This window comes from Salmonella sp. SJTUF15570 (genome assembly GCF_043357055.1).
GTDB lineage: Bacteria > Pseudomonadota > Gammaproteobacteria > Enterobacterales > Enterobacteriaceae > Salmonella > Salmonella enterica.
This window is the reverse complement of the sequence record NZ_JBEUKJ010000002.1, coordinates 226,682-457,367: the sequence shown is the minus strand read 5'-3', so window position 1 is coordinate 457,367 and position 230,686 is coordinate 226,682. Positions and strand designations below refer to the sequence as shown.

Below are 230,686 nucleotides of genomic sequence, written 5' to 3'. Positions count from 1 at the left end.
GCTGGCTTTGCGTCCTGCTTGATGGTCACCATAAAGCTACCGCCGCGGCGCTGGAAGGCCGGCCCGTGAAGACCTGGGTCATCAGCCAGCCGGTGGCGATGACATGCTACGAGACGCGGCAGCAATACCTGCGATTTTATGACGGCGCGCGCCTGGAAGCAGCCCAGTTTCAGCGCCGCATCCCCCTGAAAATACAGTACGAAAAACTACCGCCATCCCTTTGGGAGGATTACTTTACTCGCCATGACGGACGTTATACCCGCGTCAACTGGCCGAACGCATTGGCTAACTGCGCAACGCATTATCCCGATCTTGCGGCCTGCGCAGATATTATTGCCGCAGGCGATCTGAGCGAGGCCGGCCTCAACAAAATCATGGCGCAAGGGATCACCGAAGAGGGATTTCCCGCCGTACTGTTACGCGCGCTGTTTTATACCCATTCTCCCTTGTTGATTGATTTTGTCCGTTTTCTGACTCGCGCACCCGGTTATGCCTGCCACTACCCGCTGGCGTTTCGTTTACTGGCCCAGAAACGCACGCCACAGGCCGATGCTTTTTTCCTCGATTTCGCCATCAATGATGACGGCGAGCGCCCGGAGTTGACGAACATTATGGATGAATACTTTCGCCAGGCGTGACATTGATAAAGATCACCACGCCAGAGGGTGGTGTTCTTTATTCTATAAACTCTCTTTCCCGATAAATTAAACGCAATGGATAATGCAACGTTAGCGATTGGTATCGATCTCGGCACCACTAATAGTTTAATCGCCGTCTGGCAAGACGGGGCCGCACAATTAATACCTAATAAATTTGGTGAATATTTAACACCATCCATAATTAGTATGGATGAAAATAAACAAATTCTGGTGGGAAAACCTGCCGCAGCTCGTAAAACATCTCATCCAGATAAAACCGCTGCCTTATTTAAACGCGCAATGGGCAGTAATACTCACTGGCATTTGGGTGAAGAGTCGTTTAATGCGCCGGAATTATCTTCGCTGGTTTTACGCTCGCTGAAAGAAGATGCGGAAGACTACCTTCAGCAGCCAATCAAGGACGTCGTGATCTCGGTTCCGGCTTATTTCAGCGATGAGCAGCGTAAGCATACACGCCTTGCCGCTGAGCTTGCGGGGTTAAACGCCGTGCGCTTGATCAATGAACCCACGGCGGCGGCAATGGCTTATGGTCTGCATACGCAGCAAAATAGCCGTTCGCTGGTTTTCGATCTGGGGGGCGGAACCTTTGATGTGACCGTTCTGGAATACGCTACGCCGATTATCGAAGTTCACGCCTCCGCTGGCGATAACTACCTCGGCGGCGAAGATTTCACGCATTTGTTACTTGATGAAGTGCTAAAACGCTGGAATCTCGATAAATCAGCGCTGACGGATAGCGATCTGGCTGCGCTGTATGCCTGTGTTGAAGCCGCAAAATGCGCCAGCGGCTCCCCGCTGCGCATGAGCTGGCTTTATCAGGAGCGCGCGCTGGAAAGCACGTTTTATGACGATGAGCTGGAAGCCCTGTGGCTACCGTTGCTCAATCGGCTGCGCACGCCCATTGAGCAGGCGCTGCGCGATTCCCGACTCAAACCGGAGCAAATTGACAGCCTGGTGCTAGTCGGCGGCGCGTCACAGATGCCGCTGGTGCAACGCATCGCGGTGCGCTTATTCGGTAAATTGCCCTATCAAAGTTACGATCCCAGCACCATCGTGGCGCTTGGCGCCGCAACTCAGGCCGCCTGTCGCCTGCGCCATGAAGACGTTGAAGAGGTGATCCTCATGGATATCTGCCCCTACTCGCTGGGCGTGGAAGTCAACCGACAGGGCGTGCCTGGTATCTTCTCGCCAATCATTGAACGCAATACCACCGTTCCGGTGTCAAAAGTGGAAACGTACTCCACCATGCACCCTGAGCAGGACTCTATTTGCGTCAGGGTATACCAGGGCGAAAGCCACAAGGTGAAAAATAATATCCTGATCGATTCTTTTGACGTCATGCTGAAGCCGAACGGGCACATTCAGGCCATTGATATTCGTTTTAGCTACGATATTAATGGTCTGCTGGAAGTTGACGTGCTGCTGGAAGACGGCAAGAGTGAATCCAGAATCATCAGTCATAATGCCACCTCACTGACAACGCAGCAAATCGACGCCAGCCGCGAGCGCCTGCAGGCGCTGAAAATTTATCCCCGCGATATGCTGATTAACCGGACGTTTAAAGCGCAGTTAGAGGAGCAGTGGTCACGCGCGTTAGGCGATGAGCGCGAAATGCTGGGGGAGATTATTACCGATTTCGACGCGGCGCTGCTGTCTAATGATATGCAGCGCGTCGATGACGTGCGCCGTCGTGCCTGCGAATATCTGGGTATTGACGAGCCGAAAGCGCCGTAACGGCGCTTTCACTGCCCCTGTTCAGAAAAAATGGAAGAATCGATTTAACGCGCAGACAATCAACGCGATCAAACCGACAATTTTCATGATTTTCATCACCCCGCCAGATTCCGCCTGACGGGGTGCTTCGGTTTTCGCTTCAGAAGACAATTTTTTCTCAGCCGCCAGTCTGAGCTCTTCCGCCAGCTCCTTTTTGTCGCGAATATCGCCTGGCTTCATGGCGATTTTTGATGACAATGCCTGGGTTATCAGCGCCTCCAGCGGACAGGCTTGCCCCTCCTCCAGCCGGATCAGCAGGCGAAAAAAGGGCTTTTCTTTGGGAAACGCTTCCAGCACCACCTGCTCCGCCGTCCGGTACAGATCCAACAGCGGCGTTTCGGGTTCCCCCTGGGTACTCAGCCGTGAATTTGCCCACGCCATCGCTTTTCGCTTATAAAACAGGGAGTCAACAAATGAACGCCCCAGCGGTGATAACCTACCGCTGTGCAAAATGTCGGCCCACAGTAAACGCGTGCGCGCGCTTTCACCGGGGACATATTCGGCATCCGCCATACAGCGCGCTTCGACCGCCATCACCGCCAGCGGGAAGAAATCAGGCCGATGCTGGCGGCACCAGCCCAGCAACAGGTCGTCCGCCTGCGTGGAGGGATAACGCTGCCAGAAATCGCAAAGGTCGGCCAACAGGCTTTCCCCTTCACCGCAGAGCAAACGCTGTTTGCAAAGGTAATAGTGCGCATCTTCGTTATCCGGCTCCGCGGCCTGCCAGCGACGAGCAATATCGACCAGTTCGGCCATGCCCCACTGCTCGGCGCTAAACCAGTGTAATAGTTTACGATGCAGCTGTTTATCATCAGGAATTATCCAGGCTCCCTGAACCTGTAGAGCGTCGGCAAAATGTTCGGGATAAAAGCGCCAGATATGCTCAAGCTTAAAAAAGTAGGCGTCAGTTTGGTCTTGAACAACAAGAGGCAATTTGGCCAGACTTAGCAGATCAAACGCATCGCCCCGCTTTACGATCTCCAGAAATGCTTCCAGCTCTTCTCCCTCAGCATCATCGTCTGCTTCCTGCGGCTGCCAGTTCAGACGCTGCGCCAACAATGCCAGGCAAGACAGCGAGATCGTTTCCATTTCCATGGCGATATCGCACAATTGCCAGCGCAGCTTATCTATCTCATCCATCGAACACTGGTTCAATTGCTGAATAAATTTCTGCCATGCCGAGGGCTGAAAGCGATCGCGCTCTGATGCCAGCAATTCCCTGAACGCCACCAGTATTTCATGTTCGTCGCTCACCTCTTCCGTTTTTACATCCTCCGCAGGCGAGGCGGCCCAGTGCTGCGCTTCTTCATAGGCCTGGCGCAATCGCTTAAAACCCTGCGGATCGCTCTCAGGGTGGAATGAGGGCAACAGGGCAAGATAAGCCTGACGGATACATTCCAGATCGGTGGTGGGTTCAATGCCCAGGATTTCCCAACAGATATTCATAAATCGCTCACTCCTTTAAGCGTTTCCGGGCATGTCGGTTGTTCGTTGAGCGGACGCCACGGTAGCTGCGCATAATAACTCTCTGTCGTAGAGGTCAGTTCATTAAACATCCGTGCGCCTGAAGCGTCGTACTTTAGGTGGGCGAAATATGCCTGCATGGCGTCCCCTTCGGCCTGCCAGTACAGCCGCCCCAACGAATAGGCGGCAAAATATTGCGTCCAACCGTCGTAAAAATAGTGCGCCCGCGCATAGATACGCGATTGCAGCCACAGGCTTTCCTCTTCCGTCAGCCATTGATTCAACACCCCCATCCGGCATAAAAACCCCATACGCACATAGTCCCAGGCTTTAATGCCGCCGCGACCGCAGCATAGTGCGGTTTCGGCAACAAATCGCGCATAAATCTGGCCCTGCTCGCCAAACTGCGCGGTAAATTCGCGCCATTGGCGAGGAGATAGCGTAAACCAGCGGATATAAAAGGGAGCCAAATCTGCCGCATGACCATCGTCCGTCATCCGATAGATGGTTTGAATAAGATCTTCACGGTTATCAATCCCCCATGAATCGGAGAGATCAAAGTGTGTTTTCCCGGTATACATTGCCGGGGAGAAGTGCGAAGGTTTCGCGCCAATGGCACGACTGTTTAGCACCTCCATCGGCGTGGAGAGCGCAAAAAGTAAATATTGTTCTTCCTTGTCCATATTCGATATCCCTAATGCATAAACTGGCGTAATACATGGCCGACAACGCCAATAAATAAAATGATTTTAATCACCTGCCAGAGGCCAAAGCCGCCGCCAGATTCCTCCGTACTCGGCGAAGTCACCGTCGTCACCGGTTCTTCATCTGCGACTACAGCTTCACACGGTGTGGCGACAGCCGCAGCCCGCCCCAGCAACCCGCGAATAACCAGCGCTTCCAACGGGCAGATATCCGGCGCATCAAGCTTCGTTACCAGCCTCTGTAATAATGTCGCTGACGGCTCCTCGGCGCACGCCAGGCTATCCGCCACCTGATACAACAGCCAGTATGGATGCTGGCTATGCGCCTCACTCATCGCTGGCGCGCCATAATTCAAACGCCGCGCAATAAAACTTTCGCTTAGCGGCGATAATGCGCCGCTGTGCAGCGCCTCGGCCCACAGCAAGCAGGAACGGGCGCTGGAGCCGGGAATATACAGCAGCGGTTCGCCATCGATATCGACCTGCTCACGCCCCTCAACCTCCATCACCAGCAGCGGGAAAAAGTCAGGCCGATGCTGGCGGCACCAGCGCAGCAACAGATCGTCAAGCTGGGTGGAAGGATGCGCCCACCACTGCGCGTAAAGTTCCGGCAGCAGGCTATCGCCTTCACCGCAAAATACGCGCTGGGCTAAGTAGTAATAACCCGGCGTTGCGTTATCGGGTTCGGCTTCCTGCCATGCCAGGGCGACAGGCAGCAGCTCCGCAATACCCCAGTGCAAGGTGCTGAACCAGCGTAACAGACGTCGTTGAAAGCGTAGATTGTCCGGGATAATCCAGGCGCCGTGCTGGGCCATAAGTTGGGCGAAATAGAGAGGATGCTCGAAAAAGGTGTTGTCCAGGGCATCATAAAAAGCAATGGTCTGGTTTTGTACCGCCACTGGCAAATGCAGCAATAGCGAATAATCAAACAGGTCGCCACGGCGGATTTCAAACAAAAGATCCTCCACCTCCTCGGCATCGACATCTCGATTATCACTCCCCTGTTCCCAAGCCAGGCGATCTGACAGCAGTTTCAAACACGAGTACGAAATAGGAAAGGTCTTCATCGCGATAGCGCACAGCCACCAGCGCGATTTTTCGACCTGTGAAATCGATAATTTATTGATCTGTTGGATAAACTCCTGCCATGCCTGCGGCTGAAAGCGCCGTTCGCCATCCGCCAGCAAATCACCGAATATCTCCCTGAGATAATTCACCCACGGGGTATCGGGATCCTCTTCAACCACCGTAATGGCGGGCGATGTTGTCCCCTGCAATGCATTCTCATAGGCCTCTCGCAATTGCTTAAAACCCTGCGGATCGGTTTCCGGATGAAATGACGGAAGCAGCGCCAGATAAGCCTGACGAATGGCGTCGGTATCCGTGGTGGCCTCAATACCAAGGACTTGCCAACAGGTTTTCATAGATCGCTCACCTCCTGAAGCGTGTCCGGGCATTCAGGGTAATGGGGCAGGTAGCGCCACGGCAGCGTTGCGTAAAAACTGTCTTTCCCGGCGATCAGCTTATTCATCATACGTCGCCCCGCGTCGTCAAACTCCTTACGGGCGAATGTCTCGCGTAGCAGCGGTAGGTTATCGCCATTCCGTAACTGCCAGTACAAACGCCCGGTGTAATAGGCGCTGAAATATTGCAACCAGCCGGAATAATAGCTGAGCGCACGAAGCTGTATCCGCGACTGCAGCCACAGGCTCTCCTCTTCCGTCAGCCATTCATTGAGCACGCCCATGCGGCAGAGAAATCCCATCCGCACATAATCCCAGCTGCGAATACCGCCTTCGCCGCAACACACGGCGGTATCGGCGACGAATCGGGCATAAATGCGATCTCCCTCGTCCAGCGCGTCGGTATACTCCTGCCACTCCTGCGGCGCATACCTAAACCAGCGGCGATATAGCCATTCCAGTTGCGTGGCATGACCGTCATCCGTCATGCGGGAAATGGTCTGAAGCAGTTCATCGCGATTTTCAATACCCCACGACGATTCAAGATCGAAACGTTTTATCCCTAAATACATTTTCGGTGACGAATGTGAAGGTAAACAGTCCTCGTTCAATACTTCCATCGGCGAGGAAAGTGCAAAGAGTAAATATTGTGATTCTTTATCCATAATAAATCGCCAAAATATATTCACACCACAAATAAAAACGCAATTGAAAACTAAAATAGAGTACAACAAAGCCAAATCGCAATATATTATTAATCTAAAAAACAATGGCGGGATAAATTAAAAAATGAATCATTCCATAACCAGTCATCCCTGCGACAACGTATCTTTAGCACAATTAACCGAACTGGCGCAGTCAGGAAATAGTGAAGCTCAATATATATTAGGCCGTTTATATAATGACGAACGTATAGATGGCAGCGAAGAGGATAAGCTCTCTTTTTATTGGCTACAGCAGGCGGCTGAACAAGGGCATTGCGAGGCGCAATATTGGCTCGGCTTAAGATACAAAGACACGCCTACCGACATGAAAGATAATACACTGGCTTTATTCTGGTCAGAAAAAGCCGCACAGCAAGGACACCGCCACGCTTTCAACACATTAGGCTGGGTTCAGGAAGGAGAAACCGGGATGGCTCCAGATTATGCCCAGGCCGTTGCCTGGTATCGCAAAGGAGCAGAACAGAGCCACAACCTTGCGCAATATAATCTCGGGAGAATGTATCATTCAGGAACTGGCGTAGAGCAAAATGATACACAGGCACTCTACTGGTTTAAACAGGCAGCATTACAAGGCCATTGCGCCAGCCAGGAAAGACTGGCGTATATGTATGGCAATGGGAAAGGATGTCGGAAAAATTTATCCCTTGCCGCCCTTTGGTACAAGAAGAGCGCGCTACAAGAGAGCAGCTACTCGCAATATCAGATGGGCTATTGTTATTACATCGGAAAAGGTATCAAACAAGATTACCAGCAGGCAATATACTGGTTTCGAAAAGCGGCAGACCAGGGTGACGATGATGCCTATAACAGTATCGGCTGGATGTACAAATGCGGTCATGGCGTCGAGCAAAATTATTCGCTAGCACTGGAATGGTTCCACAAATCAGCAGAATGTAACAATTCATCGGGCTGGTACAACCTCGGATGCATGTACAGAGATGGATACGGTACCGCACAAGACCTACAACAAGCGCTTTACTGGTTCAAAAAAGCACAGCCCACGGGCAAATGGAACGTCGACGAAGAGATCCGCAAACTGGAAGCCCAACTGCACGCTTAACATGGCGGACGGCAACCGTCCGCTCACGATAATGAACCTTACGGCTCAAACGGCCTGCGCTGGAACTGATCGTGCCCACACTTCGGGCAGAGCGGCAGCACATCCGGCGTGTAAACCGCCAGATGATAGTGGCATTTCTCGCACACCAGATTCCCCAACCCCACCACTTCGCCACTGTGATACACGCCGTGGTGATTCAAATCCTGGAAGACTTCACGCCATTCCAGCTGGGTTTTGTCGGTAATATCCGCCAGTTCCTGCCAGAGACTCTCTTTAATCACCCGCAAGAAGACGCTATCTTCCTGGCTCTCTTCGTAGCTCATGGCGAACTCTTCCAGATCGCGTCTGACAGCGCGCGTCAGTTCGTCCACCTCGGTTCGCGTTAACTCCCCTGTTTGCATCACGCGCTGGCGCGCCTGCTCCACCAGCGCATCAATGTCGCGCTCGCCATTGCGTAAACGCTCACTTAATGAGGCCACCAGTTCACGGTAATATTGAGCAACCTTGTTCATCACTTCACCTCTTGGATCGTTAACTGCCTATAATAATAGACGTTATTTGCGTTACGCTTTGCAAGGCTGCCCACAGAGTCTGTAAATTCTTGTCAGGCCGACTCACGTATCCAGCGCGTCAGCGAGGTACGATCGACATTTAACCGTTTCGCCACTAACGATTTATTATCCCTTTCCGCCTCTAATAATTTTCTCAAAATACGCAGGCGAATCGTTTTATAATCGCCAGCCAGCATCTGGCAGTCGTGGCAGGTAGTTGGCTCGCGTCGGCTCCCCTCTTCCAGATCGTCCAGCAAGAGGCGACCCTCATCCAGCGTTGCCGGGGAGTGATCAATAGAGAGCACCAGCCGTTCGATAATATTGCTTAACTGCCTGACGTTTCCGGGCCAGGCGAAGCGCTGAAGCTCTTGCCACAGCGCCGGGGTTAACGTTAGTGCCGGGCGTTTATAATGCTGGCTGAAACTAGTAAGCAGCGACAGGCCGATGGCTTTGATATCCTCCGGACGTTTGCGTAGCGGGATGGTGGTCACTTTTAATACGTTAAGCCGATAATAAAGATCTTCGCGAAATGTCCCGTCCGCAATGAGCTTCGTTAACGTCTGATTGGTCGCCGCAATCACGCGAATATCAACAGGTATCATCTGGTCTGAGCCCAGCCGCATAATCTGCCGCTCCTGCAATACCCGTAATAAGCGCGTCTGTAGCGGTTTATCCAGTTCGCTAATCTCATCCAGAAAAATGGTACCGTGGTGCGCTAATTCAAACAGGCCTATTTTGCCTTTCGGCGACGCGCCGGTAAATGCGCCGGCGACATAGCCAAAGAGTTCGCTCTCCAGAATCTGAGGGGCCATCGCGCCGCAGTTAATGGCGACAAACGGGCCGTTGACGCGTTGGCTGGCATTATGAATACTTTGCGCCAGCACCTCTTTTCCCGTCCCGCTTTCGCCATTAATTAAGATAGTCGCGTCCGTACCGGCATAATTTTTAATGATCGCCAGACGACGCAGCATTTCCGGGTTTTCGGTAAGCAGATCGTCGAAATGATAGCGGGCACTCAAGCCGCGGCGAGACAGTTCCTGGCGGCGAACATGATGTTCCGCCCCCTGTAAACTGGAGACGGTTTGCATCGTCAACACCACCCGGCTTAACTGTCTGGCCGCAAATACCGGATACAGATTAACCACCATCGCGCCTTGCGGCGTATCGACGACTTTCGCGCTGACGGTTTTTCCCTCGCGTAATGTATGCCGCTCCTGGAGCAATACCTGTTTCAGAAAAGACGCGTCATAAATTTCACCGGAGGCGTTAATTTTAAAAAGTTGGCTCGCATATTTATTGTAATGCAGTAACGCGCCGGTATCATCAAGCGTGATAACAGCTTTATCAAACTGATCGAGAATCAGCTGCAGATGATGACGCTCGAGTAATTGGCTGCGAAAAGCCAGATATAATGAGCGGGCTTCTTCCAGAGCTTCGGTTATTGAGGCGGGGCTGGAATCAAGTAAACGGAATTGCGAGCCCAGCGGTGAAAAATAATCCTGACAAACGGTATCGCCAACAATGCAATCTAATGGCGTGGACGCTAATTGCCGCTTCAGGCAAGAAATCGTTTCTTTATCATTTCCCTGTAAGGTAAAAATTTTATAGTTAATATTTAACTGTTCCGCTACGCGCGCGCATCCTTTGATCACACTGGAAAAGCCGACAATACCGACAGTGCCTTTTTGTCCTTTAAAAGGGATAAGCGCATCAAGAATGTCGTAGCCGGACATTTTAATTTCGACTACCGGTAATTTACTGTGCTTTTTTAATATTTCCGCACAGCCGCCACGACTAATCAGTACCTGGTGCCCACGGGACTCTAATAAAGGTAGCTCATCCAGGATACGATTAAGCGTCGTTTGATGAATAGTGACGGCGTAATCCAACTGCGCGACCAGCGCCTCGGCAGCCTTTGCCAGTTGCGGATAAGGAGAGACAAAACAGAGAGGAGATGCGGCTATATCTTTCGTCTTATTCATCACTCACCATCCTGTTGGTTTATAAACGGGCGAGACCGCCCGTCGTGATTTATTTTCCGCCGAAACGCTAACCGCCTGCGGCGGCTGGGTTCAGTTTACGATCGTAGCGTTTTTTTATCCATATGGTCAGGAAGGGGGCGCACAGAGCGGTAATAATCGTCGAGGCCGCCACCTGCGCCGCCGCCGTCGACGCCAGGTCAGTAAAATGCGGATCGAGCAGCGCGATTGCCGCTGGCGTCGCGACGGCGTTGCCAGAGGTGGTGGATACCGCCGCGCCTGCCACGCCGCTGCCTCCCGTCAGACGATCGGCGAAAATATTAAAAAATCCGCCAATCGCCACCGTCATGAGCCCCAGTAAAATGCCTGAAGAACCTGCCGTGATAAGTCTTGCGAAATCAATACCGTATCCTAACCCAAAGGCAAAAAAGGGAATCGTTACCACGCTGCCCTGTTTAAGAAACTTGCGCATGTCCTCATCCAGATTGCCCAAAATCATGCCAATGATAATGGGAATAATAACCGCCACCAGATTCATAAAGGGTATCGACACCATGCCTGCCGACCCTAACGCCAGCATGGTGAAAAAGGGACCATCGTTCAACGATATTACCGCAATCGCGCCGCCGTCGGTTTCATCGCCGTACTCCCCCACCAACGCGGCATATAACCCACTGTTCGAGTTGGTCATCGCCGAAATAATCGCTAAAGCCGACAGACCTAATAACCCATCCGGGCCGCAAAATTTTCCGACCAGAATGCCAATAATCACGCCGCTGGCAAATTTCGCAAAGGTGATCGCAGCGCCTTTTTTCAGCGCTTTCGGCGCGGCTTTAAACTGGATATCCGCGCCCATACAGACTAAAAACATGCCTAAAATCGCCATTGCGCCATGCGAAATAGAGGTGACAAAACCGCCTATTTCCAGCGCCTCCGGCGCAAAAGTTTTAAACAATGCGCCGATGATTAGCGGTACAACCATCATACCACCAGGAAAACGTTCCAGTGTTTTTTTAATTTTCATAGCTTATTCCCAGGAGATAACCGGACAGCTTGTGCTGCCCGATTTGGTATCAGAACGTCGGCGCGATCTTATAAATAGAGAATTCGTTATGACCTAAATCTTCTGATTTAGTCGTTTTCCCATTCGCGACGCGTAAAATTTCCTGATAAATTTCCTCGCCCATTTGCGTAATAGAAGCCTCGCCAGACATAATGGCGGACACATCAATATCAATATTGTCCTGCATCATTTCCCACGTTGCTTTATTACCCGTAATTTTTATTACCGGCGCTATTGGGTTACCGGCAGGCGTTCCGCGACCGGTAGTAAAAATAACGATCTGCGCTCCACCCGCCACCATGCCGGAAATAGATTCAATATCCTGCCCTGGGGTATCCATAATCCACAGGCCCGGATGCGTTGGACTATCGGCATATTCCAGTACGCCCTGTAACGGCGCATGACCCGCTTTATGCATACAGCCTAACGATTTTTCTTCAATGGTAGTCAACCCGCCTTTAATATTGCCCGGCGTCGGCTGTCCCCCGCGAATATCCTCGCCCAGCGCTTTTGCTCGCGCCTCGCAGCCGACCACTAAATCAATGAGCTGTTGACCAACCTCCGGCGTCACCGCGCGTTTCGCCATCACATGCTCGGCGCCAATAAATTCCGTCGTTTCAGAAAGAATTGAGCTTCCGCCGCAGCGTATCAGCTTATCCGAGGCGACCCCGCAGGAAGGGTTAGACGCCAGCCCCGATGTCGTATCTGACCCACCGCACTCCATCGCCAGCAGCAGCTCGCTAACCGGTGCTTGCTGCGGTTTTTGCATGGAGAGTTGTTGCGCATAGTCGCGGGCCAGCGAAATCCCCCTGGCCTGACATTTAAGCGTGCCGCCCTCTTCCTGAATGGTGATGCAGGAGGTCGGTTTGCCAAATGCGGTAATCTCTTCTGCGATGCGCAGCGGCTCCGCGCCTTCACAGCCTAAGCCCACAACCACAATAGCGCCGACGTTGGGATTATTCGCCACATTAATCAATGTCTTTTCCGTCAGACGCGCATCGCCTGCCACCTGGCAGCAGCCAAAATCGTTATTCACCCATGTCGCGCCTTTTACCTGCCGGGCAATATCCTGGGCAACTTTATTCGCACAAACGCTGGTAGGTAAAATCAGTACATAATTACGGATGCCAAAACGGCCGTCAGGGCGGCGGAAACCCAAAAAAGTCTCATTGCTCATAATCATTTTCCCTTGTTTTATATTATTTCCAGTCACCACGTCCGCGTTCGCTTTCCACATTGTGGACGTGCACATAGTCGCCACTTTTTATTTCCTGAGTGGCGCGGCCAATGGATTCGCCATATTTATAAACTTCGCCATGAAAAGGCACATCGCAGATGGCGAATTTGTGGCCAAATGGCACATCCTGATGTAACACAACGCTTATCTCGCGTTCGCCAATGAACATTGTGGCGGTTTCGCCGGCCTTGAGCGCCGTAATAGCCGTCGCGACGCAATCCTGAGGGTGAATCACCACTGCATTTTTTTTCACGATTAACTCCTTTGCTTTAGTCCTGTCTTCCCTAATCAAAAGGCGTGCCATTTTTTAACTTATTGTTTTATATGACTTTATTTTCACAGACCGATCTGGCGGTGACAGGAACTGCGGTAATTTGCCTCAGTCGTGTCGCATTTTGCGTCACCTCCTCATGAACGCCTGGCGCGACAAATGTTCTACCCCCTGTTTTGACGTGCGTGTTTGGGCTATGCTATGCGGATCTAAACACCACCTCTAAAGCTACATTTGTAGCTGTATCGAAAACAGGACTACTGGCTGCCATGCAAGAGCAATACCGCCCGGAAGAGATAGAATCCAAAGTACAGCTTCACTGGGATGAGAAGCGCACATTTGAAGTGACCGAAGACGAGAGCAAAGAGAAGTATTACTGCCTGTCGATGCTTCCCTATCCTTCTGGCCGACTACACATGGGCCACGTACGTAACTACACCATCGGCGACGTGGTTGCCCGCTACCAGCGTATGCTGGGCAAAAACGTGCTGCAGCCAATCGGCTGGGACGCCTTCGGCCTGCCGGCGGAAGGCGCGGCGGTGAAGAACAACACCGCGCCGGCACCGTGGACGTACGACAACATCGCGTACATGAAAAACCAGCTCAAAACGCTGGGTTTTGGCTATGACTGGAGCCGTGAAATCGCGACCTGCACCCCGGAATACTACCGTTGGGAACAGAAGTTCTTCACCGAGCTGTATAAAAAAGGCCTGGTGTACAAGAAGACTTCTGCCGTTAACTGGTGCCCGAACGATCAGACCGTTCTCGCCAACGAACAGGTGATCGACGGCTGCTGCTGGCGCTGCGACACCAAAGTTGAGCGTAAAGAGATCCCACAGTGGTTTATCAAAATCACCGCTTACGCAGACGAGCTGTTGCGCGATCTGGATAAGCTGGACCACTGGCCTGATACCGTAAAAACGATGCAGCGCAACTGGATTGGCCGCTCTGAAGGCGTGGAAATCACCTTCGATGTGAAGGGTTACGATAACACCCTGACCGTCTATACCACCCGTCCGGATACCTTTATGGGCGCCACCTACCTGGCAGTGGCCGCCGGTCATCCGCTGGCGCAAAAAGCGGCGGCGAACAACGCCGAGCTGGCGGCGTTCATCGACGAATGCCGTAACACCAAAGTGGCCGAAGCCGAAATGGCGACCATGGAGAAAAAAGGCGTCGACACCGGCTTTAAAGCGATTCATCCGTTAACTGGCGAAGAGATCCCGGTCTGGGCGGCAAACTTTGTGCTGATGGAGTACGGCACTGGCGCGGTGATGGCCGTTCCGGGTCACGATCAGCGCGACTACGAATTTGCCTCCAAATATGGTTTGACCATCAAGCCGGTAATTCTGGCCGCTGACGGTTCCGAGCCGGATCTTTCCGAACAGGCGCTGACCGAAAAAGGCGTGCTGTTTAACTCCGGCGAGTTCGACGGTCTGGCCTTTGAAGCGGCGTTTAACGCCATTGCCGATAAACTGGCGGAAAAAGGCGTCGGCGAACGTAAAGTGAACTATCGTCTGCGTGACTGGGGCGTTTCCCGTCAGCGTTACTGGGGCGCGCCGATCCCGATGGTCACCCTGGAAGACGGCACCGTGCTGCCGACGCCGGAAGATCAACTGCCGGTTATTCTGCCGGAAGATGTCGTCATGGACGGCATCACCAGCCCGATCAAGGCCGATCCTGAGTGGGCGAAAACCACCGTTAACGGTATGCCGGCGCTGCGTGAAACCGACACCTTCGACACCTTTATGGAATCGTCATGGTACTACGCGCGTTACACCTGCCCGCAGTATCAGGAAGGAATGCTGGATTCGAAAGCGGCAAACTACTGGCTGCCAGTCGACATCTACATCGGCGGTATTGAACATGCCATCATGCACCTGCTCTACTTCCGCTTCTTCCATAAGCTGATGCGCGATGCGGGCATGGTCACCTCTGACGAGCCGGCTAAGCAGTTGCTGTGCCAGGGCATGGTACTGGCGGATGCGTTCTATTATGTCGGCGAGAACGGCGAACGTAACTGGGTTTCGCCAGTTGACGCTATCGTCGAGCGCGATGAAAAAGGCCGCATCGTCAAAGCAAAAGACGCAGCGGGTCATGAGCTGGTCTACACTGGCATGAGTAAAATGTCCAAGTCGAAAAATAACGGTATCGACCCGCAGGTAATGGTTGAACGTTATGGCGCGGACACGGTACGCCTGTTTATGATGTTCGCTTCTCCGGCGGATATGACTCTGGAATGGCAGGAGTCCGGCGTAGAAGGCGCAAACCGCTTTATTAAACGCGTCTGGAAGCTGGTTTACGAACACACCGCTAAAGGTCCTGTCGCGGCGCTGAACGTCGATGCGCTGAGCGAAGATCAAAAAGCGCTGCGTCGCGATGTGCATAAAACCATTGCCAAAGTGACCGATGATATCGGCCGCCGTCAGACGTTCAACACCGCCATTGCGGCGATCATGGAGTTGATGAACAAACTGGCGAAAGCCCCGCAGGAAGGCGAACAAGACCGCGCACTGCTTCAGGAAGCGCTGCAGGCCGTCGTGCGTATGCTTAACCCGTTCACCCCGCACGTCTGCTTTACCTTGTGGCAGGAACTGGGCGGCGAAGGCGATATCGACAACGCGCCGTGGCCGGTTGCCGACGAGCAGGCAATGGTGGAAAACACCACGCTGGTTGTCGTGCAGGTTAACGGTAAAGTTCGCGGTAAGATCACCGTTGCGGTGGATGCCACCGAAGAACAGGTGCGTGAACGTGCAGGCCAGGAACATCTGGTGGCAAAATATCTTGATGGCGTTACCGTGCGTAAAGTGATTTACGTTCCGGGTAAACTCCTCAATCTGGTTGTTGGCTAAGCGCGGGAGGAAGCGTGCGATATCTGGTAACACTGTTGTTATCTCTGGCGGTGCTGGTCACCGCCGGATGCGGCTGGCATCTGCGTAGCACTACGCAGGTTCCGGCTTCAATGAAAACGATGATCCTCGATTCCGGCGATCCGAACGGTCCGCTAAGTCGTGCGGTACGTAATCAGTTACGGCTGAATAACGTAAACCTGCTTGATAAAGACACAACGCGCAAAGACGTTCCGTCTCTGCGGCTTGGAACGGTGACTATTTCGCAGGATACGGCGTCAGTGTTCCAGGACGGCCAGACGGCGGAATATCAGATGGTGATGACCGTCAATGCCTCGGTATTGATTCCGGGCCATGACATCTATCCTATCAGCACGAAAGTGTACCGTTCGTTCTTCGATAACCCGCAGATGGCGTTGGCGAAGGATAACGAGCAGGCCATGATCGTTCAGGAGATGTACGACAAAGCCGCTGAACAGCTGATTCGCAAGCTGACCAGCGTCCGCGCGGCGGATATTCAGGCGACGAAAGAGGAGGCTACCGCCGACAATGAGACGGCGGCGCCCGCCTCTACGCCAGCACGCGTCTCCACTACGCTGAGTAACTAATGATCAGGTTGTATCCTGAACAACTCCGCGCGCAGCTCAACGAAGGGCTGCGTGCGGCATATCTGCTATTGGGCAACGATCCGCTGCTGCTGCAGGAAAGTCAGGACGCTATTCGTCTGGCGGCTGCGTCGCAAGGCTTCGAAGAGCACCACGCTTTTACTCTCGATCCCAGTACCGACTGGGGATCGCTTTTCTCACTTTGCCAGGCGATGAGCCTGTTCGCCAGCCGTCAAACGCTGGTGCTGCAACTGCCGGAAAACGGGCCTAACGCGGCAATGAATGAGCAACTCGCCACGCTGAGCGAGCTGCTGCATGACGACCTGTTATTAATAGTACGCGGAAACAAGCTCACCAAAGCGCAGGAAAACGCCGCCTGGTATACCGCGCTGGCAGACCGTAGCGTTCAGGTCAGTTGTCAGACGCCGGAGCAGGCGCAGCTTCCCCGCTGGGTGGCCGCCAGAGCGAAAGCACAGAATTTGCAACTGGATGACGCCGCGAACCAACTGCTGTGCTATTGCTATGAGGGCAATCTGTTGGCGCTGACACAGGCGCTGGAACGGCTGTCGCTGCTTTGGCCTGACGGTAAGTTAACGCTTCCTCGCGTGGAGCAGGCCGTCAATGACGCCGCCCACTTTACCCCTTTCCACTGGGTGGATGCGTTACTGATGGGGAAAAGCAAACGCGCGCTGCATATCCTGCAACAGCTACGCCTTGAAGGCAGCGAACCGGTTATTCTGCTGCGCACCCTCCAGCGAGAGCTGCTGCTACTGGTAAATCTCAAACGTCAGTCCGCGCATACGCCGTTACGCGCGCTGTTTGATAAACACCGGGTCTGGCAAAACCGTCGCCCCATGATCGGCGACGCGTTGCAGCGTCTCCATCCTGCGCAGCTTCGCCAGGCCGTGCAGTTACTGACGCGTACAGAAATTACGCTCAAACAGGATTATGGTCAGTCGGTATGGGCAGATCTTGAAGGGCTGTCACTCCTGCTCTGCCATAAGGCGCTGGCAGACGTATTTATTGATGGGTGATATGAAATCGTTACAGGCTTTATTCGGCGGCACCTTTGATCCGGTGCATTATGGACATCTTAAACCTGTTGAAACGCTGGCGAATCTGATCGGCTTATCGCGGGTGATTATTATGCCTAACAATGTGCCGCCGCATCGCCCCCAGCCGGAAGCCTCCAGCGCGCAGCGTAAATATATGCTGGAGCTGGCTATCGCCGATAAGCCGCTTTTTACGCTGGATGAACGCGAGCTACAGCGAAACGCGCCCTCTTACACTGCGCAAACGCTGAAAGCATGGCGCGAAGAACAGGGTCCCGAAGCGCCGCTGGCGTTTATTATCGGCCAGGACTCGCTGCTTAACTTCCCCACATGGCATGATTACGACACCATCCTTGATAACACTCACCTGATCGTTTGTCGTCGTCCCGGCTACCCCCTTGAAATGACGCAGGCGCAACACCAGCAGTGGCTGGAACAGCATCTGACCCATACGCCGGACGATCTGCACCAGTTGCCAGCCGGTAAAATTTACCTGGCGGAAACGCCCTGGCTTAATATCTCCGCAACCCTCATCCGCGAACGGCTGGAAAAAGGCGAATCCTGCGACGATCTGTTGCCGGAAAACGTGCTGAACTACATCAATCAGCAGGGGTTATACCGGTAAGCACATTGCGCAGCGCCGACAGCAGACGCTCGTTTTGCGCAGCGCTGCGTATCGCCACACGATAATAGCGGCTGTCCAGCCCCGGGTCGTTAGCGCAGCTACGGATTAAAATCCGCTGCATCAGCAACCGTCGCTGCAGGTCAATATCCTCTCGCTCACAGCGTAACAACAGATAGTTTGCCCGCCCGGGATAAATCGTCAGCAGGGGGAGCTGACAAAGCGCCTGATAAAACCGGGCGCCCTCCTCCCGTAACCAATGCCAGGTCGCCTGTTGCCAGGCGCTATCCTGTAACGCTACCTCACCGGCCAGCGCCGCCAGCGCGTTAACCGACCACGGCATTTGTTGGCGACGCATCCGCGCTACCGCCGCGTCATCGCTATTGACGAGATATCCCAACCGCAGGCCGGGAATGGCATAAAATTTGGTCAGCGAACGCAGCACCCAGATATGCGGATTATCTTTAAGAGCAGGAATAAAGCCCGTCTCATGCGGAATAAAATCGATAAACGCTTCATCCAGGATCAGGTTAATGTTCAGCGATTTGCAGCGATCGGCAATGGCCTGTAATAACTGCCGCTCCGGCAGCAGGCCGGTAGGATTATTGGGCGTACACAGAAACAGGCAGTCCAGATCGGGCGTCAACGCCTCAAGAATGGCATCGGTAAGCTGCCAGCCATCCGCTTCGCGTAGAGACCAGCGACGAATTTCACAGCCACTTTGCGCCAGCGCCCGGCCATACTCCGCGAAACCTGGCGTGACAATCATTGCACGACGCGGTTTAAGACCGCTCGCCACGGTAAAGATTGACTCCGTCTCGCCATTTCCCGCCAGTATCCACGATGCCGGCACCTGATGATGACGCGCCAGCGCCTGGTGCAAATGAAAATAATCGGCGTCCGGGTAGCGCTCAATGCAGTCCAGATTGTCGATAAGCGCGCGTTTCACGCTGACAGGCATACCCAGCGGATTAATGTTTGCGCTAAAATCCAGTAACTGGTCAGGCGAGATGCCCAACACCGTCGCGGCTTCCCGAATATTACCGCCATGCGCGCTGTTGAATAACGCCATTATGCCTCCGGCCAAAAAACGCTATTTTAGTGAAAAAAACGTTGCGCAATCAGGGGCATTATCATGTTTTGCGCATTTAACCTCATGAGGATTACCATGCGATTGTGGCTGGTGCGTCATGGCGAAACCGAGGCCAATGTCGCCGGGTTGTATAGCGGACATGCTCCCACGCCGTTAACGGAAAAAGGGATTGGCCAGGCGAAAACGCTACATACTTTATTGCGCCACGCGCCATTTGACCGGGTGTTATGCAGCGAGCTGGAGCGCGCGCGCCATACCGCCCGGCTCGTACTGGAGGGCCGGGATGTGCCGCAACACATCTTACCTGAGCTTAATGAGATGTACTTTGGCGACTGGGAAATGCGCCATCACCGCGACCTCACCCATGAAGATGCCGAAAGCTATGCCGCCTGGTGTACGGACTGGCAGAATGCGGTTCCGACCAACGGCGAGGGTTTTCAGGCTTTTACCCGGCGCGTAGAGCGCTTTATCTCGCGACTCGACGCGTTTAGCGATTGCCAGAACCTGCTGATCGTCAGCCATCAGGGCGTACTCAGCCTGTTGATTGCCCGTCTGCTCGCAATGCCCGCCGCCTCGCTATGGCATTTCCGGGTAGAACAGGGATGCTGGAGCGCAATCGACATATGCGAAGGGTTCGCCACCCTGAAAGTATTAAATAGTCGTGCCGTCTGGCGGCCTGAGTGATGAATTTTCCGTTTTTTCTCGCCGCAGCGGTTTCGCCCATTGACAGCCCCCGACAGGCTGTTATTCTCCGCAGCCAGGCTTTTTTCACCTTGCAGAGCTTTGCAGAAATTGTTTTACAAAAATGGCGATGCTTTCTGTGACGTGGGATGGGATGATAATCTGGTTTTAAACGCCGATCCGGCGACATAAGTCCCGGTATCGCCGCTGATTCAGGTATACTACACGGCGTCCCGCCGGAAGGTTAGCGTTAACTCGCAACGCCTTACCGGTCCAGCCTGTTGGCCTTTTTTCTATCGTTATAACGCAATTATTCACCCAGGGGGAAAACTTGCAGGGTAAAGCACTCCAGGATTTTGTTATCGACAAAATTGATGACCTGAAAGGTCAGGACATCATCGCCTTAGATGTTCAGGGTAAATCCAGTATCACCGACTGTATGATTATTTGTACCGGCACCTCCAGCCGTCACGTTATGTCTATTGCCGACCACGTGGTGCAGTCGTCGCGCGCGGCCGGTATGCTGCCATTGGGCGTCGAAGGCGAAAATGCGGCTGACTGGATTGTCGTCGATCTGGGCGATGTGATTGTGCATGTCATGCAGGAAGAAAGTCGCCGCCTGTATGAACTGGAAAAACTCTGGAGTTAATGCGTGAAGCTGCAACTTGTCGCTGTCGGCACGAAGATGCCCGACTGGGTTCAAACGGGATTTACAGAATATCTGCGTCGTTTTCCGAAAGATATGCCCTTTGAGCTGATCGAAATCCCTGCGGGTAAACGCGGCAAGAACGCGGATATCAAACGCATTCTCGACAAAGAGGGCGAGCAGATGCTGGCCGCCGCCGGTAAGAATCGCATTGTTACCCTGGATATTCCAGGCAAGCCGTGGGATACGCCGCAGTTAGCCAATGAGCTGGAGCGCTGGAAACAGGACGGGCGCGACGTCAGTTTGCTGATTGGCGGCCCGGAAGGATTATCTCCCGCCTGCAAAGCGGCAGCGGAACAGAGCTGGTCGCTCTCGGCGTTAACGCTCCCTCACCCGCTGGTTCGGGTTCTGGTCGCGGAGAGTTTGTACCGGGCGTGGAGCATCACAACCAACCACCCTTATCACCGTGAGTGATCGTGAAGTCTTGAGAAGATTAAGCAGCGGATGAAACGACAAAATTCTTTTCGTGACTATACGGCTGAGTCCGCACTGTTTGTGCGTCGGGCGCTGGTCGCCTTTTTGGGTATTTTGCTGCTGACCGGCGTACTGATCGCCAATTTGTATAATCTGCAAATTCTCCGTTTTACCGATTACCAGACCCGCTCGAACGAAAACCGTATCAAGCTGGTGCCAATTGCGCCAAGCCGCGGGATAATCTACGACCGCAACGGCATTCCCCTTGCGCTGAACCGCACTATCTATCAGATTGAAATGATGCCGGAAAAGGTGGATAACGTTCAGCAAACGCTGGATGCGCTACGCAGTGTGGTCGATTTAAACGACGACGATATCGCCGCCTTTAAAAAAGAGCGCGCCCGATCCCATCGCTTTACTTCTATTCCGGTGAAAACAAACCTGACGGAAGTTCAGGTCGCGCGCTTTGCTGTCAACCAGTACCGTTTTCCGGGCGTCGAAGTCAAAGGCTATAAACGCCGCTATTATCCATACGGATCGGCGCTGACCCACGTTATCGGCTACGTATCGAAAATCAATGATAAAGACGTCGAGCGTCTCGACAGAGAAAACAAACTGGCGAACTACGCCGCCACTCATGACATCGGCAAGCTGGGCATTGAGCGCTACTATGAAGATATTCTGCATGGGCAAACCGGTTATGAAGAGGTTGAAGTCAACAACCGCGGCCGCGTTATTCGCCAGCTTAAAGAGGTGCCGCCGCAGGCCGGACACGATATCTACCTGACGCTGGATCTCAAGCTCCAGCAGTATATTGAAACGCTGCTGGCAGGCAGTCGCGCGGCGGTGATTGTCACCGATCCGCGTACCGGCGGCGTGCTATCGCTGGTCTCCATGCCAAGTTACGACCCTAACCTTTTCGTGGATGGCATCTCCAGCAAAGATTACTCCGGGCTGCTTAACGACCCGAACACGCCATTAGTGAACCGCGCGACTCAGGGTGTCTACCCACCCGCTTCTACCGTTAAGCCTTACGTCGCCGTATCGGCGTTAAGCGCTGGCGTCATCACCCGTAACACCAGTCTTTTCGACCCTGGCTGGTGGCAGTTGCCGGGGTCTGAGAAACGCTACCGTGACTGGAAAAAATGGGGCCACGGGCATCTGAATATCACCAAATCCCTTGAAGAGTCGGCAGATACCTTCTTCTATCAGGTGGCTTATGACATGGGGATCGATCGCCTGTCAGAATGGATGGGTAAGTTCGGCTATGGTCACTATACCGGAATTGATCTCGCAGAAGAGCGATCTGGTAATATGCCGACCCGCGAGTGGAAACAGAAACGCTTTAAAAAACCGTGGTATCAGGGCGATACGATTCCGGTGGGCATCGGCCAGGGCTACTGGACGGCAACGCCGATTCAGATGAGTAAGGCGCTGATGATCCTTATTAACGACGGTGTAGTTAAAGTCCCGCACCTGTTAATGAGCACCGCGGAAAACGGTAAACAGGTGCCGTGGGTACAGCCGCATGAGCCGCCGGTGGGCGATATTCACTCCGGCTACTGGGAAATTGCGAAAGATGGCATGTATGGCGTCGCCAACCGCCCTAACGGCACGGCGCATAAATATTTTGCCAGCGCGCCCTATAAAATCGCGGCGAAGTCGGGCACCGCGCAGGTCTTTGGCCTGAAGGCCAACGAAACGTACAATGCGCATAAAATCGCCGAGCGCCTGCGCGACCATAAATTAATGACCGCCTTTGCGCCGTATAACAATCCCCAGGTCGCCGTCGCGATCATCCTTGAAAACGGCGGCGCAGGCCCAGCAGTAGGCACAATCATGCGCCAAATCCTTGATCACATCATGCTGGGCGACAACAACACCCATTTGCCTGCGGAAAACCCGGTGGTTGCAGCGGCGGAGGACCAATAATCATGACGGATAATCCGAACAAAAAAACCTTCTGGGATAAAATTCATATCGATCCCACGATGCTACTCATTCTGCTGGCGTTATTGGTTTATAGCGCGTTGGTCATCTGGAGCGCCAGCGGCCAGGACATCGGCATGATGGAGCGTAAAATCGGTCAGATTGCGATGGGGCTGGTGGTCATGGTGGTGATGGCGCAGATCCCGCCGCGCGTGTATGAAGGCTGGGCGCCCTATCTCTATATCATTTGTATCATTTTGCTGGTCGCCGTTGATGCCTTCGGCGCAATATCCAAGGGCGCGCAGCGCTGGCTCGATCTGGGAATCGTTCGCTTTCAGCCTTCGGAAATAGCCAAAATCGCCGTGCCGCTGATGGTCGCCCGCTTTATTAACCGTGACGTCTGCCCGCCCTCGCTGAAAAATACCGCCATCGCTCTGGTATTAATCTTTATGCCTACCCTGCTTGTCGCCGCCCAGCCGGACCTGGGGACGTCTATTCTGGTCGCCCTTTCCGGTCTCTTTGTCCTATTTTTGTCTGGTCTGAGCTGGCGCTTAATTGGGGTCGCCATTGTATTGATCGCTGCATTTATTCCTATTTTGTGGTTTTTCCTGATGCACGATTACCAACGCCAGCGCGTCATGATGCTCCTGGATCCGGAGACCGATCCGCTGGGCGCGGGCTATCATATTATTCAGTCTAAAATCGCCATTGGCTCAGGCGGCCTGCGCGGTAAAGGCTGGCTCCACGGCACCCAGTCGCAGCTGGAGTTTTTACCCGAACGCCATACCGACTTTATTTTCGCGGTACTGGCGGAAGAGCTCGGTCTGGTGGGCATCCTGATTCTGCTCGCGCTCTATATTTTGCTAATAATGCGCGGTCTGTGGATTGCCGCCAGAGCGCAAACTACATTTGGTCGCGTGATGGCTGGCGGATTAATGTTAATATTATTCGTTTATGTCTTCGTAAATATTGGTATGGTGAGCGGTATTCTGCCTGTGGTTGGAGTACCTTTACCCCTGGTCAGCTACGGGGGCTCCGCACTGATTGTGCTGATGGCCGGGTTCGGGATTGTGATGTCGATCCACACCCACAGAAAAATGTTGTCGAAAAGCGTATAAGGGGTGCGCAATGCGTAAGCAGTTGCCTGTAATCTGCGTCGCGGCAGGGATAGTACTACTCGCGGCATGTACTAATGACGGCGGTCAGCAGCAAACCACCGTCGCGCCGCAACCTGCGGTATGTAATGGTCCGACTGTGGAAATCAGCGGAGCGGAACCGCGTTATGAACCTCTGAATCCGACCGCAAACCAGGATTATCAGCGTGACGGTAAAAGTTATAAAATCGTTCAGGACCCGTCCCGCTTTAGCCAGGCTGGCCTGGCCGCTATTTATGATGCGGAACCCGGCAGTAATTTAACCGCCTCCGGGGAGATGTTCGATCCGATGCAGCTTACCGCCGCCCATCCGACACTGCCTATCCCCAGCTATGCGCGAATCACCAACCTGGCCAACGGTCGCATGATCGTCGTGCGTATTAACGATCGCGGCCCCTATGGCACCGATCGGGTCATCTCCCTGTCCCGCGCGGCGGCGGATCGTCTGAATACCTCGAATAATACTAAAGTACGGATTGACCCCATTATCGTGGCGCCGGATGGTTCGCTCTCCGGCCCGGGGATGGCCTGTACGACGGTGGCGAAACAGACCTACGCTCTGCCCCCGCGCCCTGATTTAAGCGGCGGAATGGGAAGCGCCTCTTCAGCGCCTGCGCAACCGCAAGGCGACGTGCTTCCGGTCAGCAATGCCACGTTGAAAAGTGACGATACCACCGGCGCGCCGGTGAGCAGCAGCGGCTTCCTCGGCGCGCCGACTACGCTGGCGCCTGGCGTGCTGGAGGGTAATGAACCGACGCCGGCGCCACAGCCAGCGCCGGTTTCCGCGCCGGTGACGGCTCCAGCGACTGCGACGCCGGTGAGCGCGCCTGCTGCCGCGGCCCCGGTATCTGCCCCGGTGAGCGCGCCTGCCGCCGCGGCGAGCGGTCGTTTCGTCGTCCAGGTCGGCGCCGTCAGCGATCAAACGCGTGCGCAGCAGTACCAACAGCGTTTAAGCCAGCAGTTCAGCGTACCAGGGCGCGTAATACAAAACGGCGCGGTCTGGCGTATTCAACTGGGGCCTTTTGCCAGTAAAGCCGAAGCCAGCGCGTTACAGCAACGTTTGCAAACAGAAGCACAATTACAGTCCTTTATCGCCAGCGCGCAGTAACCGATCGCAGGTATCTGTACTGTCAATTTCTGTAAATGACATTAACAAAGTCACGCGGAAAGTCAGATGCCTGCCAGTTATGCTTTTGCTATAGTAGGGCTCTTTTTTTAATTTCATCACGGACGTCGTAGTTCAGACCATGAAGACCACTTTTTCCGCTCGTTTTATGCAGCGCATGGCGCTCACCACGGCGCTTTGTGCCGCGTTTATCTCAACCGCACATGCCGATGACCTGAATATCAAAACTATGATCCCGGGCGTTCCGCAGATCGATGCGGAATCCTACATCCTGATCGACTACAACTCCGGCAAAGTTCTGGCGGAACAAAACGCCGACGAACGTCGCGACCCGGCTAGTCTGACGAAGATGATGACCAGTTACGTCATCGGACAGGCAATGAAAGCGGGTAAATTTAAAGAAACCGACCTGGTTACCGTCGGTAATGACGCCTGGGCCACCGGCAATCCGGTATTTAAAGGTTCCTCGCTGATGTTCCTCAAACCGGGAATGCAGGTACCGGTCTCTCAGTTGATACGCGGCATCAATCTGCAATCCGGTAATGACGCCTGTGTGGCGATGGCTGATTTCGCCGCCGGTAGCCAGGATGCTTTCGTCGGGCTGATGAACAGCTATGTGAACGCGTTAGGGCTGAAAAATACCCACTTCCAGACCGTACACGGCCTGGACGCCGACGGACAATACAGTTCAGCTCGCGATATGGCGCTGATTGGTCAGGCGTTAATTCGCGATGTGCCTAACGAATATGCCGTTTATAAAGAAAAAGAGTTCACCTTTAACGGCATTCGCCAGTTAAACCGTAACGGTCTGCTGTGGGATAACAGCCTGAATGTGGACGGCATCAAAACCGGCCATACCAGCAAAGCGGGCTATAATCTGGTCGCTTCCGCAACCGAAGGCCAGATGCGGTTGATTTCCGCCGTAATGGGCGGACGAACCTATAAAGGCCGTGAAACAGAAAGCAAAAAACTGCTGACGTGGGGCTTCCGTTTCTTTGAAACCGTTAATCCGCTGAAGGCTGGTAAAGAGTTCGCCTCTGAACCCGCCTGGTTTGGTAATACCGATCGCGCCTCGCTGGGCGTCGATAAAGACGTTTACCTGACGATCCCTCGCGGTCGCATGAAAGATTTGAAAGCGAGCTATGTACTGAATACCGCAGAACTGCACGCGCCGCTGCAGAAAAACCAGGTGGTCGGCACCATCAACTTCCAGCTGGACGGTAAAACCATCGAGCAGCGTCCGCTGGTCGTACTGCAAGAGATCCCGGAAGGGAACTTCTTCGGTAAAATCATTGATTACATTAAATTAATGTTCCATCACTGGTTTGGATAAAAATTGAACGCTTGAAAGTGTGATTTTCGTCCCCATATACTATGCATCAGTAAAACTCCCGCCCTGTGGCGGGAGTTGTTATTTTTTTACGTAATGCCGGAGCTGACATGAAAACCAAACTTAACGAACTGCTTGAATTCCCTACGCCATTTACTTACAAAGTAATGGGGCAGGCGTTACCTGAGCTGGTTGATCAGGTGGTTGAAGTGGTACAGCGCCATGCGCCTGGTGATTACTCTCCGACGGTAAAACCGAGCAGCAAAGGCAACTACCACTCGGTCTCTATCACCATTAATGCCACCCATATTGAACAGGTTGAAACGCTGTACGAAGAACTGGGCAATATTGATATCGTGCGAATGGTATTGTAATACATCCAGACGGTTACCCGGTCTTATCCGGGTAACTCCCCGCCTCCCCCGCTGTGATATACTTTCCTCTCTTTTTTCATTCTCTACGGAGATGCCGTTTTGTATCAGGATAAAATCCTTGTCCGCCAGCTCGGCCTTCAGCCCTATGAAGCTATCTCTCAGGCCATGCATAACTTTACCGATATGCGCGATGAAAACAGCCATGATGAAATCTGGTTGGTTGAGCATTACCCGGTGTTTACCCAGGGCCAGGCCGGTAAAGCGGAACATATATTGATGCCTGGCGATATTCCCGTTGTGCAGAGCGATCGTGGAGGACAGGTGACCTATCATGGTCCGGGCCAACAGGTAATGTACGTTTTACTTAACCTGAAACGACGTAAACTGGGCGTGCGTGATTTAGTCACCCTACTTGAACAGACCGTGGTGAATACGCTGGCTGAAATTGGTATTGAGGCGCATCCGCGCGCCGATGCGCCGGGCGTCTATGTGGGTGAAAAGAAAATCTGCTCGCTGGGTTTACGTATCCGTCGCGGCTGCTCATTCCACGGTTTAGCGCTAAACGTTAACATGGATCTTTCTCCTTTCCTGCGTATCAACCCGTGTGGTTATGCCGGCATGGAAATGGCCAAAATAACGCAGTGGAAGGAAGACGCTACCACGGATAATATTGCGCCCCGCTTGCTGGCGAATATTTTAGCTCTGCTAAATAATCCACCGTATGAATATATTGCTGCTTAATGCGTAAAATATAATGGCCCAAGAAATTTATGGGTCATTAATCATATATGATTTGAATGCTTTACTTCTCCCCCCGCTTTCTATATTTTCGTTATATCCCTGCTGTAGCCGCCAAGCGGCATGGCCTCTTCAGTCCTCATGATGAGGAATTTTCCGTGAACAAAATCCCGGCCTTGCTGTTACTTATCTTATTGAAATGACTAAAAATACATTCATAAGAGTAATTTTAAAACCAACTCATAAATGCAAAATATACTATTTCATCTATTATTCATAATACGAATGAATTCGGAGCCAGAGCGTGAGTGATAATAATCAGGCAGAAAGACAACCGGCCGATCAACACCTACAAGACAAACCGCAAATTTTCAGAACACTGAGAAATATTGACCTCAATCTGTTGACGATTTTCGAGGCCGTATATGTCCATAAAGGGATCGTCAATGCAGCGAAAATTCTTAACCTGACGCCGTCAGCCATCAGCCAGTCCATTCAAAAATTACGGACTATATTTCCCGATCCGCTGTTTATTCGCAAAGGCCAGGGCGTAACGCCCACGACGTATGCTACGCATCTGCACGAATACATCAGCCAGGGGCTGGAATCTATTCTTGGCGCCCTGGATCTTACGGGCAGCTATGATAAGCAACGCACCATTACGATTGGCACGACGCCTTCGGTCGGCGCGCTAGTGATGCCGATTATTTACCAGGCCATCAGGCCGCGTTATCCTCAGCTTTTGCTGCGCAACATTCCGGTAGACGATGCCGAAAGCCAGCTTAGTCAGTTTCAGACCGATCTCATTATCAATACCCATAGCTATAACAACCGGAGCATCCAGCATCACGTCCTGTTTAGCGATACGCTTGAGATTGTCTGCCGCCAGCATCACCCGTGTCTGGCGAACGCCATTACTGAAGAGAGACTGAACAGCGCGGATCACACCTTTCTGATGCTGGAGGGACAACATCTTTCCCTCCTGCGCCAGCGACTGCAGGAGACATTTCCCGATCAGCAAATCAGTTTTAGCAGCTACAATATTTTTACCATTGCCTCGCTGATCGCCAGCAGCGATCTGCTGGGACTGATGCCCACCCGCTTCTACGACTTATTTAGCCGTTGCTGGCCGCTTGAACGCCTTCCCTACGCGCCGGTGAATAGTGAACAGGTCGAGTTCTCGCTGCATTACAATAAACTGAGTCTGCGCGATCCGGTGCTGGAGAACGTCATTGATATCATCCGTGAGGCGTTCTGACAAAAATGTTGCATTCAGGTCACGGAAGATATGGGCAAACAGCACAAAACAACAACTATTTTACATTTTGCCGGGCTGTCAGGCTGCTTTATGGCCCTTATCAATGATATACTGCGTGTCACAAATTCAAAAATAGTTGATAAATACAACTTTCCCTTGAATTGAAACGCTTTCCTTCGTTATTCGCAACTGGAACACGCACGCTATGAGTAAACCCATTGTGATGGAACGCGGTGTAAAATACCGCGATGCCGATAAGATGGCTCTTATCCCGGTTAAAAATGTGGTCACAGAGCGCGACGCTCTACTACGTAAACCGGAATGGATGAAAATAAAACTTCCGGCGGATTCTACCCGTATCCAGGGCATCAAAGCCGCAATGCGCAAAAATGGCCTGCATTCTGTCTGCGAGGAAGCGTCTTGCCCAAACCTGGCTGAATGTTTCAACCACGGTACCGCTACGTTTATGATCCTTGGCGCCATTTGCACTCGCCGCTGTCCGTTCTGCGATGTCGCCCATGGCCGCCCCGTTGCGCCGGATGCGGAAGAGCCGCAGAAACTGGCGCAAACGATCGCCGACATGGCGCTACGTTATGTGGTCATCACCTCTGTCGACCGTGACGATCTGCGTGACGGCGGCGCCCAGCATTTTGCTGACTGCATCACCGCCATCCGTGCCAAAAGCCCGGAGATAAAAATAGAGACGCTGGTGCCAGACTTCCGTGGACGTATGGATCGCGCGCTGGATATCCTTAACGCGACGCCGCCGGATGTGTTTAACCACAACCTGGAAAACGTGCCGCGTATTTACCGCCAGGTTCGTCCGGGCGCCGATTACAACTGGTCGCTGAAATTACTGGAACGCTTCAAAGAAGCACACCCGGAAATTCCGACAAAATCGGGTCTGATGGTGGGCTTAGGCGAAACCAATGCGGAAATCATTGAGGTTATGCGCGACTTACGCCGTCACGGCGTTACCATGCTGACGCTTGGTCAGTATCTACAGCCAAGCCGCCATCACCTGCCGGTACAGCGTTATGTCAGCCCGGAAGAGTTTGACGAGATGAAAGCGGAAGCCCTGGCGATGGGCTTTACCCATGCCGCCTGTGGCCCCTTTGTACGTTCTTCGTACCATGCTGATCTCCAGGCCAAAGGCATGGAAGTGAAATGATCGTGTAATAGACGCTTACATTTCAGGCAAAAAAAACCGGCAACTCGCCGGTTTTTTTACTCTGCGGAGCAAGCGCGTTGCGCTATTACTCTTTATGCGAGAGTTTTTCAGCCTGAACGCTACCGTCGACGTCTTTCTTAACGCCCGCGTCTTCATCGTTCATTGCTTTCTTGAATCCTTTAATCGCCGTGCCCAGGTCTCCGCCCAGCGTACGTAACTTCTTGGTACCAAACAGCAGAACAACCAGTGCGGCAACCACCAGCAGTTTGGTAATACTAATCTCACCCATAGATACCTTCTTCACTAAAAACAGGCTGCGTAACGCGCCGGATTAACCTGAGAATATTAACGGTCTTTCGACGCGCGCACACAATAGCAATCTGTAACAAGGTGAATCAAGCTTTGCGTAAAAAAACATCATAATAATTGCGGTGGCGCAAATCGTCGTTGCTGCAAAAGAGGAAGTTGCTCCCGCACCTGGTCTATTCGTTCTCTGAATATTTCCGCGACGATCAGCGCCGGACGATCGGCTGCCGCGGCTATCGTTACCCCCAACGGATCGATAATACGACTTTGACCAATATTACGATTACCACACTCCCCGGCCGCAATCATATAGCAGGTGGTATCCAGCGCTCTCGCCGCCAGCAGCGTCGACCACTGCTGCTCTTTCAACGGGCCGCGAACCCAGCCCGTCGGCAGCGCCAATACGTCAGCCCCCTGTAAAGCCAGCGCTAACGCCATGTCCGGAAAGCGCAGGTCATAACAGGTCATAAGCCCCACCTTAACCCCCTCCACGTCCAGCACAGGCGCGATAACGGTTCCGGCATCAATACTTTGGGATTCTTGCATCGAAAACGCATCATAGAGATGCAGCTTCGCGTAACGCGCGACAATGTGACCCGCCCGTAGCGCCACCAGCATATTAACCGCCCGTCCAGACGTTGACGGGACAAGGATAGTGAATATCGTCGTCATATTATTATGAGCGCTTTCTTCCAGAAGCCGCGTCATAAACGCGCCATCCAGCGGCTGCGCGGCGCGAATCGGCAGGTCAAGGTCGATGTCATCTCGCGCTAATATCCCCTCAGGCAACACCAGAAGCGATACGCCGCGGTCCGCCGCCTGAGCCATTAACGAAACGCAAACTTGCGCATTCTTTTCCCATACAGAACTCACCACAAACTGCCCGGCTGCAACGAACATATCCCCTCCCACACCTCTGTCAGGACTCGCCAATTATGCGTGTTCGGCGTTACACTCCTCCTGTATAGCAATTAAATAAAGGATTCGGCAGTGTTACAGCTTCTTTTAGCAGTTTTTATCGGCGGTGGAACGGGGAGCGTAGCCCGGTGGATGCTAAGTATGCGTTTTAATCCGCTTCATCAGGCGATTCCCATCGGTACGCTAACAGCAAATTTGCTTGGCGCGTTTATTATCGGCATGGGGTTCGCCTGGTTTAACCGCATGACACATATCGATCCGATGTGGAAAGTGCTCATTACGACCGGCTTTTGCGGCGGCCTGACGACCTTTTCTACTTTTTCTGCTGAAGTGGTATTCTTGCTGCAAGAGGGGCGCTTTGGCTGGGCGCTGCTGAATGTGCTGATTAACCTGTTGGGTTCGTTTGCCATGACGGCGCTGGCATTCTGGCTATTTTCCGCCGCAGCGGCGCGTTAAGCGCAAAAAAAACCCGCCGAAAGGGCGGGTTTTGAAATCTTGCTGTCGGACGTATGCTTACAGAGCAGTTACGTTTGCAGCGGAAGGGCCTTTGGCACCGTTAGTGATTTCGAACTCTACGCGCTGACCTTCAGCCAGAGTTTTAAAACCATTGGTCTGGATTGCAGAGAAGTGTACGAACACGTCTTTGCTGCCATCTTCCGGAGTAATGAAACCGAATCCTTTGGATTCATTAAACCACTTAACGTTACCTTTAATCTTAGACATCAAAATTACCTTTACATGAAAAATAGACACAAATGCTGTGTCGGATACCAGTACAACAATTGTGATGCATTTTGTCCAGTCGAACTTTGCGAAAAAGTGATAAATATCGCGTTAATTTTTAGCTAACTCTATCTACTTATTGTTTTTTAAGGTTTTTTAATTCACAACTGAAGAATACCCTTCCCCGTCAAAACTGGAAACGCATCCAGGCGAAATAGACGTTTCCGTTGTTATACGAACCCGGAATGTAGGTCATCTGAAAGGTAGCGGGCCCATAGCCTATCGACGCTAAAGGCAACAGCACAGGGATGGGAATATAATTCCAGTTGTCGCGCGCGGTAACGCCTGCGGTAAAGCCCAGTCCCAGACGAAAATTATCGTCTTCCAGCGGTCGCCAGGTTTTTTCCCAGCCATAACCGCCTATGGGTTCCCATTTGTTAAATGAATCTTTAAAGGCCATCATATAGAGGCCATGCCAGTTGCCTTTGTCGTCCCAGCGCGACTGACCAAAACCAACGCCCCACGGCCGCTCGTTATAGCGATCCGTTTTCTCTTTATCGTAGGCAAAGCGCGCATGCCAGGTAATGGCGGGGACATACAAATCATAATGCTCAGGCTGTCGCCACGTTTCTGCGACGTTATCGGTAAACGTGTTAAACCACCCTTTATCCGCCGCAGAGACTGAAGGAATAGCCAGCCATGGCATAACAAGGAGAGCAATAATAAGAAAATACTTTCTGATAATCATCACAACAGCCATACCGTTCAAAAATTCGACTGTGATAATAACAACATTAACCTGAATAAAATCTTAACAAACTATAAACAGAGAATAATCTGAGAGAGTATCGGGTTAACGGCGTTTGATTTAGCACTCAGAACCGTCGCGCGCTCCTTAATAAGCTTTCACAAAAAACACAAAACAAAGCACAACAAATAAAACAATAAAATAACAATAAATTAATACTTATAGCGCTACAGAAAATTCGTATAAGCATATTTCATCTTTAGCGATGACATGAAAAAATAACCGCGCCGTGATTTTAATCAGTAAGGCGCCATCCTTTATTCGGTACATTTTTATACCACTTTTGTGGCTCTTATTTTTACTCTGGGTGTCGATAAGACAGGGGAAACAATGCTAACAGTTATAGAGCTCCTTATCGGAGTCGTCGTTATTGTGGGTGTAGCGCGCTACATCATTAAGGGATATTCCGCCACTGGCGTTTTATTTGTCGGCGGTCTGGTTCTGCTTATTATCAGCGCGCTGATGGGGCATAAGGTATTACCTGCCAGCGAAACCAGTACCGGCTATACCGCAACAGATATTGTTGAATACATCAAAATTTTGCTTATGAGTCGCGGCGGCGATCTTGGCATGATGATCATGATGCTGTGCGGCTTTGCCGCTTATATGACGCATATCGGCGCGAATGATATGGTCGTGAAGCTGGCGTCGAAACCTTTACAGTACATAAACTCGCCCTACCTGTTGATGATTGCCGCCTATTTTGTCGCCTGCCTGATGTCGCTGGCCGTCTCTTCCGCGACGGGGCTTGGCGTACTGCTCATGGCTACTCTCTTCCCGGTGATGGTCAACGTCGGCATTAGCCGCGGCGCGGCGGCGGCTATTTGCGCCTCTCCGGCCGCCATCATCCTCTCGCCAACGTCTGGCGATGTGGTTTTAGCCGCAAAAGCGGCGGAGATGCCGTTAATCGATTTCGCGTTCAAAACCACGCTGCCGATTTCCATCGCCGCAATTATCGGTATGGCGATTGCGCACTTTTTCTGGCAACGCTATCTGGATAAAAAAGAGAACATTTCACATGAGATGCTGGACGTGGCGGAGATTACCACCACGGCCCCGGCGTTTTATGCCCTTTTGCCGTTCACGCCCATTATCGGCGTACTGATTTTTGACGGTAAATGGGGGCCGCAGTTGCACATTATTACCATTCTGGTGATCTGTATGCTGCTGGCCGCCGTGCTGGAATTCGTGCGCGGCTTCAACACGCAAAATGTGTTTTCCGGCCTGGAAGTGGCTTATCGCGGCATGGCGGATGCGTTTGCCGGCGTCGTGATGCTGCTGGTCGCGGCGGGCGTTTTCGCCCAGGGGCTGAGCACCATTGGCTTTATCCAAAGCCTGATCTCGATTGCCACTTCTTTTGGTTCCGCCAGCATTATTCTGATGCTGGTATTAGTGATTTTAACCATGCTGGCCGCGATGACCACCGGTTCAGGCAATGCGCCTTTTTACGCCTTTGTTGAGATGATCCCTAAACTGGCGCACTCCTCCGGCATCAACCCAGCCTATTTATCCATCCCAATGCTGCAAGCCTCAAACCTGGGGCGCACGATTTCGCCGGTCTCCGGCGTCGTGGTCGCTGTCGCCGGGATGGCTAAAATATCACCGTTTGAAGTGGTGAAACGCACGTCCGTTCCGGTCATCGTCGGTCTGTTGATCGTCATTATCGCCACGGAAATTATGGTGCCAGGCGCCTCTTCTGCCGTTACTGGCGGCTGATAGCCGGTAAGCCGGGGCGAGGGAAAACATCGCCCCGGCATCTTAAACCAGGCTTAGCCGCCGTGGTAAATACGCTGCGGCCTGCCCACTTTGCCATGAATAATCTCTGCGACAATCAGGTGCCGACTCGCGCAATATTCCAGGTAGCGTCGGGATGTGGTGCGGCTTATCGTTAAGGCCTGCGCGACCGTTTCAGCCGTATGGCGTACGGTTGGATCGGCAAACAGCTTCATCACCGCATTAAGGGTTAAGGCATCAATACCGGTCGGCAAATCCCCTTTCGGTTCGCCGCGCGCATAGGCGTTGAACATTTCATCTATCTGCTTCTGGCTTGCGCTATCCGCGCTCGCCAGCATACGTCTGCGCTGTTGATAGCGGGTCAGCGTCTGTCCCAAACGTTCATAAGCAATAGGTTTGACCAGATAATCAAACGCGCCGCTACGTACCGCTTCCGCTACCGTCTCCATGTCACTGGCGGCGGTCGTAAACACGACGCCGCCGGGATAGCGCGACTGCATTAATTCATGCAGCAGCGTAATCCCCTTCCCATCCGGCAGATAATTATCCAACAGAATTAATCCAGGTTTGAACCGGTCAATCATCATTCTCGCCTGCGCCAGATTGCCCGCCAGCCATATCTGGTTAAAGCCAGGAATATGGCGGATATATTCTGCGTGCATCTCCGCCAGCAGCGTTTCATCCTCAACGATCAATAGGGTTAATGGTTCCGTCATCGTTTTTTTTCACTTTCGGAAGGAATAAAGAAAATAAGGTGCCACAAGGATCATTGTCTTCCAGCGTAATGACCCCGCCACAGCGCCCCACATAACTTGCAATCAGATATAACCCGATACCATGCTCACCGGGTTCGTCGGTGCGGGTACTTACGCCCTGCTCAAAAATTTTTTCCCGCAGCGCTTCAGGAACGCCGCAGCCCTGGTCGGCGACCTCTATCACCACCTCGTCGCCCTCGTCGCTCAGGAAAAGTTCGATGGTATTGTCGCCTTCCTGTGTACGCAAACTCGCTTCAAACGCATTATCCAGCAGATTCCCGACGATGGCGGTGAACTCCGTGCTATCCAGCCCCTCCGGCAGTTGATGTAGCTGGCTGCCGGGAACAATCACCATCTTGAGCCCCAGTTCACGCGCGCGCTGAACTTTGCCAAACAGCAAACCGGCCACCTGACGATCGGCGAAGGCGCCGCGTAAACTATCAATAAGTTGCTGCTGCGCCTGCGACTCACCCTGCACCATCTCTCTGACCCGATCATACTCTTTCATTTGCAGCAGGCCGTTCAGAGTCGACATCCAGTTCAGGTGCTCATGGCGTAGCGTGCGCAGGCTCTCAACATACTGTTTAATCTGGGTTAGCTGCGCGTTCAACGTCGCGATTTCATCCTTGCTGCGAAAACTAATAATAGCGCCCAGCAGCTCCTCGCCGGAACGGATAGCCTCACGATTGGCGATGACGCTCAGGCCATTGAAGTTGGCCATCACGTCCTGGCGTCTTTCTGCGATCTGGCAGGTAAAAAAGTCTGCCGGATTGACGACTTCCGCTATCAGCTTGCCCAGCCACTGACGCCCCGGCGACGGCAGCCCCAACATTTTTCTCGCATTGCGGTTAATCGCGGTGATATGCCCCTCCGGATCAACGGCGATCAGCCCTTCATAAACCGAGCTAAACAACGCCTCCTGCTGGCGTACCACGCGCGCAATCTGTTTCGGCTCCATGCCCAGCATTTGTCGGCGGATATGCGCGGCGAAAAACCAGGAAAGCAGCATTAATACCACCAGCAACAGGACAAAAACCCCCGCCATCGGTAATAAGAAGTCCAGCCGCCAGGAGTCGATTTTACTGACCAGATAGCCAATTGAAACAACGCCGATCACGTTGCCTTTGTTGTCAAAGATAGGCGTTTTGGCGCGCATCGCCATCCCTATTGAGCCCTTACCGGTAATGAAATAACTTTCTCCTCTTTCCAGCGCGCCGGGTTTCGTAAACTGCATGGGATAGCCGATTTTTTCCGGATTCGGATGGTAAAGCCGGATCGAGTGGCGATCGCCTATCACCACATAGTCAAAATCCGTCCCGCGCTGCAGTTTATTCGCAATTATCGCCAGGCGTTTATAGTCCCGGTTTTTTACGGCAGCGATAATGCTGTCGTTAGAAGCAATAATTTTTGCCTGATTCATCGCCATATCACGAACATGGGACGCCAGATAATCTTCGAAACTGGCAGACAAATATTGTGCTAACGCTGCCACGATGAAAACAGAAACCACCAGAATGAGCAGAAAAATACGTAACGGAAACGCGAGTTGCCGAAAAAAAGGAAACAGCTTTTTATTTTTCTGATAGGACATTAAGGTTCCTTATGGGCATTTCTCTTCAGATTTATCGCAAATGTAATAAAAATGTTTTCAGCATCTTGATGCATATAAAAACCAATCGTTACAGATTCCCCACATTAAATCAATTAAACAACTAAAACCCACCGCCGGAATGGCGATTAAATTAATTAAAAAACTTAAAACCATAAAACACTTAAAAACCATCTAACGCTTTGTGAAATAAATCAAAATTTACCACCAAAATACTCCTTACGATGTATACGTCAGAGAGAAAAATAAATAACTCGTCATAAAAATACTCCCACTCTGACTGAAAAGAAAAAGTTATCAAGTTGCAACACAGCGCAACATATACAGAAAAGTGGCAACAAGCATATCACCAGGATATTTCTTACTATGTTTGGCAATAATGTATTCACTCGGGTAAAACGCTCTGAAAATAAAAAAATGGCGGAGATCGCTCACTTTCTCAAAGAGAATGATTTAAGCGTCGATACCACTGTAGAAGTGTTTATTACCGTCAGCCGTGATGACCGTCTTATTGCCTGCGGCGGTATTGCCGGAAATATCATTAAATGCGTGGCCATTAGCGAATCAGTACGCGGCGAAGGCTTAGCGTTAACGCTGGCGACGGAATTGATTAATCTCGCCTGGGAGCGGCACTGCACCCATCTTTTTATTTATACCAAAACGGAATACGAAGCGCTGTTTAAACAGTGCAGCTTTTCGACGATAGCCAGTGTCCCTGGCGTGATGGTCTTAATGGAAAATAGCGCGACCCGGTTGAAACGGTATGCGGAATCGCTGGCGACATTGCGTCACGAGGGAAAGAAAATTGGCTGTATTGTGATGAACGCCAATCCTTTCACGCACGGCCATCGCTATCTGATCCAACAGGCGGCGGCACAGTGCGACTGGCTGCATCTGTTCCTGGTCAAAGAAGATACATCACGCTTTCCCTATGAAGACCGACTCGATCTGGTTCTTAAAGGGACCACCGATATCCCGCGCTTAACCGTTCACCGCGGCTCCGAATACATTATCTCTCGGGCGACGTTCCCCTGCTATTTCATTAAAGAGCAGAGCGTCATTAATCACTGTTATACCGAAATCGACCTGAAGATTTTCCGCCAGTATCTGGCGCCCGCGCTTGGCATCACACACCGCTTTGTCGGTACGGAGCCGTTTTGCACCGTTACCGCCCAGTACAACCTTGATATGCGTTTCTGGCTGGAGACGCCAACGCTTCCCGCCCCACCCATTACGCTGGTGGAAATAGAGCGGCTTTGCTTCCAGGAGACGCCGATATCCGCCTCCTGGGTACGCAAGCTGCTGGTTAAACACGATCTCACGGCTATCGCGCCGCTGGTTCCCGACGCCACCCTGCGCTATTTGCAGGGCATGGTCGAACGCCATCCGGGCAGCGCGGCAGCCCGTCAAAAGTCCCCCGTATTAGCAACAGGTGAAAAATGAAAATAAACCAGCTAGCCGTCGCAGGCACGCTTGAGTCCGGCGATGTGATGATACGCATTGCGCCGCTCGATACGCAGGATATTGACCTGCAAATCAACAGTAGCGTTGAAAAACAGTTTGGCGAGGCCATTCGCGCCACCATCCTGGAGGTGCTTTCTCGCTACGACGTGCGCGGCGTACAACTGAACGTCGATGATAAAGGCGCTCTGGACTGCATTTTGCGCGCCCGACTGGAAACGCTACTGGCGCGCGCCAGCGGTATTGCCGCTCTGCCCTGGGAGGATCGCCAATGATTTCCGCCTCTCTGCAACAACGTAAAACCCGCACCCGCCGCAGTATGTTATTCGTACCGGGCGCCAACGCGGCGATGGTGAGCAATTCGTTTATCTACCCGGCCGACGCGCTGATGTTCGACCTGGAAGACTCCGTTGCATTACGCGAAAAAGACGCGGCGCGCCGTCTGGTATATCACGCGCTGCAACACCCGCTTTACCGTGACGTCGAAACCATTGTCCGCGTGAATGCGCTGGATTCCGAATGGGGCGTCAACGATCTGGAAGCGGTCGTGCGCGGCGGCGCGGACGTGGTGCGTTTACCGAAAACCGACACCGCGCAGGACGTCATTGATATCGAAAACGAAATTCTGCGCATTGAAAACGCCTGCGGTCGCGAACCGGGCAGTACCGGCCTGTTAGCCGCCGTGGAATCGCCGCTGGGTATTACCCGCGCGGTAGAAATCGCCCACGCCTCTGAACGGTTGATCGGGATTGCGCTGGGCGCGGAAGACTATGTTCGCAACCTGCGCACCGAACGCTCTCCGGAAGGCACCGAACTGCTGTTCGCCCGCTGCGCCATTTTGCAGGCCGCGCGTTCCGCCGGCATTCAGGCCTTCGATACCGTCTATTCCGACGCCAACAACGAAGCCGGTTTCCTGCAAGAAGCCGCCCACATTAAACAGTTGGGCTTTGACGGTAAGTCACTGATCAACCCCCGCCAAATAGAACTGCTGCACAACCTTTATGCGCCGACGCGTAAAGAGGTCGCCCATGCGCGTCTGGTCGTTGAAGCCGCAGAAGCCGCCGCCCGCGAAGGTCTCGGCGTCGTTTCCCTTAACGGCAAGATGGTCGACAGCCCGGTGATTGAACGCGCCCGTCTGGTGCTCTCCCGTGCAGAACTTTCCGGTATTCGCGAAGAATAAGGCAAAAAAATGACGCAGAAAAATGAATCTCAACGCCAGGATCGCGTAGCCGCCTGGAGCCGTCACGCTGAAAGCGAACTGAGCGCTTACCAAAGTGCGGCAAAATTGGATCTACAAGCGCAAAAACCGCGCGACCATAAACTGTGCGCCAGCCTGGAAGAGGCCATCCGCCGTTCCGGTTTACGCGACGGCATGACGGTCTCCTTTCACCACGCGTTTCGCGGCGGCGATCTGACGATTAACCTGGTGATGGAAACCATCGCGAAGATGGGCTTCAAAAATCTGACCCTGGCCTCCAGCTCGCTGAGCGACTGCCACGCGCCGCTGGTTGAACACATTCGTAACGGGGTGGTCAGCCGCATCTACACGTCAGGCCTGCGCGGCCCGCTGGCGGAAGAAATTTCTCGCGGCCTGCTGGCTGAGCCGGTTCAGATTCACTCCCACGGCGGTCGTGTGCATCTGGTACAAAGCGGCGAACTCAATATTGATGTTGCGTTTCTTGGCGTGCCCTCCTGCGATGAATTCGGTAATGCTAACGGTTATACCGGCAAAGCCTGTTGCGGTTCACTGGGCTACGCGATGGTGGATGCCGATAGCGCGAAGCAGGTCGTGATGCTGACGGAGCAACTGCTGCCGTATCCGCATAACCCGGCAAGCATCGCTCAGGATCAGGTTGATCTGATCGTGCAAATCGAAGAAGTCGGTGATGCAAACAAAATCGGCGCTGGCGCGACCCGCATGACCACTAATCCGCGTGAACTGCTGATCGCCCGCAGCGCGGCGGAAGTCATTGCTCACTCCGGCTACTTCAACGAAGGTTTCTCCCTGCAAACCGGCACCGGCGGCGCATCGCTGGCGGTCACCCGCTTCCTGGAAGACAAAATGCGTAGCCGCAACATTGTGGCTAATTTCGCGCTGGGCGGTATCACCGCCACCATGGTCGACCTGCATGAAAAGGGCTTAATCCGCAAACTACTTGACGTGCAGAGCTTCGATCGTAACGCTGCGCAATCTTTGGCCCGCAACCCGAACCATATCGAAATCAGCGCTAACCAGTACGCCAACTGGGGCTCTAAAGGCGCTTCCGTCGACCGTCTGGACGTGGTGGTACTGAGCGCGCTGGAAGTAGACACCCACTTCAATGTTAACGTGCTGACCGGCTCCGACGGCGTTCTACGCGGCGCGTCCGGCGGTCACTGCGATACCGCCGTCGCGGCGGCGCTGTCCATCATCGTCGCGCCGCTGGTGCGCGGTCGCATCCCAACGCTGGTTGATAACGTCACCACCTGCGTCACACCAGGCTCCAGCGTTGACATTCTGGTCACCGATCACGGTATCGCCGTCAATCCGGCGCGTCCGGAGTTGGCTGAACGCCTGAAAGCAGCGGGAATGAAAGTGGTATCGATTGAGTGGCTGCGCGAACGCGCGCAACTGCTTACCGGTCAGCCCCGCCCTATCGAATTCACCGACCGCGTGATTGCTGTCGTGCGTTATCGCGACGGTTCAGTGATCGATGTGGTGCATCAGGTGAAGGAATAAGCCATGCGCCTGTTTCCTGAACTCGCCACCTGTCACGACGTTTCTATTCCTGAGCTGCTCGCCAGCCGGGATGAGAGACAAGCAAGACAGCGCGCCTGGCTAACGCGTCACGCCACTCCGCTGGTCTCCTTTACCGTGGTGGCGCCTGGCCCGATAAAAGACAGCGCGTTAACCCGCCGGATCTTTAATCACGGCGTGACTGCCCTGCACACGCTGGCAGAAGAGTATGGCTGGACCATCCGGGAGCAGGCTGCACTGGCTTCCGCCAGCGGGCCGGAAGGACTGCTGGCGATTGACGCGCCCGCTCAGGCGCTCAAACAGGCGACCATCGCGCTGGAACAGCGTTATCCACTGGGGCGCCTGTGGGATATCGATGTCCTGACGGTGGAAGGCGAAATACTCTCTCGCCGCCATTTCGCGCTTCCCGCTCGCCGCTGTCTGCTGTGCGGGCAAAGCGCGGCTGAATGCGCGCGGGGTAAAACCCACGCGCTGACTGATTTACTGACTCATATGGAGGCGCTGCTGCATGATGCCGATTCCCGTCAACCCGACTAACGCCTCCATTCAGCCTCAGTCGCTGTATGACGCCTGGGCCGATTTGGCCTGGCGCGCCATGCTGACCGAGGTAAATTTATCGCCAAAACCCGGTCTGGTAGACCGACTAAACTGCGGCGCGCACAAAGATATGGCGCTGGCGGATTTTCACCGCAGCGCGGAGGCGATTCGACACTGGCTGCCGCGCTTTATGGAATATGGCGCCAGCTGCACGCGCCTGCCACCAGAGTCAGTTCTGGCGGGCCTGCGTCCATTGGGGATGGCCTGTGAAGCAGCGATGTTTCGCGCAACGGCGGGCGTCAATACCCATAAAGGCAGCATTTTCTCGCTGGGGTTACTGTGCGCCGCCATTGGCCGCCTGTATCAGCTACGCCAGCCGATCGCCGCAGAAACACTCTGCGCTACCGCCGCCGATTTTTGCCGCGGCCTGACCACGCGCGAACTGCGCCAGAACAACCTACAGCTCACCGCAGGCCAGCGGCTGTATCAGCAACTGGGATTAACCGGCGCGCGCGGTGAAGCGGAAGCGGGCTATCCGCTGGTCATCCGCCACGCGTTGCCGCACTACCGCGCATTGCTGGCGCAGGGGCGCGATCCGGAACTGGCGCTGCTTGATACCTTACTGCTGCTGATGTCGCTTAACGGCGATACCAATGTCGCGTCGCGCGGCGGGGCGGACGGTCTGCGCTGGTTACAGCAGCAGGCTGCGGTCTTATTACATCAGGGCGGCATACGGACGCCTGACGATCTCGTTTATCTCCACCGGTTCGATCAGCAATGCATTGAACGCAATCTCAGCCCAGGCGGTAGCGCCGATCTGCTGATCGTTACCTGGTTTTTAGCGCAAATTTCGCGAGTTAATCATTAACACAATTATAGAAAATATCCTTTCCGGAGAGTCATTTATGTCTTTATCCAAAGATAATATATGGAAGTTGTTGGCCCCATTAGTGGTGATGGGCGTCATGTTGCTAATTCCTGTTCCAGATGGTATGCCGCCGCAGGCCTGGCACTATTTTGCGGTTTTCGTCGCGATGATTGTCGGTATGATCCTGGAGCCGATCCCGGCGACAGCGATCAGTTTTATCGCCGTAACCATTTGCGTTATCGGCAGCAATTACCTGCTATTTGACGCTTCAGAACTGGCCGATCCGGCGTTTAAAGCCAGTAAACAGGCGCTGAAATGGGGGCTTGCCGGTTTCTCCAGCACCACGGTCTGGCTGGTTTTCGGCGCGTTTATTTTCGCGCTGGGCTACGAAGTGACCGGGCTGGGGCGCCGCATTGCGCTCTTTCTGGTAAAATTCATGGGTAAACGCACGCTGACGCTCGGCTATGCGATTGTCATTATCGATATTTTGCTGGCGCCGTTTACTCCCTCCAATACGGCTCGTACCGGCGGGACTGTCTTCCCGGTCATCAAGAACCTGCCGCCGCTGTTTAAATCGTTTCCAAACGATCCTTCCGCACGCCGCATCGGCGGTTATTTGATGTGGATGATGGTGATCAGTACCAGCCTGAGCTCTTCGATGTTTGTCACTGGCGCGGCGCCAAACGTGTTAGGTCTGGAGTTCGTCAGCAAGATCGCCGGCGTCCAGATTAGCTGGCTGCAGTGGTTTCTCAGCTTTCTGCCGGTAGGGATTATTTTACTGATCGTTGCGCCGTGGCTCTCCTATGTGCTTTATAAACCTGAAGTGACCCACAGTGCGGAAGTCGCGGCCTGGGCTGGCGGCGAGTTAAAAAACATGGGGCGTCTGTCCCGCAAAGAGTGGACGCTGATTGGCCTGGTGCTGCTTAGCTTAGGGTTGTGGGTTTTTGGTGGAAAAATCATCAACGCCACTGCCGTGGGTCTGCTGGCCGTCTCGCTGATGCTGGCGCTGCATGTTGTGCCGTGGAAAGACATTACGCGCTACAACAGCGCCTGGAACACCCTGGTGAACCTCGCTACTCTGGTGGTCATGGCCAATGGCTTAACCCGCTCCGGCTTTATTGACTGGTTCGCCAATACCATGAGTACGCATCTGGAAGGTTTCTCGCCGGATGCAACCGTCATTGTACTGGTACTGGTGTTCTATTTCGCGCACTACCTGTTCGCCAGCCTTTCCGCTCACACCGCGACCATGCTGCCGGTCATTCTGGCGGTGGGTAAAGGCATTCCGGGCGTTCCGATGGAACAACTGTGTATTCTGCTGGTGCTGTCTATCGGTATCATGGGCTGTCTGACGCCGTATGCCACCGGCCCTGGTGTGATTATCTACGGCTGCGGTTACGTGAAATCCAGAGACTACTGGCGGCTTGGCGCAATCTTTGGCGTTATCTATATCGCGATGCTGTTGCTGGTGGGCTGGCCGATTCTGGCAATGTGGAATTAAACATTACGCCAACGTAGGTTAAAAATGATGCCGTTCAGGTTCACCTGAGCGGCATTTTTTATGATTAAATGGGTAACATTCATAATGTGTATAATTTATCGAATTCATCATGAACACAATATGGCATTACAGTCCGCTGCTGGCTGTCCTCTTAACCCCAATTTTTGCCGCCAACGCCGACGAACTTCAGGCGCAACAGTACGGTGATTTCACTGACTATGTGCTGGCGCTTTCCTGGCAAACCGGTTTTTGTCAAAGCCAGCATGAACGCCGCCATCGGGAACCCGATGAGTGCCGTCTGCAAAAAGAGCCAGCCAACAAAGCAGACTTTCTGACCGTCCACGGCCTGTGGCCAGGATTACCCAAATCTATCGCCGCACGCGGTGTTGACCAGCGACGCTGGCAGCGCTTTGGTTGTGCGACGCGGCCAATCCCGAATCTGCCTGAAGTTAAGGCCAGCCGGAAATGCTCCGCCCCCGCCCCCGGACTTTCGCCTGACATCGCGGCAGCGCTTAAGGAAGTGATGCCCGGCGCGGGGGGGAATTCCTGTCTGGAGCGCTACGAATATGCCAAACATGGCGCCTGTTTCGGGTTTGATCCCAATGCCTATTTCGGCACCATGATACGGCTGGATAAGGCGATAAAAGACAGCGCACTGGGGCAGTTTCTGGCGGATAATTACGGCAAAACCGTTAGCCGCGCTGAGTTTGATAGCGTCGTCGCACAAATGTGGGGCCAGGATAATGTCAAAGCCGTTAAAGTAAACTGCCATGGCAATCCCGCCTATTTAACAGAGATTCAGTTTTCATTAAAGGCGTCGATGATTAACGCCCCGCTCTCCTCTGCCTCATTCCTGCCGCAGCCGCATCCCGGCAACTGCGGGAAACAGTTTATTATCGATAAAGCCGGCTATTGACGAAGCAGAGGTTTAAAACCGTAGCCACATTTGAGAACACGCCCAAATGTAGACTAAAATTCACTCAGGGCTATGACGTTTGAGGATTTACCCGAATGTGAACTAAATCACTTCAAAGACGGGGTAAGTCTCAGTATCATCATGAGAGTTAAACCCTCGCCGCCAGACGGTGAGGGTTTTCTTTTGGGACCATTTACCTGCACTACTCGCAGTATCGATGACATGGAGTAAGAAATGTCCAGACCCACTATTATCATTAACGACCTTGACGCCGAACGTATTGATCGTCTTCTGGAACAGCCTGCGTATGCGGATCTGCCGATTGCCGACGCGCTCAACGCCGAACTGGATCGCGCGCAAATGTGTTCGCCACAAGAGATGCCGAACGATGTCGTCACCATGAACAGCCGCGTTAAATTCCGCAATTTGAGCGATGGTGAAACACGCGTGCGGACGCTGGTGTACCCCGCCAATATGACGGACAGCAGTACCCAGCTTTCGGTAATGGCGCCCGTCGGCGCGGCGTTGCTGGGACTGCGCGTCGGCGACACCATTCACTGGGAACTGCCGGGCGGCGCCTCCACCCATCTCGAAGTGCTGGAACTCGAATATCAGCCTGAAGCCGCGGGCGACTTCCTGCGTTAAACCATCTGCATAAGCGTTAATGCGTTTACACAGAGGATGCCTGCGCATCCTCTTTCCGTTAGCCCTTTCATTTCTGCCTGCTTCAGACAACGCCGCCTGGCATCGGGTTGACTACTCCCGTCGCCTGTTTCTGCGCCGCTTGTGCCGACGTCGCTCCCGGCACCAGGATAACCTTCCGGCACTCTTCTTCGCGTTTTTCGAAAATTTCGTAGCCGCGCGCCGCCTCTTCAAACGGCATATAGTGCGTGACAATCTCCTCCGGCTTCAGCAACCCTTTTTCAATAAGCGGTAATAATTCCCCCAGCCACGCGTGAACATGGGTTTGACCCATTTTAAAAGTTAGCCCCTTATCAAAGGCGTCGCCGAATAAAAAGCCGTGAATAAAACCGGCATACACGCCGGGCACGCTGACCACGCCGCCGCGTCTGACCGCCGCGATACATTGTCGCAGCGCTTTGCCGCTGCTGCCTTCCAGTTTAAGGTTCGTCAGCACCGTCTCCGTCAAGCTGCCTTTCGCTTCAAAGCCTACGGCATCAATTACCGCGTCCACGCCGCGGTGTCCTGCCGTCTGCTCGATGATTTTTTCCGCCGGATCGTTCTCATCATCGAAGTTGATCGGTATCGCGCCGTAACGTTCTTCGGCGAAACGCAGGCGCCAGGCGTGGTGATCAACGACGAAGATCTGCTCCGCGCCCAGCAGTCGCGCACAGGCGATAGTCAGTAATCCTACCGGCCCTGCGCCAAAAACCGCCACGCTGGAACCTTGCTGAATCTGAGCATTTTTTGCCGCCTGCCAGGCGGTAGGCAAAATATCAGAAAGAAACAGCGCTTTATCGTCAGATAACAGCGGCGGCACCTTAAATGGACCGACATTACCTTTTGGCACGCGAACATATTCGGCCTGTCCGCCGGGAACGCCGCCATACAGATGGCTATACCCAAACAGCGCCGCCGGTGGCGGGATCTGTTTTTTATTCATCGCCGCGCCGTGTCCGTCGTTAGTGTTTTCACACGCTGAATATTGCTGTAGCCGACAGAAAAAGCAGTCACCACAGGCAATGACAAACGGGATAACGACCCGATCTCCTTTCTGAATATTCTTCACATCATGTCCGGTTTCCACCACCTCGCCCATAAACTCATGGCCGAAAATATCACCATGTTTTACCTGTGGGATCTTGCCGCGATAGAGATGCAAATCAGATCCGCAAATCGCGGTGGCGGTAACACGCAAAATGATATCGTCAGGCTGCTCAATGCCGGGATCGGGTACGTTTTCAACCTTTACGTGATGTGGACCGTGATACGTCAATGCTTTCATGCAGCCTCCGGGGTAACGGTGAATGTTGCGTTCGACTATAAAAGGGTAGCTATCCCGGAGAGACTGCTGGCAAAACAGGCGGCTTTAGGATTTTTCCTGGAAAATACACGATTTTTTTAGCGCCAGGTTGCCGTAATATTTAAAATTGCCAGACAAATAGCAGAAAGAAACATTATTATATGCTTGAATAAATTCAGTATTGATTAACAGGGAGTAACGGGTATGTATAAGACAATCATTATGCCGGTTGATGTTTTTGAAATGGAACTTAGCGATAAAGCCATTCGCCACGCTGAGTTTCTGGCGCAACAGGATGGCGTCATTCATCTGTTGCATGTACTGCCTGGGTCCGCGAGCATGAGTCTGCACCGCTTTGCCGCCGACGTGCGTCGCTTTGAAGAACATTTACAGCATGAGGCGGAAACGCGTCTGCAAACGATGGTGGGACACTTCAGTATCGATCCTTCACGAATTAAAACGCATGTTCGCTTTGGTAGCGTGCGCGATGTCGTCAATGAGATGGGCGAAGAACTGGATGCGGATGTCGTGGTAATCGGTTCGCGTAATCCGTCCATCACGACACACCTGTTGGGGTCTAACGCCTCAAGCGTGGTGCGCCATGCAACGCTGCCGGTATTGGTTGTGCGTTAACCCTGATGGCTAAAAACTGACACGCCCTGCCAGGTCACGCCTGGCAGGGCTTTTTACTGCATCATCGTTAGTACAAATGCCCGATATTCACAATAGTACTCACCGTGTCGCCAAAAAAGACCAGCCGACTCAGAAATACGCCAACGAATAACAAGACGAACAGGAGTTTCGGGCGCGAATCACCGTGACGGCTGGCGACAAAAGCGAGCGCAAGGCAGACCAGGCTTGCCAGATAAAACGGTGAAGCCAGCCATGAACGCGCCGTCATCTGCATGACCGTTCCCCCGCTTAACCACACCAGCGGCGCCGCGATAAGTACCGCGATACACACCACAATTCCCTGGCGTAACGCAGGAACGGCAGGCCTGAGTTTTAACAGCGGAATCGCCGCGCAACCCATGACCCATACCGTAATAAAAAATAACAGCATGGTAAATCCATTAGCGATAGCCACCATCGCTGGCGCGGCGTAGGTCATCCCCTGCACCGCCACCAGTAACACGCCGAACACGGAGGCGATAAGAGCCATCGCTTTATGTCCCTTTGCCAGGAACGTTACGCCGACCGCTGCGCCAAACAACGTGGCGCCAAGGATTTCCCGACTTAACCAGGCATGTCGCAGGTTAATCAGCGCATTATAAGCGCGATCGGGATGCGCCAGATGCAGAATCGCGGCAATAGACGCCAATGCCAGCACCAGCCCGGTGGCCAACCAATAGAAACGCTGGCCTTCCACTTCACCACGCAGCGTACGCCATGTCAGTACCAAAGCCATCCCGACAGACATCTGGCTTAATACCGTAAAAAACACCAGCGGCAATTCATATTTTTCCATTACTTGTCCTCCGGCTGCTTAGGCTGGCGCGCCAGAATAAAGCGCGTTCCTGGATTGAGCTGTGGCATATGCGGGAACCCTGGCGGATACTGCACCGCATTATCGGGCACAGGATCGGCATCCAAATCGATAATCGACAAGGCGCCCACCGGGCAGGCGTTTACGCACGCCGGATTCATACCGATATCAAGGCGCTCGTAGCACATACTGCATTTTTCCGCTTTACGCGTCTCTTCATTAAAACGCGGCGCGCCATAAGGACAGTTACGAATACAGTTTTTGCAGCCAATGCAGCGCTCAGGGTTATGCACCACCACGCCATCTTCACGTTTGGTATAGGCTTCGACCGGACAGGCGGCGACGCAGGCCGGATGTTCGCAGTGGTTACAGGCCAGCGAGTAAAACGCCCGCTCTTCATGTGGATAGATGTCTTTATCCAACGGATAAACGTAGCGCCAGAAGCGATCCGGCTCCAGTTGGTTAAAGCTTTTACACGCCATAGCACAGCCGCGGCAGCCGATGCACTTATCGCTATTCACTAAAAACGCACGTCTCATGCTACGGATTCCCCTTTACCGATCAATACAACGTCAGCAAACTGACTGTGGATAGCGGCGCCCGGCGCGCCTGTTTTCATCAGCCCCATATCAGCAGGCGTATCGGCCACGACGTTTTGCACGTTGTACTGCCGTTTCGGGAACCACGCTTCATACATCACCAGAAAATCTTCCGGCACGTTGGTGGTGACTTTTGCCCGCAGTTCCACCTCGCCAATGTTGTTGAAAACTTTGACCCGGCCATTTTCGCTAATGCCTTTTTTCTTCGCGGAAGAAGGATGGATATAAACAAACGGTTCCGGATAGAACACCTGCATCCAGTCGAGGTTAATAAATTGCGAATGGATACCGAACTGCACATGCGGCGTAAACAGATGGAAAGGCAGTTTGCTCTCGGCTTCCGGTTTGTATTCCGGCAGCGCGGTGTGGCCGTTTTTCTCCGCCAGTTCAGATTTAAATTCATACTTGCCTGACGGCGTTTTGAACTTGCGATCGTACCAGGCGGCTGAACTTGGCAGAATCGCTTTTTTTGGCCCGTCCAGCAGATCGTCCCAGGAAGAGATGCCGAACATTTTCGCCATACCGTCGTTGAACTCCTGATCCAGCCAGCGCTTGTGATCGAACTCTTGCGGGAAGGTACAGGAACCCGGCGCCATCTTATTAATGGTGCGCGACAGCATGGTAGCGATTTCGAGATCGCATTTTGCTTCATACATCGGCTTAATCGCCGGCTGATTAATGGAAAGCCAGTAGTGCCAGTAAGAAGCATCCACGTTCCATTCTTCAAACGCGGTGGTAACGGGCAGCACGATATCAGCGTGTTGCACCGTTTCGTTGAAGAACTGATCGGCGCAGACCACCATTTCCAGTTTTTCAAACGCTTTCTTCATCTTGCTGCGATCGAAATCCTGGGCAAACGGGTTTTTACAGGCGACCCACAGCATACGAACCGGCGGATCGTTGGCCTCCAGAATCCCCTGCGCCGTCTGGTTGATATTCAGAGAGCGATCGGAGTACTGCACGGCGTCGCTGCCAGCGGCAGCCCCGAATTCACTGGTGGTGCCCGCCGCTCCCGGTATGCCAATAGCGCCCACCGGCGGCTTCTGCAGCATGGCGTTGTAGTTAAAGCCCCAGGTGTGCAGATGACCATAACGCGCGCCGCCGCCTTCGACACCGATGTTGCCGGTCATAGCGACAAAGGCGTCGATAGCGCGAACGTTGGCGCCGCCGTTGACATGACGCTGCATCCCGTAACCAATCCAGACCGTGGCCGGCTTAACCGCCGTAAACTCTTCCGCCAGCTGGCGAATGACATCCGCAGACAGGCCGCAGATTTCTGCCGCCCACTCCACGGTGACGTTATTGCGCAGATAGGCTTCAAATTCCGGATAGCCATGAGCGTCGTTGTTGACAAAATCCTGATCGACCAGGCCTTTATCCAGCAGGTGGCGCGCCATCCCCAGCGCCAGCGCGCCGTCTGAGCCTGGCCGTACGCGCAGGTAGAGATCGGCTTTGGCGGCAGTCTGCGACAGCAGCGGGTCGATAACGACGACCTTCGCCCCTTTCTCGCGCGCCTGATAGATGTACTTCATGCTGTGCATTGAGCACCAGGCCGGGTTGGCGCCCCAGATAATGATGTATTTCGCTTTCACCATATCTTCCGGGTCGTTACACCACATGTCGCCCATGTCGTAGTTTTGCGCGTCGATACCGGCAGGCCAGCACGGCGTACCGGCAAAACGGGTGGTATAGCCAAGCGAGGACATCATCCCTTCAACGGCATAGTTCAGCACGCCAAATTTACCGGAATATTTGGTCAGCGCCAGACCGAGCATAGAACCGTCTTTTTTCTTAATCTCCAGCATTTTGGCGGCAATGCGCTGCATCGCCTCTTCCCATGAGATGCGACGCCAGTTGCCGCTACCGCGAACGTCCTGCGCCATGGGATATTTAATACGATCGGGGCTATAAACCCGGCGCGGATAGCTTAACCCTTTGACGCAAGGGGTACCGTGAGTAAATGTTGATTCCGGCGCACCTTCCACGAAAGTAATGACCCCGTCCTTTACCCACGTCTTGAGGCTACAGGTGTCATAGCAGTTACGCGGACACGCGTTACGATAAATTTTGTACGTTTTAGGGTTAAAGGGAACAGGCGGCTGCGCAAGCGCGCATCGGGAGGTCAGTAATCCTCCGGGTAAAGCCGCAACGGCGCCCAGTGCCACTATCCCCTTTAAAAAAGAACGTCTGTTCAGATGTCCTGTCTCATTACTCATATTGATACTCTCGTTTTAATTCATCAAGCCAATAAAATAAGATGTCCGCCACCGTATATAACGTGGTCGTTTGTGCATGAGTTTTTATTTTTTCGATATATAATGGCACCCACTTTGTTAAATAGTTATTGATATATTGAGTGAGGGTAGAGCGGTATTGTGACGTTTGCCGGGTATTAGCCAGTAATAGTGTGGTCAATTCCAGTACGCAGGAAATATGATCGTCAGGAATATTGCTCTCCTGATTAACCGACAATCCCAACGCTGCCATAAACTCCCGTATCTCCAGCGTCGCCTTTCCCATCACCAGCGCATCCTCTTCCAGATACACTGAAGCGAAAGGCGCAGCCAGCAGCTTGCCAGGGCCGACGAATAGCGCATTAAAGTCATACTCCGCTTCCAGCCACGCCCGGTCGGTAAGGTTTACCGCAGCAGAGGGATTTAATCTCACGTAGGCAGATTTCAGTGAATGACTATCATGAGAATTAAAAAAATCACGCAATGTAAGCCCTGTTTTTTCTAATTCCGTCAGTGATTCATAGATTGAATCCATGAATAAATAACCTCACATACAAATGCAATATAAATCAAGAAAAAAGAATGGGCATGTTAGCGGAAGCGCTTAATCTTTCTTTGATAAAAAAACAGAAAAATTCCAGTTAAATCCGTAGAAGGCTTTTTTATTGTTTCAAAGTTTAAAAACAGAAGACCATTGAAATAAAAAACCGTCTGTTATTAACAGACGGTTTCAGAGTATTGATAATGAAGAACGTGTTTTACCCGGCGGCGTTCCCCGGGCATAAACACCGCAGGCCCGAATAGCTTACACTATCGGGCCGCTTACGATGGCCAGTTAACTGACCTTGCAGGTGTGCTTACTTCTTTTTATGCGATTTTGGTACGAATCAGATAATCAAAGGCGCTCAACGAGGCTTTCGCCCCTTCTCCTGTGGCGATGATAATCTGTTTGTAAGGAACGGTGGTACAATCGCCTGCGGCGAAGACGCCCTTAACGCTGGTTTCACATTTGGCGTCAATAATGATCTCGCCCATGCGGTTACGCTCAAGCGCGCCTTCCAGCCAGTGGGTATTCGGCAACAGACCAATCTGCACAAAAATCCCTGCCAGCGCGACGCTATGAATATCGCCGCTGACACGGTCACGATACTCCAGCCCCACCACTTTCGAACCGTCGCCCTTCACTTCTGTCGTTTGCGCATTCAAAATGATATCGACATTTTTCAGGCTACGCACTTTGTCCTGTAGCACCTGATCCGCCTTCATCTCCGGCGCGAACTCCAGCAACGTAACATGTTCTACAATACCTGCCAGATCGATAGCCGCTTCAACGCCGGAGTTGCCGCCGCCGATGACCGCCACACGCTTCCCTTTAAATAACGGACCGTCGCAGTGCGGGCAATAGGTGACGCCTTTGGTGCGATACTGATCCTCGCCCGGCACATTCATATTGCGCCATTTCGCGCCGGTGGCGATGATGATACTGCGCGCTTTCAATACTGCGCCGGACGCCGTTTCAATCTGATGCAGGCCACCTTCTGTCGCGGCCGGAACCAGTTTACTTGCGCTCTGGCTGTCGATAACGTCAACGTCGTAATCGCTGACATGCGCTTTCAGCGCGCCCGCCAGTTTCTGGCCTTCGGTTTTCGGCACCGAGATATAGTTTTCGATATCCACGGTATCCAGCACCTGACCGCCGAAGCGCTCGCCCATCAGACCGGTACGGATGCCTTTGCGCGCCGAGTAGACCGCCGCCGCCGCGCCCGCCGGGCCGGAGCCGACAATCAGCACGTCATACGCATCGCGTTTGTTCAGCGCTTCCGCCGCGCGTTTTTCTGCGCCAGTATCCACTTTAGCGACAATCTCGGTCAGAGTCATACGTCCCTGGCCGAACTCTTTACCGTTAACAAATACCGCTGGAACACCCATCACGTTACGTTCGGTGATTTCGTTCTGGAAGGTGCCGCCATCAATTGCCGTATGTTTAATACGCGGGTTCAGCACCGCCATCAGGTTCAGCGCCTGCACTACGTCCGGGCAGTTATGGCAGGAGAGTGAATAATAAGTTTCGAATTCAAAATCGCCGTCAATATCGCGAATCTGCTCCAGCAGCGACTGCGCTTCTTTTGACGGATGACCGCCGGTCCACAGCAGCGCCAAAACCAGCGAGGTAAATTCGTGGCCCAGCGGAGAACCGGCAAAGCGCGGCCCCTGCTGAGAACCTGGATTCGTAATCAGGAAAGACGGCTTGCGCACCGGCAGAGTATTGTCTTCTTTAAATGTGACTTTGTCGGACAGCTCGGCGATTTCAGCCAGCAGTTCCTTGATTTCCGCCGATTTAGCGCTGTCATCCAGCGTGGCAATCAGCTCAACAGGTTTGGTCAGTTTCTCAAGGTAAGCCCTGAGCTGGGTTTTCATATTTGTGTCGAGCATTCTTCTTCCCTCTCTGAAAACATCATCATGCAAGCCGACTTCGCGGGACTGCATTAATGCAACTTGCGTCATGGTGCTGAAATGAAATGGGCGCGGGTGCGCCCATGACTGAAACAATTTCCAAAGTATTTCACGTCAGAGTAAGGCGGCTAGCCTGAGAATCCCCGGGAGCTTGCTGAAGTAAGTGACCGGGGTGAGCAGGCGACGCCAACGCAGCTATGGCGTGAAAGACGACGGAAATTTAGATTTTACCGACCAGGTCTAAAGATGGAGCCAGAGTCGCTTCACCTTCTTTCCATTTCGCCGGGCATACTTCGCCTGGGTGAGCGGCAACGTACTGTGCTGCTTTAATTTTACGCAGCAGGTCAGACGCGTCACGGCCGATACCTTCAGCGGTAACTTCGATCGCCTGGATGATACCCTGCGGGTCAACAACAAAGGTCGCACGGTCTGCCAGACCTTCATCTTCACGCATGTTGTCGAAGTTACGGGTCAGGGCGCCAGTCGGGTCGCCGATCATCGCATATTTGATTTTTGCGATAGTTTCAGAGCTGCTGTGCCATGCTTTGTGCGTGAAGTGAGTATCGGTTGAGACGGAATAAACGTCTACGCCCAGCTTCTGCAGTTCTTCGTAATGGTCGGCAACGTCACCCAGTTCAGTCGGGCAAACAAAGGTAAAATCGGCCGGGTAGAAGAAGAAGACGCTCCAGCGGCCTTCGGTATCTTTCTCGGTGACTTCAATGAATTCACCGTTTTTGAACGCCTGGTTTTTGAAAGGTTTGATTTTGGTGTTAATTAAGGACATCTATACTTCCTCCGTGTTTTCGTTGAGGAGTAAGTTAACGAAATTTTGCTGATTCGGCTAATGCGTTTCCATTATCAAATCAATAAGCGTTAACTAACAACCCGATTCGGGCGACATTGTGAACACTGCGCCCTATCAGCCATCTAAAGTAAAAAGGCCGCCTGACAGGCGGCCCCATTACCTGAACTACCCGTAGGTAACTTCAGAGCCAGTACGACTCGTCTTGCAAATTACAGACGTATTGTCTGCAACTCGAAATCCATAGCGTATATGCTGGCTAAGTGTTGCGCTCTACATTACCTTAACAAAGGCTGTAACAGCGAAAAGGATTACATCACCCCAGCATAGAAAGGGCAATCCCGGCACGCCAGCTCTTACCTATGTCTGTGATAGGCATCATCATTAATACTCTTTTCGCTTTGATCTTAAAAGGAAAAAATATGATTAAACGTACATTGCTGCTTGCTATGCTGCCCATTCTCGCCCACGCGGAAGAACTGCCTGCGCCGGTTAAAGCCATTGAAAAACAGGGCATAACTATCCTGAAATCCTTCGAGGCGCCGGGGGGCATGAAGGGCTATCTCGGAAAGTATCAGGATATGGGCGTCACGATTTACCTGACGCCGGACGGCAAACACGCGATTTCCGGCTATATGTATAATGAAAAAGGTGAAAATCTTAGCAACGCCCTGATAGAAAAAGAGATCTATGCACCGGCCGGACGTGAAATGTGGCAGAAAATGGAAAAAGCGTCATGGATACTCGACGGTAAAAAAGACGCGCCGGTGGTGCTGTATGTCTTCGCCGACCCTTTCTGCCCCTATTGTAAGCAGTTTTGGCAACAAGCTCGCCCGTGGGTCGAATCCGGCAAGGTACAATTACGTACGTTACTGGTCGGGGTGATTAAACCGGAAAGCCCGGCCACAGCCGCAGCGATTTTAGCCGCGAAAGACCCGGCGAAAACCTGGCATGACTACGAAGCCTCCGCAGGAAAGATGAAGCTGGAGGTTCCGGCGTCCATCCCCCCGGCGCAGATGAAAGTCATTAATCAGAATCAGCAGTTAATGGACGATCTTGGCGCTAACGCGACGCCAGCAATCTATTACATGAATAAAGATAAGATTTTGCAACAGGTTGTGGGTTTACCGGAAAAAGCGCAACTGGACGCCATGATGGGGCAGCCTTAACGCAGAAATTAGCAAGGCAGAAGCTTAACCGTACCCCGCCCGATAGCGCTGCGTTTGTCGGGCCAACCTCCTCCCGGCATTAACGCGACGCCAGACCAGCATGTCATCCGGCACAGCCTTTTTAGACTAACGGCGTGATTATAAAAGTGTACGTTATGTCCGCCTTTACTGTGATTATTTACTCGCTAAAATATTCATAACTGTGGTATTTTAGTTTAAATAAACTCTACATTAAGTTTAATAAACATAACTCTGGTAAATTATTGAGATTAAGTCATAATCATGAAAGATACCATGATTATGCCAGGAAGATACTATGGCTAACCTTTACGACCTTAAAAAATTTGATCTTAACTTGTTGGTTATATTTGAATGTATCTATCAACATTTAAGCATTAGCAAAGCAGCAGAAACACTCTATATTACACCTTCTGCCGTAAGCCAGTCATTGCAACGCCTGCGCACGCAATTCAACGATCCTCTATTTATTCGTTCAGGTAAAGGAATTACGCCTACCGTAACAGGCATTAATTTACATTATCATTTAGAAAATAACCTTAACAGCCTGGAACAAACTATTAATATAATGAATCAGTCCAGCCTGAAGAAAAAGTTTATTATCTACAGCCCACAGCTGTTGATCACCCAATATGTGATGAAATTAGTTAAATATATCCGCAAAGATCCACAGGTTGAAATTGAACATCACGACATTTTGACCACTGACGAACAGCCTGAAGATCTGCTTGCCTACCGCAAAGCAGATGTTGTGGTTTCATCGGCCCCACTGAATAATCGTTCTATTGTTTGTTCTCACTTTAATAGGATGGAATGTATCCTTGTTTGCAGTGAAAACCATCCCCGACTAGGCGACACCGCCACTATCGACGAAATTCTACAAGAGTCATTTACGCAACTCGTCGCCCGGGCAAGCGGTATAAAAGAGTATCATTCACTTATAGATGATGTGCTGGGGGAAAGAATAATTGGTTTCAGAAGCAAATCGCTGATGACCATCGCCAACGCCATCAGCTCCACGGAGCTTATTGGTTTTTTACCAGAATCACTTGTTGACTATTACTCTTCCTCTATCAAACTTAAAAAAGTTACTACACCTTTTACCATTGCTCCCATACAGCTCTATCTTATGTATAATAGAGCTTCGCTGAATAATAGTGGATTTGCTGAGCTCATTGAGCACATCACAAAAAAGCATTAATAAGAAGGTCAGATAACAGGTGTTAATATAAATTCAATGTATATATTTATGGGATATATTTATTTTACAAATATAATAAAGCATTGCAAGTTCATCTAATCCGCTTATCCTTTATGTTAATTATTTCGAATATACTGTAGTTAACACATCGGAGACTATCCAGAGATGTCGGTTTATAAAGTTCCACTTGAGCAAAATGTTCTGGAAGCGGCTCAAGAGCGTATAATGTGGACCCTGGAAACCTTACCCCGGGTCTGCGTCTCATTTTCTGGTGGTAAAGATTCAGGACTTATGCTGCACCTGACGGCAACGTTGGCGCGCAAAATGAATAAAAAGATCCACGTTCTCTTCATTGACTGGGAAGCGCAATTCTCCTGTACCATCGCCTATATTGAATCGTTACGTGAATACTACGCGGACGTTATTGAGCGTTTTTATTGGGTCGCATTACCCTTGACCACACAAAATTCCCTTTCACAATACCAGCCGGAGTGGCAGTGTTGGCAGCCGGGTACCGACTGGGTACGACAACCGCCAGAAGATGCGATTACCGATCCGGCCTTTTTTTCCTTTTATCAACAAGGCATGACCTTTGAACAGTTCGTTCGCGATTTTGCCGACTGGTTTTCAGAAAAACGTCCTGCCGCTATGCTGGTCGGTATTCGTTCCGACGAATCCTATAACCGATTTGCCGCTATCGCTAACTCGCATAAGCTGCGCTTTGCCGACGATAAGCCCTGGACCACGTTAGCCCCTAAGGGGCACACCTGGTATATCTATCCCATCTATGACTGGAAAACCGCAGATATCTGGACCTGGTTCGCCAAAACAGGTAAACCATGTAACCCTTTGTATAATTTGATGTATCAGGCTGGCGTACCGCCCCGTTACATGCGTATTTGCGAACCGTTCGGCCCGGAACAACGACAAGGGTTATGGCTGTATCATGTTATCGAACCTGAGCGCTGGGCGGCCATGTGCGCCAGAGTCAGCGGCGCACTCAGCGGAGGTATATACGCCGGACAAGACAGCCATTTTTATGGCCACCGGAAAATTTTAAAACCCGATCACCTTAACTGGGAAGAGTACGCGCTGCTCCTGCTACACAGTATGCCTGAAGTCACTGCCGAACATTACCGTAATAAAATCGCCGTTTATTTGCAGTGGTATAAGAAAAAAGGCATGAACACCATTCCACAGACGCAGCATGGCGATATCGGATCGCGCGATATTCCGTCGTGGCGACGGATCTGCAAAGTATTACTGAACAATGATTACTGGTGCCGGGCGCTGTCATTCAGTCCGACAAAACCTAAGAATTACCAGCGTTATAACGAACGTATGAAAGCTAAACGCCAGGAATGGGGGATCTTATGCAACACCGACTCACAGCCGAAATAACTCACTTTCTCTCTGAACTGCCTGAAGAGGAGAGGATCGCCGCCATTAATGAATTTAGAATGGCGATACATAGCGTTAGTCCTTTTCGCGATGAGCCTGTCGATTGTGTCCTGTGGGTGAAAAACGATCATATTTCGCCTAATGACTACAACCCGAATAACGTTGCGCCGCCGGAGAAAAAACTGCTGCTTAAATCGATTGAACAAGATGGGTTTACTCAGCCGATCGTGGTGGTAAAGGCCGATGCCGAGGAGTACGAGATTGTGGACGGTTTTCACCGTCATGAGCTGGGCAAAGGAAAAGCGGCCCTGAAAAGGCGTCTGAAAGGCTACCTGCCGATAACGTGTCTGGACAGAGAACGTCACGAACGCATGGCGGCAACCATTCGGCATAACCGCGCGCGCGGGCGTCACCAGATCCACGCCATGTCAGAAATCGTGCGCGAACTTTCTCTGCTAGGCTGGGACGAGAGCAAAATCGGCCAGGAGTTAGGTATGGACGCCGATGAAGTCCTGCGCCTGAAACAGATCAACGGCCTGCAGGAGCTTTTTGCAGACCGTCGATTCTCCAGAGCGTGGACGGTTAAATAACTACAGTTTACACAGGCGCTCTGCGGCGGCCAGCAGCGTTGATTCCTGTTTAGCGAAACATAAACGTATAAGCTGATGCGGGAAAGGGGCGGCGCAAAAGACAGAAAGCGGAATAGCGGCGACACCGACTTCTTCGGTTAGCCACTGACAAAACTCAACGTCATTTAGCGTCGACACTGCGCTGTAATCGATTAACAGAAAATAGGTACCTTCACAGGGCAGCACTTTTAATCGGCTTTGCGCCAGCGCGTTAACCAGCACATCGCGTTTTTTCCGGTAAAAATCGGGTAACGCGCGATAGTGTTCCGGCGCGGCGCGCAGCATATCCGCCAACGCCAGTTGCGCCGGCGTATTGACGCAAAACGTCAGGTACTGATGAACTTTGCGTATTTCGGCGCTAATGGCCGCAGGCGCAACGCAGTAACCAATCTTCCATCCTGTCATATGAAAGGTTTTACCAAACGATGAAACGGCAACCGCCCGCTCTCGTAACTGAGGGTGCGCCAATACGCTGGCATGGCCTTCGACGGCAAAACAAATATGCTCGTACACTTCATCGCTTAATACATAAATTTCCCGCTCGCCGATAGCCTGCCACAGCGCCTCGATATCCTCCTGACGCCAGACGGTAGCGGTGGGATTATGCGGCGTATTGAGGATCACCAGCCGCGTGCGCTCGCTAAGCAACGCCGAAAACGCCTGCCAGTCGACGCGAAAATGCGGCGGTGTAAGCGCTATGCGTTTTAACACGCCGCCGGAAAGCGCCACGGCCGGGGCATAGCTGTCGTAACTGGGATCGAAACAGATAACCTCATCCCCTGCCCGCACCAGCGCGGTAATCGCCGCATACAGCGCTTCTGTCGCGCCCGCCGTGACGGTGATATCACTGACGTCATCGGGTCGATAACCATATATTTCCGCCGTTTTATCGGCTATGGCCTCCCGCAGCGCCTGCGCGCCCGTCATCGGCGCATATTGATTCGCGCCCTGCGCGACATGATAAGCCAACCGCTCGTGCAAATAACGAGGACCATCAAAATCAGGGAAGCCTTGCGATAAATTTATTGCCTGATGTTTCTGCGCCAGCGCGCTCATTTGCGTAAAAATCGTGGTGCCAAGATTGGGCAATTTGCTTTTTGGAATCAGTGGGTTATTTCTCATTATCTTCATACCCGCCAGTGATGTGGTTATTGACACACTATCACAGGGTGTTAGTATTTGGCAATCAAGACGTTTAGATGTCTAAATATAATAACAGCGGTGAGAAGACCCTAAGGACAACACAACATGAACCACACTGAAATCCGCGTCGTTACCGGCCCGGCGAATTATTTTTCCCATGCCGGAAGCCTCGGAAGACTGACAGACTTTTTCACGCCGGAACAGCTTTCCCACGCCGTTTGGGTGTACGGCGAACGCGCGATTGCCGCCGCCCGGCCTTACCTGCCGGAAGCGTTTGAACGTGCTGGCGCAAAACATCTGCAGTTTACCGGCCATTGTAGCGAACGCCATGTTACCCAACTGGCGCACGCCTGCAACGACGATCGTCAGGTGGTGATAGGCGTCGGCGGCGGCGCGCTGCTCGATACCGCCAAAGCGCTCGCCCGCCGTCTGGCGCTGCCGTTTGTCGCTATCCCGACCATCGCAGCGACCTGCGCCGCCTGGACACCGCTTTCCGTCTGGTATAACGACGCGGGACAGGCGTTACAGTTCGAAATTTTTGATGATGCCAATTTTCTGGTGCTGGTCGAACCGCGCATTATTCTGCAGGCGCCCGATGACTATCTGTTAGCTGGCATTGGCGATACGCTGGCGAAATGGTATGAAGCCGTTGTGCTTGCGCCGCAGCCTGAAACGTTACCTTTGACCGTAAGACTGGGCATTAACAGCGCGTGCGCTATTCGCGATCTCCTGCTGGACAGCAGCGAACAAGCATTAGCGGATAAACAGCAGCGTCGGCTGACCCAGGCATTTTGCGACGTGGTGGATGCGATTATCGCTGGCGGCGGTATGGTCGGCGGCCTTGGGGAACGCTATACCCGTGTCGCCGCCGCCCATGCGGTACACAACGGTCTGACCGTCCTGCCGCAAACGGAAAAATTCCTGCACGGAACGAAAGTGGCTTATGGCATTCTGGTGCAAAGCGCGCTACTGGGACAAGATGACGTGCTGGCGCAATTGATTGCAGCGTACCGGCGATTTCATCTGCCGGCCAAGCTTAGCGAACTGGGCGTGGATATTCATAACACCGCCGAAATCGATAGGGTAATCGCGCATACCCTGCGCCCGGTCGAATCCATCCACTATTTACCGGTGACGTTAACGCCAGACACCCTGCGTGCGGCGTTTGAAAAAGTTGAATTTTTCAGAATATAGCCTGGTGGCGTTGCGCTTATCAGACCTGGCAACCATCAGCAGCAACGCGCGCCGCCTTTTCCACCATAGCGCGCATCCTGCCGCTCGCGGAAAAATTCTTCATAGGTCATCGGCGTCTGATCCGGATGCGTTATGCGCATATGCTCAACATAGTTGTCGTAGTCTGGCACGCCAATCATCATTTTTGCGGCCTGTCCCAGATATTTTCCGGCTTTCGAAAGCGTATCGAACATCGTTGTCACCTGTCATTCAAATGCCCTCTCCTTATTCTGGAGAGGGCTATTGATGAAAAAAGATTAGTGCGCGCCTTTCGCCTGCGTCACGATCTCATCCACATTTTCCGGCATCGGCTCATACGGCGTTTCATTCGCCGTCGGTTTATCAATCTTCAGAGCGGCCAGCGCCGTCTTAATAGAGAAGACCGCCAGCACCACGACCACCACCATAAAGAAGATGGTTAGCCCGGCATCCAGACGGTTATTGAATACCAACTGCGCGAGCTGCGATTCGGTGTATTGCGGCGGAATATTGCCGCTGTCGATCATCGCCTGGAACTTATTGGCAATGGCCAGGAAGCCGATTTTCGCATCCGGACTAAACGCTTTCTGCCAGCCCGCCGTCAGCGTACAAATCAGCAGCCAGGCCGTTGGCACCAGCGCGACCCACGCATAACGCTGACGCTTCATTTTGAACAGTACCACGGCGCAAAGCATCAGCGCCATCCCCGCCAGCATCTGGTTAGCGATGCCAAACAGCGGCCACAGGGTGTTAATACCGCCCAACGGATCGACCACGCCCTGATGGAGGAAATACCCCCACGCCAGCACGCACAATGCCGTAGCAAGCAGGTTCGCTGGCAGCGAATCGGTACGTTTCAGCCCTGGCGACACTACGCCCAACAAATCCTGCAACATAAAGCGCGCCGCACGGGTACCCGCATCCACCGCCGTCAGAATAAACAGCGCTTCAAACAGAATGGCGAAGTGATACCAGAACGCCACATCCATCATGCCGCCCAACGCGCCATGTAAAATGTAGGCCATCCCTACCGCCAGCGTTGGCGCACCGCCTGCGCGGGAGATAATGGATTGTTCGCCGACTTCATTGGCAATCTGGTGTAACGTATCCGGCGTGATAGCGAAACCCCAACTACTGACCACCTGCGCGGCAGAAGCCACGACATCCGCTGTCCCCGCTGGCGCCAGTACCGCCATCGGGCTATTCATCGCAAAGTAAACGCCCGGATCGATAATACAGGCCGAGACCAGCGCCATAATGGCGACGAAAGATTCCATTAACATCCCGCCGTAGCCGATAAAGCAGGCCTGGCCTTCGTTGGCCAACATCTTCGGCGTCGTGCCGGAGGAGATGAGCGCATGGAAACCGGAGACCGCGCCGCAAGCGATGGTAATAAACAGGAACGGGAACAGGTCGCCCGTCCAGACCGGTCCGGTACCATCAACAAATTTGGTCAGCGCTGGCATAGTCAGCGTCGGACGCATGATCAGAATCCCGACCGCCAGACCGACAATCGTACCAATTTTCAGGAAGGTAGAGAGGTAATCACGCGGCGCGAGCAGCAGCCAGACCGGCAGTACCGCCGCGACAAAACCATAACCCACCAGCATCCAGGTAAGCTGCACGCCAGTAAAATCAAAGTACGGCGCCCAGGTTGGGCTTGCCGCCACCCATCCGCCGGAAATAATAGCGAAAATAAGGAATACCAGCCCAATGACCGACACCTCGCCGATGCGCCCCGGACGCAGATAACGCAGGTAGATGCCCATAAAAATCGCCAGTGGAATAGTGAACGCGACAGTGTACGTTCCCCACGGGCTATGGGTCAGCGCTTTCACCACGATCATCGCCAGGACGGCCAGAATGATCACCATGATCATAAAGCAGGCTACCAGCGCGATCACCCCTGCCGTCGCGCCCATCTCCTCTTTAACCAGCTCGCCAAGCGAACGCCCATCGCGCCGGGTCGAGACGAACAGCACCATAAAGTCCTGCACCGCTCCCGCCAGCACAACGCCCGCCAGCAGCCAGATCATCCCCGGCAGATAGCCCATCTGCGCCGCCAGTACCGGCCCGACCAGCGGACCTGCGCCAGCAATGGCAGCAAAATGGTGACCGAACAGCACTTTCTTATCGGTCGGGACATAATCCAGACCATCATTATGACGTACCGCGGGCGTCATACGCGTTGGGTCAACCGCCAGCACTTTTTTGGCGATATAGAGCCCATAAAAACGATACGCAATAAGATAGACACAGACCGACGCCACCACGATCCATAGCGCGTTGATCTGTTCCCCACGATTTAACGCAATATAGCCCAGGGCAAACGCACCCAATACTGAGAGCGCTGTCCAGACGAGGTATTTCCCTGATTTATTCATAGTTGTTGTCCGTTTGGGTGTTCCAGAGAGATGTTACATTTTGTTTCTATAACACCTTTACCGTAATTAACAACACAACAACATGATAAAACCGGATCGTTACCCATTTTTTACATTACAGTGTTAACCAGATCACTTCCTTTCTTCGTTAACGCTGCAATTGCATTTTACTTTGTCAGAACTATCCCATTACCGCCGTTCCCAGGCGACAGGTGCAGCAGCGCCTCCCCTGCTCGTCAAAGAGCGTAATTTCCCAGCTTTGATTCTGCCGTCCCAGATGCAGCGGCACGCAAACACCGCGTACTTTCCCCTGCGAGACGGCGCGGTGGTGAGTGGCGTTTAACTCGGTCCCGACCACGCACTGCCCGTCGCGGGTCATCAGATAACCGGCCATTGATCCTAACGTCTCCGCCAGCGCTGCCGATGCGCCGCCGTGTAGCAGACCAAACGGTTGATGAGTGCGGGCATCGACGGGCATTTCCGCCTCCAGCACGTCATCGCCCAGACGGGTGTAAACAATGCCCAGATGCGCCACCAGCGTGTTCTGACTGGTAGCGTTCAATTCATCCAGCGTTAAATGCCGTTTCCAGATCATCGTCAGGCTCCCAATGTTGAACCGCCGTCCACCACGATATCCTGCAAGGTAATGTGGCTGGCCAGATCGGAGGCAAGAAACAAAATGGTATTGGCTATCTCCTGCGGACGGGCGATTTTACCGAGCGGTATGCCGAGCTTAAACTGTTCGCCGAAACCGCGAATGCGCTGTTGTTCGGCATCTTCACTCACCCATAACGTGCGCTGCATATCGGTGTCAGTCGAACCCGGCGACACCACATTACAGCGTACCCCGCAGCCCGCCAGCTCCAGCCCTACGGTTAGCGCCAGGCTTTTCAGCGCCGCTTTAGAGGCGCCGTAGGCGCTCATACCGATACGCGGCGTATGCGCCGCATCTGAGGCTACGGTGACAATCGCCCCTCCTTGCTGACGGCGAAACTGCGCCATCGTCTGCGAAAACAGGTTAAATGCCCCGCCCACATTGACCGCAAACGTCTGCTGCCAGTCGTCGACGCTAAGCGCATCGGTCGCTCCCATACGCAAAATACCGGCGGCGTTGACCAGCACATCCAGCCGCGGCGTTTTTTGCAACACACGCTGACACACCTGCGCAACCTGTGCGGCATCCGCCACATCCATGACTTCGGTAGCAAAGGGATAACTCTCTTGCGTAAATTCGCGATCGAAGCCGATCACCCGCGCCCCGGCGTCGACAAACGCCAGCGCCGTCGCGTAACCGATCCCTTTCCCCGCCCCGGTCACCCATACCGTTTTGTCTGAAAAATCAAAGCCGGTCATTACTCTACCCCGCGAGAAAGCAGCGCCCACCAGGCGTCAATGGTCGGGTTTTTCGCCAGCATCACGAAGTCGATATCGCCGTGTACTTTACGCCAGCGCGCCGCCAGCCCCATCATGCGTACTGAATCCAGGCCATAATCAATCAGGTTTTCATCATCCAGCGGCTCGTCGGTCTCATCCAGCAACGGCAGAATCAACGCCCGCAGCGCCGCTTTACTGGCAGGAACCGGCGTCGGCAGCAGCGATTCAGTCATGACGACGCGACCGGAACGCCCCGCCACATAGTTCAGCGCCATCAGATGCTCTTCCCGGCTGAAATCCGCCAGCGCATCCGCCACCATAAACGGCTTAATGTCGCGCATAAACGTATCGGTAGCGGTGGTCATACAGCCAATATGCGCATACACGCCGGTAATGATGAGCTGATTGCGTCCGGTATCTTTTAACATCTGTTCCAGCGGCGAGCGGTGAAACGCGCTATAACGCCACTTCACCAGCACCGTATCCGCCTCATCCGGCGTTAAGGCTTCTACCACCTTCTGCTGTTCCGGAGAGCGCGTCAGTCCCGGCCCCCACATATCATTGAGTAACGCGCGATCTTCATCGCTTTGCTCTTTCGGCTGAGCGGTGTAATAGACCGGGATATGATGTTCCTTACAGTACTGGCGCAGAGCGGCGATATTGGCAATCACCTGGTCCATCATTGGGCAGTTGCGGCCCCAAAAGCTGACAAAGTAATCCTGCATATCGTGGATGAGCAGCGCCGCGCGCTCCGGCTCAAATGCCCAGTTCACTTTGTTGGTCGGGATATCCAGTGCGGTGGGCAGCGCGTAAGACTGTAGTTTCGGAATGGCCATCTCTCTTTCTCCTTCAGAGCGGTGAACGTGACGCCAACCGCTGGCGTAATTGTTTTTTATCGACTTTACCAACCGGCGTCAGCGGCAGTGACGCAACGCACTCCACGCGATCCGGTAATTTAAATTCCGCCACGCCCTGCTCTCGCAGGAAACGGCGTACCTGTACCGCTCGCAGCGGCTCTTTTACCACCAGATATGCGCAACTTTTTTCCCCCAGCAGTTCATCTTCCATGCTGACCAGCGCCGCATGGATCACCGCCGGGTGGCGCAGTAACAGGTTTTCTATCTCTTCGGCGGCTATCTTCTCGCCGCCCCGATTGATCTGATCTTTTTCACGCCCGTGAACGGTGATGTAGCCGTCTTGATCAATGGAGATCAGATCGCCGGAGCAGTAAAAACCGTTGGCGTCAAAGGCGCTGGCATTGTGTAGCGGACTGTTGAAATAGCCGCGAAAAGTATAGGGGCCGCGCGTCATCAGACGACCAATCTCGCCCGGCGGCAGTGGATTCCCGTCAGCATCCGCCACCCACACTTCGTCGTCCGGACACATGGGTCTTCCCTGGGTATTGATAATCCGTTCCGGACTATCGTCCAGCCGGGTATAATTCACTAACCCTTCCGCCATGCCGAAGACCTGCTGCAACTGACAGCCAATTTCAGCCGGAATACGGGCGGCCAGCGTCGCAGAAAGGCGCGCGCCGCCGACCTGCAATAACCTTAATGACGCCAGCGGCGTATTGCCGCCCCACTCCTGGATAGCCTGTAGCCATAGACTGACCGCGGGCGGCACCAGCGCCGTGGCATTAATCTGGTGTTTTTCGATCAGCGGGAAACAGAGCGTGGCGCTGGGATCGGTCGCCAGCACTACCGTTCCTTTGGCAAGAAAGACGCCCAGCGCGCCCGGCGAACTCATGGCGTAGTTATGCGCGGCGGGAATCGCGCACAGAAAACGCGTCTCCTCGTTGAAACCGCAAATCTCATTGCTGCGGCGCACGCTGTAGTAATAGTCGTTATGGGTACGGGGAATAAGCTTTGGCGTGCCGGTAGTACCGCCGGAAAGCTGAAAGTAGGCCACTTCGTCAGCAGGTGATGGCGTGGCGGTGAAATCTTCCGCCGCCTGCCGCATCGCCGCGTCCAGGCTGTGATCGCCGTCGTCGTTGCGCAATAACACCACCCGCACAGAGCGGTGTTCAGCCACAAACGTGTTGAGAAAGTCCTCCCCGGCGAACAGCATATGTTGGCGATCGGCAATCACCAGCGTCGGCGCGATCTGCATCGCATAGGCGTTAAGTTCGGTACGTTGATGGCTAAACAGCGCCAGAACAGGCGCTACGCCAAGCTTCAACAGGGCGAAAAAGGTGATATACAGTTCCGGTACATTCCCCAGTTGTACCAGAGCGGTTTCGCCAGGTTTGATGCCCTGACGGCGTAAACTGCAGGCCAGATTATCCGCGGCCTGGTTGAGCTGGCGATAGCTGAATGCGCGCTCGCCTTCAATGACCGCCGTCTTGTCGCTGTCAGCGTGGCGGGTCAGAATATCGGTCAACGGCACGTCTTGCCAGTAGCCTTTTTCACGATAACGGCGGGCAAATTCATCCGGCCAACGGGTGAAAGGTATACGCATCATCGTTCCTTAATGCAGTCCAAAAACGTTCAACATCGTAGAGAGCTTGACGCCGGTTTCCCGCCACTCGCCGACTGGCGAAGAGGCAGGGACAATCCCGGCGCCGGCGAACAGGCGCACCTGATTACCGTGCAATTTCGCGCAACGAATCGTTACTACCCACTCGCCGTTTCCTTCGGCGTCGCACCAGCCGACAATGCCGCCAAACAGTTCACGATCGAACGGTTCCAGTTCAGCAATCAGCTTTTTCGCGACCTGATGGGGGAAACCGCTTAACGCAGGCGTTGGATGCAGCAGACAGGCCAGCGTCAGCGCGTTTTCTCCGGCGTTGGCCTTGCCCTCAAACGGCGTACCGAGATGCCATAGCGTCGGCGTGGTGATCAACTGCGGAGAGGAAGGTAATTGCAGTTCCGTGCTGCGATCGCGCAGGATCTGCTTCATCGCCTGCGTCACCAGCTCATGTTCATGGCGATCTTTTTGTGAAGCCAGCAGTCGGTTTCCCGCCTCGCGATCCAGAACGTCATCCGGCTGCCGGCGTGCCGAGCCTGCTAACGGCAGCGAACTAAACCGCTCGCCCTCTTTGCGTAGCAGCAATTCGGGGCTGGCGCCCAGCAGAACGCCGCCATCCGCCAGTGGCACATGGAAGTTGTAACTAACTGGATTCTGCGCAACCAGCCGCTCCAGCAATGCTCCGCTATCCACCGCCACATCAGTGGTGATATCTATTAACCGGGAAAGCACCACTTTATCGACGTCTGGCGTGGCGGTCAGCATAGCCGCACGTGCGACCATCGCTTCAAAAGCATCCTGCTCCGGAATCGCCTTTCGCGCCGTCACCGTCAGCGGCTGATGGGCAGTAAAATAACGCGCCGTGCGCTGCTTTTGCTGGCGGGAAAAGGACTGCCACGCCATCGGGATAAATAGCGACGACGGCTGACGGGTATCAAAGGGGATCGCCCCCACCAGGATAGGGTTGGCGATGCCCTGCGATTTGGCCTCGGCAAACTGCTGGCGCAATTTCTGCTGGAAAGGGCTATCCGGCGAATCTCCGGCAACCGCAGGCTCGGTATAACGGGCGAAGCACCCGGAAGTGGTAAAACTGCGATACGGCGACATGAAGAAAAAGCGATCGGGAGCAAGCGTTGCCATTGTCTCCTGAGCGTCCTCGGCCAGTGACATATCCATATCATCCTCCAATGATAAAGGCTTATATACACTTCATCTTTCAAGCTGCCTCTTTGTTGGCTGCGCTCAGAAACCCCGGTCACACAGTTATCTATGCCCGCGGGGATTCTTCCCTTGCCGTCGCGATGCTTCTTGAATGATTTTGTGTATAATAATGATTATTATTTCTATTTTTAGTGCGCTAACCTAAGAGTAAAACGTCGCTCTGTCAACTCTGGTCATGAGTTAAATGGCACTAAGGCTTGCATCTCGCTGCCGCTGAGATGAAAATGAGAAGCATTAACTTTATTAATAACAGGACGCTATTGTGAGACTCCCCGCCTTTTATCGTTGGCTGCTTTTAGTGGTTGGTATATCAATTTCAGGAATATCCTTAGCCCAGGACGCCGGTTGGCCCCGGCAAATCCAGGACAGCCGCGGCGTTCATACTCTGGACCACAAACCCGCGCGTATCGTCTCTACCAGCGTGACGTTAACAGGCTCGCTGCTGGCGATTGATGCGCCCGTCGTCGCCAGCGGGGCCACTACGCCGAATAACCGCTTTGCTGACGATCAAGGGTTTATGCGCCAGTGGAGCGACGTAGCAAAGGCTCGCCATGTCGCCCGGCTGTACATCGGCGAACCGAATGCCGAAACGGTCGCAGCGCAAATGCCGGATCTCATTTTGATTAGCGCCACCGGCGGCGACTCCGCGCTGGCGCTTTACGATCAGCTCTCCGCTATCGCGCCGACGCTCGTCATCAATTATGACGATAAAAGCTGGCAGAGTTTGCTCACGCAGCTTGGCGAGATCACCGGTCAGGAGAAACAGGCCGCCGCGCGAATAGCGGAATTTGAGACGCAACTGACGACGGTTAAACAGCGAATCGCCCTGCCGCCGCAGCCGGTTAGCGCGCTGGTGTATACCCCTGCCGCGCATAGCGCCAATCTGTGGACGCCAGAATCAGCACAAGGCAAGCTATTGACACAGTTAGGCTTTACGCTGGCGACATTGCCCCGAGGGCTGCAAACCAGCAAAAGCCAGGGTAAGCGCCACGATATCATTCAGCTTGGCGGTGAAAATCTGGCCGCCGGGTTAAACGGCGAATCTCTTTTCCTGTTTGCCGGCGACAACAAAGATGTCGCGGCCCTTTACGCCAATCCGCTGCTGGCGCACCTGCCAGCGGTGCAAAATAAGCGCGTCTATGCCCTGGGTACGGAGACGTTCCGTCTGGATTATTACAGCGCAACATTGTTGCTTAACCGGCTGGCCGCCCTGTTTTAGCCTTATCGGAGTCTTATCCGACTGACCAGACCGATTTTGTCAGTCGGATAAACGCCTCTTTATCAGCCAGCATCGCTAACCGGCGGCGTCTGGCGAAAACGGCGTAGCTCGCCCAGCACTAACAGCAGCAACAAACCGATAATCACCAGCCCGAATCCACTCACGCTCGCGGAAGCGACCGGCGTCATCATTGCGCCAAGACCGCCTAACAGCGCCGCGCCGATAGCGTCTCCCGTGACGTTTTGCGCGGTCCACAGGCCGTTCATTCGCCCCAGCATATTTTCCGGCGTCTGGGTTTGCAGCAGAGTGTATTGTAATAACGAACTGATGGCGCTAAGCCAGCCAAATAGCGCCAGACAGATAACACCTGCGATCCAGACCGGCATGATGGCGAACAGCCCCACCGCCAGAAAAGAACCGACTGTCGAAACCAGCATAATGAGCCCCGGACGAACGCTATGCGCCAGTTGTCCGCTGGTCAGCGCGCCAATGGCCGCCCCCAGCGGAATTGCCGCATACAGCAAACCGATTTGCGCCGCCGACATCTGCCAGCTCATCGCCAGCGCCGGATAGAGGACGCGTACCGCGCTTGCCATCGTCACCAGACCGCCAAGCAGCGCAATACCGCCGATAAGCGGACTCGCGAGCAAAAAACGAAATGCCGCCAGTAACGCGATAAAAGGATTTTCCCGCGGCTGCGGAGGAACAGGCAGTCGCGGCAGCGTCAGTAACGGCAATAGCGTAATAAACGTCCCGACGGCCGCCAGCCCATAGTTCCAGGCTACGCCGCCGCTGGCAAGCAATATGCCCCCCAACATCGGGGAAATAACCGATCCCAGACGTACCGTCAGCATGGTAATCGCGCCGGCCTGCATCAGATTTTCTCTTCCGACCAGCGCTGGCGTCGCCGCCAGTAACGCGGTCACGCCCAAAGACGCGAAAAAGCCGTCCCACAGGCCAAGGAGATATATCGCCAGCAATGACGGTTCCGGCAGCAGAGCGTTCACGCACAGGCCAATAAAGCCAATACCGCAAGTACCGCGCGCCAGCAGAATCACCTTTTTACGTTCGTAGCGATCGGCCAGCACACCGCCCACCATTAAGCCAATAAACATGGCGCCGCCGGTTAACGTTACCGACAGCCCTACCTGCCAGGTGGAGTGCGTCATCATTTGGATCTGTACCGGAACCGCCACGCCAAGCAGCCCCAGCGAGACAATAGAGATAAAACGGGCCAGAAATACTGCGCGAAATGCAGGGTGCGTCTTCAACAGGCTGAGATTGAGCAGCCAGGATTGTCGATTCATTACAACGCCTTAATGCGAGTTTTTTTAAATATCCATTCAATGGCTGCACATGCTAACATAACCAAATAAGATAGATAACGATAATTACTATCATTATCAGGGAAGTTACTATGTCATGCTCGTTTTCCGTGACGCGCGCGTTTGCCGTGCCCGGATTGTTGTTATTACTGAGTCTCGCCGCGGTTTTAAGCCTGGTCATTGGCGCGAAACCGCTGCCCGCCGCCGTCGTGCTGGAGGCGTTCACCGGCGTGTGCCAAAGCGCCGATTGCACCATCGTCCTGGATGCGCGTTTGCCGCGTACGCTGGCCGGATTACTGGCAGGCGGCGCATTGGGTCTCGCCGGGGCGCTCATGCAAACTCTCACTCGCAACCCGCTCGCCGACCCGGGGATTCTGGGCGTTAACAACGGCGCCAGCTTCGCCATTGTACTGGGTGCGGCACTGTTTGGTTTCTCCACGCCGCTGGAACAGCTTTTCATGGCATTTAGCGGCGCGCTTATCGCATCGCTGATTGTCGCCTTCACCGGTAGTCAGGGCGGCGGCCAGTTAAGCCCGGTCCGCCTGACACTGGCGGGCGTGGCGCTTGGCGCGGTACTGGAAGGATTGACCAGCGGCATCGCGCTGTTAAATCCAGAGGTTTATGATCAGCTTCGCTTCTGGCAGGCGGGATCGCTGGACATTCGCAGCCTGCAAACGTTGAAAGTCGCGCTTGCGCCCGTGGTTATCGCTGGGATCGTGGCGTTATTTCTGAGCCGTGCGCTGAACAGCCTGAGCCTCGGCAGCGATACCGCGACGGCGCTGGGGAGTAAAGTGGCGCGCACCCAACTTATCGGATTACTGGCGATTACCGTCTTGTGCGGCAGCGCAACGGCGCTGGTCGGCCCTATCGCCTTTATTGGTCTGATGATGCCGCATATGGCGCGTTGGCTGGTGGGCGCAGACCACCGTTGGTCGCTGCCGGTAACACTACTGGCAACCCCTGCTCTGCTGCTTTTTGCCGATATTATTGGTCGTCTGTTAGTGCCGGGCGAACTCCGCGTATCGGTCGTCAGTGCGTTTATCGGCGCGCCGGTACTTATTTTTCTGGTACGCCGTAAATCGAACGGAGGCGGCCTGTGATGTTTCTTTCTCGTCGGCTTATCGTAAGCTGCCTGATTCTGGCGGCTGGCTGCTTCGCCATTGGCTTATGGAGCCTGCAAAGCGGCGCCGTGCCTCTTGAGACCGGGCAGATTATTGCCGCGCTGCTGGGCGACGCGCCGCGTAACATCACCCTTGTCGTAACCGAATGGCGACTACCGCGCGTATTAATGGCGCTGCTGATTGGCGCTGCGCTTGGCGTCAGTGGCGCGATTTTTCAGTCGTTGATGCGTAACCCCCTAGGCAGCCCTGATGTGATGGGCTTTAATACCGGCGCCTGGAGCGGCGTACTGGTCGCAATGGTCCTGTTTGGCCAGCATCTTACCGCGATCGCGCTGGCGGCAATGGCGGGCGGTATCGTCACGTCATTGATTGTCTGGCTGCTCGCCTGGCGTAACGGGATTGAAACTTTCCGGCTGATTATCATCGGTATCGGCATCCGCGCGATGTTAGTCGCCTTTAATACCTGGCTTCTGTTGCAGGCGTCGCTGGAAACGGCGCTCACCGCCGGCTTATGGAACGCCGGGTCGCTCAACGGTCTGACATGGGCAAAAACCTGGCCTTCGGCGCCGCTGATTATTGTGATGCTGACAGGCGCCGCGCTACTGGTGCGTCGTATGCGGCTGCTGGAGATGGGCGATGACAGCGCCTGCGCGCTGGGTGTTAGCGTGGAGCGGTCACGCCTGATGCTGATGCTGGTGGCGGTGTCGCTCACCGCTGCGGCAACGGCACTGGCAGGCCCCATCTCGTTTATTGCCCTTGTCGCGCCGCACATCGCCCGCCGTCTTAGCGGCACAGCGCGCTGGGGATTAACCCAGTCGGCGCTGTGCGGCGCATTATTACTACTGGCCGCCGATGCGTGCGCGCAGCAACTGTTTATGCCTTATCAGCTTCCAGTGGGCGTGGTCACCGTCAGCCTCGGCGGTATTTACCTTATCGTCTTGTTAATTCAGGAGTCCCGCAAAAAATGACCGAATCCGTAGCCCGTTTGCGCGGCGACCAGTTAACGCTGGGTTATGGCAGCTATACCGTCGCAAAAAACCTTAATGTTTCGATTCCGGACGGCCATTTTACCGCCATCATCGGCCCTAACGGCTGCGGCAAGTCAACGTTACTACGCACGCTAAGCCGTCTGATGACGCCTGTTGACGGCCATATCTGGCTGGATGGCGAACAGATACAGCGTTACGCCAGTAAAGAGGTGGCGCGGCGCATCGGATTGCTGGCGCAAAACGCCACTACGCCGGGCGATATCACCGTACAAGAGCTGGTCGCCAGAGGGCGTTATCCGCATCAGCCGTTATTTACCCGCTGGCGCAAGGAAGATGCCGACGCCGTCGCCAGTGCCATGCGTGCAACAGGTATCACCTCACTGGCGACGCAAAGCGTAGACACTCTGTCCGGCGGCCAACGTCAGCGGGCGTGGATAGCCATGGTACTGGCGCAGGAAACGTCCATCATGCTGCTGGATGAGCCGACAACGTGGCTGGATATTAGCCATCAAATTGATTTGCTGGAGTTGTTAAGCGATCTCAACCGCGAAAAAGGCTATACGCTCGCCGCCGTCCTGCATGACCTGAATCAGGCCTGCCGATACGCCACGCATTTGATTGCATTACGCGAAGGTAATATTGTCGCACAGGGCGCGCCGAAAGAGATTGTTACCGCAGAGCTTATCGAAAAAATCTATGGGCTGCGCTGTATGATTATCGACGATCCGGTTGCCGGGACGCCGCTGGTGGTACCGCTGGGGCGGCGATAGTCGCCCACACAGATGACAAAGCCGGATATCGCTATCCGGCTTTTCGGGTAAATCAGACTAACCGTTCATCTATCGCCAGCGCGTTTTCCATTTTACGCGAGACCATCGCGTGACGCAGTAATACGCCGCCGCAGGCCATCATACCGCCAATCAACGCCGCCAGGATAATAATGACCGCTTTACCCGGGCCATCTTTTTTCACTGGCAGAGACGGCGACAGTTGATATTTAAACGGGGTAAACTTCACGTCGCTCACATTCATTGCCGCCAGTTGTTCAACATGGTATTGACGGTTACGCAAATCACCGTCGATCTCGGCCACGTCCGTTACCCCTTTTTCAATTTCCAGTTTGCGGGAAATACCATCCGCGCCGAGGGAAATAGAAAAATCCGGATCATCTTTTACCGCCTGACCATTGCTGTAAACCGGTCTCTTAATGCCAGCGGCGTTGGCGATTTCCAGCGAATAATGGAGACGTTGAATATTGGCATCAAGCTGGTTTTTGAGACGCACCCGATCCATCGCCAGCTTTTCCTGCTCATAGCGGGTTTTGATTTCCAGCTGGTTACGAATATTTTCCAGCGTCTCTTTCACGACGATATCGGAGATGTACTGAATATAGCCAGCCAGCACTTTTTGCGCTTCTTCCCGCGTCGGCGCGGTAAAACTCAGCGTCCACGACGTGAATAACGACGTTTCATTTTTCTTGCCGACATTACTGTCCACCGCTTTCATTTTTTCGCTCAGCAGGACAATCGCCCGGTGAAGATCCTGCTCGTCTATTTGCGCGCCTTTTAATTGATCCATGACATACGGAGAAGAACGAAGATATTCTTCCAGCAGCGAGGGCGAGCTAAACTTTTTAATAAACAGATTAAATACGCTGCCCCGATCAACGCTTACCTCCATATCCAACACGCGCAGCGCGGTCAACGTTCTCTCCAGCCCCTGCCACTGTACCGACTCCGCCGGTGTGACAATCGCCTGGCTGGTCCATTTTTGCGGCAGCAGAAAGGACAGAAGCAACCCCACGCACGCAAAGGCGAAAACGGTAGCAAGAATACGACGTTTCGCCTGCCATAACACCTCTATAAGGCTAAACAAATCGATTTCATGACTGTTGGCGGGCGGCAGTGAATAACCTGCAACTGACTGATTTTTTTCTTGTTTTACATTAAGAGATGGCATGCCGTATGACCTGAAAACTTTATCCAATGAAAGAACACATTCCTGTCAGAGATTCTAACAGCAAGTCAGAATTATCCGAAACACTCTTTGCGCGCCAGTGCCCGAAAAGCTAAATATTCGGAATTAAACTTGCCTGTAGCATGTATCACTTATGTTAAAAGAATTAATAGTTGCAATAAAAAACCCATAATAATTAGTCATTATTATGGGTTTCAGGATTTAATTTGTTAAAGGCAGAAACAACGCCCGTTATTTATTAATAAGTTCGCTGATGATGGGCCCGATAGTTTCAAAAGCGGAGGGAGAAATAATATCTACATGCGCGCACGGCTGGCGATAAATAGCCAACGACGCTATCCACGGCGACCAGCTCTGTTCAGGCGATACGCCTTCCGGCACCGTTTTATCCGCCACAAAGAGCGTAGCATGTCCATCAAACGGTACGCTATGCGCCGTCGTCAGCAAACGGACGGCATCCGCATAATTGCCTTCAATGGCGGTAAATAAGGCTTCGGAGGCATTCCCCTGCTGCGCGGCGACAAACGCAGCGCGTTCACGTTCAATTTCCGCCAATACATCCGGATTGAGGCCATTCGCCTCTTTTTCCCGCCAGTTTTGCGTTTCCGGCGGCCAGGTGTCCAGTAACCCCAAAAACGCCACCGTTTCGCCGCGCGCGCGCAATCGGGCGGCGATCCCTTGCGCCAGCGTCCCGCCCAGCGAATAGCCTAATAAATAATAAGGGCCATGCGGCTGCCGGGCGAGCAATGTCGCCAGATGATGTTCACATACCTCATCAAGGGTGGTTGCGGTTTGCATAGGGCCAGCGGGGCGCGGCGACTGAATCCCCATAATCGACCACGACGGGCTGAGATAGCGTGATAATACGCTAAATTGCCAGGCGAACCCCGACGCCGGATGGAAACAAAATAACGTTGGACCATCGCTTTCACGCAGCGGCAACAGCGGCCCGAACCCCAGATTGCGCGAGCGTTCGTCATCGTCAGTATCGAGCAGCTTACTTAACTGCGCCACGTCAGACGCCACCATCACCTGCCCCGGCGTCACCTGGCGGTTAAACGTCTGACTTAGCTGCGCGGCCAGTTTCATCGCCAGCAGCGAGTGTCCGCCCAGCGCAAAGAAATCACTTTCAACGTCGTTAATATCACAGCCCAGCAGGCGGGAAAACGCCGCGGCGACAGCAATCTCCGTTGCGGACTGCGGCGCACGCCCTTTCACGCGCGGCGTCAGGTCCGGCAGCGGCAGGGCTTTGCGATCCAGCTTGCCATTAGCGCTAAGCGGCAAACCGGCAAGTTGCAACAGCACAACCGGCACCATATGCGCGGGAAGTTTTTGGCGTAATTTTTCCTGCAGCGCCGGTAAATCCAGCGGCAAACCAGAGTGCGACACCAGATAGCCGACCAGTTGCCGGGCATCCCCGCCCGTCGCCGCCGCCTGATTAAAGACGCAGGCATGTGCTACCGCCTGTTCAACATCCGGCAGCGTTTGCATGACGCGGTCAATCTCGCCCAGTTCAATACGTTGCCCCCGAATTTTGAGCTGATCGTCGCTGCGCCCCAGGTACTCCACCGCGCCGGAATCCAGCCAGCGCGCCACATCTCCGGTACGGTACATCCGTTCGCCTGGCGCAAAAGGATCGGCGATAAAACGGCTGGCGGTAAGATCCGGACGCCCCAGATAGCCCTGCGCCAGTTGGATACCGGTAAGATAGAGATCGCCAGCCACGCCCGGCGGCACCGGCTGCATATGTGCATCGAGAATACGTAAACCGGTATTCCAGACGGGATAACCAATCGGGATACTGTTGCCGTCAACAGCCGCCAGCTCATCGCCACAGGCCGGATACCAGCTCACATCCACCGCGGCCTCCGTTGGCCCGTACAGATTGTGTAGCGGCGCGTTGGTTAACGTCTCCCATTCGCGGCACAGCGCCGTCGGCAGGGCCTCGCCGCTACAGAAAACGCGCTTTAAGGAAGCGCAGCTTTTCCCAGCCGACGCTGGCGTGAGCGAGGCAATAAAGGCCGCCAGCATCGACGGCACAAAATGAGTGGTCGTGACGCCGTATTGCGCAAAGAACCGCTGCATCGCGAGCGGATCGCGGTGCGCTTCCGGTTCAGCCATCACCAGTTTCGCCCCGGCGATAAACGGCCAGAAAAACTCCCATACTGAGACGTCAAAACTGCACGGCGTTTTTTGCGCTACTACATCATCCGCCGTCAACGGATAGTGATCCTGCATCCACAGCAACCGGTTGACTATCGCCGTTTGTCCCACCATCACCCCTTTCGGCCTGCCTGTCGAACCAGAGGTGAAAATGATGTAAGCGGTATGATGCGGTAACGACAGCCCCAGCGGAGTGGCGTCACTGACCGGTAGCGGTTGGCTATAACACAAATATTCCATCCCCGGAATATCGTGAAAACGCGCCAGCTGCGCCTGAGTCGTAATTAACAGTTTCGGCTGCGCATCTTCCAGCATCATTCGCAGCCGATCGTCAGGATAACCGGTATCCAGCGGCAGCCAGGCGGCACCCGCCTCGACAATGCCATGCAGAGCTAAGGTCAGGAAAACCGACCGCGGCAACGCCACCGCCACGCTATCGCCAGGCTGAACGCCGCGTTCCCGCAGCGCGTATGCCAGCGCCACAACCTGTTCGCGCATTTCACGGTAGGTAAAGTGATAATGCGCATCTGCCAACGCGGAAGCCTCTGGCGTTTTTTGCGCCTGCTGCGCCACCAAATCGCTAAGCGTGGCGGCGGGAATCGTTACCGCCGTATTATTAAGGTGTGTTAATTGCGTTTGTTCTTCCGCCAGCAGCATTTGCGCATCGCCGCAGCGCAGCGCCGGGTTATCCGCAAACTGTGTGATAAGCGCCATCAACCGTAAGGCATGGCGGGAGAGCGTGGCGTCATCGTAACGCTGTGCATTCGCCAGCAATTCAATATCCAGACCGCCGTTTTCATCCGGAAAAAGCGCCAGTTCAAGATCGTTAACCGGCCCCGTAGCCAGGGTATGGGTTTGCGCCTGTATGCCAGGAAGATCCAAATGATAATCAAATACTTTTATATTGAGCACCGGGCCAAATAGCGGCGTCTCCCCTGCGGCTCGCCCGCTATCGCGTACAATCTGTTCGGCGTCGTAACGCTGGTGGCGGCGCATCTTCTTTAACTGCGCAGCAAGACGCTTCGCCAGCGTTGGCAGATCTTCCGTCGCATGAAGGTTAACCGCCAGCGGCAACACGTTAAGGACAGGCCCGGTCGCCGTTAACGCCGCCGAGCCCATCCGCCGCATAAAGATAAATCCGGCGGCATAATCCATACGCCCGCATAATCGTCCCAGCCACAACGTCACCAGCGCCAGGGCAAGATCCGCTCGCGGTATCTCAGGCATGTGCGCCGCCAGTTGGCGAAACGCCCCCGCCGGCGCGCTCAATTTCATACGCAGAATATCCGCGCTCGCCGACCGCCCCGGCAACGGCGCGGCAGAAATTGACGCCGGCGGCGGCAGCTCGCGGCGCTGCTGCGCCCAGAAGGCGCCGTCACGCTGCCAGGCCTCGCTCTGGCGATAGCGCTGATATTCCTCGACCACATCCGCAAAGGGGGTAAAAGGCGACTCCGGCGTAGGGGCGTCGCTCTGCCAGGCACGATAAATCGCCGCAATCTGGCGGGTTATCGCCGGGAAACTAAAGCCATCCACCAGCAAATGGTGATAGCGCTGATACCAATACCAGCGGGTATCATCAATGCGGATTAACTGGTGAAACGCCAGCGGCTTACCGCTATCTGCGCGCAGGTTTTGCCGTAAATCCGCCTGCATTAACGCCAGCGCCGCGTGATGCGGATCGGGATGGTCGCGTAAATCGGCAATCGGGGGCTCGCCGAAGGTGTGCTCAGGATCTATCCATTGCCAGACCTCGCCGTTCTCTTCGGTAAAACGCATCCGTAGCGTATCCGCCTGTTGCATCCCTACCGCTACCGCTTTTGCCAGCAAGGCGGCATCCAGCTCGCCATTCAGTTCCACATAGTGCGCCACGCTCCAGGCGGAGGGTAAATCAGAGAGTTTTTCCGCCATCCAGATCCCCGGCTGAGCGGCGACTAACGGTAAACGCTGCGTCATTTCGCCTCCTGCTTATCGGCATAATACGCCGGATTCAGTGTTGTCCAGCGCGTATTAAGCCACTGCTGGCACGCGTCCTGCGATTGCGGTTCGCATACCACGTCCCAGCCTGCGGGAAGCGCGCACGCCGCTGGCCAAAGGCTGAATTGACGCTGCGCATTTTGCAGGATGTAAAACTGTCCCTGCGGATTATCGAAGGGATTACTGAATTCCATACTCAACTCCTGTCATGGACATGTGCCCGGTTAAAGCGTGTCGATAAGCGGCTGCCAAAGCAGCATCAGCCCTTGCGTTAGCCCGCCGCGCCAGCAAAGCGCATCGTGTCCGCCGTCAACCTGACGCCAGAAAATGGACTGCTGCGAGGTATTCAGTTGGGCATAAAGCGCCTGATTCGCCTGAAACACGATCGGCTCACGCACGCCGGCTTCCAGTACGATACGCAGTCCGCGCGCGCACAATGCGCCGGTTTTCAGCCGGGTAATGACTTCCCCCTCCGGCGGGGTGATGCGATGGGGCCACCAGAACGATCCTGACTGGCTCAGTACACAGCCAAAACGCGTCGGCCAGTTCAGGCCGGCATACAGCGCCGACAGGCCGCCAAAACTCTGTCCGGCGACCACCGTTCGCCCGGCATCATCGCTAAAAGGCGTCACGGCTCTGACTTGCGGCAACAGTTCCTGCTGCACCGCCAGCCAGAAGTCGGCATTGCAGGGCAACTCCTGGCTGCGGTGTTGAGTATCAATCGCGTCAATCAGCAGGTAGACGGCCCCAGGAAGCAGGCGTTGATGAGTCAGCGAGGCGAGCGCGGGCCAGACGGGCATATTTTCTGCCCAGAATTGACCGTCCAGCAGAATAGCCAACGGTCTTTCCTCCGGCGCCTCGTCTCCGGTCGTCAATATCCATACGCGGCGGGAGTTACCCAGACGTTCGCTATGCCACTGCATCATCAAAGGCGGCGAGTACGGCGTTTCAGGACGATCCCATCCCGGCTGAAGGGGCGCATCCGGCATTTCCAGCGCTGAAACCGCATGACCACGTCCTCCCCGCCAGCTTTGCGAATTAAGCGGGTCGGCAATCGCCTGCGGTAATAGCTGTCGCCAGCCTTCACGCAGCGCGTTCCGATCGGGCGTTTCGCCCGGCGCAAAAGCGGCAAAAACGTCATCGCGTTCGGTAGGAATAAAACAGTAGCTGCCGCGCCAGTTAGCACTAAGCGCCGTACTCCAGCGCCAGACATCCGTTCCGGCAATACGCGCCATCGTCTGAGGCTGCGCGTTTTGATGATGATCGGTTACGCCAGTGATGTAGACCCAGACACGCCGTATCGGGGAGTGTGTTTCGTTTCCCTGCGGGTCGCGCCACCAAAAAGTGACCCGATAATTTCCGTCTTTTTCCCGTATCCATTCCGGCCCGGTTTTCGTCCTCCACCAGGCCTCACTTCCCGTTGCCAGCGCCTCTTTCATTATAACCCTGTGTTTATTATGAATTTTGTATATAAAAGGTGAAATATATTGATAATATTATTGATAACTATTTGCATTTGCAATAGCGTATTGTCGCGCTATGGGACGCGCGAACACAATTTCACCACCCGGCCAATGCCTTTGACGGGCGCTTTGGCTTATGTGGCTAAAGAAAAGCAGGATATACAATGAACAAGAAGATTCATTCCCTGACCTTACTGGTCAATTTAGGGATTTACGGGGCCGCTCTGCCCGTGATGGCGGAAGAAAAAACCGATAGCGCTGCGCTCACCAATGAAGACACCATCGTGGTGACCGCTGCCCAGCAAAACCTACAGGCGCCAGGCGTATCCACCATCACCGCCGATGAGATCCGCAAAAATCCGCCCGCGCGCGACGTGTCAGAAATCATCCGCACCATGCCAGGCGTAAACCTGACCGGCAACTCCACCAGCGGTCAGCGCGGGAATAATCGCCAAATCGATATTCGCGGCATGGGGCCGGAAAACACCCTCATCCTGATAGACGGTAAACCCGTCACCAGCCGTAACTCGGTGCGCCTGGGCTGGCGCGGCGAACGCGATACCCGCGGCGATACCGCGTGGGTGCCGCCGGAGATGATCGAACGCATTGAAGTGCTGCGTGGCCCTGCCGCCGCACGCTACGGTAACGGCGCGGCGGGTGGCGTGGTCAATATCATTACCAAAAAAGGCGGTAGCGAGTGGCACGGTTCCTGGAATACCTATTTCAACGCGCCGGAACATAAAGACGAAGGCGCGACCAAACGCACTAACTTTAGCCTGAACGGCCCGCTGGGCGGGGATTTCAGCTTCCGTCTGTATGGCAACCTCGACAAAACGCAGGCGGATGCGCGTAATATTAACCAGGGGCATCAGTCTGAACGTACCGGGAGTTACGCCGACACGCTACCGGCAGGACGCGAGGGAGTCATTAACAAAGATATCAACGGCGTGGTTCGTTGGGATTTTGCTCCGCTTCAGTCTCTGGAACTGGAGGCCGGTTACAGTCGCCAGGGCAACCTCTATGCCGGCGATACTCAGAACACCAATACGAACCAGCTGGTGAAAGATAATTACGGAAAAGAGACGAACCGCCTCTATCGGCAGAACTACTCTCTGACCTGGAACGGCGGCTGGAATAATGGCGTAACCACCAGTAACTGGGTGCAATACGAACATACCCGTAACTCCCGGATGCCGGAAGGCCTGGCAGGCGGCACCGAAGGAATTTTCGATCCCAAAGCATCGCAAAAATATGCCGATGCCGATTTGAATGACGTCACCCTACACAGCGAAGTGAGCCTTCCTTTCGATCTGCTGGTCAATCAAAACCTGACGCTGGGTACCGAATGGGCCCAACAGCGTATGAAAGACGAGCTCTCCAACTCGCAAACCTTTATGGGGGGAAATATCCCGGGTTACAGCAGTACCAATCGTAGCCCCTATTCAAAAGCGGAAATTTTCTCTCTGTTTGCTGAAAACAACATGGAACTGACCGACAGCACCATGCTGACGCCGGGGCTACGTTTCGATCATCACAGTATTGTGGGGGATAACTGGAGCCCGTCGCTGAACCTGTCACAAGGTCTGGGGGATGACTTTACCCTGAAAATGGGGATCGCCCGCGCTTATAAAGCCCCGAGTCTGTACCAGACTAACCCAAACTATATTTTGTACAGTAAAGGTCAGGGTTGCTACGCGACTGGCGCGGGTACCGGCATCGGCTGCTATATGATGGGTAACGATGATCTGAAAGCCGAAACCAGCATCAATAAAGAGATCGGTCTGGAATTTAAACGCGATGGCTGGCTGGCCGGCATCACCTGGTTCCGCAATGATTACCGCAATAAGATCGAAGCGGGTACGGTGCCGTTGCAGCGTATCAACAACGGCAAAACGGATGTTTATCAGTGGGAGAACGTGCCGAAAGCGGTCGTTGAAGGTCTGGAAGGCACGTTAAACGTACCGGTTAGCGACACCGTCAACTGGACGAATAACGTTACGTATATGCTGCAGAGCAAAAACAAAGAGACCGGCGAACGCCTGTCGATTATTCCACAGTACACGCTTAACTCAACCCTGAGCTGGCAGGTACATCAGGACGTTTCTCTGCAATCGACCTTCACCTGGTACGGCAAACAAGAGCCGAAGAAATATGATTATCAGGGTAACCCCGTTACCGGAACAGATAAGCAAGCGGTCAGCCCATACAGTATTGTTGGCCTGAGCGCGACCTGGGACGTGACCAAAAATGTCAGCCTGACCGGTGGCGTGGATAACCTCTTTGACAAACGTCTGTGGCGTGAAGGTAACACGCAAACCGTCAGGGATACTCAAACTGGCGCTTATATGGCGGGCGCTGGCGCGTACACCTATAACGAACCAGGACGTACGTGGTATATGAGCATTAATACCCATTTCTGATGGCAACCTTCCCTCCCTCATTCGGGGAGGGAATTGGCAAAAACGATGCTGACATCTCATTTTCCCCTTCCCTTTGCCGGACACAGGCTGCATATCGTCGACTTTGATGCGAGCAGCTTTCACGAACACGACCTGCTATGGCTACCTCATCACGATCGGCTCCGGTCTGCCGGACGCAAGCGTAAAGCTGAACATCTGGCAGGCCGCATCGCCGCCGTTCATGCGCTACGCGAGGTGGGCGTCAGGACAGTGCCCGGTATTGGCGAGAAGCGACAGCCGCTATGGCCGGACGGCCTATTTGGCAGCATCAGCCACTGTGCGACAACGGCGCTGGCCGTCATATCCCGACAACGTGTCGGCATTGATATAGAAAAAATCATGAGTCAGCACACGGCGACAGAGCTGGCGCCGTCCATTATTGATAGCGATGAGCGCCAAATTCTCCAGGCGAGCTCGCTCCCTTTTCCGCTTGCCCTGACGCTGGCTTTCTCCGCCAAAGAGAGCGTTTATAAAGCCTTTTCAGACCGCGTCACGCTCCCGGGATTCAATAGCGCAAAAGTTACCTCGCTTACCGCCACGCACATCTCGTTACATCTGCTGCCAGCCTTTGCCGCCACGATGGCTGAACGTACCGTCCGTACAGAATGGTTTCAACGTGGCAATAGCGTTATTACTCTTGTTTCTGCAATAACGCGCTTTCCCCACGACAGGAGCGCTCCCGCTTCTATACTTAGCGCAATCCCCCGATAAATGAGATCGCTATGGCGCTGAATGATTTTCACGTTTCTGAACCTTATACGCTTGGTATTGAGCTGGAGATGCAGGTGATCAATCCACCTGGCTACGATTTAAGCCAGGACTCTTCTACGCTGATCGACACCGTTAAGCCCCAACTTACTGCGGGAGAAATTAAGCACGATATCACCGAAAGTATGCTGGAGATGGCCACGGGCGTCTGCCGCGATATTGACCAGGCGGCGGCCCAACTTTCTGCCATGCAGCACGTTATTTTACAGGCGGCGTCGGAACACCATCTCGGCATTTGCGGCGGCGGTACGCACCCTTTTCAAAAATGGCAGCGTCAGGAGGTCTGTGATAATGAGCGCTATCAACGCACGCTGGAAAATTTCGGCTACTTAATTCAACAGGCGACGGTTTTCGGTCAGCATGTCCACGTCGGCTGCGCGAATGGCGACGATGCGATTTATCTTTTACACGGGCTGTCGCATTTTGTGCCGCATTTTATTGCGCTCTCCGCCGCGTCTCCCTATATGCAAGGATCTGACACCCGTTTTGCCTGCGCGCGCCTGAATATTTTTTCCGCTTTTCCCGATAACGGCCCCATGCCGTGGGTCAGTAACTGGCAAGAGTTTGCCGGACTATTTCGCCGTCTGTCTTACACCACGATGATCGACAGCATCAAAGATTTGCACTGGGATATCCGCCCCAGCCCGGCCTTTGGCACGGTAGAAGTTCGGGTGATGGATACGCCGCTCACCCTTGATCATGCCATCAATATGGCAGGGTTGATTCAGGCGACCGCGCACTGGCTGCTGACCGAGCGTCCCTTTAAACCGCAGGAACAAGACTATCTGTTATATAAATTCAACCGTTTTCAGGCTTGCCGCTATGGTCTGGAGGGCGTGCTAACCGATGTCTATACCGGCGACCGCCGTCGCCTGGCAGATGATACGCTGCGTCTGCTGGACAACGTTACCCCCTCTGCGCGCAAGCTGGGCGCAGACAGCGCCATTGACGCGCTACGTCTGCAGGTGAAAAAAGGCGGTAACGAAGCGCAATATATGCGGGAGTTTATTGCCGACGGCGGATCGCTGATAGGTCTGGTACAAAAACATTGTGAAATCTGGGCGGGACAATAGACAGCATATTTGCCTTACCAGGCGATATCCCGGACAATGGCGTTTTAACTTACGTTTAACAAAGCCATGAAACACCCGCTTGAATCATTGATGACCGCTGCCGGTATTTTGCTGATGGCGTTGCTCTCCAGCCTGCTGCTGCCCGCCCCTTCGCTCGGCCTTGCGCTGGCGCAAAAACTGGTCGGGATCTTTCATCTTATGGATCTCAACCAGCTTTATACTTTGTTGTTTTGTTTATGGTTTCTGTTGCTCGGCGCGCTGGAATATTATGTTATTCGCTTTATCTGGCGGCGCTGGTTTTCGCTGGCCGATTAAACATTTCAATGCGTACGGCCATGCTTTTCTTTACGATAAGCGCCTGGCGGCAGGTTGAACGTGCGGGTAAAAATGCGCGTAAAGGTTTGCTGCGAATCAAAACCATACTTGAGACAAATATCATACACCTTCTGGTCGGTGTCGAGCAGGTCGCGCGCCGCCAGTTTTAGCTTCCGTTCACGCACGTAGCGCCCCAGACTCTCCCCTTTGTACTGCATAAAAAGGCGCTGCAGGTGCCACTTGGAATACCCCGCATGACGGGCAATATCATCAATACGTAACGGCTGATTCAAATTATCATCAATCCACTCGACAATCGTGTCGATAACCTGAGCGGAAATGGTCATCGTGCTCTCCCCTCTATCAAACTCGTCAGCGGCTCCCGCACCGCACATTTACGGCAACAGCAATAAGCATAGTAATAACCACACAAATTGTGAGGCGGCTTATCGCATGGCCTGCAATATGCTTTTCTACCACTTCATGCGGCAGCCCTTGATTATGAGTGAGTAAGCACTCATTATAGAAAGCAAAGATACGCCGTCAAGGTACTTTTCAAAGGTTGACATTCACCGTTGCGACGCGACAACGGGCATGATTCAATCATGTTTTTCCAGACATAAGGGTAACGTGTAGTGGCTCGTCCGAAGAGTGAAGACAAAAAACAAGCATTACTGGAAGCGGCAACCCAGGCGATAGCGCAATCCGGTATCGCCGCCTCAACGGCGGTGATTGCGCGTAACGCAGGTGTTGCAGAAGGAACATTGTTTCGCTATTTCGCGACCAAAGATGAGCTGATTAACACGTTGTATTTGCATTTAAAGCAGGATCTCTGCCAGTCAATGATAATGGAGCTGGATCGATCCATTACCGATGCCAAAATGATGACCCGTTTTATCTGGAACAGTTACATCAGTTGGGGTCTGAACCATCCCGCGCGCCACCGGGCGATCCGTCAACTGGCCGTCAGCAAAAGCTCACCAAAGAGACGGAACAACGGGCCGACGATATGTTCCCCGAATTGCGCGATTTATGTCATCGTTCCGTTTTGATGGTGTTTATGTCGGATGAGTACCGCGCCTTCGGCGACGGCCTTTTTCTGGCGCTGGCTGAAACAACAATGGATTTCGCCGCGCGCGATCCCGCTCGCGCTGGCGAATATATTGCGCTGGGATTCGAAGCCATGTGGCGCGCGCTGACTCGCGAGGAGCAATAATGGACGGTCAAACACTGCACGCCTGGGCAAAACGCTGTGCGCTGGAACTGCCTTTTACCGAACACTGCTGGCCTTTCGGCCCACAGTACGATGTGTTTAAAGTCGGCGGCAAAATATTCATGCTGTTCACTGAACATCACTGTCGCCCAGTGGTGAACCTGAAGTCGGATCCCCAAAAGTCCCTGGTAAATCAACAAATTTACCCCAGCATTGCGCCTGGCTATCACATGAATAAGAAACACTGGATTTCAGTCTATGCGGGCGAGGATATCACCGTCTCGCTACTCAACGATTTGATAAATGACTCATGGAATCTGGTCGTAGACGGGCTGCCTAAAAGAGAGCAACTGCGCCTGCGGCCGCGCTGATGCAATAACCGTTTCCGCATTTTCCTCCCTTATCTTTTTACCGATAACCCGGTACCCTGCTGATACAAAAGGGTACTAAACCAACCAGGAGCATTTATGGATATCGTTTCTGTCGCCTTACAGCGCTACTCCACTAAGGCGTTCGATCCCAGCAAAAAACTGACCGCCGAAGAAGCGGATAAAATAAAAACACTACTACAGTACAGTCCCTCCAGCACCAATTCCCAGCCGTGGCACTTTATTGTCGCCAGTACGGAAGAGGGCAAAGCGCGCGTAGCAAAATCCGCCGCCGGAAACTACACGTTCAACGAACGCAAAATGCTGGACGCCTCCCATGTGGTGGTCTTCTGCGCGAAAACCGCGATGGATGACGCATGGCTTGAGCGCGTCGTCGATCAGGAAGATGCTGATGGCCGTTTCGCTACGCCGGAAGCTAAAGCGGCAAATGATAAAGGTCGCCGCTTTTTCGCCGATATGCACCGCGTCTCGCTGAAAGATGACCACCAGTGGATGGCAAAACAGGTCTATCTGAACGTCGGCAACTTTCTGCTGGGCGTTGCCGCGATGGGTCTCGACGCCGTCCCCATTGAAGGTTTCGACGCCGAGGTGCTCGACGCTGAATTTGGTCTGAAAGAAAAAGGCTATACCAGTCTGGTCGTGGTGCCGGTCGGCCATCATAGCGTCGAGGATTTCAACGCCGGGCTGCCGAAATCACGTCTGCCGCTTGAAACCACACTGACGGAAGTCTAATCCCCTGCCTAAGCCGGACGCCCGTCCGGCTTTTTTCACCTTTCTGCCAGGTTCCCCAATGATCAATAGCGCGAAGTGCCAGGTTTTACATCGCTAGTGTTAACTTCCTCTTTCAAGCTCTTGAAAATAAATAATATTTAAAACTGGCACGCCGTTTGCCATATCTGGATACCCCCTATCTGGATGAAGGAGAAAACGGGTGAGACATGTTTATGTAGCCAGCCATGGCCCTTTTGCCCGCGGACTTATTAACAGTCTATCGCTGCTGATTGGCGACGAACACGGCGTGACACCGGTTTGCGCCTACGATGGCGATATTGTCACCACGGAGCAGCTTGAACAAACCCTCGAAAATCTGATCGCGCAAGCCAACGGCGAAGAAGTGGTGGTGTTTACCGATCTGCTCGGCGGCAGCATCAACAATAGCGCCGCGAAAGTGCTGATGCGTCACCGTCACGTTTTTGTGGTGGCTGGCGTCAACATGACCCTGCTGCTGGAGTTTTTACTCTGTGAAGAAGAAAGCACAGACGCGGCCATTACCTACGCCACCAATGCGGCGCGTGAATCCATTGTCTTTATCAACACGCTAATAACACAACCATCCGCTGACCTACAGGGAGAATCCCATGATCAAATTAGTGCGCATTGATTACCGCCTGCTGCACGGCCAGGTGGTCTTCGCCTGGACCCGGGCGCTGGATATCGACCATATCATCGTCGCTAACGCCAACGCCGCCGGCGACGCGTTTGTCTCTATGTCATTAAGTCTGGCAAAACCCGCTGGCGTGTCGCTGGACATTATCACGGTGGAACAGGCGGCGGAAAAACTCGCCAGCGGCAAGCTGGATCACAAAAAAGTGATGGTGGTGCTGGGAAATACCGCCGAAACCCTCGCCTTCGTCGAGAAAGTGCCAGGGATTAGCGTTATCAACTACGGCGGTATCGCGCAAAAAGAGGGCGCGCAGCAGTTCGGCAAAGCCATATACCTGACCGAGCAGGAGATTGCCGATAGCCAGGCGCTAAAAGCCAAAGGCATCCGTCTGGAAATGCGCCAGGTTCCGGCTCATTCCGCCGAATTGCTTAACGATAAACTCTGAACCCGGAGGTCACTATGTTGCTCACCGCAACGCTGCTCGGCCTGATTGCCGCACTGGGCATTCTTGACGGGCGTTTACTCGGCGTGTCGATGATTGACCGTCCGCTGGTGATGTGCGCCCTCACCGGTCTGGTCTGCGGCAATTTACACGAAGGCATTCTGATCGGCGCGACGCTGGAACTGATCTTTTTAGGTAATGTCGCTATCGGCGCCGCGGTACCGCCTGATGTCGTCACCGGTTCGGTGCTGGCGACCGCGTTTTCTATTATGTCCGGGCGCGGGCCCGAAGCGGCGCTGACCATCGCGATTCCTATCTCTATGCTGGCGCAGACCCTCGGCGTCCTGGTGCGCGTGGTTAACGCCCGCTTTGGCCACATGGCCGATCGTTATGCGGCGCAGGGTAATACCCGGATGGTTGCCGTTATGCACCTGGGAGGCCCAACGCTGCTCTATTTTCTAAGCGGTTTTCTGCCGGTCTTTTTCGCCATTTTGCTCGGTTCTGCCGCCGTCACCTGGTTCCTCGACGCCATTCCCGCCTTTATTACCAATGGCCTGGTTGTCGCCAGTAAGATTTTGCCGGCGCTGGGTTTCGCGTTGCTGATCAGCATGATGCTTAGCAGCAAATTAATACCTTACCTTGGGCTGGGCTTTCTGATCGCCGCATATACCAAACTGGACATCATCGCCATCGCGCTGTTTGCCGTGGTGCTGGCTTTCATTATCAGCCAGTTTCTTAACACATCCCAACAGGAGGGCTAATCATGAGTGAAGTGACGCAGACCCTGATCGACGACGCACAGGCTCACTCGCAAAGCGAAAGCCGCATCACCGCCCGCGATTTACGCAGCGTTTTCTGGCGCTCCTTTACGTTGCAAGGATCGTGGAACTATGAACGCCAGCAGCATATGGGCTATGCCTTCGCTATGTCGCCAGCGCTAAAGCGTATCTACCAGGACCCCGCCGAACTGGGGCGCGCCTTACAGCGCCATCTGGTGCTGTTTAATACCACGCCGCATCTGTCAACGTTTGTCTTTGGCCTGTCGATTGCGATGGAGGAGGAAAATCAACGCAACCCGGACTTTAACGAAGAGTCGATCAATGCCGTTAAAACCAGCCTGATGGGGCCGCTGGCCGGGATCGGCGATTCCATCTTTTGGGGATCGCTGAAAGTTATCGCCGCCGGGATGGGGATCTACTTTGCCCAGCAGGGCAGCATTCTGGGGCCGATTCTCGCTCTACTGGTCTATAACATTCCGCACATCCTCTGCCGCTGGTACGCCCTCAAACTGGGCTACCGGGCGGGGACCACCTGGCTGATGCGCCTCTGGCAAAGCGGGCTGATGGACAGGGTGACTTATATCGCGTCAATCGTCGGGTTGATGGTCGTCGGCGCCATGACCGCCAGCATGATCGACATTACAACCCCGCTGAGCTTTACCGCCGGGCAGACTACCATGAAAGTGCAGGATTTTATTGACAAAATCCTCCCTTCCCTGCTGCCGCTGCTCTTCACGCTTGGCATGTACAAACTTATCCGTAAGGGCGTGAACATTAACTGGATCCTGTTAGGCACCGTCGCGTTTGGGCTTCTTGCCAGCGCGCTGGGCCTGCTTTGACGAGAGGTAACACTATGCAAGTAGAAGACTATATGAACGAGACGCCCCTTCGCCTGCTGGAGATGCTGACGCAGACGCGGGAAGATCTCTGGCGCGCGGCGCAGGCGCTAACGGAACGCGGCGTCACCCGCATTATTCTGACAGGCTCCGGCACGTCATACCACGGCGCGCTGACCGCTCGCGCGTTTATGCAGCGCTGGTGCGCATTGCCGGTGGATGTCTGCTGGCCGTTTATGCTTGACGACGAGACGCTTGCCCGCAGCGGCAAGGCGCTGGTTGTGGGCATCTCCCAGGGCGGCGGCAGCCTCTCAACGCTGGCGGCGATGGAGCGCGCCCGCAATGTTGGTCATATCACCGCCTCAATGGCTGGCGTGGCGCCTGCGACTATCGACCGGGCGGCGGATTATATCCTTACCGTTCCCTGCGGCGAAGAAACCGCTGGCGCGAAAACAAAAGGCTATCACTGCACGGTTCTCAATTTGATGCTGCTGGCGCTCGCCGTCGCCGGGCAGCAACAGCGGCTGGACGGCGAACAGCGCCGGTCACTGCTGCTACGGATGGAAAAGACCTTTAACCACCTGCCCGCGCTGATTACCGCCTCGCAGGCGTGGGCGCAAACCAATGCGCTGGCGCTGCGCGATAGCGCAGATATTCGTCTGACCGGCCCGGCAACGCTGTTCGGTACGGTGCAGGAGGGTGCGCTCAAGATGCTGGAGACGTTGCGCTGCCCGGTGTCGGGCTACGAATTCGAGGAGTTTATTCACGGTATTTACAATGCCTTTAATGCGCAATCCGCACTCATTATGCTCGACCCGCAGCCTGACGCGCGTCAGGATCGGCTGGCGCAAATACTCGGTGAGTGGACGCCGTCTATTTACCGCATCGGCCCGCAGGTAGAAAATAATGGTCTGAATCTGAATTTCCCGTTTGTCAATGATGAGGACTTTGCCGTCTTTGAATATATCATTCCGCTACAAATGCTATGCGCGATATTACCCCCGCAAAAAGGCATTAATCCGGCGATACCCAAAGATCCGCAATTCCATCAAAAAATGAAAAGTAAGCAAGAAATTTAATTTTTATTAATGCTCGTTATTATCCGCGCTGTTGCGGAGGACGCGCTACACGCTAAGGAGATAAATATGTCTATTGCTCATGAAAATGCCCGCCGTATTATTAGCGATATTTTAGGTAAACAAAACATTGAACGCGTCTGGTTTGTCGGCTGCGGCGGTTCATTAACCGGCTTCTGGCCAGGGAAATACTTTCTGGACTGTGAAGCGTCAAAACTGGCTGTCGGTTATATCACCAGTAATGAATTTGTCCACGCCACACCAAAAGCATTAGGAAAAAATAGCGTCGTTATTCTTGCCTCGCAGCAGGGCAATACGGCGGAAACCGTCGCAGCCGCCCGCGTGGCGCGTGAAAAAGGAGCGGCGACCATCGGTCTGGTTTACCAACCTGACACGCCGTTGTGCGAATACAGCGACTACATCATTGAATATCAGTGGGCGCGTTATCCGGAAACGGTCGACCCTGCACAACAAAAAGCCGCATACAGCCTGTGGCTGGCGCTGGAAATTCTCGCCCAAACAGAGGGCTATGCGCAATACGATGAGTTAGTCAGCGCGTTTGGGCGCTTTAGCGACGTTGTTCACGGCGCCCAACGGCAGGTACAAGAAGATGCTCAGCGTTTCGCCGCCGAATGGAAGGATGAGAAGGTGGTCTATATGATGGGCAGCGGCCCCTCTTTCGGCGCCGCGCATCAGGAGTCTATCTGTATTCTGCTGGAAATGCAGTGGATCAACTCCGCCAGCATACATAGCGGAGAGTATTTCCACGGACCGTTCGAAATCACCGAGCCGGGCACGCCGTTTATATTGCTGCAAAGCAGTGGTCGTACTCGCCCGCTGGACGATCGTGCGATTCGCTTTATTGAACGCTATCAGGGAAAACTGCAGTTGATCGATGCGGATAAACTCGGCATTCAGGATCTGCCCACTGACGTTGGCGAATACTTCTGCGGCTTGTTGCACAACTGTGTGCTGGACGTTTATAACCTCGCTCTGGCGACAGCCCGTAATCACCCACTGACCACCCGCCGGTATATGTGGAAAGTTGAATATTAATAGTTATGCCGGATGGCGGCTTCGCTTTATCCAGCCTACAAAGCGATCTGTAGGCCTGATAAGCGTAGCGCCATCAGGCCTTTCTTCTGCGGGGCGCTAGCGCCCCTTTTTTCCTGAACTACCGCGGCTACCAGCGAAAATCCTCTATCCGTAATTCGAAAATATCGTGGATATAGCCAATTTCCGCTACCGGCAGCGCCACGTTATAAAGAATTTTCAACCGCTGAAACGAATGATTTACCATCGCGATAAATTCACCATGCCGCTCGTTAAATTCCGTCATGTTTTTATAGTGGGTAATTTCATTGCGCATGACCAGTCGCTCAATCATACAGCTCAAATGAACATATAAACTAATAATCAAATTATTATTAAAGCTGAAGCCCAGCGTATTTTGCCATTCGGCAATAATCGTTTCGATATGCCCTATCGTCTTATTGGCATTGAGAATGGTCAGCGAGTTAACCACATTATGCAACGAAAATTCGCGAACCATATTTTTATTAATTAACGCAATTTGTTTATCGTTAAGATAACCGCTTAATAACTGACTTAAATGCGCATACCCCTGCTCGCCAAGCAGCTCTTCAATCCCCACCCAGGGAACGCCCGCCAGCTGCGGGTCAATGGTGCCGACAACCGCAATCACTTCATACTGATTCAGCAACGAGGCCGCCATCCGGCTGTTTTTCAGACGGGTATATTCACAGGCGATAATATTAATATCAAAGTCGGTCAACTGACTTTTTTCCATCAAATTTTTAAATTTAAACGCCGTCCCGATGCCGGTAATACAGGTCACCAGCAGCGCGCGCGCTTTTTTCTGCGCGGGCCAGAAGACATCCCAGCGCGACTGATTTAACGGGACGATCTCTTCGGCGATCTGTTCGATATTTTTTTGCAGCGCGATCTCGCTGGCCACGTTCAGCGCCAGACGCGTCGTAACGTTATCGACCACCACCAGCGGGCCATGAATTACGCTCAAAAGCGCATCGGCGATCTCTTTGGTGTATCCCATATCGATCAGCACCATGACGCCTGCGCGGGTATCCGTATGCTGGAGATAATCGACAATGGCCCGGCTGACATCGCTAAACGCGACCTCCATCGGCATATCCATCGCATGATAAATCTTTTCGCCAATCAGACGGTTCGCCACGCCTGCAATGCTGCTGGCGGTCGAATAACCATGCGCGATGATCAGCGCTTTTACCTTACCGCCGCTGGTGGCGTCAATGGCATTACTGACGATGGCCGCCACGACCAGTCTGTCGAGCGTGTCGATTAACAAATCATATTTATTATTTACCACGTCCAGCAGTTTTTGCGCCACACGCTGCGCCAGCCCCGGCGCCTCCTCCAGCCAGCGCAGCATCACATGGCGAACCGATGGCGACGCCTCCACCGGCGTTAACGGCAGGCTGGTAAGGTAACGTCCTGTGAGATAAGCGAATTCCGCATTCAGTTCGAGATCGTAATGTGCAGCGATCGCTTTCCCGACATCTTCGATAAAACGCAGCCGCTTGTCCTGACGAGCGCGAGGGCTCTCTTTATTCATTAAGGCATCGAGATATAACGTGAGGTTTTGATAGACCAGCTTGTCAAAAGTCCGTGCGGAAATATTCTCCTGCGCCAGCTCTTCGCACAGGCCGCAAATGTTTTCCGTCAACCGTAAATATTCCTGATGCTGACCGGAAACTCGCGGAAAAACGCCACCTTCGCGATAAATCATGATGCGTTCCGCCGTCTGCGGAACGGTAAAGGGCACCTCCATCAGCAGACGATCCGGCAGTTGCCCGGCTTTTACTTCCAGAACCCCATCGTCACGCTGGCCGAAAGTCCAGGCGCTGGCGCAAATATTACGAATGAGATTTTCCAGGCCGCCGACATTCCCTTCCAGGGTCTCCTGCATCAGTTGGCTGATAATTTCACTATCCAGCGACAAATCGTGATGAAGACGCTGCGCCTCGCGACGAAAAAAATGGTGAATAAACGCCAGCCGCTCATACTGTCCGCGTTCGGCGATAGGCAGAATTTTGACAATGACCGGTATCCGGCGAATAAATGTCGCCAGAAAGTGCTTTTCCAGATCTTCGGTAGAGGCGAATATCAGACGTACCGTGGCGCTGCGTTCATCGCTGCTTTCGCCTAAGCGACGCCAGGTGCCGTTATCCATAAAATGGAACAGTTTTTCCTGCCCTTCCGGCGGTAGACGGTGCACTTCATCGATAAACAATACGCCGCCATTACTGGTCTCAATTAACCCGGATACCGCTCTGTCTGCGCCGGTAAACGCACCTTTGGCATGACCAAATAATTTTGACGTCAGCAATTCCGGGTTATTAGCGTATTCGGCGCAGTTAAACACGGTAAAGGGCGCCTCCGGGGGCAAAATGCCCTGCTCGATGGCGTACTGCCAAAGCTGACGCGCCAAAAAACTTTTTCCTGTCCCCGTCGGGCCGCGCAGCAGCAAAGGCAAGCCCGCGCCGGGATAACTGATCGCCGCCTTACACTGACGCAGGGACTCCTGCAAGCTGCCCTGCGCGCCAATGAGCAGCTCCAGACTGTCCTGCCGCTCCGCGCACAGCGCCTGAATGGACGCGTAATCCCCCTGTCGAACCGCCAGCCGGTGGTGACGACGTAGCGCCTCGACGGGCAGGAACAGCACCGGGCGACTATTCACTTTGACCACCCGCTGCTCACGATGCAAGTTATTAAGATGGTGACTAATAATGCTGCGTTTTTGCCTGAGACTGTCGGCAATCGCCATTGCGCTAAACCCGCTTAACGCGTCGGCTGTTAGTGAACATCCGGCCAGCCGTAGCTCCAACTGACGAAATATGGACTCTTTATTCATACCTGCGCCCCGCCAAAAACGTAAACTCCGCTTATACGATAATTTACAAACGACGTCACAGGCTTCACCCACATTTTTGAAAATACTTACTTTTTATAAAACTTACCGTTGCGCTTTCGGCTCATCGTGTCACGAACGAACGGGGTTGGCCCTCCCTGGCGTGTCATCAAAATCTGGCGCTAAACCCAACGTTATAACGGGTTTGATTGCCATCGCTTAACCCTGCCGTTTGCGCCAACCCGGCGAAAGCGGACACCGTTGCCGACAGCGGAAAATCTGCGCCAATCGCGATATCAACCCAGTTTTTATCCTGCGTTTTTCCGTCGCGGCTAAACGTCAGCGCGGTCGATTTAAGGCCGCCGTTCGCCACATACGTATCATCGCCAAACTGACGGCGATAATTAATCTGCGCCCAGGAGTGAATGATGCTGTGGCGAAGATCCAGACGCCAGCCAGCGCCACCCACCTGCGAATGGGCGTTTTGGTCGCCAAAACGCATTGATGTACTGGTATTGAGCTTCTCGCTATAGCCATTAACGTGGCTGTAATCCCATGCATATTGCAGCATCGGTCCGGTCGTTAACCACGGCATCATGACAAAATTATAACCGCTGGTTAACCTCGCGCCCCACAGCCGACCGTTGGTTTCGCCCTCTTCCATCCGTCTTAGAGCACCGAGCGTTATACTGCGCTGGATGTTACTGAATTTAGCGGACAGATAGTGTAAATCGCTATCCAGCCACGCCTGACCGGCGCGTAAATGGCTGAATACGGCGGCCTGAAAACCGCGGGCGTCATAACGATAATTATCGTCAGGATGTTGCTTATCCAGAGAACCGGCTATCAGCCCTCCCAGCAGTACCTGCTCGTTAAGCTGATAATCGACGCCAACCGTTAGATTATTATGATTACCGTTCCCGTCGGCCTCATTATTATCATAACGTTGATATCCCCCGCTGTATCCGCCGAACATGCCCAGTGAACCAACAGGATTTTCCCCCTGGCGAAGCTGCTGATAACGGCTGTCAAGCGTGGTACGACTGCCTTGCGCCATCGACTGAATGCTTTGGTTCAGATATGTCGCCTGTACCGGCGCGGCAATGATCGACTGGATATATTGCGCAATAATGGTATGGACCTGCGGACCGGGATGTAAATGATCGGCAAACAGATAGTCCTGCGACGCATTAAATCCAGGCATTGCCGAGGAGCACGCCGAAGCGGATACGCCCGGCGGGCAGGCCATGCCTACGGTATTTGTCAGACCAAACGCCTGCGGGTTGGCAAGAATTTCCTTAAAGAGGCCGTTGATATCGGCACGGGCTATATTGCCGCCGTGTTGCTCCAGCCCCTTCTCTTCCATCTGATTATAATAATCGGTCAGAGCTGACGCCTGCCCTGCCGCCTTTTCATAGCCCGCCAGCAGTTGCTCAACGAGCAGTTGCTGAATAAACGGATTGCTGCTTACCGTTGCAGCCGCCGCCAGCAACGCCTTGCGGATCGCCTGTTGCCGACTGGCGAAATCAGGCGTAGCGCCCTCCGCCAGCGCCTCTAACGCCGCTTTTAGCGCCGGGGGCGCCGCTGCGCCCAGCCCGGCGGTGATTACCGCCTCCAGAAGCATTGGCGTCGCACTAATATCCGGTACGTTTGGCGCCACGACCAGCCCGGCGCCGGCATCCAGTAACATCCCTACCTGCTCCGCCGCGCTAGTGGCGCTATTACCGGCTATTTGCTGTGCCATGGCAGGTCGCGCGATGGCCGCCGCCAGATCGTTTCCGCCGACCCAGTGAATATACAAACCGTTGTGGTCGGCTTTTCCCCCCGTTTTGGCAAGCCACTGCCGTACCTGATCCGCGGTATTATCCTGCGGGTTTAATTCCGGGGTCGCCGTCGCGCCGCCGGCGGCATAATTAGAGCCGCCATTGCTGGAAGGGCTTAATTCCAGCCCATATCGTTCGGCCAACTGTTCGTCGTAGAGCTTATTTTGACCACTATCCCAGGTCCAGCGACCGTTATTCCCGGTATCGCTAAGGCTATCGCCAATTACCGTAAGAGAGTCAAACGCACAGGCAGATAATGGCGCGGCCAGCGCCAGCGAGAGTATGCCGTATTTTAGCAGGGTACGCTTTTGGGTCATCCGATGTTCCTTAATGTTATTGTTGATAGGTACGACGATGCTAATCATCATCCGACAGAAACATTGCAATCGTTTTAAGCATTCTGGTTAAAAAGTTTTCATTCATTGTTGACGGACTGGCGCCTGTTCAAAAAGAGGGAACCGCGTAAAATAACGACGTTTATAGGGCGCTGGATAAAATATAGCGTATGGATAACCCCAGAGGCGCTTTTACCCGTCTGTTGCTGATTATGCCTGAAGCGCAGGCGTCCTGATTTGCATAAATGCCATTCAGCAGTCATCATAGGCTGCTGTTTATAAAGGAGAGATTATGCAGGAATTGATATCCCAGGTAGAAAATTTAGCGGGAATTGAAATGAATCACACCACGTCGCTGGTGGTGATATTTGGTATTATTTTTCTGACAGCAGTTGTCGTGCATATTATTTTGCACTGGATAGTACTGCGCGCTTTTGAAAAACGTGCCAGCACCAGTTCCCGCCTGTGGCTGCAAATTATTACCCAGAATAAATTATTCCATCGTCTGGCTTTTACGCTGCAAGGCATCATTGTCAATATTCAGGCCGCGCTCTGGCTACAAAAAGGCAGTGAGGCTGCGGATATCCTGACGACCTGCGCGCAGTTATGGATTATGACCTACGCCCTGCTGTCGTTATTTTCTCTGCTGGACGTGATTTTCAATCTATCGCAAAAATGGCCCGCCGCCTCTCAGTTGCCGCTAAAAGGAATATTTCAGGGCATTAAGCTCATCGGCGCAATTATCGTCGGCATTCTGATGATCTCACTGCTGATTGGCCAGTCACCAGCAATTTTAATCAGCGGGCTGGGCGCGATGGCCGCGGTATTAATGCTGGTCTTTAAAGACCCGATTCTTGGCCTGGTTGCCGGTATCCAGCTTTCCGCCAACGATATGCTCAAACTGGGCGACTGGCTGGAGATGCCAAAATATGGCGCAGATGGCGCGGTCATTGATATTGGCTTAACCACGGTAAAAGTACGCAACTGGGATAATACCATCACCACCATTCCCACCTGGTCGCTGGTTTCCGACTCGTTCAAAAACTGGAGCGGCATGTCTGCGTCCGGCGGACGCCGGATTAAACGCAGTATTAATATTGACGCGACCAGTATCCATTTTCTGGATGATGATGAAAAACAGCGGCTGTTAACCGCGCAACTGTTAAAGCCGTACCTTACCAGCCGTCATCAGGAAATCGATGAATGGAATAAACAACTGGATGCGCCGGAATCAGCCTTAAATCACCGCCGCATGACCAATATTGGGACATTTCGCGCCTATCTGAACGAATATTTACGCCACCATCCGCGCATCCGTAAAGACATGACGCTGATGGTACGCCAACTGGCGCCTGACGATCATGGTTTGCCGATAGAGATCTACGCCTTTACCAATACCGTCGTGTGGCTGGAATATGAGAGCATTCAGGCCGATATTTTCGACCATATTTTTGCCGTGGTGGAAGAGTTTGGCTTGCGTATTCATCAGACGCCGACCGGCAGCGATATTCGCGCGCTGTCAGGGACATTGCGGCATTAATGGATTGCCCGATCGCATGAGCATGGGATCGGGCAAAAAAGTTAATGAGCCTTACGGCGCAAAACTGTAAACGCGATAAACAGGAATACAATCCATACCGGCAGCAAAATCGCCGACAATCGCATATCGTCCATCGTACACATTAACACCAGAATCAGCGCCAGAAACGCAATGCACAAATAGTTTCCGGCGGGATAGAACAGCGCCTTAAATTGCGTCTCGCGCCCTTTACGACGCATCGCCGCGCGAAAACGTAAATGCGCGAGACAGATCATTATCCAGTTTAGCAATAGCGTCGCGACAACCAGCGCCATCAACAGGCTAAACGCTTTTTGCGGCAACAGATAGTTGATCAGCACCACCAGCGAGGTAATCGCTCCGGAAAGTATCAGCGAGTTCACCGGTACGCCGCGATGGCTGACGCGGGTTAAAAATTTCGGCGCATTGCCTTGTACGGACAGGCCGAACAGCATTCGGCTATTCGAATAAACGCCGCTGTTATACACCGAAAGCGACGCGACCAGAATAACGAAATTCAGCGCCGAAGCCACCACATTACTGTCCAGGTTATGGAAGATCATCACAAAAGGGCTGCTATTGGATTTCACCTCTACCCACGGATAGAGCGCCAGCAACACCACCAGCGAACCAATGTAGAACAGCAAAATACGGTATACCACCTGATTCACCGCTTTCGGGATGCTTTTTTGCGGATCGCGCGCTTCCGCCGCAGTAATGCCGATCAGCTCCAGTCCGCCAAAAGAAAACATAATCACCGCCAGCGACAGAAGCAAACCATGCCAACCGGTAGCGAAGAAACCGTTATAACGCCAGAGGTTATCAATACTGGCATGTTCGCCGCCGTGGCCGGAGAACAGCAGCCACAGACCAAAACCTATCATGCCGATAATCGCCAGCACTTTAATCAGCGCGAACCAGAATTCCGTTTCGCCATACAGACGAACGTTCACCAGATTTACGGCATTAATGATAATAAAAAACGCCGCCGCCCAAATCCATGTTGGTACGTCAGGCAGCCAGTACTGCATATAGATGCCCGCCGCGGTCAGCTCCGCCATCCCGACCAGCACAAACATGACCCAATAGTTCCAGCCAGACAAAAAGCCCGCAAACGGCCCCCAATATTTCCAGGCGAAGTGGGCAAACGATCCGGAAACCGGCTCTTCCACGACCATTTCACCCAACTGGCGCATAATGAGAAAAGCGATAATCCCGGCAACGCCATAGCCCAACAAAACAGCCGGCCCCGCCATTTGAATCGCCGGGCCGATGCCCAGAAACAGTCCGGTGCCAATGGCGCCGCCCAGCGCGATTAGCTGAATATGGCGGTTTTGCAACCCCCGTTGAAGCGTCGGTTCATTCTTCGACGCGGCATCCGACACGCTGGCGCCGGATGCAGTTGACGCGTTTTTCACGTCCTACCCCTGTATCGTTTTTATTGAGGGGCACCTTTTAACATTTCGCTCTCGCTGCCGCAAGGCGCAATCGTTTGTCAAGGCTCAACTCCGGACGTTAACGTTATCGTGTAAAAAAAGATGTCGCGGGGAGTAAAAAGAAAAGAGTGCGCGCCGATATAGAACGTTACGGGTGACAGACGCCGAGTATAAAATATGTGAATAACTCTGGACGAAAAGTACGACACCCTACAGAATACATTTAGTATTTTTTCAGTATTTTCAAAAAGGTGAATCAGACCTGGTATCTGTTATCCGTTTTTGAGCCACGCCAGGCATCAACGTCATGAATAAGATCATCAAACGTTTAGAGATCATCAAAAGCGCCATTGAACTTGAGGACGAAGAGATTATCCGTCAGCAGCTCATCTACCTGAAAAATGAGCCGCAGGATGCCGTAATCAGCGCGATTGCCCATGCGATTGAAGCTCGTCGATTCAGTGACGCCATGCAAGAGATCGCCGCCTGGCTACAGGCTCAACGGGCGCTCTCGACGTGGCAAGATCCCTCTATTGCCGCCAGTAAACTGGAGCTGAAAGCGCTTGAAGCCCAGCTTCGCGATCTGATTGACAAACGAAATGCGCGGGTACAAATCCTCGACGATTTCAACGACCTCTATCATCTGCGTCTCGGGCCGTTGATGAGCCGTATTCTGGAGTTGCGTAAACAGCTCGCGGTGAGTATGCAGCGTAAGCAAGAGGCCGAAATAAAACGCCGGGAAAAGGATTATCAATCCTGCCTGCAATTTATTTCCCAGGCCGTGGATCAACTGGCAACGCTAAAACAGCAGTGGACAGGATTGAATGCCGCCTCGCGCGAAGCGGTGGGCATCCGTCAGCGAATCCAGCAGCAGACGGAATTAATTACCGCGTTGCTGGCGGAAATTCGCGAGCTGGAAGCGGATTTTTCCCATCAGGACGACAGCGCATTCCGCCAGGCGCAGGAAAATGCGGAACAGGACTATCACCAGTACCGGGAGCAGCAGCAGGAAGCGCAATTCCGCTACGCCCGCGATCAACGTTTGTCGGCAGACGAACGCAGTGAATTAAAACGTTTGTGGCGTCAGGCCAGCCGCCTGTGTCACCCGGATGTGGTCGCCGATGAATTGAAAGAAAAAGCGCACCAGATGATGGTACAGCTTAATCAGGCGCGGCAGAATGCCGATCTGGCGGCAATTCGCGCGTTATTGACGCAGCTGCAAAGCGGTTTGGAACCGATGATGGCAAGCGACAGGCTAAATAACCTGGAACATCTGCGCCATAAAATACGCCAGCTCCGCACGCAAATCGACGCGCTGTTGAAAGAGATAACGCAACTGGAAACGGAAAATGCCTGGCGGCTCGCCTCTTCCGTTGCGGATAAGGAAGCCTATTTCTCCGAGCAGGAACGGGCGCTAACCGAAATTCGCAATACGCTGGAGGCGCAGGTTCAACAGGTGGAACAGGAACTTCTGTCAGGGTAGTCCATCATTCATCAACACATTGTCGGATGGCGCAAGCGCCACCCGACGAATCGCGGCATAAAGAGGGTAAGAGGGTAAGAGGGTCGCTACTGTCGCTGTAAAAGTAACGAACGGGCGGAGTCCGCCATGATCATCACCGCACCTGCCAGCATTAACGTATCTTTTAATACCAGCCGTCCGGCGCCCGATAAATACGGAAAACCATAATGCGCATCGCCCAGCGGCATAACCCAGGCCTCCGGCGTAGTGATTAAAAACGATAGCGTGACAAATGGCGTCAGGAATGCCAGCACGCCGCCTGCCAGCCCTAACCAGCGGCTGACAGGGTTAGCCAGTACCAGCGCCGCGATAATCAATTCCACCACGCCCAGACCATCCGAAAACGCATACGTATTATTGGCCGTTTGCCAGGCGCGTTCCTCCGGTTTTAGTTCGCCCTCATGAGTCAGATGCTGACGATATTCTTCAGGATGTTCATAGAAAAAAGACATAAACGGGCTGTTCGCCACAAACGGGGTAATACTGTCTGCCTCATAGGGCACAAATTTTAGTAGTCCAATCCAGATAAAAACGATGGCGATACTCAGGCGAATTAATGTTAATCCCAGCCGATCCCCCTGACTTAACAGACGAAGATATTTATCCATCTCAGGCTCTCCTTATTTATATAATATCGCAGTGGCGTAACCCGTATTATCAATACGCATGGACGTAATTTTCCATGACGACGCCTGTTTACTTTGCGCCAGTCTGGCAATAGCGTCTTCAAGCATTGACGGCGTTGCTGACACCGCAGAAACGCTGATATATTCAACGTCAGTTAGCGGCTGGGCGGAGGCGGAAAACGCCAGCGGCGCAGCCAATAATGAAGCAATAAGCGTGGTAATTTTTAACATCGAGATTTCCAGTCGTGGGTTATTTCAATGGTGTTATAATACGTTATGCCTGACTAAAGCCTTTTCTTTCAGACGCCAGCATATTTGTCCTGGCGTATTTTTATAGCCTGACAGGCAAAAAAAAGCCCTGATTAACAGGGCTACGTTATTTATGTTTTACTTAATGAGAGAGAAGAGATCGTTTAAAGACTCACTCATTGTAGGATGGGTAAATATCTGGTCGCGTAACACCGTATAAGGTAAATCTGCATCCATAACGGTTTTAACGATATTAATCATTTCATGAGAATCGACGCATAACAATGACACCCCTACAATACGCTGCGTATTCACGTCCACTACCGCTTTTAGTACGCCACGAGTATCGTTCATAACACGGGCGCGAGGGATCGCCGCCACCGGTAATGTCACCACCTGCACCGTTGCGCCGCTTGCCCGCGCTTGTTCTTCCGTCAGCCCGACACGAGAGAGCGGCGGCGTCATAAAGACGGAATACGGAACATTCTGGCGATCGCGGGTACTGCGTTTGCCATCTCCCAATAACCCGTCGCGTACAATACGAAAATCATCCAGTGAAATATAGGTAAACTGCAACCCACCGGTAACGTCGCCCATCGCCCAGATATTGTCCGCCGTGGTACGCAGGTAATCATCCACGATGATCCCGCCGCGTTCGTTCACCGCCACGCCGGCGTTCTGCAACTGTAAACCAGCCGTCGCCGGTTTTCGCCCCGACGCCACCAGCAGGGCATCCACAAGATGCGCGCCTTCCGGCGTTTCTACTTGTACCGCGCCCTCCTTTGAGGATACGGCCTGTACGTTGGCGTTTAAAATCAGCTCGACGCCCTTTTCCTGTAAAATGCGGGTAATTGCCTGCGCGATATCCCGATCTTCACGAGGCAGGAATTGCAGCGATGCTTCAAAGATAGTGACCTTCGTACCGAAGTTGGCGAACATTGAGGCAAATTCAAGGCCAATATAACCGCCGCCTAAAATCCCCAGCCGCGCCGGACGCTGGCTCAGGCTGAGTAGCCCGGTGCTATCGAACACCCCTGCCGTCGTTGTTAAGCCCGTAATAGCCGGGATCACCGACTCTGCGCCAGTATTAATGAAGATCTTTTCTCCCCGTAACACCCGCTCGCCGTCCGCCTGAAATACCCGTAAGGTATGGTTATCAATAAACTCCGCCCTTCCCTCAATCACATCGACATTGTCCAGGTCGGCAAGATTATGAAAATTTTTGTCGCGTAAAAAATTTACAACCGCCGCTTTGCGTTGCATGGCGACAGAAAAATCGCCCTCACGTTCCGCGTCATGCACCAGCGTTTTCGTTGGAATACAGCCAATGTTGATGCAGGTTCCGCCGAACATACTGGCGGACTGTTCGATAATCGCCACGCGCCATCCCGTCTTCGCCAGAGTTGCCGCCAACGTTTTTCCTGCCTTGCCAAAACCAATAATGAGCGCCTGATACTGTGTCATCTTCTTTCTCCGCCAAATCACCATCTGTTTGTCAGGACAAGTATAAATAACGTCAAAAAAGACAGGGTTATCCGTAACGCGCCAATTTTTGTCTTATCGTCTAAATTAGCAGTTAGCAAAAACAAGAGTAGAAATGACATTGAGTCCGAAATATAGTAATCAGAGACAGAAATGGTTATCCCTATTTTTGAAAAAGAATCTGTTCTGGAGTCTATATGGATGCGCTTAGTCGGCTATTGACGCTTAACGCCCCTCAGGGCTCAATCGACAAGAATTGCCCGTTAGGCGGCGACTGGCAGTTGCCGCACGCCGCTGGCGAGCTATCGGTGATTCGCTGGCATACCGTTACGCAGGGCGAAGCGCAACTGGAAATGCCTACCGGCGACGCCATGACGCTTACGCCGGGAAAGGTGGTGATTCTGCCGCAAAACTCCGCCCACCGTTTGCGCCAGTCTGGCGAAGCACCGACACATATCGTGTGCGGTAGTCTACGTCTGCACACGACGTCACGTTATTTCCTTACCGCGTTGCCGGAAGTGTTATGTCTTGCCCCGCCGCCGCATAGCCCCGCCAGTATCTGGATTAACGCCGCCATTTTGCTGTTACAGCAGGAGTCAGAACGCCATTTACCTGGCGCTGATGTCTTATACAGTCAGCAGTGCGCCACGCTGTTTACCCTCGCCGTTCGCGACTGGCTATCGCAGGCTGGCACGGCGAAAAGCGTGCTCAATTTATTACTGCATCCCCGGCTGGGCCGCGTGATCCTTCACATGCTGGAAACACCGGCGCATCCCTGGACGGTCGAAACGCTGGCGCAACGGGTACACATGTCGCGGGCGAGCTTCGCCCAGCTATTTCGCGACGTGTCCGCTACAACGCCCTTAGCCGTGTTAACAACGCTGCGCCTGCAAATCGCCGCCCAGACCCTGTCGCGTGAAGCGCTGCCGGTGATGGTGATTGCCGAGTCGGTAGGTTATGCGAGCGAATCTTCTTTTCACAAAGCGTTTGTCCGTGAATTCGCTTGTACACCAGGCGAGTACCGCAAACGGGTCAACGCGCTCGGACGATAAGCGTATACTGAACCCGCCTGCAGTTTGACGCCGCAGGCGGGCGACACACGTTATGCCGCAAGGCGACGATGCCTGCGCAGCTTGTAGGCTGCCGGAATGATGAACAGCGACAGCAGCGGCGCGGTAATCATGCCGCCAATCATCGGCGCGGCAATACGGCTCATCACCTCAGAACCCGCGCCGGTCCCCCATAAAACAGGTAGCAGACCGGCGATAATCACCGCTACCGTCATGGCTTTTGGCCACACCCGGAGCACCGCCCCGTGGTAGAGCGCCTCATTGAGTGTTTCTGCCGAAAAGGTGTTGGGAGCTTGCGCTTTGAAGGCCGCGCCTGCTGGATCACCGGCGATCCCATCATGCTGCGCAGAGCGATCAGTAATTTACTCTCTAATGCGATGCGCTATACGCCGCCGGGTAAAACCATTACTCTTCGGATAAAAGAAGCGGACGACCAGATACATATTATTGTTGAAAACCCCGGTACGCCAATCGCGCCGGAACATTTGCCGCGCCTTTTCGATCGTTTTTATCACGTTACTCCCTCCCGCCAGCGTAAAGGGGAAGGCCGCGGTATAGGCCTGGCAATTGTAAAATCCATCGTCATTGCGCATCAGGGAAAAGTTTCTGTCACCTCCGATATGCGCTACTCGTTTTATTTTGACATTACCCAAACGCCTCCGTTGAACTGTAGCGATAGTGAAAGGCGCTATCACTAGCCAGCAAAATACTCTGACATCATCGTCATTATCCCGTCACGCGCCAGACCCAACGACTGTTTTATTATTTCTCTTATTAACCCACACCGGAGAAATAAGATAAATAAGTTTACATCCCTTTTAGCTGTCGTTTTTTTATTTCAGCTGGCGTAAAATCCGCAGAGAAAATGGAATCCCGCCAATTATCCGCCACGGCGCATGAGATGATGAATAACGGTGACGCCTTCGCGCATCAGCAAATGGCTCAGACACAGAAACCCAGCGCCCCAACTACTGTGGAAAATGCGACCCCCTTTTCTGAAATGGACGACTATGAAAAAGCAATGGTCATCCATCAATCGATGAATAATGCCCATTCTTTCGCCCATGAGATCCAGGCTGAGGAGCACCATAAACAGATTAAACACAATTAGTTATTTGCATATTAGCGTCACGTACTGCGGATGGCACAACCTCGCCCCCGCAGAAGCTTACGGATTAACATAATTTTGAGAGGTTAAATGGCGCGCCCTGCAGGATTCGAACCTGCGACCCACGGCTTAGATGTTCCTGGAACTACCTGAGCTAACAACAAGTTATCCCATTACCACGGCGCTCACTCGCCCCATCTTCGAAAAACATGCAAAGCTTTGCAAGCCGATGCAAAGCTTTGTGTGTACCGTTTTTGTCCCAACCCACTCAGCAATCAGTAGCCTCAATTGATCGGTAACAACGATCAATTAATAACATAACAATAAGTTTAAACTATCAAATATCACATTATTGATCGTTTATATCGATCAAATCAATTTGTAGTGCTACACTCCAGACCTTTCCGAATCCGCTGATTTTCATAATGTTGAAGTTATTCGCTAAGTACACATCGATCGGTGTTCTTAACACGCTTATTCATTGGGGCGTATTTGCTTTTTGTGTGTATGGGATGCATACGCATCAGGCGCTGGCGAACTTTTCCGGTTTTGTTATCGCCGTATCGTTCAGCTTCTATGCCAATGCGCGCTTCACCTTTAACGCCAGCACCACCACGCTTCGCTACATGATGTACGTGGGATTTATGGGAACACTGAGCGCCGTTGTTGGCTGGATGGCTGACAAATGCTCCTTGCCACCACTCCTTACTCTTATCACCTTTTCAGCTATCAGCCTGATATGCGGATTCATTTATTCAAAGTTCATTGTCTTTAGGGATGCGAAATGAAAATCTCTCTTGTCGTTCCAGTTTTTAATGAAGAAGACACGATACCGATTTTCTATAAAACGGTACGTGAGTTTAATGAACTAAAAGAATATGAAGTGGAGATCGTTTTTATTAATGACGGAAGCAAAGATGCAACTGAATCAATAATTAACAAAATAGCTGCATCTGATCCGCTCGTTATTCCGCTTTCGTTTACGCGAAACTTCGGTAAAGAACCTGCTCTTTTCGCGGGGCTCGACCACGCAACCGGGGATGCGGTCATTCCTATTGATGTCGATTTACAGGATCCGATAGAAGTAATCCCCCATCTCATTGAGAAGTGGCAGGCTGGCGCAGATATGGTGCTGGCTAAGCGCTCAGACCGCTCAACTGACGGGCGCATGAAGCGTAAGACAGCTGAATGGTTTTATAAGCTGCACAATAAAATCAGCAATCCGAAAATTGAAGAGAACGTCGGTGATTTCCGGTTAATGAGCCGTGAAGTTGTCGAAAATATTAAACAGATGCCAGAACGTAATCTGTTTATGAAAGGCGTTCTGTCATGGGTGGGCGGCAAGACTGATGTAGTTGAATACGCCCGCGCTGAGCGTGTTGCCGGCGATTCAAAATTCAATGGCTGGAAATTATGGAATCTGGCGCTGGAAGGAATAACTTCTTTCTCAACATTTCCGCTCCGCATATGGACTTACATTGGATTGTTTATTGCAGGTATGTCATTCCTTTACGGTGCATGGATGATTATTGATAAATTAATATTTGGAAATAATGTTCCTGGCTACCCGTCTCTTCTTGTTTCTGTACTTTTTCTGGGTGGCGTTCAATTGATAGGAATAGGTATTCTTGGGGAATATATTGGCAGGATTTACATAGAAACAAAAAAAAGGCCTAAGTACATAATTAAGAATGAGAAGAAAAATGGTTAACAATAGATTAAAAATGGTAATCGCTATCCTTATAGTTTTCTCGTTGGTGTATTCAATAGGATTTATCACACCAATGAACTCTGATGACTATACTTATGCCCTAAGAGAGCTTTCGCTTTCTAGCGTAAAAATGCACTATTTGGGATGGAGCGGAAGGGTTGTGTCAGATACGATCAGCACATCTCTATTAAAGTTTTTCTCCCCGCATATTTACAATGCAATAAACTCAGCAGCGCTAACATTAATGGTGTTGTGCTGGACAATGATCCCAGCTACATTAACAAAGTCGTCACCGTCCCCATATGTGATGATTTTCTTATTTTTCTTATACTTCGTTGCAAATCCAGCCCTCGGTCAAACTAACTTCTGGCTTGTTGGGTCAGCAAATTACTTATGGACCAACATGTTCATTGCCATTTATATACTAATTTCTATATATTTAAGCAATGGTAAAAAATCCAATTTAATACTCTTTGTATATGCCATATCATCGATATTTGCAGGTTGCTCAAATGAAAATACATCTCTTGTAGTTGTATTAATTTCTGTAGCATATTTCTTTATAATGAATAGAAATAAATATTTACTGATTGGCGTATTCGGATCTGCAATAGGCGCGGGGGTTCTCCTGCTGGCTCCGGGAAACCTATCCCGTGCGTCTACAATACAAGACTGGTACAATCAACCACTTGCATGGAGGGTTCTTGAGCACTTTTCAGAAAGGCTGCCATCAGCAATGGGGGCATATTGGCAGGTCTATATTGCATTTATAATACTACTAATCTCTGTAGTGTTATCAAGGAATAGTAGCAGCAAACTTATGTTTGGAAGCTTTTTATTCATGCTGGGTGCAATTGCTGCAAATGTTGCGTTCCTTGCATCTCCTGCAATGCCCAGCAGGGCTCTCAATGGAGCACTCTGCTTTATGATTCTTTCGATTTCCTTTGTTGCTCATTCTGCATTTACGAAATTTAACAAGGCTTCCATTTATTTATCTGTTACTACATATGCAATGGCTTTTTTATATTTCATCCCATCATACATCCTCTATTACTCATCAATTAAATCAATAAGCAAACAAACGGAGATTAGGGAAGAAATAATAGACAGGGCGAAACATAACAAACAAGATCAAGCGATAATTCCTGATTATTACTTTCCACCGGTACTGCATGCAGGCCCAAGTCTTGATACGTTTAACAGTGAAGCAATGTCTAGATACTACGGGATTGATTTGAAAATAACTGCTCCAGGATTTTTCGACTATTCACGAGCCTTTAATTTCAAGCCTCTTAATATTAACGCAAAAATATGTAACAACGTTTATATAAAATCATTATGGATATATAAACAGCAAATGGGCATTAAAACCTTTGTAATATTTGAGTTTAATAAAAATCCTGCTGATTCTCTTGATGAGAATACAGCGATGTTCATTAGCTTTAAAACAAAGGATGGAAAAATTATAAATGCAGATGTCGACAAGAAGACATTCCAAATAGACGGAAGATGGCTTTCCGGGCGGGCGATTAACGGCATAGATTCAAATGAATTAGAATCAATTACATCTGGGACATGGGACGTTAGGACAGGGGCGAGGACAAATGAGAATATTACGGAAATAATTAAATAACATTCATGTATAATTAATGTTCCCCGCCACCAATGGGTAACGGGCGGCGGGGATTCCTACATATCGTATGTCACAAATGCCCCATCAGGTTTCTTAGCAAGAAGTCGCAATGCACCATCAGTCCCAAAAAAGAACCCAACGGAGCCATAGTGCATTAATCCAGACTCCGGCAACTGACCAATACACGCAAGGATACGCATGTGCCCAAAGCCCATCCGGTTCAACTCCACCACAGATGCAGGAACACCGTCTTTTAGTGCGGATAAACTGCCCCCTACTGGTTTCACTACCGGGTAAAGGAACCTGACAATCTGCGGTCAATGTGAATCGCCACAGGTTTAACAGACACCTCAGAGCCATTTAAGATGACTTAAAGAGAGGTGCCTATGAGCGGTAAACGTTATCCCGAAGAGTTTAAAATTGAAGCGGTAAGACAGGTCGTTGAGCGTGGCCATTCTGTTTCCAGCGCCGCAACACATCTCGATATTACTACCCACAGTCTTTACGCCAGGATAAAGAAGTACGGGTCGAACTCCTCCACCAATAAAGAAATAAAGAGCAGTCAGATGATCAGACCGGAATCCGCCGACTCCCGAAAGAGTTGAAGCGGGTTACTGACGAGCGGGACATATAAAAAAAAGCCGCAATAGATTCAATTGGTCACTGCAACCATGAATGACAAAAGATAGAGTCCTGAATGCGCTTCTGATGGCCGTGTGGCGACGTAATCACCCGCTATGAATGGCAGTCGCTCCTGAAACCGCACGGACTGGAGAGCAGAATGAGCCGTCGTGGCAACTGTCATGACAATGCGGTTGCAGAAAGCTTTTTCCAGCTACTGAAGCGTGAACGGATAAAGGAAATGATCTACGGAACGAGAGACGAAGCCAGAAGCGATATTTTTGATTACATAGAAATGTTTTATAACAGTAGACGCTGGCATGGTTCGAGCGAGCAGATGCCACCGGCTGAATATGAAAACCTATATCATCAACGACTCAGAAGTGTCCAGGTTATCCGTGGTGATTCACAGATATGCTCACCTTGCGCCTAATCATTTAACGGAACACGCGAGGGAAATAGACGACATTTTTGGTGATGATGTCCCAAATATGTCCCATATGGAAAATAAGGAGGAAATAAAGAAGCGTAACGCGTTGATTTATAAGTGGCGCGCCCTGCAGGATTCGAACCTGCGACCCACGGCTTAGAAGGCCGTTGCTCTATCCAACTGAGCTAAGGGCGCCTTGTGAAGTGAAGACTTCGTGTAGACGAAACGCGAGAATTATACGGTCAGGCACTCCTGAGTCAATGGCTTTTGTTCTGGTTGCTGACTAAGTGTACGAATATCGTCTTTTCTGGCGCAATGCCAGGTTCCAGGAAATCGCCTGGACACATCTCAGCACGCATAAAGTGGGAATTAAGGCCGCCAGTATTTAGAAAATCAATCAGTTTCTTTAATATTTCACCATGATTCACCTGCCGTGTAGGATATTTTTTATGCTGCGTATCGCTATTAAGGAACAAAACAGTCACTTTGAGCATGGGTTGAAAATCATCATGACGCGTCTGGCGAATCAATGGCAGCAGAAAATTGACTTTCTGCCGCCAGAAGAGATAGATAATGCCGATATCGCTTTCCTGGCCCTGGATGATGATTGGTTCAGCGCTGGCTGTTATCAGATACCTATGCATACCCAACATCAGCTACGGGTGATTATTTGTAATAAATGCGATAAAGAAAAGCTCATGTTCAGACCATGTCTGTATATGCTGCCGCATATTTATCGGGAAGATGATGTTGAAGAAATTACCCGGAAAATGATATTGATCTTACATAAACGAGCGCTTCGACATAGCGTCCCTTCTGGCATTTGTCACTACTGCACGACTCGTCATTTTTCAGTAACAGAACGTCACCTGTTAAAACTGATCGCCAGCGGTTATCATTTAAGCGAAACGGCCGCTTTACTTTCACTTTCTGAAGAGCAGACAAAGTCACTCCGCCGGAGCATTATGCGAAAATTACATGTTAAAACGGAGCAGCAGTTTTTAAAATATATTAGAGTTAACCTTCATTTCTTACTCAGTAAGTAAACTCACTTAACTTTTTACAAGGCTTACGAAATATCTCACCAATAATTAAGTAACGATACCTACAGGCATTTTTTTAACGCTGCCACAATGATGCCCATAATATCCTGATAGATTCAGGGGTCGAAAATATATGGCTGCATCATAAATGCCTGGAGGAGTGTTTGGTGGCACAGGGTACTTTATTAAAGGAAAGGATAAATCCCCCACACCTGGCGTCTTCGCCCACACGTCATTCATATCTCAACAGCGAATTGTTAAAATCTGAGCCAATCGTTAATCTCTCAACTGCGCAATTAATCGGCTATGAGGTCCTGACGCAACTTCCGTCAGAACATGATAGCGAAGTTTTTTTTCAGCAGTTAATGCTGATGGAAGGCATTGAAACATCAGAGCAACGAAGCATTGCTTTTTACGCTGGTGCAACGATGGAACAAGGTTATTTATGGCCAGCCATATTACCAGATATATATTAGAGCAATGGAAAAAGCAGGATGCGCAGCGTACCACGCAGGGAAAGACACCGCCGTTTAAGAAATGCTAAAGACTGCGCCTGCCGTTATCACTCTCCAACGCCGCAGATATTTGATCACCTTGAGTTACTGAACCAACAGCTCAATTATGCCTTGCCGGTTGGTATCATTTCTCAGGCAATAATTACAACTGACAACTACCTCGGCTATTCGCTGAGTCACTACTTATTTTCCGGAAAACGTACCGCAGCATTCCGCTCATTAGATGACATTTCTTTGTGGATTGAAAAGGGGTCGCTCAGACAACTGATTGTAGATATGGAGGCGCTACCTGTCTCCTGTATTGAGGCGCTTAACCAGCTACGCGCGCTCAGTTGGCAACAAAGCGATATCCAGATTTACCTGCTGGTATCAGATAAAACCCCCGCTATAGCTCAGTTTATTCGTATGGCTGGGCGTTTTTTTGTCCTGTCGCGACGACAAAATCTGGCCTCTGTACGCGAAGCCTTGTTATCAGCCGCCGAACCTCGCTTATCGGAAAGCTTTAGCCGTACTGACTGGTTGATGATTGAAACTTTAGCGCAAGGTGCCTCTTTAAAAGAAATAGCACGTCAGCAAAGCGTACCTTATCATCGTGTAGTTTACCGGCTTAAACAACTTATCACCCTCCTTAACCTTCCCCACAGGCAAAGCTTTCTTCGGCTGCTCCAGCAGCTAAACGTTACTTTCCACGATATTTTTTAACGGGGTAACGTTTTGGTGAATAAGATTTTTTAAGAAATTACTTATTTTCACTTCCATTAAATGTAAATATTTCACATAAAATTAATATTTACAACTCGTCCTGGTAAGCGATAAAAAATTTTTTCTTACATCGTCCCCTGTTCCTCCTCGTTTTTCGAGGTCTCCAGCGTCAACATCTTTCTGTTATTACATAACAAATACTAAACAATTAGTCTTTCATATTATTTTTATACTTAAAAACAACAGTTTAAACTACTCAATGTCAACTCTAAAGAAAATAGCTCCACCACGAACAAATTTTCTATAACGTCACAGAATATCCTACCCGCTATCCATAATTCGCATTTCGCAAGACTTTTCCGAGAAATCAGACCAGGTATAATCCATATTGTTTTTACTTAATCAGAAATTTCTTTTTTGTTGGTGCGAAATGGATATTCCACATATTTATTACTCTTACGCAAAATAGCCAATCAACAGGGAGGTCTCATTCTTTATTATTGCTCCACTGTGTGGTGTGTAGATCTGGCTATTTCACAATCTTTAAGGTGTCTGACGCTTATTCTAAAACGAAGGACGCATAACAGTCTGAGGCATACAACAATGAAACCTGCATCTGTTATCATTATGGACGAACACCCTATTGTAAGAATGTCGATCGAAGTTTTACTCGGTAAAAATAGCAATATTCAGGTTGTCCTGAAAACGGATGATAGCCGAACAGCGATAGAGTATCTGCGCACTTATCCTGTTGACCTTGTCATTCTGGATATTGAATTACCGGGCACCGACGGCTTTACCTTACTTAAACGAATCAAATCTATCCAGGAACATACCCGGATACTTTTTTTATCGTCGAAATCAGAGGCTTTTTATGCCGGAAGAGCAATAAGAGCGGGCGCAAACGGATTTGTAAGTAAACGCAAAGACCTCAATGATATTTATAATGCGGTAAAAATGATTTTATCCGGCTATTCTTTTTTTCCATCTGAGACGCTTAACTTTATCAGTAATACCCGTACCCCCAAAGGCGGGCACCATGATATGCCACTTTCTAACCGCGAAGTTACCGTGCTGCGCTATCTGGCCAATGGAATGTCTAACAAAGAAATTGCCGAGCAACTTTTATTGAGTAACAAGACTATCAGCGCGCATAAGGCCAATATATTTTCTAAACTTGGCCTTCACTCTATCGTTGAGCTTATCGATTACGCCAAATCACACGAATTATTGTAAATGTACTCCCGGCGAATTATCGTTCGGGAGCCACAATAACGGACACTAATTGTAATTGATCAGGAAGGTCGCATCCGCGTTAGCAAGTCCGGGCTGCACGCCATCGGCTAAGGCGATATAGTTCGCATAGAATTTCAGGGTAGCATTGCCGTTGTTGTCAATATCGACGGCCTTGCTGGCCTGTTCAAGTGGCAATCGACGTTGATCGCCATCGCGAATTTCAATCGCCAGTTTTTGCGCCATTGCCGTATCAGCAAGCGCCAGTAATGCCGTGCCGGGCGCTGGCGTCCCGGAAAACGTTATAGACGCCGACCCCGGCGGGCAGCCTTCAAGTTTTAGGCTAAAGGCTACCGGTTGCGTAGCGTCACCGGCGGCGTGAAGCTGTTTTGTCGGCCAGGTGCCGAGGTTAACCGACTTGTTACTGTCGCCCGCCACCACGGCGCAGGTAAAATCCACCACGTTACCGCGCAGTTCAATATTCACTTCGCCCAGAGATGAGTTGGCCTGACTCAGCGGGCTGAACAAAACACAACCGATAGCGATGAAAACGCGCCGAAAGATCATTATGCCTCCTTAATCATAATCGACTCGTAGATAGCCGCGCGCAGTAAACGGCCCTTCCGCCGGTTTAATCCCCGTCACGCTGATCGGCCAGGCGCGAATACCTACGCGAGCGGCGGCGTTATCATCAAGATGAAACGGAATTTTACTCGACAAATTATTGGGTGTGAGCGGCGTACCGTTGCTATTAGCAACTACAAAGCCTAAATCCGGATTATCGGACACCATCGCCTGCCCTGAGGCCTTTTCGGCTTCAAGCCGCATCGATAAATAGGCCTGCGCCGCGACGTTGGTACATTTGATAGCAATGGTTTTCGTTTGCGGCGTGACGCCTTGTGGACGATTACCCGCCCCCGCCTGACTAAATAACGACGCGCCGATATCGCCGAAATCAAACTCCACGACCTGTCCGGCATTCACTTCACAGTTTTGCGGCACTTCCACTTTGCCGCTGTAGCTAATGGTATATACCGGCGTGCTCAACGCGTCGCCGGTAGAGGTCGTCACATAGACGGTAAACATTGTCTGGCGAGGGATCGTCACCATATTAATAAAAGGCCGTATCACTTTTAATTTAAAAACCAGCTTTGAGTCCTGCACGCCAAACGGCTTTTGCTGCGACACGTTATAGTCGACGCCCATGAGAATATAGTTACGGGGCGGATAAAATACGCCAGCGACACTATCGGTGATGCTCATCGCGCCCAGAAGGTAGTCATTCAGCTTGAGGTATTTAAAATTTCCTTCGATGCTTTGTACCGGTAATTCTGATACATAGCTTCGGTAGGTATAATTCACCGTTGTCCCCGCCGGGCACGTCGCGTTTACGCCGACCCAACCTGATTTTTCCGGCAGCGTCACCACCTGTCCCGGCTGATTATTGCCGCTGGTGAAAACATCTGACAGGTCGTAAAAGATATCGGTCGCCGTCCCGTTTGAATTACGGCAAACCGTCGCCAGCGCGGGATGGGTGAAAAAGAGCGCGGTCCCCGCCAGCAATAGCGCTGAGTATATTTTCATCTCTATTTTTCCTTTTATGACGACGGACGGATACAGGTCGCGCTGGCTATCGTAATCGCCTGCTTCAGGCTATCCTCCGCCAGGGCGTAAGGGGCGATACAACGCGCGTTTTTCCCCTCTCCCCACTGGATGAACAGTTCACCTTTTAGCGGCAAGCCGCTCAGATAAATTTGCCCGTCATCGCCGACCATACTGGTAATGCCGCTGGCGGTTTCTCGTACTATCGCGCCAAACGGTAACGGACGTCCGCCAAGCCTCGCGGTAATGATTGCCCTTACGCCTATCCGCGTATCAAAAGCAGCCCGCACCAGCGCGCCCTCTGTCGGCACTACGCTGCTGACGTTATTTTCGACATCGGTATGGTTGTCCATCGTGTTGGTATCTAACGCGACGCGGTTATAGCGATATACCGTGGCGTAGGGCATTACCGCATAACCCCGCCAGTCCGTTTTCACGCCGGTCTGGTTTTCGATGCGCACGCCTTTCGCTCCCGGCGCTTTAATCAAGACATTGGTATCGCCCAACGGTTGGCTAAACGTAATACCATCCGCATGACCGACCACGCCGCCGGAAAGTTGCCAGTTATAGTCATGCTGATCGCGATCGTAGTTATATCCCACGCCCAGCGTGCCATACGTCGCCTGCCAGCTAGCGCTGGCGCTGCCGCTATAACCATTGCTACTGCTACGCCCTTGCGTCACGCTGTAGCTCAGATTACGTCCTTCCAGAAGCGTGCCGCCCACGCCGGTCTGCCAGCTATTGTCGCCGTCGCGGTTGCGGTTGGCGTTAAACGTGGCATAAGTACGATCAAGAAGAGTGTCGCGCGCATAACGCCGTCCGGTCAGAACGCTAAACGGAACGGACATATTGAATGCCAGAATGCGGTCGGCGCCTGAGATCCCCACCGACTCGTTCCACGACCATGACAGCGAATAACTTATGCCTTGCCATCCACTGGCGTATCCCAGTTGATACCAGGTATTGGTATCCGGCGTATTCCAGTAATTTTGTTGACTGCCGGAAAGATACAGTGACCCGTAATCCCCCAGGTTTTGCGAAATATTGACCTGAAAGCGGCCTTTTTTGCTGTAGCGGAGATTGTGGTAGCTCTGCGCCACCGGCACTTTATGGCGGCGTCCGTCGCTATCGTATTCGTAGTCGTACCCTTCCATACTGCGGTATGCCACATCATCCAGGGTATAAAATCCGCGCGTGGAATAGCGGTAACCCAGCAATTGAAAATTAGTCCCGTAATTATTCAGCGATTTGGCGTACAGAAAACGCAACGATTGCCCCTGATGGGTGCTGTCATCTGCCAGTTGGCTACGCGCATGTGTGACATCGACCGACACGGCCCCCCAGTCACCCAAATTTTGCCCCGCCCCGACCACCACAGCACGGTAACGATCGGCAAGTTGCATACCGCCGTAAGCCGTCAGCCCCGCAGGCAGGCCGGCAATCACCGTTCCCTGGAAAAAGAATGGCGAAGACTGCTGACTATTGCCGCTGCGAAAATCCCCGGCCACCAGGTCATACTTCACCCTGCCCTCACGCTGCAATAGCGGAACGGTAGAGTAAGGCACCGTGTAACGTTGTTGGCTACCGTCTTTTTCATCTACCGTCACCTCAAGGTCGCCGCTGGAAGAGGTAGGATTAAGATCGGTAATCGCAAACGCGCCCGGCGACACATAGCTTTGGTAGATAACATACCCGTTCTGTCGTATCGTCAGCTTTGCCGCCGTCCGGGCGATCCCTCTGACCGTGGGGGCGTAGCCCTGCAGGCTATCGGGATACATATTGTCAGAAGAGTACAGCCGCGCTCCGCGAAAGCCGACGCTGTCGAAAACATCGTTCCCGGTATTGCTGTCCCCCATGACCAGTTCGCTTTTTAGCGGAATGATGGCGCGCTGTACCCAGGTGCCAATGTTGTTCCAGCGTTGCGAATGATAGCCGTCCCCTTTCGAATAGTTCCAGGCTCCGTTATTACGCAGCCGCCAGGGGCCATAGTTCAACCCGCTCAGCAGACTCAAAAAATAGCTATCGCTGTCTGTTCCGCGGCTACCGGTAAAACTGTAATTAATGAGTGCGGCAGGTATCCCTTCATCCCACTCTTCCGGCGGGATATAGCCACGCGCGCTGTTGAGCAATGACGCCTGCGGCAAGCTAATGTTTAAGCGCATCGACGCGAAATCAAACGCGACCTCCGCGCCCGGGATTTTCTCAGGAAGGTGAATACACGTGGTATCGACGCCTTTATCTGAGACAGGGAACGCCGCGGTATTCACGCCCAGCCGTTTAATCCACTCCGGTGTAAAACAAGGCATCAGGCCGCCGGATTTATCGCCGGTGCCCACGGCGCCCGCCTCAAAACGGATATCCTGCGTCGCTACGAATTCGTCGTTACGCCAGATATCCACCCGGTAAATACCGGGAGGCTGATGATGACCTTTTTCAAAGCGAGATAAATCCGCCACGGACGCGGTATCCGCCGACAAAAACGCAGGGTTGAAATAACTTTCGCCGCGGCTCGTCAGCGGACACAGCGCCGCCAGCACCGACAGCGCCACGCCGCTTAACGGTGATACATAGCCGGGAAATCGCCCTGCAAACCAGGTTGTCTTCTTCATCGTGTTCTCGTGTGGCTTCACGCTCTCTGCTTAACCGAGACTGGCCGTTGTCGCCGACGTCAATGCGCCGTAATCATTGACGGTCTGAAATGTCACGCTGCCCTGCGCGCCAGTCGGTAAGGGAATTTGCATGTCGCTTTTTGGCGCGATCATCACGTTATCAATCTTTTTCGCGCCCACGCTGATATTGACCAGCGTGAGGTAATAAGCAGATGGGTTGGTTATCTTGAGATGGTTGCCGACACGGGAAAATTTCAGCAAGGTCGGCGCGTCTTCCGGCGTCTGTGGCAAATTCGCCGGACGCACGAACAGTTTGATGCGCGACAGAATCGCCAGTTGCAGAACGTTTTTTCCTTCAATATGACTTTTATCGACCGACGGGATGGCTTTCACGTTCATCCAGAATAACGACTCCCGATCCCCGGGTAGCGGTTGCCCGGCGTAGATAATACGCAGCGTGTTTTCGCTTTTGGGTTCGCTGACGAATAAAGGCGGCGTAACGATAAACGTTTTTTCTTTCTGCCCGGCGCTATTTTCGATCCATGAATTGACGAGGTAACGTTCTTGAGTATCGCTATTACTGATTGCCAGAGAAGTCTGTTTCGCCGCCGAGGGATAAATAACGCGCGTGGCGCCTAATGCAATCCCCCCCGCCGCCTGTACGTTCAGCGAAGTAAATAACGTGAGAAGAACAATAAAGCCTAATTTTATACTATTCAGCATGGTAAAAAATACCTTTTGCATTGAGTCACGTCGGCAAGAAAATTCATGGGTAAACCAGCGTAAACCACACTTCTGAATGAATTCGTCCCGGCGTCATATTTTCTGAAATTGCCCGATAGCGGGCAGTAAAATGCAAAGTCATTTCTGACGTTAAAATGGGCGTGTAATGAAGCGGTAACGTGTTAGGTATGATTTGCCGCTGCTGGTCATCAAATAATGCCAGGCCGATTCCGGCATTACCGATACCCTCGCCGCTGGCCAGAAAAACATGGGGATCTTCCGCAGGCGTAACGCCGGCAAACGCAATGCCGACATGACGCCAGACCTCCGCGCTACAGGAGATTAACCGTAACGAAAATGGAACGCTGACGGGAGCGAAGCTGCCAGGACCGGTAAACGCATTCGTGCGGTACTGTCCCATCAGTACGCGCAAATCCTGGCTTTCTGTGGCGACAGCGCAGCCGCCATTGACCAGTTGTCCGCGCAGGTGAATACGCCCGCTCTCCACCATTACCGGCTGCGCAATAACGGGCGACATCAAAACAAGCCCCACTAGCGCCGCGCCTTTCCTTATCATCTGCTATGTTCTCTTTTATCCCCGATAGCCTCTTCCGTTGAGGCGCCTCCCTTCCCTGGCGTTCCCAGACGGGATTATTCGTATTTCATGATAAAGGTGGCGTCGGCATTAGCCTGGCCTGGCGTCGTGGCGGCGGCGGTTGCCTTATAGCGTGCGGTAAAACGCAGCGTATTGGTGCCTTCAACCAGCGCCTGCTTCGCCGAGAAGGTCGCGCCGTCCGGCTTCAACGGTGAAGAGGTATTATCAAGAATCTCAATCCCGACGCCGGTTGCGGTAGTGCTATTGTCCGCAGAGGAGACAGCCAGCAAATTAGGGTTGGTGTTATCTGCCTGACCAGAGAAAGCCACGGCAGCGGTGGCCGCCACTTTCGGATCGCAGTCATTCAGGACGATGGAGAAAGGCACCTGCGCGGTCGTATCATCAATCGCCGTAAAGCTGGCGGTACGGTATTGACCCAGCGTCACCGTTTGATCGGCGGATTTAGTGCTGACGGCACAGGCTGCATTAACCAGTTTACCTTCGAAATGAATAGTACCGCCACTCACGCTCACCGGAGTAGGATCAGCCGCAACCGCTGCGCCAGCGACAAACATCAGACTCGCAATAGTAGAGGTCATTAATTTATGTTTCATGGATTTCCCTTGAATTACACACACCCGGTTTCGGCATCCTGTCGGCTCCGTTTGAATTATTATCGACATAGCATGTCAGAAAATTTATCTCTGCATCCTGTAAAGATAGATATCGCAGATTAATTAGTTTTCTGTTTCTCCCCTGAGTATCAGACGCAGTAATTAATCTTTGCGAACATGACATTTCGTCACGGTAATAAATTAAACATTTCGCTAAATAAAAAATAGCCGCAAACTCTTTTAATGACCTAAGCTAATTCTTATTGGGATATAAGAAGGGTCTAATCTTATTTTGTATAAAATGTCGCATTATGCCGCCCGATGCTATTAACGACGAGGGATTACGGTAACCATAGCCAGGGTGATGAATTGTTTCTTTTTGGTTAATCATGGCGCGCTTACGGGTCACGTCTCAGCATCGGCAACGAACGGGGGAGACGTCGCGTTTGCATCGGAAACACAAACGTTAACTGACAGCGAGGCCCGCTTCTGACAAAATAGCGTTATCCCCTTTGACTTGAAGTAACAGATGGAATCTTCTCTCTGATGGCAGCAAAGATTATTGACGGTAAAACGATTGCGCAGCAGGTGCGATCTGAGGTTGCTCAAAAAGTTCAGGCACGCGTCGCAGCAGGACTTCGCGCTCCCGGCCTGGCTGTGGTGTTGGTCGGCAGCAATCCGGCCTCACAGATTTATGTCGCAAGCAAACGTAAAGCGTGCGACGAAGTGGGATTCGTCTCCCGCTCCTATGACTTGCCAGAAACCACCAGCGAAGCCGAACTGCTGGCGCTTATCGATACTCTGAATGCAGATAACACGATCGACGGTATTCTGGTGCAGTTGCCTTTACCGGCAGGTATCGACAACGTTAAAGTGCTGGAGCGTATCGCGCCAGATAAAGACGTAGACGGTTTCCATCCTTATAATGTCGGTCGTCTGTGTCAGCGTGCGCCACGCCTGCGTCCCTGTACGCCCCGCGGTATTGTGACCCTGCTTGAGCGTTACAATATTGATACCTACGGCCTGAATGCGGTGGTCATTGGCGCGTCCAATATCGTTGGACGCCCGATGAGCATGGAGCTGCTGCTGGCTGGCTGTACGACTACCGTTACGCACCGCTTTACCAAAGATCTGCGTCACCATGTCGAGCATGCTGATTTGCTCATTGTCGCCGTAGGTAAACCGGGCTTTATTCCCGGCGAATGGATTAAAGAAGGCGCAATTGTGATTGATGTCGGTATTAACCGTCTGGAAAATGGCAAGGTCGTTGGCGACGTCGTGTTTGACGAAGCCGCGGCGCGCGCGTCATACATCACGCCAGTACCGGGCGGCGTCGGCCCGATGACGGTCGCCACGCTTATCGAAAACACGCTGCAGGCGTGCATTGAATATCACGATCCACAAGGAAAATAACATGGCGACATTCTCTTTAGGCAAGCACCCGCACGTCGAGCTGTGCGATCTGCTCAAGCTGGAAGGCTGGAGCGAAAGCGGCGCGCAGGCGAAAATCGCCATTGCCGACGGGTTGGTGAAGGTTGATGGCGTGGTTGAAACGCGTAAACGCTGCAAAATTGTCGCCGGGCAAACCGTTAGCTTTGAAGGCCAAAGTGTGAACGTCGTGGCCTGATACAAGTGCCGGATAGCGATGCAAAGCGTCTTATCCGGCCTGATTACGCTGTCTTTTCAGATAATCATCCACTTAATCCTCTGCGTTCCAACTGCTAGCATGGCTATTTCCCTGTGAACCATCGCTATGCCTACCGTTATCACCCACGCCGCCGTTCCTCTGTGTCTTGGCGCAGGCTTAGGCCTGAAAGTTATCCCTCCTCGCCTGCTGTTTGCCGGTGTTGTGCTGGCGATGCTCCCCGATGCCGACGTGCTGGCCTTTAAATTTGGCGTCGCCTACGGCAACGTGTTCGGCCATCGCGGATTTACCCACTCTTTACTTTTCGCATTCGTCCTCCCCCTGTTGTGCGTACTCGCGGGACGACGATGGTTTCGAGCGGGGCAGGTGCGCTGCTGGCTGTTTTTAACCGTTTCATTGTTGTCGCACAGCCTGCTGGATTCGATAACCACGGGGGGTAAAGGCGTCGGATGGCTGTGGCCGTGGTCAGATGAACGTTTTTTTGCGCCCTGGCAGGTGATTAAAGTCGCGCCGTTCGCGCTTTCAAGCTACATCACGCCGTATGGACATCAGGTCATTCTCTCAGAATTGCTGTGGGTGTGGTTGCCGGGAAGTATTTTAGTGTTATTTCTATGGGTACTTAAAACGCATATTAAAAGGAATCAATATGAATAAAATGACATTCGCCGCCGCGGTCATCTGTTTCTCATTTTCCCACGCCAGCTATAGCGAAGAAATGTCTGCCACTGGCTGGTATGCGGCATCGTCTGCGGTTGTCAGCGTGGGCAGTTCCGCACTGGTTAGCGGAATTATACTCTCCCCCGTACTGCTGCCGCTCAACCTGAGCATTGGATCTGTTGTCGAAAATAAAAAGCAAAAAACCGCGCTGTTAACCACTAAGTCCCCCGATAACAAAGACATTAAAATGCAAGTTCCGCTAAATGTCGTCAAAGAAGGCAACCTCAAAGCAGGTGATAAAGTCACTCTGGAAAAAACGCAGGAAGGCACCGGCGCTTATTTGAAAAAAGAGGGCAAAGTCCTTGCCCATATGGTAAATCAGGACGACGCAGGACTTTCCAGCAACCAGACGGTACCGGCCAAATGAAGCGGTTCGCGTTTGCCCTGTGGCTCAGCGCAATCTCGCTCAACGCTTATGCAGACAGTGCTAACTGTCACCAAAAAGCAAACACGCCGGAGAGCATCGCAGCGACAATGGATCAGGCGCTACAGCTCAAACAGCAGCTTAACAGTCAACCCGATCCGGTCGTCATTCTGGTTCGCCAGGGGCAAGATATGTCGAGCCGACATTTAACCTGGTCACATGCTGGCTATGCCATGCGCCAGCCAAACGGAGACTGGCGGGTTTATCATAATCTGAATACTTGCGGAACTGCTGAATCAGCGCTCTATATACAAGGTCTGTATGAGTTTCTGGCTGATGACCTGGTGAATCAGAGCATTGCCGTTTTGCGCCCGCGTTCAGATATCGCGACGGCATTACAAACGCTCTTACATAGCGCTATCAAACTCAATCTCTTCCACAGTCCCCGTTATAACCTGATTGCGTGGCCTTTTTCCGGCCCTTATCAGAATTCGAATGGCTGGCTTCTCGAAGTGTTTGCGCGAGCAAACGATGCGCAGATTTGGTCACGTAATGATGCCCGCCGCTGGTTGCAGCTTCAGGGTTATCAACCCTCTATCGTTAGTGCTGGCACTTTTGAACGATTAGGCGCAAAACTGTTCACCCCTAACGTTTTCACCGACGATCAGCCAGCAGAATTGCTGCGAAAAGGAAATGTGGGGCTAAACAGCGGCGACAGCGTCATCCGCTTTATTGCCCATTACAGCCGGGCAATACCCGGGTGTGAACATCAGAATCTGGGGGAGTCGGTGTGTGTTTATCTTTCGCCCGGTGCGAAAAAATAAAAAACAGGCCGTTCTATGCAAATAGAGCGGCCTGTAAAAGCGCTTACTTACGCCGCCAGGTGGTGCCCTGCGGGCCATCTTCCAGAATAATACCCATTTCAGCGAGACGATCGCGCGCCGCGTCCGCCGCCGCCCAGTCTTTCGCTTTACGGGCATCCAGACGCTGTTGAATCAAGGCTTCAATTTCCGCAACTTCACCGTCATCCGCCTGCGCGCCGCTTTGCAGGAAAACATCCGGCTCCTGCTCCAGCAGTCCCAGCACGCCGGAAATCTTCCGCAGATGAGACGCCATCGCATATGCGGCGGTCATATCTTCGCCCTTCAGACGGTTGACTTCACGCGCCATGTCAAACAGGACGGAGTAGGCTTCCGGCGTATTGAAATCGTCATTCATCGCCTCCACGAAACGCGCTTCAAACGCTTCGCCGCCCGCCGGGGCCGCTGATTTATCCGTTCCACGCAATGCAGTGTATAACCGCTCCAGCGAGGCACGCGCCTGCTTGAGGTTCTCTTCGCTGTAGTTCAGTTGGCTACGGTAATGCCCGGACATCAGGAAGTAGCGCACGGTTTCCGCATCGTAGTATTTCAGCACGTCGCGCACGGTAAAGAAGTTGCCCAGCGATTTGGACATCTTCTCGCGATCCACCATCACCATACCGGAGTGCATCCAGTAGTTGACGTATTCGCCGTCATACGCGCAGGTAGACTGGGCAATCTCGTTTTCATGGTGCGGGAACATCAGATCGGAACCGCCGCCGTGAATATCAAAATGGTTGCCCAACTGCTTGCAGTTCATCGCCGAACATTCAATGTGCCAGCCCGGACGCCCTTCGCCCCACGGCGACGGCCAGCTCGGCTCGCCCTCTTTCGACATTTTCCACAGCACGAAGTCCATCGGGTTACGCTTCACGTCAACGACATCTACGCGCGCGCCCGCCTGAAGCTGCTCAAGATCCTGACGGGAAAGCTGCCCATAAGTCGGATCGGTCGGTACATCGAACATCACATCGCCGTTATCCGCCACATAGGCGTGCCCTTTCTCGATTAAGGTGCGGGTGAGCTCGATAATTTCCTGAATATGGTGCGTCGCACGCGGCTCGCTGTCCGGACGCAGAATATTCAGCGCGTCGAAGTCCTGATGCATTTCCGCAATCATTCTGTCGACCAGCGCGACAAAACTTTCGCCGTTTTCATTGGCGCGTTTAATAATTTTATCGTCGATATCGGTAATGTTACGCACATACTTCAGCTTATAACCGAGAAAACGCAAATAGCGCGCGACAACGTCAAAAGCGACAAACGTGCGTCCGTGACCAATGTGGCAGAGATCGTAAACGGTGATACCACACACGTACATGCCGACTTCCCCGGCATGAATGGGTTTGAATTCCTCTTTTTGGCGCGTCAGTGTATTAAAAATTTTTAACATCGAAGATTCCGTATAGACGTGTGTGGGTAATAATCTCCGTATGATACATATTATTCGTAATCGAAGCAGCACACTTTGCAAGGTGATCGCAGCTTACGGTTATGCTATAACAAGCCCCTATATGTGCCCCATTGCGGGCTAAAGCACCACTCTCTTGGAACAGGATGCAAAAATGGTTACTTTCCACACTAATCACGGCGATATCGTAATCAAAACCTTTGATGATAAAGCGCCTGAAACAGTTAAAAACTTCCTGGACTACTGCCGCGAAGGTTTTTACAACAACACCATTTTCCACCGTGTGATTAACGGTTTTATGATTCAGGGCGGCGGCTTTGAGCCGGGCATGAAACAGAAAGCCACCAAAGAGGCGATCAAAAACGAAGCCAACAATGGTCTGAAAAATACCCGTGGTACGCTGGCAATGGCGCGTACTCAGGCGCCACACTCGGCTACCGCGCAATTCTTCATCAACGTGGCAGACAACGACTTCCTGAACTTCTCCGGCGAAAGTCTGCAGGGCTGGGGCTACTGCGTCTTTGCGGAAGTCGTAGAAGGTATGGACGTGGTAGATAAAATCAAAGGCGTCGCCACTGGCCGTAGCGGTATGCACCAGGACGTACCAAAAGAAGACGTCATCATTGAAAACGTGACCGTCAGCGAGTAATCGTGGCGACACTGTTTATTGCAGACTTGCATCTGCAAACGGAAGAACCGGCGATCGTCGCCGGTTTTCTGCGTTTTTTAGCCGTAGAAGCCCGTCAGGCCGACGCGCTGTATATTCTTGGCGATCTCTTCGAAGCCTGGATTGGCGACGACGACCCCAACCCGCTACATCGTGAAATGGCCGTTGCCATTAAATCGCTGGTTGATTCCGGCGTCCCCTGCTTCTTTATTCATGGTAATCGCGACTTCCTGATTGGCAAACGCTTTGCCCGCGAAAGCGGCATGATTCTACTGCCGCAGGAAAAGGTGCTCGACCTGTATGGCCGCAACGTGTTGATTATGCACGGTGATACGCTTTGTACCGATGATGCCGGATATCAGGCGTTTCGCGCCAAAGTCCATAATCCGTGGGTGCAACGACTGTTCCTTACCCTGCCGCTGTTTATCCGCCGCCGTATCGCCGCCAGAATGCGCGCCGGCAGTAAAGCCGCCAATAGCAGCAAATCGCTGGATATTATGGACGTCAATGCGCAGACCGTCGTCGCCGAAATGGAAAAACACCGCGTACAGTGGCTGATTCACGGTCATACCCACCGCCCGGCGGTGCATGAACTTTCCGCCAACGACCAGCCCGCGTTCCGCGTGGTGTTAGGCGCATGGCATCATGAAGGTTCAATGGTAAAAGTCACGCCGGACAACGTTGAGTTAATCGCCTTCCCCCTGTAAATGTTCGTCGAATCGTCCGTTACGGCGCACACGCAACCGTTTTCCTTGCCTGATTATCATGCTATTCTTTGACACCTCAAAAGCAGCGTGTCCCGCACCACAGGAGTTTTAAGACGCATGTCTTCCCGCAATAATCCGGCGCGTGTCGCCATCGTGATGGGGTCCAAAAGCGACTGGGCTACCATGCAATTCGCCGCCGAAATTTTTGAAATTCTGGATGTCCCGCACCATGTAGAAGTGGTTTCCGCTCATCGCACCCCCGATAAACTGTTCAGCTTCGCCGAAACGGCGGAAGAGAACGGATATCAAGTGATTATTGCCGGCGCGGGCGGCGCGGCGCACCTGCCGGGAATGATTGCGGCAAAAACGCTGGTCCCGGTACTCGGCGTGCCGGTACAAAGCGCTGCGCTAAGCGGCGTGGATAGCCTCTACTCCATCGTGCAGATGCCGCGCGGCATTCCGGTGGGTACGCTGGCGATCGGTAAAGCCGGTGCCGCTAACGCCGCCCTGCTCGCCGCGCAGATTCTGGCGCAACACGACGCGGAACTGCATCAGCGCATTGCCGACTGGCGCAAAGCGCAAACCGATGAAGTTCTGGAAAATCCCGATCCGCGGGGGACGCTATGAAGCAAGTTTGCGTTCTCGGCAACGGGCAACTGGGCCGAATGCTGCGCCAGGCGGGCGAACCGCTGGGTATCGCCGTCTGGCCGGTTGGTCTGGATGCAGAGCCTACCGCCGTGCCGGTACAGCAGAGCGTCATTACCGCAGAGATTGAGCGCTGGCCGGAAACCGCGCTTACCCGCGAGCTGGCGCGCCACCCGGCATTCGTCAATCGCGATGTATTTCCGATCATCGCCGACCGTCTGACACAAAAACAGCTTTTCGATAAACTGGGACTCGCGACCGCGCCGTGGCAACTGCTGACCAGCGCTGACGAGTGGTCCGGCATCTTTGACCGTCTGGGCGAACTGGCGATTATTAAGCGTCGCGTTGGCGGCTACGATGGTCGCGGGCAGTGGCGTCTACGCGCGGACGAAACCGGGCAACTGCCGGATGACTGCTATGGCGAATGTATTGTTGAGCGCGGTATCCATTTTTCCGGCGAAGTGTCGTTAGTCGGCGCGCGCGCTCATGACGGTAGTACCGTGTTTTACCCGCTAACGCACAATTTGCATCAGGACGGCATCTTGCGGACCAGCGTCGCGTTCCCACAGGCGAACGCCGAACAGCAGGAGCAGGCGGAATCGATGCTGTCAGCAATTATGCAGGCGTTGAACTACGTCGGCGTAATGGCGATGGAATGTTTTATCACGCCGGAAGGCCTGTTAATCAATGAACTGGCGCCGCGCGTGCATAACAGCGGACACTGGACGCAAAATGGCGCCAGCATCAGTCAGTTTGAATTGCATTTGCGCGCGATTACCGGCCTGCCGTTGCCCGCGCCGGTGATTAACGCCCCGTCGGTGATGATCAATCTGATCGGCAGCGAGCTGAATTACGACTGGCTGAAGCTGCCGCTGGTACATCTGCACTGGTATGATAAAGCGGTACGTCCGGGGCGAAAAGTCGGCCATCTGAATCTGACCGACAGCGATACGTCACGTCTTAGCGCCACCCTGGAAGCGCTCTCTCCGCTCCTGCCGGGCGAATACGCCAGCGGCATTATCTGGGCGCAAAGTAAGCTTAAATAAACAGCGTGGGCGGCGCATTCTCTGTTGCCGCCCGTCGCGATCACAGACAGATGCAGGTTCCCGCCCTGCCCGCCAGGGTATCGTCAATACGCGACAGCGCGCCAATCCATGCTGGCTTTCCGCACCGCTTCACATACCCGCTTACCGCGGTCACCTTCGGTCCCATCGCGCCATCGGCTTTGGCAAACGGCGCCAGCTCATCGGGCGAAGCCTGACGAATAGCGCGCTGCTGCGGCGTTCCCCAATGTTCATACACCGCATCCGCATCCGTCAAAATGATCAGACCATCGGCCGCTATCTGCTCCGCCAGCAATGCCGCCGCCAGGTCTTTATCTATCACCGCCTCGACCCCTTCGCCCTCGCCAGCAACAGGTACCCCGCCACCGCCGCTGCAAATCACCACATGGCCCTCTTTTAGCAATAACTCAATAGCGGCGCTTTCGATAATCTGACGCGGCGCCGGGGAAGCGACGACACGGCGCAGATATTTTCCATCACGTTTCATATGCCAGCCATAAGTCGCTTCCAGCGCCATTTGCTCTTCTGGCGAATAAACGGGACCAATAAACTTTTCCGGTTCAAGAAAAGCAGGATCGTCCGCCGATACCTTTATTCGCGTTAATACTGTAGTCACCGGCGGCATGTCGGGTTCAAGCGCCAGACGCTGTGCCAGCATATAGCCGATCATGCCCTGACTTTCCGCTACCAGCACATCCAGCGGATAAGGCTCAACGGCTTTCCAGGCAAGGTTCTGTAAAGCCAACAGGCCGACCTGGGGGCCGTTGCCATGTACTATCGCCAGCCGATACGAGCGGGCAAGTCGCGCCAGCGCAGGCACCGCGTCGGCAATATTGCGATATTGATTCTCTGCCGTTAGCGCTTCTCCGCGCTGCAATAATGCGTTGCCGCCAAGAGCAACTACCAACGTTTTCATTCCCTATCCTTTTACTATTTGTTGTCCAAGCCAGAACCCCAGCAGCGTATCCGCGCCAGAGGTGTGCCCCAGCGCCAGCAGTCCGTCAATCGCCGTTTCTGTGCGAGCATCTCGTCGCAGCGCATGAATAAAGTGGAGTAAAGGCGACGCGAAATAACCCATAGCCGCATAGCGTAAATAGCTAACGCTCACGAGCGTCGTCGCCCGATCAAGGCTGCCGGATTGGGCAAAAAAATTACGCCCGGCGCGTTCATCTATGGCGCCAAAATACCAGGCCGCCAGCAACATTCCCGTCAGCGTGTCGTCATGACTGGGCGTTAAGCCCGGCCCTTTACCCAGCCATAGCCGCCAGTCAGTCGCAGCACCTGCAAGCGCCGACTGAAAGCAGTGACAAAACTGGCGAAGTTCCGGACATAGAGGCTGGGCTGCGGCGACGGTTAACGGCCCAAACAGTCCCGTCTCCTCACTACGCTGCATGTACGTCGCGTTAAGACGCGGCGACGCAAGATAGCGCGGAACCCGCAGCGAACAGCGCCTCTCCGGCTCGCATAAAAGAAACTCGCCAATCTGAATACCGGCAGCGGTTGACTGCGGTTTTTCGCCATCGGTGAGCACATCGCGCAATGCGTCAAAATCGCCGCCGCGCAGTATCCACCCTCCCGGACTGAAGCCGCTCCCCCGACGGTGAAGCGTTAATAACTCACCGCTTTTCGCCACAAAATTAATAGAGCGACGCCATACCCCTGACATCTGCCAGGGTTGCCGATAATCCGCCGATTGTCGGCTTGCCATAAGAGGATGGATACATTTCATGAGACGCTCTCTTAACTTACGCCCATGCTTTCCGCCAGCGCTTCCAGCGCCTGCTCGAAACAGGCCAGCGGCGCACGGACGGTTCCCGCGCCAATCTGGCCAATCCCCGCCTCTTTATGCGCGATACCCGTGTTAATCAGCGGCGTAATTCCGGTCTCGACCACGCGGCGGATATCCAGTCCCAGACAGGCCCCCTGAAAATCCCAGCCGGGGATTTGTAGCTGCATGTTGCGTTCGAGATAAATTTCAGCCATCTCTTCAGAAACAGATTTCGCCGCTTCCATTCCCCCGGCACCGACAAAACGCGTTACGCCAGGCGCGGCAATCATCGCAGCGCCGCCAATACCAAACGTTTCAGTAATGGCGCTGTCGCCCATGTCCGGGTTGGCCTGATCCTGCGAAAAACCGGTAAAAAATAGCCCCTGCGGCGTATTAACAGGCGCGGTGAACCAACGGTCGCCCAGACCGCTAACCCGAATGCCAAACATATCGCCATTGCGGGTCATCGCCGTCACAATACTGCCGGCGCGAATCTGCGCGCCCGCGTCCATGGCGGCTTTACAGTAGGCCATCGCCAGATTAAGGAAGAATTGATCGGTGACGCTCAGAAAATCCATCACTTCCGCTATCTGCTGCTTATCGTGTTCCAGACGGGCGATATGCGGCGCCAACGTGCGCATCAGCAATGCGGAAGAGGCGATATTGCGCTGGTGGAATTCATCTCCCATCGTAATGCCCTGCGCCATCATTGCGGTCAGGTCGAGGCCCCGCTCCAGACGTCCCAGCGCCGCGCTTAATACCGGCATCAGCACATCACGCATCCAGCGCAAACGTTGCTGAACATCCTCGCCATAGGCGCCGAAACGCATCACTTTGCCGATCCCTTCGTTGAGATTGCAGTACGCGCGATTGCCATCGGTGATATTTTCCACGACCAGCATCGGCATACTGGCTGAGGTAATACCGCCCATCGGCCCCACGGCGTTAACGTGATGGCAGGGAATAAAGTTGACCTTTCCCTGCTCTAACAGCGCGAGCGCGCTCATTTCATCTTTGGCCCATCCTTCAAACAGGCATGCGCCGATACAGGCGCCTTTCATCGGGCCGGTCATCTCTTGCCAGCGCATCGGCGGGCCGGCATGAAGAAGCGTTTTCCCCTGATTGAGCACGCTAATTAATGAAGAAGCTGGCTTCACATCCAGCCAGTGCGGACGTGCGCGACGAATTTGTTCGATGACTGCAGCGTTGGCTTGCGCCACTGATGTAAACATGGGAACCCCTTATTGCAAACGTTCTAACAGACGAGCCAGTTTTTTATTACCGCCAGCGACAGGCGCCCACTGGTAGTGCACCACGGGCATACCGGCAGCCTGTAAATCCAGCGCGAAGCTACGTAACCCGGCATTAATCACCGCTACCGCTTCCAGTAACCGGGGAGCTGATGGATGAGTGGAAGAGAGAGTGGGTCGAATCAGTTCCGCGGCCAACAGAGTGGCTTCGGGAAGAGAATCCACTACCGTGATGCCGACATCTTCGAGCGCGGCGATTTGTTGCGAGCGGCACTGAGGATCGCGTTCCGTTCCGGTGACGGTTGCGATGGCGAACAGCGGCTGATCGCTGGCGCGTGCGGCACATGCCTTCTGCCAGGCCTGAATCAGCGATGCGGCGGGATCGGCGGTCGCGCCAAAACCAATAACGACGTCCACTAATAACACGCGTACCTGCGGCTGCGTGCCAAGCCCGGCGATAAGCTGATTACGTAACGCCGGGTCGATCATCGGATGTGGTCGCCCAACGGTATAAAAGTCATCGCCCAGATCGATAATCTGGTGGCCGTCAGCGTCAAGCATCATGCCATGGTGATGTTCCGTATCCGCCGCGACGCCCAGATAGCCGGCCAGCAGTCCCGCCGCTTCCGCCGCCAGCGTTCCGCCGGTATAGAGACCACGAATCACGCCGCCTGTTGAAACCATTTCTTTACGCTGCGACGTCACGCGAGACAATAAACATGCCAGTCGGGCGGCTTCATCCAGCGTCGAGGCAAACCAGACGTTTTCCTCACGCGCAACGAGGGAGGAAAACCCTAAGAACAGCGCTACAACGGGTTTCCCGGTGGCTTTCATCGCCGCGATAATATGCTGACGAACCGCATCGGCAGGCGGTTTGGAGACAAAGGCCAGCACCTGGCTCTTTTCATCCGCGCTGAGTATGTCCAGTGCCGTTAGCGCGCTGATCCCGCCGACCTCGGCGCTCAAATCGCGTCCGCCAAGCCCGATGGCATGGGTAATCCCTTCCCCCGCCAGCGCAATCTGTGAACAGAGCTCCTGAATACCGGTGCCGGAAGCGCCAATCACCCCGATGTTGCCCTCTGGCATGACGTTAGCGAAAGCCAGCGGCGTATTGGCGATCATAGCGGTGCCGCAATCCGGCCCCATGACCAGCAGTCCTTTATCACGCGCCCGGCGTTTTAGTCTGATTTCATCGTCCAGCGTGACATTATCGGAGAAGATCATCACGTTCAACGAACGATCCAGCGCCTGCTCTGCCAGTTCCGCCGCATATTCGCCGGCCACCGATACCAGCGCCAGATTCGCCTCTGGCAGTTTCTGACAGGCGCTTTCCCAGCGTCTGACCTGGATTAACGACTGGCTGCCGCTGCTTCCCTGCGCCAACTGCTGCAATGCTTCTTCGAGCTGTTGCACAATCACCTGCGTAATGCCGTCATCTACCGCTTCGGTACGAATCGCCACGCAAATGTCATTGGGCGTAGCGCCATGAAAATCGTCATGCCAGAAACCGGTAGTTTCCAGCAGCGACTTATTCGCAGGCGTTCCCATCATTACCGATACATCATCAACATTTTCGGACTCACTCAGCTTTCGAGAAATAATCATTAAGCTGACAGAGTCCTGAAAACACCCTTTTTTAATAAAGGCGTGGATCATAACAACTCCTTAATAATTGCACCCATTGCAATTGCACGAGCAGTGTTAATGTGCGCTTCACGGTATATATCCGGGAGGGTAAATAGAGTGATTAACGTCACATCAAATTTATTAACAAAAGAATTCAAACAACGGCTAAAGGATTAGTTATGATTTTCTAAAAAAGCTTTTTATTTAAGCAAAAAGATAAAACCCGCCTGATTATCAAATAAATTCTAATTATATTTTTTTGCCTGTCTGGATCACATAATCATTTTATTTTCCCGGTATGTTAATCGCAGTCATGCTTCACACCGTCGTTAAAAAGGAAGACAGATGAAAATCAGTCGGGAAACACTCCATCAGCTTATCGAAAATAAGCTTTATAAAGCCGGACTAAAACGTGAGCACGCCGCTACCGTCGCCGACGTACTGGTTTATGCAGATGCCAGAGGTATTCACTCACATGGCGCCGTACGCGTTGAATATTATGCCGAACGAATTTCAAAAGGCGGCACCAACCGGGAGCCGACGTTCCGCATTGAGAATACCGGTCCCTGTACGGCGATACTGCATGCCGATAATGCTGCCGGACAGGTCGCAGCCAAAATGGGAATGGAGCATGCTATTGAAATAGCCAAAAAAAATGGCGTCGCGGTTGTCGGCATTAGCAGAATGGGCCATAGCGGCGCCATCTCTTATTTCGTCCGCCAGGCTGCTCGCGAAGGCCTGATCGGTCTGTCTATCTGTCAGTCCGATCCTATGGTCGTGCCGTTTGGCGGGGCGGATATTTACTATGGCACTAATCCGCTGGCCTTTGCCGCGCCGGGCGAAGGCGATGACATCATTACCTTCGATATGGCCACCACCGTGCAGGCCTGGGGAAAAGTCCTCGATGCACGGTCCCGCAATGAGTCCATTCCGGAGAGTTGGGCCGTTGATAAAAACGGCGCGCCGACACATGATCCTTTTGCCGTCAATGCGTTATTACCCGCCGCAGGCCCGAAAGGCTACGGCCTGATGATGATGATCGATATTCTGTCCGGTATTCTGCTGGGGCTGCCGTTTGGCCGCCAGGTCAGTTCGATGTATGAAGATTTACACGCCGGACGCAATTTAGGACAACTTCATCTGGTCATTAATCCGGCGTTCTTTTCTTCCTGTGAATTATTCCGCAAACATATTAGTCAGACCATGCAGGAACTCAATTCCGTGAAGCCCGCCCCCGGTTTTAAACAGGTTTATTATCCTGGACAGGATCAGGATATTAAACAGAAAAATGCCGATATGAATGGTATCGATATTGTTGATGATATTTATCAATATCTGATTTCCGATGCCCTCTATCTCAAGTCATACGAAACAAAAAATCCCTTTGCCCAATAATTATTGAAACAGGAATTTCCTATGATAAAGCATTTTCGCCACGCGATAGAAGAAACATTGCCCTGGCTCTCCTCCATTGGAGCCGATCCTACGGGTGGAATGACGCGTTTACTTTATTCGCCTGAGTGGCTGGAAACACAGCAGCAGTTTAAAAAGCGAATGGCAGAAAGCGGTCTGGAAACACGCTTTGATGACGTCGGAAATTTATATGGCCGCCTTTGCGGCACACAATTTCCGGAGCAGGTGATTTTAAGCGGTTCGCATATTGATACGGTCGTCAACGGCGGCAATCTGGACGGGCAATTTGGCGCGCTTGCCGCCTGGCTGGCGCTCGACTGGCTAAAAGCGACCTACGGCGCGCCGCTGCGCACCGTCGAGGTAGTATCAATGGCTGAGGAAGAAGGCAGCCGTTTCCCTTACGTTTTTTGGGGCAGCAAGAACATTTTTGGCCTGGCGAATCCTGAAGAGGTACGCCATATCCAGGACGCCAAAGGCACAGGCTTTGTCGACGCTATGCAGGCGTGCGGATTTACCCTTCCCGCCGCGCCGCTCGCTGCGCGAACCGATATCCGCGCCTTTGTTGAATTGCATATTGAGCAAGGCTGCGTTCTGGAGAGCAACGGACAGTCGATTGGCGTCGTCAACGCCATCGTCGGGCAACGTCGCTACACGGTGACGCTCAACGGCGAGTCCAACCATGCAGGCACAACGCCAATGGGCTATCGTCGCGATACGGTGCATGCCTTCAGTCGTATTTGCAGTCAGTCCATTGAAAAAGCCAAACAGCATGGCGATCCCCTGGTATTAACGTTCGGCAAAGTTGAGCCGCAGCCGAATACGGTCAATGTTGTCCCTGGAAAAACCACATTTACAATCGATTGCCGGCATACGGACGCCGCGGTACTTCGCGAATTTACCGAACAGTTGGAAAACGATATGCGCGCCATCTGCGATGAAATGGATATCAGCATCGATATCGATTTGTGGATGGACGAAGCGCCGGTGCCGATGAACGCCGAACTGGTCGCGGCCCTCACCAGGCTGTGTGAAACCGAACAACTGAACTATCGCATAATGCATAGCGGCGCAGGTCATGACGCGCAAATTTTCGCGCCGCGCGTCCCTACCTGTATGATTTTCGTCCCCAGCATTAATGGTATCAGCCATAACCCGGCGGAACGTACCAACATTAATGACCTTGCTGAAGGGGTCAAAACTCTGGCATTAATGCTGCATCAACTTGCCTGGCAAAAATAAGGAGCCATCAATGGGATATCTGAATAACGTCACGGGTTACCGCGATGATTTACTGGCGAACCGCGCCATTGTAAAACACGGTAACTATGCGCTCTTAACGCCGGACGGTCTGGTGAAAAATATTATTCCCGGCTTTGAAAACTGTGACGTCACCATCCTTTCGACGCCGAAGCTGGGTGCTTCTTTCGTCGATTATCTGGTCACCTTACATCAGAATGGCGGCAACCAGCAGGGCTTTGGCGGCGAGGGGATTGAAACTTTTCTCTATGTCATTGCGGGAAATATTGAAGCTAAAGCAGAAGGAAAAACATTCTCTTTAACCCAGGGCGGATACCTCTATTGTCCACCGGGCGAGATGATGACCTTTAGCAACGCTCAAACGGAAGACAGCCAGCTATTTTTATATAAACGCCGCTATACTCCTGTCGAGGGGCATGCCCCGTGGTTGGTTTCCGGCAATGCCAGCCAGCTGGAGCGTATTCATTATGAAGGCATGGAAGATGTTATTCTGCTGGATTTCCTGCCTAAAGAGCTGGGCTTCGATATGAATATGCATATTCTGTCGTTCGAACCGGGCGCCAGCCACGGCTATATTGAAACCCACGTCCAGGAACATGGCGCTTATATCCTTTCCGGCCAGGGGGTTTATAACCTCGACAACAACTGGGTGCCGGTGAAAAAAGGCGACTACATCTTCATGGGCGCTTATTCCCTGCAGGCCGGATACGGTGTAGGTCGTGGCGAAGCATTCAGCTACATCTACTCCAAAGACTGTAACCGCGACGTTATGATTTAACGGCGGGCAGCCCTCCTGATTATTTTTAATTTAGCTATGTTGGATTTTGCCACGGTGAGAACCGTGGCTTTTTTTATGCTTAACGAGTCCCGATGTCCTGGCCAAGTTTGATGACGCGGGCAATATTACAGGCGCTGTGGTAGAGATTTTGTTCACCGTTCGCCAGAACTTCCGGCAAAGGCGCCAGCCGCGGCAAAATACTGAATACGGCATCAATACCGTGGCGATGGACCACTTCCACGCCGTCGCCCAGTACGCCGGCAATGCCGATAACCGGGACATGATGCCGTTTCGCCACTGACGCGACGCCTATCGGCGCTTTTCCTCCCGCCGTTTGCGAGTCGATTCGCCCTTCTCCGGTAATCACCAGCGAGGCCTCTTTTACCGCCTCCTCCAGCTTCACCGCCTGCATAACAATCTCAATACCGGGCTTCATTTCCGCTTCCAGAAAGACGATAGCGGCAATCCCCATTCCTCCGGCCGCTCCACCGCCCGGTATTTGAGACATGTCGCGTCCGGTCAGGGCATGTAAAACACGGGCATAATTACGCAATCCATTTTCCAGCGTCTCGACCATTTCAGGCGTCGCCCCTTTCTGCGGACCGAATACCGCCGCCGCGCCGCGTGGCCCCACCAACGGGTTATCAACATCACAGGCGACTTCAATACGACACTCTGAAATTCGCGGATCGCACCCCTGCAGGTCAATGCTCGCCAGGCGCGATAAATTGCCCCCTCCGGCGCCAAGCGGCGTTCCCTGCGCGTCCAGAAAACGCACACCGAGCGCCTGCGCTACTCCCATTCCGCCATCCACCGTGGCGCTGCCGCCGATACCCAGAATAATATGGCGAATCCCCGCGTCCAGGGCGTGACGAATCAATTCGCCGGTGCCGAAACTGGATGCCAGCAGCGGATTACGCGCCTCTGGCGCCACCAGCATCAATCCGCTCGCCGCCGCCATTTCAATAATCGCCGTTTTGCCGTCGCCGGTCAGGCCATAAAATCCGTTTACTTTTTCCCCCATCGGCCCGCTAACGTCCACAGAAACCCGTTTCCCGCCGGTCGCAGCCACCATCGCGTCCACGGTTCCTTCTCCGCCATCGGCGATCGGTAAACAAACATAGCGCGCATCAGGAAATACGGTTGAAAATCCCGCTTTAATAGCCTGACAGCATTTATCAGCGCTTAAGCTCTCTTTAAATGAATCTGGCGCAATTACAATCTTCATCATGTCTCCTTGTTTTCTCACGTTATTTAATGCGTTCCCACGGAATAAGATTTTCCATAAGCACTGCCAGTAAGATTCCCACCAGTAATCCGTTGCTAAGCAAAGGACGAATCATCAGTGGAAGATCCTGTAAATAGACCGGAGGAAGCCCCATCAAAAAAATGCCGACAAAAAGCGGTAATGCCAGGCGATAAATATTCCGCGCGGTAAACGTAATTTGCTGGCTAAAAACCAAACCGGAATAAAGTAAAGGTAAATAAGAGACCAGCATAACGGCGCTGCTGATCGCCAGTGGAATAGCGCAAAATAAGCGGGTTAACGGCGTTATAATGGCAACCAGCAGACACAGCGCGCTACCGCAGATAAAAGATTTGCGAGAACTGTCGCCGGTTTGCGTTAATAAACCAATGGAAGACACAAAAGGCGAAAAAGGCACGACCGCGAAAGGCACCGTCACTAACGTCATCAGTCCGGAAATCATAAAGCTTCGGCGATAACGAGAACTGCCCGACCCTTGATGCAGATAAAAGATATCGGTACCGCGGATGGCGCCGTAAGTGTTGCTGATGTTGACTAACCCCGTCATCACCGCCGTCACAATAATACCCGGCATCAGCGTGCCGTGGCTGCCCAGCGGAAACCATCGCCAGCTTAATTCACCCGGCGGTAAGTGTGATGAAGGAAAGCATAACCGCCATAGCCCCCACCCGACCACGGTCCCTACCAGTAACGCGTAACGGGAGATACGCTGCTGCAGGAAAATAATCATCGCGAGGATAAAACACATCACCGCGACCGCCAGCCCAAAGGGGGCCAATTTGATTCTGGCGCTGGTATCGGCAATGCCAAAAGGCAGCCCCAGCATGCCTTTAAAAAATATTGAGGTCAGCTGCGCGCCCAAAAGCAGCATGAAAAAAACCATTACCGCTGGCGTAAACAGGCGAGCCAGACGGTGTCCTAAGCCGCTAATGCCGATAAATATCGTCACCATCGCGGAGATCGCAATCCCGACCGACAGGCTGGAGGCGATATCGTTCAGCGGCGTGCCGCGAGACGCCTCGCCAAGCGTAATCGTAAGAATAGCGCCCCACCACAGCCCTGTCGGCCCTTCCATAATGGCCCGGCGATGGCCGCAAAATGCCTGAACCAGGCAGGCCAACGCGGTGGTCAAAAAAGCGTATTGTGTGAGCATTAACAGGTTATCAGCGGGAAGATGAAAAGCGGACAGCAAGGTAGGGGGAACCACAACCGTGTTACAGAAAATAAAGAAAAACCACTGAAAGCCGGACAACACACTTTCGCGGTTAATAACAGGGAACATATCCACACCTTAAAATAGAGAATGCCCGTCGTGACGACGGGCATTAAATCACACCGGATTACTGCTGATGTTTAAGGATAAACTGACCTTTTGGCGGCACAGGGAAGCCATGCTCGATGTCATAAATAACATCGCCGCGCAAAATCGTTTTGGTAATACGCGCGCCAATAGTACGGCCAACATACGGACTGACTTTATGGCGATATTCCAGGTCTTCATTTTTCAGAACATAGCTGCTGTCAGGCTGAATAAAGACCAGGTCAGCATCTTTGCCGGGGGCAATACGTCCTTTATGTTTCAGACCAAAAATATCGGCGGCGTTGGTCGCCATTAATTTGCCAAACATCGGCAACGACATACCGCGTTTTTGCACCGCTTCATCAAACATGACGTCCATGCAGTTTTGCAGTCCGGCAATTCCACCCCATGCTTGCATGATATTGCCTGCTTTCATTTCCGGAGGACATGGAGAGTGGTCGGATACCAGGCAGTCGATTTCGCCGTTAAACAGTTTTTCCCACATCCCTTTCTGGTTTTCCTGGTCGCGAATTGGCGGAGAACATTTTGCCAGGGTGCCAATCTCTTCGAACTGATCGGTATCGAGGACAAAATAGTGCGGGCACGATTCACAGGTGACATCCTGACCTTCCTGACGCGCGCGCGTTACTTCCTCTACCCCCTCCGGGCTGCTGATATGGCAAACGTGCAGACGGCAACCTGCCGCTTTCGCCAGATACAGCACGCGACGAATGGCTTCCACTTCAGTAAATACCGGACGTGAGGCGACATAATCATGCGCCGTTACGCGACCTTCGCGTTTAGCTTCTTCGCCCAGCTCATCGCAAATCAGAGCATTTTCGCAATGTACCAGTACCGTCTGGTCCATTTCCCCCAGTTTTTGCGCGCCTTTGTAAAACTGCCAGTCATTAACGTCGCGAAAATCATTATCGATGCCACGATCGCCGCAGGTGGCGACAAAGCACTTGAAGCCGACAACGCCCACTTCGTCCAGCTCATGCAGCCGATCCAGGTTATAAGAAACCAAACCACCCAACTGCGCGGCGTCGATGGTCAATTTACCTTTTGCCGCGTCAAACTTGAGTTCAATCGTCTCACGATCGACCGTCGCCGGCAGCTGATTGAGCGGCATCTCAATCATCGTGGTAATACCGCCTTTCGCCGCCGCGCGCGTACCGGTTTCATAGCCTTCCCAGTGGGTACGGCCCGGTTCAGAAATGTGGGTATGCGCGTCAACCATGCCCGGCGAAACGATCAATCCCGTCGCATCCAGCACATTTTTCGCTTCCCCCAGGTTCTCGCCAATCGCGGCGATTTTTCCGCCCTGGACGGCGATATCGATAACTCTCGCTTCGTTTTCTAAGATGACAGTACCGTTCTTAATAATTAAATCAAAAGACATAACAAACTCCTTGTATGGATACAGATAGTTTTTAAATAGCGCACACTTCATTAAATACGCTTAATGCTTTTTCAATATTTAACCTGCGAGTTTTTTCTCTCCTGTATTTTCAAAACCCGTGCGTTTCTTCAATAGCGCATAAGCAACGAACGCAACTATTACGCCTACAAACCAGGACACGCGGGATAAAGGCTCCATAAATGGTATAAACTTGCCGCCTAATGACAGAATGACTGCGACCAGGGTGACTGAAAATGCAGTCAGGTTAAATCCATTATCATAATATTTGTAATCACCGCTGGCGGTGTACAGCTCATCAAGATTAATTTTTCCACGCATTACCACAAAATAATGAGCTAACATTACGCCGATTACCGGGCCAAGCATACCGCCGATAATATCGAGGAACAGATAAATACTGTCCTGATTCTCCATTAATTTCCATGGGCAAATCAGTAGACTGATAATACTGGCAATCATTACGCCATTTTTATAGTTAAGCTTTGTCGGGGCAAGCGCCGCAATTTGATACCCCGCAGGTATAATATTACCGGTGGCGTTGGTTGAAATTGTCGTCATCAGAATCACCAGCACCGCAAAAAATGAAGCAAACAGGCTGTCCCAGCGCTGCACAATATCCAGCACGTTCCAGGTATCCATACCATAATGAATACTGGCTCCGGCAATAATGCACACGCTGGCTACGGCGAATAATATATACGCTACGATAAGCCCCAATGTTTGTCCCAATGCCTGAGCGCGAAATGAATGCGCGTTTTGCGTGAAATCGGACGCGCTCACCGCTGGCGCAGCCCAGACGGCGACTACGGCGTTAATCACCACCAGGAACAGAAAGCCGCTGTGCTCTGCTTTTTGCACGCCTGAAGGCAGATAGTCCAGAATCGGGCCAATGCCAACCAGCGATATTGCCCAAATAGCCATGCCGCCAAAGACAATGTAAATACATGGATTGAGGATAGCGGTAAATTTATTTAATACTTTACCACCGCCAAAACCGATGCCAACGTTAATAATCCAAAAAATTAGAAAAGTAATTAGTCCTGGCAGTGAAAGACCCAGCAGCTTGAAATCTCCGCCTAATGTCAGAAATCCTGGCCAGATCTTCCCAATCAAAATAAGAAATGCCAGCGATCCCGCGTAACACTGTAAGCCGAACCACATAATTGCCGCGATTCCCCCTCGCAATAATCCAGGGAATAGCGCGCCGCGGACGCCGTAAGAACCTCGCAATATCATAGCAAAAGGAACGCCATATTTGCTGCCTGCCGCGCCATTCATTACCATCGCCGCCGCAATAAATAATGCGCTGATAATAATGGCCAACATGATATTAAATGTTGATAGCCCCAGTATAAAAAAACCGCCGACCATAACGTAATTTGGCACGTTATGTACAGATCCCATCCATAAGGTGAAATAGTTAAATGCCTTCCAGTTTCGTTGGGTTTCTGTTTTAGGTAATAAGTCTTCGCTATAACCGCGCTGCTGGTATAGCTCTCTTTGATGTTCCATAAATCCCTCTTTTCACGCATCGGATAACGTTGTTATGGGTTTAGCTATGAGGAACAAATAAATATAAAATAAAGAATTAGTAGATATAATTATTTTTAAGCTGAAGCAATACGTTGCGTCGCTTTCTTTTTATATAAAGTGACGACAGCAAAGATCAGCGTTCCGGTGACCACTAAACATGCTGAAATCACAAAACTGATCTCTTTCGACCCCGTTACATCCGAAATAAATCCGGTCAACGTTGGGGCGACAACCGCCGAGCTCATGCCAAAGAAATTAAAAAGGCTGAAAGCTCTTCCCAGACTTTTTGCCGAAGCCTGTTCAGATACAAAGGAGATCAGGATCGGGTCTACTGCCATTTTCCCCAGCAAGCCGTATAGCGTCAGACTGACCATCAGCATCGTGGTATTCGGGGACAAAACCGTAAACGCCAACATTGCTGCCGCCACAATTTCCAGACCGAGAATAACCTTAACTTTACTGTTACGGAATTTATCTGACAGATGGCTAAAAAATAACGCCCCCGGTACGCCAACCACCGCCACCAGCGCTGATGCCAGCCCGATAGCTCCGCCATCAAATCCTCTTTCAGTCTGGAGATAAGAGGGCAGCCAGGTCACTATCAAATAATAACCGTAGCAGGTACAGAAATAGAGGAAGTAAACGCTACACAATAAACCAGAGAATAAAGGCGCGCGTTTCTCATCTTCCGTAACGGTTTGGGTTTGCTTTTCCGCTTGCGCAGAGTCGCTTTTGGCTTTACCGCGAATGATCAGCGTAAAGACGCACAGCATGATTACTAATATCGCGGCCACGATATACAGTACATTTTGCCAGGCCATGCTCATGTTTTTTACTAATATGCTGGAACCGATTAAGCCAATCCCCATCCCTATAGCCGACCCGCTGTTGATAATCGCATTGGCTAATGCCCGACGGGCCTGCGGCACGTTTGCCGAAGAGAGTGAATAAGCCGAGCTAAAGAAAGAAGCGCATCCTCCGCCTGCCATTAGCGACCCTGTATAGATCATGGCCAGGCCATTGGCTTTCGCGATACAGAGTGTACCAATAATAAAAAGCGTAAATCCGGCCATCAGCATGATTTTTTGACCGAATTTATCGACCAATATTCCGCAAGGGATTTGCATACTGCAGTAAGCAAAAAAGTAAAAACTTGCAATGGCGCCTATTTCTGCATTACTTACATTGTCTAAAGATGCCTGAATTTCTGGATAAATTGGCGTAAGCACGGTGCGATAGATCCAAATCGCTACCCAGCCCAGACTCATTACGACAACAATTTGTTTCCAGTAATCAATCCCGGATTTTTTAGTTTCACTCATGTTCTTCACCTTTACAGAGTGTTCCTTGTGAACAGGTATCGCTGCAGCCGCAGCGATACACATAATTAGGACAATTTATGATTGGCCATTAATTCCAGCGCCTGTACCATTGCCGAATGATCAAGCTGGCTCCCGCCATTTGCCGCACAGGTATTGAATAATTCCTGGCAGGTCGCCGTATTCGGTAAATTCAGCGCCAGCGCTTTTGCGCTTTGCAATGCAAGATTAAGGTCTTTCTGATGAAGCGCGATTTTGAAACCAGGCTCGAACGTCCGGTTGATCATGCGCTCGCCGTGAACTTCCAGAATGCGTGAAGAGGCGAACCCGCCCATTAACGCCTGGCGCACGCGTACCGGATCGGCGCCTGCTTTTGAAGCAAACACTAAGGCTTCAGAAACCGCTTCAATATTCAGCGCAACAATAATTTGGTTAGCCACCTTACAGGTTTGCCCATCCCCATTGCCGCCCACCAGGGTGATATTTTTTCCCAGGATGTCAAAGAGCGGTTTAACGCGGTCAAAGACTTTCTGCTCGCCGCCGACCATAATCGACAGAGTGCCTTCACGCGCCCCGATTTCTCCCCCGGAAACCGGGGCATCCAGGTAATCAGCGCCCATTTCATTAACGCGCTGGGCAAAACGTTTGGTTTCGATAGGAGAAATAGAACTCATATCGACGATGGTTTTTCCCTGAAGCGATGTTTTGGCGCAACCGTGTTCGCCAAATAACACCTCTTCAACCTGCGGCGTATCCGGCACCATTATGAAGATGATGTCTGCAAATTCAGTTACCTGACGTGCAGTCTCAACATTTACCGCCCCCAGCGAGAGCAGTTCGTCCGCGACCGGACCAATAGTCGTAACGTGTAATTGATGACCGGCGCGTGCCAAATTGATAGCCATTGGCGAGCCCATAATTCCCAGGCCAATAAATCCCAGTTTCATATACAACCTCTTTTATTGCTTTCGGTGTTTCCAGATTCAGGCAACACAATCCCCTTCCAACACAGTGGAAAAAAAAGCGCTGCCCGAATTATTCTGCGTTTTAACGGTACTGATTAATCCACGATAATCCCGCTTCCGTGGTAGTCAGTGGTTTATATTCACAGCCAACCCAGCCATCATAACCAGACTGTTTAATGACATTAAAAATAAAGTCATAATTGATTTCCCCGGTCCCCGGCTCGCCGCGACGCGGGTTATCAGCAATCTGTAAATGGCCTATTTTATCGGCCCATGCCGTCATGGTTTGCGTTAATTCCCCTTCCATGCGTTGCATGTGATAAATATCATACTGAATTTTGATATTATCGCTGCCGATATCCTTAATTAATGCTAACGCCTGTTGAGTGCCGGTGAGATGGAATCCCGGCATATCAAAGTGATTAATAGGTTCGATAAGTAATAAAATGTCTTCTTTCGCCAGCATATTTGCCGCATAGCGCAGGTTTTCGACCAACGTGTCGTGGATCTCCGTTGCGGAGAATCCTGACGGCGTTTTACCCACCAGACAATTTATTTTCTTATTGCCTAACGCACGTGCATAGCGGATTGCGGCCGCTACGCCATCGCGAAACTCTTCTTCGCGCCCAGGAATACAGGCAATTCCACGTTCGCCAGCCGCCCAGTCGCCAGCCGGTAAATTATGTAACGTATGTTCCAGATTATTATCCCTGAGTTTACGTTTTAACACTTCGATGTCGTTATCGTAGGGAAACATGAATTCCACGCCGCGAAATCCCGACAACGCCGCTTTATCAAAGCGTTCCAGGAAATCATATTCCGTAAACAGCATAGAAAGATTGGCAGAGAAACGTAACATCGATTACCTCCCTTACTCATATTTCATAAAACAGGTTTCTGTTGGCGCATCTTTCGCACTATCCGCAACTTCTTCAAACTCGGTTACGTTATCCAGTTCGCTGCCCATGGAAATATTGGTTACGCGTTCCAGAATGACTTCCACCACCACCGGAACGCGATATTGCGCCATCAGCGCTTTAGCTTGTTCAAATGCAGGCGCAATATCTTCCGGTTTAAAGACACGAATTGCTTTACAGCCTAACCCTTCTGCCACTTTTACATGGTCAACGCCATAGCCATTCACTTCGCTGGAGTTGATATTTTCAAAGGCGAGCTGTACGCAGTAGTCCATGTCAAATGCGCGTTGCGACTGGCGAATCAGACCAAGATAAGCGTTGTTAACCAGCACATGGATATACGGGATGTTAAACTGCGCGCCGACGGCTAACTCTTCAATCAGGAACTGGAAGTCGAAATCGCCGGAAATCGCCACCACATTGCGTTGCGGATCGGCAGCACAAACCCCTAATGCCGCCGGGATTGTCCAGCCAAGAGGCCCCGCCTGGCCGCAGTTGATCCAGTGTCTGTCTTTAAACACATGCAGCATCTGCGCTGCCGCGATTTGCGACAATCCAATGGTGGTGACATAGCACACATCGCGACCAAAGGCTTTGTTCATCTCTTCATAGACGCGCTGCGGCTTCACTGGCACGTTGTCAAAGTGGGTTTTACGCAGCAAAGTCCGTTTACGCTGCTGGCATTCGTCCACCCAGGTCTTCCTGCATGGCAAACGCCCCGCTTTTTGCATCTCCTGCGCGACATCGATCAGCAACGTTAGCGCCGCTTTGGCGTCAGAAACGATGCCCAGATCCGGGCACAACACGCGGCCAATTTGCGTCGGTTCAATATCGATATGGATGATTTTTCGCCCCTGAGTATATTTCTCAACGGACCCCGTATGACGGTTGGCGAAACGGTTACCGATGCCAAAAACCATATCGGATGCCAGCAGAGTGGCGTTGCCGTAGCGGTGCGCCGTTTGCAGGCCGACCATCCCCGCCATTAAGGGGTGATCGTCCGGGATACAGCCCCAGCCCATCAGGGTAGGGATCACCGGTACGTTGGTCAGTTCGGCAAACTGCTGCAGCAGTGGCGCGGCGTCGGCGTTAATAACCCCGCCGCCCGCGACAATTACCGGACGCTCGGACTGAATCAGCATCTCCAGCGCCTTTTCAATCTGTACGCGGCTGGCGGCTGGCTTATATACCGGCAGCGGCTCATACATATCCGGATCGAATTCGATCTCCGCAACCTGGACATCAAACGGTAAATCAACCAGCACAGGACCTGGGCGGCCTGAGCGCATCAGATGAAAAGCCTGTTGTAATACGCGCGGCACCAGCGCCGCCTCACGAACCGTCACTGCCATCTTGCTGACTGGTTTTGCAATCGCTTCAATATCGACTGCCTGGAAATCTTCCTTGTGCAGACGCGCTCGTGGCGCCTGACCGGTAATGCATAAAATCGGGATAGAGTCGGCAGAAGCGGAATAGAGCGCGGTGATCATGTCGGTTCCCGCCGGGCCGGAAGTGCCCAGGCAGACCCCAATATTACCTGCCGCCGCACGTGTGTAGCCCTCAGCCATATGCGAAGCGCCTTCCACATGACGCGCCAGTATATGGCGAATGCCTCCATGCTTACGCATTGCAGAATAGAAGGGGTTGATTGCAGCCCCAGGAACGCCGAATGCTGTGGTGATACCTTCTTTTTCCAGCACATACATTGCCGCATCCACGGCTCTCATTTTTGCCATTTTATTGCTACCTCTTTTTATTGGAAAAAGTTTCCAACTTTTAAAAATTTTAAAAAAGTCCCGCTCCAGCGAGCGGGATGCGGCTCAGGCTACAGGGGGTTTTAGCCCAAGCGCCGTACTGATGTCTTTCGCGGTATCCCGTACCAGTTCACCCTGGCTGATAAAGCGATCTTCCGTCAGCCGGGAAGCCGGTCCCGATATTGAGATAGCGGCGACCACGCTGCCCGCATCGTCATAGATAGCGGAGGCGATACAATTCAGCCCGACAACATGTTCTTCCTGGTCGACGGTGTAGCCCTGTTCACGCGCCTGCTCCAGATTTTTAAGCAGGATAGGTAAATCCACCAGAGTGGTCGGCGTAAACCGCCGCAAACCGGTATTGACGACGATCCCCACCAGCTCTTCTTCGGTGAGCGGGTACAGCAGCGCTTTTCCGGCGCCGGAAGCATGTAACGGCAGACGACTCCCTAAGGGCGCGCACATTCTGACCATCGATTTGCACTCCTTTTGACCGATTAACACCGCTTCATTACCGTTGCGAATCGCTACGTTGACCGTCTCGCCAGAAAGCAGCATAAGTCGGTGCATAAAGGGTCCGGCCACCGAGAGGACATCGCGATTATGAATATACGCAGAGCCCACATTAAATACGCCTAAACCAATATGCCACCAGCCAAGCTGGCTATCCTGGTACACAAAATCAGCCGCTTGCAGTACCTTTAACAGGCGAAACGTCGTAGAAAGCGGTAAATCCAGGCTGCCGGAAATATCGCTAACTGATGAACTGCCGCCGCTTCTTTCGAGATATTGCAATATCGCTATGCCCCTCTCCAGCGCCTGAGCGCCTTTCTGCGCAGTCGGCTCTGCCTGTCCTGGCCTGCCGCGTCGTCTTACTTCCGTCATATTTACGTTAACTCCGGCCCAAAATATGAGCATAAACAATGAACAATATGTTCATCTTATGCAAGAAGGCCAATAGCGTCACGCAAAACAGAGTTCATGTGTCGGGATACTTTCAACATCACAGTTATCGCTGCCACCGCGATCCACCGTCAGAAAATCGGTAACCGTCTGCCACGCAAACAGCGGGTGATGCCATACATTACGGTGATAATTGACGCCCTGCCGTCCATTGCTAATAAACGCCCGCAGCGTGGAGAGATCGGGTTTATCATCGCCGAGCGCGACAATAACGACAAAAGCCTCGCCGTTCATCGGCACAAACGCCTGCGTACCTAAAGGATGACGTTCCAGTTCATGTACCACAATAGGCATCGCGGCCGGTTGCGCCCTGTTAATACTGATCAGCGTGCGATCCTGCTCCAGAACTTCAACCTTCGCCAGGTCGTGATATCGCTCAACTAACCCGTTGTTTATATGAAAAAAGTCTCGTTCCTGCGTCTCAATAACATCGCCATAAGCGCTGAACGTCTTCTGATCTAACGGTAATACCTCAAGTTTCATTATTTTTCCCTTGTAGCTCGATTCCGTTTAACCGCGGTTTGGACTCTGTCCGGTTTCAATACCATGCAATCTAAAACCTTCGGGATTTAACATCAACATAAAAGTTGGAATATTTTTCCAAAAGTAGATTTAGACCACAAATCAAACATGGCTATTATGTAAAACTACTTAAAAATCATAGGAAAACAATTCTGGTTTTATCAGGATCGTAAGGAGGCGTCTGACGATGTTTGACCCGGAAACACTGCGTACCTTTATCAGCGTTGCCGAAACGGGGAGTTTCTCCAAAGCGGCGGAGCGCCTGTGTAAAACCACGGCAACCATTAGCTACCGCATCAAACTGCTGGAGGAAAATACCGGCGTAGGGCTGTTCTTTCGCACAACGCGAAGCGTCTCGTTGACGGCGGCGGGCTCTCACCTTCTCTCTCAGGCAAAAGACTGGCTTGCGTGGCTGGACAGCATGCCTGACGAGCTACGCCAGGTTAACGACGGCGTAGAGCGTCAGGTCAATATTGTGGTGAATAACCTGCTCTATAGCCCGCAAGCGGTCGCCAGTCTCTTATCGTGGCTTAATGCGCGTTACCCCTTCACTCAGTTTCACTTTTCCCGGCAAATTTATATGGGCGTCTGGGATTCGCTCCTGTATGAAGGTTTTTCGCTGGCGATTGGCGTAACTGGCACCGAGCCGTTGGCTAATACCTTTATGCTCGACCCTTTAGGTTCCGTACAATGGCGTTTTGTAATGTCCGCGGATCATCCTTTAGCTCACGTCAGCGGGCCTCTAACAGAAGCGCAGTTGCGCCGTTTCCCGGCAATTAATATCGAAGACAGCGCGCGTACGCTGACCAAGCGGGTAGCCTGGCGCCTTCCGGGGCAGAAGGAAATTATCGTGCCTGATATGGAAACCAAAATCGCCGCTCATCTGGCAGGCGTCGGTATCGGTTTTGTCCCGCAGCCGCTTTGTCAAACGCTGATCGACAAAAACGAACTGGTAAGCTGTACCATCCCTACGATGCGTCCGCCCTCACCGTTAAGCCTCGCCTGGCATAAATTTGGCGGAGGCAAAGCGGTAGAAGACATTGTGAAATTATTTACCCAACGACAACCCGAAATAGCCGGTTTTTTATCCATTTTCAACACGGTACGCTGTTAAAAATCAAGCCACTTTGCGAATTGGCGCGTAAAATAACGCAAGGGATGATTTAAGGTTACGTTTTACGTTATGCAAGACAGACAAAAAGCACAGGACTATCGCGCGCTCCTCCTTGCCGATACGCCTTTAATTGATGTACGCGCGCCGATTGAGTTTGAACAGGGCGCCATGCCGGGCGCTATCAACCTGCCATTGATGATGGATGACGAGCGGGCCGCCGTCGGCACCTGCTACAAACGTCAGGGCGCGGATGCGGCGTTAGCGTTAGGGCATCGGTTGGTTTGCGGCGACATTCGCCAGCAGCGGCTTGAGGCCTGGAAAGCCGCGTATCAACGTTTCCCCAACGGGTATCTGTGCTGCGCGCGCGGCGGTCAGCGGTCACATATCGTACAACGTTGGCTGCAAGAAACAGGGATTGACTGCCCGCTTATTGAAGGCGGCTATAAAGCGCTGCGCCAGACAGCAATTCAGGCGACCTGGCAACTGGCGCAAAAACCGATACTTTTAATTGGCGGCTGTACGGGCAGCGGCAAAACGCAGCTGGTGCGACAACAGCCCAACGGCGTGGATCTGGAAGGTCTCGCGCGTCATCGCGGCTCCTCTTTTGGCCGCACGCTGAAACCCCAGCTCAGTCAGGCCAGTTTTGAAAACAAGCTTGCCGTTGAATTGCTGAAAATTAACGCGCGTCAGACGCTAAAAAGGTGGGTACTGGAAGATGAAGGGCGAACGATCGGCGCCAACCATCTGCCTGAGTGTTTACGCGAAAGAATGGCGCAGGCCCCCATTGCGGTAGTGGAAGATCCGTTTGCGCTTCGTCTGGAACGACTGCGTGAAGAGTATTTCATCCGTATGCATCACGACTTCACCCACGTCTACGGCGATGAAGCCGGTTGGCAGGCGTATAGTGAATATCTTCATCATGGACTGTTCGCTATTCGCCGCCGTCTGGGGTTGCAACGCTTTGCCGAACTGACGGACACGCTGGATAGGGCGCTGGCGGAACAATTATCCAGCGGCAGCACCGACAGTCATATGGCATGGCTGGTTCCGCTACTTAACGAATATTACGACCCGATGTATCGCTATCAACTGGAGAAAAAAGCCGCGAATATCGTTTTTCGCGGCACATGGCAAGACGTTGCCAACTGGCTAAAAGCGCAATAGCTTATTTTTATTGCCGGCTGACGCCGGCTTAGTGTCTGTCGCGCTTGTCGGCACGTTTTGCCAGCCAGTCGCCCAGCATCTGAACGACCTGAACCAGCACAATCAGCGCCACTACGGTAACAACCATCACTTCGGTTTCGTAACGGTAGTAGCCATAGCGAATCGCCAGGTCGCCTACCCCGCCGCCGCCGACAATCCCGGCCATCGCCGAGTAGCCGATTAAGCTTACCAATGTAATCGTCAGGCCGCGCAGCAGCCCTGCGCTGGCTTCCGGCAACAGTACGGTACAGATAATACGCATCGGACTAGCGCCGAATGCCAGCGCCGCCTCAATAATCCCTTTATCGACTTCACGGAGCGCGCTATCTACCAGGCGTGCATAAAACGCGATTGCGGCCACCGACAGCGGGACGGAGGCTGCAATCGGGCCAATCGTATTGCCCAGCAAAAGCTGCGTTAGCGGCAGTAACAGCACCAGTAAAATAACAAATGGCACCGAGCGGATAATATTCACCAGAACCGAGGCGACGAGATAAATAAAACGGTTCTGCCAGAACAGATGACGATCGGTGACAAAAATCAGAAAACCGAGCGGTAGACCGCCAAGAATCGCCAGCACCGTTGAAATACTCAACATCTGGAAAGTTTCATTGAACGCCAGCGTTAAATCCGGCAATAAATCATCCACGGATCACCTCCACCTGTGCGGTACGTTGACGGATATGCTCCACGGCGGCGGCCACCGCCGTTGGATTATGCGGCGCGGTTAATTGCACCACCAGAATGCCCAACGCGCGTTCGCCGATATACTCAATCTTGCCATGCAGGATATTGACCGCGACGCCAAACTTGATCGCCACCTCTGACAGTACCGGCTGCTCCGCCGAATCGCCGATAAACAAAATTTTCAGCAACTGCCCGGGCAAGTGTTCCCGTAAACGTTCCGGCAGGGTCAAATTAAGGGTATGAGACACCAGTTGCTGTGTGAAAGCGTGTTGCGGGTGGGCAAACACATCAAACACCTCGCCCGATTCCACAACCTTACCGCCCGACATCACTGCCACGCGATCGCAAATGGATTTGATCACGTTCATTTCATGGGTGATCAGTACAATAGTAATCCCGAGCTGTGCGTTGATCTGTCTGAGCAGGGCCAGAATCGTGGCGGAAGTTTCCAGATCCAGAGCGGAAGTCGGTTCATCACACAGCAACACATCCGGATGGTTAGCGATGGCGCGGGCTATCCCCACCCGCTGTTTTTGCCCGCCGCTGAGCTGTACCGGAAAACGGTTCGCTTTATCGGCAAGGCCCACCAGCGTTAAAATTTCCGCCACCCGTGGCGCGATTTTGCTGCGTTCCCAGCCAGCCGCTTTCAGGCTAAACGCAACGTTTTGCGCCACTGTCCGGGTATGCATTAAGTTAAAATGCTGGAAAATCATACCAATACGCTGCCGCGCCTGGCGTAACGCTTTTCCGTCCAGCGCCGAAATTTCCACGCCGTTGACGTTGACGCGCCCCTGGCTGGGACGCGTTAAGGCGTTCAGGGTACGCAGCAGAGTGCTTTTTCCTGCGCCGCTGGTACCGACAATGCCAAAAATCTCGCCTGCGGCGATATGCAGGCTCACATCATCCACCGCGCGCGTGGGGGTACCGCGACCGGCGGTAAAATCGACGCAGACTTTTTCTATTTCAATCATATTCACCTCAGAAATTGGGGATGGCTACCGCTGCGATCAGGGTGTCGCGGTCATCCATTCCGGTTTCTGGAAGGCGCTATAAATATTCTTTGGATCGTCGATGACCGCGCGATAAGCCGGCGATTTCACCGCCTCGACAATATCTTTGGCAAACGGCTTATCGGCATCTTCACTGCGTACCGCAATGATATTTTTCAGATTCTCATCCAGGTGTTCCTGCTTAATCGCGCTGGAGAGATCCAGTCCTGCCGCCACCGCAAAGTTCCCGTTAACCAGCGCGCCGGTCACGCCATCCAGCGTGCGCGGTAGCTGTGCGGCTTCCAGCGGTTTGAAAACCAGTCCTTTTGGATTGCTGGCGATATCTCGTTCAGAGGCTTTGGTCGGATCGATATTGTCCTTAATCGTGATAAGCCCCAACGATTGCAGGAAGCGAAGGCCGCGCGCCAGGTTGGTCGGATCGTTGGAGAGGGTAATAATGTCCCCTTTTTTAAGCGCATCCAGACTGTTGATTTTACGTGAATAGAAGCCCATCCCGGCGGTCGGTACCACAATAAGTTTGCTGAGCTTCAGCCCTTTGTCAGCGGTGAATTTGTCAAAATAGAGGGTATGTTGAAAGAGGTTGGCGTCAATGCTGCCGTTAGCTAACGCCATATTGGGCTGGACATAGTCGCTAAACTCGCGCACCACGACCTTATACCCTTTTTCTTTTAATGTCGGCGCAATCGCCTGCTTCACCATGTCGCCATACGGCCCTGGCGCGACGCCAAATACGATCGTTTGCGGGGAACCATCGGCATGGGCAAACTGTAATCCGCAGGCCAGTAATAGCGTGCTGGCCGCAATGCGTAAACTCTGACGCAATCCCATAATTTCTCCATTTTAAATAGTGTGATGCTGTGCCGGATGCCGTTCATGCGGCATCGTCTGTTTTGGCCCAAACGAAAGGCTATTTCTTAACATGACACAGATCACAGCCTGCTGTCCTTGAAATTATTTCATGATGTTTCCTTGTGTGTCGTTAAATGTACGAGGCAGGCGCTCAGGCGTGTGTCAGGCGGGAATGGCGTAAAGGGAAATGCCGGATAAGAGGTCTTAACGCCAACATCCGGCACAGGAAAACGCTTTAGAAATCGTAACGCAGACGCACCAGGTTCATATCGCCCAGATTGTCAGTGCTGGAGGTGAAAACATGTTCATAATCAACGCGGAAACCATAATCCAGTTGGAAGGTGATCCCCACGCCGTTATCGGTGCGCAGATAGTCGCGGCCATTCACATATTCAATGCGGTCGCCCATAAAGTACGGTTGAATAGCTTTCACGGCATACTGACCAATCGGGAAAGCGTAACCGACAAAATATTCCAGACCCCACGCATCGCCGGCAAAGTAATCATTCACAGATACTTTTTTGGTCGTCATAAAGTTCTGATACCAACCGCCGCCTGCGGCGATAGTCCAGTTTTCCGGCGTCCAGCTTAATGCGGTACCGACAATATTTTGATCGTAAGTTTTATTGCCGTTGCCGCGCATCTCCGCACGGGTATAGTTCCATGCCGTCCCCCAGGTCAGATCGTCGGTGAGATGGTAATCCGCGCCTAAAGAACCGCCGCCTTTACGTTTATAATTCAGGCCGTTATTGGCATTATAATCGTCGCTGAACAGATAAGACGCGTAGAGATCGACATTGCCAATGCTTTTCTTGTACTTCAATGACTTACGCGTGCGATAAGAACCATCGTAGTCGCCGTTAATCCCGTTGCCCGGTGCCTGACCTATCATGTCGTAATCCCAGATATCGGTTTTTACGCCCACCACATCGTAATAAATGCTGTTCTGTTGACCGAAGGTCAGCGTTCCCCACGTCGCACTCTTGAAGCCGGTATACAGCATACGGCGAGTGGTATCAGTCGCGCCCTTCGCATAATGGTTATCCCAGTCAAATACCGCAGGGATATTGACGCCCAGCTCGTAATAGCTAATCCAACTGATATCATCAAACAGATAATAATCCGCGGCGAAGCGGAAACGCGTCCCGCCATCAAAACCATTACGTTTATAACCGTTCGCGCCGTCATTGCCGGTCATATTCTGGAACTGCGGACGAATACTCCCGCCGACGGTGAAATTGAGTCGGCTGAGTGGATTACCCGCCTGGGGATCTTGTTTTAAAACGGTGATTTCCGCCTGAGTGGCGAAAGGCATGAAAGCCACTGCCGCGCCGATCGATGCCGCCAACGCTGTTATTTTAATTGTCATTATATTTTCCTTGATAGATAGCCAATCCAAATCATTTAGCAGGCAAATAATAACTGTTATAAAACCTTACGTGTTGTGTATTTTTTAATGATTTGTGCTACTAAAAATCAAGGAGTTAGCAATTTGTGCGACTAAATAAAGTACGCGCCGTTTTAAAAACCGGCGCGAAATTATTCACATCATGAATCATCCGTTAAACTGTCGGAATAGCGCTTTGCCTTTCAGCAAACGAACGCCAAGCCAGCCGCCGCATACGGAAAGCAGCAGCGCGCCGCAAAACGGCAGTGCGCCCCATAAACGCCAGTCCGGCTCCCAGGGGAAATCAAAAACGTTGATTTGTAAGATCGCCAGCGCCGTTTCCGCGCCAATCGCGGCGACCAGCCCGGCAACTAACCCCAGCATGGCGAATTCGCACCAGAGTGTGGTACGCAACAGTTTCTTTCCGGCTCCTAACGTGCGCCACACCACCAGCTCCTGATGGCGCTGACGCATCCCGACCTGTACCTGAGCCAGTAATAGCAACATGCCGCAGAGGGTGACTAGCACAACCATCACCTCCAGCGCCCGACTGACCTGCTCCAGCACCTGTCCCACCTGTTTCAGGATCGCCCCGATATCTAACAGGCTGACGGTAGGAAACTCGCGGTTAAGCTGCGTTAACATGCCGTTGCCATTCTCCCAGCGAAAACTGGTCAACCAGCTTTGTGGTTGCCCGTCCAGCGCCCCGGAAGGAAAAATGAAGAAAAAGTTGGGCCGCAGGCTTTCCCAGTCCACTTGACGCAGGCTGGTGACTTTAGCGCTAAATGCCTGGGTATCGCCCATAAAGGTTACGCTATCGCCGAGTTTGACGTTCAGCCGCTTCGCCAGCCCCTCTTCCATAGAGACTTCGCCCGGTTTTGGCGGCCAGTGACCGGCGACCAGCGGATTATGCGCCGGGCGCGTATCCTGCCAGGTCAAATTCAGTTCACGGTTGAGCGACTCATCCTGCTGACCTTCCGTCGGATTACCGTTTATCCTGGTTAACCGCGCCCGCACAATCGGATAAAACGTCTGCGGAATCACCTGATGTTCTGCCAAAAAGGCTTTCAGCGGCGCAACCTGTTCTGAAGCAATATTGATAAGGAAATAGTTCGGACTTTCCGGCGGGAGCTGCTGTTGCCAGCGATCAAGGAGATCGCCGCGCAGCACCAGCAAGAGCGCCAGCAGCATAAACGAAAGCGAAAACGCCGAAAGCTGACTCAACGTTGACCACGGCTGACGCAGAAGTCGGCTGACGGCCAGACGCAGCGGTAGCGACGTCAACGTCATGCCGCGCAGCACGTTAAGCAGCATCCAGCCCACCAGACCGCACAGCAGCGCCAGTATCACGGCGCCCGCCAGAACCGCCCACAACAGCATACTTCCGCCCATCAATCCGGCGAGCAGCGCCACCACGACGGCGCAGGCAACAGGCAAATAAATTTTTAACGGCCAGACGCGAGCAACAACATCGCGGCGCAGCACCCGTAGCGGCTGGGTCGCCAGCAACAATCGATAAGGCCGTAAACCGACCAGCAGAGAAATGACCGTCATCGCGCCCAGCGCCCACAGCCAGGGCCACAGGCTGGCGGGCGGCAAATCGGCGGGCAATACCGGTTTTAGCAGCACCAGCAATATGTTTTCAAACAGTAACCCAATCGCGCCTCCCGTGACGGCGGAAAGCCCCAGCACCATCAACCACTGTCCGATAATAAGTTTACGCAACTGGGCCCGGCCCGCGCCCAACGTTTTTAAAATCGCCACCAGATCGTAGCGGCTACGGCAGTAATGGCTCATCGCCACCGCGACGGCAGCTACCGCCAGCAGTAGCGTTAATAACGCCGAAAGCAGCAAAAACTGCTGCGAACGTTCGAGCGATTTCCCCAATGCCCCGTCATCCTCCTCCAGTCCGTACCAGCGATGTTCCGGTTTAAGCTGCGGTAACAGCCAGCTTTCATAGCCAGCAAGCTGTTGCGGCGTTCCGCCGAATTTATACCGCCACATCACGCGGCTCCCCGGCTGTATCGCACCGGTTTTTTCCACATCGGCCATATTCATCATCAGACGCGGCGCCATCTGAAAAGGGTTAAATCCGGAATCCGGCTCCTGCACCACTTCACCGGCAATACGCAAGGTCACGTCGCCGACATCAATGGTATCGCCCGTTTTCAAATTAAGCAGCGCCATCAGACGCGGCGCCAGCAGTACGCTACCCGGCTGCGCTTTCACTCCGCCTGGACGGGTTTGCAATTCGCCGTACATCGGATAAACGCTATCTACCGCCTTCACGCTGGCCAGTTGCGGCGTATCGCCGGCAAACGTCATGGTCGCAAAGGTTAACTGCTCGCCCACGTTAAGGCCGCGTTTACGCGCCTCTTCAAGCCAGGCCTTCGGTACCTCCCGCGAACTTTGCAGCGTCCGATCGCCTGCCATAAACTCGCGGCTTTGCTGACTTAATCCTTTTTCCATCCGGTCGCTGATACTGCCGAGCGCCAGTACGCAGGCCACCGCCAGACTCAACGCCAGCCAGACAATAATCAGCGACGGCGAGCGCCATTCGCGCCAGAACCAGCGAGCTATCATGCCTCCTCCTGTAACTGACCGTTGACCAACCGCAGCCGCCGGTCGCAGCGCGCCGCCAGCGCCGGGTCGTGCGTCACCAGAATCAGCGTGGTGCCGTGCTCGCGGTTAAGCGAAAATAGCAGGTCGGCGATTTTATCTCCGGTCTGACGGTCAAGGTTGCCCGTCGGCTCATCGGCAAACAGCACATCAGGACGCCCGTTAAACGCGCGCGCCAGCGCTACGCGCTGCTGTTCGCCGCCGGAAAGCTGTGCCGGAAGGTGGTCAAGCCGTTTTCCCAGTCCCAGTTGTTCGAGCAGCGCTTTCGCCCCCGCCTTACTCTGACCGCTGTTTTCACCGCGTAGCAGGGCCGGTAGCTCAACGTTTTCCAGCGCGTTAAGCGTAGGAATAAGCATGAAGGATTGAAAAACAAAACCGACATGCTGAGCGCGAAGCTGCGCCCGCGCCTCTTCGTCCATCTGGTGAAGCGGTTTCCCGACCAGACTGACCTCTCCGCTACTGCCGTCATCCAGTCCGGCGAGAATCGCCAGCAGCGTAGATTTTCCCGATCCTGATTCGCCAATCAGCGCAATGGTTTCGCCGCGTTTGACAACCAGTTCAACTCCGGTAAGGATGGAAAGCTCATGCTCACCCTGACCGACGGACTTCCTGAGACGATGAACTTCAACACTGTTTTCCGCTGGCATTTGCCCTTCCTGTTTTTGATCCTGTTAACTTTCCGTGCCGCCGCCGCAGACACCTTATTAATTCTGGGCGATAGCCTCAGCGCCGGTTACCGTATGGCCGCCAGCGCAGCATGGCCGTCGCTCCTTAATGATAAATGGCAAAACAAAACGTCGGTCGTTAATGCCAGTATAAGCGGTGATACCTCACAGCAGGGACTGGCGCGTTTGCCGGCGCTGTTGCAACAGCATCACCCGCGCTGGGTAGTGGTGGAGCTTGGCGGCAACGATGGCCTACGCGGTTTTGCGCCTGCGCAAACCGAACAGACGCTACGTAAAATCATTCAGACGGTGAAAGCCGCCGATGCCCAACCGTTACTGATGCAAATTCATCTGCCCGCTAACTACGGTCGCCGTTATAATGAATCCTTTAGCGCCATTTATCCTAAGCTCGCCAAAGAGTTCGATATTCCTCTGTTACCGTTTTTTATGGAAGAGGTATATCTGAAACCGCAGTGGATGCAGGATGACGGCATTCATCCCAACCGCGACGCCCAGCCGTTTATTGCCGACTGGATGGCGAAGCAGTTGACCCCTTTTCTCTCCTGAATAATTCGAGTTGCATGAAGGCGGCACGTAAGAGAATTTCCAGGAGCATAGATACCTATGTGACTGGAGTAAACGAACGCACAGGCAACTTGAAGTATGACGGATATAGTTAACCACGACTCTTAAATCAACGGAGATCCTGACAGGTAAAGTTATGCAAAAATCGGTCTTAATAACAGGATGTTCCAGCGGAATCGGTCTGGACAGCGCGCTTGAGCTTAAACGCCAGGGCTTTCAAATCCTGGCGGGCTGCCGCAAACCTGATGATGTCGCCCGGATGAACAGTATGGGATTTACCGGCGTGTTGATCGATCTCGACTCCCCTGAAAGCGTGGATCGTGCCGCCGATGAAGTGATCGCCCTGACCGATAATCGTCTGTATGGGATCTTTAACAATGCCGGCTACGGCGTATATGGCCCCCTTTCCACCATCAGCCGTGAGCAGATGGAGCAACAGTTTTCCAGTAATTTCTTCGGCGCGCATCAGCTTACTATGCGCTTACTTCCCGCCATGTTGCCGCATGGCGAAGGACGCATTGTGATGACCTCATCGGTGATGGGGCTGATTTCCACCCCAGGGCGCGGCGCTTACGCCGCCAGCAAATATGCGCTCGAAGCCTGGTCTGACGCGCTACGTATGGAGCTACGGCACACAGGCATTAAAGTGAGCCTGATAGAACCGGGGCCGATTCGTACCCGTTTTACGGATAACGTTAACCAGACGCAGCGTGATAAACCGGTAGAAAATCCCGGCATCGCCGCACGTTTCACCCGCGATCCTGACGCGGTAGTAGCGAAAGTGCGTCATGCTTTTGCAAGCGATAAACCCAGGCTGCGCTATCCCGTTACGCTGGTCACCTGGGCGGTGATGGCGCTGAAACGCCTATTGCCGGGCCGGATGCTGGATAAAATTTTACAAAGCTGAGTTGAAGCGCGCCAGTCAGCCCCCATGTAAACGTGACACAGACAAAAGAGAGCGACGCCATGTCCGTACAGAACATTGTCAATATTAATGAATCCAACCTGCAGCAGACCTTAGAGCAGTCCATGACCACGCCGGTACTGTTCTATTTCTGGTCTGAACGCAGCCAACACTGTCTGCAATTAACGCCAGTGCTGGAAAGTCTGGCTGCCCAGTACCACGGTCAGTTTATTCTGGCAAAGCTGGACTGCGACGCCGAACAGATGATCGCCGCTCAGTTTGGTCTGCGCGCCATCCCGACTGTCTATCTGTTCCAGAATGGCCAACCGGCCGATGGTTTCCAGGGGCCGCAGCCGGAAGAGGCAATCCGCGCTCTGCTGGATAAAGTACTGCCGCGTGAAGAAGAGCTAAAAGCGCAACAAGCGATGCAGTTAATGCAGGAGGGCAACTACATTGACGCTCTGCCGTTGCTCAAAGACGCCTGGCAGCTCTCTTCGCAGAACGGTGAGATTGGCCTGTTACTGGCGGAAGCGCAAATTGCTCTAAACCGCTCTGAAGAGGCCGAAGCGGTATTAAAAACTATACCGCTACAGGATCAGGATACCCGTTACCAGGGGCTGGTTGCGCAGATCGAACTGCTTAAACAGGCGGCGGATACGCCGGAAATTCAGCAACTTCAGCAGCAAGTCGCGGAGAATCCGCAGGATGCGGCTTTGGCAACGCAACTGGCGTTGCAGTTGCACCAGGTCGGACGTAATGAAGAAGCGCTGGAATTGCTGTTCAGCCATCTGAGAAAAGATCTTGCCGCCGCCGAGGGACAGACGCGCAAAACCTTCCAGGAGATCCTTGCCGCGCTCGGCACCGGCGACGCGCTGGCGTCGAAATACCGCCGCCAGTTGTACGCGCTACTGTATTAATCCTCTCTTGCCTGATGGCGCGCTTATCTGGCCTACCTGTCGTCCTCAGGCCGGATAAGGCGCTTGCGCCATCATCCGGCCACTATCATGATTTCTTGAGCGGCATCACTACCAACTGATGACGCGAATTATAGAACTTCCGGTAGGTTAAATAGCAGGCAATGATGGTAGACAGGCTGGCTGTCGACAACAGCATAAACGTTACCATAATTTGATATTTAATCGCTTTTACCGGATCGATCCCGGCAAAAATCAGCCCGGACATCATCCCCGGCAGGCTCACCAGCCCAACGGTCTTTGCCGAGTCGATCGTCGGGATAAGCGATGCGCGGATGCTATCGCGGATAAGCCCGGCGGAAGCCATTTTCGGCGTTGCGCCCAAACTTAATTTTTCCTGGATTTGCTGCTGCTCGCTATGAAAACGCAGCCCCAGTTGGTTGTAGCACAGCCCTACCGCTACCATCGCATTACCGGCGACCATGCCAGCGATGGGAATCACCTGCATCGGCGCAAATTCAATCGAACCGGTAAGCACCAGTACCGTCAGCGTTAGTCCGGCGCCGACGGTGATGGCGATAAACGAGGAGAGAAATGCCTTATCGATATATTTACTGCGCTTTTGCGCGTTCCAGGCGGCGTTAAAACAGATGAACAGCACCATCAGCAGCGTCAGGGCGGCATGATTAACGCCAAAGATGTATTTCAGTACATAGCCGACAATAATGAGCTGTATCACCGCCCGGCATACGCTCCACAGAATATCTTTTTCCAGCGCCAGCTTTTCCTTGTGACTGATGAGCATCGCGACCACCACCAGCAGCATCGATAACGCCAGCGAGGTATTGGTAATATTATGCTCGTTCATAACGCGCCTCCTGCATCTCTCCGGCAGATGGCGTTAACGTTATCACCTTATCCGCGTGTTGAATTTCATCTTTATCATGCGTTACCCACAAGACAGCGACCTGCTTATCGCGAACATAGCGATGAATAATATCATTTACATTCCGTTTGTTATGTTCATCCAGCGCGCTGGTTATTTCGTCGAGTAACAGTATTTTCGGCAGAAACTGTAGATTACGAATTAGAGCAATACGCTGTTTTTCCCCGCCGGAAAGCGCGGTAATCGGTTTTTGCAGAATCGTCTCCGGCAGTTCAAAACGCGCCAGATCGTCTGCGAAGGCTGTCGGCTGCGGGCGCTGATGGCGAATTTGCCAGGGAAAAATCAGGTTATCGTAAACCGTATCGCCAAATAGCGCTGGCGTCTGAGCGCAATAAGAAACCTGCTGGCGATAGGCTTCCGGACTCAGAGTAGTAATATCCTGCCCCTCAAAAAGAATCACGCCGATATCAGGGCTTATTAACGAGGCCACCATTTTCAACAACGTACTTTTTCCGCAGCCAGAAGGACCGGTAATTAACTTAAATTCGCCGCGTTGCAGCGTAAAACTGATGTTATTCACTATTTTTGTCGTCGCAGTCCGGTAACCGACCTGCTTTAACTCAAGCAACATGCTACGTTCTGTCATTTATTGCGCATCCGTTGTTCATATTTTTATAGCGATAGTGTATCCCTGTAATTAATAAGGGGGGAACATGCTTTACTGAATCAGGTATAATTCGCTTAATTCGTCAGCAAAATCGGTTTATGGACAACGCAACAGGAGGTTTAGCTATGCTAATTCTTATCCCTATTCTCATTTTCGTCGCGCTGGTGATCGTCGGCGCGGGCGTCAAAATCGTTCCGCAGGGGTACCAGTGGACGGTGGAGCGCTTTGGACGTTACACCAAAACCCTGCAGCCGGGATTAAGCCTTGTTGTACCGTTTATGGACAGAATTGGCCGCAAGATCAATATGATGGAACAAGTGCTGGATATTCCGTCGCAGGAGGTGATCTCAAAAGATAACGCCAACGTCACTATCGATGCGGTCTGTTTTATTCAGGTTATCGATGCGCCGCGCGCCGCTTATGAAGTCAGTAACCTGGAACTGGCGATCATTAACCTGACCATGACCAATATCCGTACGGTGCTCGGTTCGATGGAGCTGGATGAAATGCTCTCCCAGCGCGACAGCATCAACACGCGGCTGCTGCATATTGTCGATGAAGCCACCAATCCGTGGGGAATTAAAGTTACCCGTATCGAAATTCGCGATGTCCGCCCGCCCGCGGAATTGATCTCCTCTATGAACGCCCAGATGAAAGCGGAACGTACCAAACGCGCCTATATCCTTGAGGCCGAAGGGGTACGTCAGGCGGAAATCCTCAAAGCCGAGGGGGAAAAACAGTCGCAGATTCTGAAAGCCGAAGGCGAACGTCAGTCCGCTTTCCTGCAGGCGGAAGCGCGCGAACGTTCCGCCGAAGCGGAAGCCCGCGCTACGCAGATGGTATCTGAAGCCATCGCCGCCGGGGATATTCAGGCGATAAACTACTTCGTGGCGCAGAAATACACCGAAGCGTTACAGCAAATCGGCTCGGCGAATAACAGCAAAGTGGTCATGATGCCGCTGGATGCCAGCAGTCTGATGGGCGCTATCGCCGGGATCAGCGAGCTGGTTAAGGACAGCGCCAGCGAACGGAAAAAAGCATGATAGCGATGATTCTGGTACATCCGCATATCTTCTGGCTTAGCCTCGGCGGCCTGTTGTTGGCTGCGGAAATGCTCGGCGGTAACGGCTATTTGCTGTGGAGCGGCGTGGCGGCAGTGATTACCGGCTTAACCGTCTGGCTCTTACCGCTCGGCTGGGAATGGCAGGGCGTGCTGTTTGCGGCCTTAACGTTGCTGGCGGCCTGGCTTTGGTGGCGCTGGCTGGCGCGTCGCGTGCGGGAACAGAAGCCGACCGACAGCCGCCTTAACCAACGCGGACAACAACTGGTAGGCCGCCGGTTTATGCTTGATGCCGCGTTAGTGAACGGACGGGGTCATATGCGTGTCGGCGACAGCTCGTGGCCGGTATGCGCTGACGAAGACCTGCGCGCAGGTACGCATGTCGAAGTGATCGCCGTGGAAGGCATCACCTTACGCATTCGTGCCGTTTAATCAACGTGGCTTTTGCGCCTTGTGATGACAGCAGCCGGAAAGATTATCAATAATCGGGCAGTCGGCGCTGTCATCGCCGGGACAACTCTTCGCCAGCGCCAGCAGTTGATCGCGCATTGATTGCAGCTCGCTGATATGGCGCTCGATCTCCGCGACCTTTTCCAGCGTCCGCTTTTTCACATCTGCGCTATGGCGTCGCGGATCGTTAAACAGATTGACCAGTTCGCCACACTCTTCCAGATTAAACCCCACCTGCCTCGCCTGTCGCAGCAACGTCAGCTCGTTTAAATGCTTCTGCGTGTAGGTGCGATAACCATTTTCGCTACGTAATGGCGGCGTCACCAGCCCTTTCTCTTCATAAAACCGAATGGCTTTGCTGGTTAAACCGGTTTTTTTCGCCACATCGCTAATATTCATATTTCCCCCTTGACCTTAACCTTGCTGGAAGGTTTAACCTTTATCACAGTGAGTCACTACGATTACTAAGGTCAATGAATTGATGACCAATCATAAAGGAGTTTTTACTATGTCTCAAACTATCGACCTGACCCTGGACGGTTTGTCCTGCGGTCATTGCGTTAAACGCGTGAAAGAAAGTCTTGAACAACGTCCGGATGTTGAGCTGGCGGACGTCACCGTAACCGAAGCGCACGTTACCGGTACCGCCAGTGCGGACGCGTTAATTGAAACCATCAAACAAGCCGGGTATGGCGCGACGTTAAGCCACCCAAAGGCTAAACCGCTGACAGAGTCATCAATCCCGTCGGAAGCACTGGCAGCGGTTCCTCATGAGCTTCCGGTAGCGACGGCCGATGAAGAAAGCCAACAGTTGCTGTTAAGCGGCATGAGCTGCGCCAGTTGTGTCACCCGCGTACAACATGCGCTACAAAGCGTACCGGGCGTCACGCAGGCACGGGTAAACCTGGCGGAACGCACTGCGCTGGTGATGGGCAGCGCGTCCGCCGCTGATTTAGTGCAGGCGGTGGAAAAAGCCGGCTACGGCGCAGAGGCGATTGAAGATGACATCAAACGCCGCGAGCGCCAGCAGGAAACCGCCATCGCCACCATGAAACGTTTTCGCTGGCAGGCCATCGTCGCCCTGGCGGTCGGTATACCGGTCATGGTCTGGGGGATGATCGGCGATAACATGATGGTGACCGGCGACAACCGCAGCCTGTGGCTGGCTATTGGCCTGATCACGCTTGCGGTGATGGTCTTTGCGGGCGGTCACTTTTACCGTAACGCGTGGAAAAGCCTGCTGAACGGCACGGCGACGATGGATACGCTGGTGGCGCTCGGCACCGGGGTCGCCTGGCTCTACTCCATGAGCGTCAACCTGTGGCCGCAGTGGTTCCCGATGGAAGCGCGGCACCTCTATTACGAAGCCAGCGCGATGATTATCGGTCTGATTAATCTCGGACACATGCTGGAAGCGCGCGCCCGTCAGCGTTCCTCAAAAGCGCTGGAAAAATTACTCGATCTCACCCCGCCCACCGCACGCGTCGTGACAGAAGACGGCGAAAAAAGCGTCCCGCTGGCGGACGTTCAGCCAGGGATGCTGCTGCGGCTCACTACCGGCGATCGCGTGCCGGTGGATGGCGAAATTACCCAAGGCGAAGCGTGGCTTGATGAAGCCATGCTGACCGGCGAACCCATTCCGCAGCAAAAAGGCGAAGGCGACAGCGTTCATGCCGGCACCGTCGTCCAGGACGGCAGCGTCCTGTTCCGCGCCAGCGCGGTGGGCAGTCATACCACGCTGTCACGCATTATTCGCATGGTACGCCAGGCGCAAAGCAGTAAACCGGAAATTGGCCAACTGGCCGATAAAATCTCCGCGGTATTCGTTCCCGTCGTCGTGGCCATTGCGCTGTTCAGCGCCGCTATCTGGTATTTCTTCGGACCGGCGCCGCAAATTGTTTATACGCTGGTCATCGCCACCACCGTACTGATTATCGCCTGCCCTTGCGCATTAGGCCTGGCGACGCCAATGTCGATTATTTCCGGTGTAGGCCGCGCTGCCGAATTCGGCGTGCTGGTACGCGACGCCGATGCCCTGCAACGCGCCAGTACGTTGGATACCCTCGTTTTTGATAAAACCGGGACGCTGACGGAAGGCAAGCCGCAAGTGGTGGCGGTAAAAACCTTTAACGGCGTTGATGAAGCTCAGGCATTACGTCTGGCAGCCGCGCTCGAACAAGGCTCCAGCCACCCGCTGGCCCATGCGATTCTGGAAAAAGCCGGCGACGATAAACTGCCGCAGGTGAACGGTTTCAGAACTCTGCGCGGACTGGGCGTCAGCGGTGAAGCGGAAGGCCATCAACTGCTTCTGGGGAACCAGGCGTTGCTGAACGAACAGCACGTCGCCACGGATGATATGACGGCGGAAATCACCGCGCAGGCCTCGCAAGGCTCGACTCCGGTCCTGCTGGCGATTGACGGTAAAGCGGCGGCGTTACTGGCGGTACGCGATCCATTGCGCAGCGATAGTATTGCCGCGCTTGAACGCCTGCACAACGCCGGATACCGTCTGGTAATGCTCACCGGGGATAACCCAACGACGGCTAACGCGATTGCCAAAGAAGCGGGTATTGACGAAGTCATTGCGGGCGTTCTGCCGGATGGCAAAGCCGATGCGATTAAACGTCTGCAAAGCCAGGGTCGTCAGGTTGCGATGGTCGGCGATGGTATCAACGATGCGCCCGCGCTGGCGCAGGCGGACGTCGGTATCGCGATGGGCGGCGGCAGCGATGTGGCGATTGAAACCGCGGCGATTACGCTGATGCGCCATAGTCTGATGGGCGTGGCGGATGCGCTGGCCATTTCGCGCGCGACGTTGCGCAATATGAAACAAAACCTGCTTGGCGCATTTATCTACAACAGCATTGGTATCCCGGTGGCCGCCGGTATTCTGTGGCCATTTACCGGTACCTTGTTAAACCCGGTAGTAGCGGGCGCGGCAATGGCGCTGTCTTCCATTACCGTCGTGAGCAATGCCAACCGGCTATTGCGCTTTAAACCGAAAGCGTAAAAAGTCCTATCAGGCAGCATTAGCTGCCTGATATATTATTAAGCCATCAGTAATTTACCGTATCAATATATAAAAATTTAACCGCACATCCTGTAGAAAAATAAAAAACAACATTTTATAATGTTTTTTTGAATCATAAGGATGTGTTATTTATGTTTAGAAAAGCAGTTACGCTTCTTTTCCTGCTTTCTCCCGCCGTCAGTTATGCAGGGTTATTTGATTCCACTCCAGAGTTAAAATGTGGCAACGATAATGCAGTCACGGCGGCAAAAGAATGGATTTACAATGAAGCATTAGGTCGTTTACAGCAAGACTATATTAAAGAGCCCTCCACGCTTTTCTTCGATATCCCCCAGACTCAATACGAGCAGCAACTCCGGGCTATTCCTGTTCAATTCAGTGATGTAATCACGCAGAACCCTCAAGCAGAAAATGCCAACCTACGAACTTGCTCGGCTACCGTCGCCATGAGTATTCCTCAGCCATTGTTTAACTTAATGAAAGACTTACCAAATACTCTATTCTATATTTCACAAGGGGATGGACAGGTAATAAACAATACGGTGACCTGGAAACAGGTTAACTACAATATTCAGCTAGCAGACAACAACAAAGATATTGTTGTCACCCCTGTGCAAAAAACCGATAAATTGGCGCGGTCTATTTATGTAATGGCAAGAATGACGGTATCTGGTGATAGCATTATAAAGAAAAAAAATAACTCACTGATTGAAATCGCAGCAAAGAAATTTGAGAGTAGAGATCGCGAGCTTAATCAGGTCTGGAATTCGCTACCCGCCTCTGCCCGAACGGCATTAAAACAAGAGCAGCGAGTCTGGGTGACAAAAAAAGAGCAGCAGTGCGGCAAACTTAGCGATGCAAAATCCGAGGCCATACCTGCTGAAAAGCGCATCAGTATTTATAAATGCCAGCTTGAAATGACCATCGCCAGAACGGCCTATCTCGACGGCAGCGAATAACCCGACCGATCGTTGACGTCCCGTCAGGGCGCATTGCGCCCTTTTCTCCAACGCGCTAGCATGAGCTTTTTCAAAGGGAGCGCGTATGGAGTTATTAAATCAACTTAAACGTTTATGGCGCGCGCTGCGTGGTACCCCAAATAGTTGGCCTGCTATCGATCTCTCCCTGCCCGGCGGTCGTCATCTGCATCTGGTTGGCAGTATTCATATGGGGACACGCGATATGGCTCCTCTTCCAGCAAAGCTGGTGAAAAAGCTACGCCAGGCCGACGCGCTGGTCGTTGAAGCGGATATTTCTGGTAACGAAACGCCATTCAGCAATCTCCCCAAATGCCCGCCGTTGGTCGAACGTCTCAGCGCCGGGCAGCTAAGCGCACTGGAAAAACGGGTCAGCGAGTTGGGTATGCCGCTGATCCATTTTGATAATCAACCTTTATGGCAGATAGCTATGGTGCTACAGGCCACGCAGGCGCAACGGCTGGGATTGCGCCCGGACTATGGCATTGATTATCAGCTATTACAGGCTGCCCGCGAAATGTCGCTGCCGGTGCAAGAGCTGGAAGGGGCGAAACACCAGCTCGAACTACTCTGCGATCTGCCCGATGGCGGGATGGCGCTGCTCGACGACACGTTGACGCACTGGCACACCAACGCACGGCTTTTGCAGGTGATGATCGGCTGGTGGCTTGAGCAGCCGCCGACCAGCGTCGGCGCTTCGCTCCCCAGAACGTTTAGCCAGCCGCTGTATGATGTACTGATGGTGAAACGCAATGAAGCCTGGCGCGACGCGCTGCTGGCACTGCCGCCGGGACGCTACGTGGTAGCCGTAGGGGCGCTACATCTGTACGGCGAAGGCAACCTACCGCAAATATTGAAATAAAAAAATGGCCAATATCGCTATTGGCCCGTCAAAGAGGAATTTCATCGTTATTATTATCCCGACGCTTTCGCTTCGGATCTTCAGATTGTCGCTCAAAGTTGCCGCAACTGCCAAGACCTAATGCACAAGATTATACTATTTTTTAGTCCGCTTTCGGGCGTATGCTGATGGCAAATCACGTCTGTAGTAAGAAGGAACGTTATGACACCCGCAGTTAAGTTACTCGAAAAAAACAAGATTCCGTTTAACATTCACACCTACGATCACGATCCGAATGAAACTAACTTTGGCGATGAAGTGGTGCGTAAGCTCGGGCTAAACGCCGATCAGGTGTATAAAACGCTTTTGGTCGCCGTGAATGGCGATATGAAGCAACTGGCCGTCGCCGTGACGCCTGTAGCCGGGCAGCTGGATTTGAAAAAAGTCGCCAAAGCTCTGGGCGCGAAAAAGGTCGATATGGCCGACCCGATGGTGGCGCAACGCACCACGGGATATCTGGTCGGCGGGATCAGTCCGCTGGGACAGAAGAAACGGCTGCCCACGCTGATTGACGCGCCTGCCCGCACGTTTGCCACTATTTATGTTTCCGGTGGTAAACGCGGGCTGGATATTGAACTGGCGGCTGACGATTTGGCCGCCATACTGGGTGCTAAATTCGCTGATATCGCGCGTCGGGATTAAGCCTGCGTAAAATACATTGCCGGATAGCGGCGCAAACGCCTTATCCGGCCCACAGCAGACATAATCCGTAGGCCTTAAGGCTGCGCGCCATCAGGCAGAAATGGCTATCCGTACCGCTACAGCCAGCTCACCTCACCATTTGGCGTAAACGCCGCCGCATCCAGCGGTGAATTTTGCTGAATAAACTCTTTCAGCACTTCCGCGTCAATAAACCCGGTATTCACGTAGCCCGGTTTGTTATCGATGCGCGGATAACCATCGCCGCCCGTGGCGTTGAAACTCAGCGTCGCCATGCGATAGGTTTTGGCCGGATCAACAGGCTCGCCTTTGATTTTCAGATCGGTGAGCTTGCCCTCTTTGGCGACAAAGCTCACATTGGCGAACTGTGGATAGGCGCCGGAGTCCGGTTTCATCTGTGCTACGGCGGTGAGATAATCAACTACCTCTTTGCCGCTCATATCGGCATACACCACAATGTTGCCGAACGGCTGTACCTTGAGCACGCTTTTATAGGTAATATCTCCCGCCTCAATCGAGTCGCGAATACCGCCGCCGCTCATCACGCCAAAATCGGCGCCGGTGCGCGCGATCTGCGCAGCCAGAATCACCCGTCCCATATTGGTCTGGACAAATCTGACCTTACTGCGATCGCCTTCAAGAAGGCCATTCACGCTACCAATTTTCACCTCCAGTTGCGCTTTACCTTTATTCTGGAACGGCGTTAATAACGAGAGCATTTGCGGATTTTCGGCGATTTCCGGCGTGTAAAGTACACGCTCGCTTTTCCCGTTATCCCAGGTCACTTTTTTCTTGAGATTTACCGGAATAAGCTGGTAGTTAACCATTTTCATCTCGCCGTTACGGAATTCGAAATCCGCGCGGCCCACATATTTACCCCACTCATGCGCCTGCACGATCCAGATGCCATTTTGCTTATCCGGCGCGCAGGGCGTTCCCGGTACGTAATTCACCTGTTTTTTATTTTCCGACGCCATGCATACCGGGTCTTGTGAGTGACCGCCCACAATCATCGCCAACGAACCGGCAGGCAGGCTACGCGCCATCTCAACGTCGCCCGGCGCGTTCGAACCGTGATCGCCGTTGTCATAATGTCCCATATGCGTGGTCGCGATAATCACGTCCGGTTTTTCATTCATATTAAGTTCCTGAATCACCACCTTTGCTTCTTCAGCAGGTTTACGAAACTCAATATCGGTGAAATATTCCGGGTTGCCTATTTTCGCCGTGTCATCGGTGGTTAAGCCGATTACCGCGATTTTTATATCCTGGCGTGTAAAAATAGCCCACGGCTTAAACAGACGCTCGCCGGTACTTTTTTGATAAATATTGGCGGAAAGAAAGGGAAACTTCACCCACTTTTCCTGCTGGCGCAATACGGTGAGCGGGTTATCAAATTCATGATTACCGACGGCCATAGCGTCGTAGCCAATCAGATTCATCCCGCGGAAATCGGGCTCCGCATCCTGGAGATCGGATTCCGGCACCCCGGTATTAATGTCGCCGCCGGATAACAACAGGACGCTTCCCCCCTCTTGCGCCACCTCTTTACGGATACTGTCCACCAGCGTTTTTTGCGCCGCCAGACCATATTCGCCATATTCGCTGCGCCAGAAGTGACCGTGGTGATCGTTGGTATGCAGGATAGTAATTTTATAGGTTTTATCTTTTTCGTAAGCCTGTGCAGGCTGAGTCGTCAGCGCGAACGCCGCCAGTAACGCCAGCGCCACACCCCGTTTCAAAAATTTCATCTTTCTCTCCCTGACTCAATATCAACCGCAGAAATTACCTTTCCTTGCAATAATAGACAAATATGTTTTCAGAATTGAGACTTCCTTCAAACACATTTCACAGGTATGTTAGGCAAGTAATAATTACACATCCTACTATCTCCAACATCGCATAAAATTTAAGTGACTTTCTATGGCCATGAGTGAACCAACCCAGCCGTTAGCCGGCGCGCCCGCAGCGGCCGCTAAAGCACGTACTTCGTTTGGTATTTTGGGCGCGATCAGTCTTTCCCATCTGCTGAACGATATGATCCAGTCGCTAATCTTAGCCATTTATCCCCTGTTGCAGGCGGAGTTTTCGCTGACTTTCGTCCAGATAGGTTTGATCACCCTGACGTTCCAGCTCGCCTCATCGCTGCTGCAACCGGTCGTCGGCTACTGGACGGATAAATATCCCATGCCGTGGTCGCTGCCTGTCGGCATGTGTTTTACCCTGAGCGGGCTGGTACTGCTGGCAATGGCGGGAAGTTTTGGCGGCGTATTGCTCGCTGCGGCGCTGGTGGGTACCGGCTCGTCCGTTTTTCACCCGGAATCGTCCCGCGTGGCGCGCATGGCCTCCGGCGGACGTCATGGTCTGGCGCAGTCTATCTTCCAGGTCGGCGGTAACTTCGGCAGTTCGTTGGGTCCGCTGCTGGCCGCCGTGATTATCGCGCCCTATGGCAAAGGGAATGTCGCCTGGTTTGTGCTGGCCGCGCTGCTGGCGATCGTGGTGCTGGCGCAGATCAGCCGCTGGTATGCAGCCCAGCACCGGATAGCGAAAGGCAAGCCAAAAGCGATAATCGCTAACCCGCTGCCGCGCAATAAAGTCGTGCTGGCGGTCAGCGTGTTATTGCTACTCATTTTCTCGAAATATTTTTATATGGCGAGCATCAGTAGCTACTACACCTTTTATCTGATGCAAAAATTCGGATTATCAATACAAAACGCGCAGCTCCATCTGTTTGCCTTCCTGTTTGCGGTGGCTGCCGGGACGGTAATCGGCGGGCCGGTGGGCGATAAAATCGGCAGAAAATATGTGATTTGGGGCTCTATTCTCGGCGTCGCGCCGTTTACCCTTGTTTTACCCTACGCCACGCTGTACTGGACGGGGATTTTAACGGTGATTATCGGCTTTATTCTCGCGTCGGCGTTTTCCGCCATTCTGGTGTATGCCCAGGAGCTGCTGCCAGGACGCATCGGTATGGTTTCCGGCCTGTTTTTCGGGTTTGCCTTCGGGATGGGAGGCCTGGGCGCAGCGGTGCTGGGGCTGATTGCCGACCATACCAGTATCTATTTAGTTTATAAAATCTGTGCTTTCCTGCCGCTTCTGGGGATACTGACCATATTCTTACCTGATAATCGACATAAAGCGTGATTTTATGGCGGTTAAAGGTACGCTTTAACCGCCTGTACATCCTGATGCCATCATGCTTTGCCTATCCCATACTTATCCCTTTTCCGTTCCGTGCTCTTTTTACCGTCAGATTGTATTTTTTTATAAAACACAACCATTTTTTATAAACATCCTGATTGAAATTGTCATAAACTATTACCCGGAGTTTTGGAGTCCAGCAACCAAAGGAGACGGAATGCATCACGCTACCCCGCTTATCACCACCATTGTCGGCGGCCTTGTGCTCGCTTTTATTCTCGGCATGATTGCCAACAAATTGCGTATTTCTCCACTGGTGGGATATCTGTTAGCGGGCGTTCTGGCGGGACCTTTTACCCCGGGTTTTGTTGCGGATACCAAACTGGCGCCGGAGCTGGCGGAGCTCGGCGTGATTCTATTGATGTTCGGCGTCGGGCTGCATTTTTCGCTGAAGGATTTGATGGCGGTAAAGTCTATCGCCATTCCCGGCGCTGTCGCTCAGATAGCGGTGGCGACGCTGCTGGGTATGGCGCTTTCCGCCGTGCTGGGATGGTCATTAATGACCGGCATCGTTTTTGGGCTCTGTCTGTCTACCGCCAGTACCGTCGTCCTGCTGCGCGCGCTTGAGGAGCGACAACTCCTTGATAGCCAGCGCGGGCAAATCGCCATCGGCTGGCTGATTGTCGAAGATCTGGTGATGGTGCTGACGCTGGTTTTGCTGCCCGCCGTTGCCGGCATGGTGGAAAAAGGCGATGTCGGCATAGCCTCGCTGGCAGTCGATATGGGGATAACCATTGGTAAAGTGGTGGCGTTTATCGCCATCATGATGCTGGTCGGACGCCGCCTGGTGCCGTGGATTATGGCCCGCAGCGCCGCCACCGGCTCGCGCGAATTATTTACCCTTTCCGTACTGGCGCTGGCGTTAGGCATTGCGTTTGGCGCGGTAGAACTGTTTGACGTCTCTTTTGCGCTGGGCGCGTTCTTCGCTGGAATGGTACTTAATGAGTCGGAACTGAGTCACCGGGCGGCGCACGATACGTTGCCGCTGCGCGACGCCTTTGCCGTCCTGTTTTTTGTTTCCGTCGGCATGTTGTTCGATCCGTTAGTCTTGATTCAACAGCCGCTGGCGGTGCTGGCGACGCTTGCCATTATCGTCTTTGGCAAATCGATCGCTGCGTTTTTCCTGGTGCGTATGTTCGGCCACTCGCCGCGAACCGCGCTGACCATTGCCGCCAGCCTGGCGCAAATCGGCGAGTTCGCCTTTATTCTCGCCGGACTCGGCATGGCGCTCAACCTGCTGCCGCAAGCGGGACAGAACCTGGTGCTGGCAGGCGCTATTTTGTCGATTATGCTTAATCCCGTACTGTTTACCCTGCTGGAGAAGTATCTGGCGAAAACCGAAACGCTGGAAGAGCAAACTCTGGAAGAGGCTATCGAAGAAGAGAAGCAAATTCCGGTGGATATCTGTAATCATGCCCTGCTGGTGGGTTTTGGCCGCGTAGGCAGTCTGCTGGGAGAAAAATTACTGGCGGCGGGGATTCCGCTGGTAGTTATCGAAACGTCCCGTACCCGCGTGGATGAGCTGCGCGAACGCGGGATTCGCGCCGTGCTGGGCAACGCCGCTAACGAAGAAATCATGAATCTGGCGCATCTGGACTGCGCCCGCTGGCTATTATTGACCATCCCCAACGGGTACGAAGCCGGCGAGATTGTCGCCTCAGCGCGGGAAAAAAGCCCTGATATCGAGATAATCGCCCGCGCGCACTATGATGATGAAGTGAAATATATTACCGAGCGGGGAGCCAATCAGGTAGTGATGGGCGAGCGAGAAATTGCCCGGGCGATGCTGGAACTGCTTGAAACGCCGCCCGCGGGTGAAGTCGTCGCCAGTTAAGGGTTTGCCGGACGGCCCGATGCGCGCAGCGCCATCGGGCAAGCCAGATTAGCGATCCCAGTACGACTCTTCCAGGCTGTCCTCACGCTCCGGCAGCCCGCGTGTCAGACGCGGAGAATGCTGGTTCAGTACCTGATAACTGACACGGTTAGCATATTTACACACCTGCGCCAGCGACGAATAGGTCAGCCAGGTGAATTTGTGCTTACTGGAGTTCGGTACGTTGCTACGATGGTAACTGTTCGCCGTAATATCGTGCAGCAGCGCCGCCAGCGCGCCATCGCCCGCGCCGTTGGTGTTCATGATTTTTTCCGGCCCGCCCATATACGGCGCAATATGCGAATAAACGCGCAGCGGATTAATACAATCTTTATGGCGCATTGCCCGGCTAAATTCATACTGGTTAAATTCAGCAATAGCCCCCGGCAGCAGCGGATGCTGGGTTTTACGTTTTGCTTCCTCTTCGGTGAAGCCTGCCATATATAACCCTATCGGCCCGGCGGTGCATAACACCAGATCGACCCAGTCCAGCGCCTTATCCGCCGCCAGCAGCGGGTCGTTTTCGCCGGTCAGCGCTTCCGCTTCTTCTTCATTCATTGCCAGAATCGAGACATTCTCTTTGAGAAACGCCTGCCACCACTGCGGATTATCGGCGATCACAAATTTGGTGCCCAGCGTCATGACAACCGGCACGTTATGCTTTTTCGCGTATTCGATCGCTTTCATCGTCGCGTCAGGCATCGGTTCGCCAGGCTTACAGCGCACCAGATATGAGGTCAACACCAGCGCGGAAGCGCCAGCGATCACCGCTTCCGGAATACTTTCCGCCCGTAGCTGATTCATATGGCCGGGGCTGATAGCGAAGGTACGCTCGCCGGATTCGCCAATCAGCGTGAAACAGCGGCCAATCGGGCCATCTACCGCTTGCAGATAATTCAGGTCGGTACGGCTGGAAGTATTACACAGGTAGCGATAAGCGTAGCTGCCAATCTCAATGTTGCTGCACATCACGCCCAGTAACACCGAACGGTCATCCGCCAGTACCGAGTAATTGTGCATCGTATTGCCTATGGTGCCGCCAGCAAACTGATGGGTGATCAGATTTTCCCGCGTCAGTTCCTGATACAGCTTCTCCGCCACCTCGTCTTCTATCACCAGAGAATGCCCGGCGCTTAATCCATAGCGTGTAATAAAATCGTCATCCACTTTCGCCTCAATATCCACCAACGTCTGGTCGATACCGACGACCCAGGAGGCGTTGGTTTCCTGTTCTGGCTGAATTTGTTGCAACAACGGGTCACGCGCATTGACGGGAAAATAGTGTTTGGATTTACGTTTACCGGGAAATTTCATGATTGTGCTTACGGATGAATAACGGAGCGCTGCATGGTAGCACATTCCCCCTGCTGCGCGCGACGGACGATGGCGTTTCAATATCGGACGACGAGATCGCAGTTTCTCCAGCCGCGTTTTTTACAATGGTTCACTTTCACAAGGAGCGTTTTATGAAGCCGGAAAATAAAATTCCCGTACTCACCCGACTATCTGACGAAATGACAGCCGTCGTAAACTTCCAGCAACCAGGCCTTCCCCCCTGGCCTGCCGATGGCGATATTGAGACCCAGCGTCAGTATTATCTTCTTGAGCGCCGTTTCTGGAATGCCGACGCGCCGTCCATGACCACCCGGACCTGTGCCGTCCCTACGCCTTATGGCGATGTAACAACCCGGCTCTACTTGCCGCAGCCGACCAGTCAGGCCACCTTATACTATCTGCACGGCGGCGGATTTATCCTCGGTAATCTGGATACGCATGACCGGATAATGCGTCTGCTGGCGCGTTATACCGGCTGCACCGTGATCGGTATTGATTATTCGCTGTCGCCGCAAGCGCGTTATCCGCAGGCCATTGAAGAAACCGTCGCGGTATGCAGCTACTTCTCTCAACATGCCGATGAATACTCGCTCAACGTGGAGAAAATCGGTTTCGCCGGGGATTCCGCAGGCGCCATGCTGGCGCTTGCCAGCGCGCTCTGGTTACGTGATAAGCACATTCGCTGCGGTAACGTTATCGCGATTCTGTTGTGGTATGGGCTGTATGGATTGCAGGACTCGGTAAGCCGCCGTCTGTTCGGCGGCGCGTGGGACGGCCTGACGCGTGAAGATCTGGACATGTACGAAAAGGCCTATCTGCGTAACGATGAAGATCGGGAATCGCCCTGGTATTGTCTGTTTAATAACGATCTCACGCGCGATGTGCCGCCCTGCTTTATTGCCAGCGCGGAGTTTGATCCGCTCATTGATGACAGCCGCTTGCTGCACCAGACATTACAGGCGCACCAGCAGCCCTGCGAATACAAAATGTATCCCGGCACGCTGCACGCCTTTCTGCACTATTCGCGAATGATGACAATCGCCGACGATGCCTTGCAGGACGGCGCACGCTTCTTTATGGCGAGGATGAAGACGCCGCGTTAACGGTACGGCGCCGTGAGTTTCAGCATCATATCAATATGTTCCGGCGTCGCGTTCAGCGCCGGAATGTACGCATATTTTTTACCGCCCGCTTCAAGGAAAATCTCGCGGTTCTGTTCCGCTATCTCTTCCAGCGTCTCCAGACAATCCGCGGCAAACCCCGGACACATGACCTGAATATGGCCAGTCCCCTTTTCACCCAACATTTTTAGCGTTTCATCGGTGTACGGCGTCAGCCACGGTTCACGGCCAAAGCGCGACTGGAACGTCATCATTACCTTTTCCGGCGGCAGTCCCAATGCGGAAACCAGTTCGCGCGTGGTATCGCGACAGCGCTGCGGGTAGTCATCGCCTTCATCCGCATAACGTTGTGGAATGCCGTGATAAGAGAGCAGAAGCACATCCGGCTCGCCGTGTCTGGCGAACGACTCACGCGCGCTTTTCGCCAGCGCATCGATATAAGCGCCGTCATCCGCGTAATCGCGAATAAATGAGATACCGGGAATACGACGTTTACGCGCCAGTATCCGCCCCAGTTCGTCCCAGACTGCGCCCACCGTTGAGCAAGAGTATTGCGGGTACAACGGCAGCACGACGATATGGTCAACGTCGCTTGCTAACAGCTCATCGACAGCGCTTTCCAGCGAGGGCGAGCCGTAGCTCATCCCCAGCGCGACGGGCGTGTCTGGCAACCGCGCGGCCAGCGCCTGTTGCTGTTCGCGGCTATATACCATGAGCGGCGAACCGCCATCCATCCAGATAGATTGATAGAGTTTCGCGACGCGCGGCGAACGCAGCGGTAAAATAACGCCACGCAGCAGCGGCCACCACAGCAGACGAGGAGTATCCACCACGCGTCTGTCGCTTAAAAATTGTTTCAGGTAGCGCTTTACCGCTTCGGGAGTTGGGGCATCTGGCGTGCCAAGGTTAGCCAGCAGGATACCGGTTTTCGTCTGACGCATTGCCGCCTCTTATCTATTCAAATTGTTGATAATTGTAGCGGAAAAGCGATAAAGAAGAACTAATTGCTGCGAGAGGTAAGACGAGAATTTGCCGAATGGCGCTCACGATACCAGCAGGCCGGATAAGGCGTTCAGGCCGCCATCCGGCACCGATTGCCTGATGGCGTTACGCTTATCAGACCTGTGGGATAACAGCAGGCCTGATAAGCGGTTCACTACGCGAAAAAATTAACCGAGGATTTTTTCCAGCGCTGCGCGCACGTCGGCAACGGCCTGCGTACCGTCAACTTTAGCGTATTTGGTGTTGCCCGCTTCCGCTTCTTTCTGGTAGTAGCCAATCAGCGGCGCGGTCATCTGATGATATTCCACCAGACGTTTGCGAACGGTCTCTTCCTGATCGTCTTTACGGGTCGTCAGATCTTCACCGGTGACGTCATCTTTGCCTTCTACTTTCGGCGGATTAAACTTAACGTGGTAAACGCGGCCAGAGGCGGCGTGTACGCGGCGACCCACAATACGGTCAACGATCAGTTCGTCCGGTACGTCGAATTCCAGCACGTAATCCACGACAATACCCGCTTCTTTCATCGCGTCAGCCTGCGGGATCGTGCGCGGGAAACCGTCCAGCAGAAAACCGTTACGGCAGTCTTCCTGGGCGATACGCTCTTTAACCAGCGCAATCACCAGTTCATCGGTCACCAGTTTACCGGCGTCCATGATATCTTTCGCCTGTTTGCCCAACTCGGAGCCTGATTTCACTGCGGCGCGCAGCATATCGCCAGTGGAGATTTGCGGAATACCATATTTCTCCATGATGAACTGAGCCTGAGTTCCTTTACCCGCGCCCGGAGCGCCAAGCAGAATAATACGCATTACGAAAATCCCCTCAAAGGTTGTCGATATTTTTTAAAAAGCGCTAAACGATACCACCATCACGCATTTCGCTCAAGGAAGCCGCCTGATGCTGAAACGGTTAACGAAGAGAAATCCAGAAAAGAGAAGGTATTATAAAAAATGCCGGATGGCGCTGACGCTTATCCGGCCTACAAACAGTACTCGCCCGTAGGCCGGATAAGATGCTTCGCGTCGCCATCCGGCAGTCACAAAACAGTACCCGTCCGTAGGCCGGATAAGACGTTTCACGTCGCCATCCGGCAGTCACAAAACAGTACCCGTCCGTAGGCCGGATAAGATGCTTCGCGTCGCTATCCGGCAATCAGATGAGCGTTATCAGGATACCAGCAACTGGTTCATACGGCGGATAAACTGGTTCGGATCTTCCAGCGTACCGCGTTCAGCGAACAGCGCCTGATCCAGCAGCAGCTCGACCCACTCTTTAAACTGCGCTTCATCCTCGGTATCGGCAGTGCGTTTAACCAGCACATGATCCGGATTGAGCTCAAAGATGTATTTCACTTCCGGCACGGACTGACCGGCCGCGGCGAACAGCTTCGCCATCTGGGTGCTCATTTCATCCGCATCGGTGGTGACAATCGCCGGCGTGTCGGTTAAACGATGCGTCAGACGCACCTCTTTCACGCGATCGCCCAGCAGGGTTTTGACACGCTCCACGAACGGCTCAAGCGCCTTTTCCGCTTCTTTCGCGTTTTCGTCGACTTCATCCGCCAGTTTTTCGATGGACTCATCGGCTTTAGCGACCGACTGGAATACTTTACCGTCAAACTCGGTCAGGTAGTTCATCATCCACTCGTCGATGCGATCGGAGAGCAGCAGCACTTCGATGCCTTTCTTACGCAGCAGCTCCAGGTGCGGGCTGTTTTTCGCCGCCGCATAGCTGTCTGCGGTGATGTAGTAGATTTTTTCCTGCCCTTCTTTCATCCGGGAGACGTAATCTTCCAGCGACACGGTCTGGGCGGAAGAGTCGGTATGGGTGGAGGCAAAGCGCAACAGTTTAGCGATCGCTTCCTGGTTGGCGTGATCTTCCGCCGGGCCTTCTTTCAACACCAGACCGAACTGTTTCCAGAAGGTTTGGTATTTTTCCGCGTCGTCTTTCGCCAGTTTTTCCAGCATTTGCAGGACGCGTTTGGTCAGAGCGCTACGCAGATTACGCGTTACCGTGCTGTCCTGCAGGATTTCACGGGAGACGTTCAACGGCAGGTCGTTAGAATCAATCAGGCCGCGCACGAAACGCAGATAGTTCGGCATGAACTGCTCGGCATCGTCCATAATGAACACGCGCTGTACGTACAGCTTCAGACCATGTTTGTGATCGCGGTTCCACAGATCCCACGGCGCCTGCGACGGGATATACAGCAGGCTGGTGTACTCCTGCTTACCTTCCACGCGGTTGTGGCTCCAGGTCAGCGGATCGGTGAAATCATGCGCGATGTGCTTGTAAAACTCGTTGTACTCGTCGTCTTTAATTTCCGACTTGTTGCGGGTCCACAACGCCTGAGCCTTGTTGATTTTCTCCCAGGAAATCACGGTTTCGCCGTCTTTTTCTTCCCGTTTTTCAATCTCTACCGGCAATGCGATGTGATCGGAATATTTACTGATAATTGAGCGTACGCGCCAGTCATCGAGGAATTCATCTTCGCCTTCACGCAGGTGTAAGGTGATTTCCGTACCACGGTCATTTTTGGTGATATCGGCAACGGTGTATTCGCCTTCGCCTGCCGATTCCCAGAACACGCCATTTTCCGGCTTGTCGCCTGCCGCACGGGTACGTACAGTCACTTTATCGGCCACAATAAACGCGGAGTAGAAGCCTACGCCAAACTGACCGATGAGCTGGCTATCTTTCGCCTGATCGGACCCCATTGATTCGAGGAAAGATTTGGTGCCGGACTTGGCAATGGTGCCTAAGTGGTCAATCACCTCATCACGATTCATCCCTACGCCGTTATCGGCAATGGTCAACGTACGCTTATCTTTATCGAAAGAGACGCGCACACGCAGCTCGCCATCTCCTTCATACAGGTCCGGGTTTGACAGAGCGCGGAAACGCAGCTTGTCCGCCGCATCTGAGGCGTTAGAGATGAGTTCACGCAGGAAGATTTCTTTATTGGAATAAAGAGAATGGATCATCAGGTGCAGAAGTTGTTTAACTTCTGACTGAAAACCACGTGTTTCTTGTCCTTTCATGTGGATAGACCTCAACAATGCCATTTTTAATGGTAAAAATACGTTGAGGGTGAGATGGGGACAAGCGGGTGTGATTTCAAGCGGAGGCCGCGAATGCCGCCTCCGTTTGTTCAGAAAATAATCTTATGGCGTCCCGCCAGCGAGTGGGACAGCGTCGTACCGTCGACCATCTCCAGTTCGCCGCCAACCGGCACGCCGTGGGCGATACGACTGGCTTCGACGCCGGCCTCCGCGCACAGCTCGGCAATATAGTTCGCGGTAGCCTCCCCTTCAACCGTCGGGTTGGTCGCGAGGATCAGCTCACTGATTTTTTCTGACGCCAGCCGCTGTTCCAGACGATCGAGACCGATATCATCCGGCCCGATGCCGTCCAGCGGCGACAGGTGGCCCATCAGCACGAAATACCGCCCGGAAAATTGCCCGGTCTGCTCAATGGCGTAGATATCCGCAGGACTCTCCACCACGCAAATCTGGCCGTTTTCCTGACGCCGCGGGTTCGAACAGATATTACAGACATCCTGCTCGGTAAAGGTGCGGCAGTCGGCGCAGTGGCCGATTTCCGACATCGCCCGGGTCAGCGCCTGCGCCAGGCGCATTCCGCCGCTGCGATCGCGCTGCAACAGGGTAAACGCCATCCGCTGCGCCGACTTAGGGCCGACGCCCGGAAGGCAGCGCAACGCTTCCATAAGCTGAGTTAACAGCGGACTGGTTTGCATCAGAATGGCATCTTAAAGCCTGGCGGCAGTTGCATACCGGAAGAGACGGAAGCCATCTTCTCTTTTTGCGTCTCTTCAATGCGGCGCGCCGCATCGTTGAAGGCCGCAGCGACCAGATCTTCCAGCATCTCTTTGTCATCTTCCAGCAGGCTTGGGTCAATTTCCACGCGGCGGCAGTTATGCGCGCCGTTGATGGTAACCTTCACCAGACCCGCGCCGGATTCGCCGGTCACTTCCAGCTGCGCAATCTCTTCCTGCATTTTCTGCATTTTTTCCTGCATCTGCTGGGCCTGCTTCATCAGATTGCCCAGACCGCCTTTTCCAAACATAAGCTCTCTCTCTTGATGGTTCACAATCGCAAGCCGGGCTTACGATCAAATGGGGCGGATACTCTCTTCATCCAGCTCGGCGTCGAAGAATCGACGCAGCGTCTGAATGTTATTATCCGCAATAATTGACTCACGCGCTTGCGCGAGTTTCTCTTCATAAATGGCCTGACGCCATTCCAGCGGCGTACGCACCGCGGGATTATCATCTTCAACGATGGTCAGTTCAACCGTCGTTCCCGTCAGATCGCTGAGCGCTTGCGCCAGCTTTTGCTGCGCGCCGCTGGAATTGAGGTGCCGCTGCGTCGAGCGCAGATGCAGACAAACCGCGTTGCCGTTCTGCTCCTTCCAGGCATTGAGCGCCACCTGCTCCACCAGCTTAGGCAAAGAAAGCTGGCTTACCTGCGCCGCCCACGGATCGCGCTCAATCGCTTCCGCCGCCAGTTTAGCCGCCAGCTCCGGCGTTTTTTCATGCTCCAGAGCTTTCTTAAGCGCTTTTGGCGTAGCCACCACTTCTTTGGTTTGTACTACCGGCGTGGTGGCCTTCCAGCGATAAGCCTCTTTCTTTACTGGCGCCGTTTCCAGCGCAGACGGCGCCGGGCGCGCCTGTACGCGCTCCGAAACCGAGGCCAGCCGCTCCAGCGCAGAGTTATTCACCGGCCGCGCGCGGGATGCGGCTGCCGGTTCACTCTTTTTTGTTTTGGTTACTCCCTGCGCGCGCTGTAGCTGATTGCGCGCCGCCAGCACCTGACTGGTAGACGCCGGCAGCGGCGCTGGCGATGTCTGCGGCGCGGGCGCCGACGGCTGCTGCACCTGCGGCGGCGTCATTACCGCCGTTGGGGCCACGGGCGCAAAAGACTGCCGCGGCGTTTCAGGCTCCGGCAAGGGCATACGCGGGTGAAACGCCAGCGCACGCAGTAACGTCATTTCAACGCCCATCCGCCGGTCCGGCGCCCAGGGCAATTCTTTGCGACCAATCAACAACGTCTGATAATAGAGCTGAAGATCGCCGGGAGGCACCGTCCGGGCAAGTTCGCGCATCCGTTGCTCGATAGCCGCCATATCGCTGCCTAACGCGGCAGGCGAAAGTTGCACCATCGCAATACGGTGCAGCAGGCTAAGCATTTCGACCAGCAGCGCTTCCCATTCAATACCGCGCACCGCCGCCTCGTTGATAAGCGACATGACGCGTTCGCCGTTAGCGTCAACCACTGCCTCGACTAATGACAAAGCCTGGTCGTCGTCCAGCGTACCGAGCATGGCGCTTACCGCCTGCGTCGAAACCTGCCCGTCGCCGCTGGCGATCGCCTGGTCAGTCAGACTTAATGCATCGCGCAGGCTGCCGTCAGCCGCCCGTGATAACAACTGCAACGCGCGGGGTTCGTGAGCGATATGTTCCTCATTGAGAATATGCTCAAGCTGATGGCGAATCTGTTCAACATCCAGCGCTTTGAGATGAAACTGTAGGCAGCGCGACAAAATGGTCACCGGCAGCTTCTGCGGATCGGTGGTCGCCAGTAAAAATTTCACATGCGCTGGCGGCTCTTCAAGCGTTTTAAGTAGCGCATTAAAGCTGTGGCGCGACAGCATGTGGACTTCATCGATCAGATAGACTTTAAAGCGACCGCGCGCAGGCGCGTACTGGACGTTATCCAGCAGGTCGCGGGTGTCTTCGACTTTGGTACGCGATGCGGCGTCAATCTCAATGAGATCGACAAAACGCCCCTGCTCAATTTCCCGACAGTTATCGCAAACGCCGCACGGCGTCGCGGTAATACCGGTTTCGCAGTTCAGCCCCTTCGCCAGCAGTCGGGCGATAGAGGTTTTACCGACGCCGCGCGTGCCGGAAAAAAGATATGCGTGATGAATGCGCCCTAACGACAAGCCGTTCGCCAGTGCGGTCAGCACATGTTCCTGGCCGACGACGTCAGCAAAGGTTTGTGGGCGCCATTTTCTGGCTAAGACCTGATAACTCATTGGCAGGCTCTGAAACGCTGGAAGGTGGATTCATAGAAGGGTAATGCTAACACAACCTCGCCGATACAGCGAGGTTGTCTCTCTGGCTAAAATAGCAGTGCGAATAGCCTGAATCAATGCCCCGGAAACGGCACCAGGCTATAACAGGTAATCCCCTGCTTTTCCAGACGCTGCTCGCCGCCCAGATCGAACAAATTGATGATGAACGCCGCATCGGTGACTTTCCCGCCCAGACGACGGATCAGCTTCACGGTCGCCTCAATGGTGCCGCCAGTCGCCAGCAGATCGTCCACGACCAGCACGTTGTCGCCAGGTTTAATCGCGTCGACATGAATTTCCAGCTGATCGGTGCCGTACTCTAATTCATAGGTCTCGGCAATAGTTTCACGCGGTAATTTGCGCGGTTTACGTACCGGAACAAAACCAACGCCCAGCCCAAGCGCAACCGGCGCGCCAAACAGGAAGCCACGCGCTTCGGTGCCGACCACTTTGGTGATACCCGCATTTTTATAACGCTCAACCAACAGTTCAATACTGAGCGCGTAGGCTTTCGGGTCTTCCAGTAAGCTGGTGACATCACGGAAAAGAATGCCCGGTTTCGGGTAATCCTGAATGCTTTTGATGCTGTTTTTGAGAAACTCAAGCTGCTGTGCAGTCGCGGTCATGGATATATGCCTGCTAAGTACGGTGTTACTCACGGCGCAATACTTTTCAGTCAGGGGTAACGCTCGGTTACTCTTTGACCGCCTGCGCCTGTGCTCGAAAACGGTCGAATTTACTGGCTGTGGACGACAATTGCAACAGCGATTCGTGTGCTTCAGCGCTTTTGTTGCTTTTCATCAATCACCGGTATCCGCCACATAAAAATCAGCAGACAGGCCAAAATAACCAACAGCAGCACCCGCACCCACATCATATTCACCAGCCACAGCGAGATACCAAAGGTCAGCAATATCAACGCGATCGCTCGCGGTTTCGCTCCCGGCGGCATGGCCCGATAGCGCTGCCAGTGGCGCAGATAACCGCCAAACCATGAGCGGTATAACAACCAGGCATGGAAACGCGGCGACGAGCGGGCGAAACACCAGGCCGCCAGTAAAATGAACGGCGTAGTCGGCAACAGGGGCAAAACCACGCCCAGTGTCCCTAATACTACCGCCAGCCAGCCAATGATGGTTAAAATAGTACGTTGCATAATGCGAATCGTTATCAAACAGAAGGCTACTGTAGCACAGCCTGTCTTATTTTCATCGGGGTGTTGAATTGAAAACCGCTATGCTGTTACAGACGCTGGAAGAGAGGCTGGCGACGCTACGCCAACGCAGCGCGCCGCTGGCGCAACATGCGACGTTAAGCGCGCGCTTTGACCGACATCTTTTCCGTACCCGCAGTACTCTGTTGCAGGGATATCTGGAAGAGGCTGACGCCAATCTCGCCGCGTTGCGTCAGGCGGTAAAACATGAGCAACTGCCGCAAGTCGCCTGGCTGGCGGAACATCTGGCTTCGCAACTGGAGGCGATATCGCGTGAAACCGCCACCTGGTCGCTGCGCCAGTGGGACGCCGCCGCGCCAGGGCTTGGCCGTTGGCAGCGCAGACGAATACAGCATCAGGAGTTTGAACGTCGACTACTGGCGATGACACAGGAGCGCAAAATTCGTCTGGCGCAGGCGACCGGCCTTGTCGAACAACAAACGCTGCAAAAGGAAGTCGAGATCTATGAAGGACGGCTGGCGCGCTGCCGACATGCGCTGGAGAAAATAGAAAACGTACTGGCGCGTTTAACCCGTTAATCCTGGAGAAAGTATGTCGCTTGAAAATGCCCCTGATGAAGTCAAACTGGCCGTGGATTTAATTGTGCTGCTTGAAGAGAATCGCTTACCGGCACGAACGGTGCTACGCGCGCTGGAAATAGTTATGCGAGATTATGAAAACAAGTTAAAAAGTACGGAAGACGACTCGCAAACAGAGTAATTGCCCTCTGGTTTGTCCTCGTTGTCGCTGACAGAGTGGTCGCTACAGTCAGGCAACAAAGGACGGGGCATGGAACGTCTACCCACCACGCCGCACGATGCGGTATTCCGACAGATGCTGATGCAAAAAGAGGTCGCCCGCGACTTTCTGGCTCTCCACTTGCCAGAAGACTTTCTTGCAATCTGCGATCTGGATTCACTGAAGCTGGAGTCGGGGAGTTTTGTTGAAGACAATTTACGCAGCCGCTATTCAGATATTCTCTACTCTCTGCATACCCAACACGGCCCCGGGTATGTTTACGCGCTCATTGAACATCAGAGCAAATCAGACCGGCTGATGGCTTTTCGCCTGATGCGGTACGCCATTGCCGCCATGCAGCGTCATCTGGATGCCGGTCATGATACCTTGCCGCTGGTGGTACCAATCCTCTTTTATCACGGTCCGGAAAGCCCGTGGCCCTATAGCCTTAACTGGCATAATATGTTTGTGAAACCGGATATGGCGAAGGCCTTATACAGCTGCGAATTTGCGCTGGTCGACCTGACGATAATGCCGGATAATCAGCTTTTGCAGCATCGGCGGATAGCGATGTTAGAGCTCCTGCAAAAACATATTCGTCAACGCGATTTAAGCGAACTGCTCGACCCCCTTATCACGCTTTTAACGCAGGATCATTTGACGGACACACAGCTCAGTGTGCTGATCAACTATATGTTGAAAGCAGGAAACGCCGCAGAACCCGGGGCGCTGATTCGTCAACTGGCGCAGGGCGCGCCGCAGTATAAGGAACAACTGATGACAATAGCGGAATGGCTGGAAGAAAAAGGCCGAACGGAAGGGTTGCAAAAGGGTCTGCAAAAAGGCCTTGAGCAAGGGTTAGCACAAGGCCGAGAGGCCGAAGCGCGCGCTATTGCCCGCAAAATGCTTGCCAACGGGCTGGAACCCGGGCTCATCGCCAGCGTCACCGGCATTACGCCGGAAGAGCTTTCTACGCTTTCGCATTAGCGGCGCCGCGCGCACTCATAAAGCGCGCGGCCCACCGCCTTTTAGCTTGTCGTAGGCGCCAGATCGCCGCCGTTGAGATCGCGCTTCACTTCAGTGACTTCGTCGCCCTTCGCGTTATGCAGATGCACCTCAAGCTGGTTAAAGGCGATATTGATATCATTTTCACGGCACAGTCGATCGATCGCGCGGTTCAGTTCATCCACCGTATGGCTACGATCGCGCAATTCACGCACGTACAGACGCAGTTCATGATCCAGAGTGCTGGCGCCAAAGGTGGTGAAGAATACGGCAGGTTCCGGATCGTGCATCACCTTCGGATGCTCCATCGCCGCCTGTAGCAGGACTCTTTTCACTTTTTCCAGATCCGAGCCATAGGCCACGCCAAGCCGGATCACCAGACGAGTCGTGGTATCGGAGAGGGACCAGTTAATCAGCCGCTCCGTTACGAACGCTTTGTTCGGAATGATCACTTCTTTACGATCAAAATCGGTAATAGTGGTAGCGCGAATACGAATCTTACTGACCGTGCCGGAGTAGGTGCCGATCGTTACCGTATCGCCAATGCGTACCGGACGTTCGAAGAGGATGATTAAACCCGAGACAAAGTTACCGAAGATCTCCTGTAGTCCAAAACCGAGACCTACCGACAACGCCGCCGCCAGCCACTGGAGTTTATCCCACGAGACGCCGAGCGATCCGAATACTGTCATCGCGCCAACAGCGATAATGACGTAGTTAAGGATCGTGGTGATCGCATACGAAGCCCCCTGGCGCATATTCAGACGTGAAAGCACCAGCACTTCCAACAGGCCGGGTAAGTTGCGGATAAGCGCCCAGGCCACCATCGCGGCAATAATGGCGAATAGCAAGCTGCCCATCGTCACGCTTTTCACCACCGCAGCGCCAGCTTCGGAGCCGTTGTAGTGCCACAGAGTGATGCTATCAAGATAGCTGAATACGGTGATCAAATCGGACCAAATCGCCCAGAACATAACGCCGAACAGGGCAAGCATTAGCAGCATCGTGATACGTAATGTTTGCTGGTTAATCTGCTCCAGCGCGATGGTGGGTTCTTCCTGTGGCTCCGCGCCTTCCGCTCCCTCTTTTACCAGGTTCTGACGACGAGCCAGCGCGCGTCGCCAGGCAATCCGGCGTGCCGCTACGCTTAACCCGCGCAGTACCGTTTGATAAAGCAGGTTCCAGATAATGACCAGATAGACGGTTTCAATCCAGCGTCCCGCCAGGCGCAGGGTGGTATAGAAATAGCCGGTCGCCGTTAATACCATTAACGCCACCGGAATAATGGAAAGAATCGTCACGGTCACCAGTCGAATGCCGTGAGATTCTTTATCGCGCCAGCTTTCCCGGCACAGTGGCCACACCAGCAATGTTATGACCAGCAGATTGAGGAAAATAACCGCCTGCCCCAGCACGTCATCCATCAGATTCAGCGGCGACAACTCCGCCACCACAGACCAAAAGTGCAGCGGCAGCAATGCGAGGCTAATGCGTACAATCTGGCGACGCCAGTGGCTGGTCAACTGCGCTGGCATACCAAAATGGCGTATCGCCACGCCCTCTTTTTCCAGCACCTTCCAGCACAGCCCAAAGACCAGCCAGAACATCGCGAGCTTTTTACTAAAGGCCCAGAGCAGATCGCTGATATTTAGCTGCATGGTCAGCAGGATCAGTCCAAGCGCGAGGATAATCAGGCACACCGGCAGCGCGCGGATCAGATCGATCAGAATAGCTTTTGGCGTATTGAGCTGACTATCGTTACGCAACGATCCCACGGCGGCGGCCAGCTTCTGTTGATACGCTTTTAACCATTTCAGACGCCAGCGGATTAAGCCGGCGATGAGCAAGAGCGGCAACCCGGCCAAAAAAGCAATAAATACCGCGGGCCAGGCTTTTTGCCAGTTCACCGTGATTTTCATGGCGCTGAATTGCTCTTTTAACGTTTGGGGGAACGCTTTAAGCCAGTCCCAGTCCATAGGGCGGTTACTGTTCACCCAAAAAATCTGCTGCGTCAGAATGGCTTTCAGATTTTTCGAGACGCTCATCAACTGCTGCTGGTTAACTTGCAGGTTAATCGCCATCATCAGCTGGTTACCCAACTGTTTATTTAGCTGATCCAATAGCTCACGGCGCATCTCCACCACCTGAAGCAACGCATCATGAACTTCATCATTTACCTCGCTGGTATGCCCCTCCTCCAGCTTGTCGACAAAGGCATCGCTTTGGAATAAGGCATCACGCTGCTGGTTGATTTCAAACTGCTCCAGACGCAAATCCGCAATACGGTTGGTCATATCTTCGAGTTCGTCGGCGGAGGGCAGGGTTTGCTGCTGTTGATAAAGAATACGCGACAGCAACAGGCTGCCTTTTAAGACGGCAATCTGTTCTTTGATATTTCTTTCCGACTGCAGCGCGCGATCGAGCCAGTTTTTTACTTTAATGTTTTGCTGCATCAACATATTGCCGTTTTCGGTCGCGACAATCAGACGCTGGCTGAGTTGATGGTTAATATCCAGTTCCTGTTTTACCAGCGGGTTCGCCTGGATACGCGCCGTTTCGTCCGGCGAAATGGCCTCCTGGGCCGTTTTTTCCGTTAGCGTAAGTCGTTTACTGTTGACTGCCTCCTGTAAAAGTTGAAGCTGATGTTCAAGGCGATTACTGTTGGCCGTCACGTAATCCCGCTGTTTTTGCAGGGTGTCCTGCAAAACGGTATTCCCTTCAAGACTCTTACGTTGCTGGTCGATCTGCGCATTAAGCAGCGCCTGTTGTGCCTGTAATAACACCTGTTGGCTGGGGCGAAGCGCGGCTTCGCCGACGTTATTGCCGTCCAGACGGTTACGGATTTGCTGTATTTGCTGTGAGGCGGTATACATGGCGTTTTGCACGCGCTCAGGCTGGGTCTGTAGCGAAACAAGCTGGCTGTTATAAGCGGCAAGATCGTTTTGCGAATTTTGCAAATCATCCAGTACCTGCGCCACGCGCAGCTCAAGCTGACGTAGCGAAAGCGCACTCAGCGTTTTTCGCATTTCATCATCATTATCGACGTCGCTCAGCGCATTCAACGCAGCCGTCGCCTGACGCATTTTTTCAGGCGCCTGCGCCACCTTCTGCCGTAGCTGTACGGTCTCCTCTTTCACCCGCTCGATTTTATCCAGCGTAGCTAACGTATCAATAAGGTCTTGCTGGACGAGCTTATCCTGGGCGGAGAGATCTTTTTGCTTATTCAGCGTATCCAGCTGGTTTTGTACATCCGCTTTTGACGGCAGGTCGCCATTCGTTTGCCCCCGGGCAAATGCCAGAGACTGACAGGACAGCAGGATAATAAGGACGCTAATTGTAATAAAAACAAAATGCTGTGAACGTTTATAAAGCTGCAACATAGTCATGAGAATGAAGTGTCTGAACCGGCAAGCAGACCGGAAATAATTGAGTCGCAAGAATATCACGCCTGTAACAAACAGAATAGCGACACAGAAAATGTCCAGGAGTTTTCCTGGAATATTATCAGGGGGCGCCGTTGACCGTCGACGCGCGCAGCGTCGGACACAATTGATACATCTCCAGCAGGATCGTGACGTAGGCGCGAGCTTCTTTTTTTAAATCAAACGATTGCGGAGCAAATAACCAGTTTTCCATGAGCCCTGAAATAAAGCTGCGCATCAGTATCGCCGCACGACGGGTCAGCAGATTTTCAGGCAGCATTTTAGCATTAATACAATGTTTTAACGTTTGTTCAATCCGATCGTAACTTTCCAGACAAAGGCTACGTTGCGCCTGTTGAACCACAACCATTTCTCCGACAAACTCACATTTATGGAATATAATCTCCATCAATAAGCGGCGTCGTTCTTCTGTTACAGTAGCTTCAAGAATATGAACTAAAATTTCTCTTAATACAGATAGTGGATCGTCGGGGAATTTTGCCTGATACTCAATCTCAAGCTCACCAATATTGGATTCTGATAGCTCCCAGATCTCACTGAATAAATCCGACTTATTTTTGAAATGCCAATAGATTGCGCCGCGCGTCACGCCAGCAGCGTTCGCAATCTCCGCCAGCGAGGTTGCTGATACGCCTTGCTGCGAGAACAAACGCAGGGCCACATCCAGGATGTGTTGTCGTGTCTCCAGCGCTTGTTGTTTGGTTTTTCGTGCCATATGTCGGTGAATTTACAGGCGTTAGATTTACATACATTTATGGATGTATGTACCATAGCACGACGATAATATAAACGCAGCAATGGGTTTAAGGACCTTTGACCATTGACCAATTTGAAATCGGACACTCGAGGTTTACATATGAACAAAAACAGAGGGTTAACGCCTCTGGCGGTCGTTCTGATGCTCTCAGGCAGCTTAGCGCTAACAGGATGTGACGACAAACAGGACCAGCAAGGCGGCCAGCAGATGCCAGAAGTTGGGGTTGTCACACTAAAAACGGAACCACTGCAAATCACAACTGAACTTCCGGGTCGTACCGTTGCTTACCGTATCGCCGAAGTTCGCCCGCAGGTAAGCGGCATTATCCTGAAGCGTAATTTCGTTGAGGGAAGTGATATCGAAGCGGGAGTCTCTCTCTATCAGATTGATCCTGCGACCTACCAGGCGACTTACGACAGCGCTAAGGGCGATTTGGCAAAAGCGCAGGCCGCCGCGAATATCGCTGAACTGACGGTGAAGCGTTATCAAAAGCTGCTGGGTACGCAGTACATCAGTAAGCAGGAATACGATCAGGCGCTGGCTGACGCGCAACAAGCGACTGCCGCCGTTGTCGCAGCAAAAGCCGCCGTTGAAACCGCACGTATCAACCTGGCGTATACCAAAGTCACCTCACCGATTAGCGGTCGTATTGGTAAGTCGTCCGTAACGGAAGGCGCGCTGGTACAGAACGGTCAGGCGTCGGCGCTGGCGACAGTGCAGCAGCTGGACCCTATTTATGTCGATGTGACCCAGTCCAGCAATGACTTCTTGCGCCTGAAGCAGGAGCTGGCAAATGGTTCGCTGAAGCAGGAAAACGGCAAAGCGAAGGTCGATCTGGTGACCAGCGACGGTATCAAATTCCCGCAGTCCGGTACGCTTGAGTTCTCCGACGTGACCGTTGACCAAACCACCGGGTCTATTACTTTGCGCGCCATCTTCCCTAACCCGGATCACACCTTATTGCCAGGAATGTTCGTTCGCGCACGTCTGCAGGAAGGGACAAAACCGACGGCATTACTGGTTCCACAACAGGGCGTTACCCGTACTCCACGCGGCGATGCCACGGTGCTGGTGGTTGGCGCTGATAACAAAGTGGAAACCCGCCAAATCGTCGCAAGCCAGGCGATCGGCGATAAGTGGCTGGTGACTGACGGGTTGAAAGCGGGCGACCGCGTAGTCGTCAGCGGGCTGCAAAAAGTACGTCCTGGCGCACAGGTTAAAGTGCAGGAAATTACCGCGGATAACAAACAGCAAGCCGCAAGCGGTGATCAACCTGCTCAGCCCAAGTCTTAACTTAAACAGGAGCCGTTAAGACATGCCTAATTTCTTTATCGATCGCCCTATATTTGCGTGGGTGATCGCCATCATCATCATGTTGGCAGGGGGGCTCGCGATCCTCAAATTGCCGGTAGCGCAATATCCGACAATTGCGCCACCAGCAGTGACGATCTCCGCAACCTACCCTGGCGCTGATGCGAAAACGGTACAGGATACCGTCACGCAGGTTATCGAACAGAATATGAACGGTATCGATAACCTGATGTATATGTCCTCCAACAGTGACTCCACGGGGACCGTGCAGATCACGCTGACCTTTGAATCCGGCACTGATGCGGACATCGCGCAGGTTCAGGTTCAGAACAAGTTGCAACTGGCAATGCCGTTACTTCCCCAGGAAGTACAGCAACAGGGCGTGAGCGTTGAGAAGTCCTCAAGTAGCTTCCTGATGGTAGTGGGCGTCATTAACACCGACGGCACCATGACCCAGGAGGATATTTCGGATTACGTTGCCGCCAATATGAAAGATCCGATCAGCCGTACCTCTGGGGTGGGCGACGTTCAGCTGTTTGGTTCGCAGTATGCGATGCGTATCTGGATGAATCCGACAGAGCTGACCAAATACCAACTGACGCCGGTCGACGTGATTAACGCGATCAAAGCGCAGAACGCCCAGGTCGCGGCAGGTCAGCTCGGTGGTACGCCGCCGGTAAAAGGCCAGCAGCTTAACGCATCGATTATTGCCCAAACGCGTCTGACCTCAACGGATGAGTTTGGCAAAATCCTGCTGAAAGTGAATCAGGATGGCTCCCAGGTTCGTCTGCGGGATGTAGCGAAAATTGAGCTTGGCGGCGAGAACTACGACGTCATCGCGAAATTTAACGGTCAGCCAGCGTCAGGTCTTGGCATCAAACTGGCTACTGGCGCCAACGCGCTGGATACCGCTACCGCTATTCGCGCCGAACTGAAAAAAATGGAACCGTTCTTCCCGCCAGGGATGAAAATCGTCTACCCGTATGACACCACGCCGTTCGTGAAGATCTCTATTCATGAAGTGGTAAAAACGCTGGTCGAAGCGATTATCCTCGTGTTCCTGGTGATGTACCTGTTCCTGCAGAACTTCCGCGCGACGTTGATTCCGACTATTGCGGTTCCGGTGGTGTTGTTGGGAACCTTTGCCGTGCTTGCGGCATTCGGTTTCTCGATAAACACGCTGACGATGTTCGGGATGGTGCTCGCCATCGGCTTGCTGGTGGATGACGCCATCGTGGTGGTCGAGAACGTCGAACGTGTTATGACGGAAGAAGGCCTTCCGCCGAAGGAAGCGACGCGCAAATCCATGGGCCAGATTCAGGGCGCATTGGTGGGTATCGCGATGGTACTGTCGGCGGTATTTATTCCGATGGCCTTCTTTGGCGGCTCAACCGGGGCAATTTATCGTCAGTTCTCTATCACCATCGTATCGGCGATGGCGCTGTCGGTGCTGGTCGCGCTGATCCTGACGCCCGCGCTGTGCGCGACGATGCTCAAACCCGTCGCCAAAGGCGATCATGGCGAAGGGAAAAAAGGCTTTTTCGGCTGGTTTAACCGCCTGTTTGATAAGAGCACGCATCACTACACCGATAGCGTAGGCAATATTCTGCGCAGCACCGGGCGTTATCTGCTGCTCTATCTCATTATCGTCGTCGGTATGGCTTATCTGTTCGTTCGTCTGCCAAGCTCTTTCTTGCCGGATGAAGACCAGGGCGTATTCCTGACAATGGTCCAGCTCCCCGCCGGCGCGACGCAAGAGCGCACGCAAAAAGTGCTGGATGAGGTCACGGATTACTATCTGAACAAAGAGAAAGCCAACGTTGAATCGGTATTCGCCGTCAACGGCTTCGGTTTTGCAGGGCGCGGTCAGAATACCGGTATTGCATTCGTGTCGTTGAAAGACTGGGCCGATCGTCCAGGCGAAAAAAACAAGGTTGAAGCGATTACCCAGCGGGCAACCGCAGCGTTTTCACAAATTAAAGATGCGATGGTCTTCGCCTTTAACCTACCGGCGATTGTTGAACTGGGCACCGCAACCGGGTTTGACTTCGAGTTGATTGACCAGGCGGGACTTGGTCATGAAAAACTCACCCAGGCACGTAATCAGTTGTTCGGCGAGGTGGCGAAATATCCTGATCTGCTGGTCGGCGTTCGACCTAACGGTCTGGAAGATACGCCGCAGTTTAAAATCGATATCGACCAGGAAAAAGCTCAGGCGCTGGGCGTGTCTATTAGCGACATTAATACCACGCTGGGCGCAGCATGGGGCGGCAGCTATGTAAACGACTTTATCGATCGCGGTCGTGTGAAGAAAGTTTACGTGATGTCCGAAGCGAAATACCGCATGTTGCCGGATGATATTAACGACTGGTACGTTCGTGGTAGCGATGGTCAGATGGTGCCATTCTCCGCATTCTCCTCTTCCCGCTGGGAATATGGTTCGCCGCGTCTGGAACGCTATAACGGTCTGCCTTCGATGGAAATTCTGGGTCAGGCGGCGCCAGGCAAGAGTACCGGTGAAGCGATGGCGATGATGGAAGAACTGGCCAGCAAGCTGCCGTCAGGCATTGGATATGACTGGACCGGGATGTCCTACCAGGAGCGGTTGTCCGGCAACCAGGCCCCTGCCCTGTATGCTATCTCGCTGATCGTCGTCTTCCTGTGTCTGGCGGCATTGTATGAGAGCTGGTCTATCCCGTTCTCCGTAATGCTGGTTGTTCCGCTTGGGGTTATCGGCGCGCTGCTGGCTGCCACCTTCCGCGGACTGACTAACGACGTTTACTTCCAGGTGGGCCTGCTCACAACCATTGGGTTGTCGGCGAAGAACGCGATACTTATCGTCGAATTCGCCAAAGACTTAATGGATAAAGAAGGGAAAGGTCTGGTAGAAGCGACGCTGGAGGCCGTCCGGATGCGTTTGCGCCCGATTCTGATGACCTCGTTAGCGTTCATGCTGGGGGTTATGCCGCTGGTTATCAGTTCCGGCGCGGGTTCCGGCGCGCAGAATGCGGTAGGTACTGGCGTACTGGGCGGGATGGTAACGGCAACCGTACTGGCTATTTTCTTCGTACCGGTCTTCTTCGTGGTGGTACGCCGCCGCTTTAGCCGTAAAAGCGAAGATATTGAGCATAGTCATTCGACAGAACATCGCTGATTTGCTCACTGTTGATAAGGCCGCGCAAGCGGCCTTTTTTACGCAAAAATCATAAAATACGCTTATTGTTAGATTGATTATTTTTTGCCATATTAATAAAAGGTATAATCCTTACTGCGTTAAAGGCTTTTCTTAGGAAAGTTGGCCATTTCTTAATTCAGCCATTAATTAAGAAATATTAAGAATATTCCTGGCTATTTTCTCCTGTCAGAGTCTATTGTTTTAGCCTGAAAAGCTAAAAAACGTTAACCCAATGATTACACAAACAATAAAACTGGTTCCTTTTTAGGCGACCGACGATCACTGTTAAAATTCGAAAAAGTATGGCAACACGCGGCTTTCACGCAATTGTAATTTTTCGTAATATGACGATGAAAAGTTTTTTAGAGTAGATTATAGTTAAATCATAAGGTGACGTGGGAAGTACCAGGTTAGTTAGTTGTATCCATCCCGAAGGTGTTCGGTTAGTTTAAGCCACTAAAAAGGGGATGCATTATGGACGAATACTCACCCAAAAGACATGATATAGCACAGCTTAAATTTCTTTGCGAAACCCTGTATCATGACTGTCTTGCAAACCTTGAAGAAAGCAACCATGGCTGGGTTAATGACCCGACCTCAGCAGTCAACCTGCAGCTCAATGAGCTGATAGAGCATATTGCAACTTTCGCGCTTAATTATAAAATTAAGTACAATGAAGACAATAAATTGGTTGCGCAGATAGATGAATACCTGGACGACACCTTTATGTTGTTCAGCAGCTATGGTATTAATACGCAGGATTTGCAAAAATGGCGTAAATCGGGCAACCGCCTGTTCCGTTGTTTCGTCAACGCCACCAGGGCTAATCCTGTTAGTTTGTCTTGTTAAAAATTATTACAATCATAGGTAGAATTTATGTCTGATAAACCATTAACTAAAACTGATTATTTGATGCGTTTACGGCGCTGTCAGACAATTGACACTCTGGAGCGCGTCATTGAGAAAAATAAATATGAATTGTCCGACAATGAACTGGCTGTATTTTACTCAGCTGCGGATCACCGTCTTGCAGAATTGACGATGAACAAACTCTACGACAAGATCCCCTCTTCAGTATGGAAATTCATTCGTTAATCACGCTACATTACTTTTTAGAGAACACGCAGGTGTTATCTGCCTCCTCGTTCTGGCTAATAACACAACGGGCTATTATAGAACAGTGATATAGATCACATACCAATAGCAGGGAACGTTCCCTCTAATACTTTATTATTGCTTCTATTGCGATAATATCCACCAAGGGGAGCGCGCGATGAGTGACGAAAAACAAAAAATGATCGCTGGGGCACTGTATTGCCCGACCGATGAAACTTTATGCCAGGATCGACTGCGGGCGCGTCAACTCATCCATCAATACAATTATACTACGCCTGATGAAATAAATAAGCGTCAGGCGATTTTACGCGACCTGTTGGGTCGATGCGAAGACGCCTATATTGAACCTTCCTTCCGTTGCGACTACGGCTATAATATTTTTCTTGGTCACTCCTTTTACGCTAACTTCGACTGCGTCATGCTTGATGTTTGCCCAATTCATATTGGCGATAATTGTATGCTCGCGCCAGGGGTACATATCTATACCGCCACGCACCCGCTGGACGCCGTCGAACGCAACAGCGGCAGAGAATTAGGTAAACCCGTCACTATCGGAAATAACGTCTGGATAGGCGGACGAGCCGTCGTTAATCCTGGCGTAACCATCGGCGATAACGTCGTCGTCGCTTCAGGCGCTGTGGTGACAAAAAACGTACCGCCAGACGTCGTGGTAGGTGGAAACCCGGCGCGAATCATTAAAAAATTGTAGTTAAAATGATAACTGTTATGCTAATTCGTGGTTAATCTGTTACTTTTTTCACGTTACACCTCCCTTTAAAATGGGCTGTTACTACCCCCTATGTCGCAGAAATCATGAAGGCAAAAGATGACAGAAATACAGCGCCTGCTTAGCGAAACTATTGATGACTTAAACGTCCGTGAAAAACGCGATAACAGGCCGCGTTTTAGTATCAGTTTTATCCGCAAGCATCCTGGGTTATTTATCGCGATGTATGCAGCCTGGTTTGCGACGCTGGCGGTCATGCTGCAATCAGAAACGCTGGTGGGGTCAGTGTGGCTGTTAGTGGTGTTATTTATCGCATTTAATGGCTTCTTCTTTTTCGACATCGCCCCGCGTTATCACTATAACGACATCGATGTGCTGGACCTCCGGGTCTGTTACAACGGCGAATGGTACAACACCCGCTTTGTTCCCCCCACGCTCATTGAGACGATTCTTCAGTCTCCACAGGTGGATAATGAACATAAAGTCCAGCTGCAAAAAATGGTTGCCCGTAAGGGCGAACTTTCCTTCTACGATATTTTTACGCTGGCCCGCGCAGAAGCCAGCCGGTAATAAAAAAGTGCGCACCCTCCCTGGTACGCACTGCTTTCCCTGAACTGTTGGTTTTTTAACGTCTTTTTTTACGCCCCTGAACCGCCTTAAAACGCGGATTTGTTTTACAAATCACGTATAAGCGTCCTTTGCGTTTGACTATCTGGCAATCCGGATGCCGTTGTTTTGCATTGCGAAGTGAGTTTAACACCTGCATTTCATTTACCCCCGTTTAGCGCCGATAAAATGACCAAAACGTTTCTGGAAGCGTGCGGCGCTACTTTCGCTATCAAACGTTTTCTGTCTACCGGTATAAAAAGGATGCGATTTTGATGACACATCAATAGTGACATACGGATATGTCACGCCGTCCAGTTCGATTTCACGTTCAGTTTTGATAGTTGATCCCACTTTCACATATTCATTTGCGCTGGTGTCGTGAAATACGACGGTGCGGTATACAGGATGAATATCAGGTTTCATTGCGCTCTCTCAATTACGTTATAACATAACAATAAAATACGCTATCAACGCTCCTTTTTCAACCGGTAAACATTCACGATCTCTTCCTGGCGGCAAAAGCAACGTGGCGTAACGCGTTAGTCTGGCCCCTGTATCTGTAAAATCGATAAAATAGCTTTATCATTCAAGGGCGCGATTTACGATCGGATATACTTTCTCTACGCTGTGTTTATAAGGACATCACTGTGACAACACGACATCTGGTCAGCCTGGTAACGGGAGTGCTTATCCTGTCTGTCCTTTTCCCGATAGGATTGAGCCTGTGGCTGGCGCACCGTCAAGTTGAAAAAAGGTTTAACGAAGAGCTGGATATCTTCTCGTCCCGGGTGGCGCTACGTACAGAAAGGGTCAGTGACCAGGCAAAAGCCGCGTTAACGCATATTGCCTCCTTTAAAGGCGAGCCCTGCAGCAGCGCCCATTTACTCGCCATGCGCCGCGTGTCTTATAGCTTTCGGTATGTCCAGGAAGTTCTGTATCTTAAAAATTCGATTCCCGTTTGCTCCTCACTTGAAAAAGAGAGCCATATTCCCGCTTTCCCTCCGCCCATGAAAATCACTCGCGACGGTTATCGCGCCTGGTTTACGGCGCAAAACGATCTGGGTATAAAACGCTATATGGCGGCGCTCGGGAGCGACAGCTATATCGTGATGATCGACCCGGCATCCTTTATCGATGTGATTCCGTTTGGCGCATGGCCGATTGACGTCGCCATTATTGGCCGGGAACGCAATACTGTGGTTGCCAGCAGCGGTAACCTTGACCCCGCTATTCTTCCGCTCATTCACCATGAGACGCCCCTGCGGCTGGAAAACCGAGGCATTCAGTATGCTATCCACCCCTTTCCGGAAATGGGCATAACTATCGTAAGCTGGGCACCGACCGCTCCGCTGGAAAGGAGCTGGTATCGACAAGCGTTTATCTGGCTACCGGCGGGCATCGTAACGGGTCTGCTGGCCGCGGCCTTTATTCTGCGTATTTTGCGTCGGCTACAGTCGCCCCGCCACCGCCTCCAGGATGCGATAGACAATCGCGAAATTAACGTACACTATCAGCCTATTGTCTCCCTGAGCAGCGGAAAAATTGTCGGTGCCGAAGCCTTAGCTCGCTGGCAACAGGCGGACGGCACCTTCCTTTCGCCGGAAATTTTCATCGCGCTGGCTGAACAAACCGGGCTCACGGAGCCGCTAACCCGGCTAATCATCGAAACCGTTTTTGAAGACATGGGGAGTTGGTTAAAGTCCCATCCCGAACAACATATTTCAATCAATCTTGAGGCATCCGATCTGGCGTCGGAAACGTTGCCGACGCTGTTAAGCATGCTGCTGAACCGTAGCCAAATTTCTCCGTCGCAAATCGCGCTTGAGTTAACGGAACGCGAGTTCGCCGATCCGAAAACCAGCGCGCCCATTGTCGCCAGATACCGTAACGCGGGACATTCCATTTATATTGATGACTTTGGCACCGGCTATTCCAGCCTCAGCTACTTACAAAATCTGGATGTGGATGTCCTTAAAATTGATAAATCTTTTGTCGATGCGCTGGAATATAAAAACGTCACGCCGCATATTATTGAAATGGCGAAAACGCTCAAACTTAAGATGGTCGCAGAAGGCATCGAAACGACCAGGCAAGAACAGTGGCTACGCCAGCATGGCGTACATTATGGTCAGGGCTGGTTATACAGTAAGCCCCTACCCGCTACGGCATTTATTCTTTGGGCGGAACAGCGGCTATAACGTCGCACAGCAGAAAAGAACAGTGTGGAGAGGCACAAATGGGTGGGGGCCCTGCCAGCTACATCCCGGCACACACGTCATCTGCCTTGGCTGCTTCCTTCCGGACCTGACCTGGTAAACAGAGTAGCGTTGCGGGAGAACCAACAGAGCCCCCATTGAGAGCGTTGTGAACCAACGCGCAGGCGCATTATCACTGCTATATCGTGCAATTGCAACCCATCAGGCATCGGATGCTGGTTTCTTGCGCATCCGGGCTTTCCTCCCCCCTTATTCCAGATTATCCTGAAGCATTAACGCAGGATTCTATTATGGATATTCAGGACACTTTTCCTCAACGCGTCTGGCAAATCGTCGCCTCGATCCCGGAAGGATTTGTCACGACCTACGGTGATGTCGCCCGGCTTGCCGGTTCCCCTCGGGCGGCGCGTCAGGTCGGCGGAGTTTTAAAACGTCTGCCGGAAGGCAGCACTTTACCATGGCATCGGGTGGTGAACCGCCACGGCGCAATATCACTTACCGGGCCGGATCTACAGCGGCAACGTCAGGCATTACTGGCGGAAGGCGTGGTGGTGTCGGGAAGCGGACAAATCGATTTACAACGCTATCGCTGGGTGTATTAACCCTCTCCGTAACGGAGAGGGTTGGCGCAGGATTAATACTGGGTAGGCGCAGGAACGGCAGAAGACGGATTGACCTGGGTCGGCGAAGTCGATGGAACCGTCGTCGTCGCACCACCGCTGGCCTGCACAGGCACCGCCGTTTGCTGTACCGGTACCAGCGTCAGATCCGCTTTAGTGCCGCCATTGTTAATCACCGGTTTCACGCTATCGGTAATAAATACCAGCTTATTGTCAACGGTGATGGCCGCGCTCAGGAGAATACGCGCGTTAGGTTGAATATCTGATGGGTTAAACGGCAACACAAAACTGAAAGGCGCCTGTTTACCTTCGGTACGTACCGCTTTTTGCGACAGCACCTTAGACGGCGCATCAGCCAGCGAAGCATCTGAAAGCGTCACGGTCAGCACCGCATCTGGCGGCAGAGCGACCTTCTGGCGGATCCAGACGGTACCGGAAACATTGGGTTGCTGAATAGTAGACTGGTTAGCTGTAATCGACATGTTAGGGTTTGGCGCAGGCGTCTGGATATCAGCGCTTTTATCAGCGCAGGCCGCCAGAGATATCGCAACCGCTAAACCACTTACGATGTGCACGAGTTTCATTCAATTCTCCTTATCATCAATGCACCAGCAGGCCTTTCCCCCCGCCGGAAGAGTGGTTAACAGAAACATAACGTGATTAAGTGTGGCACATGTCACTCATTTTTGCCTGGAATTGGTCTGTTATTCAGACTTTTGTACCCATCGGACCACTTGCAAAATTGCGTTATACTCTGCCCTACCTCGCTTCGGCATCGTTGTCACCTGGAGAGTATGTATGAGTCAGACACTGAATAATTTGCTGACATTATTGAATCTGGAAAAAATTGAAGAAGGACTCTTTCGGGGCCAAAGTGAAGACTTAGGGCTGCGCCAGGTATTTGGCGGTCAGGTGGTGGGCCAGGCACTCTATGCCGCCAAAGAAACGGTGCCGGAAGCACGACTGGTGCATTCATTCCACAGTTATTTTCTGCGGCCGGGCGATAGCCAAAAACCCATTATCTATGACGTAGAAGTGCTGCGCGATGGGAACAGCTTCAGCGCCCGCCGCGTTGCCGCAATTCAGAACGGGAAACCCATCTTTTACATGACCGCCTCATTCCAGGCGCCGGAACCGGGTTTTGAACATCAAAAAACCATGCCGACAGCAGTCGGGCCGGAAGGACTACCGTCAGAAACGGAAATCGCGCAATCGCTGGCGCATTTACTGCCGCCGATTCTGAAAGAAAAGTTTCTCTGCGATCGCCCGCTGGAAATTCGTCCCGTCGAATTTCACAATCCGTTGAAAGGTCACGTCGCCGCGCCTGTGCGTCAGGTATGGATTCGCGCCAACGGCACCGTTCCGGATGACATTCGCGTCCATCAATATTTACTGGGATATGCCTCTGACCTGAATTTCCTTCCCGTCGCGCTTCAGCCTCACGGCATCGGTTTTCTGGAAAAGGGCATTCAGATCGCCACTATCGATCACTCTATGTGGTTCCATCGCCCGTTCAATTTTAATGAATGGCTACTTTATAGCGTAGAGAGCACTTCCGCCTCCAGCGCCCGGGGCTTTGTTCGCGGCGAGTTTTATACTCAGGATGGCGCGCTGGTCGCTTCAACCGTGCAGGAAGGGGTAATGCGTAATCACAATTAAAAAACATGCCGCTATGCGGCGTTAATGGCCTGATGACGCTGCGCTTATCCGGCCTACGGTAAACTGGATAAGCGCAGCGCCATCAGGCATGTTGCGCAATCACGCGTTATACGCATTCTCGCCGTGACTGTTCACATCCAGCCCCTCGCGCTCCTGCTCTTCCGGTACACGCAGTCCAACAAGGATATCCGCCAGTTTGTAACCAACAAACGCGACAACGCCGGACCAGACGACCGTAATAGCAATACTTTCCAGCTGTACCATCACCTGATGTCCCATCGTAACGCCGTCGACAAAGCCAACGCCGCCCAGCGAACTGGCGGCAAAAACGCCGGTCAGGATACAGCCGACTATTCCGCAAACGCCGTGAACGCCAAATACGTCGCACGGATCATCTACCCGTAGCAGACGTTTAAGCATGGTGACTCCCCACAATCCCGCCAGACCCGCAATAACGCCGATAACCAGCGCGCCGCCAACGCCAACATAGCCACAGGCTGGCGTCACGCCGACCAGACCGGCAATCGCGCCGGAACACGCTCCCAGCAGGGAAGGCTTACCGCGTAGCGTCCACTCGCCGATAATCCACCCCAGAATCGCGGCGGCGGTCGCCACCACGGTGTTCACAAAGGCCAGCGCTGCTATCTCGTTTGCGCTCCCCGCAGAACCCGCGTTAAATCCAAACCAGCCGATATATAGAATCGCAGTACCGGTAAAGACCATCGGCAGGTTATGGGGTTTAAATGCTTCTTTCCCAAAGCCGACGCGTTTGCCAATTAAATAAGCCCCCACCAGCCCGGCGATAGCGGCGTTAATATGCACCACCGTACCACCGGCAAAATCCAGCGCGCCGTGAGCAGCCAGCAGGCCGCCGCCCCACACCATGTGCGCAATCGGGATATAAGAGAGCGTGAACCACACCACGACAAAAATCAGTACCGCCGAAAAACGAATACGCTCCGCCAGCGCGCCGACAATCAGCCCGACGGTAATACAGGCGAAAGATCCCTGAAACGCGACATGAATATACTGATAAATCGTACCCGTTACCGCCGTCAACGCGATATTCTTCAACATCGCTCCATCAGCATTACCGAAGAAATGATTCCCTTCGCCAAAAGCCAGCGAATAGCCGTACACCACCCATAAAATACAGACCAGCGCAAAGGTGACGGTCACTTGCGTTAACATTGACAGCACGTTCTTGGCGCGAATTAATCCGCCGTAAAACAGCGCGATACCCGGTATCGTCATGAACAGCACCAGCGCGGTGCAAATCATCATAAAAGCACTATCCGCTTTATCGGCAACCGCCGGCGCGGCTATCGTTAGCCCAGGCAGCAGCGCCAGTGAAGCCAGTGTGGTTTTTATCATCGCTATCTTCATTTTTTCATTTCCTGTTGCTGTGTGGCGGGTCTTACAGCGCTGCTTCGTCAGCTTCGCCGGTACGAATCCGAATAACGCGCATGAGCTCCGCGACGAAAATTTTGCCGTCGCCAATTTTTCCGGTGTAAGCCGCTTTACTGATGATATCGATCACCTCTTCCAGTTGGTCGTCGGCGATAGCCACATCAATTTTGACCTTCGGCAGGAAATTCACGCTGTACTCCGCGCCGCGATACAGTTCGGCGTGTCCTTTCTGACGGCCAAACCCTTTCACTTCGGTGACGGTCAGTCCCTGAATGCCAATGGAAGAAAGCGCCTCCCGCACGTCCTCCAGCTTGAACGGTTTGATAATTACGGTAACCAGCTTCATAGAACCCTCCAGTCAGAATTAGGTAACGGCTGCCGCCGCGCATGGACTCTTCAGAATGGATATTGCAAAGGATGTGCCAGAAGCTGGCGAGCGAGGAAAAGCGCGGTTAGCGGCGCGTCTTTATATTGACGCGCCCCAAAATCGAAGCAGGGAAAGAAAAACGCACCACGACGGTGCATGATGGGCGAGGTTTTGCCCTGTGGCGCCAAACCTTACGCCGCAGGGCCGGGTTCTTCGTGTACGCTGGCGGCTAACCCCTCGCCAACTAACTGTAATTGATACATTTGCCAGTAGCGCCCTTGCGCCGCCAGCAATTGTTGATGCGTCCCGCGCTCCACCGCCTGGCCGCGATGGAGAACCAGAATGGTATCCGCCTCCACGATTGTCGATAGCCGATGGGCAATAACCACCAGCGTGGTGCGCTCGCGAATCGCCGCCAGCGCCTGCTGTATCGCCTGCTCAGTGCCGGAATCGATGCTGGCCGTCGCTTCATCAAGAATTAATATTTGCGGGGCGTCAACCAGCACGCGTGCCAGCGCCAATAGCTGTTTTTGCCCGACGGACAGCGTATTTCCCTGCTCGCCGAGATGCGTATGCAGCCCGTCGCTCAAGCCGCGCGCCAGATCTGCCAGTTGTACCGTTTCCAGCGCCTGCCACACCTGCGCCTCGGAGACATCGCGCCCCAGCGTCACATTAGCCAGAAAGGTATCCGCCATCACTACCGGGTCCTGTTGAACCATCGCCACGCCCTGGCGTAAAACGCGATGATTAAGAGAGGAGATCTCTCGCCCATCCAGCCGAATTTCGCCTTGTGTCAGGGGGTAATACCCCATTAATAAGCTGGCGAGCGTGCTCTTCCCGCTGCCGGTGTGCCCCACCAGCGCCACAAAGCTACGGGACGGTACTGAGAGCGTAATGTCCTGTAAAACAAGATTATCGTCGCGGTAAGCAAACGACAGATGATCAATATCAATCGCCCCGCTTTGTAACGGCCTGTCATCGCTGCCATAGCGCTGGCGCGGGCGATCCATCAGTTCAAAAACACGTTCTCCCGCCACAACCGCCTGCTGTAGCATGGATTGCTGGGTGGTCAGTTCAATGAGCGGCTCGTTCAGACGTGACAAATAGCTAATGAACGCATACAGCACTCCGACCTCAATCGTGCCGGCAGACGTAAAGCTGAAAAGCATCAACAGACCGCACAAAATGAGCGCAGAAAAGAGGCTAAGCAGCGGACGCAATAAAAAGCCGTCTAAGCGTAGTGTCTGCATCCGCGCCATGTAGTGCGAGCGGCTGGCCTCGCCCATGCGTTCGCCGAAGCGCGCCTGCTGGCGAAACTGCTGGATTACGCTCATCCCGTTGATGATTTCGTTAAAGCCGTCGTTAATATCCGCCAGGTATGCCCGCACGCGGCGTACAATCGGCGTACTGTAGCGCTGATAAATGACCATCACGGTCAATACCGCCGGAAAAATCAAAATCGCCACCAGCGCCATCCGCCAGTCAAGGCTGAACATGGCGACCAGCATGGCGCCGATCAACGCCGCGCTACGTAATACCGTCGCGACAACCGTGACGTACAGATCGCGGATGACTTCCGTATCGTTGGTCACGCGTGAAATTAATTGTCCGACAGGCTGCGTGTCGAAGGCGCTTAGCGGCTGGCGCAAGGCGGCATCCATGACGTCCGTGCGCAAGGACTGAACCACGCCAACGGCCGCCCGGTTAAATAATAAAGACTGGGCGTAATGCAGACCCGCCGCCAGAAACTGTAGCCCCACATAGGCGGCCGCCAGCCCCGCGACCTTGCCCAACGGTAAATGGTGGCGGGCCACCATGTTATCAATGAAATAGCTGATCAGCAGCGGACCGCTAACCTCCGCCGCCGCCGCAATCCACAGCATCATCACCGCGACAGAGAGCGGTTTTCGCCATGGCGAGCCATACGCCAGCAACCGTTTCAGCGTCGGCCATAGCTGTCCAAAACTACGCATTCACCGCCTCCTCGCCGCGTTCCGGCGCGTCATCCAGAGCGGCCTCCAGTTGCTGATAGCGATACATATCGCGATACCAGCCAATCTGCTGCGCCAGTTGATCGTGATCGCCGCGCTGAACAACATGACCATGTTGCATAACGATAATTTCATTGGCGTCGGTCAGCGCGGATAAACGATGCGCGCTGATGATGACCGTACGCCCTTCGCCCCACTGGCGCAAATTATGCAAAATCTGATGCTCCGTGCGGCCATCTACTGCTGAGAGCGCATCATCAAGAAGCAGAATTTCCGCATTCAACAGCAGCGCTCTGGCAATCGAGATACGCTGTTTTTGCCCTCCCGATAACATGACGCCACGTTCACCTACCTGCGTGTCGTAGCCCTGAGGCAAACGGAGAATATCCTCATGTACGCTGGCTAAACGCGCCACCTGTTCAATCTCCTCCTGAGTCGCCTCCGGGCGTCCGAGCGCAATATTATTGGCAATAGAGTCCGAGAACAAAAACGGCGTCTGGCTGACGACCGCCAGTCGGCTACGCCAGCTATCCAGCTGCAGATGCGTCAACGGCATGTCATGGAATCGGATCTCTCCCTGCGTCACATCAAAATGGCGCTGGATAAGCGACAATATTGTGCTTTTCCCCGCGCCGGTCGGACCGCATATCCCCAGCATCTGACCCGGTTTAAGACGAAAGTTCACATTCTCCAGCGCCGGATGCGTCGTTTGCGGATAGCAAAACTCACGAATGGCCGCCGTCAGTTCGCCGCGCCCCGCCGGGACCGACTCTTCGCCATCCTTAACTACCGGCGCTTCCGCCAGCATGGCGCGGATGCGGCTGTATGCGGCGCTACCCCGCTCCACGATATTAAACATCCAGGCCAGCGCCAGCATCGGCCAAATCATCAACCCCAGATACATCATAAAGCTGGTGAGTTCGCCCAGCGTCAGGCTGCCGTTAACCACCATCCAGCTTCCGCCGCTAATCGCGAGCAGGTTCGCCATGCCAATGGCGATGTAAATGGTTGGATCAAAACGCGCGTCAATACGCGCCACGCGCATATTTTTCTTGCCGGTATCTTCGGCATCCGCCGCAAACAGCGAAGACTGGCGGTCCTCCAGACCAAACGCTTTGATCATGCGGATGCTGGTCAGACTCTCCTGCGTGCGGTCGTTCAGGCTGGAGAAGGCGGCCTGCGCCAGTTTGAAATAATCATGCAGCCGATCGCCGTAACGTTTGATCATCAGCGCCATAATCGGCATCGGCAACAGCGCTAATAGCGTTAGCTGCCAGCTAATTTGCGTCGACATGACAATCAGTACCGCGCAGCCCATTACCAGCGAGTCAACCAGCGTCAGAACGCCCTCGCCCGCCGCAAATACGACGCGATCCACATCATTCGTCGCACGCGCGATCAGATCGCCCGTCCGATGGCGCTGATAAAATTCGGGATGCTGACGACTCAGCTGGCGATAATAATCTTCACGCAGTTCGACGGCTAATTGATAAGAAGCGCCAAATAGCAGCACGCGCCAGACATAGCGCAACAAATAGACCACTACGGCGATCAGGGCAATGGTGCCAATCCACATCGCTATTCGGCCTGGAGTAAAATGCTGTGCGGTTACGCCATCCACGACAATCCCCACCACTTTGGGCGGGATCAGCTGAAGCATCGCAATAAGCATAAGCAGGGCCACCGCGCCAAGATAGCGACGCCATTCCCGGCGAAAGTACCAGCTTAATTGAGCAAATAATCGCACGCGTTATTTCCTGATATGATTTCCGGCAATACCGGGAGAATTATTCAATGGGCAGAGAGGTGGTGTACTTAATCTGTTCCATCGCAAAACTGGAGGTGACGTCTGACAGTCCTGGGACGCTATTGACCAGACGTTTATAGAAGTCGTCATACCGCTTCATGTCGGCCACCTGAACTCGCATCAGATAGTCGTATTCCCCCGCCATCCGCCAGAAGCCAAGCACTTCCGGCATCTCAGAGACGACGGTCACGAACCGACAGTACCATTCACTGCTGTGGTGCTGCGTTTTTATCAACACAAAAGCGGTTAACCCCAGCCCCAGTTTTTCCGGGTCCAGCAGCGCGACCCTGCCAAGCAGGATACCGTCATCTTCCAGGCGTTTAAGCCGCTTCCAGCAAGGCGTTGTCGTCAGATTAACGGCATCCGCCAGCGCCTGCAAAGAGAGGGTACAATCCTGCTGCAATAAGCAAAGCAGCTTACGGTCAATTTTATCTAACATACCCACTCCATAGAGAATATTTTTCTCCTTACATTGTAATTTAAAGGTCAAATAGCAACAATTTTTTCCGTACTTTTCGCTACTCTTGGCACAAAATGATAAATGGATATTAATGATGAGTAGCAATTGGGTTAAAAATGCCATTAATGAAATTAACGCTGACCACCAGCGCTCGGCGGATACGCATCTTATTCGTTTGCCCCTGTCGGCATTTCCAGGTATCCAGCTTTACCTGAAAGACGAAAGCACGCATCCCACCGGTAGCCTCAAGCATCGTCTGGCGCGCTCGCTGTTCCTTTATGGGCTGTGCAATGGCTGGATTAAAGAAGGCACTCCGATTATTGAAGCGTCATCAGGCTCAACGGCGATTTCCGAAGCCTGGTTCGCGCGTTTACTGGGACTGCCGTTCATCGCCGTCATGCCCGCCTGTACCGCAAAACGTAAAATCGAACAGATTCAATTTTACGGCGGCCACTGTCATTTTGTGGAGAGCGCCTGCGAAATTTATGCCGCCTCCGAGCGGCTGGCGCATGAACTGAACGGTCACTATATGGACCAGTTTACCTACGCAGAACGAGCTACCGACTGGCGGGGCAACAATAATATTGCCGACAGTATTTTCCGCCAGATGCGCAACGAACCCCATCCAGTACCGCGATTTATCGTCATGAGCGCCGGAACGGGCGGAACCTCTGCGACGATTGGGCGCTATATTCGCTGCCAGGGCTATGATACTCAGCTCATGGTGGTGGATCCGGAAAATTCCGTCTTTTTACCTTACTGGCAGGATCGCGACGCTTCATTACGCAGCCCGGTGGGCAGTAAAATTGAAGGAATTGGTCGTCCGCGAGTAGAGCCTTCTTTTATTCCGGATGTCGTGGATGAGATGCTGCGCGTGCCGGACGCCGCCAGCGTTGCCACCGCACACTGGCTGGAAACGCAGCTAGGCCGTAAAGTCGGCGCCTCTACCGGCACGAATATGTGGGGAGCTCTGCAGCTTGCGGCCCGGATGCGCGAGGCTGGAGAAACCGGCGCTATCGTGACGTTATTGTGCGATAGCGGCGATCGCTATCTGGATAGCTATTACCATCCGTCCTGGGTTAGCGACCATATCGGCGATTTGACGCCGTGGTCAGCGGCCATCGCAAAATTACTTACCGGCGACTAAAAACCAAAAAAAAGCCAGACTGAATGTCTGGCTTGCTGGAAGAGATCTCTCATTCGGGGGAATAAGGTAGATGCGGATTGTCCAGCCAATGCGTCAAAAAGTGTGATACCGCTTGATTACCACAATGTCCGATAACCGAAAGGTGTGGCAGCGCGGCGATAAGCTGCGGCATGGCATTGCCCATAATGAGCCCCCGCCCGACGCTGCCCAGCATTTCCCGATCGTTCATCGCGTCGCCAAACGCCATGCAATCTGCCAGTGAAAGCCCTAAATGGTTGCTCAATACCGCCAGCGCCGATCCTTTATTGCACCCCAGCGGTAGCACTTCCAGGCAGTCGACGGCAGAGAAACAGAGGTGAGCGCGTTCTTCCAGCGCCTCATTGAGCTGAATGCGCAAACGGATCAGATCGTCATGATCGCCGCAAAAACAGATCTTCGTCACCTGATGGGCCGGAATACTTTTTATATCGATAACCTGATAACGAAAGCCGCTGTAGACGTGCGCCTGGAGTAGCGCGGGGATCTCCTGGCCTGTAAACCAGCCGTTGTCATTAAACACATGCATACTGGCTCGGGTATCCCAGGCATGGTGCATCACCGTATCGGCAACCTGAGGATCGAGATCCTGACGATGCAGCACGTCGCCTTCCAGCGAGTGAATTCGCGTCCCGTTACCGGTAACAAGATAAGCATCCAGTGAAAGCGTCCCCAGAATATGCCGCATCTCCAGCACGTGACGACCCGTAGCGAATGTCAGAGTGATATCGCGTTCGCGCAGACGCGACAGCGTGGCGATCGTTTCTCTACCCAAATGGTGATCGGGCATTAATAACGTGCCATCCATATCAAATGCTGCCAGACGGGCCATCTCTTTCTCCACACTGTGACGCGGTTAACTTGTTGTTCAGTATTACCTGAGATATACGGAAGTAATAGTGAACAGATAAAAGGAAGTGTTCCGGGTTTCTATGAGGCTACTGAATCGGCTTAATCAATATCAACGCCTCTGGCAGCCTTCCGCCGGGGAAACGCAACATGTCACCGTTAGCGAACTGGCCGAACGCTGTTTTTGTAGCGAGCGCCATCTGCGAACGCTGCTGCGTCAGGCCCAGCAGGCAGGTTGGCTAAGATGGGAGGCGCAGTCCGGGCGCGGGAAACGTGGACGGCTCCAGTTTCTGGTCACGCCGGAATCGCTCCGCACCGCCATGATGGAACAGGCGCTGGAAAAAGGGCAGCAGCTCAACGTACTGGAACTGGCGCAGCTGGCGCCGGGCGAGTTACGGGCGATGCTCCAGCCTTTTATGGGCGGCCAATGGCAAAACGATACGCCGACATTGCGTATTCCCTACTATCGTCCGCTTGATCCGCTGCAGCCGGGTTTTCTGCCAGGACGCGCGGAACAGCATCTCGCAGGGCAAGTTTTTTCCGGGTTAACGCGCTTCGACCGCGATAGCCAATATCCTTGCGGGGATTTGGCGCATCACTGGAAGGTTTCCGCCGACGGTTTACGCTGGGATTTTTATATTCGCTCCACGCTGCACTGGCATAATGGCGATGCGGTGGATACCGCGCAGCTACACGAACGCCTGGAAAGGCTGCTTACCCTACCGGCGCTAAGCAAATTGTTTATTAGCGTCGCACGGATCGAAGTAACGCATCCTCAGTGCCTGACCTTTCTCCTTCACCGACCTGATTACTGGCTGGCGCATCGTCTGGCGAGCTATTGTAGCGGTCTGGCGCATCCTGACCTGCCGCTTATCGGCACCGGTCCTTTTCGCCTGGCGTTGTTCACGCCGGAACTGGTGCGTCTGGAAAGTCATGACCATTATCACCTCAGCCATCCGCTGCTGAAAGCGATTGAATTCTGGATCACCCCGCAACTGTTTGCCCAGGATCTGGGCACCAGTTGCCGCCATCCGGTGCAGATTGCCATCGGCAAACCGGAAGAGCTGGCGACGCTGAGTCAGGTAAGTAGTGGTATCAGTCTTGGCTTTTGTTATTTAACCCTCAAAAAGGGCTCACGGCTCAACGTACAGCAGGCGCGGCGTCTGATACATATTATCCATCATACTTCGCTGCTGAAAACCTTACCGGTAGATGAGAACTTGATTATGCCAAGTCAGGGGCTGCTACCCGGCTGGACAATCCCGCAATGGCAGGACGTTGATGAAACGCCATTGCCGAAAAAACTTACCCTGGCGTATCACCTTCCCGTAGAGCTGCATACGATGGCGGAACAGCTTCGACATTACCTGGCGACGCTCGGCTGTGAGTTAACGTTGATTTTTCATAATGCCAAAAACTGGGATAACTGCCCTGCGTTGGCGCAAGCGGATCTGATGATGGGCGACAGGCTGATCGGCGAAGCGCCGGAATATACGCTGGAGCAGTGGCTACGTTGCGATCAGATCTGGCCGCATGTCCTTGACGCGCCTGCGTTTTCCCATCTGCAGGCTACGCTTGACGCTCTGCAAATTCAGCCCAATGAAAAAGATCGCCGCGCCGCGCTACAACAAGTTTTTGCCAACCTGATGGATGACGCCACACTTACGCCACTATTTAATTATCACTATCGCATCAGCGCCCCACCGGGCGTTAACGGCGTTCGACTCACCCCTCGCGGCTGGTTTGAATTTAGCGAAGCCTGGCTTCCGCCGCCTTCGCCGTGAAGAAGCTGGTCGGGATTATCCGTACGCGTTACCATATTGGTTTTCGTCATTGATCAGGATAACTATGAAACGCGCCGTTGTTGTATTTAGTGGAGGTCAGGACTCCACCACTTGTCTGGCGCAAGCGCGGCATCAGTATGATGAAGTGCATTGTGTCACGTTTGATTATGGTCAGCGCCACCGCGCAGAGATTGATGTCGCGCGCGCACTGGCGTTAAAACTTGGCGCACGCGCGCATAAAGTGCTGGATGTCACTTTGCTGAACGAACTGGCGGTCAGCAGCCTGACGCGGGATAGCATTCCGGTGCCGGACTATGAACCGAACGCTGACGGTATCCCCAATACTTTCGTACCGGGACGCAATATTCTCTTTCTGACGCTGGCGGCGATTTACGCTTATCAGGTCAAAGCCGAAGCGGTGATCACCGGCGTTTGCGAGACCGATTTTTCCGGCTATCCAGACTGTCGCGATGAGTTCGTCAAAGCGCTGAATCACGCGGTGAATCTGGGCATGGCGAAAGATATCCGTTTCGAAACGCCCTTAATGTGGATTGATAAAGCTGAAACCTGGGCGCTGGCCGATTATTGGGGCCAACTGGATTTGGTTCGCGAAGAGACGCTGACCTGCTATAACGGCATTAAAGGCGATGGCTGTGGTCATTGCGCAGCCTGTAATCTGCGCGCTAACGGCCTGAATCATTATCTGTCGAATAAAGCGGCGGTGATGGCGGCAATGAAGCAAAAAACCGGGTTAAGGTGATTGTTTTGCCGGATGGCGGCGCACGCACCTTATCCGTGCCTGGCGATATGCACCATGGTCAATATCGCCAGGCCGGACAAGTTCAACGCCATCAGACTGCGAAGCGTTATTGCACCATCTGTTCCAGCTTTTCACGCAATTCGCCTTCCAGCGGCAGCGCTTTTTGCGTTTTTAAATCAATACAAACAAACGTGATGAGCGCATCGGCCACCACCTGCCCTTCTGGCTCCAGCGTAATCGTCTGGCTTAATACGCCGCTTTTACCGTTAAGCTGTTGTACCTGGCTGGTCACGGTCAATAGATCGCTCAATACCGCCGGGCGACGGTAATTTATATTGATGTTTACCACCACAAAGGCAATATTGCGGGCCGTCATCCACTGAAAGCTGTCGCTGTTTTCCAGACCATCCCAACGGGCCTCTTCCAGAAACTCCAGATAGCGGGCATTATTAACATGTTGATAAACATCAAGATGATATCCACGAACTTTGATTTGTGTTTGCATAGCGCAATAACCTTACGTTGTTGTTATAAGTAAACGACAAGTACAGAGGTCATAACTGGTATGACCTCTACAGTCTGGCAAATTTTGGCCACTGTGCAAGTGATTACAATGTTAAAACTGCCAGATTACGCTCCACCAGCGCGCTTCCCATTCCCGGCACCTGCTTTAAATCATCCACCGTTTTAAAAGGACCATACTCCTCCCGATAGCTCACAATAGCCTGCGCTTTTTTCAGCCCAACGCCGTTCATCACCCGCGCCAGATCCTCCGCAGACGCGGTATTAATGCTTACCCTGGTACCTTCATCATCGCTGGCTTTAGCAGGTAATGCCGCTTTGGCGGAGGATGAAGAAGGCGTATCCGCTTTTGTTTCCACCGCTGCATTTTTTGCGACAGGCGTCGCCGCCAGCGCGCTATGGGCCATGCCCGCGCAGGTTAAAGAAAGCGTAATAAGCAGTGCTTTAATTCCGTGTTTCATACTGTTTTCTCCTTGTTTGTTAACAGTGCAGCCACGATAGCGGGGCGGAGAAAAACGAACAAACGGCAATTATCAGAAATGGAAAAGGCCGCGAAAGCGGCCTTTGTGGGATACAACGTTTTGCAATTTTTTGCGAAGCGCCTCGACGATTACTGCTGTTCCAGAGCGTCGCCGATTTTGATTTTCGCCTCTTTACGCAGATTGCTCATCAGCGCCTCAAAGACAATTTGCGCATTGTTCTGCGTGATGCCCTGCACCATCGCTTTTTTCTGCGCTTCCGGCATGGCGCCCGCTTTCACCTCGTCAAACGCCAGCAGAACGACGTTACCCTGCATATCGTTCGCCACGCCATAAACTGGCTTATCTTTCGTCGGAAGGCTTAACGCAAAGGCCGCCTGACTCACCGGATCCTGACTGGTACGACTTAACGTTTTAGGCTCGCCAAAACTCAGACCCGCCGCTTTCATCGCTTCCGCGCCCTTGCCCGCTTTCAGCTCGACCAGCAGTTTTTCCGCATCCAGCTTCGCCTGTTGTTCCGCTTTATTATGCTTCACCAGGGCAGTGACCTGTTCTTTCACTTCTGCCAACGGCTTCACGGCTTCAGGTTTATGTTCGCTCACGCGCACAACAAAAGCCCGGTCGCCATCTACGGTGATAATGTCTGAATTCGGCCCCGGCGTACCGTTTTCGCCTACCAGACCGCCATTAAAGATAGCATCGGCTACCGGTTTGAAGTTCAGCTCTTCCGGTAAGGTGTCACGGCTAAACCAGCCGGTTTCAACCGCTTTTACGCCAGCGACCTGTTCAGCGCCTGCTAACGACTCATTGTCGTTGCTTGCCGCATCGCTCACCTTCTGCTGCAACGCATAGTAAGCATCCAGCGCTTTTTCCTGTTTCACTTTCGCGGCAATGTCGTCGCGAACCTCGCTTAACGGTTTCACTTTGGCAGGCTGAATATCATCCAGACGCGCCACCAGAAAACCGACAGACGACTTAATCACGCCAGATATCTGGCCTTTTTCTTTTAATCCGGCGTTTTTCAGTTCCGGCACCGTGGCAGACTCTTCCAGCCAGCCCATATCGCCGCCATTACGCGCAGAGATGATATCGGTAGATTTCTCTTTCGCCAGCGTGGCGAAATCTTCGCCCTTGTTCAGCGCATCCAGTACCGCTTTCGCATCATCTTCCGTTTTGGTCTGAATAATGCTGTAACGAATGCGCTCCGGCTGAGTAAACTGATCTACATGCTGGTCATAATAGGCCTGAATATCCGCATCGCTGACCGGTGCCTGCATCGTCGCGGCATCCAGCTTGATATAGCTTACGCGGAACTGTTCCGGCGTCATAAAGCGGACTTTATTCTGATCGTAGTAGCTGGACACTTCCTGATCGGTCACCTGCTGCTTCGCCGCCAGCGCGTTGACATCAATAACGGCTTCACGCACCACGCGCTGTTGAGAGACTAATGCCGCCAGTTCGTCGGTTTCCCCTTTCAGCATAAAATCAGTACCGGCCACGCCGTTGATCAGTTGCTGAGTGGTAAGCTGGTTACGCAGCGCCTGAGCGTACTGATCGGCGGTCATTCCCATCTGATTCACAATCGCGTTATAGCGGTTGTTGTCAAACTTACCGTCCACCTGAAAAGCGGGAGTGGCGAAAATCGCCTGTTTTACCTGCTCATCGCTGATGCCCAGTTTCAGTTCGCGGGAATATTGATCCAACAGCGCTTCATCTATCAGACGATTCAGCACCTGCTGGCGCAGGCTTTTCATATAACCTTCGTTGGCCGCCAGTTCAGAATACCTGTCGCCCAACTGCTGCTGCATACGGTTACGTTCGTTGTTAAACGCATTCTCAAACTGTGCCCGGCTGATTTCCTGGCCATTCACTTTTGCGGCGTAGTTATTGCTTCCGCCAATCAGGTAACCACTAACGCCGGTCAAAATGAACGACACGATAATGATAACGAAAATAATCTTGAGCACGAGACTGTTTGCAGCCGTGCGTAAGCTGTCCATCATGGTGTAACCACACTCCGCTGTAGGTGACTTTACACTTTATCTTTCAGGCGGCTTCTCCGCTGGCTACCGAGTGATTCGCTCAGTCGCCGCGTCGACGCAACCTGAATGATTTGCGTATAGAGACTTCACGCGCATCGCATTTTCTGAACGCGGCGCACAAAAGCCTATTGTGACAAGAAACGAGGGCAATTGTCAGCCCGCAACGCACAGAAAGTCCCGAATCGCCAATAAAAAAGGCACATCAGTTGATGCGCCCTTGTACTTTGTCACATCCCCCGAGGGGATCACGCTTAGTTTACCGCGTCTTTCAGCGCTTTACCTGCACGGAAACTCGGCACTTTGGCAGCGGCGATGGTGATCTCTTTACCTGTTTGCGGGTTGCGACCAGTACGGGCAGCACGCTCTTTAACAGCAAAAGTACCAAAGCCTACCAGTGCAACGTCATCCCCTTCTTTCAGAGATTCGGTAACAGAAGCAATAATCGCATCTAACGCACGTCCAGCCGCAGCCTTAGAGATATCAGCCCCTGCAGCAATTTTTTCGATCAGTTGAGATTTATTCACTCTTCTCTTCCTCTTTATAATTTATATCGCACCTGAATCCTTCGAAGTACGACCGCGCAGCAGTTATATCAGGCCTGCCACGCCCTTACAACACCCGTTAATGGTGGCAGACCCAATCAACCATCTAAATTAGCTATACAAAAAAAGGCTGGCAAGTCCGAAATAGCCTGCCAGCCCTGTTTTTATTAGCGCTATTTGCGCGAGGTCACTATTTTGCGGTTACAACCTGCATTCCAGACGGTTCGTTTTGCAGAGCAAGCGTCAGAACTTCCTCAATACGCTTAACCGGGTGAATATCCAGATCGGCAATCACGTTGTCCGGAATTTCCTCCAGGTCACGTTTATTTTCGAATGGAATTAAGACCGTTTTAATCCCGCCGCGATGCGCCGCCAACAGTTTTTCTTTCAGGCCGCCGATCGGCAATACCTGACCACGCAGCGTGATCTCACCGGTCATTGCCACATCTGCGCGCACCGGATTACCGGTCAGGCAGGAAACCAGCGCGGTACACATCGCGATACCGGCGCTTGGACCGTCTTTCGGCGTTGCGCCTTCCGGCACGTGAACGTGGATATCGCGTTTTTCGTAAAAGTCCGGATTAATACCCAGTTTTTCCGCGCGCGCACGCACCACGGTCAGCGCCGCCTGAATGGATTCCTGCATCACTTCACCGAGCGAGCCGGTGTAGGTCAACTTGCCTTTGCCCGGGACGCAGGCGGTTTCGATGGTCAACAGATCGCCGCCCACTTCCGTCCACGCCAGGCCCGTCACCTGACCTACGCGGTTTTCGCTATCCGCGCGGCCATAATCAAAGCGCTGCACACCGAGGTAGTCGTGCAGATTATCGCCGTTAATTTCGATATGTTTTAACGACTTATCGAGCAACAGTTGTTTAACCGCTTTGCGGCACAGTTTGGAGATTTCACGCTCCAGACTACGAACGCCCGCTTCACGCGTGTAATAGCGGATAATACCGATAATCGCGCTATCGTCGACCGTCAGTTCGCCTTTCTTCAGCGCGTTACGCTCGATCTGCTTCGGCAGCAGGTGACGTTTAGCAATATTCAGCTTCTCGTCTTCGGTATAACCGGACAGACGGATCACTTCCATACGATCCAGCAGCGGCGCCGGAATGTTCATGGAGTTGGAAGTGGCGACGAACATCACATCGCTGAGATCGTAATCCACTTCCAGGTAATGATCGCTGAACGCCACGTTCTGCTCCGGATCCAGCACTTCCAGCAGTGCGGAAGCCGGATCGCCGCGCATGTCAGAAGACATTTTGTCGATCTCATCGAGCAGGAACAGTGGGTTTTTAACCCCCACTTTGGCCATTTTTTGGATCAGTTTACCCGGCATAGAGCCAATGTAAGTCCGGCGATGACCGCGGATTTCCGCTTCATCACGCACGCCGCCCAGCGCCATACGGACGTATTTACGCCCTGTGGCTTTAGCGATGGACTGGCCCAACGAGGTTTTACCTACCCCCGGCGGCCCCACCAGACACAGGATCGGCCCCTTGATCTTATTTACACGGCTTTGAACCGCGAGATACTCAAGGATGCGGTCTTTCACGCGCTCCAGACCATAATGGTCAGTATCGAGGATTTCCTGCGCCTGACGCAGGTCTTTTTTGACCTTGCTACGCGCATTCCACGGCACCTGCACCATCCAGTCGATGTAGCCGCGCACCACGGTCGCTTCCGCCGACATCGGAGACATCATTTTCAGCTTCTGCAGTTCCGCTTCCGCTTTCTCTTTCGCCTCTTTCGGCATTTTCGCCGCGTCGATCTTACGCTTCAGCGCTTCGTTTTCGTCCGGCGCGTCGTCCATCTCGCCAAGTTCTTTCTGAATCGCTTTCATTTGCTCGTTCAGATAGTACTCGCGCTGGGATTTCTCCATCTGCTTTTTCACGCGGTTGCGAATGCGTTTCTCAACCTGCAGCAGATCGATTTCAGATTCCATCATCGCCATCAGATATTCCAGACGTTCGTTAACGTCGGACATCTCCAGTACGGACTGTTTATCCGCCAGTTTCAGCGGCATATGCGCGGCGATGGTGTCAGCCAGACGTGCAGGGTCGTCAATGCTATTGAGTGACGTCAGCACTTCCGGCGGAATTTTTTTGTTCAGCTTGATGTAGCCTTCGAACTGGCTGATAGCGGTACGCACCAGCACTTCTTGTTCTCGCTCATCAATGGCTGGCGAATCAAGGTACTCCGCCTTCGCGGAGAAATGTTCGCCGTTGTCAGACAGCGCGGAAATACGCGCGCGCTGTAACCCCTCGACCAGCACTTTTACGGTGCCGTCAGGCAGTTTCAGCATCTGCAAAATAGAGGCCACGGTCCCGACGGTGAAAAGATCGTTTACACCCGGCTCATCCGTTGATGCTTCCTTCTGGGCGACCAGCATGATTTTTTTATCATGGTCCATAGCCGCTTCCAGACAACGGATAGATTTTTCCCGCCCTACAAATAAGGGTATGACCATGTGCGGATAAACCACCACATCGCGCAACGGCAATACGGGGATTTCAATGCGTTCAGAACGCTCAGGATTCATAGAGCTCTCTCTTAGTTTAGTGTCCGCCAGGTAATCAGATAGTATAGCTGTGCTCCATACCACCTATAACATGTACGTCAGTATATGGGGATGTTTCCCACACATTCAACGGCGTGTTTACAGGAAAAACGAAAGGGGAGATAAAATCCCCCCTTTTTTGGCTAACTGATTGTATGAATGTTTAATTATTCGCCAGAAGCCTGCGCTTCCGGTTTGCCGTAAATCAGCAACGGCTTACTCTGACCGGCAATAACGGACTCGTCGATCACCACTTTTTCGACGTCTTCCATAGATGGCAAATCGTACATGGTATCCAGCAGCGCCGCTTCGACGATAGAACGCAGACCACGGGCACCGGTTTTACGCGCCATTGCTTTCCTGGCGATAGCGTCCAGCGCTTCGTCACGGAATTCCAGATCGACGCCTTCCAGGTTAAACAGCGCCTGATACTGCTTGGTCAGCGCATTTTTCGGCTCTTTCAGGATTTGAATCAGCGCTTCTTCGCTGAGTTCGTTCAGCGTCGCTACCACTGGCAGACGACCGATAAACTCAGGAATCAGACCAAATTTGATCAAATCTTCCGGTTCAACCTGCGACAACAGCTCGCCTTCGCTGGCTTTGTCGGACTTCGCTTTCACCGTCGCGCCAAAACCAATGCCGGAGCCGGTTTCAACACGGTTAGCGATCACTTTATCCAGACCGGCAAACGCGCCGCCGCAGATAAACAGAATCTTAGAGGTATCTACCTGTAAGAACTCCTGCTGCGGATGTTTGCGACCGCCCTGCGGTGGAACCGCGGCGACAGTACCTTCGATCAGTTTCAGCAACGCCTGCTGTACGCCTTCGCCGGAAACATCGCGGGTAATGGACGGATTGTCTGATTTACGCGAAATCTTATCGATTTCATCAATGTAGACAATCCCACGCTGCGCTTTTTGCACGTCGTAGTCGCATTTCTGCAACAGTTTCTGAATGATATTCTCGACGTCTTCCCCCACGTAACCCGCTTCGGTCAGCGTGGTCGCATCCGCCATAGTGAACGGCACATCCAGCAAGCGCGCCAGCGTTTCCGCCAGCAGCGTTTTACCGGAACCGGTCGGTCCAATCAGCAGAATGTTGCTTTTGCCTAACTCGACGCCATTGCTGGTATCGCCGTTACGCAGACGCTTGTAGTGGTTATAGACCGCCACCGCCAGCACTTTTTTCGCCTGCTCCTGGCCGATAACGTAATCGTCCAGGTGAGTACGAATTTCATGCGGCGTCGGCAGCGCACTACGTTCACGGTGCGGAGCAACTTCTTTATTTTCTTCGCGAATAATGTCGTTACATAAATCGACGCATTCGTCGCAGATATACACGGATGGACCGGCAATCAGCTTGCGCACTTCATGCTGGCTTTTGCCGCAAAAAGAGCAGTACAACAATTTGCCCGAGCCATCTTTGCGTTTATCTGTCATGAGTCAAAACCTCTTCTTTGTTCTTTGTGCCGCACACGACGACGCAAATGCCATTCTCAGGCGCAAGCCGCTAATCAGCGTTGTGCCGCCCTTCATTAGTATATACACAAAATCATTCGAGCTACATCAAGGCGGCAACTCGGCGACTCCGCAGGCGCTTACATAAGTAAGTCACTGGGAGGCGCGCTGGCAGCCAACACCGAGGTAGCGTGAAGGATGAAGTGTATAGCGGCACACTTGCGTCCAGGGCATCAATTACGATGGGTCAAAATTGAGTCAACCAAACCGTACTCTACCGCTTCAGGCGCGGAGAGGAAGCGATCGCGCTCAGTATCACGTTCAATCTGCTCAAGAGATTGACCCGTATGATGCGCCATAAGTTCATTCATGCGCCCTTTTACTTTCAAAATTTCGCGGGCGTGAATTTCAATATCCGTCGCCTGGCCCTGGTAGCCGCCCAGCGGCTGGTGGATCATGACGCGAGAGTTCGGCAAGCAGAAACGTTTGCCTTTCGCCCCGGCAGTCAGCAGAAACGCCCCCATAGAGGCCGCCTGTCCCATACAAATGGTGCTGACGTCTGGCTTAATAAACTGCATGGTGTCATAGATGGACATCCCCGCAGTAATTACGCCGCCAGGAGAATTAATGTACAGATAGATATCTTTTTCCGGGTTTTCCGCTTCCAGGAACAGCATCTGCGCCACGATCAGGTTAGCCATATGGTCTTCGACCTGGCCGGTCAGAAATATGACGCGTTCCTTAAGTAGACGAGAATAGATATCAAAAGAGCGCTCACCGCGTGAGGTCTGTTCAATGACCATCGGCACCAGCGCCATATGAGGGGCCAAATTATCTCGTTCTCCACTGTATGACATTTCCGTCTCCTGGATAAAAATTGAAAAAATCTGCTGTACTGATTGTAACCTGATGGACGGATTATCAGCCAGTCCCTCTGTAATGGGTACGGCATCGCCATAATTCAAGCATAACAATCTTTTGCTCTAACGCTAACACTGAAACGCGGTTTTCGCACCCTTACCATGCAAAATGCGTGACAAAAAAAACCCGTCACTGAAAGGTGACGGGTTTTTGTGCAAATTTCGTGCTTTTAACGCGAAAAATTACGCCTGCTGGTTCATCAGCTCATTGAAGGAAGTGGCTTTTTCAGACACTTTCGCTTTTGCCAGAACCGCTTCAACAGCCTGTTCTTCCAGAGCGACGTTACGCATATTGTCCATCAGCTCTTTATTTTTGCTGTAGAACTCAATCACTTCTTTCGGATCTTCGTAAGCAGACGCCATCTCTTCGATCAGGCCTTTAACGCGTTCTTCGTCCGCTTTCAGCTCGTTGGTACGAATGACTTCGCCGAGCAGCAGACCGACAACTACACGACGCTTAGCCTGTTCTTCGAACAGTTCGCGCGGCAGCTCCAGAGCCTGTTTCTCGTTACCACCAAAACGCTGCGCAGCCTGACGACGCAGAACGTCGATTTCGCTGTCGATCAGCGCAGCCGGTACGTCGATGTCGTTAGCTTTTACCAGACCTTCGATCGCCTGAGACTTAACGCGGTTACGCACCGCGCCTTTCAGCTCGCGTTCCATGTTTTTACGTACTTCAGCGCGCAGACCGGCTACGGAACCATCTTCAACGCCGAAACGTTTGATGAATTCTTCGGTCAGTTCCGGCAGTTCGCGTTCTTCAACTTTCTTCAGGTTGATAACGAACTTAGCCGCTTTACCTTTCAGGTTTTCAGCGTGGTACTCTTCCGGGAAGGTCACATCGATAGTGAACTCTTCGCCAGCTTTGTGGCCTTTAACGCCGTCTTCAAAGCCCGGAATCATACGACCCTGGCCCATCGCCAGAACGAAATCGGTCGCTTTGCCGCCTTCGAACTCTTCGCCGTCTACAGAGCCGGTGAAGTCGATGGTCACGCGGTCTTCCGCATCAGCAGCGCCGTCTTTTTCTTTCCAGGTCGCCTGCTGCTTACGCAGGGTGTCCAGCATCACATCAACGTCAGCGTCGGTGACTTCAACAACCGGCTTTTCAACTTCGATAGACTCGAGGCCAGTCAGCTCAACTTCCGGATAGACTTCAAACTCGACGGAGTAAGTGAAGTCTTCACCCACTTTGTATTCGCCCGGAACATAGTTCGGCGCGCCTGCCGGGTTAATTTTTTCTTTGATGATCGCGTCAACGAAGTTGCGGCTCATCAGATCGCCCAGCACGTCCTGGCGAACAGAAGCGCCATAACGCTGAGCGACGATATTCATCGGTACTTTGCCTTTACGGAAGCCGTCAATACGTACTTTTTTCGCTACGTTGACCAGCTCGCTTTTTACAGCGGTCTCGATGCTGTCAGCAGCGATTGTAATCGTTACACGGCGGCCAAGGCCCTGAGTGGTTTCAACTGAAACTTGCATCTTGTTACCTCAAAAAATCACAGTGCTCGGTCAACTCTACTCCGCAAGCACGTGCTATTTGCTTCGCGGAACCGGGATGTTCTCATAATCAATCACATTCCCTGTCGTCAGAATCATCCCGAAGACGTTCATATATAAGACGGCGCATTATAGCGGCATCACTTTTGTGAGTCGAGAACGGTGATTGTGCGATGCTGCGGCGGTTTTCACAATTCTCGGCTAATTTTTGTCTGAATACTGTACGACACGCTCAAAATTCAGACAAAACAAAACGGCCCGCAGGCCGTTTTCACATAATTCTGTAGCAACATACTGGAAAAGCGGAGGTAGTTGCAAATCCGTTTTGCTACGCGATGCTTCCCGCGCCGCGACAAGGAGGCGACGCGAAGATAGTATCCTGCAATCCTTCCCACTCTTTGAGGGTATAAGTATGCAGTGCCAGCGCATGTACGGTTGTGGAAAGTTCCGCCGTTAACGTACCGTAAATCATCCGATGACGATTAAGAAAACGTTCGCCTGTAAAGCGATCGCTCACCAGCACGACCTTAAAATGGCTTTCCGATCCTGCTGGAACATTGTGACGATAGCTTTCATCCACAACTTCGAGAAACACGGGGTCGAACGCTGTCCTTAATTTTTCTTCTATTTGCTCACGTATCATCATGAAAATCTCCTCCGACAACGCTGTGATGTCACCCATCCCTTTAAATACTAGCCGCTTTTACCGTTTCCATTACAGCATGACAACAAAAATTTAGCTTTCGTCTGGTTATTTCAGCCAAACGTATGAAGTTTACTGCCTTAATCATTCTTTTAGCGCTCAAAATCCCCGCTCGCGCCGTTATCAATACCAAATCGGACATTACGACGAATTTACCTGCGTTGACCACTTCCCCTCGCCGTTAGCGGTGTTATGATGGCGGGAATTTTTACCTATCACGTTTTAAGCGTCATTGAGAGCCTGAATATGTTAAAAAAACTTCTCTTTCCGTTAGTCGCTCTGTTTATGCTGGCAGGATGCGCCACACCGCCGACGACCATTGACGTCGCGCCGAAGATCACCTTGCCACAGCAGGACCCGAGCCTGATGGGCGTCACCGTTAGCATTACCGGCGCGGACCAACGCCAGGATCAAGCGTTAGCGAAAGTCACGCGTAACAACCAGCTGGTAACGTTAACCGCCTCCCGCGATTTACGCTTCCTGTTACAAGAAGTCCTGGAAAAACAGATGACGGCACGGGGCTATATGATCGGGCCTAACGGCGCGGTTAATCTGCAGATAATTGTTAACCAACTGTATGCTGATGTTTCCCAGGGCAGCGTGCGCTACAACATCGCGACCAAAGCGGATATCGCGATTATTGCGACCGCTGCAAATGGCAGCAAGATGACCAAAAACTATCGCGCCAACTACTCTATTGAAGGGGCGTTCCAGGCCTCTAACCAGAATATTGCCGACGCGGTGAACAGCGTTCTGACCGATACCATTGCTGATATGTCTCAGGACACCAGTATTCACGATTTTATCAAGCAAAACGCCCGTTAATAGCAACAACAAGACCCGGCAGAAGCCGGGTCTGTAGATGCCTATGTCAAGTCAATATTTACGTATTTTCCAGCAACCGCGTTCAGCCATTCTGCTGATATTGGGTTTTGCCTCTGGCCTCCCGCTGGCGCTCACCTCCGGTACGCTACAGGCGTGGATGACCGTCGAGAATATCGATCTTAAAACGATTGGCTTCTTCTCGCTGGTTGGTCAGGCCTATGTGTTTAAGTTTCTCTGGTCCCCGCTGATGGACCGCTACACGCCGCCTTTTTTAGGTCGTCGTCGCGGTTGGTTACTCGCCACCCAACTGTTGTTACTGGCGGCGATTGCGGCGATGGGCTTTCTTGAACCCGGCACGCAGCTACGCTGGATGGCGGCGCTGGCGGTGGTGATTGCTTTTTGCTCCGCCTCGCAGGATATCGTGTTCGACGCCTGGAAAACCGATGTTTTACCCGCAGAAGAACGCGGCGCTGGCGCGGCAATCAGCGTGCTTGGCTACCGGTTGGGGATGCTGGTTTCCGGCGGACTGGCGCTATGGCTGGCCGATCGCTGGCTCGGCTGGCAGGGCATGTACTGGCTGATGGCGGCATTGCTGATCCCCTGTATTATCGCCACCTTACTGGCGCCGGAACCGACCGATACTATCCCGTCCCCGAAATCGCTGGAACAGGCCGTCGTCGCGCCGCTACGCGATTTCTTTGGCCGTAACAACGCCTGGCTGATTTTACTGCTCATTGTGCTTTATAAACTGGGTGACGCCTTCGCCATGAGCCTGACCACCACCTTTTTGATTCGCGGCGTCGGCTTTGACGCCGGCGAAGTCGGCGTGGTCAATAAAACGCTGGGCCTGCTGGCGACGATCGTCGGCGCGTTATACGGCGGCATATTAATGCAGCGTCTTTCGCTGTTTCGCGCGCTGCTGATTTTCGGCATTTTGCAAGGCGCGTCCAACGCCGGTTACTGGTTGCTCTCCATTACCGATAAAAACATGTTCAGCATGGGCGCGGCGGTCTTTTTCGAAAATCTGTGCGGCGGGATGGGTACTGCCGCCTTTGTCGCCTTATTAATGACGCTATGTAATAAGTCGTTTTCCGCAACACAGTTTGCCCTACTGTCGGCCCTCTCCGCAGTAGGCCGGGTTTATGTTGGTCCTGTAGCGGGCTGGTTCGTTGAAGCGCACGGCTGGCCGACATTCTACCTCTTCTCGGTTGTTGCCGCCGTTCCCGGGCTGTTACTGTTGCTGGTCTGTCGGCAAACGCTGGAATATAGCTGGCAGAACGAGCGTTTCATTCCCCGCACGCAATACCGTGGCGCCTACAATTTCGCGCTTTCAATCCTGCTCGCGGGCGTCGCTTTGCTGGCAGTCTGGGTACTCCTGCTGACCATGAACGCGTTGGATTACACTAACTTCTCATTCCTGTCCGGATTGCTTGAAACTGCGGTAGCGATTGCCGTGTGCGGCATTGTCTTTGGCGGGTTGCTGGACTACCTGGCGCTACGAAAAACACGCCTGCTCTAAAACATTATTTGCCGTTGTAATAACGACCCGGAATTATAACGGCTAAATAACCATCAATTGATAAAAAATATATTTGTCTTTTTGTGCGCAACAGAATTTTGGAAATTATTGGTAATTTCTACGCTACCTATTTTCTTTACACGATTCAGCCGATTAAATTTAAATTTCTGCCGTTGATTGTCCTTTTATTGATAATAAATTGTTAAGTAATTGTTTTATTTTTACATTGGTTATACCAATTATCCCTCAACATCCCACTTACAGACCTCATCCGTTATAACGCAAAGTTTCAACAGTGTCTTAAAGTTATTTCGACATACTTGGCAACATATGTGACATGCGCGGCAGAACTTGGTAACACAGAACCAATCATGTTTACAGTAATGTAACCTTACCGTAAAATGCCCCTACACTTTAAACGCCACCAGGTCCCGTGGAATTGAGGTCGTTAAATGAGACTCAGGAAATACAATAAAAGTTTGGGATGGTTGTCATTAATTGCAGGCACTGCATTACTCAGTGGCTGTAATTCTGCGCTGCTGGATCCCAAAGGACAGATTGGACTGGAGCAACGTTCGCTGATACTGACGGCATTTGGCCTGATGTTGATCGTCGTTATTCCCGCCATCTTGATGGCTGTTGGTTTCGCCTGGAAGTATCGTGCGAGTAATAAGGATGCGAAGTATAGCCCGAACTGGTCACACTCCAATAAAGTGGAAGCCGTGGTCTGGACGGTGCCTATCTTAATCATCATTTTCCTTGCCGTACTGACCTGGAAAACCACGCACGCGCTTGAACCAAGCAAGCCGCTGGCGCATGACGAAAAACCGATCACCATCGAAGTGGTTTCCATGGACTGGAAATGGTTCTTCATCTATCCGGAGCAGGGTATCGCCACCGTCAACGAGATCGCCTTCCCGGCGAACACGCCGGTTTATTTCAAAGTGACCTCCAACTCCGTGATGAACTCCTTCTTTATCCCGCGTCTGGGTAGCCAGATTTATGCCATGGCCGGTATGCAAACACGTTTGCATCTGATCGCCAACGAACCCGGAACCTACGATGGCATCTCCGCCAGCTATAGCGGCCCGGGCTTCTCTGGTATGAAGTTTAAAGCTATCGCCACCAAAGACCGCGCAGAATTCGACCAATGGGTCGCAAAAGCGAAGCAGTCTCCGAACACCATGAATGATATGGCGGCGTTCGAGAAAGTGGCTATGCCAAGCGAGTACAACAAGGTGGAATATTTCTCCAGCGTGAAACCTGATTTGTTCAAGGACGTTATTAACAAATTCATGGGCCACGGTAAGAGCATGGACATGACCCAACCTGAAGGTGAGCACAGCTCGCATGAAGGAATGGAAGGTATGGACATGAGCCACGCGGAATCCGCCAACTCCAAGGGTTGAGGAAGATAAGATGTTCGGAAAATTATCACTGGATGCAGTACCGTTCCATGAACCTATCGTCATGGTAACGATCGCTGCAATTATCGTCGGGGGACTGGCGATACTGGCAGCGATTACTTACTTCGGTAAGTGGACCTACCTATGGAAAGAGTGGTTAACGTCGGTTGACCATAAACGCCTCGGCATCATGTATATCATCGTCGCGATTGTGATGCTGTTACGTGGTTTCGCCGATGCCATCATGATGCGTAGCCAGCAGGCGCTTGCCTCCGCAGGCGAAGCGGGTTTTCTACCGCCGCACCACTACGATCAGATCTTTACCGCTCACGGCGTAATCATGATCTTCTTCGTGGCGATGCCCTTCGTTATCGGTCTGATGAACCTGGTGGTTCCGCTGCAGATCGGCGCGCGCGACGTTGCGTTCCCTTTCCTGAACAACCTGAGCTTCTGGTTCACCGTTGTCGGCGTTATTCTGGTTAACCTCTCGCTGGGCGTGGGTGAATTCGCGCAGACAGGGTGGCTGGCTTATCCGCCGCTATCGGGAATAGAGTACAGTCCCAGCGTCGGGGTCGATTACTGGATATGGGCGTTGCAACTCTCGGGTATTGGTACGACGTTAACCGGTATCAACTTCTTCGTGACGATCCTGAAGATGCGTGCGCCGGGTATGACAATGTTCAAGATGCCGGTCTTTACCTGGGCCTCTTTGTGCGCCAACGTACTGATCATCGCCTCTTTCCCGATTCTGACGGTTACCGTCGCGTTGCTGACCCTGGATCGCTATCTGGGCACCCATTTCTTTACCAACGATATGGGCGGCAACATGATGATGTACATCAACCTGATTTGGGCCTGGGGCCATCCGGAAGTGTACATTCTGATTCTGCCGGTCTTCGGGGTATTCTCCGAAATCGCAGCGACCTTCTCGCGTAAACGTCTGTTCGGCTATACCTCGCTGGTTTGGGCGACCGTCTGTATTACCGTACTGTCGTTTATCGTTTGGCTGCACCACTTCTTCACGATGGGCGCAGGCGCGAACGTTAACGCCTTCTTCGGTATCACCACCATGATTATCGCCATCCCGACCGGGGTGAAGATCTTCAACTGGTTGTTCACCATGTATCAGGGCCGTATCGTCTTCCATTCCGCAATGATGTGGACCATCGGCTTTATCGTGACCTTCTCGGTCGGCGGTATGACCGGTGTTCTGCTGGCGGTACCGGGCGCGGACTTCGTCCTGCACAACAGCCTGTTCCTGATTGCGCACTTCCATAACGTGATCATCGGCGGCGTGGTGTTTGGCTGCTTCGCGGGTATGACCTACTGGTGGCCGAAGGCGTTTGGCTTCAAGCTGAACGAAACCTGGGGTAAACGCGCCTTCTGGTTCTGGATTATCGGTTTCTTTGTAGCCTTTATGCCGCTGTACGTACTGGGCTTCATGGGCATGACCCGTCGCCTCAGCCAGCAAATTGATCCGCAGTTCCATACGATGCTGATGGTTGCCGCCGCCGGCGCCGCGCTGATTGCGCTGGGTATCCTGTGCCAACTGATTCAGATCTTCGTTTCTATTCGCGACCGCGATCAGAACCGCGATCTGACCGGCGACCCATGGGGTGGCCGTACGCTGGAGTGGTCAACCTCGTCTCCGCCGCCGTTCTATAACTTTGCCGTTGTGCCGCACGTTCACGAACGTGACGCCTTCTGGGAAATGAAAGAAAAAGGCGAAGCGTACCAACAGCCTGGACAGTATGAAGAGATTCATATGCCGAAAAATAGCGGTGCCGGTATTGTTATCGCCGCCTTCGCGACGGTATTTGGCTTCGCCATGATCTGGCATATCTGGTGGCTGGCGATAGTGGGTTTCGCAGGCATGATCATCAGCTGGATTGTAAAAAGCTTTGATGAAGATGTGGATTACTACGTGCCGGTCCCGGAAGTCGAAAAACTGGAAAACCAGCATTTCGATGAGATTACTAAGGCAGGGCTGAAAAATGGCAACTGATACTTTAACGCACGCGACTGCCCACGCGCACGAACACGGGCACCATGACGCAGGCCAGAACAAAATCTTCGGATTTTGGGTCTACCTGATGAGCGACTGTATTCTGTTCTCTATTCTGTTTGCTACCTATGCCGTTCTGGTGAACGGCACCGCTGGCGGCCCGACAGGTAAGGACATTTTCGAACTGCCGTTCGTTCTGGTTGAAACCTTCCTGCTGTTATTTAGCTCCATTACCTACGGCATGGCGGCGATCGCCATGCACAAGAACAACAAGAGCCAGGTTATCTCCTGGCTGGCGTTGACCTTCTTGTTCGGTGCCGGATTTATCGGGATGGAACTCTATGAATTCCATCACCTGATTGTTAACGGTATGGGCCCGGATCGCAGCGGCTTCCTGTCTGCGTTCTTCGCGCTGGTCGGCACGCACGGTCTGCACGTCACTTCCGGTTTGATCTGGATGGCGGTGCTGATGGTGCAAGTTGCCCGTCGCGGTCTGACCAGCACTAACCGTACCCGCATCATGTGCCTGAGCCTGTTCTGGCACTTCCTGGATGTGATTTGGATTTGCGTATTCACTGTTGTTTATCTGATGGGGGCGATGTAATGAGTCATTCTACCGAGAGCGGCGGCGCATCCCACGGCAGCGTAAAAACGTACATGACCGGCTTTATCCTGTCGGTCATCCTGACGGTTATTCCATTCTGGATGGTGATGACCGGCGCTGCCTCTCCGGCCGTTATTCTGGGATCTATCCTGGCAATGGCAGTGGTGCAGATTTTGGTGCATCTGGTGTGTTTCCTGCACATGAACACCAAATCTGATGAAGGCTGGAACATGACGGCCTTC

General features: G+C 52.8%; 213 protein-coding genes, 1 tRNA gene, 1 other RNA gene, 5 pseudogenes and 1 other annotated feature (2 of these 221 cut by a window edge). Of the genes and pseudogenes, 114 read left to right on the top strand and 106 right to left on the bottom strand.

The window, feature by feature from the left end:
- Nucleotides 1-638, top strand: the 3' portion of a protein-coding gene (locus tag ABVN44_RS05780; protein WP_023231443.1) for a hypothetical protein. The gene continues 601 nt to the left of window position 1, outside the view; 638 of the gene's 1,239 nt are visible here — the last part of the coding sequence; its start codon lies beyond the left edge, outside the window; its stop codon occupies nucleotides 636-638.
- A gap of 75 nt (nucleotides 639-713) precedes the next feature.
- Nucleotides 714-2,393, top strand: a complete 1,680-nt coding sequence (locus ABVN44_RS05775) for a molecular chaperone HscC (protein WP_023231444.1) — start codon at nucleotides 714-716, stop codon at nucleotides 2,391-2,393.
- A gap of 21 nt (nucleotides 2,394-2,414) precedes the next feature.
- Here the strand turns inward: ABVN44_RS05775 and ABVN44_RS05770 are convergent, their stop codons facing one another.
- The 4 genes from ABVN44_RS05770 to ABVN44_RS05755 are packed head-to-tail and all read right to left on the bottom strand — an operon-like array spanning nucleotide 2,415 to nucleotide 6,728.
- Nucleotides 2,415-3,878: a J domain-containing protein gene (locus ABVN44_RS05770; RefSeq protein ID WP_023231445.1), complete on the bottom strand. Its 1,464-nt coding sequence runs from the start codon at nucleotides 3,876-3,878 to the stop codon at nucleotides 2,415-2,417.
- Nucleotides 3,875-4,579: a DUF1266 domain-containing protein gene (locus ABVN44_RS05765; RefSeq protein ID WP_023206848.1), complete on the bottom strand. Its 705-nt coding sequence runs from the start codon at nucleotides 4,577-4,579 to the stop codon at nucleotides 3,875-3,877. Before ABVN44_RS05765 ends, ABVN44_RS05770 begins: the two co-directional genes overlap by 4 nt.
- 11 nt (nucleotides 4,580-4,590) lie before the next feature.
- Nucleotides 4,591-6,024: a J domain-containing protein gene (locus ABVN44_RS05760; protein WP_023231446.1), complete on the bottom strand. Its 1,434-nt coding sequence runs from the start codon at nucleotides 6,022-6,024 to the stop codon at nucleotides 4,591-4,593.
- The gene (locus ABVN44_RS05755; RefSeq protein WP_023137867.1) at nucleotides 6,021-6,728 is read right to left on the bottom strand and encodes a DUF1266 domain-containing protein; all 708 of its coding nucleotides are present in this window, start codon (nucleotides 6,726-6,728) and stop codon (nucleotides 6,021-6,023) included. The genes ABVN44_RS05760 and ABVN44_RS05755 overlap by 4 nt, the downstream gene beginning before the upstream one ends.
- A 124-nt stretch (nucleotides 6,729-6,852) precedes the next feature.
- Between ABVN44_RS05755 and ABVN44_RS05750 the strand changes: the two genes are divergently transcribed.
- The gene (locus tag ABVN44_RS05750; protein WP_001016627.1) at nucleotides 6,853-7,848 is read left to right on the top strand and encodes a tetratricopeptide repeat protein; all 996 of its coding nucleotides are present in this window, start codon (nucleotides 6,853-6,855) and stop codon (nucleotides 7,846-7,848) included.
- A 38-nt stretch (nucleotides 7,849-7,886) separates the two neighbouring features.
- On the opposite strand, the gene ABVN44_RS05745 is transcribed toward ABVN44_RS05750, so the two are convergent.
- The 5 genes from ABVN44_RS05745 to ABVN44_RS05725 all read right to left on the bottom strand — a co-directional run bounded on the left by ABVN44_RS05745 (nucleotide 7,887) and on the right by ABVN44_RS05725 (nucleotide 12,982).
- Nucleotides 7,887-8,360: a zinc ribbon-containing protein gene (locus tag ABVN44_RS05745; RefSeq protein WP_001044885.1), complete on the bottom strand. Its 474-nt coding sequence runs from the start codon at nucleotides 8,358-8,360 to the stop codon at nucleotides 7,887-7,889.
- A 92-nt stretch (nucleotides 8,361-8,452) separates the two neighbouring features.
- Complete coding sequence (locus ABVN44_RS05740; RefSeq protein ID WP_017441664.1) at nucleotides 8,453-10,381, bottom strand: sigma-54-dependent Fis family transcriptional regulator; 1,929 nt, start codon at nucleotides 10,379-10,381, stop codon at nucleotides 8,453-8,455.
- Nucleotides 10,382-10,448: 67 nt separating this feature from the next.
- Nucleotides 10,449-11,402, bottom strand: coding sequence for a 2-keto-3-deoxygluconate permease (locus tag ABVN44_RS05735; RefSeq protein ID WP_023231447.1), 954 nt, complete (start codon nucleotides 11,400-11,402; stop codon nucleotides 10,449-10,451).
- 49 nt (nucleotides 11,403-11,451) lie between these two features.
- On the bottom strand, nucleotides 11,452-12,624 hold the full coding sequence (locus ABVN44_RS05730; RefSeq protein WP_001670689.1) for a UxaA family hydrolase: 1,173 nt from the start codon (nucleotides 12,622-12,624) through the stop codon (nucleotides 11,452-11,454).
- A gap of 16 nt (nucleotides 12,625-12,640) precedes the next feature.
- Nucleotides 12,641-12,982, bottom strand: coding sequence for a UxaA family hydrolase (locus ABVN44_RS05725; protein WP_001574029.1), 342 nt, complete (start codon nucleotides 12,980-12,982; stop codon nucleotides 12,641-12,643).
- A 236-nt stretch (nucleotides 12,983-13,218) separates the two neighbouring features.
- On the opposite strand from ABVN44_RS05725, the gene leuS reads away from it, so the two are divergent.
- The 4 genes from leuS to nadD are packed head-to-tail and all read left to right on the top strand — an operon-like array spanning nucleotide 13,219 to nucleotide 18,080.
- On the top strand, nucleotides 13,219-15,801 hold the full coding sequence (gene leuS / locus ABVN44_RS05720; protein ID WP_001157912.1) for a leucine--tRNA ligase: 2,583 nt from the start codon (nucleotides 13,219-13,221) through the stop codon (nucleotides 15,799-15,801).
- A 14-nt stretch (nucleotides 15,802-15,815) separates the two neighbouring features.
- Nucleotides 15,816-16,406, top strand: coding sequence for an LPS assembly lipoprotein LptE (gene lptE / locus ABVN44_RS05715; protein WP_001269950.1), 591 nt, complete (start codon nucleotides 15,816-15,818; stop codon nucleotides 16,404-16,406).
- Nucleotides 16,406-17,437: a DNA polymerase III subunit delta gene (gene holA, locus ABVN44_RS05710; protein ID WP_001728672.1), complete on the top strand. Its 1,032-nt coding sequence runs from the start codon at nucleotides 16,406-16,408 to the stop codon at nucleotides 17,435-17,437. Before lptE ends, holA begins: the two co-directional genes overlap by 1 nt.
- Before the next feature lies 1 nt (nucleotide 17,438).
- The gene (nadD, locus tag ABVN44_RS05705; RefSeq protein ID WP_001518902.1) at nucleotides 17,439-18,080 is read left to right on the top strand and encodes a nicotinate-nucleotide adenylyltransferase; all 642 of its coding nucleotides are present in this window, start codon (nucleotides 17,439-17,441) and stop codon (nucleotides 18,078-18,080) included.
- On the opposite strand, the gene cobD is transcribed toward nadD, so the two are convergent.
- Complete coding sequence (cobD, locus tag ABVN44_RS05700; RefSeq protein WP_023231448.1) at nucleotides 18,055-19,149, bottom strand: threonine-phosphate decarboxylase CobD; 1,095 nt, start codon at nucleotides 19,147-19,149, stop codon at nucleotides 18,055-18,057. The genes nadD and cobD overlap by 26 nt on opposite strands.
- 96 nt (nucleotides 19,150-19,245) lie before the next feature.
- Between cobD and ABVN44_RS05695 the strand changes: the two genes are divergently transcribed.
- The 11 genes from ABVN44_RS05695 (at nucleotide 19,246) to lipA (ending at nucleotide 30,051) form a co-directional block, all read left to right on the top strand.
- A complete protein-coding gene (locus tag ABVN44_RS05695) occupies nucleotides 19,246-19,854 on the top strand; it encodes an adenosylcobalamin/alpha-ribazole phosphatase (RefSeq protein ID WP_001241922.1) in 609 nt (202 codons plus the stop codon).
- 328 nt (nucleotides 19,855-20,182) lie between these two features.
- Nucleotides 20,183-20,500, top strand: a complete 318-nt coding sequence (rsfS, locus tag ABVN44_RS05690; RefSeq protein WP_001161670.1) for a ribosome silencing factor — start codon at nucleotides 20,183-20,185, stop codon at nucleotides 20,498-20,500.
- A 3-nt stretch (nucleotides 20,501-20,503) separates the two neighbouring features.
- Nucleotides 20,504-20,971 carry a 23S rRNA (pseudouridine(1915)-N(3))-methyltransferase RlmH gene (rlmH, locus tag ABVN44_RS05685; RefSeq protein ID WP_000776107.1) on the top strand — a complete coding sequence of 156 codons (468 nt, stop codon included), beginning with the start codon at nucleotides 20,504-20,506 and terminating at the stop codon, nucleotides 20,969-20,971.
- Nucleotides 20,972-21,001: 30 nt separating this feature from the next.
- Entirely contained in the window at nucleotides 21,002-22,903 is a 1,902-nt protein-coding gene (mrdA, locus tag ABVN44_RS05680) for a peptidoglycan DD-transpeptidase MrdA (protein WP_000828700.1), read from the top strand.
- 2 nt (nucleotides 22,904-22,905) lie between these two features.
- The gene (mrdB, locus tag ABVN44_RS05675) at nucleotides 22,906-24,018 is read left to right on the top strand and encodes a peptidoglycan glycosyltransferase MrdB (RefSeq protein WP_000131713.1); all 1,113 of its coding nucleotides are present in this window, start codon (nucleotides 22,906-22,908) and stop codon (nucleotides 24,016-24,018) included.
- A 10-nt stretch (nucleotides 24,019-24,028) separates the two neighbouring features.
- The gene (rlpA, locus tag ABVN44_RS05670; protein ID WP_023231449.1) at nucleotides 24,029-25,162 is read left to right on the top strand and encodes an endolytic peptidoglycan transglycosylase RlpA; all 1,134 of its coding nucleotides are present in this window, start codon (nucleotides 24,029-24,031) and stop codon (nucleotides 25,160-25,162) included.
- Nucleotides 25,163-25,301: 139 nt separating this feature from the next.
- Complete coding sequence (dacA, locus tag ABVN44_RS05665) at nucleotides 25,302-26,513, top strand: D-alanyl-D-alanine carboxypeptidase DacA (RefSeq protein ID WP_000858711.1); 1,212 nt, start codon at nucleotides 25,302-25,304, stop codon at nucleotides 26,511-26,513.
- Between the two features lie 107 nt (nucleotides 26,514-26,620).
- The gene (gene ybeD, locus ABVN44_RS05660; RefSeq protein ID WP_000850547.1) at nucleotides 26,621-26,884 is read left to right on the top strand and encodes a DUF493 family protein YbeD; all 264 of its coding nucleotides are present in this window, start codon (nucleotides 26,621-26,623) and stop codon (nucleotides 26,882-26,884) included.
- 99 nt (nucleotides 26,885-26,983) lie between these two features.
- Nucleotides 26,984-27,625, top strand: a complete 642-nt coding sequence (gene lipB, locus ABVN44_RS05655; RefSeq protein ID WP_000284009.1) for a lipoyl(octanoyl) transferase LipB — start codon at nucleotides 26,984-26,986, stop codon at nucleotides 27,623-27,625.
- 301 nt (nucleotides 27,626-27,926) lie between these two features.
- Nucleotides 27,927-28,880: a YbeF family transcriptional regulator gene (locus tag ABVN44_RS05650; RefSeq protein ID WP_001282817.1), complete on the top strand. Its 954-nt coding sequence runs from the start codon at nucleotides 27,927-27,929 to the stop codon at nucleotides 28,878-28,880.
- A gap of 205 nt (nucleotides 28,881-29,085) precedes the next feature.
- Entirely contained in the window at nucleotides 29,086-30,051 is a 966-nt protein-coding gene (lipA, locus tag ABVN44_RS05645) for a lipoyl synthase (protein ID WP_000042640.1), read from the top strand.
- A gap of 85 nt (nucleotides 30,052-30,136) precedes the next feature.
- On the opposite strand, the gene tatE is transcribed toward lipA, so the two are convergent.
- Together tatE and ABVN44_RS05635 are read right to left on the bottom strand one after the other, a co-directional pair.
- Nucleotides 30,137-30,340 (bottom strand): twin-arginine translocase subunit TatE, encoded by a 204-nt coding sequence (gene tatE, locus ABVN44_RS05640; RefSeq protein ID WP_000503938.1) that lies wholly within the window; start codon nucleotides 30,338-30,340, stop codon nucleotides 30,137-30,139.
- 128 nt (nucleotides 30,341-30,468) lie between these two features.
- Nucleotides 30,469-31,257 carry a deaminated glutathione amidase gene (locus ABVN44_RS05635; protein ID WP_000495787.1) on the bottom strand — a complete coding sequence of 263 codons (789 nt, stop codon included), beginning with the start codon at nucleotides 31,255-31,257 and terminating at the stop codon, nucleotides 30,469-30,471.
- 90 nt (nucleotides 31,258-31,347) lie between these two features.
- Here ABVN44_RS05635 and crcB point away from each other — a divergent pair, with 90 nt between their 5' ends.
- Complete coding sequence (gene crcB / locus ABVN44_RS05630; RefSeq protein WP_000939753.1) at nucleotides 31,348-31,731, top strand: fluoride efflux transporter CrcB; 384 nt, start codon at nucleotides 31,348-31,350, stop codon at nucleotides 31,729-31,731.
- Nucleotides 31,732-31,788: 57 nt separating this feature from the next.
- Here crcB and cspE read toward each other — a convergent pair whose 3' ends face one another.
- Together cspE and pagP are read right to left on the bottom strand one after the other, a co-directional pair.
- A complete protein-coding gene (cspE, locus tag ABVN44_RS05625) occupies nucleotides 31,789-31,998 on the bottom strand; it encodes a transcription antiterminator/RNA stability regulator CspE (RefSeq protein WP_000034826.1) in 210 nt (69 codons plus the stop codon).
- Between the two features lie 187 nt (nucleotides 31,999-32,185).
- Nucleotides 32,186-32,758, bottom strand: a complete 573-nt coding sequence (pagP, locus tag ABVN44_RS05620; RefSeq protein ID WP_001623090.1) for a lipid IV(A) palmitoyltransferase PagP — start codon at nucleotides 32,756-32,758, stop codon at nucleotides 32,186-32,188.
- Nucleotides 32,759-33,136: 378 nt separating this feature from the next.
- Between pagP and dcuC the strand changes: the two genes are divergently transcribed.
- Complete coding sequence (dcuC, locus tag ABVN44_RS05615) at nucleotides 33,137-34,522, top strand: anaerobic C4-dicarboxylate transporter DcuC (RefSeq protein ID WP_000958619.1); 1,386 nt, start codon at nucleotides 33,137-33,139, stop codon at nucleotides 34,520-34,522.
- Between the two features lie 53 nt (nucleotides 34,523-34,575).
- Here dcuC and dpiA read toward each other — a convergent pair whose 3' ends face one another.
- Nucleotides 34,576-35,256, bottom strand: a complete 681-nt coding sequence (gene dpiA, locus ABVN44_RS05610; RefSeq protein ID WP_000138786.1) for a two-component response regulator DpiA — start codon at nucleotides 35,254-35,256, stop codon at nucleotides 34,576-34,578.
- Nucleotides 35,225-36,886, bottom strand: coding sequence for a sensor histidine kinase DpiB (dpiB, locus tag ABVN44_RS05605; RefSeq protein ID WP_129339467.1), 1,662 nt, complete (start codon nucleotides 36,884-36,886; stop codon nucleotides 35,225-35,227). The genes dpiA and dpiB overlap by 32 nt, the downstream gene beginning before the upstream one ends.
- Before the next feature lie 384 nt (nucleotides 36,887-37,270).
- Between dpiB and citC the strand changes: the two genes are divergently transcribed.
- The 9 genes from citC to rnk all read left to right on the top strand — a co-directional run bounded on the left by citC (nucleotide 37,271) and on the right by rnk (nucleotide 45,569).
- Nucleotides 37,271-38,347 carry a [citrate (pro-3S)-lyase] ligase gene (gene citC, locus ABVN44_RS05600; RefSeq protein ID WP_000467872.1) on the top strand — a complete coding sequence of 359 codons (1,077 nt, stop codon included), beginning with the start codon at nucleotides 37,271-37,273 and terminating at the stop codon, nucleotides 38,345-38,347.
- Entirely contained in the window at nucleotides 38,344-38,640 is a 297-nt protein-coding gene (gene citD / locus ABVN44_RS05595) for a citrate lyase acyl carrier protein (RefSeq protein WP_000700679.1), read from the top strand. The genes citC and citD overlap by 4 nt, the downstream gene beginning before the upstream one ends.
- On the top strand, nucleotides 38,637-39,545 hold the full coding sequence (gene citE, locus ABVN44_RS05590; RefSeq protein WP_000622342.1) for a citrate (pro-3S)-lyase subunit beta: 909 nt from the start codon (nucleotides 38,637-38,639) through the stop codon (nucleotides 39,543-39,545). Before citD ends, citE begins: the two co-directional genes overlap by 4 nt.
- 9 nt (nucleotides 39,546-39,554) lie before the next feature.
- A complete protein-coding gene (gene citF / locus ABVN44_RS05585; RefSeq protein WP_000192334.1) occupies nucleotides 39,555-41,084 on the top strand; it encodes a citrate lyase subunit alpha in 1,530 nt (509 codons plus the stop codon).
- A gap of 3 nt (nucleotides 41,085-41,087) precedes the next feature.
- On the top strand, nucleotides 41,088-41,639 hold the full coding sequence (gene citX / locus ABVN44_RS05580) for a citrate lyase holo-[acyl-carrier protein] synthase (protein WP_023231644.1): 552 nt from the start codon (nucleotides 41,088-41,090) through the stop codon (nucleotides 41,637-41,639).
- Nucleotides 41,611-42,507: a triphosphoribosyl-dephospho-CoA synthase CitG gene (gene citG, locus ABVN44_RS05575; protein WP_052908353.1), complete on the top strand. Its 897-nt coding sequence runs from the start codon at nucleotides 41,611-41,613 to the stop codon at nucleotides 42,505-42,507. The genes citX and citG overlap by 29 nt, the downstream gene beginning before the upstream one ends.
- Nucleotides 42,508-42,544: 37 nt before the next feature.
- A complete protein-coding gene (gene citT, locus ABVN44_RS05570) occupies nucleotides 42,545-44,008 on the top strand; it encodes a citrate/succinate antiporter CitT (RefSeq protein ID WP_000059029.1) in 1,464 nt (487 codons plus the stop codon).
- A gap of 109 nt (nucleotides 44,009-44,117) precedes the next feature.
- Nucleotides 44,118-44,924: a ribonuclease I gene (rna, locus tag ABVN44_RS05565; RefSeq protein ID WP_001092585.1), complete on the top strand. Its 807-nt coding sequence runs from the start codon at nucleotides 44,118-44,120 to the stop codon at nucleotides 44,922-44,924.
- Nucleotides 44,925-45,158: 234 nt separating this feature from the next.
- Nucleotides 45,159-45,569, top strand: a complete 411-nt coding sequence (gene rnk, locus ABVN44_RS05560; protein ID WP_000089748.1) for a nucleoside diphosphate kinase regulator — start codon at nucleotides 45,159-45,161, stop codon at nucleotides 45,567-45,569.
- An 82-nt stretch (nucleotides 45,570-45,651) separates the two neighbouring features.
- Here rnk and ABVN44_RS05555 read toward each other — a convergent pair whose 3' ends face one another.
- The gene (locus ABVN44_RS05555; protein WP_001749275.1) at nucleotides 45,652-46,890 is read right to left on the bottom strand and encodes a zinc-dependent alcohol dehydrogenase; all 1,239 of its coding nucleotides are present in this window, start codon (nucleotides 46,888-46,890) and stop codon (nucleotides 45,652-45,654) included.
- A gap of 222 nt (nucleotides 46,891-47,112) precedes the next feature.
- Between ABVN44_RS05555 and uspG the strand changes: the two genes are divergently transcribed.
- Nucleotides 47,113-47,541 carry a universal stress protein UspG gene (gene uspG / locus ABVN44_RS05550; protein ID WP_000278499.1) on the top strand — a complete coding sequence of 143 codons (429 nt, stop codon included), beginning with the start codon at nucleotides 47,113-47,115 and terminating at the stop codon, nucleotides 47,539-47,541.
- A 67-nt stretch (nucleotides 47,542-47,608) separates the two neighbouring features.
- Here uspG and ABVN44_RS05545 read toward each other — a convergent pair whose 3' ends face one another.
- The 6 genes from ABVN44_RS05545 to ahpC form a co-directional block, all read right to left on the bottom strand.
- Nucleotides 47,609-48,376, bottom strand: a complete 768-nt coding sequence (locus tag ABVN44_RS05545; protein ID WP_000417102.1) for a dimethyl sulfoxide reductase anchor subunit family protein — start codon at nucleotides 48,374-48,376, stop codon at nucleotides 47,609-47,611.
- Nucleotides 48,376-48,933 carry a 4Fe-4S dicluster domain-containing protein gene (locus tag ABVN44_RS05540; RefSeq protein ID WP_001250381.1) on the bottom strand — a complete coding sequence of 186 codons (558 nt, stop codon included), beginning with the start codon at nucleotides 48,931-48,933 and terminating at the stop codon, nucleotides 48,376-48,378. Before ABVN44_RS05540 ends, ABVN44_RS05545 begins: the two co-directional genes overlap by 1 nt.
- Complete coding sequence (locus ABVN44_RS05535) at nucleotides 48,930-51,209, bottom strand: molybdopterin-dependent oxidoreductase (protein WP_063054192.1); 2,280 nt, start codon at nucleotides 51,207-51,209, stop codon at nucleotides 48,930-48,932. Before ABVN44_RS05535 ends, ABVN44_RS05540 begins: the two co-directional genes overlap by 4 nt.
- On the bottom strand, nucleotides 51,202-51,762 hold the full coding sequence (locus ABVN44_RS05530) for a molecular chaperone (protein ID WP_000377434.1): 561 nt from the start codon (nucleotides 51,760-51,762) through the stop codon (nucleotides 51,202-51,204). Before ABVN44_RS05530 ends, ABVN44_RS05535 begins: the two co-directional genes overlap by 8 nt.
- 332 nt (nucleotides 51,763-52,094) lie before the next feature.
- On the bottom strand, nucleotides 52,095-53,660 hold the full coding sequence (ahpF, locus tag ABVN44_RS05525) for an alkyl hydroperoxide reductase subunit F (RefSeq protein ID WP_000887644.1): 1,566 nt from the start codon (nucleotides 53,658-53,660) through the stop codon (nucleotides 52,095-52,097).
- Nucleotides 53,661-53,901: 241 nt separating this feature from the next.
- Nucleotides 53,902-54,465 (bottom strand): alkyl hydroperoxide reductase subunit C, encoded by a 564-nt coding sequence (gene ahpC, locus ABVN44_RS05520; protein ID WP_000052802.1) that lies wholly within the window; start codon nucleotides 54,463-54,465, stop codon nucleotides 53,902-53,904.
- A gap of 440 nt (nucleotides 54,466-54,905) precedes the next feature.
- Between ahpC and dsbG the strand changes: the two genes are divergently transcribed.
- The 4 genes from dsbG to ABVN44_RS05500 all read left to right on the top strand — a co-directional run bounded on the left by dsbG (nucleotide 54,906) and on the right by ABVN44_RS05500 (nucleotide 58,862).
- Complete coding sequence (gene dsbG / locus ABVN44_RS05515; protein ID WP_000597122.1) at nucleotides 54,906-55,652, top strand: thiol:disulfide interchange protein DsbG; 747 nt, start codon at nucleotides 54,906-54,908, stop codon at nucleotides 55,650-55,652.
- Nucleotides 55,653-55,968: 316 nt separating this feature from the next.
- A complete protein-coding gene (locus ABVN44_RS05510) occupies nucleotides 55,969-56,871 on the top strand; it encodes a LysR family transcriptional regulator (RefSeq protein ID WP_000002501.1) in 903 nt (300 codons plus the stop codon).
- Nucleotides 56,872-57,036: 165 nt separating this feature from the next.
- Entirely contained in the window at nucleotides 57,037-58,272 is a 1,236-nt protein-coding gene (locus ABVN44_RS05505; protein WP_000118142.1) for a phosphoadenosine phosphosulfate reductase, read from the top strand.
- Nucleotides 58,245-58,862, top strand: coding sequence for a ParB/RepB/Spo0J family partition protein (locus ABVN44_RS05500; RefSeq protein WP_001164751.1), 618 nt, complete (start codon nucleotides 58,245-58,247; stop codon nucleotides 58,860-58,862). Before ABVN44_RS05505 ends, ABVN44_RS05500 begins: the two co-directional genes overlap by 28 nt.
- Here ABVN44_RS05500 and ABVN44_RS05495 read toward each other — a convergent pair whose 3' ends face one another.
- Nucleotides 58,863-60,023 carry a pyridoxal phosphate-dependent aminotransferase gene (locus ABVN44_RS05495; protein ID WP_001245599.1) on the bottom strand — a complete coding sequence of 387 codons (1,161 nt, stop codon included), beginning with the start codon at nucleotides 60,021-60,023 and terminating at the stop codon, nucleotides 58,863-58,865.
- 126 nt (nucleotides 60,024-60,149) lie between these two features.
- Between ABVN44_RS05495 and ABVN44_RS05490 the strand changes: the two genes are divergently transcribed.
- Nucleotides 60,150-61,238, top strand: coding sequence for an oxidoreductase (locus ABVN44_RS05490; RefSeq protein WP_023231635.1), 1,089 nt, complete (start codon nucleotides 60,150-60,152; stop codon nucleotides 61,236-61,238).
- Nucleotides 61,239-61,273: 35 nt separating this feature from the next.
- Here the strand turns inward: ABVN44_RS05490 and ABVN44_RS05485 are convergent, their stop codons facing one another.
- From ABVN44_RS05485 to entC, 7 genes are all read right to left on the bottom strand, one after another.
- Nucleotides 61,274-61,471 carry a YbdD/YjiX family protein gene (locus tag ABVN44_RS05485; protein WP_000460619.1) on the bottom strand — a complete coding sequence of 66 codons (198 nt, stop codon included), beginning with the start codon at nucleotides 61,469-61,471 and terminating at the stop codon, nucleotides 61,274-61,276.
- A gap of 63 nt (nucleotides 61,472-61,534) precedes the next feature.
- On the bottom strand, nucleotides 61,535-63,640 hold the full coding sequence (cstA, locus tag ABVN44_RS05480) for a pyruvate/proton symporter CstA (RefSeq protein ID WP_001043108.1): 2,106 nt from the start codon (nucleotides 63,638-63,640) through the stop codon (nucleotides 61,535-61,537).
- Between the two features lie 181 nt (nucleotides 63,641-63,821).
- Complete coding sequence (gene entH, locus ABVN44_RS05475; RefSeq protein ID WP_020898524.1) at nucleotides 63,822-64,235, bottom strand: proofreading thioesterase EntH; 414 nt, start codon at nucleotides 64,233-64,235, stop codon at nucleotides 63,822-63,824.
- Between the two features lie 2 nt (nucleotides 64,236-64,237).
- Nucleotides 64,238-64,993, bottom strand: coding sequence for a 2,3-dihydro-2,3-dihydroxybenzoate dehydrogenase EntA (gene entA, locus ABVN44_RS05470; protein ID WP_023231634.1), 756 nt, complete (start codon nucleotides 64,991-64,993; stop codon nucleotides 64,238-64,240).
- Nucleotides 64,993-65,850, bottom strand: a complete 858-nt coding sequence (locus tag ABVN44_RS05465; RefSeq protein WP_393954247.1) for an isochorismatase family protein — start codon at nucleotides 65,848-65,850, stop codon at nucleotides 64,993-64,995. The genes entA and ABVN44_RS05465 overlap by 1 nt, the downstream gene beginning before the upstream one ends.
- A 13-nt stretch (nucleotides 65,851-65,863) precedes the next feature.
- Nucleotides 65,864-67,474, bottom strand: coding sequence for a (2,3-dihydroxybenzoyl)adenylate synthase EntE (gene entE / locus ABVN44_RS05460; protein WP_023231633.1), 1,611 nt, complete (start codon nucleotides 67,472-67,474; stop codon nucleotides 65,864-65,866).
- 9 nt (nucleotides 67,475-67,483) lie between these two features.
- On the bottom strand, nucleotides 67,484-68,659 hold the full coding sequence (gene entC, locus ABVN44_RS05455; protein ID WP_023231632.1) for an isochorismate synthase EntC: 1,176 nt from the start codon (nucleotides 68,657-68,659) through the stop codon (nucleotides 67,484-67,486).
- Between the two features lie 307 nt (nucleotides 68,660-68,966).
- Here entC and fepB point away from each other — a divergent pair, with 307 nt between their 5' ends.
- The gene (gene fepB, locus ABVN44_RS05450; RefSeq protein WP_001238988.1) at nucleotides 68,967-69,923 is read left to right on the top strand and encodes a Fe2+-enterobactin ABC transporter substrate-binding protein; all 957 of its coding nucleotides are present in this window, start codon (nucleotides 68,967-68,969) and stop codon (nucleotides 69,921-69,923) included.
- A gap of 62 nt (nucleotides 69,924-69,985) precedes the next feature.
- Here fepB and entS read toward each other — a convergent pair whose 3' ends face one another.
- The gene (entS, locus tag ABVN44_RS05445; protein WP_001081666.1) at nucleotides 69,986-71,230 is read right to left on the bottom strand and encodes an enterobactin transporter EntS; all 1,245 of its coding nucleotides are present in this window, start codon (nucleotides 71,228-71,230) and stop codon (nucleotides 69,986-69,988) included.
- A gap of 110 nt (nucleotides 71,231-71,340) precedes the next feature.
- Between entS and fepD the strand changes: the two genes are divergently transcribed.
- Genes fepD through fepC form a run of 3 tightly spaced genes read left to right on the top strand, consistent with a single transcriptional unit; the run spans nucleotide 71,341 to nucleotide 74,128 of the window.
- Nucleotides 71,341-72,348, top strand: coding sequence for a Fe(3+)-siderophore ABC transporter permease (gene fepD, locus ABVN44_RS05440; RefSeq protein WP_001277879.1), 1,008 nt, complete (start codon nucleotides 71,341-71,343; stop codon nucleotides 72,346-72,348).
- Nucleotides 72,348-73,337 carry an iron-enterobactin ABC transporter permease gene (fepG, locus tag ABVN44_RS05435; protein ID WP_000480053.1) on the top strand — a complete coding sequence of 330 codons (990 nt, stop codon included), beginning with the start codon at nucleotides 72,348-72,350 and terminating at the stop codon, nucleotides 73,335-73,337. The genes fepD and fepG overlap by 1 nt, the downstream gene beginning before the upstream one ends.
- Nucleotides 73,334-74,128 (top strand): iron-enterobactin ABC transporter ATP-binding protein, encoded by a 795-nt coding sequence (gene fepC / locus ABVN44_RS05430; protein ID WP_023231631.1) that lies wholly within the window; start codon nucleotides 73,334-73,336, stop codon nucleotides 74,126-74,128. The genes fepG and fepC overlap by 4 nt, the downstream gene beginning before the upstream one ends.
- 52 nt (nucleotides 74,129-74,180) lie before the next feature.
- Here fepC and wzz(fepE) read toward each other — a convergent pair whose 3' ends face one another.
- From wzz(fepE) to fes, 4 genes are all read right to left on the bottom strand, one after another.
- A complete protein-coding gene (gene wzz(fepE), locus ABVN44_RS05425; RefSeq protein ID WP_023231630.1) occupies nucleotides 74,181-75,317 on the bottom strand; it encodes an LPS O-antigen length regulator Wzz(fepE) in 1,137 nt (378 codons plus the stop codon).
- A 249-nt stretch (nucleotides 75,318-75,566) separates the two neighbouring features.
- Entirely contained in the window at nucleotides 75,567-79,451 is a 3,885-nt protein-coding gene (gene entF, locus ABVN44_RS05420; protein WP_023231629.1) for an enterobactin non-ribosomal peptide synthetase EntF, read from the bottom strand.
- Entirely contained in the window at nucleotides 79,448-79,666 is a 219-nt protein-coding gene (locus ABVN44_RS05415) for an MbtH family protein (protein ID WP_000396008.1), read from the bottom strand. The genes entF and ABVN44_RS05415 overlap by 4 nt, the downstream gene beginning before the upstream one ends.
- A gap of 30 nt (nucleotides 79,667-79,696) precedes the next feature.
- Complete coding sequence (gene fes, locus ABVN44_RS05410; protein WP_024797995.1) at nucleotides 79,697-80,911, bottom strand: enterochelin esterase; 1,215 nt, start codon at nucleotides 80,909-80,911, stop codon at nucleotides 79,697-79,699.
- A 188-nt stretch (nucleotides 80,912-81,099) separates the two neighbouring features.
- Between fes and ABVN44_RS05405 the strand changes: the two genes are divergently transcribed.
- The 4 genes from ABVN44_RS05405 (at nucleotide 81,100) to ABVN44_RS05390 (ending at nucleotide 85,550) form a co-directional block, all read left to right on the top strand.
- Nucleotides 81,100-83,355, top strand: a complete 2,256-nt coding sequence (locus ABVN44_RS05405) for a TonB-dependent siderophore receptor (protein ID WP_393954245.1) — start codon at nucleotides 81,100-81,102, stop codon at nucleotides 83,353-83,355.
- A gap of 45 nt (nucleotides 83,356-83,400) precedes the next feature.
- Nucleotides 83,401-84,105 (top strand): enterobactin synthase subunit EntD, encoded by a 705-nt coding sequence (gene entD, locus ABVN44_RS05400; protein ID WP_023231626.1) that lies wholly within the window; start codon nucleotides 83,401-83,403, stop codon nucleotides 84,103-84,105.
- Nucleotides 84,106-84,116: 11 nt separating this feature from the next.
- Nucleotides 84,117-85,235 (top strand): YbdK family carboxylate-amine ligase, encoded by a 1,119-nt coding sequence (locus ABVN44_RS05395; protein WP_001196918.1) that lies wholly within the window; start codon nucleotides 84,117-84,119, stop codon nucleotides 85,233-85,235.
- Between the two features lie 66 nt (nucleotides 85,236-85,301).
- Nucleotides 85,302-85,550 carry a DUF1158 family protein gene (locus ABVN44_RS05390; protein ID WP_000682497.1) on the top strand — a complete coding sequence of 83 codons (249 nt, stop codon included), beginning with the start codon at nucleotides 85,302-85,304 and terminating at the stop codon, nucleotides 85,548-85,550.
- A 5-nt stretch (nucleotides 85,551-85,555) separates the two neighbouring features.
- Here the strand turns inward: ABVN44_RS05390 and ABVN44_RS05385 are convergent, their stop codons facing one another.
- A complete protein-coding gene (locus ABVN44_RS05385) occupies nucleotides 85,556-85,897 on the bottom strand; it encodes a RamA family antibiotic efflux transcriptional regulator (RefSeq protein WP_000155631.1) in 342 nt (113 codons plus the stop codon).
- A 288-nt stretch (nucleotides 85,898-86,185) separates the two neighbouring features.
- Here ABVN44_RS05385 and ABVN44_RS05380 point away from each other — a divergent pair.
- From ABVN44_RS05380 to ABVN44_RS05340, 9 genes and pseudogenes are all read left to right on the top strand, one after another.
- Nucleotides 86,186-86,766, top strand: a pseudogene (locus tag ABVN44_RS05380) (TetR/AcrR family transcriptional regulator).
- Nucleotides 86,766-87,134 (top strand): MmcQ/YjbR family DNA-binding protein, encoded by a 369-nt coding sequence (locus ABVN44_RS05375; RefSeq protein WP_023231625.1) that lies wholly within the window; start codon nucleotides 86,766-86,768, stop codon nucleotides 87,132-87,134. The pseudogene ABVN44_RS05380 and the gene ABVN44_RS05375 overlap by 1 nt, the downstream one beginning before the upstream one ends.
- 96 nt (nucleotides 87,135-87,230) lie before the next feature.
- The gene (gene nfsB / locus ABVN44_RS05370) at nucleotides 87,231-87,884 is read left to right on the top strand and encodes an oxygen-insensitive NAD(P)H nitroreductase (RefSeq protein ID WP_000355879.1); all 654 of its coding nucleotides are present in this window, start codon (nucleotides 87,231-87,233) and stop codon (nucleotides 87,882-87,884) included.
- Nucleotides 87,885-88,083: 199 nt separating this feature from the next.
- Nucleotides 88,084-88,533 (top strand): PTS sugar transporter subunit IIA, encoded by a 450-nt coding sequence (locus ABVN44_RS05365; protein ID WP_001216659.1) that lies wholly within the window; start codon nucleotides 88,084-88,086, stop codon nucleotides 88,531-88,533.
- Nucleotides 88,511-88,981, top strand: a complete 471-nt coding sequence (locus tag ABVN44_RS05360; protein WP_000594177.1) for a PTS system mannose/fructose/N-acetylgalactosamine-transporter subunit IIB — start codon at nucleotides 88,511-88,513, stop codon at nucleotides 88,979-88,981. The genes ABVN44_RS05365 and ABVN44_RS05360 overlap by 23 nt, the downstream gene beginning before the upstream one ends.
- Before the next feature lie 14 nt (nucleotides 88,982-88,995).
- Entirely contained in the window at nucleotides 88,996-89,739 is a 744-nt protein-coding gene (locus ABVN44_RS05355; RefSeq protein WP_000927522.1) for a PTS mannose/fructose/sorbose/N-acetylgalactosamine transporter subunit IIC, read from the top strand.
- Nucleotides 89,740-89,741: 2 nt separating this feature from the next.
- Nucleotides 89,742-90,596: a PTS system mannose/fructose/sorbose family transporter subunit IID gene (locus tag ABVN44_RS05350; protein WP_000005802.1), complete on the top strand. Its 855-nt coding sequence runs from the start codon at nucleotides 89,742-89,744 to the stop codon at nucleotides 90,594-90,596.
- Between the two features lie 32 nt (nucleotides 90,597-90,628).
- Nucleotides 90,629-91,672: an SIS domain-containing protein gene (locus ABVN44_RS05345; protein WP_023139453.1), complete on the top strand. Its 1,044-nt coding sequence runs from the start codon at nucleotides 90,629-90,631 to the stop codon at nucleotides 91,670-91,672.
- A 66-nt stretch (nucleotides 91,673-91,738) separates the two neighbouring features.
- On the top strand, nucleotides 91,739-92,725 hold the full coding sequence (locus ABVN44_RS05340) for an SIS domain-containing protein (RefSeq protein ID WP_023206877.1): 987 nt from the start codon (nucleotides 91,739-91,741) through the stop codon (nucleotides 92,723-92,725).
- A gap of 127 nt (nucleotides 92,726-92,852) precedes the next feature.
- Here the strand turns inward: ABVN44_RS05340 and ABVN44_RS05335 are convergent, their stop codons facing one another.
- Together ABVN44_RS05335 and ABVN44_RS05330 are read right to left on the bottom strand one after the other, a co-directional pair.
- Nucleotides 92,853-95,582 (bottom strand): sigma 54-interacting transcriptional regulator, encoded by a 2,730-nt coding sequence (locus ABVN44_RS05335; protein WP_023231622.1) that lies wholly within the window; start codon nucleotides 95,580-95,582, stop codon nucleotides 92,853-92,855.
- A 166-nt stretch (nucleotides 95,583-95,748) separates the two neighbouring features.
- Entirely contained in the window at nucleotides 95,749-97,719 is a 1,971-nt protein-coding gene (locus ABVN44_RS05330) for an autotransporter domain-containing esterase (protein WP_023231621.1), read from the bottom strand.
- A gap of 310 nt (nucleotides 97,720-98,029) precedes the next feature.
- Between ABVN44_RS05330 and ABVN44_RS05325 the strand changes: the two genes are divergently transcribed.
- Nucleotides 98,030-99,277: a mechanosensitive ion channel family protein gene (locus ABVN44_RS05325; RefSeq protein ID WP_023231620.1), complete on the top strand. Its 1,248-nt coding sequence runs from the start codon at nucleotides 98,030-98,032 to the stop codon at nucleotides 99,275-99,277.
- Nucleotides 99,278-99,318: 41 nt separating this feature from the next.
- Here ABVN44_RS05325 and pheP read toward each other — a convergent pair whose 3' ends face one another.
- Nucleotides 99,319-100,713, bottom strand: a complete 1,395-nt coding sequence (gene pheP, locus ABVN44_RS05320; RefSeq protein ID WP_000786283.1) for a phenylalanine transporter — start codon at nucleotides 100,711-100,713, stop codon at nucleotides 99,319-99,321.
- A gap of 325 nt (nucleotides 100,714-101,038) precedes the next feature.
- On the opposite strand from pheP, the gene ABVN44_RS05315 reads away from it, so the two are divergent.
- Nucleotides 101,039-102,214: a DnaJ family molecular chaperone gene (locus ABVN44_RS05315; protein ID WP_001033450.1), complete on the top strand. Its 1,176-nt coding sequence runs from the start codon at nucleotides 101,039-101,041 to the stop codon at nucleotides 102,212-102,214.
- Between the two features lie 86 nt (nucleotides 102,215-102,300).
- Here ABVN44_RS05315 and rclC read toward each other — a convergent pair whose 3' ends face one another.
- The 3 genes from rclC to rclA all read right to left on the bottom strand — a co-directional run bounded on the left by rclC (nucleotide 102,301) and on the right by rclA (nucleotide 104,592).
- Nucleotides 102,301-102,861 (bottom strand): reactive chlorine resistance membrane protein RclC, encoded by a 561-nt coding sequence (rclC, locus tag ABVN44_RS05310; RefSeq protein ID WP_000362177.1) that lies wholly within the window; start codon nucleotides 102,859-102,861, stop codon nucleotides 102,301-102,303.
- 12 nt (nucleotides 102,862-102,873) lie between these two features.
- Nucleotides 102,874-103,110, bottom strand: a complete 237-nt coding sequence (gene rclB / locus ABVN44_RS05305; protein WP_000913122.1) for a reactive chlorine resistance periplasmic protein RclB — start codon at nucleotides 103,108-103,110, stop codon at nucleotides 102,874-102,876.
- A gap of 156 nt (nucleotides 103,111-103,266) precedes the next feature.
- Nucleotides 103,267-104,592 carry a reactive chlorine resistance oxidoreductase RclA gene (gene rclA / locus ABVN44_RS05300; protein WP_023137892.1) on the bottom strand — a complete coding sequence of 442 codons (1,326 nt, stop codon included), beginning with the start codon at nucleotides 104,590-104,592 and terminating at the stop codon, nucleotides 103,267-103,269.
- Between the two features lie 215 nt (nucleotides 104,593-104,807).
- Here rclA and rclR point away from each other — a divergent pair, with 215 nt between their 5' ends.
- The gene (gene rclR, locus ABVN44_RS05295; protein WP_023231618.1) at nucleotides 104,808-105,662 is read left to right on the top strand and encodes a reactive chlorine-specific transcriptional regulator RclR; all 855 of its coding nucleotides are present in this window, start codon (nucleotides 104,808-104,810) and stop codon (nucleotides 105,660-105,662) included.
- A gap of 50 nt (nucleotides 105,663-105,712) precedes the next feature.
- Here rclR and ABVN44_RS05290 read toward each other — a convergent pair.
- Nucleotides 105,713-105,970: pseudogene (locus tag ABVN44_RS05290) on the bottom strand (efflux RND transporter permease subunit); the annotation flags it as partial.
- A gap of 3 nt (nucleotides 105,971-105,973) precedes the next feature.
- On the opposite strand from ABVN44_RS05290, the pseudogene ABVN44_RS05285 reads away from it, so the two are divergent.
- From ABVN44_RS05285 to ABVN44_RS05250, 8 genes and pseudogenes are all read left to right on the top strand, one after another.
- Nucleotides 105,974-106,346 (top strand): annotated as a pseudogene (locus ABVN44_RS05285) (ATP-binding protein); the annotation flags it as partial.
- A gap of 199 nt (nucleotides 106,347-106,545) precedes the next feature.
- The gene (locus ABVN44_RS05280; protein ID WP_000445904.1) at nucleotides 106,546-106,791 is read left to right on the top strand and encodes a hypothetical protein; all 246 of its coding nucleotides are present in this window, start codon (nucleotides 106,546-106,548) and stop codon (nucleotides 106,789-106,791) included.
- A gap of 422 nt (nucleotides 106,792-107,213) precedes the next feature.
- On the top strand, nucleotides 107,214-107,576 hold the full coding sequence (locus ABVN44_RS05275; protein ID WP_000915520.1) for a GtrA family protein: 363 nt from the start codon (nucleotides 107,214-107,216) through the stop codon (nucleotides 107,574-107,576).
- Nucleotides 107,573-108,499 (top strand): glycosyltransferase family 2 protein, encoded by a 927-nt coding sequence (locus tag ABVN44_RS05270; protein WP_000703645.1) that lies wholly within the window; start codon nucleotides 107,573-107,575, stop codon nucleotides 108,497-108,499. The genes ABVN44_RS05275 and ABVN44_RS05270 overlap by 4 nt, the downstream gene beginning before the upstream one ends.
- Nucleotides 108,480-110,132 (top strand): DUF6056 family protein, encoded by a 1,653-nt coding sequence (locus ABVN44_RS05265; RefSeq protein ID WP_010988978.1) that lies wholly within the window; start codon nucleotides 108,480-108,482, stop codon nucleotides 110,130-110,132. Before ABVN44_RS05270 ends, ABVN44_RS05265 begins: the two co-directional genes overlap by 20 nt.
- 386 nt (nucleotides 110,133-110,518) lie before the next feature.
- Nucleotides 110,519-110,737 carry an IS3 family transposase gene (locus ABVN44_RS05260; protein WP_001541675.1) on the top strand — a complete coding sequence of 73 codons (219 nt, stop codon included), beginning with the start codon at nucleotides 110,519-110,521 and terminating at the stop codon, nucleotides 110,735-110,737.
- Between the two features lie 34 nt (nucleotides 110,738-110,771).
- Nucleotides 110,772-111,186, top strand: a pseudogene (locus ABVN44_RS05255) (IS3 family transposase); the annotation flags it as partial.
- Nucleotides 111,155-111,280 (top strand): annotated as a pseudogene (locus ABVN44_RS05250) (integrase); the annotation flags it as partial. The pseudogenes ABVN44_RS05255 and ABVN44_RS05250, both read left to right, overlap by 32 nt.
- Nucleotides 111,281-111,301: 21 nt before the next feature.
- Here ABVN44_RS05250 and ABVN44_RS05245 read toward each other — a convergent pair.
- A tRNA-Arg gene (locus ABVN44_RS05245) sits at nucleotides 111,302-111,378 on the bottom strand.
- 254 nt (nucleotides 111,379-111,632) lie between these two features.
- On the opposite strand from ABVN44_RS05245, the gene fimW reads away from it, so the two are divergent.
- From fimW to fimZ, 4 genes are all read left to right on the top strand, one after another.
- Nucleotides 111,633-112,229, top strand: a complete 597-nt coding sequence (gene fimW, locus ABVN44_RS05240; RefSeq protein WP_001523348.1) for a fimbria biosynthesis transcriptional regulator FimW — start codon at nucleotides 111,633-111,635, stop codon at nucleotides 112,227-112,229.
- Nucleotides 112,230-112,390: 161 nt separating this feature from the next.
- A complete protein-coding gene (locus ABVN44_RS05235) occupies nucleotides 112,391-112,702 on the top strand; it encodes a hypothetical protein (RefSeq protein WP_000226492.1) in 312 nt (103 codons plus the stop codon).
- Nucleotides 112,703-112,720: 18 nt separating this feature from the next.
- A complete protein-coding gene (gene fimY, locus ABVN44_RS05230; protein WP_023231615.1) occupies nucleotides 112,721-113,443 on the top strand; it encodes a fimbria biosynthesis regulator FimY in 723 nt (240 codons plus the stop codon).
- A 603-nt stretch (nucleotides 113,444-114,046) separates the two neighbouring features.
- Nucleotides 114,047-114,679, top strand: coding sequence for a fimbria biosynthesis transcriptional regulator FimZ (gene fimZ, locus ABVN44_RS05225; protein WP_000801273.1), 633 nt, complete (start codon nucleotides 114,047-114,049; stop codon nucleotides 114,677-114,679).
- 45 nt (nucleotides 114,680-114,724) lie between these two features.
- Here fimZ and sfmF read toward each other — a convergent pair whose 3' ends face one another.
- The 6 genes from sfmF to fimA form a co-directional block, all read right to left on the bottom strand.
- Nucleotides 114,725-115,243, bottom strand: coding sequence for a fimbria assembly protein (sfmF, locus tag ABVN44_RS05220; RefSeq protein ID WP_000577507.1), 519 nt, complete (start codon nucleotides 115,241-115,243; stop codon nucleotides 114,725-114,727).
- A 9-nt stretch (nucleotides 115,244-115,252) separates the two neighbouring features.
- Nucleotides 115,253-116,260: a type 1 fimbria D-mannose specific adhesin FimH gene (gene fimH, locus ABVN44_RS05215; RefSeq protein WP_023231614.1), complete on the bottom strand. Its 1,008-nt coding sequence runs from the start codon at nucleotides 116,258-116,260 to the stop codon at nucleotides 115,253-115,255.
- 14 nt (nucleotides 116,261-116,274) lie between these two features.
- Nucleotides 116,275-118,887: a fimbrial biogenesis usher protein gene (locus ABVN44_RS05210; RefSeq protein WP_023231613.1), complete on the bottom strand. Its 2,613-nt coding sequence runs from the start codon at nucleotides 118,885-118,887 to the stop codon at nucleotides 116,275-116,277.
- Nucleotides 118,888-118,917: 30 nt separating this feature from the next.
- On the bottom strand, nucleotides 118,918-119,610 hold the full coding sequence (gene fimC / locus ABVN44_RS05205) for a type 1 fimbria chaperone FimC (RefSeq protein WP_001519112.1): 693 nt from the start codon (nucleotides 119,608-119,610) through the stop codon (nucleotides 118,918-118,920).
- Nucleotides 119,611-119,653: 43 nt separating this feature from the next.
- Complete coding sequence (gene fimI / locus ABVN44_RS05200) at nucleotides 119,654-120,187, bottom strand: type 1 fimbrial protein subunit FimI (RefSeq protein ID WP_000619614.1); 534 nt, start codon at nucleotides 120,185-120,187, stop codon at nucleotides 119,654-119,656.
- Nucleotides 120,188-120,261: 74 nt separating this feature from the next.
- Complete coding sequence (gene fimA, locus ABVN44_RS05195) at nucleotides 120,262-120,819, bottom strand: type 1 fimbrial protein subunit FimA (RefSeq protein WP_000681025.1); 558 nt, start codon at nucleotides 120,817-120,819, stop codon at nucleotides 120,262-120,264.
- 546 nt (nucleotides 120,820-121,365) lie between these two features.
- Here fimA and folD point away from each other — a divergent pair.
- The 5 genes from folD (at nucleotide 121,366) to ABVN44_RS05170 (ending at nucleotide 124,369) form a co-directional block, all read left to right on the top strand.
- On the top strand, nucleotides 121,366-122,232 hold the full coding sequence (gene folD / locus ABVN44_RS05190) for a bifunctional methylenetetrahydrofolate dehydrogenase/methenyltetrahydrofolate cyclohydrolase FolD (protein WP_000729165.1): 867 nt from the start codon (nucleotides 121,366-121,368) through the stop codon (nucleotides 122,230-122,232).
- A 1-nt stretch (nucleotide 122,233) separates the two neighbouring features.
- On the top strand, nucleotides 122,234-122,446 hold the full coding sequence (gene ybcJ, locus ABVN44_RS05185) for a ribosome-associated protein YbcJ (RefSeq protein WP_000190281.1): 213 nt from the start codon (nucleotides 122,234-122,236) through the stop codon (nucleotides 122,444-122,446).
- A 126-nt stretch (nucleotides 122,447-122,572) separates the two neighbouring features.
- Entirely contained in the window at nucleotides 122,573-123,118 is a 546-nt protein-coding gene (locus tag ABVN44_RS05180) for a metal-dependent hydrolase (RefSeq protein ID WP_001143571.1), read from the top strand.
- Nucleotides 123,111-123,548, top strand: coding sequence for an STM0539 family protein (locus ABVN44_RS05175; protein WP_001038574.1), 438 nt, complete (start codon nucleotides 123,111-123,113; stop codon nucleotides 123,546-123,548). Before ABVN44_RS05180 ends, ABVN44_RS05175 begins: the two co-directional genes overlap by 8 nt.
- A complete protein-coding gene (locus ABVN44_RS05170; protein WP_000818111.1) occupies nucleotides 123,545-124,369 on the top strand; it encodes a DUF2145 domain-containing protein in 825 nt (274 codons plus the stop codon). The genes ABVN44_RS05175 and ABVN44_RS05170 overlap by 4 nt, the downstream gene beginning before the upstream one ends.
- 43 nt (nucleotides 124,370-124,412) lie before the next feature.
- Here the strand turns inward: ABVN44_RS05170 and cysS are convergent, their stop codons facing one another.
- Entirely contained in the window at nucleotides 124,413-125,798 is a 1,386-nt protein-coding gene (cysS, locus tag ABVN44_RS05165) for a cysteine--tRNA ligase (RefSeq protein ID WP_023231612.1), read from the bottom strand.
- Between the two features lie 172 nt (nucleotides 125,799-125,970).
- On the opposite strand from cysS, the gene ppiB reads away from it, so the two are divergent.
- From ppiB to purK, 4 genes are all read left to right on the top strand, one after another.
- A complete protein-coding gene (ppiB, locus tag ABVN44_RS05160; protein WP_000255991.1) occupies nucleotides 125,971-126,465 on the top strand; it encodes a peptidylprolyl isomerase B in 495 nt (164 codons plus the stop codon).
- Between the two features lie 2 nt (nucleotides 126,466-126,467).
- On the top strand, nucleotides 126,468-127,190 hold the full coding sequence (lpxH, locus tag ABVN44_RS05155) for a UDP-2,3-diacylglucosamine diphosphatase (RefSeq protein WP_000212284.1): 723 nt from the start codon (nucleotides 126,468-126,470) through the stop codon (nucleotides 127,188-127,190).
- 117 nt (nucleotides 127,191-127,307) lie between these two features.
- Nucleotides 127,308-127,817 carry a 5-(carboxyamino)imidazole ribonucleotide mutase gene (gene purE / locus ABVN44_RS05150; RefSeq protein WP_000098736.1) on the top strand — a complete coding sequence of 170 codons (510 nt, stop codon included), beginning with the start codon at nucleotides 127,308-127,310 and terminating at the stop codon, nucleotides 127,815-127,817.
- Nucleotides 127,814-128,881 carry a 5-(carboxyamino)imidazole ribonucleotide synthase gene (gene purK / locus ABVN44_RS05145; RefSeq protein WP_000815601.1) on the top strand — a complete coding sequence of 356 codons (1,068 nt, stop codon included), beginning with the start codon at nucleotides 127,814-127,816 and terminating at the stop codon, nucleotides 128,879-128,881. Before purE ends, purK begins: the two co-directional genes overlap by 4 nt.
- Nucleotides 128,882-128,921: 40 nt before the next feature.
- On the opposite strand, the gene ABVN44_RS05140 is transcribed toward purK, so the two are convergent.
- Genes ABVN44_RS05140 through ABVN44_RS05125 form a run of 4 tightly spaced genes read right to left on the bottom strand, consistent with a single transcriptional unit; the run spans nucleotide 128,922 to nucleotide 133,573 of the window.
- A complete protein-coding gene (locus ABVN44_RS05140) occupies nucleotides 128,922-129,815 on the bottom strand; it encodes a carbamate kinase (protein WP_000855343.1) in 894 nt (297 codons plus the stop codon).
- Nucleotides 129,816-129,818: 3 nt separating this feature from the next.
- Nucleotides 129,819-130,628 carry a DUF2877 domain-containing protein gene (locus tag ABVN44_RS05135; RefSeq protein ID WP_017465363.1) on the bottom strand — a complete coding sequence of 270 codons (810 nt, stop codon included), beginning with the start codon at nucleotides 130,626-130,628 and terminating at the stop codon, nucleotides 129,819-129,821.
- A gap of 11 nt (nucleotides 130,629-130,639) precedes the next feature.
- Nucleotides 130,640-131,899, bottom strand: a complete 1,260-nt coding sequence (locus ABVN44_RS05130; RefSeq protein WP_000495330.1) for a DUF1116 domain-containing protein — start codon at nucleotides 131,897-131,899, stop codon at nucleotides 130,640-130,642.
- Nucleotides 131,900-131,908: 9 nt separating this feature from the next.
- Nucleotides 131,909-133,573 carry an acyl-CoA synthetase FdrA gene (locus ABVN44_RS05125; RefSeq protein WP_023231611.1) on the bottom strand — a complete coding sequence of 555 codons (1,665 nt, stop codon included), beginning with the start codon at nucleotides 133,571-133,573 and terminating at the stop codon, nucleotides 131,909-131,911.
- 315 nt (nucleotides 133,574-133,888) lie between these two features.
- Here ABVN44_RS05125 and allD point away from each other — a divergent pair, with 315 nt between their 5' ends.
- Genes allD through allE form a run of 3 tightly spaced genes read left to right on the top strand, consistent with a single transcriptional unit; the run spans nucleotide 133,889 to nucleotide 136,991 of the window.
- Nucleotides 133,889-134,938 carry an ureidoglycolate dehydrogenase gene (allD, locus tag ABVN44_RS05120; RefSeq protein WP_000703943.1) on the top strand — a complete coding sequence of 350 codons (1,050 nt, stop codon included), beginning with the start codon at nucleotides 133,889-133,891 and terminating at the stop codon, nucleotides 134,936-134,938.
- Nucleotides 134,939-134,959: 21 nt separating this feature from the next.
- On the top strand, nucleotides 134,960-136,195 hold the full coding sequence (gene allC / locus ABVN44_RS05115) for an allantoate deiminase (RefSeq protein WP_000589769.1): 1,236 nt from the start codon (nucleotides 134,960-134,962) through the stop codon (nucleotides 136,193-136,195).
- Between the two features lie 10 nt (nucleotides 136,196-136,205).
- Complete coding sequence (gene allE, locus ABVN44_RS05110) at nucleotides 136,206-136,991, top strand: (S)-ureidoglycine aminohydrolase (RefSeq protein WP_000540981.1); 786 nt, start codon at nucleotides 136,206-136,208, stop codon at nucleotides 136,989-136,991.
- A 79-nt stretch (nucleotides 136,992-137,070) separates the two neighbouring features.
- Here allE and glxK read toward each other — a convergent pair whose 3' ends face one another.
- The 10 genes from glxK to allA form a co-directional block, all read right to left on the bottom strand.
- On the bottom strand, nucleotides 137,071-138,219 hold the full coding sequence (gene glxK / locus ABVN44_RS05105; protein WP_000706331.1) for a glycerate 3-kinase: 1,149 nt from the start codon (nucleotides 138,217-138,219) through the stop codon (nucleotides 137,071-137,073).
- A 22-nt stretch (nucleotides 138,220-138,241) separates the two neighbouring features.
- The gene (locus ABVN44_RS05100) at nucleotides 138,242-139,540 is read right to left on the bottom strand and encodes a uracil/xanthine transporter (protein ID WP_000484505.1); all 1,299 of its coding nucleotides are present in this window, start codon (nucleotides 139,538-139,540) and stop codon (nucleotides 138,242-138,244) included.
- 58 nt (nucleotides 139,541-139,598) lie between these two features.
- Nucleotides 139,599-140,960 carry an allantoinase AllB gene (gene allB, locus ABVN44_RS05095; protein WP_000006865.1) on the bottom strand — a complete coding sequence of 454 codons (1,362 nt, stop codon included), beginning with the start codon at nucleotides 140,958-140,960 and terminating at the stop codon, nucleotides 139,599-139,601.
- Between the two features lie 78 nt (nucleotides 140,961-141,038).
- The gene (locus ABVN44_RS05090; protein WP_000401063.1) at nucleotides 141,039-142,493 is read right to left on the bottom strand and encodes a putative allantoin permease; all 1,455 of its coding nucleotides are present in this window, start codon (nucleotides 142,491-142,493) and stop codon (nucleotides 141,039-141,041) included.
- Between the two features lie 95 nt (nucleotides 142,494-142,588).
- Nucleotides 142,589-143,836: an MFS transporter gene (locus ABVN44_RS05085; protein ID WP_001749004.1), complete on the bottom strand. Its 1,248-nt coding sequence runs from the start codon at nucleotides 143,834-143,836 to the stop codon at nucleotides 142,589-142,591.
- 65 nt (nucleotides 143,837-143,901) lie between these two features.
- Complete coding sequence (gene glxR / locus ABVN44_RS05080; RefSeq protein WP_000765815.1) at nucleotides 143,902-144,780, bottom strand: 2-hydroxy-3-oxopropionate reductase; 879 nt, start codon at nucleotides 144,778-144,780, stop codon at nucleotides 143,902-143,904.
- 100 nt (nucleotides 144,781-144,880) lie between these two features.
- The gene (gene hyi / locus ABVN44_RS05075; RefSeq protein WP_000943591.1) at nucleotides 144,881-145,657 is read right to left on the bottom strand and encodes a hydroxypyruvate isomerase; all 777 of its coding nucleotides are present in this window, start codon (nucleotides 145,655-145,657) and stop codon (nucleotides 144,881-144,883) included.
- Between the two features lie 12 nt (nucleotides 145,658-145,669).
- A complete protein-coding gene (gene gcl / locus ABVN44_RS05070; protein ID WP_001096865.1) occupies nucleotides 145,670-147,451 on the bottom strand; it encodes a glyoxylate carboligase in 1,782 nt (593 codons plus the stop codon).
- Nucleotides 147,452-147,535: 84 nt separating this feature from the next.
- A complete protein-coding gene (gene allR, locus ABVN44_RS05065; protein ID WP_000141265.1) occupies nucleotides 147,536-148,354 on the bottom strand; it encodes an HTH-type transcriptional repressor AllR in 819 nt (272 codons plus the stop codon).
- A gap of 78 nt (nucleotides 148,355-148,432) precedes the next feature.
- Entirely contained in the window at nucleotides 148,433-148,915 is a 483-nt protein-coding gene (allA, locus tag ABVN44_RS05060) for an ureidoglycolate lyase (protein ID WP_000764659.1), read from the bottom strand.
- 226 nt (nucleotides 148,916-149,141) lie between these two features.
- On the opposite strand from allA, the gene allS reads away from it, so the two are divergent.
- Both allS and mnmH read left to right on the top strand, forming a co-directional pair.
- On the top strand, nucleotides 149,142-150,068 hold the full coding sequence (allS, locus tag ABVN44_RS05055; protein ID WP_000460169.1) for an HTH-type transcriptional activator AllS: 927 nt from the start codon (nucleotides 149,142-149,144) through the stop codon (nucleotides 150,066-150,068).
- Between the two features lie 69 nt (nucleotides 150,069-150,137).
- Nucleotides 150,138-151,232 (top strand): tRNA 2-selenouridine(34) synthase MnmH, encoded by a 1,095-nt coding sequence (gene mnmH / locus ABVN44_RS05050; RefSeq protein ID WP_023231610.1) that lies wholly within the window; start codon nucleotides 150,138-150,140, stop codon nucleotides 151,230-151,232.
- A gap of 28 nt (nucleotides 151,233-151,260) precedes the next feature.
- On the opposite strand, the gene ABVN44_RS05045 is transcribed toward mnmH, so the two are convergent.
- From ABVN44_RS05045 to ybbA, 6 genes are all read right to left on the bottom strand, one after another.
- Complete coding sequence (locus tag ABVN44_RS05045; protein ID WP_000342247.1) at nucleotides 151,261-151,920, bottom strand: methionine ABC transporter permease; 660 nt, start codon at nucleotides 151,918-151,920, stop codon at nucleotides 151,261-151,263.
- On the bottom strand, nucleotides 151,913-152,929 hold the full coding sequence (gene sfbB, locus ABVN44_RS05040) for a virulence-associated ABC transporter ATP-binding protein SfbB (RefSeq protein ID WP_000569660.1): 1,017 nt from the start codon (nucleotides 152,927-152,929) through the stop codon (nucleotides 151,913-151,915). Before sfbB ends, ABVN44_RS05045 begins: the two co-directional genes overlap by 8 nt.
- A gap of 36 nt (nucleotides 152,930-152,965) precedes the next feature.
- Nucleotides 152,966-153,796: a MetQ/NlpA family ABC transporter substrate-binding protein gene (locus tag ABVN44_RS05035; RefSeq protein ID WP_000524311.1), complete on the bottom strand. Its 831-nt coding sequence runs from the start codon at nucleotides 153,794-153,796 to the stop codon at nucleotides 152,966-152,968.
- Nucleotides 153,797-154,052: 256 nt separating this feature from the next.
- Nucleotides 154,053-155,186, bottom strand: coding sequence for a porin (locus tag ABVN44_RS05030; protein WP_000152869.1), 1,134 nt, complete (start codon nucleotides 155,184-155,186; stop codon nucleotides 154,053-154,055).
- 186 nt (nucleotides 155,187-155,372) lie between these two features.
- A complete protein-coding gene (ybbP, locus tag ABVN44_RS05025; RefSeq protein WP_023231838.1) occupies nucleotides 155,373-157,787 on the bottom strand; it encodes a putative ABC transporter permease subunit YbbP in 2,415 nt (804 codons plus the stop codon).
- Nucleotides 157,784-158,470 carry a putative ABC transporter ATP-binding protein YbbA gene (gene ybbA / locus ABVN44_RS05020; protein WP_001110598.1) on the bottom strand — a complete coding sequence of 229 codons (687 nt, stop codon included), beginning with the start codon at nucleotides 158,468-158,470 and terminating at the stop codon, nucleotides 157,784-157,786. Before ybbA ends, ybbP begins: the two co-directional genes overlap by 4 nt.
- On the opposite strand from ybbA, the gene tesA reads away from it, so the two are divergent.
- The 3 genes from tesA to cnoX all read left to right on the top strand — a co-directional run bounded on the left by tesA (nucleotide 158,441) and on the right by cnoX (nucleotide 160,894).
- Complete coding sequence (gene tesA / locus ABVN44_RS05015) at nucleotides 158,441-159,055, top strand: multifunctional acyl-CoA thioesterase I/protease I/lysophospholipase L1 (protein ID WP_001010574.1); 615 nt, start codon at nucleotides 158,441-158,443, stop codon at nucleotides 159,053-159,055. The genes ybbA and tesA overlap by 30 nt on opposite strands.
- Nucleotides 159,056-159,209: 154 nt before the next feature.
- A complete protein-coding gene (locus tag ABVN44_RS05010) occupies nucleotides 159,210-159,980 on the top strand; it encodes an SDR family oxidoreductase (RefSeq protein WP_001172804.1) in 771 nt (256 codons plus the stop codon).
- A gap of 59 nt (nucleotides 159,981-160,039) precedes the next feature.
- The gene (cnoX, locus tag ABVN44_RS05005) at nucleotides 160,040-160,894 is read left to right on the top strand and encodes a chaperedoxin (RefSeq protein WP_023231837.1); all 855 of its coding nucleotides are present in this window, start codon (nucleotides 160,040-160,042) and stop codon (nucleotides 160,892-160,894) included.
- An 85-nt stretch (nucleotides 160,895-160,979) separates the two neighbouring features.
- On the opposite strand, the gene fetB is transcribed toward cnoX, so the two are convergent.
- On the bottom strand, nucleotides 160,980-161,759 hold the full coding sequence (fetB, locus tag ABVN44_RS05000) for an iron efflux ABC transporter permease subunit FetB (RefSeq protein WP_001002130.1): 780 nt from the start codon (nucleotides 161,757-161,759) through the stop codon (nucleotides 160,980-160,982).
- Nucleotides 161,746-162,423, bottom strand: a complete 678-nt coding sequence (gene fetA, locus ABVN44_RS04995; RefSeq protein ID WP_000140195.1) for an iron efflux ABC transporter ATP-binding subunit FetA — start codon at nucleotides 162,421-162,423, stop codon at nucleotides 161,746-161,748. Before fetA ends, fetB begins: the two co-directional genes overlap by 14 nt.
- Nucleotides 162,424-162,569: 146 nt before the next feature.
- On the opposite strand from fetA, the gene ABVN44_RS04990 reads away from it, so the two are divergent.
- Nucleotides 162,570-163,487 (top strand): SPFH domain-containing protein, encoded by a 918-nt coding sequence (locus tag ABVN44_RS04990; protein ID WP_000906146.1) that lies wholly within the window; start codon nucleotides 162,570-162,572, stop codon nucleotides 163,485-163,487.
- A complete protein-coding gene (locus tag ABVN44_RS04985) occupies nucleotides 163,484-163,936 on the top strand; it encodes an NfeD family protein (protein ID WP_000561177.1) in 453 nt (150 codons plus the stop codon). The genes ABVN44_RS04990 and ABVN44_RS04985 overlap by 4 nt, the downstream gene beginning before the upstream one ends.
- Here the strand turns inward: ABVN44_RS04985 and cueR are convergent, their stop codons facing one another.
- Nucleotides 163,937-164,353 (bottom strand): Cu(I)-responsive transcriptional regulator, encoded by a 417-nt coding sequence (gene cueR / locus ABVN44_RS04980; RefSeq protein WP_023231836.1) that lies wholly within the window; start codon nucleotides 164,351-164,353, stop codon nucleotides 163,937-163,939.
- A 109-nt stretch (nucleotides 164,354-164,462) separates the two neighbouring features.
- Between cueR and copA the strand changes: the two genes are divergently transcribed.
- The 4 genes from copA (at nucleotide 164,463) to ybaK (ending at nucleotide 169,505) form a co-directional block, all read left to right on the top strand.
- Complete coding sequence (gene copA, locus ABVN44_RS04975; RefSeq protein WP_000083910.1) at nucleotides 164,463-166,964, top strand: copper-exporting P-type ATPase CopA; 2,502 nt, start codon at nucleotides 164,463-164,465, stop codon at nucleotides 166,962-166,964.
- A 152-nt stretch (nucleotides 166,965-167,116) separates the two neighbouring features.
- Nucleotides 167,117-167,944 (top strand): lysozyme inhibitor LprI family protein, encoded by an 828-nt coding sequence (locus ABVN44_RS04970; protein WP_023231835.1) that lies wholly within the window; start codon nucleotides 167,117-167,119, stop codon nucleotides 167,942-167,944.
- Between the two features lie 85 nt (nucleotides 167,945-168,029).
- Nucleotides 168,030-168,824, top strand: a complete 795-nt coding sequence (locus ABVN44_RS04965; protein WP_000421861.1) for a TraB/GumN family protein — start codon at nucleotides 168,030-168,032, stop codon at nucleotides 168,822-168,824.
- A gap of 201 nt (nucleotides 168,825-169,025) precedes the next feature.
- A complete protein-coding gene (gene ybaK / locus ABVN44_RS04960) occupies nucleotides 169,026-169,505 on the top strand; it encodes a Cys-tRNA(Pro)/Cys-tRNA(Cys) deacylase YbaK (protein WP_000186618.1) in 480 nt (159 codons plus the stop codon).
- A 116-nt stretch (nucleotides 169,506-169,621) separates the two neighbouring features.
- Here the strand turns inward: ybaK and ushA are convergent, their stop codons facing one another.
- A complete protein-coding gene (ushA, locus tag ABVN44_RS04955; protein WP_048348766.1) occupies nucleotides 169,622-171,274 on the bottom strand; it encodes a bifunctional UDP-sugar hydrolase/5'-nucleotidase UshA in 1,653 nt (550 codons plus the stop codon).
- 172 nt (nucleotides 171,275-171,446) lie between these two features.
- Between ushA and ABVN44_RS04950 the strand changes: the two genes are divergently transcribed.
- Both ABVN44_RS04950 and ybaL read left to right on the top strand, forming a co-directional pair.
- Nucleotides 171,447-172,667 (top strand): MFS transporter, encoded by a 1,221-nt coding sequence (locus ABVN44_RS04950; protein WP_001251593.1) that lies wholly within the window; start codon nucleotides 171,447-171,449, stop codon nucleotides 172,665-172,667.
- 214 nt (nucleotides 172,668-172,881) lie between these two features.
- The gene (ybaL, locus tag ABVN44_RS04945; protein WP_000546202.1) at nucleotides 172,882-174,558 is read left to right on the top strand and encodes a YbaL family putative K(+) efflux transporter; all 1,677 of its coding nucleotides are present in this window, start codon (nucleotides 172,882-172,884) and stop codon (nucleotides 174,556-174,558) included.
- A gap of 48 nt (nucleotides 174,559-174,606) precedes the next feature.
- On the opposite strand, the gene gsk is transcribed toward ybaL, so the two are convergent.
- Nucleotides 174,607-175,911 carry an inosine/guanosine kinase gene (gsk, locus tag ABVN44_RS04940; protein ID WP_000671592.1) on the bottom strand — a complete coding sequence of 435 codons (1,305 nt, stop codon included), beginning with the start codon at nucleotides 175,909-175,911 and terminating at the stop codon, nucleotides 174,607-174,609.
- Between the two features lie 152 nt (nucleotides 175,912-176,063).
- On the opposite strand from gsk, the gene aes reads away from it, so the two are divergent.
- Nucleotides 176,064-177,035 carry an acetyl esterase gene (aes, locus tag ABVN44_RS04935; protein ID WP_023231698.1) on the top strand — a complete coding sequence of 324 codons (972 nt, stop codon included), beginning with the start codon at nucleotides 176,064-176,066 and terminating at the stop codon, nucleotides 177,033-177,035.
- Here the strand turns inward: aes and hemH are convergent.
- From hemH to ABVN44_RS04895, 8 genes are all read right to left on the bottom strand, one after another.
- On the bottom strand, nucleotides 177,032-177,994 hold the full coding sequence (gene hemH, locus ABVN44_RS04930) for a ferrochelatase (protein ID WP_001250078.1): 963 nt from the start codon (nucleotides 177,992-177,994) through the stop codon (nucleotides 177,032-177,034). The two genes, aes and hemH, sit on opposite strands and share 4 nt — an antisense overlap.
- Nucleotides 177,995-178,222: 228 nt before the next feature.
- Nucleotides 178,223-178,867: an adenylate kinase gene (gene adk / locus ABVN44_RS04925; protein WP_001220237.1), complete on the bottom strand. Its 645-nt coding sequence runs from the start codon at nucleotides 178,865-178,867 to the stop codon at nucleotides 178,223-178,225.
- A 357-nt stretch (nucleotides 178,868-179,224) separates the two neighbouring features.
- Nucleotides 179,225-181,099 (bottom strand): molecular chaperone HtpG, encoded by a 1,875-nt coding sequence (htpG, locus tag ABVN44_RS04920; protein WP_023231699.1) that lies wholly within the window; start codon nucleotides 181,097-181,099, stop codon nucleotides 179,225-179,227.
- 110 nt (nucleotides 181,100-181,209) lie between these two features.
- On the bottom strand, nucleotides 181,210-181,815 hold the full coding sequence (gene recR, locus ABVN44_RS04915) for a recombination mediator RecR (RefSeq protein WP_001195023.1): 606 nt from the start codon (nucleotides 181,813-181,815) through the stop codon (nucleotides 181,210-181,212).
- Nucleotides 181,815-182,144: a YbaB/EbfC family nucleoid-associated protein gene (locus ABVN44_RS04910; RefSeq protein ID WP_000467098.1), complete on the bottom strand. Its 330-nt coding sequence runs from the start codon at nucleotides 182,142-182,144 to the stop codon at nucleotides 181,815-181,817. The genes recR and ABVN44_RS04910 overlap by 1 nt, the downstream gene beginning before the upstream one ends.
- A 45-nt stretch (nucleotides 182,145-182,189) precedes the next feature.
- A complete protein-coding gene (dnaX, locus tag ABVN44_RS04905) occupies nucleotides 182,190-184,118 on the bottom strand; it encodes a DNA polymerase III subunit gamma/tau (protein WP_023231700.1) in 1,929 nt (642 codons plus the stop codon).
- Nucleotides 182,793-182,857: a sequence feature (DnaX frameshifting element), on the bottom strand. It overlaps the preceding gene by 65 nt.
- A gap of 113 nt (nucleotides 184,119-184,231) precedes the next feature.
- Entirely contained in the window at nucleotides 184,232-184,783 is a 552-nt protein-coding gene (gene apt, locus ABVN44_RS04900; RefSeq protein WP_000127350.1) for an adenine phosphoribosyltransferase, read from the bottom strand.
- A 152-nt stretch (nucleotides 184,784-184,935) separates the two neighbouring features.
- Nucleotides 184,936-185,313, bottom strand: coding sequence for a DUF454 family protein (locus ABVN44_RS04895; protein WP_023231701.1), 378 nt, complete (start codon nucleotides 185,311-185,313; stop codon nucleotides 184,936-184,938).
- A 68-nt stretch (nucleotides 185,314-185,381) separates the two neighbouring features.
- Here ABVN44_RS04895 and priC point away from each other — a divergent pair, with 68 nt between their 5' ends.
- The 3 genes from priC (at nucleotide 185,382) to ABVN44_RS04880 (ending at nucleotide 187,095) form a co-directional block, all read left to right on the top strand.
- The gene (priC, locus tag ABVN44_RS04890; protein ID WP_023231702.1) at nucleotides 185,382-185,909 is read left to right on the top strand and encodes a primosomal replication protein N''; all 528 of its coding nucleotides are present in this window, start codon (nucleotides 185,382-185,384) and stop codon (nucleotides 185,907-185,909) included.
- 13 nt (nucleotides 185,910-185,922) lie between these two features.
- Nucleotides 185,923-186,090 (top strand): pleiotropic regulatory protein RsmS, encoded by a 168-nt coding sequence (gene rsmS, locus ABVN44_RS04885; RefSeq protein WP_000051161.1) that lies wholly within the window; start codon nucleotides 185,923-185,925, stop codon nucleotides 186,088-186,090.
- Nucleotides 186,091-186,159: 69 nt separating this feature from the next.
- Nucleotides 186,160-187,095, top strand: a complete 936-nt coding sequence (locus ABVN44_RS04880; RefSeq protein WP_023231703.1) for an Rpn family recombination-promoting nuclease/putative transposase — start codon at nucleotides 186,160-186,162, stop codon at nucleotides 187,093-187,095.
- A gap of 41 nt (nucleotides 187,096-187,136) precedes the next feature.
- On the opposite strand, the gene mscK is transcribed toward ABVN44_RS04880, so the two are convergent.
- Together mscK and acrR are read right to left on the bottom strand one after the other, a co-directional pair.
- On the bottom strand, nucleotides 187,137-190,499 hold the full coding sequence (gene mscK, locus ABVN44_RS04875; protein ID WP_023231704.1) for a mechanosensitive channel MscK: 3,363 nt from the start codon (nucleotides 190,497-190,499) through the stop codon (nucleotides 187,137-187,139).
- Nucleotides 190,500-190,617: 118 nt separating this feature from the next.
- Nucleotides 190,618-191,271 carry a multidrug efflux transporter transcriptional repressor AcrR gene (gene acrR, locus ABVN44_RS04870; protein ID WP_023231705.1) on the bottom strand — a complete coding sequence of 218 codons (654 nt, stop codon included), beginning with the start codon at nucleotides 191,269-191,271 and terminating at the stop codon, nucleotides 190,618-190,620.
- A 141-nt stretch (nucleotides 191,272-191,412) separates the two neighbouring features.
- Between acrR and acrA the strand changes: the two genes are divergently transcribed.
- From acrA to ABVN44_RS04840, 6 genes are all read left to right on the top strand, one after another.
- Nucleotides 191,413-192,606: a multidrug efflux RND transporter periplasmic adaptor subunit AcrA gene (acrA, locus tag ABVN44_RS04865; protein WP_023231706.1), complete on the top strand. Its 1,194-nt coding sequence runs from the start codon at nucleotides 191,413-191,415 to the stop codon at nucleotides 192,604-192,606.
- A 22-nt stretch (nucleotides 192,607-192,628) separates the two neighbouring features.
- Complete coding sequence (acrB, locus tag ABVN44_RS04860) at nucleotides 192,629-195,778, top strand: efflux RND transporter permease AcrB (protein ID WP_001132508.1); 3,150 nt, start codon at nucleotides 192,629-192,631, stop codon at nucleotides 195,776-195,778.
- Nucleotides 195,779-196,273: 495 nt separating this feature from the next.
- A complete protein-coding gene (tomB, locus tag ABVN44_RS04855; RefSeq protein WP_023231707.1) occupies nucleotides 196,274-196,648 on the top strand; it encodes an Hha toxicity modulator TomB in 375 nt (124 codons plus the stop codon).
- A 27-nt stretch (nucleotides 196,649-196,675) separates the two neighbouring features.
- Nucleotides 196,676-196,894, top strand: a complete 219-nt coding sequence (locus ABVN44_RS04850) for an HHA domain-containing protein (protein ID WP_001280991.1) — start codon at nucleotides 196,676-196,678, stop codon at nucleotides 196,892-196,894.
- A 178-nt stretch (nucleotides 196,895-197,072) separates the two neighbouring features.
- A complete protein-coding gene (gene maa / locus ABVN44_RS04845; protein WP_001278793.1) occupies nucleotides 197,073-197,624 on the top strand; it encodes a maltose O-acetyltransferase in 552 nt (183 codons plus the stop codon).
- A gap of 117 nt (nucleotides 197,625-197,741) precedes the next feature.
- Nucleotides 197,742-198,212: a YlaC family protein gene (locus tag ABVN44_RS04840; protein WP_000136183.1), complete on the top strand. Its 471-nt coding sequence runs from the start codon at nucleotides 197,742-197,744 to the stop codon at nucleotides 198,210-198,212.
- A 55-nt stretch (nucleotides 198,213-198,267) separates the two neighbouring features.
- Here ABVN44_RS04840 and ykgO read toward each other — a convergent pair whose 3' ends face one another.
- Nucleotides 198,268-198,408, bottom strand: coding sequence for a type B 50S ribosomal protein L36 (gene ykgO, locus ABVN44_RS04835; protein ID WP_001197749.1), 141 nt, complete (start codon nucleotides 198,406-198,408; stop codon nucleotides 198,268-198,270).
- Nucleotides 198,409-198,413: 5 nt separating this feature from the next.
- On the bottom strand, nucleotides 198,414-198,674 hold the full coding sequence (locus ABVN44_RS04830) for a type B 50S ribosomal protein L31 (RefSeq protein WP_000801415.1): 261 nt from the start codon (nucleotides 198,672-198,674) through the stop codon (nucleotides 198,414-198,416).
- A gap of 224 nt (nucleotides 198,675-198,898) precedes the next feature.
- Here ABVN44_RS04830 and ABVN44_RS04825 point away from each other — a divergent pair, with 224 nt between their 5' ends.
- Nucleotides 198,899-200,449, top strand: coding sequence for an EAL domain-containing protein (locus ABVN44_RS04825; RefSeq protein WP_023231708.1), 1,551 nt, complete (start codon nucleotides 198,899-198,901; stop codon nucleotides 200,447-200,449).
- 49 nt (nucleotides 200,450-200,498) lie between these two features.
- Here the strand turns inward: ABVN44_RS04825 and ffs are convergent.
- Nucleotides 200,499-200,595, bottom strand: an RNA gene (ffs, locus tag ABVN44_RS04820) — signal recognition particle sRNA small type.
- An 84-nt stretch (nucleotides 200,596-200,679) separates the two neighbouring features.
- On the opposite strand from ffs, the gene ABVN44_RS04815 reads away from it, so the two are divergent.
- Nucleotides 200,680-201,069 carry an MGMT family protein gene (locus tag ABVN44_RS04815; RefSeq protein ID WP_000961285.1) on the top strand — a complete coding sequence of 130 codons (390 nt, stop codon included), beginning with the start codon at nucleotides 200,680-200,682 and terminating at the stop codon, nucleotides 201,067-201,069.
- A 32-nt stretch (nucleotides 201,070-201,101) separates the two neighbouring features.
- On the opposite strand, the gene ABVN44_RS04810 is transcribed toward ABVN44_RS04815, so the two are convergent.
- Complete coding sequence (locus ABVN44_RS04810; protein WP_000779802.1) at nucleotides 201,102-201,671, bottom strand: YbaY family lipoprotein; 570 nt, start codon at nucleotides 201,669-201,671, stop codon at nucleotides 201,102-201,104.
- Between the two features lie 214 nt (nucleotides 201,672-201,885).
- On the opposite strand from ABVN44_RS04810, the gene tesB reads away from it, so the two are divergent.
- The gene (gene tesB, locus ABVN44_RS04805; RefSeq protein WP_000084176.1) at nucleotides 201,886-202,746 is read left to right on the top strand and encodes an acyl-CoA thioesterase II; all 861 of its coding nucleotides are present in this window, start codon (nucleotides 201,886-201,888) and stop codon (nucleotides 202,744-202,746) included.
- A 99-nt stretch (nucleotides 202,747-202,845) separates the two neighbouring features.
- Here the strand turns inward: tesB and amtB are convergent, their stop codons facing one another.
- The 5 genes from amtB to decR form a co-directional block, all read right to left on the bottom strand.
- A complete protein-coding gene (gene amtB, locus ABVN44_RS04800) occupies nucleotides 202,846-204,132 on the bottom strand; it encodes an ammonium transporter AmtB (RefSeq protein WP_000684912.1) in 1,287 nt (428 codons plus the stop codon).
- A gap of 31 nt (nucleotides 204,133-204,163) precedes the next feature.
- Nucleotides 204,164-204,502, bottom strand: a complete 339-nt coding sequence (gene glnK / locus ABVN44_RS04795; protein ID WP_000780341.1) for a P-II family nitrogen regulator — start codon at nucleotides 204,500-204,502, stop codon at nucleotides 204,164-204,166.
- 212 nt (nucleotides 204,503-204,714) lie between these two features.
- A complete protein-coding gene (locus ABVN44_RS04790; RefSeq protein ID WP_023231709.1) occupies nucleotides 204,715-206,496 on the bottom strand; it encodes a SmdB family multidrug efflux ABC transporter permease/ATP-binding protein in 1,782 nt (593 codons plus the stop codon).
- Nucleotides 206,489-208,261, bottom strand: coding sequence for a SmdA family multidrug ABC transporter permease/ATP-binding protein (locus ABVN44_RS04785; protein ID WP_023231710.1), 1,773 nt, complete (start codon nucleotides 208,259-208,261; stop codon nucleotides 206,489-206,491). The genes ABVN44_RS04790 and ABVN44_RS04785 overlap by 8 nt, the downstream gene beginning before the upstream one ends.
- Before the next feature lie 40 nt (nucleotides 208,262-208,301).
- Nucleotides 208,302-208,760 (bottom strand): DNA-binding transcriptional regulator DecR, encoded by a 459-nt coding sequence (gene decR, locus ABVN44_RS04780; RefSeq protein ID WP_000884593.1) that lies wholly within the window; start codon nucleotides 208,758-208,760, stop codon nucleotides 208,302-208,304.
- A 112-nt stretch (nucleotides 208,761-208,872) separates the two neighbouring features.
- Between decR and cdsH the strand changes: the two genes are divergently transcribed.
- Nucleotides 208,873-209,928: a cysteine desulfhydrase gene (gene cdsH, locus ABVN44_RS04775; protein ID WP_072103664.1), complete on the top strand. Its 1,056-nt coding sequence runs from the start codon at nucleotides 208,873-208,875 to the stop codon at nucleotides 209,926-209,928.
- Nucleotides 209,929-209,977: 49 nt separating this feature from the next.
- On the opposite strand, the gene cof is transcribed toward cdsH, so the two are convergent.
- On the bottom strand, nucleotides 209,978-210,796 hold the full coding sequence (gene cof / locus ABVN44_RS04770; protein ID WP_023231712.1) for an HMP-PP phosphatase: 819 nt from the start codon (nucleotides 210,794-210,796) through the stop codon (nucleotides 209,978-209,980).
- A gap of 100 nt (nucleotides 210,797-210,896) precedes the next feature.
- Between cof and ABVN44_RS04765 the strand changes: the two genes are divergently transcribed.
- Both ABVN44_RS04765 and queC read left to right on the top strand, forming a co-directional pair.
- Nucleotides 210,897-212,597: an SgrR family transcriptional regulator gene (locus ABVN44_RS04765; RefSeq protein WP_001238174.1), complete on the top strand. Its 1,701-nt coding sequence runs from the start codon at nucleotides 210,897-210,899 to the stop codon at nucleotides 212,595-212,597.
- 64 nt (nucleotides 212,598-212,661) lie between these two features.
- Nucleotides 212,662-213,357, top strand: coding sequence for a 7-cyano-7-deazaguanine synthase QueC (gene queC, locus ABVN44_RS04760; RefSeq protein ID WP_000817201.1), 696 nt, complete (start codon nucleotides 212,662-212,664; stop codon nucleotides 213,355-213,357).
- Between the two features lie 106 nt (nucleotides 213,358-213,463).
- Here the strand turns inward: queC and fadM are convergent, their stop codons facing one another.
- From fadM to bolA, 9 genes are all read right to left on the bottom strand, one after another.
- Nucleotides 213,464-213,862 (bottom strand): long-chain acyl-CoA thioesterase FadM, encoded by a 399-nt coding sequence (gene fadM, locus ABVN44_RS04755; RefSeq protein WP_001194543.1) that lies wholly within the window; start codon nucleotides 213,860-213,862, stop codon nucleotides 213,464-213,466.
- Nucleotides 213,863-213,965: 103 nt separating this feature from the next.
- Nucleotides 213,966-214,340, bottom strand: a complete 375-nt coding sequence (locus ABVN44_RS04750) for a helix-hairpin-helix domain-containing protein (protein WP_000680322.1) — start codon at nucleotides 214,338-214,340, stop codon at nucleotides 213,966-213,968.
- 149 nt (nucleotides 214,341-214,489) lie between these two features.
- Nucleotides 214,490-216,361 (bottom strand): peptidylprolyl isomerase, encoded by a 1,872-nt coding sequence (gene ppiD, locus ABVN44_RS04745; RefSeq protein WP_000969434.1) that lies wholly within the window; start codon nucleotides 216,359-216,361, stop codon nucleotides 214,490-214,492.
- 290 nt (nucleotides 216,362-216,651) lie between these two features.
- Nucleotides 216,652-216,942, bottom strand: a complete 291-nt coding sequence (gene hupB / locus ABVN44_RS04740) for a nucleoid-associated protein HU-beta (RefSeq protein WP_254888479.1) — start codon at nucleotides 216,940-216,942, stop codon at nucleotides 216,652-216,654.
- Nucleotides 216,943-217,132: 190 nt separating this feature from the next.
- Entirely contained in the window at nucleotides 217,133-219,487 is a 2,355-nt protein-coding gene (gene lon, locus ABVN44_RS04735) for an endopeptidase La (protein WP_001067728.1), read from the bottom strand.
- A gap of 185 nt (nucleotides 219,488-219,672) precedes the next feature.
- The gene (clpX, locus tag ABVN44_RS04730; protein WP_023231261.1) at nucleotides 219,673-220,944 is read right to left on the bottom strand and encodes an ATP-dependent protease ATP-binding subunit ClpX; all 1,272 of its coding nucleotides are present in this window, start codon (nucleotides 220,942-220,944) and stop codon (nucleotides 219,673-219,675) included.
- A gap of 251 nt (nucleotides 220,945-221,195) precedes the next feature.
- The gene (clpP, locus tag ABVN44_RS04725; RefSeq protein WP_000122257.1) at nucleotides 221,196-221,819 is read right to left on the bottom strand and encodes an ATP-dependent Clp endopeptidase proteolytic subunit ClpP; all 624 of its coding nucleotides are present in this window, start codon (nucleotides 221,817-221,819) and stop codon (nucleotides 221,196-221,198) included.
- Between the two features lie 246 nt (nucleotides 221,820-222,065).
- Nucleotides 222,066-223,364 (bottom strand): trigger factor, encoded by a 1,299-nt coding sequence (tig, locus tag ABVN44_RS04720; RefSeq protein ID WP_001198403.1) that lies wholly within the window; start codon nucleotides 223,362-223,364, stop codon nucleotides 222,066-222,068.
- 346 nt (nucleotides 223,365-223,710) lie between these two features.
- Nucleotides 223,711-224,028, bottom strand: coding sequence for a transcriptional regulator BolA (bolA, locus tag ABVN44_RS04715; protein ID WP_000973433.1), 318 nt, complete (start codon nucleotides 224,026-224,028; stop codon nucleotides 223,711-223,713).
- A 303-nt stretch (nucleotides 224,029-224,331) separates the two neighbouring features.
- Here bolA and ABVN44_RS04710 point away from each other — a divergent pair, with 303 nt between their 5' ends.
- The 6 genes from ABVN44_RS04710 to ABVN44_RS04685 form a co-directional block, all read left to right on the top strand.
- Complete coding sequence (locus ABVN44_RS04710) at nucleotides 224,332-224,910, top strand: lipoprotein (protein ID WP_001537832.1); 579 nt, start codon at nucleotides 224,332-224,334, stop codon at nucleotides 224,908-224,910.
- Nucleotides 224,911-224,953: 43 nt separating this feature from the next.
- The gene (ampG, locus tag ABVN44_RS04705; RefSeq protein WP_000098472.1) at nucleotides 224,954-226,429 is read left to right on the top strand and encodes a muropeptide MFS transporter AmpG; all 1,476 of its coding nucleotides are present in this window, start codon (nucleotides 224,954-224,956) and stop codon (nucleotides 226,427-226,429) included.
- 452 nt (nucleotides 226,430-226,881) lie between these two features.
- Complete coding sequence (cyoA, locus tag ABVN44_RS04700; protein ID WP_001239449.1) at nucleotides 226,882-227,838, top strand: cytochrome o ubiquinol oxidase subunit II; 957 nt, start codon at nucleotides 226,882-226,884, stop codon at nucleotides 227,836-227,838.
- 10 nt (nucleotides 227,839-227,848) lie between these two features.
- Entirely contained in the window at nucleotides 227,849-229,840 is a 1,992-nt protein-coding gene (gene cyoB, locus ABVN44_RS04695; protein WP_000467158.1) for a cytochrome o ubiquinol oxidase subunit I, read from the top strand.
- Nucleotides 229,830-230,444, top strand: a complete 615-nt coding sequence (locus ABVN44_RS04690) for a cytochrome o ubiquinol oxidase subunit III (RefSeq protein ID WP_000179833.1) — start codon at nucleotides 229,830-229,832, stop codon at nucleotides 230,442-230,444. The genes cyoB and ABVN44_RS04690 overlap by 11 nt, the downstream gene beginning before the upstream one ends.
- A protein-coding gene (locus tag ABVN44_RS04685) for a cytochrome o ubiquinol oxidase subunit IV (protein ID WP_000019878.1) crosses the window boundary here: on the top strand, nucleotides 230,444-230,686 show its 5' portion. The gene runs 87 nt beyond the window's last position; the window shows 243 of its 330 coding nt (coding positions 1-243); it begins with the start codon at nucleotides 230,444-230,446; the stop codon falls past the right edge of the window. The genes ABVN44_RS04690 and ABVN44_RS04685 overlap by 1 nt, the downstream gene beginning before the upstream one ends.

Excerpts from the sequence above, each read along its gene's own strand:
- ABVN44_RS05385 (WP_000155631.1), bottom strand. The coding sequence starts at position 85,897 with ATGACCATTTCCGCTCAGGTTATCGACACGATTGTCGAGTGGATTGAT.
- ABVN44_RS05770 (WP_023231445.1), bottom strand. The coding sequence starts at position 3,878 with ATGAATATCTGTTGGGAAATCCTGGGCATTGAACCCACCACCGATCTG.
- allE (WP_000540981.1), top strand. The coding sequence starts at position 136,206 with ATGGGATATCTGAATAACGTCACGGGTTACCGCGATGATTTACTGGCG.
- rclC (WP_000362177.1), bottom strand. The coding sequence starts at position 102,861 with ATGGATAAATATCTTCGTCTGTTAAGTCAGGGGGATCGGCTGGGATTA.
- ABVN44_RS05180 (WP_001143571.1), top strand. The coding sequence starts at position 122,573 with ATGCCTACCGTTATCACCCACGCCGCCGTTCCTCTGTGTCTTGGCGCA.
- ABVN44_RS05505 (WP_000118142.1), top strand. The coding sequence starts at position 57,037 with ATGTCGGTTTATAAAGTTCCACTTGAGCAAAATGTTCTGGAAGCGGCT.
- acrR (WP_023231705.1), bottom strand. The coding sequence starts at position 191,271 with ATGGCACGAAAAACCAAACAACAAGCGCTGGAGACACGACAACACATC.
- clpP (WP_000122257.1), bottom strand. The coding sequence starts at position 221,819 with ATGTCATACAGTGGAGAACGAGATAATTTGGCCCCTCATATGGCGCTG.
- ABVN44_RS04880 (WP_023231703.1), top strand. The coding sequence starts at position 186,160 with ATGGAACGTCTACCCACCACGCCGCACGATGCGGTATTCCGACAGATG.
- tatE (WP_000503938.1), bottom strand. The coding sequence starts at position 30,340 with ATGGGTGAGATTAGTATTACCAAACTGCTGGTGGTTGCCGCACTGGTT.
- hemH (WP_001250078.1), bottom strand. The coding sequence starts at position 177,994 with ATGCGTCAGACGAAAACCGGTATCCTGCTGGCTAACCTTGGCACGCCA.
- ABVN44_RS05035 (WP_000524311.1), bottom strand. The coding sequence starts at position 153,796 with ATGGGATTGCGTCAGAGTTTACGCATTGCGGCCAGCACGCTATTACTG.
- ABVN44_RS04970 (WP_023231835.1), top strand. The coding sequence starts at position 167,117 with ATGTTTAGAAAAGCAGTTACGCTTCTTTTCCTGCTTTCTCCCGCCGTC.
- mnmH (WP_023231610.1), top strand. The coding sequence starts at position 150,138 with ATGCAAGACAGACAAAAAGCACAGGACTATCGCGCGCTCCTCCTTGCC.
- allS (WP_000460169.1), top strand. The coding sequence starts at position 149,142 with ATGTTTGACCCGGAAACACTGCGTACCTTTATCAGCGTTGCCGAAACG.
- ABVN44_RS05490 (WP_023231635.1), top strand. The coding sequence starts at position 60,150 with ATGAACCACACTGAAATCCGCGTCGTTACCGGCCCGGCGAATTATTTT.
- ABVN44_RS05755 (WP_023137867.1), bottom strand. The coding sequence starts at position 6,728 with ATGGATAAAGAATCACAATATTTACTCTTTGCACTTTCCTCGCCGATG.
- ABVN44_RS05735 (WP_023231447.1), bottom strand. The coding sequence starts at position 11,402 with ATGAAAATTAAAAAAACACTGGAACGTTTTCCTGGTGGTATGATGGTT.
- glxR (WP_000765815.1), bottom strand. The coding sequence starts at position 144,780 with ATGAAACTGGGATTTATTGGCCTGGGAATTATGGGCTCGCCAATGGCT.
- ABVN44_RS05500 (WP_001164751.1), top strand. The coding sequence starts at position 58,245 with ATGCAACACCGACTCACAGCCGAAATAACTCACTTTCTCTCTGAACTG.
- ppiB (WP_000255991.1), top strand. The coding sequence starts at position 125,971 with ATGGTTACTTTCCACACTAATCACGGCGATATCGTAATCAAAACCTTT.
- nfsB (WP_000355879.1), top strand. The coding sequence starts at position 87,231 with ATGGATATCGTTTCTGTCGCCTTACAGCGCTACTCCACTAAGGCGTTC.
- ampG (WP_000098472.1), top strand. The coding sequence starts at position 224,954 with ATGTCAAGTCAATATTTACGTATTTTCCAGCAACCGCGTTCAGCCATT.
- ABVN44_RS04985 (WP_000561177.1), top strand. The coding sequence starts at position 163,484 with ATGATAGCGATGATTCTGGTACATCCGCATATCTTCTGGCTTAGCCTC.
- ybcJ (WP_000190281.1), top strand. The coding sequence starts at position 122,234 with ATGGCGACATTCTCTTTAGGCAAGCACCCGCACGTCGAGCTGTGCGAT.
- ahpC (WP_000052802.1), bottom strand. The coding sequence starts at position 54,465 with ATGTCCTTAATTAACACCAAAATCAAACCTTTCAAAAACCAGGCGTTC.
- allR (WP_000141265.1), bottom strand. The coding sequence starts at position 148,354 with ATGACGGAAGTAAGACGACGCGGCAGGCCAGGACAGGCAGAGCCGACT.
- ABVN44_RS05030 (WP_000152869.1), bottom strand. The coding sequence starts at position 155,186 with ATGACAATTAAAATAACAGCGTTGGCGGCATCGATCGGCGCGGCAGTG.
- ABVN44_RS05555 (WP_001749275.1), bottom strand. The coding sequence starts at position 46,890 with ATGAAAGCATTGACGTATCACGGTCCACATCACGTAAAGGTTGAAAAC.
- bolA (WP_000973433.1), bottom strand. The coding sequence starts at position 224,028 with ATGATGATACGTGAGCAAATAGAAGAAAAATTAAGGACAGCGTTCGAC.
- htpG (WP_023231699.1), bottom strand. The coding sequence starts at position 181,099 with ATGAAAGGACAAGAAACACGTGGTTTTCAGTCAGAAGTTAAACAACTT.
- ABVN44_RS04815 (WP_000961285.1), top strand. The coding sequence starts at position 200,680 with ATGCTGGTTTCTTGCGCATCCGGGCTTTCCTCCCCCCTTATTCCAGAT.
- amtB (WP_000684912.1), bottom strand. The coding sequence starts at position 204,132 with ATGAAGATAGCGATGATAAAAACCACACTGGCTTCACTGGCGCTGCTG.
- entA (WP_023231634.1), bottom strand. The coding sequence starts at position 64,993 with ATGACCGGCTTTGATTTTTCAGACAAAACGGTATGGGTGACCGGGGCG.
- dcuC (WP_000958619.1), top strand. The coding sequence starts at position 33,137 with ATGCTAACAGTTATAGAGCTCCTTATCGGAGTCGTCGTTATTGTGGGT.
- citF (WP_000192334.1), top strand. The coding sequence starts at position 39,555 with ATGACGCAGAAAAATGAATCTCAACGCCAGGATCGCGTAGCCGCCTGG.
- ABVN44_RS05280 (WP_000445904.1), top strand. The coding sequence starts at position 106,546 with ATGGAATCCCGCCAATTATCCGCCACGGCGCATGAGATGATGAATAAC.
- dpiB (WP_129339467.1), bottom strand. The coding sequence starts at position 36,886 with ATGTCCTATCAGAAAAATAAAAAGCTGTTTCCTTTTTTTCGGCAACTC.
- fepD (WP_001277879.1), top strand. The coding sequence starts at position 71,341 with ATGTCATGCTCGTTTTCCGTGACGCGCGCGTTTGCCGTGCCCGGATTG.
- fetA (WP_000140195.1), bottom strand. The coding sequence starts at position 162,423 with ATGACAGAACGTAGCATGTTGCTTGAGTTAAAGCAGGTCGGTTACCGG.
- ybaK (WP_000186618.1), top strand. The coding sequence starts at position 169,026 with ATGACACCCGCAGTTAAGTTACTCGAAAAAAACAAGATTCCGTTTAAC.
- ABVN44_RS05125 (WP_023231611.1), bottom strand. The coding sequence starts at position 133,573 with ATGATCCACGCCTTTATTAAAAAAGGGTGTTTTCAGGACTCTGTCAGC.
- citT (WP_000059029.1), top strand. The coding sequence starts at position 42,545 with ATGTCTTTATCCAAAGATAATATATGGAAGTTGTTGGCCCCATTAGTG.
- ABVN44_RS05510 (WP_000002501.1), top strand. The coding sequence starts at position 55,969 with ATGGCTAACCTTTACGACCTTAAAAAATTTGATCTTAACTTGTTGGTT.
- ABVN44_RS05100 (WP_000484505.1), bottom strand. The coding sequence starts at position 139,540 with ATGTTCCCTGTTATTAACCGCGAAAGTGTGTTGTCCGGCTTTCAGTGG.
- entS (WP_001081666.1), bottom strand. The coding sequence starts at position 71,230 with ATGAATCGACAATCCTGGCTGCTCAATCTCAGCCTGTTGAAGACGCAC.
- rsmS (WP_000051161.1), top strand. The coding sequence starts at position 185,923 with ATGTCGCTTGAAAATGCCCCTGATGAAGTCAAACTGGCCGTGGATTTA.
- fepG (WP_000480053.1), top strand. The coding sequence starts at position 72,348 with ATGTTTCTTTCTCGTCGGCTTATCGTAAGCTGCCTGATTCTGGCGGCT.
- ABVN44_RS05730 (WP_001670689.1), bottom strand. The coding sequence starts at position 12,624 with ATGATTATGAGCAATGAGACTTTTTTGGGTTTCCGCCGCCCTGACGGC.
- ABVN44_RS05375 (WP_023231625.1), top strand. The coding sequence starts at position 86,766 with ATGGACGGTCAAACACTGCACGCCTGGGCAAAACGCTGTGCGCTGGAA.
- cstA (WP_001043108.1), bottom strand. The coding sequence starts at position 63,640 with ATGAATAAATCAGGGAAATACCTCGTCTGGACAGCGCTCTCAGTATTG.
- ABVN44_RS04830 (WP_000801415.1), bottom strand. The coding sequence starts at position 198,674 with ATGAAACCTGATATTCATCCTGTATACCGCACCGTCGTATTTCACGAC.
- ABVN44_RS04950 (WP_001251593.1), top strand. The coding sequence starts at position 171,447 with ATGGCCATGAGTGAACCAACCCAGCCGTTAGCCGGCGCGCCCGCAGCG.
- ppiD (WP_000969434.1), bottom strand. The coding sequence starts at position 216,361 with ATGATGGACAGCTTACGCACGGCTGCAAACAGTCTCGTGCTCAAGATT.
- ABVN44_RS05750 (WP_001016627.1), top strand. The coding sequence starts at position 6,853 with ATGAATCATTCCATAACCAGTCATCCCTGCGACAACGTATCTTTAGCA.
- ABVN44_RS05170 (WP_000818111.1), top strand. The coding sequence starts at position 123,545 with ATGAAGCGGTTCGCGTTTGCCCTGTGGCTCAGCGCAATCTCGCTCAAC.
- ABVN44_RS05340 (WP_023206877.1), top strand. The coding sequence starts at position 91,739 with ATGTCTATTGCTCATGAAAATGCCCGCCGTATTATTAGCGATATTTTA.
- ahpF (WP_000887644.1), bottom strand. The coding sequence starts at position 53,660 with ATGCTCGACACAAATATGAAAACCCAGCTCAGGGCTTACCTTGAGAAA.
- rna (WP_001092585.1), top strand. The coding sequence starts at position 44,118 with ATGAACACAATATGGCATTACAGTCCGCTGCTGGCTGTCCTCTTAACC.
- ABVN44_RS05775 (WP_023231444.1), top strand. The coding sequence starts at position 714 with ATGGATAATGCAACGTTAGCGATTGGTATCGATCTCGGCACCACTAAT.
- cof (WP_023231712.1), bottom strand. The coding sequence starts at position 210,796 with ATGGCCCGTCTGGCAGCATTTGATATGGATGGCACGTTATTAATGCCC.
- ABVN44_RS05315 (WP_001033450.1), top strand. The coding sequence starts at position 101,039 with ATGAATAAGATCATCAAACGTTTAGAGATCATCAAAAGCGCCATTGAA.
- ABVN44_RS05130 (WP_000495330.1), bottom strand. The coding sequence starts at position 131,899 with ATGTTTACATCAGTGGCGCAAGCCAACGCTGCAGTCATCGAACAAATT.
- leuS (WP_001157912.1), top strand. The coding sequence starts at position 13,219 with ATGCAAGAGCAATACCGCCCGGAAGAGATAGAATCCAAAGTACAGCTT.
- citE (WP_000622342.1), top strand. The coding sequence starts at position 38,637 with ATGATTTCCGCCTCTCTGCAACAACGTAAAACCCGCACCCGCCGCAGT.
- ABVN44_RS05540 (WP_001250381.1), bottom strand. The coding sequence starts at position 48,933 with ATGAGACGTGCGTTTTTAGTGAATAGCGATAAGTGCATCGGCTGCCGC.
- rnk (WP_000089748.1), top strand. The coding sequence starts at position 45,159 with ATGTCCAGACCCACTATTATCATTAACGACCTTGACGCCGAACGTATT.
- ABVN44_RS05530 (WP_000377434.1), bottom strand. The coding sequence starts at position 51,762 with ATGGATTCAATCTATGAATCACTGACGGAATTAGAAAAAACAGGGCTT.
- acrB (WP_001132508.1), top strand. The coding sequence starts at position 192,629 with ATGCCTAATTTCTTTATCGATCGCCCTATATTTGCGTGGGTGATCGCC.
- ABVN44_RS05345 (WP_023139453.1), top strand. The coding sequence starts at position 90,629 with ATGAACGAGACGCCCCTTCGCCTGCTGGAGATGCTGACGCAGACGCGG.
- queC (WP_000817201.1), top strand. The coding sequence starts at position 212,662 with ATGAAACGCGCCGTTGTTGTATTTAGTGGAGGTCAGGACTCCACCACT.
- ykgO (WP_001197749.1), bottom strand. The coding sequence starts at position 198,408 with ATGCAGGTGTTAAACTCACTTCGCAATGCAAAACAACGGCATCCGGAT.
- entE (WP_023231633.1), bottom strand. The coding sequence starts at position 67,474 with ATGCGTATACCTTTCACCCGTTGGCCGGATGAATTTGCCCGCCGTTAT.
- copA (WP_000083910.1), top strand. The coding sequence starts at position 164,463 with ATGTCTCAAACTATCGACCTGACCCTGGACGGTTTGTCCTGCGGTCAT.
- fimI (WP_000619614.1), bottom strand. The coding sequence starts at position 120,187 with ATGATAAGGAAAGGCGCGGCGCTAGTGGGGCTTGTTTTGATGTCGCCC.
- ABVN44_RS05395 (WP_001196918.1), top strand. The coding sequence starts at position 84,117 with ATGGCGCTGAATGATTTTCACGTTTCTGAACCTTATACGCTTGGTATT.
- clpX (WP_023231261.1), bottom strand. The coding sequence starts at position 220,944 with ATGACAGATAAACGCAAAGATGGCTCGGGCAAATTGTTGTACTGCTCT.
- ABVN44_RS05135 (WP_017465363.1), bottom strand. The coding sequence starts at position 130,628 with ATGAAATGTATCCATCCTCTTATGGCAAGCCGACAATCGGCGGATTAT.
- ABVN44_RS05350 (WP_000005802.1), top strand. The coding sequence starts at position 89,742 with ATGAGTGAAGTGACGCAGACCCTGATCGACGACGCACAGGCTCACTCG.
- citC (WP_000467872.1), top strand. The coding sequence starts at position 37,271 with ATGTTTGGCAATAATGTATTCACTCGGGTAAAACGCTCTGAAAATAAA.
- fetB (WP_001002130.1), bottom strand. The coding sequence starts at position 161,759 with ATGAACGAGCATAATATTACCAATACCTCGCTGGCGTTATCGATGCTG.
- ABVN44_RS05090 (WP_000401063.1), bottom strand. The coding sequence starts at position 142,493 with ATGGAACATCAAAGAGAGCTATACCAGCAGCGCGGTTATAGCGAAGAC.
- ABVN44_RS04690 (WP_000179833.1), top strand. The coding sequence starts at position 229,830 with ATGGCAACTGATACTTTAACGCACGCGACTGCCCACGCGCACGAACAC.
- tig (WP_001198403.1), bottom strand. The coding sequence starts at position 223,364 with ATGCAAGTTTCAGTTGAAACCACTCAGGGCCTTGGCCGCCGTGTAACG.
- ybeD (WP_000850547.1), top strand. The coding sequence starts at position 26,621 with ATGAAAACCAAACTTAACGAACTGCTTGAATTCCCTACGCCATTTACT.
- holA (WP_001728672.1), top strand. The coding sequence starts at position 16,406 with ATGATCAGGTTGTATCCTGAACAACTCCGCGCGCAGCTCAACGAAGGG.
- ABVN44_RS05725 (WP_001574029.1), bottom strand. The coding sequence starts at position 12,982 with ATGGCACGCCTTTTGATTAGGGAAGACAGGACTAAAGCAAAGGAGTTA.
- citX (WP_023231644.1), top strand. The coding sequence starts at position 41,088 with ATGCGCCTGTTTCCTGAACTCGCCACCTGTCACGACGTTTCTATTCCT.
- ABVN44_RS05745 (WP_001044885.1), bottom strand. The coding sequence starts at position 8,360 with ATGAACAAGGTTGCTCAATATTACCGTGAACTGGTGGCCTCATTAAGT.
- hyi (WP_000943591.1), bottom strand. The coding sequence starts at position 145,657 with ATGTTACGTTTCTCTGCCAATCTTTCTATGCTGTTTACGGAATATGAT.
- cyoA (WP_001239449.1), top strand. The coding sequence starts at position 226,882 with ATGAGACTCAGGAAATACAATAAAAGTTTGGGATGGTTGTCATTAATT.
- ABVN44_RS05265 (WP_010988978.1), top strand. The coding sequence starts at position 108,480 with ATGAGAAGAAAAATGGTTAACAATAGATTAAAAATGGTAATCGCTATC.
- recR (WP_001195023.1), bottom strand. The coding sequence starts at position 181,815 with ATGCAAACCAGTCCGCTGTTAACTCAGCTTATGGAAGCGTTGCGCTGC.
- ABVN44_RS05140 (WP_000855343.1), bottom strand. The coding sequence starts at position 129,815 with ATGAAAACGTTGGTAGTTGCTCTTGGCGGCAACGCATTATTGCAGCGC.
- purK (WP_000815601.1), top strand. The coding sequence starts at position 127,814 with ATGAAGCAAGTTTGCGTTCTCGGCAACGGGCAACTGGGCCGAATGCTG.
- entF (WP_023231629.1), bottom strand. The coding sequence starts at position 79,451 with ATGACGCAGCGTTTACCGTTAGTCGCCGCTCAGCCGGGGATCTGGATG.
- ABVN44_RS05415 (WP_000396008.1), bottom strand. The coding sequence starts at position 79,666 with ATGGAATTCAGTAATCCCTTCGATAATCCGCAGGGACAGTTTTACATC.
- ABVN44_RS05330 (WP_023231621.1), bottom strand. The coding sequence starts at position 97,719 with ATGACCCAAAAGCGTACCCTGCTAAAATACGGCATACTCTCGCTGGCG.
- fimH (WP_023231614.1), bottom strand. The coding sequence starts at position 116,260 with ATGAAAATATACTCAGCGCTATTGCTGGCGGGGACCGCGCTCTTTTTC.
- rclB (WP_000913122.1), bottom strand. The coding sequence starts at position 103,110 with ATGTTAAAAATTACCACGCTTATTGCTTCATTATTGGCTGCGCCGCTG.
- ABVN44_RS05390 (WP_000682497.1), top strand. The coding sequence starts at position 85,302 with ATGAAACACCCGCTTGAATCATTGATGACCGCTGCCGGTATTTTGCTG.
- fimZ (WP_000801273.1), top strand. The coding sequence starts at position 114,047 with ATGAAACCTGCATCTGTTATCATTATGGACGAACACCCTATTGTAAGA.
- ABVN44_RS05175 (WP_001038574.1), top strand. The coding sequence starts at position 123,111 with ATGAATAAAATGACATTCGCCGCCGCGGTCATCTGTTTCTCATTTTCC.
- fimY (WP_023231615.1), top strand. The coding sequence starts at position 112,721 with ATGCGCAGCGTACCACGCAGGGAAAGACACCGCCGTTTAAGAAATGCT.
- dpiA (WP_000138786.1), bottom strand. The coding sequence starts at position 35,256 with ATGACGGAACCATTAACCCTATTGATCGTTGAGGATGAAACGCTGCTG.
- tesB (WP_000084176.1), top strand. The coding sequence starts at position 201,886 with ATGAGTCAGACACTGAATAATTTGCTGACATTATTGAATCTGGAAAAA.
- allA (WP_000764659.1), bottom strand. The coding sequence starts at position 148,915 with ATGAAACTTGAGGTATTACCGTTAGATCAGAAGACGTTCAGCGCTTAT.
- apt (WP_000127350.1), bottom strand. The coding sequence starts at position 184,783 with ATGACCGCGACTGCACAGCAGCTTGAGTTTCTCAAAAACAGCATCAAA.
- cspE (WP_000034826.1), bottom strand. The coding sequence starts at position 31,998 with ATGTCTAAGATTAAAGGTAACGTTAAGTGGTTTAATGAATCCAAAGGA.
- ABVN44_RS05335 (WP_023231622.1), bottom strand. The coding sequence starts at position 95,582 with ATGAATAAAGAGTCCATATTTCGTCAGTTGGAGCTACGGCTGGCCGGA.
- ABVN44_RS04765 (WP_001238174.1), top strand. The coding sequence starts at position 210,897 with ATGAGGCTACTGAATCGGCTTAATCAATATCAACGCCTCTGGCAGCCT.
- ABVN44_RS04750 (WP_000680322.1), bottom strand. The coding sequence starts at position 214,340 with ATGAAACACGGAATTAAAGCACTGCTTATTACGCTTTCTTTAACCTGC.
- ABVN44_RS04850 (WP_001280991.1), top strand. The coding sequence starts at position 196,676 with ATGTCTGATAAACCATTAACTAAAACTGATTATTTGATGCGTTTACGG.
- rclR (WP_023231618.1), top strand. The coding sequence starts at position 104,808 with ATGGATGCGCTTAGTCGGCTATTGACGCTTAACGCCCCTCAGGGCTCA.
- maa (WP_001278793.1), top strand. The coding sequence starts at position 197,073 with ATGAGTGACGAAAAACAAAAAATGATCGCTGGGGCACTGTATTGCCCG.
- mrdA (WP_000828700.1), top strand. The coding sequence starts at position 21,002 with ATGAAACGACAAAATTCTTTTCGTGACTATACGGCTGAGTCCGCACTG.
- ABVN44_RS05010 (WP_001172804.1), top strand. The coding sequence starts at position 159,210 with ATGCAAAAATCGGTCTTAATAACAGGATGTTCCAGCGGAATCGGTCTG.
- allD (WP_000703943.1), top strand. The coding sequence starts at position 133,889 with ATGAAAATCAGTCGGGAAACACTCCATCAGCTTATCGAAAATAAGCTT.
- ABVN44_RS05535 (WP_063054192.1), bottom strand. The coding sequence starts at position 51,209 with ATGAGTAATGAGACAGGACATCTGAACAGACGTTCTTTTTTAAAGGGG.
- cobD (WP_023231448.1), bottom strand. The coding sequence starts at position 19,149 with ATGGCGTTATTCAACAGCGCGCATGGCGGTAATATTCGGGAAGCCGCG.
- fadM (WP_001194543.1), bottom strand. The coding sequence starts at position 213,862 with ATGCAAACACAAATCAAAGTTCGTGGATATCATCTTGATGTTTATCAA.
- adk (WP_001220237.1), bottom strand. The coding sequence starts at position 178,867 with ATGCGTATTATTCTGCTTGGCGCTCCGGGCGCGGGTAAAGGAACTCAG.
- ABVN44_RS04810 (WP_000779802.1), bottom strand. The coding sequence starts at position 201,671 with ATGAAACTCGTGCACATCGTAAGTGGTTTAGCGGTTGCGATATCTCTG.
- ushA (WP_048348766.1), bottom strand. The coding sequence starts at position 171,274 with ATGAAATTTTTGAAACGGGGTGTGGCGCTGGCGTTACTGGCGGCGTTC.
- rlpA (WP_023231449.1), top strand. The coding sequence starts at position 24,029 with ATGCGTAAGCAGTTGCCTGTAATCTGCGTCGCGGCAGGGATAGTACTA.
- pagP (WP_001623090.1), bottom strand. The coding sequence starts at position 32,758 with ATGGCTGTTGTGATGATTATCAGAAAGTATTTTCTTATTATTGCTCTC.
- ABVN44_RS05465 (WP_393954247.1), bottom strand. The coding sequence starts at position 65,850 with ATGGCCATTCCGAAACTACAGTCTTACGCGCTGCCCACCGCACTGGAT.
- ABVN44_RS05740 (WP_017441664.1), bottom strand. The coding sequence starts at position 10,381 with ATGAATAAGACGAAAGATATAGCCGCATCTCCTCTCTGTTTTGTCTCT.
- ABVN44_RS05085 (WP_001749004.1), bottom strand. The coding sequence starts at position 143,836 with ATGAGTGAAACTAAAAAATCCGGGATTGATTACTGGAAACAAATTGTT.
- citG (WP_052908353.1), top strand. The coding sequence starts at position 41,611 with ATGATGCCGATTCCCGTCAACCCGACTAACGCCTCCATTCAGCCTCAG.
- ABVN44_RS04840 (WP_000136183.1), top strand. The coding sequence starts at position 197,742 with ATGACAGAAATACAGCGCCTGCTTAGCGAAACTATTGATGACTTAAAC.
- entH (WP_020898524.1), bottom strand. The coding sequence starts at position 64,235 with ATGATCTGGAAACGGCATTTAACGCTGGATGAATTGAACGCTACCAGT.
- glxK (WP_000706331.1), bottom strand. The coding sequence starts at position 138,219 with ATGAAGATTGTAATTGCGCCAGATTCATTTAAAGAGAGCTTAAGCGCT.
- dnaX (WP_023231700.1), bottom strand. The coding sequence starts at position 184,118 with ATGAGTTATCAGGTCTTAGCCAGAAAATGGCGCCCACAAACCTTTGCT.
- purE (WP_000098736.1), top strand. The coding sequence starts at position 127,308 with ATGTCTTCCCGCAATAATCCGGCGCGTGTCGCCATCGTGATGGGGTCC.
- ABVN44_RS05545 (WP_000417102.1), bottom strand. The coding sequence starts at position 48,376 with ATGGAAAAATATGAATTGCCGCTGGTGTTTTTTACGGTATTAAGCCAG.
- tomB (WP_023231707.1), top strand. The coding sequence starts at position 196,274 with ATGGACGAATACTCACCCAAAAGACATGATATAGCACAGCTTAAATTT.
- entD (WP_023231626.1), top strand. The coding sequence starts at position 83,401 with ATGCTGACATCTCATTTTCCCCTTCCCTTTGCCGGACACAGGCTGCAT.
- ABVN44_RS05760 (WP_023231446.1), bottom strand. The coding sequence starts at position 6,024 with ATGAAAACCTGTTGGCAAGTCCTTGGTATTGAGGCCACCACGGATACC.
- ABVN44_RS05270 (WP_000703645.1), top strand. The coding sequence starts at position 107,573 with ATGAAAATCTCTCTTGTCGTTCCAGTTTTTAATGAAGAAGACACGATA.
- decR (WP_000884593.1), bottom strand. The coding sequence starts at position 208,760 with ATGTTAGATAAAATTGACCGTAAGCTGCTTTGCTTATTGCAGCAGGAT.
- gcl (WP_001096865.1), bottom strand. The coding sequence starts at position 147,451 with ATGGCAAAAATGAGAGCCGTGGATGCGGCAATGTATGTGCTGGAAAAA.
- sfmF (WP_000577507.1), bottom strand. The coding sequence starts at position 115,243 with ATGATCTTTCGGCGCGTTTTCATCGCTATCGGTTGTGTTTTGTTCAGC.
- fimW (WP_001523348.1), top strand. The coding sequence starts at position 111,633 with ATGCTGCGTATCGCTATTAAGGAACAAAACAGTCACTTTGAGCATGGG.
- ABVN44_RS05485 (WP_000460619.1), bottom strand. The coding sequence starts at position 61,471 with ATGTTCGATACGCTTTCGAAAGCCGGAAAATATCTGGGACAGGCCGCA.
- cysS (WP_023231612.1), bottom strand. The coding sequence starts at position 125,798 with ATGTTAAAAATTTTTAATACACTGACGCGCCAAAAAGAGGAATTCAAA.
- ABVN44_RS04710 (WP_001537832.1), top strand. The coding sequence starts at position 224,332 with ATGTTAAAAAAACTTCTCTTTCCGTTAGTCGCTCTGTTTATGCTGGCA.
- lipA (WP_000042640.1), top strand. The coding sequence starts at position 29,086 with ATGAGTAAACCCATTGTGATGGAACGCGGTGTAAAATACCGCGATGCC.
- nadD (WP_001518902.1), top strand. The coding sequence starts at position 17,439 with ATGAAATCGTTACAGGCTTTATTCGGCGGCACCTTTGATCCGGTGCAT.
- ABVN44_RS05355 (WP_000927522.1), top strand. The coding sequence starts at position 88,996 with ATGTTGCTCACCGCAACGCTGCTCGGCCTGATTGCCGCACTGGGCATT.
- lon (WP_001067728.1), bottom strand. The coding sequence starts at position 219,487 with ATGAATCCTGAGCGTTCTGAACGCATTGAAATCCCCGTATTGCCGTTG.
- ABVN44_RS05495 (WP_001245599.1), bottom strand. The coding sequence starts at position 60,023 with ATGAGAAATAACCCACTGATTCCAAAAAGCAAATTGCCCAATCTTGGC.
- ABVN44_RS04910 (WP_000467098.1), bottom strand. The coding sequence starts at position 182,144 with ATGTTTGGAAAAGGCGGTCTGGGCAATCTGATGAAGCAGGCCCAGCAG.
- ABVN44_RS05635 (WP_000495787.1), bottom strand. The coding sequence starts at position 31,257 with ATGTTCGTTGCAGCCGGGCAGTTTGTGGTGAGTTCTGTATGGGAAAAG.
- ABVN44_RS05275 (WP_000915520.1), top strand. The coding sequence starts at position 107,214 with ATGTTGAAGTTATTCGCTAAGTACACATCGATCGGTGTTCTTAACACG.
- mrdB (WP_000131713.1), top strand. The coding sequence starts at position 22,906 with ATGACGGATAATCCGAACAAAAAAACCTTCTGGGATAAAATTCATATC.
- ABVN44_RS05765 (WP_023206848.1), bottom strand. The coding sequence starts at position 4,579 with ATGGACAAGGAAGAACAATATTTACTTTTTGCGCTCTCCACGCCGATG.
- allB (WP_000006865.1), bottom strand. The coding sequence starts at position 140,960 with ATGTCTTTTGATTTAATTATTAAGAACGGTACTGTCATCTTAGAAAAC.
- ybbP (WP_023231838.1), bottom strand. The coding sequence starts at position 157,787 with ATGATAGCTCGCTGGTTCTGGCGCGAATGGCGCTCGCCGTCGCTGATT.
- ABVN44_RS04990 (WP_000906146.1), top strand. The coding sequence starts at position 162,570 with ATGCTAATTCTTATCCCTATTCTCATTTTCGTCGCGCTGGTGATCGTC.
- fimA (WP_000681025.1), bottom strand. The coding sequence starts at position 120,819 with ATGAAACATAAATTAATGACCTCTACTATTGCGAGTCTGATGTTTGTC.
- cueR (WP_023231836.1), bottom strand. The coding sequence starts at position 164,353 with ATGAATATTAGCGATGTGGCGAAAAAAACCGGTTTAACCAGCAAAGCC.
- fes (WP_024797995.1), bottom strand. The coding sequence starts at position 80,911 with ATGAAAGAGGCGCTGGCAACGGGAAGTGAGGCCTGGTGGAGGACGAAA.
- gsk (WP_000671592.1), bottom strand. The coding sequence starts at position 175,911 with ATGAAATTTCCCGGTAAACGTAAATCCAAACACTATTTTCCCGTCAAT.
- mscK (WP_023231704.1), bottom strand. The coding sequence starts at position 190,499 with ATGACTATGTTGCAGCTTTATAAACGTTCACAGCATTTTGTTTTTATT.
- ABVN44_RS05405 (WP_393954245.1), top strand. The coding sequence starts at position 81,100 with ATGAACAAGAAGATTCATTCCCTGACCTTACTGGTCAATTTAGGGATT.
- ABVN44_RS05210 (WP_023231613.1), bottom strand. The coding sequence starts at position 118,887 with ATGAAGAAGACAACCTGGTTTGCAGGGCGATTTCCCGGCTATGTATCA.
- ABVN44_RS04965 (WP_000421861.1), top strand. The coding sequence starts at position 168,030 with ATGGAGTTATTAAATCAACTTAAACGTTTATGGCGCGCGCTGCGTGGT.
- sfbB (WP_000569660.1), bottom strand. The coding sequence starts at position 152,929 with ATGATTGAAATAGAAAAAGTCTGCGTCGATTTTACCGCCGGTCGCGGT.
- ABVN44_RS05325 (WP_023231620.1), top strand. The coding sequence starts at position 98,030 with ATGCAGGAATTGATATCCCAGGTAGAAAATTTAGCGGGAATTGAAATG.
- aes (WP_023231698.1), top strand. The coding sequence starts at position 176,064 with ATGAAGCCGGAAAATAAAATTCCCGTACTCACCCGACTATCTGACGAA.
- fimC (WP_001519112.1), bottom strand. The coding sequence starts at position 119,610 with ATGCTGAATAGTATAAAATTAGGCTTTATTGTTCTTCTCACGTTATTT.
- rclA (WP_023137892.1), bottom strand. The coding sequence starts at position 104,592 with ATGACACAGTATCAGGCGCTCATTATTGGTTTTGGCAAGGCAGGAAAA.
- ABVN44_RS04790 (WP_023231709.1), bottom strand. The coding sequence starts at position 206,496 with ATGCGTAGTTTTGGACAGCTATGGCCGACGCTGAAACGGTTGCTGGCG.
- dsbG (WP_000597122.1), top strand. The coding sequence starts at position 54,906 with ATGATTAAACGTACATTGCTGCTTGCTATGCTGCCCATTCTCGCCCAC.
- cyoB (WP_000467158.1), top strand. The coding sequence starts at position 227,849 with ATGTTCGGAAAATTATCACTGGATGCAGTACCGTTCCATGAACCTATC.
- dacA (WP_000858711.1), top strand. The coding sequence starts at position 25,302 with ATGAAGACCACTTTTTCCGCTCGTTTTATGCAGCGCATGGCGCTCACC.
- ybaL (WP_000546202.1), top strand. The coding sequence starts at position 172,882 with ATGCATCACGCTACCCCGCTTATCACCACCATTGTCGGCGGCCTTGTG.
- glnK (WP_000780341.1), bottom strand. The coding sequence starts at position 204,502 with ATGAAGCTGGTTACCGTAATTATCAAACCGTTCAAGCTGGAGGACGTG.
- ABVN44_RS05360 (WP_000594177.1), top strand. The coding sequence starts at position 88,511 with ATGATCAAATTAGTGCGCATTGATTACCGCCTGCTGCACGGCCAGGTG.
- cdsH (WP_072103664.1), top strand. The coding sequence starts at position 208,873 with ATGATGAGTAGCAATTGGGTTAAAAATGCCATTAATGAAATTAACGCT.
- folD (WP_000729165.1), top strand. The coding sequence starts at position 121,366 with ATGGCAGCAAAGATTATTGACGGTAAAACGATTGCGCAGCAGGTGCGA.
- fepC (WP_023231631.1), top strand. The coding sequence starts at position 73,334 with ATGACCGAATCCGTAGCCCGTTTGCGCGGCGACCAGTTAACGCTGGGT.
- acrA (WP_023231706.1), top strand. The coding sequence starts at position 191,413 with ATGAACAAAAACAGAGGGTTAACGCCTCTGGCGGTCGTTCTGATGCTC.
- ABVN44_RS05260 (WP_001541675.1), top strand. The coding sequence starts at position 110,519 with ATGAGCGGTAAACGTTATCCCGAAGAGTTTAAAATTGAAGCGGTAAGA.
- entC (WP_023231632.1), bottom strand. The coding sequence starts at position 68,659 with ATGGATATGTCACTGGCCGAGGACGCTCAGGAGACAATGGCAACGCTT.
- ABVN44_RS04895 (WP_023231701.1), bottom strand. The coding sequence starts at position 185,313 with ATGCAACGTACTATTTTAACCATCATTGGCTGGCTGGCGGTAGTATTA.
- ybbA (WP_001110598.1), bottom strand. The coding sequence starts at position 158,470 with ATGCCAGCGGAAAACAGTGTTGAAGTTCATCGTCTCAGGAAGTCCGTC.
- citD (WP_000700679.1), top strand. The coding sequence starts at position 38,344 with ATGAAAATAAACCAGCTAGCCGTCGCAGGCACGCTTGAGTCCGGCGAT.
- allC (WP_000589769.1), top strand. The coding sequence starts at position 134,960 with ATGATAAAGCATTTTCGCCACGCGATAGAAGAAACATTGCCCTGGCTC.
- tesA (WP_001010574.1), top strand. The coding sequence starts at position 158,441 with ATGAACTTCAACACTGTTTTCCGCTGGCATTTGCCCTTCCTGTTTTTG.
- uspG (WP_000278499.1), top strand. The coding sequence starts at position 47,113 with ATGTATAAGACAATCATTATGCCGGTTGATGTTTTTGAAATGGAACTT.
- ABVN44_RS05695 (WP_001241922.1), top strand. The coding sequence starts at position 19,246 with ATGCGATTGTGGCTGGTGCGTCATGGCGAAACCGAGGCCAATGTCGCC.
- cnoX (WP_023231837.1), top strand. The coding sequence starts at position 160,040 with ATGTCCGTACAGAACATTGTCAATATTAATGAATCCAACCTGCAGCAG.